At 56.8% G+C, this 230,686-nt stretch carries 208 protein-coding genes, 2 tRNA genes, 1 other RNA gene, 4 pseudogenes and 1 riboswitch (2 of these 216 only partly in view); of the genes and pseudogenes, 136 read left to right on the forward strand and 79 right to left on the reverse strand.

The features are described 5' to 3' along the window. The 8 genes and pseudogenes from M5M_RS18010 to M5M_RS18045 form a co-directional block, all read left to right on the forward strand. Nucleotides 1-868, forward strand: partial view of a tryptophan halogenase family protein gene (locus M5M_RS18010; RefSeq protein ID WP_015048944.1) — the 3' portion only. Its footprint begins 695 nt before the window's first position; only the last 868 of its 1,563 coding nucleotides appear in the window; its start codon lies beyond the left edge, outside the window; its stop codon occupies nucleotides 866-868. Beyond that, entirely contained in the window at nucleotides 868-1,875 is a 1,008-nt protein-coding gene (locus tag M5M_RS18015; RefSeq protein WP_015048945.1) for a cupin-like domain-containing protein, read from the forward strand. Before M5M_RS18010 ends, M5M_RS18015 begins: the two co-directional genes overlap by 1 nt. A gap of 25 nt (nucleotides 1,876-1,900) precedes the next feature. After that, on the forward strand, nucleotides 1,901-3,391 hold the full coding sequence (locus tag M5M_RS18020) for a tryptophan halogenase family protein (RefSeq protein WP_015048946.1): 1,491 nt from the start codon (nucleotides 1,901-1,903) through the stop codon (nucleotides 3,389-3,391). Nucleotides 3,392-3,767: 376 nt separating this feature from the next. Continuing rightward, nucleotides 3,768-6,275, forward strand: coding sequence for a glycoside hydrolase family 3 protein (locus M5M_RS18025; RefSeq protein ID WP_015048947.1), 2,508 nt, complete (start codon nucleotides 3,768-3,770; stop codon nucleotides 6,273-6,275). A gap of 68 nt (nucleotides 6,276-6,343) precedes the next feature. Further along, the gene (locus M5M_RS18030; RefSeq protein ID WP_024330427.1) at nucleotides 6,344-8,446 is read left to right on the forward strand and encodes a glycoside hydrolase family 16 protein; all 2,103 of its coding nucleotides are present in this window, start codon (nucleotides 6,344-6,346) and stop codon (nucleotides 8,444-8,446) included. 11 nt (nucleotides 8,447-8,457) lie between these two features. After that, nucleotides 8,458-9,897 (forward strand): sugar porter family MFS transporter, encoded by a 1,440-nt coding sequence (locus M5M_RS18035; RefSeq protein ID WP_015048949.1) that lies wholly within the window; start codon nucleotides 8,458-8,460, stop codon nucleotides 9,895-9,897. Nucleotides 9,898-10,131: 234 nt separating this feature from the next. Further along, nucleotides 10,132-11,509: pseudogene (dbpA, locus tag M5M_RS18040) on the forward strand (ATP-dependent RNA helicase DbpA). 46 nt (nucleotides 11,510-11,555) lie between these two features. Next, on the forward strand, nucleotides 11,556-12,071 hold the full coding sequence (locus M5M_RS18045) for a hypothetical protein (RefSeq protein WP_015048952.1): 516 nt from the start codon (nucleotides 11,556-11,558) through the stop codon (nucleotides 12,069-12,071). 114 nt (nucleotides 12,072-12,185) lie between these two features. Here the strand turns inward: M5M_RS18045 and M5M_RS18050 are convergent, their stop codons facing one another. The 3 genes from M5M_RS18050 to M5M_RS18060 all read right to left on the reverse strand — a co-directional run bounded on the left by M5M_RS18050 (nucleotide 12,186) and on the right by M5M_RS18060 (nucleotide 14,184). After that, on the reverse strand, nucleotides 12,186-12,566 hold the full coding sequence (locus tag M5M_RS18050; protein ID WP_144062498.1) for a hypothetical protein: 381 nt from the start codon (nucleotides 12,564-12,566) through the stop codon (nucleotides 12,186-12,188). After that, nucleotides 12,512-13,009: a transthyretin-like family protein gene (locus M5M_RS18055; RefSeq protein ID WP_015048954.1), complete on the reverse strand. Its 498-nt coding sequence runs from the start codon at nucleotides 13,007-13,009 to the stop codon at nucleotides 12,512-12,514. The genes M5M_RS18050 and M5M_RS18055 overlap by 55 nt, the downstream gene beginning before the upstream one ends. 146 nt (nucleotides 13,010-13,155) lie before the next feature. After that, nucleotides 13,156-14,184 (reverse strand): winged helix-turn-helix domain-containing protein, encoded by a 1,029-nt coding sequence (locus M5M_RS18060; protein WP_015048955.1) that lies wholly within the window; start codon nucleotides 14,182-14,184, stop codon nucleotides 13,156-13,158. 155 nt (nucleotides 14,185-14,339) lie between these two features. Between M5M_RS18060 and M5M_RS18065 the strand changes: the two genes are divergently transcribed. The 6 genes from M5M_RS18065 to M5M_RS18090 all read left to right on the forward strand — a co-directional run bounded on the left by M5M_RS18065 (nucleotide 14,340) and on the right by M5M_RS18090 (nucleotide 19,061). Next, entirely contained in the window at nucleotides 14,340-15,068 is a 729-nt protein-coding gene (locus tag M5M_RS18065; protein WP_015048956.1) for an AzlC family ABC transporter permease, read from the forward strand. After that, the gene (locus M5M_RS18070; RefSeq protein WP_015048957.1) at nucleotides 15,065-15,415 is read left to right on the forward strand and encodes an AzlD domain-containing protein; all 351 of its coding nucleotides are present in this window, start codon (nucleotides 15,065-15,067) and stop codon (nucleotides 15,413-15,415) included. The genes M5M_RS18065 and M5M_RS18070 overlap by 4 nt, the downstream gene beginning before the upstream one ends. Nucleotides 15,416-15,496: 81 nt before the next feature. Then, complete coding sequence (locus M5M_RS18075) at nucleotides 15,497-16,024, forward strand: GbsR/MarR family transcriptional regulator (protein ID WP_015048958.1); 528 nt, start codon at nucleotides 15,497-15,499, stop codon at nucleotides 16,022-16,024. Between the two features lie 92 nt (nucleotides 16,025-16,116). After that, entirely contained in the window at nucleotides 16,117-17,472 is a 1,356-nt protein-coding gene (locus M5M_RS18080) for a cytochrome ubiquinol oxidase subunit I (RefSeq protein WP_015048959.1), read from the forward strand. After that, the gene (locus tag M5M_RS18085; protein ID WP_015048960.1) at nucleotides 17,469-18,479 is read left to right on the forward strand and encodes a cytochrome d ubiquinol oxidase subunit II; all 1,011 of its coding nucleotides are present in this window, start codon (nucleotides 17,469-17,471) and stop codon (nucleotides 18,477-18,479) included. The genes M5M_RS18080 and M5M_RS18085 overlap by 4 nt, the downstream gene beginning before the upstream one ends. Before the next feature lie 30 nt (nucleotides 18,480-18,509). Beyond that, complete coding sequence (locus tag M5M_RS18090) at nucleotides 18,510-19,061, forward strand: DUF6714 family protein (RefSeq protein ID WP_015048961.1); 552 nt, start codon at nucleotides 18,510-18,512, stop codon at nucleotides 19,059-19,061. Nucleotides 19,062-19,099: 38 nt separating this feature from the next. Here the strand turns inward: M5M_RS18090 and ilvB are convergent, their stop codons facing one another. After that, a complete protein-coding gene (gene ilvB / locus M5M_RS18095; RefSeq protein ID WP_015048962.1) occupies nucleotides 19,100-20,968 on the reverse strand; it encodes a biosynthetic-type acetolactate synthase large subunit in 1,869 nt (622 codons plus the stop codon). Nucleotides 20,969-21,142: 174 nt separating this feature from the next. Between ilvB and M5M_RS18100 the strand changes: the two genes are divergently transcribed. From M5M_RS18100 to M5M_RS18175, 17 genes are all read left to right on the forward strand, one after another. Then, nucleotides 21,143-21,817, forward strand: coding sequence for a YEATS-associated helix-containing protein (locus tag M5M_RS18100; RefSeq protein WP_015048963.1), 675 nt, complete (start codon nucleotides 21,143-21,145; stop codon nucleotides 21,815-21,817). 5 nt (nucleotides 21,818-21,822) lie between these two features. Continuing rightward, a complete protein-coding gene (locus M5M_RS18105; RefSeq protein ID WP_015048964.1) occupies nucleotides 21,823-23,868 on the forward strand; it encodes a VWA domain-containing protein in 2,046 nt (681 codons plus the stop codon). Between the two features lie 199 nt (nucleotides 23,869-24,067). Further along, nucleotides 24,068-24,559 carry a protein tyrosine phosphatase family protein gene (locus M5M_RS18110; RefSeq protein ID WP_015048965.1) on the forward strand — a complete coding sequence of 164 codons (492 nt, stop codon included), beginning with the start codon at nucleotides 24,068-24,070 and terminating at the stop codon, nucleotides 24,557-24,559. Continuing rightward, nucleotides 24,556-24,687, forward strand: coding sequence for a hypothetical protein (locus tag M5M_RS21105; protein WP_015048966.1), 132 nt, complete (start codon nucleotides 24,556-24,558; stop codon nucleotides 24,685-24,687). Before M5M_RS18110 ends, M5M_RS21105 begins: the two co-directional genes overlap by 4 nt. Before the next feature lie 29 nt (nucleotides 24,688-24,716). Continuing rightward, a complete protein-coding gene (locus M5M_RS21110; protein WP_015048967.1) occupies nucleotides 24,717-24,854 on the forward strand; it encodes a helix-turn-helix transcriptional regulator in 138 nt (45 codons plus the stop codon). Between the two features lie 28 nt (nucleotides 24,855-24,882). Then, nucleotides 24,883-25,398 carry a rhodanese-like domain-containing protein gene (locus tag M5M_RS18120; RefSeq protein ID WP_015048968.1) on the forward strand — a complete coding sequence of 172 codons (516 nt, stop codon included), beginning with the start codon at nucleotides 24,883-24,885 and terminating at the stop codon, nucleotides 25,396-25,398. Between the two features lie 3 nt (nucleotides 25,399-25,401). After that, nucleotides 25,402-26,223, forward strand: a complete 822-nt coding sequence (locus M5M_RS18125) for a sulfite exporter TauE/SafE family protein (RefSeq protein WP_015048969.1) — start codon at nucleotides 25,402-25,404, stop codon at nucleotides 26,221-26,223. 16 nt (nucleotides 26,224-26,239) lie between these two features. Further along, nucleotides 26,240-26,923: an MBL fold metallo-hydrolase gene (locus tag M5M_RS18130; RefSeq protein ID WP_015048970.1), complete on the forward strand. Its 684-nt coding sequence runs from the start codon at nucleotides 26,240-26,242 to the stop codon at nucleotides 26,921-26,923. An 82-nt stretch (nucleotides 26,924-27,005) separates the two neighbouring features. Continuing rightward, complete coding sequence (locus tag M5M_RS18135) at nucleotides 27,006-27,851, forward strand: AAA family ATPase (RefSeq protein WP_015048971.1); 846 nt, start codon at nucleotides 27,006-27,008, stop codon at nucleotides 27,849-27,851. Further along, nucleotides 27,851-29,026, forward strand: coding sequence for a vWA domain-containing protein (locus M5M_RS18140; RefSeq protein WP_015048972.1), 1,176 nt, complete (start codon nucleotides 27,851-27,853; stop codon nucleotides 29,024-29,026). The genes M5M_RS18135 and M5M_RS18140 overlap by 1 nt, the downstream gene beginning before the upstream one ends. A 98-nt stretch (nucleotides 29,027-29,124) precedes the next feature. Next, entirely contained in the window at nucleotides 29,125-33,033 is a 3,909-nt protein-coding gene (gene hrpA, locus M5M_RS18145) for an ATP-dependent RNA helicase HrpA (protein WP_015048973.1), read from the forward strand. 168 nt (nucleotides 33,034-33,201) lie between these two features. Next, nucleotides 33,202-33,582: an HvfA family oxazolone/thioamide-modified RiPP metallophore gene (locus M5M_RS18150; RefSeq protein WP_015048974.1), complete on the forward strand. Its 381-nt coding sequence runs from the start codon at nucleotides 33,202-33,204 to the stop codon at nucleotides 33,580-33,582. Between the two features lie 29 nt (nucleotides 33,583-33,611). Beyond that, nucleotides 33,612-34,487, forward strand: a complete 876-nt coding sequence (locus tag M5M_RS18155) for an HvfB family MNIO-type RiPP peptide maturase (RefSeq protein WP_476749548.1) — start codon at nucleotides 33,612-33,614, stop codon at nucleotides 34,485-34,487. An 8-nt stretch (nucleotides 34,488-34,495) separates the two neighbouring features. Beyond that, entirely contained in the window at nucleotides 34,496-35,266 is a 771-nt protein-coding gene (locus M5M_RS18160; RefSeq protein WP_015048976.1) for an HvfC family RiPP maturation protein, read from the forward strand. A gap of 262 nt (nucleotides 35,267-35,528) precedes the next feature. Next, the gene (locus M5M_RS18165) at nucleotides 35,529-36,443 is read left to right on the forward strand and encodes a porin (protein WP_015048977.1); all 915 of its coding nucleotides are present in this window, start codon (nucleotides 35,529-35,531) and stop codon (nucleotides 36,441-36,443) included. Between the two features lie 66 nt (nucleotides 36,444-36,509). Further along, nucleotides 36,510-36,902 (forward strand): hypothetical protein, encoded by a 393-nt coding sequence (locus M5M_RS18170; protein ID WP_015048978.1) that lies wholly within the window; start codon nucleotides 36,510-36,512, stop codon nucleotides 36,900-36,902. A 98-nt stretch (nucleotides 36,903-37,000) separates the two neighbouring features. After that, on the forward strand, nucleotides 37,001-37,729 hold the full coding sequence (locus M5M_RS18175; RefSeq protein WP_015048979.1) for an MlaA family lipoprotein: 729 nt from the start codon (nucleotides 37,001-37,003) through the stop codon (nucleotides 37,727-37,729). Nucleotides 37,730-37,920: 191 nt separating this feature from the next. On the opposite strand, the gene M5M_RS18180 is transcribed toward M5M_RS18175, so the two are convergent. Beyond that, nucleotides 37,921-38,226 carry a PilZ domain-containing protein gene (locus M5M_RS18180; protein WP_015048980.1) on the reverse strand — a complete coding sequence of 102 codons (306 nt, stop codon included), beginning with the start codon at nucleotides 38,224-38,226 and terminating at the stop codon, nucleotides 37,921-37,923. A 339-nt stretch (nucleotides 38,227-38,565) separates the two neighbouring features. On the opposite strand from M5M_RS18180, the gene M5M_RS18185 reads away from it, so the two are divergent. Together M5M_RS18185 and M5M_RS18190 are read left to right on the forward strand one after the other, a co-directional pair. Continuing rightward, nucleotides 38,566-39,765 carry a response regulator gene (locus tag M5M_RS18185; RefSeq protein WP_015048981.1) on the forward strand — a complete coding sequence of 400 codons (1,200 nt, stop codon included), beginning with the start codon at nucleotides 38,566-38,568 and terminating at the stop codon, nucleotides 39,763-39,765. Beyond that, complete coding sequence (locus M5M_RS18190) at nucleotides 39,758-40,240, forward strand: STAS domain-containing protein (RefSeq protein ID WP_015048982.1); 483 nt, start codon at nucleotides 39,758-39,760, stop codon at nucleotides 40,238-40,240. The genes M5M_RS18185 and M5M_RS18190 overlap by 8 nt, the downstream gene beginning before the upstream one ends. On the opposite strand, the gene M5M_RS18195 is transcribed toward M5M_RS18190, so the two are convergent. Both M5M_RS18195 and dusA read right to left on the reverse strand, forming a co-directional pair. Beyond that, the gene (locus M5M_RS18195; RefSeq protein ID WP_015048983.1) at nucleotides 40,241-40,672 is read right to left on the reverse strand and encodes a tellurite resistance TerB family protein; all 432 of its coding nucleotides are present in this window, start codon (nucleotides 40,670-40,672) and stop codon (nucleotides 40,241-40,243) included. Further along, the gene (gene dusA, locus M5M_RS18200; RefSeq protein ID WP_015048984.1) at nucleotides 40,669-41,646 is read right to left on the reverse strand and encodes a tRNA dihydrouridine(20/20a) synthase DusA; all 978 of its coding nucleotides are present in this window, start codon (nucleotides 41,644-41,646) and stop codon (nucleotides 40,669-40,671) included. Before dusA ends, M5M_RS18195 begins: the two co-directional genes overlap by 4 nt. Nucleotides 41,647-41,786: 140 nt before the next feature. Between dusA and M5M_RS18205 the strand changes: the two genes are divergently transcribed. From M5M_RS18205 to M5M_RS18230, 6 genes are all read left to right on the forward strand, one after another. Beyond that, nucleotides 41,787-42,308: a GNAT family N-acetyltransferase gene (locus tag M5M_RS18205; RefSeq protein WP_015048985.1), complete on the forward strand. Its 522-nt coding sequence runs from the start codon at nucleotides 41,787-41,789 to the stop codon at nucleotides 42,306-42,308. Between the two features lie 200 nt (nucleotides 42,309-42,508). Beyond that, on the forward strand, nucleotides 42,509-44,656 hold the full coding sequence (gene fadB, locus M5M_RS18210) for a fatty acid oxidation complex subunit alpha FadB (protein ID WP_015048986.1): 2,148 nt from the start codon (nucleotides 42,509-42,511) through the stop codon (nucleotides 44,654-44,656). A 12-nt stretch (nucleotides 44,657-44,668) separates the two neighbouring features. Continuing rightward, the gene (fadA, locus tag M5M_RS18215) at nucleotides 44,669-45,847 is read left to right on the forward strand and encodes an acetyl-CoA C-acyltransferase FadA (protein WP_015048987.1); all 1,179 of its coding nucleotides are present in this window, start codon (nucleotides 44,669-44,671) and stop codon (nucleotides 45,845-45,847) included. Nucleotides 45,848-46,156: 309 nt separating this feature from the next. After that, nucleotides 46,157-46,990, forward strand: coding sequence for a type 2 periplasmic-binding domain-containing protein (locus M5M_RS18220; RefSeq protein WP_144062499.1), 834 nt, complete (start codon nucleotides 46,157-46,159; stop codon nucleotides 46,988-46,990). A gap of 125 nt (nucleotides 46,991-47,115) precedes the next feature. Beyond that, nucleotides 47,116-47,529 (forward strand): hypothetical protein, encoded by a 414-nt coding sequence (locus tag M5M_RS18225; protein ID WP_015048989.1) that lies wholly within the window; start codon nucleotides 47,116-47,118, stop codon nucleotides 47,527-47,529. An 87-nt stretch (nucleotides 47,530-47,616) separates the two neighbouring features. Continuing rightward, complete coding sequence (locus M5M_RS18230; RefSeq protein WP_015048990.1) at nucleotides 47,617-49,155, forward strand: PilT/PilU family type 4a pilus ATPase; 1,539 nt, start codon at nucleotides 47,617-47,619, stop codon at nucleotides 49,153-49,155. Here the strand turns inward: M5M_RS18230 and M5M_RS18235 are convergent. After that, nucleotides 49,145-49,873: a helix-turn-helix domain-containing protein gene (locus M5M_RS18235; RefSeq protein WP_015048991.1), complete on the reverse strand. Its 729-nt coding sequence runs from the start codon at nucleotides 49,871-49,873 to the stop codon at nucleotides 49,145-49,147. The genes M5M_RS18230 and M5M_RS18235 overlap by 11 nt on opposite strands. 148 nt (nucleotides 49,874-50,021) lie before the next feature. Between M5M_RS18235 and M5M_RS18240 the strand changes: the two genes are divergently transcribed. The 6 genes from M5M_RS18240 (at nucleotide 50,022) to M5M_RS18265 (ending at nucleotide 60,497) form a co-directional block, all read left to right on the forward strand. Further along, on the forward strand, nucleotides 50,022-53,051 hold the full coding sequence (locus tag M5M_RS18240) for an MFS transporter (RefSeq protein ID WP_015048992.1): 3,030 nt from the start codon (nucleotides 50,022-50,024) through the stop codon (nucleotides 53,049-53,051). 507 nt (nucleotides 53,052-53,558) lie between these two features. Beyond that, on the forward strand, nucleotides 53,559-55,745 hold the full coding sequence (locus M5M_RS18245; protein WP_015048993.1) for a M4 family metallopeptidase: 2,187 nt from the start codon (nucleotides 53,559-53,561) through the stop codon (nucleotides 55,743-55,745). Nucleotides 55,746-55,871: 126 nt separating this feature from the next. Further along, nucleotides 55,872-57,668, forward strand: a complete 1,797-nt coding sequence (locus M5M_RS21015; protein WP_015048994.1) for a M20/M25/M40 family metallo-hydrolase — start codon at nucleotides 55,872-55,874, stop codon at nucleotides 57,666-57,668. Between the two features lie 49 nt (nucleotides 57,669-57,717). Continuing rightward, nucleotides 57,718-58,893, forward strand: a complete 1,176-nt coding sequence (locus M5M_RS18255) for a BaiN/RdsA family NAD(P)/FAD-dependent oxidoreductase (protein ID WP_015048995.1) — start codon at nucleotides 57,718-57,720, stop codon at nucleotides 58,891-58,893. Between the two features lie 20 nt (nucleotides 58,894-58,913). Further along, nucleotides 58,914-59,714 carry an SDR family oxidoreductase gene (locus M5M_RS18260; RefSeq protein WP_015048996.1) on the forward strand — a complete coding sequence of 267 codons (801 nt, stop codon included), beginning with the start codon at nucleotides 58,914-58,916 and terminating at the stop codon, nucleotides 59,712-59,714. Between the two features lie 69 nt (nucleotides 59,715-59,783). Further along, a complete protein-coding gene (locus M5M_RS18265; RefSeq protein ID WP_015048997.1) occupies nucleotides 59,784-60,497 on the forward strand; it encodes a YebC/PmpR family DNA-binding transcriptional regulator in 714 nt (237 codons plus the stop codon). Nucleotides 60,498-60,737: 240 nt separating this feature from the next. On the opposite strand, the gene fusA is transcribed toward M5M_RS18265, so the two are convergent. Beyond that, nucleotides 60,738-62,822 (reverse strand): elongation factor G, encoded by a 2,085-nt coding sequence (fusA, locus tag M5M_RS18270; RefSeq protein WP_015048998.1) that lies wholly within the window; start codon nucleotides 62,820-62,822, stop codon nucleotides 60,738-60,740. A 378-nt stretch (nucleotides 62,823-63,200) separates the two neighbouring features. Here fusA and M5M_RS18275 point away from each other — a divergent pair, with 378 nt between their 5' ends. Then, a complete protein-coding gene (locus M5M_RS18275) occupies nucleotides 63,201-63,467 on the forward strand; it encodes a hypothetical protein (RefSeq protein ID WP_015048999.1) in 267 nt (88 codons plus the stop codon). 30 nt (nucleotides 63,468-63,497) lie between these two features. Here the strand turns inward: M5M_RS18275 and M5M_RS18280 are convergent, their stop codons facing one another. Next, nucleotides 63,498-64,406 (reverse strand): LysR family transcriptional regulator, encoded by a 909-nt coding sequence (locus M5M_RS18280; protein WP_015049000.1) that lies wholly within the window; start codon nucleotides 64,404-64,406, stop codon nucleotides 63,498-63,500. Then, nucleotides 64,384-65,298, reverse strand: coding sequence for a LysR family transcriptional regulator (locus M5M_RS18285; protein WP_015049001.1), 915 nt, complete (start codon nucleotides 65,296-65,298; stop codon nucleotides 64,384-64,386). Before M5M_RS18285 ends, M5M_RS18280 begins: the two co-directional genes overlap by 23 nt. A 150-nt stretch (nucleotides 65,299-65,448) precedes the next feature. On the opposite strand from M5M_RS18285, the gene M5M_RS18290 reads away from it, so the two are divergent. The 3 genes from M5M_RS18290 (at nucleotide 65,449) to M5M_RS18300 (ending at nucleotide 68,358) form a co-directional block, all read left to right on the forward strand. Next, entirely contained in the window at nucleotides 65,449-65,955 is a 507-nt protein-coding gene (locus tag M5M_RS18290) for a shikimate kinase (RefSeq protein ID WP_015049002.1), read from the forward strand. Nucleotides 65,956-66,079: 124 nt separating this feature from the next. Further along, nucleotides 66,080-67,042, forward strand: a complete 963-nt coding sequence (gene speB, locus M5M_RS18295; RefSeq protein WP_015049003.1) for an agmatinase — start codon at nucleotides 66,080-66,082, stop codon at nucleotides 67,040-67,042. A 275-nt stretch (nucleotides 67,043-67,317) separates the two neighbouring features. Continuing rightward, nucleotides 67,318-68,358 carry a Glu/Leu/Phe/Val dehydrogenase dimerization domain-containing protein gene (locus M5M_RS18300; RefSeq protein ID WP_015049004.1) on the forward strand — a complete coding sequence of 347 codons (1,041 nt, stop codon included), beginning with the start codon at nucleotides 67,318-67,320 and terminating at the stop codon, nucleotides 68,356-68,358. Nucleotides 68,359-69,073: 715 nt separating this feature from the next. Here the strand turns inward: M5M_RS18300 and M5M_RS18305 are convergent. The 3 genes from M5M_RS18305 to dmeF all read right to left on the reverse strand — a co-directional run bounded on the left by M5M_RS18305 (nucleotide 69,074) and on the right by dmeF (nucleotide 71,978). Further along, complete coding sequence (locus M5M_RS18305; protein WP_015049005.1) at nucleotides 69,074-70,174, reverse strand: NADH:flavin oxidoreductase; 1,101 nt, start codon at nucleotides 70,172-70,174, stop codon at nucleotides 69,074-69,076. Nucleotides 70,175-70,199: 25 nt separating this feature from the next. Then, on the reverse strand, nucleotides 70,200-70,775 hold the full coding sequence (locus M5M_RS18310; protein WP_015049006.1) for a TetR/AcrR family transcriptional regulator: 576 nt from the start codon (nucleotides 70,773-70,775) through the stop codon (nucleotides 70,200-70,202). Between the two features lie 390 nt (nucleotides 70,776-71,165). After that, nucleotides 71,166-71,978 carry a CDF family Co(II)/Ni(II) efflux transporter DmeF gene (dmeF, locus tag M5M_RS18315; RefSeq protein ID WP_015049007.1) on the reverse strand — a complete coding sequence of 271 codons (813 nt, stop codon included), beginning with the start codon at nucleotides 71,976-71,978 and terminating at the stop codon, nucleotides 71,166-71,168. A 74-nt stretch (nucleotides 71,979-72,052) separates the two neighbouring features. On the opposite strand from dmeF, the gene M5M_RS18320 reads away from it, so the two are divergent. Beyond that, entirely contained in the window at nucleotides 72,053-72,322 is a 270-nt protein-coding gene (locus M5M_RS18320; RefSeq protein WP_015049008.1) for a metal/formaldehyde-sensitive transcriptional repressor, read from the forward strand. A gap of 8 nt (nucleotides 72,323-72,330) precedes the next feature. Here the strand turns inward: M5M_RS18320 and M5M_RS18325 are convergent, their stop codons facing one another. The 3 genes from M5M_RS18325 to M5M_RS18335 all read right to left on the reverse strand — a co-directional run bounded on the left by M5M_RS18325 (nucleotide 72,331) and on the right by M5M_RS18335 (nucleotide 74,239). Then, a complete protein-coding gene (locus M5M_RS18325) occupies nucleotides 72,331-72,786 on the reverse strand; it encodes an Lrp/AsnC family transcriptional regulator (protein WP_015049009.1) in 456 nt (151 codons plus the stop codon). A 48-nt stretch (nucleotides 72,787-72,834) separates the two neighbouring features. Beyond that, on the reverse strand, nucleotides 72,835-73,683 hold the full coding sequence (locus M5M_RS18330) for a M90 metallopeptidase family protein (protein WP_015049010.1): 849 nt from the start codon (nucleotides 73,681-73,683) through the stop codon (nucleotides 72,835-72,837). 73 nt (nucleotides 73,684-73,756) lie between these two features. Next, on the reverse strand, nucleotides 73,757-74,239 hold the full coding sequence (locus tag M5M_RS18335) for an Lrp/AsnC family transcriptional regulator (protein ID WP_015049011.1): 483 nt from the start codon (nucleotides 74,237-74,239) through the stop codon (nucleotides 73,757-73,759). A gap of 335 nt (nucleotides 74,240-74,574) precedes the next feature. Between M5M_RS18335 and M5M_RS18340 the strand changes: the two genes are divergently transcribed. Then, nucleotides 74,575-75,546: a D-2-hydroxyacid dehydrogenase gene (locus M5M_RS18340; RefSeq protein WP_015049012.1), complete on the forward strand. Its 972-nt coding sequence runs from the start codon at nucleotides 74,575-74,577 to the stop codon at nucleotides 75,544-75,546. 4 nt (nucleotides 75,547-75,550) lie between these two features. On the opposite strand, the gene M5M_RS18345 is transcribed toward M5M_RS18340, so the two are convergent. Then, nucleotides 75,551-76,012: a GNAT family N-acetyltransferase gene (locus M5M_RS18345; protein WP_211216994.1), complete on the reverse strand. Its 462-nt coding sequence runs from the start codon at nucleotides 76,010-76,012 to the stop codon at nucleotides 75,551-75,553. Nucleotides 76,013-76,275: 263 nt separating this feature from the next. Beyond that, nucleotides 76,276-79,434 (reverse strand): bifunctional proline dehydrogenase/L-glutamate gamma-semialdehyde dehydrogenase PutA, encoded by a 3,159-nt coding sequence (putA, locus tag M5M_RS18350; RefSeq protein WP_015049014.1) that lies wholly within the window; start codon nucleotides 79,432-79,434, stop codon nucleotides 76,276-76,278. Nucleotides 79,435-79,596: 162 nt separating this feature from the next. Here putA and M5M_RS18355 point away from each other — a divergent pair, with 162 nt between their 5' ends. The 3 genes from M5M_RS18355 to M5M_RS18365 all read left to right on the forward strand — a co-directional run bounded on the left by M5M_RS18355 (nucleotide 79,597) and on the right by M5M_RS18365 (nucleotide 82,142). Further along, the gene (locus M5M_RS18355) at nucleotides 79,597-80,085 is read left to right on the forward strand and encodes an Lrp/AsnC ligand binding domain-containing protein (protein WP_015049015.1); all 489 of its coding nucleotides are present in this window, start codon (nucleotides 79,597-79,599) and stop codon (nucleotides 80,083-80,085) included. A 107-nt stretch (nucleotides 80,086-80,192) separates the two neighbouring features. Further along, on the forward strand, nucleotides 80,193-81,353 hold the full coding sequence (locus M5M_RS18360) for an acyl-CoA dehydrogenase family protein (RefSeq protein ID WP_015049016.1): 1,161 nt from the start codon (nucleotides 80,193-80,195) through the stop codon (nucleotides 81,351-81,353). A 12-nt stretch (nucleotides 81,354-81,365) separates the two neighbouring features. Continuing rightward, on the forward strand, nucleotides 81,366-82,142 hold the full coding sequence (locus M5M_RS18365) for an SDR family NAD(P)-dependent oxidoreductase (RefSeq protein ID WP_015049017.1): 777 nt from the start codon (nucleotides 81,366-81,368) through the stop codon (nucleotides 82,140-82,142). Between the two features lie 108 nt (nucleotides 82,143-82,250). Here M5M_RS18365 and M5M_RS19765 read toward each other — a convergent pair whose 3' ends face one another. From M5M_RS19765 to M5M_RS18380, 3 genes are all read right to left on the reverse strand, one after another. Beyond that, complete coding sequence (locus tag M5M_RS19765; RefSeq protein ID WP_015049018.1) at nucleotides 82,251-84,623, reverse strand: putative bifunctional diguanylate cyclase/phosphodiesterase; 2,373 nt, start codon at nucleotides 84,621-84,623, stop codon at nucleotides 82,251-82,253. 70 nt (nucleotides 84,624-84,693) lie between these two features. Next, complete coding sequence (locus M5M_RS18375) at nucleotides 84,694-85,896, reverse strand: MFS transporter (protein WP_015049019.1); 1,203 nt, start codon at nucleotides 85,894-85,896, stop codon at nucleotides 84,694-84,696. A gap of 83 nt (nucleotides 85,897-85,979) precedes the next feature. Further along, the gene (locus M5M_RS18380) at nucleotides 85,980-87,281 is read right to left on the reverse strand and encodes a metal-dependent hydrolase family protein (protein WP_015049020.1); all 1,302 of its coding nucleotides are present in this window, start codon (nucleotides 87,279-87,281) and stop codon (nucleotides 85,980-85,982) included. A gap of 268 nt (nucleotides 87,282-87,549) precedes the next feature. Here M5M_RS18380 and fabV point away from each other — a divergent pair, with 268 nt between their 5' ends. From fabV to M5M_RS18410, 6 genes are all read left to right on the forward strand, one after another. Beyond that, nucleotides 87,550-88,740, forward strand: coding sequence for an enoyl-ACP reductase FabV (gene fabV / locus M5M_RS18385; RefSeq protein WP_015049021.1), 1,191 nt, complete (start codon nucleotides 87,550-87,552; stop codon nucleotides 88,738-88,740). 71 nt (nucleotides 88,741-88,811) lie between these two features. After that, entirely contained in the window at nucleotides 88,812-89,714 is a 903-nt protein-coding gene (locus M5M_RS18390) for an MBL fold metallo-hydrolase (RefSeq protein ID WP_015049022.1), read from the forward strand. Nucleotides 89,715-89,716: 2 nt separating this feature from the next. Beyond that, complete coding sequence (locus M5M_RS18395) at nucleotides 89,717-90,760, forward strand: NADP(H)-dependent aldo-keto reductase (RefSeq protein WP_024330415.1); 1,044 nt, start codon at nucleotides 89,717-89,719, stop codon at nucleotides 90,758-90,760. A gap of 15 nt (nucleotides 90,761-90,775) precedes the next feature. Next, nucleotides 90,776-91,270, forward strand: coding sequence for an outer membrane beta-barrel protein (locus tag M5M_RS18400; protein ID WP_015049024.1), 495 nt, complete (start codon nucleotides 90,776-90,778; stop codon nucleotides 91,268-91,270). Nucleotides 91,271-91,300: 30 nt separating this feature from the next. Then, nucleotides 91,301-91,696: a hypothetical protein gene (locus tag M5M_RS18405; protein WP_015049025.1), complete on the forward strand. Its 396-nt coding sequence runs from the start codon at nucleotides 91,301-91,303 to the stop codon at nucleotides 91,694-91,696. Continuing rightward, a complete protein-coding gene (locus M5M_RS18410) occupies nucleotides 91,696-92,307 on the forward strand; it encodes a glutathione S-transferase family protein (RefSeq protein WP_015049026.1) in 612 nt (203 codons plus the stop codon). The genes M5M_RS18405 and M5M_RS18410 overlap by 1 nt, the downstream gene beginning before the upstream one ends. A gap of 251 nt (nucleotides 92,308-92,558) precedes the next feature. Here M5M_RS18410 and M5M_RS18415 read toward each other — a convergent pair whose 3' ends face one another. The 13 genes from M5M_RS18415 to M5M_RS18475 form a co-directional block, all read right to left on the reverse strand. Beyond that, nucleotides 92,559-93,422 carry a patatin-like phospholipase family protein gene (locus M5M_RS18415; RefSeq protein WP_015049027.1) on the reverse strand — a complete coding sequence of 288 codons (864 nt, stop codon included), beginning with the start codon at nucleotides 93,420-93,422 and terminating at the stop codon, nucleotides 92,559-92,561. After that, nucleotides 93,419-96,514: an efflux RND transporter permease subunit gene (locus tag M5M_RS18420; protein WP_015049028.1), complete on the reverse strand. Its 3,096-nt coding sequence runs from the start codon at nucleotides 96,512-96,514 to the stop codon at nucleotides 93,419-93,421. Before M5M_RS18420 ends, M5M_RS18415 begins: the two co-directional genes overlap by 4 nt. Beyond that, on the reverse strand, nucleotides 96,511-97,554 hold the full coding sequence (locus tag M5M_RS18425) for an efflux RND transporter periplasmic adaptor subunit (protein ID WP_015049029.1): 1,044 nt from the start codon (nucleotides 97,552-97,554) through the stop codon (nucleotides 96,511-96,513). The genes M5M_RS18420 and M5M_RS18425 overlap by 4 nt, the downstream gene beginning before the upstream one ends. Before the next feature lie 320 nt (nucleotides 97,555-97,874). Next, nucleotides 97,875-98,819 carry a hypothetical protein gene (locus M5M_RS18430; RefSeq protein WP_015049030.1) on the reverse strand — a complete coding sequence of 315 codons (945 nt, stop codon included), beginning with the start codon at nucleotides 98,817-98,819 and terminating at the stop codon, nucleotides 97,875-97,877. Next, the gene (locus M5M_RS18435) at nucleotides 98,807-99,184 is read right to left on the reverse strand and encodes a PadR family transcriptional regulator (RefSeq protein ID WP_015049031.1); all 378 of its coding nucleotides are present in this window, start codon (nucleotides 99,182-99,184) and stop codon (nucleotides 98,807-98,809) included. The genes M5M_RS18430 and M5M_RS18435 overlap by 13 nt, the downstream gene beginning before the upstream one ends. 396 nt (nucleotides 99,185-99,580) lie before the next feature. After that, nucleotides 99,581-100,456 (reverse strand): GIN domain-containing protein, encoded by an 876-nt coding sequence (locus M5M_RS18440; RefSeq protein WP_015049032.1) that lies wholly within the window; start codon nucleotides 100,454-100,456, stop codon nucleotides 99,581-99,583. Nucleotides 100,457-100,473: 17 nt separating this feature from the next. Then, entirely contained in the window at nucleotides 100,474-101,838 is a 1,365-nt protein-coding gene (locus M5M_RS18445) for a hypothetical protein (RefSeq protein WP_015049033.1), read from the reverse strand. Next, a complete protein-coding gene (locus M5M_RS18450; RefSeq protein WP_015049034.1) occupies nucleotides 101,838-102,707 on the reverse strand; it encodes an ABC transporter ATP-binding protein in 870 nt (289 codons plus the stop codon). The genes M5M_RS18445 and M5M_RS18450 overlap by 1 nt, the downstream gene beginning before the upstream one ends. Next, on the reverse strand, nucleotides 102,704-103,075 hold the full coding sequence (locus M5M_RS18455; protein WP_015049035.1) for a GntR family transcriptional regulator: 372 nt from the start codon (nucleotides 103,073-103,075) through the stop codon (nucleotides 102,704-102,706). The genes M5M_RS18450 and M5M_RS18455 overlap by 4 nt, the downstream gene beginning before the upstream one ends. A 26-nt stretch (nucleotides 103,076-103,101) precedes the next feature. Continuing rightward, nucleotides 103,102-104,019 (reverse strand): GIN domain-containing protein, encoded by a 918-nt coding sequence (locus M5M_RS18460; RefSeq protein WP_015049036.1) that lies wholly within the window; start codon nucleotides 104,017-104,019, stop codon nucleotides 103,102-103,104. 46 nt (nucleotides 104,020-104,065) lie between these two features. Continuing rightward, on the reverse strand, nucleotides 104,066-104,386 hold the full coding sequence (locus M5M_RS18465) for a hypothetical protein (protein ID WP_015049037.1): 321 nt from the start codon (nucleotides 104,384-104,386) through the stop codon (nucleotides 104,066-104,068). 308 nt (nucleotides 104,387-104,694) lie between these two features. Continuing rightward, entirely contained in the window at nucleotides 104,695-106,662 is a 1,968-nt protein-coding gene (locus tag M5M_RS18470; protein WP_015049038.1) for a coiled-coil domain-containing protein, read from the reverse strand. Between the two features lie 108 nt (nucleotides 106,663-106,770). Beyond that, complete coding sequence (locus M5M_RS18475) at nucleotides 106,771-107,091, reverse strand: hypothetical protein (protein ID WP_015049039.1); 321 nt, start codon at nucleotides 107,089-107,091, stop codon at nucleotides 106,771-106,773. Nucleotides 107,092-107,249: 158 nt separating this feature from the next. Between M5M_RS18475 and M5M_RS18480 the strand changes: the two genes are divergently transcribed. The 12 genes from M5M_RS18480 to M5M_RS18535 all read left to right on the forward strand — a co-directional run bounded on the left by M5M_RS18480 (nucleotide 107,250) and on the right by M5M_RS18535 (nucleotide 118,214). Next, nucleotides 107,250-107,639, forward strand: coding sequence for a DUF1761 domain-containing protein (locus M5M_RS18480; protein ID WP_015049040.1), 390 nt, complete (start codon nucleotides 107,250-107,252; stop codon nucleotides 107,637-107,639). A gap of 40 nt (nucleotides 107,640-107,679) precedes the next feature. Continuing rightward, entirely contained in the window at nucleotides 107,680-108,111 is a 432-nt protein-coding gene (locus M5M_RS18485) for a GNAT family N-acetyltransferase (RefSeq protein ID WP_015049041.1), read from the forward strand. Between the two features lie 80 nt (nucleotides 108,112-108,191). Continuing rightward, entirely contained in the window at nucleotides 108,192-109,655 is a 1,464-nt protein-coding gene (locus M5M_RS18490; RefSeq protein ID WP_015049042.1) for an ArnT family glycosyltransferase, read from the forward strand. Further along, nucleotides 109,652-110,938, forward strand: a complete 1,287-nt coding sequence (locus M5M_RS19770) for a phosphatase PAP2 family protein (RefSeq protein ID WP_015049043.1) — start codon at nucleotides 109,652-109,654, stop codon at nucleotides 110,936-110,938. The genes M5M_RS18490 and M5M_RS19770 overlap by 4 nt, the downstream gene beginning before the upstream one ends. 30 nt (nucleotides 110,939-110,968) lie before the next feature. Then, nucleotides 110,969-112,192 carry a glycosyltransferase family 9 protein gene (locus tag M5M_RS18500; protein WP_015049044.1) on the forward strand — a complete coding sequence of 408 codons (1,224 nt, stop codon included), beginning with the start codon at nucleotides 110,969-110,971 and terminating at the stop codon, nucleotides 112,190-112,192. An 11-nt stretch (nucleotides 112,193-112,203) separates the two neighbouring features. Then, a complete protein-coding gene (gloA, locus tag M5M_RS18505; protein ID WP_015049045.1) occupies nucleotides 112,204-112,587 on the forward strand; it encodes a lactoylglutathione lyase in 384 nt (127 codons plus the stop codon). A 57-nt stretch (nucleotides 112,588-112,644) separates the two neighbouring features. Beyond that, nucleotides 112,645-113,259, forward strand: coding sequence for a cyclic nucleotide-binding domain-containing protein (locus tag M5M_RS19775; RefSeq protein ID WP_015049046.1), 615 nt, complete (start codon nucleotides 112,645-112,647; stop codon nucleotides 113,257-113,259). 65 nt (nucleotides 113,260-113,324) lie between these two features. Next, nucleotides 113,325-114,887 carry a SulP family inorganic anion transporter gene (locus M5M_RS18515; RefSeq protein WP_015049047.1) on the forward strand — a complete coding sequence of 521 codons (1,563 nt, stop codon included), beginning with the start codon at nucleotides 113,325-113,327 and terminating at the stop codon, nucleotides 114,885-114,887. Between the two features lie 121 nt (nucleotides 114,888-115,008). After that, a complete protein-coding gene (locus M5M_RS18520; RefSeq protein WP_015049048.1) occupies nucleotides 115,009-115,650 on the forward strand; it encodes a LysE family translocator in 642 nt (213 codons plus the stop codon). Then, entirely contained in the window at nucleotides 115,638-116,951 is a 1,314-nt protein-coding gene (locus M5M_RS18525) for a M20/M25/M40 family metallo-hydrolase (protein WP_015049049.1), read from the forward strand. The genes M5M_RS18520 and M5M_RS18525 overlap by 13 nt, the downstream gene beginning before the upstream one ends. 111 nt (nucleotides 116,952-117,062) lie before the next feature. Next, complete coding sequence (locus M5M_RS18530; RefSeq protein WP_015049050.1) at nucleotides 117,063-117,419, forward strand: antitoxin Xre/MbcA/ParS toxin-binding domain-containing protein; 357 nt, start codon at nucleotides 117,063-117,065, stop codon at nucleotides 117,417-117,419. A 42-nt stretch (nucleotides 117,420-117,461) separates the two neighbouring features. Continuing rightward, nucleotides 117,462-118,214: an RES family NAD+ phosphorylase gene (locus tag M5M_RS18535; RefSeq protein ID WP_015049051.1), complete on the forward strand. Its 753-nt coding sequence runs from the start codon at nucleotides 117,462-117,464 to the stop codon at nucleotides 118,212-118,214. 40 nt (nucleotides 118,215-118,254) lie between these two features. On the opposite strand, the gene M5M_RS18540 is transcribed toward M5M_RS18535, so the two are convergent. The 3 genes from M5M_RS18540 to M5M_RS18550 are packed head-to-tail and all read right to left on the reverse strand — an operon-like array spanning nucleotide 118,255 to nucleotide 121,525. Continuing rightward, the gene (locus M5M_RS18540) at nucleotides 118,255-118,611 is read right to left on the reverse strand and encodes a DUF4870 family protein (protein ID WP_015049052.1); all 357 of its coding nucleotides are present in this window, start codon (nucleotides 118,609-118,611) and stop codon (nucleotides 118,255-118,257) included. Nucleotides 118,612-118,662: 51 nt separating this feature from the next. Beyond that, nucleotides 118,663-119,166 (reverse strand): YfiR/HmsC family protein, encoded by a 504-nt coding sequence (locus M5M_RS18545; RefSeq protein WP_015049053.1) that lies wholly within the window; start codon nucleotides 119,164-119,166, stop codon nucleotides 118,663-118,665. Between the two features lies 1 nt (nucleotide 119,167). Further along, nucleotides 119,168-121,525, reverse strand: coding sequence for a TonB-dependent receptor plug domain-containing protein (locus M5M_RS18550; RefSeq protein WP_015049054.1), 2,358 nt, complete (start codon nucleotides 121,523-121,525; stop codon nucleotides 119,168-119,170). Nucleotides 121,526-121,615: 90 nt separating this feature from the next. Between M5M_RS18550 and M5M_RS18555 the strand changes: the two genes are divergently transcribed. After that, nucleotides 121,616-124,891: a hybrid sensor histidine kinase/response regulator gene (locus M5M_RS18555; RefSeq protein WP_015049055.1), complete on the forward strand. Its 3,276-nt coding sequence runs from the start codon at nucleotides 121,616-121,618 to the stop codon at nucleotides 124,889-124,891. An 11-nt stretch (nucleotides 124,892-124,902) separates the two neighbouring features. On the opposite strand, the gene glpK is transcribed toward M5M_RS18555, so the two are convergent. Beyond that, nucleotides 124,903-126,399: a glycerol kinase GlpK gene (gene glpK / locus M5M_RS18560; RefSeq protein ID WP_015049056.1), complete on the reverse strand. Its 1,497-nt coding sequence runs from the start codon at nucleotides 126,397-126,399 to the stop codon at nucleotides 124,903-124,905. Nucleotides 126,400-126,516: 117 nt separating this feature from the next. Between glpK and tal the strand changes: the two genes are divergently transcribed. The 5 genes from tal (at nucleotide 126,517) to M5M_RS18585 (ending at nucleotide 132,204) form a co-directional block, all read left to right on the forward strand. Then, a complete protein-coding gene (tal, locus tag M5M_RS18565) occupies nucleotides 126,517-127,446 on the forward strand; it encodes a transaldolase (RefSeq protein ID WP_015049057.1) in 930 nt (309 codons plus the stop codon). 25 nt (nucleotides 127,447-127,471) lie between these two features. Next, nucleotides 127,472-128,248: a 2-keto-4-pentenoate hydratase gene (locus M5M_RS18570; RefSeq protein WP_015049058.1), complete on the forward strand. Its 777-nt coding sequence runs from the start codon at nucleotides 127,472-127,474 to the stop codon at nucleotides 128,246-128,248. Between the two features lie 94 nt (nucleotides 128,249-128,342). After that, nucleotides 128,343-129,458, forward strand: a complete 1,116-nt coding sequence (locus M5M_RS18575; protein ID WP_015049059.1) for a carboxynorspermidine decarboxylase — start codon at nucleotides 128,343-128,345, stop codon at nucleotides 129,456-129,458. 105 nt (nucleotides 129,459-129,563) lie between these two features. After that, nucleotides 129,564-130,805, forward strand: coding sequence for a saccharopine dehydrogenase family protein (locus M5M_RS18580; RefSeq protein WP_015049060.1), 1,242 nt, complete (start codon nucleotides 129,564-129,566; stop codon nucleotides 130,803-130,805). Between the two features lie 94 nt (nucleotides 130,806-130,899). Further along, entirely contained in the window at nucleotides 130,900-132,204 is a 1,305-nt protein-coding gene (locus M5M_RS18585) for a DEAD/DEAH box helicase (protein WP_015049061.1), read from the forward strand. Nucleotides 132,205-132,284: 80 nt separating this feature from the next. Here M5M_RS18585 and M5M_RS18590 read toward each other — a convergent pair whose 3' ends face one another. The 4 genes from M5M_RS18590 to M5M_RS18605 all read right to left on the reverse strand — a co-directional run bounded on the left by M5M_RS18590 (nucleotide 132,285) and on the right by M5M_RS18605 (nucleotide 133,836). Further along, nucleotides 132,285-132,827, reverse strand: coding sequence for a hypothetical protein (locus M5M_RS18590; protein ID WP_015049062.1), 543 nt, complete (start codon nucleotides 132,825-132,827; stop codon nucleotides 132,285-132,287). A 103-nt stretch (nucleotides 132,828-132,930) separates the two neighbouring features. Then, on the reverse strand, nucleotides 132,931-133,179 hold the full coding sequence (locus M5M_RS18595) for a DUF3820 family protein (protein WP_015049063.1): 249 nt from the start codon (nucleotides 133,177-133,179) through the stop codon (nucleotides 132,931-132,933). Continuing rightward, a complete protein-coding gene (gene yciH, locus M5M_RS18600; protein WP_015049064.1) occupies nucleotides 133,179-133,502 on the reverse strand; it encodes a stress response translation initiation inhibitor YciH in 324 nt (107 codons plus the stop codon). The genes M5M_RS18595 and yciH overlap by 1 nt, the downstream gene beginning before the upstream one ends. Continuing rightward, entirely contained in the window at nucleotides 133,495-133,836 is a 342-nt protein-coding gene (locus M5M_RS18605) for a hypothetical protein (RefSeq protein ID WP_015049065.1), read from the reverse strand. The genes yciH and M5M_RS18605 overlap by 8 nt, the downstream gene beginning before the upstream one ends. Nucleotides 133,837-133,886: 50 nt before the next feature. On the opposite strand from M5M_RS18605, the gene M5M_RS18610 reads away from it, so the two are divergent. Continuing rightward, the gene (locus tag M5M_RS18610) at nucleotides 133,887-134,765 is read left to right on the forward strand and encodes an ion transporter (RefSeq protein WP_015049066.1); all 879 of its coding nucleotides are present in this window, start codon (nucleotides 133,887-133,889) and stop codon (nucleotides 134,763-134,765) included. Here the strand turns inward: M5M_RS18610 and M5M_RS18615 are convergent. Beyond that, nucleotides 134,736-135,314, reverse strand: a complete 579-nt coding sequence (locus tag M5M_RS18615; protein WP_211216995.1) for a LysE family translocator — start codon at nucleotides 135,312-135,314, stop codon at nucleotides 134,736-134,738. The two genes, M5M_RS18610 and M5M_RS18615, sit on opposite strands and share 30 nt — an antisense overlap. A gap of 138 nt (nucleotides 135,315-135,452) precedes the next feature. Between M5M_RS18615 and M5M_RS18620 the strand changes: the two genes are divergently transcribed. From M5M_RS18620 to M5M_RS18630, 3 genes are all read left to right on the forward strand, one after another. Next, entirely contained in the window at nucleotides 135,453-136,613 is a 1,161-nt protein-coding gene (locus M5M_RS18620; protein ID WP_024330410.1) for a serine hydrolase domain-containing protein, read from the forward strand. A gap of 2 nt (nucleotides 136,614-136,615) precedes the next feature. Further along, nucleotides 136,616-136,840: a SlyX family protein gene (locus M5M_RS18625; RefSeq protein WP_015049069.1), complete on the forward strand. Its 225-nt coding sequence runs from the start codon at nucleotides 136,616-136,618 to the stop codon at nucleotides 136,838-136,840. Between the two features lie 103 nt (nucleotides 136,841-136,943). Then, nucleotides 136,944-139,772 carry a sensor domain-containing protein gene (locus tag M5M_RS18630; protein ID WP_015049070.1) on the forward strand — a complete coding sequence of 943 codons (2,829 nt, stop codon included), beginning with the start codon at nucleotides 136,944-136,946 and terminating at the stop codon, nucleotides 139,770-139,772. A gap of 109 nt (nucleotides 139,773-139,881) precedes the next feature. Here the strand turns inward: M5M_RS18630 and M5M_RS18635 are convergent, their stop codons facing one another. The 7 genes from M5M_RS18635 to argS all read right to left on the reverse strand — a co-directional run bounded on the left by M5M_RS18635 (nucleotide 139,882) and on the right by argS (nucleotide 147,564). Then, nucleotides 139,882-140,394, reverse strand: coding sequence for a GNAT family N-acetyltransferase (locus M5M_RS18635; protein WP_015049071.1), 513 nt, complete (start codon nucleotides 140,392-140,394; stop codon nucleotides 139,882-139,884). 86 nt (nucleotides 140,395-140,480) lie between these two features. Continuing rightward, nucleotides 140,481-141,620, reverse strand: coding sequence for an FG-GAP repeat domain-containing protein (locus M5M_RS18640; protein ID WP_015049072.1), 1,140 nt, complete (start codon nucleotides 141,618-141,620; stop codon nucleotides 140,481-140,483). A gap of 152 nt (nucleotides 141,621-141,772) precedes the next feature. Beyond that, nucleotides 141,773-142,249, reverse strand: coding sequence for an SEL1-like repeat protein (locus M5M_RS18645; protein WP_015049073.1), 477 nt, complete (start codon nucleotides 142,247-142,249; stop codon nucleotides 141,773-141,775). A gap of 347 nt (nucleotides 142,250-142,596) precedes the next feature. Beyond that, entirely contained in the window at nucleotides 142,597-144,126 is a 1,530-nt protein-coding gene (locus tag M5M_RS18650) for an ATP-binding protein (protein WP_420804927.1), read from the reverse strand. A gap of 253 nt (nucleotides 144,127-144,379) precedes the next feature. After that, nucleotides 144,380-144,757, reverse strand: coding sequence for a hypothetical protein (locus tag M5M_RS18655; RefSeq protein ID WP_015049075.1), 378 nt, complete (start codon nucleotides 144,755-144,757; stop codon nucleotides 144,380-144,382). Beyond that, nucleotides 144,757-144,975 (reverse strand): hypothetical protein, encoded by a 219-nt coding sequence (locus M5M_RS18660; protein WP_015049076.1) that lies wholly within the window; start codon nucleotides 144,973-144,975, stop codon nucleotides 144,757-144,759. The genes M5M_RS18655 and M5M_RS18660 overlap by 1 nt, the downstream gene beginning before the upstream one ends. A gap of 855 nt (nucleotides 144,976-145,830) precedes the next feature. Beyond that, nucleotides 145,831-147,564, reverse strand: coding sequence for an arginine--tRNA ligase (argS, locus tag M5M_RS18665; RefSeq protein ID WP_015049077.1), 1,734 nt, complete (start codon nucleotides 147,562-147,564; stop codon nucleotides 145,831-145,833). A gap of 131 nt (nucleotides 147,565-147,695) precedes the next feature. On the opposite strand from argS, the gene M5M_RS18670 reads away from it, so the two are divergent. The 3 genes from M5M_RS18670 (at nucleotide 147,696) to M5M_RS18680 (ending at nucleotide 151,587) form a co-directional block, all read left to right on the forward strand. After that, nucleotides 147,696-149,507 (forward strand): aminopeptidase P family protein, encoded by a 1,812-nt coding sequence (locus tag M5M_RS18670; RefSeq protein WP_015049078.1) that lies wholly within the window; start codon nucleotides 147,696-147,698, stop codon nucleotides 149,505-149,507. Nucleotides 149,508-149,617: 110 nt separating this feature from the next. Next, nucleotides 149,618-150,634, forward strand: a complete 1,017-nt coding sequence (locus M5M_RS18675) for a response regulator (RefSeq protein WP_015049079.1) — start codon at nucleotides 149,618-149,620, stop codon at nucleotides 150,632-150,634. After that, nucleotides 150,634-151,587 carry a sensor domain-containing diguanylate cyclase gene (locus tag M5M_RS18680; protein WP_015049080.1) on the forward strand — a complete coding sequence of 318 codons (954 nt, stop codon included), beginning with the start codon at nucleotides 150,634-150,636 and terminating at the stop codon, nucleotides 151,585-151,587. The genes M5M_RS18675 and M5M_RS18680 overlap by 1 nt, the downstream gene beginning before the upstream one ends. Before the next feature lie 2 nt (nucleotides 151,588-151,589). Here the strand turns inward: M5M_RS18680 and M5M_RS18685 are convergent, their stop codons facing one another. Together M5M_RS18685 and M5M_RS18690 are read right to left on the reverse strand one after the other, a co-directional pair. Continuing rightward, nucleotides 151,590-152,147, reverse strand: a complete 558-nt coding sequence (locus M5M_RS18685) for a class GN sortase (RefSeq protein WP_015049081.1) — start codon at nucleotides 152,145-152,147, stop codon at nucleotides 151,590-151,592. After that, entirely contained in the window at nucleotides 152,140-154,284 is a 2,145-nt protein-coding gene (locus tag M5M_RS18690) for a marine proteobacterial sortase target protein (protein WP_015049082.1), read from the reverse strand. Before M5M_RS18690 ends, M5M_RS18685 begins: the two co-directional genes overlap by 8 nt. 200 nt (nucleotides 154,285-154,484) lie before the next feature. Here M5M_RS18690 and pdsR point away from each other — a divergent pair, with 200 nt between their 5' ends. From pdsR to M5M_RS18725, 9 genes are all read left to right on the forward strand, one after another. Next, nucleotides 154,485-155,177 (forward strand): proteobacterial dedicated sortase system response regulator, encoded by a 693-nt coding sequence (gene pdsR, locus M5M_RS18695; protein ID WP_015049083.1) that lies wholly within the window; start codon nucleotides 154,485-154,487, stop codon nucleotides 155,175-155,177. Then, nucleotides 155,174-157,165, forward strand: a complete 1,992-nt coding sequence (locus M5M_RS18700; protein WP_015049084.1) for an ATP-binding protein — start codon at nucleotides 155,174-155,176, stop codon at nucleotides 157,163-157,165. Before pdsR ends, M5M_RS18700 begins: the two co-directional genes overlap by 4 nt. Before the next feature lie 140 nt (nucleotides 157,166-157,305). Beyond that, nucleotides 157,306-158,019 (forward strand): OmpA family protein, encoded by a 714-nt coding sequence (locus M5M_RS18705; RefSeq protein ID WP_015049085.1) that lies wholly within the window; start codon nucleotides 157,306-157,308, stop codon nucleotides 158,017-158,019. Nucleotides 158,020-158,381: 362 nt separating this feature from the next. Next, nucleotides 158,382-158,478: signal recognition particle sRNA small type (gene ffs, locus M5M_RS20025), an RNA gene on the forward strand. Between the two features lie 99 nt (nucleotides 158,479-158,577). Further along, nucleotides 158,578-158,790, forward strand: a complete 213-nt coding sequence (locus M5M_RS20870) for a hypothetical protein (RefSeq protein ID WP_015049086.1) — start codon at nucleotides 158,578-158,580, stop codon at nucleotides 158,788-158,790. Then, nucleotides 158,763-161,021, forward strand: a complete 2,259-nt coding sequence (locus M5M_RS18710; protein WP_015049087.1) for a M1 family metallopeptidase — start codon at nucleotides 158,763-158,765, stop codon at nucleotides 161,019-161,021. The genes M5M_RS20870 and M5M_RS18710 overlap by 28 nt, the downstream gene beginning before the upstream one ends. A gap of 59 nt (nucleotides 161,022-161,080) precedes the next feature. After that, nucleotides 161,081-161,509 carry a DUF6702 family protein gene (locus tag M5M_RS18715; RefSeq protein ID WP_338057815.1) on the forward strand — a complete coding sequence of 143 codons (429 nt, stop codon included), beginning with the start codon at nucleotides 161,081-161,083 and terminating at the stop codon, nucleotides 161,507-161,509. 330 nt (nucleotides 161,510-161,839) lie between these two features. Continuing rightward, on the forward strand, nucleotides 161,840-162,574 hold the full coding sequence (locus tag M5M_RS18720; RefSeq protein ID WP_015049089.1) for a FadR/GntR family transcriptional regulator: 735 nt from the start codon (nucleotides 161,840-161,842) through the stop codon (nucleotides 162,572-162,574). A gap of 82 nt (nucleotides 162,575-162,656) precedes the next feature. Further along, nucleotides 162,657-164,489, forward strand: coding sequence for a DUF885 domain-containing protein (locus M5M_RS18725; protein ID WP_015049090.1), 1,833 nt, complete (start codon nucleotides 162,657-162,659; stop codon nucleotides 164,487-164,489). A gap of 951 nt (nucleotides 164,490-165,440) precedes the next feature. Here M5M_RS18725 and M5M_RS18730 read toward each other — a convergent pair. Both M5M_RS18730 and M5M_RS18735 read right to left on the reverse strand, forming a co-directional pair. Next, a complete protein-coding gene (locus M5M_RS18730) occupies nucleotides 165,441-165,866 on the reverse strand; it encodes an HU family DNA-binding protein (protein ID WP_015049091.1) in 426 nt (141 codons plus the stop codon). Between the two features lie 225 nt (nucleotides 165,867-166,091). Continuing rightward, nucleotides 166,092-167,207: an HD domain-containing phosphohydrolase gene (locus M5M_RS18735; RefSeq protein WP_015049092.1), complete on the reverse strand. Its 1,116-nt coding sequence runs from the start codon at nucleotides 167,205-167,207 to the stop codon at nucleotides 166,092-166,094. A gap of 159 nt (nucleotides 167,208-167,366) precedes the next feature. On the opposite strand from M5M_RS18735, the gene M5M_RS18740 reads away from it, so the two are divergent. The 24 genes and pseudogenes from M5M_RS18740 to M5M_RS18850 all read left to right on the forward strand — a co-directional run bounded on the left by M5M_RS18740 (nucleotide 167,367) and on the right by M5M_RS18850 (nucleotide 186,359). Further along, on the forward strand, nucleotides 167,367-167,636 hold the full coding sequence (locus M5M_RS18740) for an FmdB family zinc ribbon protein (protein WP_015049093.1): 270 nt from the start codon (nucleotides 167,367-167,369) through the stop codon (nucleotides 167,634-167,636). A 25-nt stretch (nucleotides 167,637-167,661) separates the two neighbouring features. After that, on the forward strand, nucleotides 167,662-169,434 hold the full coding sequence (gene aspS, locus M5M_RS18745; RefSeq protein ID WP_015049094.1) for an aspartate--tRNA ligase: 1,773 nt from the start codon (nucleotides 167,662-167,664) through the stop codon (nucleotides 169,432-169,434). A gap of 13 nt (nucleotides 169,435-169,447) precedes the next feature. Then, the gene (locus M5M_RS18750) at nucleotides 169,448-170,191 is read left to right on the forward strand and encodes a YebC/PmpR family DNA-binding transcriptional regulator (RefSeq protein ID WP_015049095.1); all 744 of its coding nucleotides are present in this window, start codon (nucleotides 169,448-169,450) and stop codon (nucleotides 170,189-170,191) included. 59 nt (nucleotides 170,192-170,250) lie between these two features. Then, nucleotides 170,251-170,766 (forward strand): crossover junction endodeoxyribonuclease RuvC, encoded by a 516-nt coding sequence (gene ruvC / locus M5M_RS18755; RefSeq protein WP_015049096.1) that lies wholly within the window; start codon nucleotides 170,251-170,253, stop codon nucleotides 170,764-170,766. 36 nt (nucleotides 170,767-170,802) lie between these two features. Further along, nucleotides 170,803-171,423 (forward strand): Holliday junction branch migration protein RuvA, encoded by a 621-nt coding sequence (gene ruvA / locus M5M_RS18760; RefSeq protein WP_015049097.1) that lies wholly within the window; start codon nucleotides 170,803-170,805, stop codon nucleotides 171,421-171,423. 3 nt (nucleotides 171,424-171,426) lie between these two features. Then, the gene (ruvB, locus tag M5M_RS18765; RefSeq protein ID WP_015049098.1) at nucleotides 171,427-172,434 is read left to right on the forward strand and encodes a Holliday junction branch migration DNA helicase RuvB; all 1,008 of its coding nucleotides are present in this window, start codon (nucleotides 171,427-171,429) and stop codon (nucleotides 172,432-172,434) included. Then, nucleotides 172,427-172,852 carry a tol-pal system-associated acyl-CoA thioesterase gene (gene ybgC, locus M5M_RS18770; protein ID WP_015049099.1) on the forward strand — a complete coding sequence of 142 codons (426 nt, stop codon included), beginning with the start codon at nucleotides 172,427-172,429 and terminating at the stop codon, nucleotides 172,850-172,852. The genes ruvB and ybgC overlap by 8 nt, the downstream gene beginning before the upstream one ends. A gap of 64 nt (nucleotides 172,853-172,916) precedes the next feature. Beyond that, nucleotides 172,917-173,600, forward strand: a pseudogene (gene tolQ, locus M5M_RS18775) (protein TolQ). Between the two features lie 53 nt (nucleotides 173,601-173,653). Further along, a complete protein-coding gene (tolR, locus tag M5M_RS18780) occupies nucleotides 173,654-174,049 on the forward strand; it encodes a protein TolR (RefSeq protein ID WP_029879922.1) in 396 nt (131 codons plus the stop codon). Nucleotides 174,050-174,052: 3 nt separating this feature from the next. After that, the gene (tolA, locus tag M5M_RS18785; protein ID WP_015049101.1) at nucleotides 174,053-174,811 is read left to right on the forward strand and encodes a cell envelope integrity protein TolA; all 759 of its coding nucleotides are present in this window, start codon (nucleotides 174,053-174,055) and stop codon (nucleotides 174,809-174,811) included. Nucleotides 174,812-174,822: 11 nt separating this feature from the next. Continuing rightward, a complete protein-coding gene (gene tolB / locus M5M_RS18790; RefSeq protein WP_029879920.1) occupies nucleotides 174,823-176,094 on the forward strand; it encodes a Tol-Pal system beta propeller repeat protein TolB in 1,272 nt (423 codons plus the stop codon). Between the two features lie 26 nt (nucleotides 176,095-176,120). Next, nucleotides 176,121-176,603 carry a peptidoglycan-associated lipoprotein Pal gene (gene pal / locus M5M_RS18795; RefSeq protein ID WP_015049103.1) on the forward strand — a complete coding sequence of 161 codons (483 nt, stop codon included), beginning with the start codon at nucleotides 176,121-176,123 and terminating at the stop codon, nucleotides 176,601-176,603. Nucleotides 176,604-176,708: 105 nt separating this feature from the next. Then, a complete protein-coding gene (gene ybgF, locus M5M_RS18800; protein ID WP_015049104.1) occupies nucleotides 176,709-177,425 on the forward strand; it encodes a tol-pal system protein YbgF in 717 nt (238 codons plus the stop codon). 63 nt (nucleotides 177,426-177,488) lie between these two features. Continuing rightward, nucleotides 177,489-178,139, forward strand: a complete 651-nt coding sequence (gene queE, locus M5M_RS18805) for a 7-carboxy-7-deazaguanine synthase QueE (protein WP_024330404.1) — start codon at nucleotides 177,489-177,491, stop codon at nucleotides 178,137-178,139. Continuing rightward, nucleotides 178,123-178,983 carry a substrate-binding periplasmic protein gene (locus tag M5M_RS18810; RefSeq protein ID WP_015049106.1) on the forward strand — a complete coding sequence of 287 codons (861 nt, stop codon included), beginning with the start codon at nucleotides 178,123-178,125 and terminating at the stop codon, nucleotides 178,981-178,983. Before queE ends, M5M_RS18810 begins: the two co-directional genes overlap by 17 nt. Beyond that, the gene (queC, locus tag M5M_RS18815) at nucleotides 178,976-179,650 is read left to right on the forward strand and encodes a 7-cyano-7-deazaguanine synthase QueC (protein WP_015049107.1); all 675 of its coding nucleotides are present in this window, start codon (nucleotides 178,976-178,978) and stop codon (nucleotides 179,648-179,650) included. Before M5M_RS18810 ends, queC begins: the two co-directional genes overlap by 8 nt. A gap of 81 nt (nucleotides 179,651-179,731) precedes the next feature. Next, a tRNA-Lys gene (locus M5M_RS18820) sits at nucleotides 179,732-179,807 on the forward strand. 54 nt (nucleotides 179,808-179,861) lie between these two features. After that, nucleotides 179,862-179,937 (forward strand) — tRNA-Lys (locus tag M5M_RS18825). A gap of 115 nt (nucleotides 179,938-180,052) precedes the next feature. Further along, nucleotides 180,053-181,087: pseudogene (gene nadA, locus M5M_RS18830) on the forward strand (quinolinate synthase NadA); the annotation flags it as partial. A 54-nt stretch (nucleotides 181,088-181,141) separates the two neighbouring features. Further along, nucleotides 181,142-182,017 (forward strand): 4-hydroxy-tetrahydrodipicolinate synthase, encoded by an 876-nt coding sequence (gene dapA, locus M5M_RS20425; protein WP_015049108.1) that lies wholly within the window; start codon nucleotides 181,142-181,144, stop codon nucleotides 182,015-182,017. A gap of 29 nt (nucleotides 182,018-182,046) precedes the next feature. Beyond that, complete coding sequence (gene bamC / locus M5M_RS18835; RefSeq protein WP_015049109.1) at nucleotides 182,047-183,207, forward strand: outer membrane protein assembly factor BamC; 1,161 nt, start codon at nucleotides 182,047-182,049, stop codon at nucleotides 183,205-183,207. Next, on the forward strand, nucleotides 183,207-183,965 hold the full coding sequence (locus tag M5M_RS18840; RefSeq protein ID WP_015049110.1) for an MBL fold metallo-hydrolase: 759 nt from the start codon (nucleotides 183,207-183,209) through the stop codon (nucleotides 183,963-183,965). Before bamC ends, M5M_RS18840 begins: the two co-directional genes overlap by 1 nt. 124 nt (nucleotides 183,966-184,089) lie before the next feature. Then, nucleotides 184,090-185,274, forward strand: coding sequence for an acetyl-CoA C-acyltransferase family protein (locus M5M_RS18845; protein ID WP_015049111.1), 1,185 nt, complete (start codon nucleotides 184,090-184,092; stop codon nucleotides 185,272-185,274). A 248-nt stretch (nucleotides 185,275-185,522) separates the two neighbouring features. Next, entirely contained in the window at nucleotides 185,523-186,359 is an 837-nt protein-coding gene (locus M5M_RS18850) for a choice-of-anchor L family PEP-CTERM protein (RefSeq protein WP_024330401.1), read from the forward strand. Nucleotides 186,360-186,653: 294 nt separating this feature from the next. Here the strand turns inward: M5M_RS18850 and M5M_RS18855 are convergent, their stop codons facing one another. Continuing rightward, nucleotides 186,654-187,310, reverse strand: coding sequence for a CoA transferase subunit B (locus M5M_RS18855; protein ID WP_015049113.1), 657 nt, complete (start codon nucleotides 187,308-187,310; stop codon nucleotides 186,654-186,656). Nucleotides 187,311-187,321: 11 nt separating this feature from the next. Further along, nucleotides 187,322-188,022 (reverse strand): annotated as a pseudogene (locus M5M_RS18860) (CoA transferase subunit A). 175 nt (nucleotides 188,023-188,197) lie between these two features. Here M5M_RS18860 and M5M_RS18865 point away from each other — a divergent pair. The 9 genes from M5M_RS18865 to M5M_RS18905 all read left to right on the forward strand — a co-directional run bounded on the left by M5M_RS18865 (nucleotide 188,198) and on the right by M5M_RS18905 (nucleotide 197,385). Then, the gene (locus tag M5M_RS18865; protein ID WP_015049114.1) at nucleotides 188,198-189,100 is read left to right on the forward strand and encodes a LysR family transcriptional regulator; all 903 of its coding nucleotides are present in this window, start codon (nucleotides 188,198-188,200) and stop codon (nucleotides 189,098-189,100) included. Nucleotides 189,101-189,110: 10 nt separating this feature from the next. Then, the gene (locus M5M_RS18870) at nucleotides 189,111-190,613 is read left to right on the forward strand and encodes an AMP-binding protein (protein WP_015049115.1); all 1,503 of its coding nucleotides are present in this window, start codon (nucleotides 189,111-189,113) and stop codon (nucleotides 190,611-190,613) included. 124 nt (nucleotides 190,614-190,737) lie between these two features. Beyond that, on the forward strand, nucleotides 190,738-192,201 hold the full coding sequence (locus M5M_RS18875) for an NAD-dependent succinate-semialdehyde dehydrogenase (RefSeq protein WP_015049116.1): 1,464 nt from the start codon (nucleotides 190,738-190,740) through the stop codon (nucleotides 192,199-192,201). 194 nt (nucleotides 192,202-192,395) lie between these two features. Beyond that, nucleotides 192,396-192,785 (forward strand): hypothetical protein, encoded by a 390-nt coding sequence (locus tag M5M_RS18880; protein ID WP_015049117.1) that lies wholly within the window; start codon nucleotides 192,396-192,398, stop codon nucleotides 192,783-192,785. Nucleotides 192,786-192,862: 77 nt separating this feature from the next. Then, on the forward strand, nucleotides 192,863-193,111 hold the full coding sequence (locus M5M_RS18885) for a Rho-binding antiterminator (RefSeq protein WP_015049118.1): 249 nt from the start codon (nucleotides 192,863-192,865) through the stop codon (nucleotides 193,109-193,111). Beyond that, nucleotides 193,108-194,067 carry an XdhC family protein gene (locus M5M_RS18890; protein ID WP_015049119.1) on the forward strand — a complete coding sequence of 320 codons (960 nt, stop codon included), beginning with the start codon at nucleotides 193,108-193,110 and terminating at the stop codon, nucleotides 194,065-194,067. Before M5M_RS18885 ends, M5M_RS18890 begins: the two co-directional genes overlap by 4 nt. Continuing rightward, nucleotides 194,064-194,666: a nucleotidyltransferase family protein gene (locus M5M_RS18895; protein WP_015049120.1), complete on the forward strand. Its 603-nt coding sequence runs from the start codon at nucleotides 194,064-194,066 to the stop codon at nucleotides 194,664-194,666. Before M5M_RS18890 ends, M5M_RS18895 begins: the two co-directional genes overlap by 4 nt. Before the next feature lie 14 nt (nucleotides 194,667-194,680). Further along, the gene (locus tag M5M_RS18900) at nucleotides 194,681-195,181 is read left to right on the forward strand and encodes a (2Fe-2S)-binding protein (RefSeq protein ID WP_015049121.1); all 501 of its coding nucleotides are present in this window, start codon (nucleotides 194,681-194,683) and stop codon (nucleotides 195,179-195,181) included. After that, nucleotides 195,181-197,385 carry a xanthine dehydrogenase family protein molybdopterin-binding subunit gene (locus tag M5M_RS18905; protein WP_015049122.1) on the forward strand — a complete coding sequence of 735 codons (2,205 nt, stop codon included), beginning with the start codon at nucleotides 195,181-195,183 and terminating at the stop codon, nucleotides 197,383-197,385. The genes M5M_RS18900 and M5M_RS18905 overlap by 1 nt, the downstream gene beginning before the upstream one ends. 47 nt (nucleotides 197,386-197,432) lie before the next feature. Here the strand turns inward: M5M_RS18905 and greB are convergent, their stop codons facing one another. Beyond that, on the reverse strand, nucleotides 197,433-197,939 hold the full coding sequence (gene greB / locus M5M_RS18910) for a transcription elongation factor GreB (protein ID WP_015049123.1): 507 nt from the start codon (nucleotides 197,937-197,939) through the stop codon (nucleotides 197,433-197,435). A gap of 173 nt (nucleotides 197,940-198,112) precedes the next feature. Between greB and M5M_RS18915 the strand changes: the two genes are divergently transcribed. After that, on the forward strand, nucleotides 198,113-199,642 hold the full coding sequence (locus M5M_RS18915; RefSeq protein ID WP_015049124.1) for an aldehyde dehydrogenase (NADP(+)): 1,530 nt from the start codon (nucleotides 198,113-198,115) through the stop codon (nucleotides 199,640-199,642). Between the two features lie 13 nt (nucleotides 199,643-199,655). On the opposite strand, the gene M5M_RS18920 is transcribed toward M5M_RS18915, so the two are convergent. The 5 genes from M5M_RS18920 to xseA form a co-directional block, all read right to left on the reverse strand. After that, nucleotides 199,656-201,290, reverse strand: a complete 1,635-nt coding sequence (locus tag M5M_RS18920; RefSeq protein ID WP_015049125.1) for a cation:proton antiporter family protein — start codon at nucleotides 201,288-201,290, stop codon at nucleotides 199,656-199,658. Nucleotides 201,291-201,347: 57 nt separating this feature from the next. Next, nucleotides 201,348-202,148: a thiazole synthase gene (locus M5M_RS18925; RefSeq protein ID WP_015049126.1), complete on the reverse strand. Its 801-nt coding sequence runs from the start codon at nucleotides 202,146-202,148 to the stop codon at nucleotides 201,348-201,350. Between the two features lie 3 nt (nucleotides 202,149-202,151). Next, nucleotides 202,152-202,352 (reverse strand): sulfur carrier protein ThiS, encoded by a 201-nt coding sequence (gene thiS, locus M5M_RS18930; RefSeq protein WP_015049127.1) that lies wholly within the window; start codon nucleotides 202,350-202,352, stop codon nucleotides 202,152-202,154. Next, entirely contained in the window at nucleotides 202,333-203,460 is a 1,128-nt protein-coding gene (gene thiO, locus M5M_RS18935; RefSeq protein ID WP_015049128.1) for a glycine oxidase ThiO, read from the reverse strand. Before thiO ends, thiS begins: the two co-directional genes overlap by 20 nt. Nucleotides 203,461-203,523: 63 nt before the next feature. Then, nucleotides 203,524-203,636, reverse strand: a riboswitch (TPP riboswitch). A 35-nt stretch (nucleotides 203,637-203,671) separates the two neighbouring features. After that, a complete protein-coding gene (xseA, locus tag M5M_RS18940; protein WP_015049129.1) occupies nucleotides 203,672-205,066 on the reverse strand; it encodes an exodeoxyribonuclease VII large subunit in 1,395 nt (464 codons plus the stop codon). Between the two features lie 209 nt (nucleotides 205,067-205,275). Here xseA and guaB point away from each other — a divergent pair, with 209 nt between their 5' ends. The 4 genes from guaB (at nucleotide 205,276) to M5M_RS18960 (ending at nucleotide 210,697) form a co-directional block, all read left to right on the forward strand. Next, the gene (gene guaB, locus M5M_RS18945) at nucleotides 205,276-206,751 is read left to right on the forward strand and encodes an IMP dehydrogenase (RefSeq protein ID WP_015049130.1); all 1,476 of its coding nucleotides are present in this window, start codon (nucleotides 205,276-205,278) and stop codon (nucleotides 206,749-206,751) included. Between the two features lie 89 nt (nucleotides 206,752-206,840). Further along, complete coding sequence (gene guaA, locus M5M_RS18950; protein ID WP_015049131.1) at nucleotides 206,841-208,418, forward strand: glutamine-hydrolyzing GMP synthase; 1,578 nt, start codon at nucleotides 206,841-206,843, stop codon at nucleotides 208,416-208,418. Nucleotides 208,419-208,715: 297 nt separating this feature from the next. Next, the gene (locus tag M5M_RS18955) at nucleotides 208,716-209,060 is read left to right on the forward strand and encodes a hypothetical protein (protein WP_015049132.1); all 345 of its coding nucleotides are present in this window, start codon (nucleotides 208,716-208,718) and stop codon (nucleotides 209,058-209,060) included. A gap of 146 nt (nucleotides 209,061-209,206) precedes the next feature. After that, complete coding sequence (locus tag M5M_RS18960) at nucleotides 209,207-210,697, forward strand: amidohydrolase family protein (protein WP_015049133.1); 1,491 nt, start codon at nucleotides 209,207-209,209, stop codon at nucleotides 210,695-210,697. Between the two features lie 152 nt (nucleotides 210,698-210,849). Here the strand turns inward: M5M_RS18960 and M5M_RS18965 are convergent, their stop codons facing one another. From M5M_RS18965 to M5M_RS19020, 12 genes are all read right to left on the reverse strand, one after another. Further along, nucleotides 210,850-212,556 carry a Na(+)/H(+) antiporter subunit D gene (locus M5M_RS18965; RefSeq protein WP_015049134.1) on the reverse strand — a complete coding sequence of 569 codons (1,707 nt, stop codon included), beginning with the start codon at nucleotides 212,554-212,556 and terminating at the stop codon, nucleotides 210,850-210,852. After that, entirely contained in the window at nucleotides 212,549-212,803 is a 255-nt protein-coding gene (locus M5M_RS18970; protein WP_015049135.1) for a hypothetical protein, read from the reverse strand. Before M5M_RS18970 ends, M5M_RS18965 begins: the two co-directional genes overlap by 8 nt. A gap of 1 nt (nucleotide 212,804) precedes the next feature. Continuing rightward, nucleotides 212,805-214,271, reverse strand: a complete 1,467-nt coding sequence (locus M5M_RS18975) for a proton-conducting transporter transmembrane domain-containing protein (RefSeq protein ID WP_016389952.1) — start codon at nucleotides 214,269-214,271, stop codon at nucleotides 212,805-212,807. Further along, nucleotides 214,268-215,743, reverse strand: coding sequence for a monovalent cation/H+ antiporter subunit D family protein (locus M5M_RS18980; protein ID WP_015049136.1), 1,476 nt, complete (start codon nucleotides 215,741-215,743; stop codon nucleotides 214,268-214,270). Before M5M_RS18980 ends, M5M_RS18975 begins: the two co-directional genes overlap by 4 nt. Beyond that, nucleotides 215,743-216,099, reverse strand: a complete 357-nt coding sequence (locus M5M_RS18985) for a cation:proton antiporter subunit C (protein WP_015049137.1) — start codon at nucleotides 216,097-216,099, stop codon at nucleotides 215,743-215,745. The genes M5M_RS18980 and M5M_RS18985 overlap by 1 nt, the downstream gene beginning before the upstream one ends. Beyond that, entirely contained in the window at nucleotides 216,099-216,518 is a 420-nt protein-coding gene (locus M5M_RS18990; RefSeq protein WP_015049138.1) for a Na(+)/H(+) antiporter subunit B, read from the reverse strand. The genes M5M_RS18985 and M5M_RS18990 overlap by 1 nt, the downstream gene beginning before the upstream one ends. Continuing rightward, the gene (locus M5M_RS18995) at nucleotides 216,508-217,098 is read right to left on the reverse strand and encodes a DUF4040 domain-containing protein (RefSeq protein WP_015049139.1); all 591 of its coding nucleotides are present in this window, start codon (nucleotides 217,096-217,098) and stop codon (nucleotides 216,508-216,510) included. The genes M5M_RS18990 and M5M_RS18995 overlap by 11 nt, the downstream gene beginning before the upstream one ends. Beyond that, a complete protein-coding gene (mnhG, locus tag M5M_RS19000) occupies nucleotides 217,091-217,420 on the reverse strand; it encodes a monovalent cation/H(+) antiporter subunit G (RefSeq protein WP_015049140.1) in 330 nt (109 codons plus the stop codon). The genes M5M_RS18995 and mnhG overlap by 8 nt, the downstream gene beginning before the upstream one ends. A 10-nt stretch (nucleotides 217,421-217,430) precedes the next feature. After that, nucleotides 217,431-217,715 (reverse strand): MrpF/PhaF family protein, encoded by a 285-nt coding sequence (locus tag M5M_RS19005; protein WP_015049141.1) that lies wholly within the window; start codon nucleotides 217,713-217,715, stop codon nucleotides 217,431-217,433. A gap of 2 nt (nucleotides 217,716-217,717) precedes the next feature. Continuing rightward, nucleotides 217,718-218,191, reverse strand: a complete 474-nt coding sequence (locus M5M_RS19010; protein WP_015049142.1) for a Na+/H+ antiporter subunit E — start codon at nucleotides 218,189-218,191, stop codon at nucleotides 217,718-217,720. Nucleotides 218,192-218,500: 309 nt separating this feature from the next. Next, nucleotides 218,501-219,532: a lipase secretion chaperone gene (locus M5M_RS19015; RefSeq protein ID WP_015049143.1), complete on the reverse strand. Its 1,032-nt coding sequence runs from the start codon at nucleotides 219,530-219,532 to the stop codon at nucleotides 218,501-218,503. Nucleotides 219,533-219,585: 53 nt separating this feature from the next. Then, the gene (locus M5M_RS19020; RefSeq protein WP_015049144.1) at nucleotides 219,586-220,575 is read right to left on the reverse strand and encodes an esterase/lipase family protein; all 990 of its coding nucleotides are present in this window, start codon (nucleotides 220,573-220,575) and stop codon (nucleotides 219,586-219,588) included. A gap of 480 nt (nucleotides 220,576-221,055) precedes the next feature. Here M5M_RS19020 and ltaE point away from each other — a divergent pair, with 480 nt between their 5' ends. Further along, nucleotides 221,056-222,069 (forward strand): low-specificity L-threonine aldolase, encoded by a 1,014-nt coding sequence (ltaE, locus tag M5M_RS19025; RefSeq protein WP_015049145.1) that lies wholly within the window; start codon nucleotides 221,056-221,058, stop codon nucleotides 222,067-222,069. Nucleotides 222,070-222,129: 60 nt separating this feature from the next. On the opposite strand, the gene M5M_RS19030 is transcribed toward ltaE, so the two are convergent. Both M5M_RS19030 and M5M_RS19035 read right to left on the reverse strand, forming a co-directional pair. Further along, nucleotides 222,130-223,260 carry a PepSY-associated TM helix domain-containing protein gene (locus M5M_RS19030; protein WP_015049146.1) on the reverse strand — a complete coding sequence of 377 codons (1,131 nt, stop codon included), beginning with the start codon at nucleotides 223,258-223,260 and terminating at the stop codon, nucleotides 222,130-222,132. 75 nt (nucleotides 223,261-223,335) lie between these two features. Then, nucleotides 223,336-225,456, reverse strand: a complete 2,121-nt coding sequence (locus M5M_RS19035) for a TonB-dependent siderophore receptor (protein ID WP_015049147.1) — start codon at nucleotides 225,454-225,456, stop codon at nucleotides 223,336-223,338. A 340-nt stretch (nucleotides 225,457-225,796) separates the two neighbouring features. Between M5M_RS19035 and M5M_RS19040 the strand changes: the two genes are divergently transcribed. Genes M5M_RS19040 through M5M_RS19050 form a run of 3 tightly spaced genes read left to right on the forward strand, consistent with a single transcriptional unit; the run spans nucleotide 225,797 to nucleotide 228,995 of the window. Beyond that, nucleotides 225,797-226,159 carry an FHA domain-containing protein gene (locus M5M_RS19040; RefSeq protein WP_015049148.1) on the forward strand — a complete coding sequence of 121 codons (363 nt, stop codon included), beginning with the start codon at nucleotides 225,797-225,799 and terminating at the stop codon, nucleotides 226,157-226,159. A 59-nt stretch (nucleotides 226,160-226,218) separates the two neighbouring features. After that, the gene (locus M5M_RS20530; protein ID WP_015049149.1) at nucleotides 226,219-228,594 is read left to right on the forward strand and encodes a serine/threonine-protein kinase; all 2,376 of its coding nucleotides are present in this window, start codon (nucleotides 226,219-226,221) and stop codon (nucleotides 228,592-228,594) included. Nucleotides 228,595-228,641: 47 nt separating this feature from the next. Then, nucleotides 228,642-228,995, forward strand: coding sequence for an FHA domain-containing protein (locus M5M_RS19050; RefSeq protein ID WP_015049150.1), 354 nt, complete (start codon nucleotides 228,642-228,644; stop codon nucleotides 228,993-228,995). Between the two features lie 168 nt (nucleotides 228,996-229,163). Here the strand turns inward: M5M_RS19050 and fdxA are convergent, their stop codons facing one another. Next, nucleotides 229,164-229,487, reverse strand: coding sequence for a ferredoxin FdxA (gene fdxA / locus M5M_RS19055; protein ID WP_015049151.1), 324 nt, complete (start codon nucleotides 229,485-229,487; stop codon nucleotides 229,164-229,166). Between the two features lie 147 nt (nucleotides 229,488-229,634). Further along, nucleotides 229,635-230,686, reverse strand: the end of a protein-coding gene (gene mutS, locus M5M_RS19060) for a DNA mismatch repair protein MutS (RefSeq protein WP_015049152.1). The gene runs 1,570 nt beyond the window's last position; 1,052 of the gene's 2,622 nt are visible here — the last part of the coding sequence; its start codon lies beyond the right edge, outside the window; its stop codon occupies nucleotides 229,635-229,637.

Genomic DNA, 230,686 nt, shown 5'->3' on the forward strand with positions numbered 1-230,686 from the left:
GAGCAAAACACAGGTGTTGTTCAACGACCGCGCCATTGCCACGCAATTGCCTTATGTCAACGCACAAGCCTCCATCGCGTCAGTCACCAAAGCGTGCGCCCACGCCAATGGCTGGGTGTGGGACATTGCATTGCCCTCCCGGTGCGGCATCGGTTTTGTTTACAGCAGTGCACATCAAACGGAATCGGAAGCTGAATCCGCTTTTCGTCAGTTTTTGCAGACGCGGGCCGTATCCGCGGGTCTGGACGCTGAGCGCATTGTGCCGGATCTGACTTTGCGCAAACTTAAGTTTGAGCCCGGCCACCGGGAAATATTCTGGACCCACAATTGTGTGGCGGTGGGCATGTCGGCCGGTTTTATCGAGCCGCTGGAAGCGTCCGCGCTGGCATTGGTGGAACAGTCGGCCGCTGCCATTCGCGATTTTTTACCTGTGCAAAAATCTGGCCTGCGCGCGGCGGCTAATCAATTCAATACACGCTTTCAGCAACACTGGCAGTCCATTGTGGATTTCCTGAAGTTGCATTACGTGTTGTCCAAACGTACCGAGCGCTATTGGTCTGATCATCGCGATCAGGCATCGGTTCCCGACTCATTGGCCGAGGCTCTGGCGCTGTGGCGCGACCGTGCCCCCATGGGGCGCGACATCGCCGAGGCGCAGCCGCTGTTTCCTGCCGCCAGTTACCGGTTTGTCTTGCAGGGCATGCAGGCGGAATGCAGCTATTTACGCAGCCCGCGCGCAGATCGCAACAACGCGATGGCCGGGCAGTTGCTGAATGAAGTCGCACAGCAAACCCGGCGCTGTCTGGACGGCCTGCCCGATAACCGCGCATTGATCGATGCCTGGTTAGCGGGCCCGGGTGCGCATTGATGCAATACCCTGCGCATATACCGCCGGTCAAACGGGTGCGCCTGGCCAACGCGGCGGAATTACCCCGTATCATTGCCGCGGCCGATGGCCCCTTGGTGTTTGAGAACCTGCTGCAAGGTGAGCTGATTGACGCCGGGCGAGCAGGCGGCTTGGCCAATTATCTCAAGCCCTTCAATGCAGCACGGGAAACGGTATTTTTCCGTCTGCAGCCACAGGCACAGGGGCGGATTTTTTATCAGGACGATTTCTCCGGTTTCAATTTTTCCCGCGAGCAGGCCGACTTCCTCGGCTTGCTCGACGCGTTGGAGCGGCAATTACCGGCAGTGGACGGCTGTTATGTGGGATCGTCATCCATCGATTATTTTCTGCCCGGCCTTAAATCCACGTTGGGGCTGGCGGTGCCCGCCGATGAACCGTTGATCTCATTGTGGCTGGGTGGCAAAACCCGCGTGGCGGCACACTTTGATCTGCCGGAAAATCTTGCCTGCGTGGTGGCAGGGCGCCGGCGCTTTACCCTGTTTCCGCCCGATCAGGTGGCGAATTTGTATCCGGGGCCGCTGGAATTTACGCCTGCGGGGCAACCCATCAGCCTGGTGGATTTTTATCAGCCGGATTTCCATACGTTCCCACGCTACCGCGAGGCGCTGGCCAGCGCACAAGTGGCTGAACTGAGCGCCGGCGATGCCTTGTATTTACCGGGCATGTGGTGGCATCAGGTAGAAGGTCTGGACGGATTCAATGTGCTGTTGAATTACTGGTGGCGCTCAACCCCTGTCTGGACCGGTTTGCCGCAGGATGCCATCAGTCATGCGTTGCTCACCATGGGCAGCTTACCCGCGGCGGAACGCGCCGCCTGGGCCGAGGTGTTCAACTATTATGTGGTCAATCGGGAAACCACGGCGGCGGGTATGCCCGAACGGGCGCGTGGCATGCTGGCGGATCTGACCCCTGCGCGCGCCAGGCAACTGGCCGCGCACCTGATGCAGAAATTGCAACGGTTGCTGTAACCTTTTCAAATAGCAGGCTGTAGAAATGAAAAAACCGATTCGAAAAGTGGTGATTGCCGGCGGCGGTACGGCGGGATGGATGACGGCGGCCGCGCTCGCGAAACTGATGGGTAAAAATCTCGACATCACACTGGTGGAGTCTGAGCAGATCGGCACCATCGGTGTGGGTGAAGCCACCATACCCACGCTGGTTTTTTTCAACCGGCTGTTGGGGATTGACGAAGCGGAATTTCTGGCGGCCACCCAAGGCACCTACAAACTGGGTATCCGGTTTGAGAACTGGCGCGATGTGGGCAAGGACTATTTGCATGCCTTTGGCGTGACCGGCAAAGACTGCTGGGCCTGCGGTTTTCAACATTTCTGGCTGAAGGGCCGGGAGTTGGGGCTGGCATCGGACTTTGGCGACTATTGTCTGGAACGGCGCGCGGCGGAAACCCACAAGTTCAGCCATCTGCCTAACAACGGCCTGAACTATGCGTTTCACATTGATGCCAGTCGTTATGCAAAATACCTGCGTGGCTTTGCCGAGCATTTTGGTGCGCGCAGGGTTGAGGGAAAAATCAACCGCGTAGCGGTGCATCCCGACAGCGGCTACATTCAGTCGCTCACCTTGGACAATGGCCAGACGGTTGAGGGCGATTTTTTTATCGACTGCACCGGCATGCGCGCCTTGTTGATAGAAAAGGCACTGCACACGGGTTATGAATCCTGGACCCATTGGTTGCCCTGCGACAGCGCGGTGGCCGTGCAAACCGCGAAGGTGCAGGAGCCGATTCCCTATACCCGCTCCATTGCCCACGATACCGGTTGGCAATGGCGCATTCCGCTGCAAACCCGGGTGGGCAACGGCTATGTCTACGCCAGCAGCTTTGAGGATGACGTTCATGCCCGTGAGCGCTTGTTGGGCAACATTGAAGGTGAGCAGCTCACCGACCCATTACTGATTAAATTCCAGACCGGCCGGCGTCGCAAGCAGTGGCACAAAAACTGTCTGGCGGTGGGCCTCAGTAGTGGGTTTCTGGAACCCCTGGAGTCCACCAGCATTCATCTGATTCAACAAAATATTGTGCGTTTTCTGCGCTTCTTCCCGCAGCAGGGCATTCTGGATTCGGAAGTGGACGAGTTCAATCGCCAGGCGGATTTCGAAATGGAGCGCATCCGCGACTTCATTATTCTGCATTACAAAGTCACCGAACGAACCGACAGTGAATTCTGGCGCCATTGCCGGAACATGGCGATCCCCGACACGCTGGCGAACAAAATTGACGTATTCCGAGAAACCGGTCACGTATTCCGTGAAGGCTCGGAATTGTTTGTGGACTCCTGGCAGCAGGTGATGCTGGGGCAGGGGCTGACGCCAGAGCGTTACCACCCGCTGGTGGACACCATGAGTCAACAGGAGCTGGCGGATTTTCTGTCCCAGGTTAAAGCCCAAGTGGATCAGACAGTGGATAAGCTGCAATCCCACAATGCCTACCTGGCGCAATTTACCGCCAATGCCAAGCCGCCGATGTAGGAGCGGCTTCCCAGCCGCGAAGGGTGTGGCACCTTCCTTCTTGTTGGAGCGCAATCCCTTGCGCGAACAGGTGTGGCACCCAAGTCACTTCGGTATTCAAACAGGTGCCAATCCGTTCGCGCAAGGGATTGCGGATGGCCGCCCCGCGATCCTACAAAACCCATCCCAACAAGACCCACTTTGCGCCAAAGCGCCCACTTTCGCGGGCTGGCGCAAAGTGGGACGCAGCCGGGCGGGCAAGTCTGGCACTCTTCAGACTCAGCTGTCCTCTTGGGTTTAGCCTGAACAATATGTTCTCTCGTCATTACGCCCTCCCAAGCACCGGGGGGCGTCTTTTTGACAGCTGAAGACACGCATTTAATAAGAGTGAAGAGTCATGAAGTTATCCCTGTTTCCGGTTTTGTGCCTGGCCACAGCCGTGGGTCTGGTGGCCTGCAGTTCAGATTCCCAATCGCCTGCCATCGAAACGGCTGAATCTCCTTCTGCCAGCGGCGACCTGTCGGTGTGGCCGGCACTGAAGCAAACCCCGGTTGACCCGGCGCTGGAGTCCCGCATTGATGGTCTGCTGGCTTCGCTCACGCTGGAGCAAAAGGTGGGGCAGATGATCCAGCCGGAGATTCACCACGCCCTGGGCAACGAGGTGCGGGATTACTATCTGGGCTCAGTACTCAATGGCGGTGGCTCCTTCCCCCAACAGAACAAACACGCCAGCCTGGATGATTGGCTGGCGCTGGCCGATGACATTTATGCCGGTTCCATGGCGGTGGAAGCCGGCACCAAAATTCCCGCCTTCTGGGGCACCGACGCTGTGCACGGTCACAACAATGTGATTGGCGCCACGCTGTTTCCACACAACATCGGCCTGGGCGCCGCCCACGATCCGGCGTTGATCAAACGTATCGGCGCGGCCACCGCACGGGAAATGGCCGCCACCGGCATTATCTGGAGCTTTGCCCCCACCATTGCCGTGGCCCGCGATGACCGTTGGGGTCGCACCTATGAGTCCTACAGCGAATCGCCTGCGTTGGTGGCTGAGTATGCGCGCGCCATGGTAGAGGGCCTGCAGGGTGAGCGCGACAGCGCGGAATTCCTGGCCGACGGCAAGGTGATTTCCACCGCCAAGCACTTTGTGGGCGATGGTGGCACCGCCGGCGGCAGCGACCGGGGCGACACCCAGATCAGTGAAGCAGAGCTCGCCCGTATCCATTCGCCGGGTTATTTCACTGCCATTGAGGCCGGTGTACAGGTGGTGATGGCCAGTTTCAGCAGCTGGAACGGGGATCGCATGCACGGCCATCGTTACCTGCTCACCGATGTGCTGAAAGGCAAGCTCGGGTTTGATGGATTTGTGGTGGGCGACTGGATGGGCCATCAATTTGTGCCCGGCTGCAGTGCCACCCATTGCCCGGCGGCAGTGAACGCTGGCCTGGATATGTTCATGGCGTCGGACCCGAATTGGCGCGAATTGCATGCTAATACGGTGGCCGACGTAAAGGCCGGCCGCATCAGCATGGAGCGCATCGACGACGCGGTGCGCCGCATTCTGCGGGTGAAACTGCGCGCGGGATTGTTTGAGCGCGGTGCACCTTCCACCTACAAGCTGGCGGCAGATACCACCGTAATGGGCAACGCCGAGCACCGGGCCATTGCGCGCGAAGCGGTGCAGAAATCCCTGGTGATGCTGAAGAATGCCGGGCAGATCCTGCCTCTGTCGCCCAAGCAACACATAGTGCTTGCCGGTGACGGTGCGCACAATATCGGCAAGCAATCCGGTGGCTGGACAATCACCTGGCAGGGCACCGGTAACAGCAACGATGACTTCCCGGGCGCCAGCTCCATCTATGATGGTTTTGCCGCGGCGGTCAAAGCCGCCGGTGGCTCCATTGAACTGGCGGAAGACGGTAACTACCAGCAAAAGCCCGATGTGGCGGTGGTGGTGTACGGCGAGGACCCTTACGCGGAAATGCAGGGCGATACCTTCGACCTGGGTTACCGCTCGCCGGAAAATCTGGCCTTGTTGAAAAAGTTCAACGCCGAAGGCATTCCGGTGGTGAGCTTGTTTATTTCCGGCAGACCGCTGGCGGTGAATCCCTACCTGAATGCAAGCGATGCGTTTGTGGCCGTGTGGTTGCCGGGCAGCGAAGGTGTGGGCGTGGCCGATGTGGTGCTGGCTCGCGCCGATGGCAGTGTGAATGTGCCTTTTTCCGGCAAGCTGAGCTTTTCCTGGCCGCGCAACCCGCAGCAGGCGCCACAAAACCCTGAAGACGCGGGCTTTGATCCGCTGTTTGCGCAGGGTTATGGCCTGGCCTACGGCGATGAGGACAGCACCGCTTATCCCCTGCCCACACACCGTGGTGAAATCTACCCCGAAGACGCGAACGAATTGCCCCTGTTTGTTTACCGCCCGGTGAAGCCTTGGAACCTGTTGTTGCAGGATACGGCGGGCGATTCCCATGCCGTGAACACGGCCAGCGTGCGCATCGATGGTTTGAATCTCAATATGCAGGATCGCCATGTGCAGGAAGATACCCTGCATCTGGCTTTTACCGGCCAGGCCCGTGCAGGCTTCTATGTGGACGAAGCCATGTCGCTGGAAAGTTTTGCCGGCGGCAGCTGGGTGTTTGAAGCGGTGGTAGATAAGGCCGACGCGCTCACCATTGGTCTGGATTGCGACGGTTGTGGTCAGGTTGCCTTGTCGGCAGTGGCCGAGGTGACCGATCAATGGCAAACCCTGCGCATTCCGGTGGCCTGTGTTGCCGATGATCTCAGTAAAGTAAAAGCCGCCTTTTATGTACAGGGTCAGAAAGGCGCCGCGCTGTCGCTGTACAACCTGCGACTGACCAAGGGCGATGCCAGTTGCCCGGCCAATCTGAAACAACCATAAGTCTCCAGGTGCGCGGCCTGACATTTCGGGCCGCGTCAATCGCATTAAAAATAACGAGAATAGCCACAATGAAAAATTTTTTACTGCCCGTCAGCCTGTGCCTGTTGAGCGCATGCGGCGGCAGCGGATCAACACCCGCTCCCACACCAACACCAACCCCAACGCCAACGCCAACACCCAGCCCCACGCCGACGCCCGGCAACTGGAATCTGGTGTGGTCGGATGAATTTGATGGTAGCGCCATTGATTCCGGCAAATGGTCGCACGAAGTCAATTGCGCCGGTGGCGGCAACAATGAATTGCAGTGTTATACCGCGCGGCCGGAAAACAGTTTTGTGGCGGATGGCCTGTTGAACATTGTGGCCCGCGCGGAAAATTTTCAGGGCCCGGCCTTGCAGGATGATGATCCGGCTTACGATGCCGATGATCGCTCCGCCAGCCGTAACTATACGTCGGCCCGGTTGCGTACCAAAGGCCAGGGCGACTGGCGCTACGGGCGCATGGAAATCCGCGCGAAAATGCCCCAGGGGCAGGGCTTGTGGCCTGCTCTCTGGATGCTGCCCACCGAATGGGTCTACGGCGGTTGGCCGGCCAGTGGTGAGATCGATATATTTGAAGCGGTAAACAGCAACGCCGCCGGCGGCAATGAAATCCATGGCACCTTGCATTACGGTCGCTACTGGCCGCTCAATGCTTATACCGGCAAAGCCATTACCCCGGGTACGCCCATCTGGGAAAACTTTCATACCTACGCAGTGGAGTGGGAAGCGGACGAAATCCGTTGGTATCTTAACGATACGCATTTTGCCACCCAGTATCCGTCCACCAGCAATGGCGCGGGTTGGTTTAATTACTATTGGGTGGATCAGCAAACCGGTTTTGTGTTTGGCGAAAACGGCGCGCCCTTCGATCAGCTGTTTCATCTGATATTGAATGTGGCCGTGGGCGGAAATTGGCCAGGCGCGCCGGATGCGCAAACCAGCTTTCCGCAATCCATGCAGGTGGACTATGTGCGCGTGTACGAATGTGCAGACAGCCAGGGCTGCGCCACCGACCGTCGCAACGATGTGGACGTGGCCGGCGTTATGCGCCCGGCGCAGCGCGATTTCCCGCTCTATAACGATGGACTTCAATCACTCACAATGACCGCCGGCGGCGCCAGTTGGCAGCAGCCATTGGCGTTGGAGGTTTACGATGGCGGTCAACCCGGCCGCGTGCAATTGAGCGAACCGGAAATCGACGGCAAGCAGATGTTGCAGGTGGATTTTACCGGTGCCGGCAATGCGTTTTTTAATCTGCCCGATCCCCAACGCACCGGTGTGGACGCAGGTGTTGAACTCTATGGCATGCAAACCTATGGCGAGTTGCGCTTGCGCCTGAAGGTGATCAGTGCTGATGCCGGTACCGCGTTGAAAATAAAACTGGACAGTGGCTGGCCATCTGTCAGTGAAAAAACCATCAGCTTGCCCGCCGATGACCAGTGGGTGAGTGTGTCGGTACCTTTCGCGCAGTTACAGGCCAATCCGGTTGAGCCCGGGCAGGTTAACTATGAACAGGTAAACAATATTTTTGTACTGGAGGCCGATGGTGCCATCAGCGTCCAGCTGGATGATATACGCATCCGGTGTCTGGCCGATTGTGGTATCCGCCCGATTGTGCAAAGCACCAAGGAAGTGATTACCAGCAGTATCACCTTGTACGATGATGCCATCAATGGCACCTTTGACCTGGGCCTGCAATTGTGGGAATCGGGCTCGCCCCACGTACAATTGAGTGAGGTGGACGTGGCCGGGCGCGGTAAAGTGATTGATGCGCAGTTTGTCTCGCCCTCGGCCAACGGAATCTTCTTTATCCAGTCCACCGACGGCAAAGATTTTTCTGCCTTTGCCAGCACTGGCCGGTTGCAATTTGATGTGCGGGTGCTGGATTATGCCTTGGCCAGTGGCCTGGTGGCCCGGGCTGATTGTTTTCACCCGTGCAGCTCCGGCGATGTGTCGCTGGGGCAACCGGGCCTGAGCGATTGGCAAACGGTGGAAGTAGCCGTGAGTGATCTGGCCACCGGTGGCCTGGCGCTGGATAATGTGAACACGCCGTTTGTGCTCATGCCTACCTGGGGTGAGCAATCCGGTGTGCACCTGCAAGTGGATAATATTCGTTGGTTGTTGCCCTGAGGAAAAAAATAATGAGTGAGCAAACGATGACAGCAGATGCCCTGCAAGCGCCCGATGCCAATCGCGCCTTGTTGATAAAAAATACCCTGGTGGTGGCGCTGGCCGGTTTGTTGTTTGGCTATGACACCGGTGTGATTTCCGGCAGCCAGATGTACTTTACTGAATATTTTGCGTTATCGCCGGCGCAGCAAGGCTGGGCTGTGGGCAGTGCGCTCTATGGCTGTTTGCTGGGCGCGCTGATGGCGGGCGCCGCCACCCGGCGGTTGGGCCGCAAACTGACACTGATTATTTCGGCAGTTTTATTCGTGCTGTCTGCCTGGGGCAGCGGCGCGGCCGAATCACTGCAACCCCTGGCGATTTATCGCCTGATTGGCGGTTTGGGTGTGGGTATGGCGTCCATGGCGGCACCCATGTACATAGCGGAGATTTCACCGGCCGCCTTGCGCGGGCGCATGGTGTCGCTCTACCAATTGGCGGTGGTGGTCGGGTTTTTCGTGGTGTTTCTGGCCAGCTACTACATTGGTGGGGGCCAGACCCACGGCATGAGTGAAGCCGAGCTCGCCGCGCTCCATCAGGAGAACCTGGAACAGGGCTGGCGCTGGATGCTGTGGTCCGAATTACCGGTTGCAGCCGCATTCCTGTTGTTATTGCTCACCGTACCTGAAAGCCCCCGTTGGCTGGTGATGCAGAATCAATCCGCCAAAGCGGAAAAAATCCTGCAACAACTCAATGGCGCCGAGCAAGCGCAACGTGAAATGGTTGAAATCAATCGTGACCTGCATGTGGAAGAGGGCGCAAGCGTCTGGCAACAGTTGCGTGGCCCGTTGAAAATTGCCTTATTGGTGGGTGTGGCCTTGAGCGTTTGCCAACAGATTACCGGCATTAATGCGATCCTCTATTACGGTGCCGATATTTTCAGCAACGCGCTGGGTTATGGCCCGGAAGATGCGCTTAAACAGCAATTGTGGCTGGGTGGAGTGAACCTGCTGGCCACCTTTGTGGCCATATACACCGTCGATGCCTGGGGCCGCAAGCCGCTGTTGGTGGTGGGCCTGATCGGTATGTTTATCGGCTTGGTGACCCTGGCATTGACATTGATGACCGGTACCATGGGCGTGGTATCGCTGGTGGGCGTGCTGGTGTTCATTGGCGCGTTTGCTTTGTCTATGGGGCCGGTGGTGTGGGTGATGCTGTCGGAAATCTTCCCCAACCAGGTGCGCGCGCAGGCGCTGTCCATTGCGGTGGCCGCTCAGTGGTTGTTCAACGCCCTGGTGGCCAGCGCCTTCCCGGTGGTGAATGGCTCCGCGCTCAATGCCGAGATGTTCAGTGGCGCGCTGCCCTATCTCGTGTTTGCCGCCTTCTGCCTGCTGACCCTCTGGTTTGTGTGGAAGCTGGTACCCGAAACCCGCGGCCGCTCGCTGGAGCAGATGCATCAGCTTTGGCATAAGTAAACTTTTTTGGTAGAGCGCGGGGCGGCCGTCCGCAATCCCTGTGGGAGCGCGGGGCGGCCATCCGCAATCCCTGTGGGAGCGCAATCCCTTGCGCGAATGGTTTGGCATAGAGTATTGATAAAGTAAGAAGCAATCTTCCAGCCCCATTCGCCCAAGGGACTGGGCTCCTACAGCCCTCCGCTCTCCCTTCGTGTAAACTTAGGCTCTTTACGCATTCCCCGCTGGAGCCAGCCCTTGTCCTCTGCCCGATTTGACCAGTTACCCCTCGATCCTTCTTTACTCGGCAACCTGAACGACCTGGGCTATACCCAGATGACCGAGATTCAGGCCCGCGCATTGCCGGAGTTGCTGGCTGGTCGCGATGTGATCGGCCAGGCCAAGACCGGCTCGGGCAAAACCGCCACCTTTGGTCTTGCCTTGCTGAATAAGCTGCGGGTGGAGCGGTTTCGTGTGCAGGGGCTGGTGCTGTGCCCCACGCGTGAGCTGGCGGATCAGGTGGCGCGCGAACTGCGCAAGCTGGCCCGCGCCATCCACAACATCAAAATCCTGACCTTGTGCGGTGGCATGCCGTTCGGCCCGCAATTGGCATCGCTCGATCACGGCGCCCATATTGTGGTGGGTACACCCGGGCGGATTGAGGAGCATGTGCGCAAGGGCAAGCTGGATCTGTCCGAAGTGCATACACTCGTGCTGGACGAAGCCGATCGGATGCTGGATATGGGATTTCAGGAAACCGTGGATGCCATTGTGGCGGGCACGCCGGCGGCGCGTCAGTCGCTGTTGTTTTCTGCTACCTATCCGGATTCCATAGAAGCCTTGGCCGCGCGTGTGCTGCACAACCCCGTGCGCATTACCGTGGAATCCAAACACAGTGCGCAAACGATTAATCAGCATTTTTACCGGGTCGGCAATAATGAACAGCGCCTGGCGGCGGTGGCACAGTTGCTCTGGCATTTTCAGCCCGGCTCGGCGGTGATTTTTTTGCAACACCAAACGGGAAACCGAAGAGATTGCCACCCACCTGAATGAACACAATGTTCTCGCACTGGCCCTGCACGGTGATCTGGAACAAAAACAACGCGACCAGGTCCTCACCTGTTTTGCCAATGGCAGCAGCCGGGTATTAGTGGCCACCGATGTGGCCGCGCGTGGTCTCGATATTGAATCGCTGGAGTTAGTGATTAACTACCAGCTATCGCGCGACCCCGAAGTGCATGTACACCGCATTGGTCGCACCGGTCGCGCCGGTGAATCGGGCCATGCGGTAAGCCTGGTGAGCGAGCGCGAAGATTTCAAACTGACATCGGTGGGTGCCAGCGCCGATGCCATTGAAGCGTTGCCGCAAGCCCGTCATCAGACTTTGGCCGATCCCGATTGGGTTACGCTGCAATTGGATGGCGGCAAAAAACAGAAGCTGCGCCCGGGCGATATTGTCGGCGCACTCACGCGCAACGATTGCCTGGTGTTCGAACAGATCGGCAAGATTGCCGTGGCGGATAACTGGGCCTATGTGGCGGTGGATCGCGGCGTGTGGAAAAAAGCCTTACAGCAGTTGGATAAAGGCAAGCTGAAAGGGCGGAGTTTCCGGGTGCGGCGGGTTAATTTAGGGTAAGTGTGCGCGCAGACGTTTGTCGGTTGATGGTATGGAAGTGGATTGAGTGAAATCAGAAAAATGGTATAAAAATCCGGAAATGCTGGTGGCACTGTGTGCCTTGTCGGTCGGTTTGCTCACAGCCTTCATCTCCATCTATTCGGCTTATATTGATCGCGCCTATGCGAGAGCGTCGGTGTGGCCTAAGCTGGAGATCTTTCGCAGTTACAGTGCCAATACCTACAGCTATGGTGTCTCAAATAAAGGCACAGGACCAGCCATCATTCATTATGCCAAAGTGACCAACGCGGATAGCGTGCTGAAGGCGTGGACCGATATCGCTGTGTTTACTCATATTGTGCAATCGCACATCGGCAACGTCACCATTCCATCGGGGCAGACAGTGCAGCCGCTGTCTTATGAGGGCGACGAGGTGGCAAAGATATTGGAGCTTGATGATTCGATTTCTATTGAGCTGTGTTATTGCTCCATTTATCAGCAGTGCTGGATAGTGGACAGAACCAATTTCAGCCAGGAAGTTGAAGAATGTGTGATTTCTGGAGACCAGAAATTTCTGCAGTAAACGCGGCCAACATTCAGACGAATTACAGTTGTCGTCTGAACGCTTTCAGCGCCTGATAAAATGGCTGGGGCCAGTCCGGCATAACGCAGAACTGACTCCAGCAGGCTTTGATGGTTATTTGGCGAGTGTAAATTCAACCGATGGCATAGGGTTGCTGTCCGTACCGGATTTCATTTTGATATCGATTTTGCCGTAGCCAAGATACAGCGCCAGAATCAATGAAAATCCAATGCAACCCGCCAGCAGGGTGCCGGAAAGCACCGCACCAGACGCCAGTATGATCAGTGCGATGGCGGAAAGTTCTGCCGCGCCGATGGGGTTTGAGTAAAAGAACTGGGACGCCCCCGGCAGAATGTCATCTATGCATTCCTTCAGCTCGTCCAGCTTTTTTCCTGCAAAGGGCGCGAATGCCAGGGCTTCCGGCCCTTGCAACTCAATGGTCACTTTTGGCGTGTCAGCTTCGAAATGCTTGCGCGCTTCTTTTTGTGCAGCCATGGGGTCGGTAAATTTCTTTTGTTGACCGTAATGCTCGGTATCAGGGAAGAAACCACCTCACCGAGCGATTGTTTGCCCCAGGGCACAATGATGGGGACTTCAACTTGTGGCCCCAGATACACAAAGGGCGCGCGCACATGATGGCTCCCTTCTTTGATGTCGATTTCCAATAGCATCATGTCGGTGGGGTCGGGTATTTTCTTCGTTACCCAGCGCCCGGGCAATGGCAGTGGTTCCCAGATACGTATCCGTTTTGGGTCTTGCCAGTCTTTCGTGGTGCCACGGAATTTCCCAACCGCATTGGTGGTGCTAGTCAGGATGACGTCATTGGTACCGCCGATGTCCATATCGATGATTTTTACCGTAGCGCCCTTCACCGGTTCATTGACGCCCCAGGGACCGGGCATATACATGACTTTGGCTTTTACATTTAATTTAGACATAACCTATCTCCATATGTTTTTGGCCGCACCGTGCGGCGATGTCGGTATTGCTGTAAAACAGCGGAGACAGGTTGGAATACTGGCAATCAGAAAGCTTGAATGCAGTTGGAAATAGTTTGAAATTTACTAATAACTAATAAAATCAATTAGTTATCGTTTTCGGATAACCATTGATCTACAGCGCCATCAATATCGCTGGGAAAGGGAACGCCATCTTCTACACCCACATAGACAATCGGCATGGCGGGATACTGGAGAAACACCTTGTGATACTTCGCCAGCCACACTTCCAGGTGGGCACGCAGTGGGGCAAATTGGGGCAGGGTGTTCAGTAGCTCGGGGTGACCGTCGATCAACGTCAGTAGTGCACGATTGCCCTTGTACAATGGACCTTCGGTCTGGGCCCTGATTTGTTCCCATAAAAAGGTTTCTGCTTGGTTCAGCTGCGGATAGGCGGCGATCAGGCGTTGTTCCCAACTCATCGATTGGAATTCGGGCAAACGATGTTGCAGATGCTGGCCTAGTTGATTGCGGCGGTTTACCTGGGCTCTGAAGGCTGTTTTGGTAATTAGCAGCTGGCTTTGTATCTGGCGCATCAGTTCTGTGACATGCGCTGTGTCTGCCGGGTGGCTGTTGAATGGTTTAACCAACGTGTCGGATTGGCGAATCGCGTAACTGAGTAGCAGGGCAGCGCAGCACAGGACAGCAGCCAGCCACCCAAGCGGACGGGCGAACAGGCGTTGTTTCCCGGCTGGGGCGCTTCTGTTCGCTGATCGCACGGCGTCAGCTGGCGTATCGTTAAACGCGGTGATAACTTCTGTTACGTCGGTACTAATTGAGAAGCCTTTGCCGCGATGTGTTCTGATAATGCTTTGATTGTTGCCGTCGTCATCAAGCGATTTCCGGGTTTCAGATACCAGTTTAGACAGCGACCACTCACTGACGATGGTATCGGGCCAGAGCGCCTGCATCAGAGCTTCTTTACTGACCCGGTCTGGGCTGGCGAGAAGCAGGATTTTCAGCAATTGCGCTTGGCGTTCGTCCAGTGAAATGGGGCCATCCGGGCCAGTGAGCCGTTGACTCGGAATATGAAAGGTAAATGGGCCAAAACAGTACTGCCTTGGCTTGAGCGGCGATCGGGCGTCTTCGTTCTTGGGTAATTTACTTGCGCTCATTCGCCTCGGAATTTGCTTGGCTGGATTGGCTGGTTGAAGCACACTGTGATTCAGCTGGCCTTACAAATCAATATGTTAAAAGCAGTTGCGGTGGCTTGAATTTCCACCTTAGTGCATGCATCTACTGCAATAGACATTTTCCTACGGATCCTGTGGTGACCTCGTTGCCTGATAAAACAATTCCTTGGTGGCGCGGCGTGCGCGATGCGCTGCCTTTGCTGGGCGGCTACATCCCCGTCGCCATTTCGTTCGGACTGATTGCCACGCAGGCGGGTTTCAGCGTCTGGGGTGCCGTGGCTATTTCGCTGTTTATTTATGCGGGTGCGTCGCAATTTCTGTTTGTGGCCATGATTGCTTCCGGTGCACCGCTTTGGTTGGTCGTGCTGATGACTGTGCTGATCAATGCCCGCCATCTGGTGTATGGGCCAAATTTGGCGCCTCACCTGACTCAAAGTCGTTGGTGGTTCTGGTTAATGCATGGCCTGACCGACCAGATTTTCGCGATTGCGCACACCCGCTTGCAGCAGCTGCCGGCAGCGGAGCGGGTAGGGTGGTTTACCGGTGCCATGCTATTGGCCTGGGCCAGCTGGGTGGGCGGCACGGCGCTGGGCGCGGTGGCGGGTGCGGAAATTACCGGGCGTTGGCCGCTGATGGGTGAAGTGATGCCTTTTGCGTTGCCGGCGTTGTTTGCTGTGCTATTGGCGCCGCGGTTTGAGAATCGTATCTGGGCGGTGGCGCTCGCCGGCACCACCTTGATTGCGTTGGGGCTGAAACTAGCGGGCTTGCCCAACGCGGCCATTCCTTTGGCAGCGTTGTGCGGTGCGGGCTTGTTTTACCTCATGCGCTTGCTGCCCGCTGGCGCGTCCACTAAGGAGGTAACATGAGCACCGAACTATGGCTGGCGTTGGCGTTTTCCGCGTTGGTGACATTCGCCATGCGCGCCTGGCCGGCCGTGTGGATGCGTACCCGGCTCAATCAACCGGCAGAAGCGTCTGCTGATCTCTCCGCCCCTCGCCCGATGCCTTTGTGGCTGAGCGTATTGGGGCCCACCATGATTGCCGCCATGACCGGTGTTTCTTTGGTGCCAGCGGTACCCGATGTACACCACGCGGTGGCTTCTGCCTGTGGCCTGCTTGCTACCTTGTTGGCTTGGTGGCGCACGCGGTCACTGGGCTGGCCGGTGGTGGCCGGAGTGGTGGCCTTTGGTGTGGTTTACTGGCTCAGCCGGTAACCCTTCCTGAAAAATTTCCTTGATCTGCCTCAAACAACCTTCTAAACTTTCAGAAAATATTGAAAGTTTAGAAGGTTGTGTATGTCGCCTCACCCCCTTAATGACCTCATCCTGCACTTTGGTGAAATGGCCAGCCGCTGGGGTTTCAACCGCTCGGTGGGCCAGGTGCTCGCCGCTATCGTGTTCAGCGAAGCCCCTTTGTCCGCCGATGAACTGAGCGAGCGACTGAGTCTTTCCCGCGGCAATGTATCCATGGCTACCAAGGAATTACAAAGCTGGCGATTGATCCGCGTGTTGCGTGAACCTGGCGATCGCAAAGATTATTACGCGGCTAATGGCGGCCTGTGGGACCTGGCCCTGCAGGTGGTGAGCGAACGCCGCAAGCGCGAAGTGGACCCCACGCTCAGCCTGTTGCGTTCTCAGTTGATGAATACCGACGACAAGGATTACGCGCACGAGCGTATGCAGGAAATGCACGACCTGTTGGAATTGTTTACCCAGTGGCTGGACGACATGCAACGCATGAAGCCCGATCACCTGCTGGCGCTGTTAAAGCTGGGTTCGGGGGTGGGCAAGGTGCTGACCATGAAAGACAAGTTACTTAAATAACTCTGCAAAAATAATAACTCTCCTTAAATTCAGGATGCGGCGCTTCTGCATCCAGTGGGTGGTTTTGCCCGAAATTTGTTGTTGGAGACATTATGGAACCTGAATTACTCAATACGTTGGCGTTATCAAGGGCGCAGTTCGCGCTCAACATCAGCTTTCACATTTTATTTCCGTCCATCACTATCGCGCTGGCCTGGTTGCTGTTTTATTTCAAGCTGCGTTTCCAGTTGAGCGGCCATCCGGTGTGGATGCGGATCTATCGCTTCTGGGTCAAGCTGTTTGCGCTCACCTTTGCGCTTGGCGTGGTCACCGGCATCACCATGAGCTTCCAGTTCGGTACCAACTGGCCGGGCTTCATGGAAACCGTGGGCAATATTGCCGGGCCCTTGCTGGGTTATGAAGTGCTTACGGCGTTTTTCCTGGAGGCTACATTTCTGGGCATCATGCTGTTTGGTATTCATCGCGTGCCGGCCTGGTTGCATACGCTCGCCACTTTATTGGTTGCGGTGGGCACCAGTTTATCGGCCTTCTGGATTATTGCGCTCAATTCCTGGATGCAAACGCCGGCGGGGTTTGTCATGGAAAACGGGGTGGCGATGCCGGTGGATTGGTGGGCAATCATCTTTAATCCCTCCATGCCGTATCGCCTGAGCCATGTGATGCTGGCGTCGGGGCTGACCGCGTGTTTTTTTGTGGCGGGTATTTCCGCCTATCGGCTCCGTAAAGGCGATGCCAAACAGGCGCCCCGCAAAGCTTTACGCGTGGCCTTGCTGGCGGCGGCATTGATTGCGCCACTGCAGGCGTTTGTGGGGGATTTGCATGGGTTGAATACCTTCGAACACCAACCGCAAAAAATCGCAGCCATGGAAGGGGTATGGCATACCGAAAACGGCGCGCCTTTGTTGTTATTCGCCTGGCCCGATGAAACACGTCAGGCTAATCATTTCCCGGTGGCGATCCCAAAACTCGCCAGCTTGATTCTCACTCACGATCCCAATGGTGAAATCCGGGGCCTGAACGAATTTGAACACACCCCGCCGGTGAAGCCTGTGTTCTTCGGTTTCCGCATTATGGTGGGACTTGGTTTGTTGATGATCCTGATGGCCTGGGCTGGTGTCTGGTTAACCCGCAAGGGCCGGGGCATGCCGGGTTGGTACAGCGGTGCATTGGTTGCCATGACGTTTTCCGGTTGGGTGGCCACGCTTGCCGGATGGTATGTGACCGAAATAGGGCGCCAGCCCTGGCTCGTGACAGGGGTATTAAAGACCGCAGACGCGGTGACCACCTTGCCAGCGGGAAATGTGTCGTTTTCTTTCACCGTGTACGCGTTGGTCTATGCCGGCTTACTGGTGGCTTACCTGCATACGGTGTTTTACATGGCGCGTAAATCTGTGGCCGTCGAAGAATATGAAACCCAGCCGTTGGCGCTGCAAGGAGCTTCCGTATGAATCTGGAACTGGAAACGTTGGCGTTGGTGTTCTGGTGCCTGCTCGGTGTGGCGGTGTTTATGTATGCCTTGCTCGATGGCTATGACTTGGGTGTGGGTATGCTGTTGTCTGGCTCAGAATCCGAACGGGACCGAATGGTGGCCTCCATCGGCCCATTTTGGGATGCCAATGAAACCTGGTTGGTGCTGGCAGTGGGAATATTGTTGATTGCTTTTCCCGCTGCTCACAGTGTGATTCTGCGGGAGCTGTATTTGCCGGCATTGGCGTTATTGGTGGGGTTAATCCTGCGCGGTGTGTCGTTTGATTTTCGCGCCAAAGCCATTTCCCCGCTCAGGCCGCTGTGGGACCATTGCTTCCGCTTCGGATCGTTACTGGCTTCATTGGCGCAGGGCTATATGTTGGGCCGTTACGTGACCGGCTTTGCCGATGGTGGATTGCCCGTGTTGTTTGCATGCCTCAGTGCCTTGTGTGTGGCGGCGGCCTATGTCTACATCGGCAGCGCCTGGTTGGTGATGAAAACCGAGGGCGAGTTACAGGCGCGGGCATTACGCTGGTTGCGTTTATCGGGCGCGTTGACCTTGCTGGGGTTGTTGTTTATCACGGCGTTTAATTTACTGGTGAGGCCCGAGGTGGCCGCCCGGTGGCTGCACGGTACCGGTTTGGTCTTGCTGGTGGTGTTGCCCGCACTGGGTTTTGTCTGCCTCTGGTGGATTGAGCGGGCACTGGGCACTTTGTATAAAAACGCCAGTTGCAGTTGCAGTCGCACTGCACGCAAGCCCTTCTTCGGCGTTGTGACCTTGTTCCTGTTGGCATTCTCTGCCTTGGGTTACAGCTATTTTCCCTACGTAATCCCGGGACGGATGCTTGCCATCGACGCCGCCAGCGCGGCGGCTTCCCTGCAGTTTATTTTGTGGGGCGTGATCCTGGTGCTGCCGTTGATTTTGGCTTATACCGCGTTTTCTTATCGTGTCTTTTGGGGCAAGAGTGAAGATCTGAGGTACTATTAGCCTGTTAAGCATTATTGTACTCGTGGACGAATGAAATACTATAACTTGCAAGATATTGACGAAATGAAACGCAATGGTTTTGAAAAGAAAACCATTGAGGAGGCTTACAATATTTGCGAGCAGGTGTCTGAGGTTGTTGCCACAATAGAAAGCGCATTCGCAGGTGTGACACTTGGTGCTGGCATCGGGTTGATGGAAGCGCAGGTCATTGATGATTATGGTGATGCAGCACAGCGGCGAGCGGCAAGGGAAAATGATGAAAAGTACGCGTGGCAGAGCCTTTCCCCGATGCTGTTGAATAAATGCCACAGCAGTCTTTCATTTTTTGATGCTCAAGGGATGCGGTTTCATCTTCCGGCCTTTATGATTTTGCATTTACAGGGTGGATTTTATTTCAATATTGTATTCTACCTGACAGAGATTAATGATTGGGCCAAAGAAAAATTTTCGCTATTGAATGCCCGGCAGCGATCGGCGGTGCGTGACTTTCTGAATTATCTGGTTACGACTGAGGAACATAGGCATGAGGCGCTGCCAATTGCAGATGCGTTGCTGGGGTATTGGTGTGAATCCCGGGATTAGCGGGCGATGTGGCAGGTGGCCTGCCACAATCCTATTGATCAGATATTACTTCCTTGCTGCGACCTGTCTGCTTTATTCAGGTCTGCATCACTCATAATAATGTCGCGGTAGGAGCCGCCAGCGGGAATCATCGGGTAAACGTTTTCTTCGGCCTCCACAATCACGTCCAGTAAATAGGGCTCATCCGGGTCGGCGAGCATTCTTGCCAGTGCCGCGTCGAGTTGTTCCGGTTGGGTGACGCGTTCGGCCTTGACCTTGTACCCCTCGGCAATTTTCAGAAAGTTGGGATAGATTTCGGCTTCGTCCGAGCGTTTCACCTGGCTCATGGGGTCGGCAAGCGAGGAGCTGGCGCGGTTTTTGTTGTAAATCATGTCCTGCCACTGGCGCACCATGCCGAGCCACTGATTGTTTATCACCATCACTTTTACGCCGATGCCAAAGCGGTAGCAGGTAGCCAGTTCGTGAATGGTCATGTTGAGCGAGCCGTCGCCGTCGATATCCACCACCGTGCGGCCCGGGCAGGCCACTTTGGCGCCGATGGCGGCTGGTAATCCATAGCCCATGGTGCCGAAGCCGGAACTGCTCAGGAAGGAACGCGGGCGCACGCTTTGGTAGTGCTGCATGGCCCACATCTGGTGCTGGCCCACACCCAGGCTGACAATGGCTTCGCCTTTGGTTTTTTCACACAGGGCGGCAATTGCCTGTTGCGGTGTGATGTTGTCGGATTCGCTCCGGGGGTAGGGCCATTGGGCTTTCCATTGGCTCACTTGCTGGCACCATTCGCGCGCTTGTACCACCGGGCATTGGCTGAGTAATTGTTCGAGTGCGAGCTTGATGTCAGCACAGATCGGCAGCGTCACGTCTTTGTTTTTATTCAACTCGTTGCGATCCGTATCGATGTGGATGATGCGGCCGTTGGCAATGAAGTGATTGACGTTGCCGGTCACCCGGTCGTCGAAACGCACGCCCAGTGCCAGCACCAGATCCGCTTCGTTGATGGCCACATTGGCGTATTTGGCGCCGTGCATACCGAGTGTATGCAAGGCCAACGGGTGGCCTGGCGGAAAACTGCCGTGACCCATGAGCGTTGTGGTGACCGGAATCTGCAAGCGGCTGGCCAGTTGCAACAGCTCGTCGTGTGCGCCGGCGGCCACGATACCGCCGCCCGCGTAAATCACCGGTCGCTCGCACTCGGCAATCATGCGCAGCGCCTGCTCCAATTGGTTGTGGGTCATCCCGGCAGCTGGATCTTCCGGCGGTTCAATGATGGCCGGTATGCGTGGGGGGGTGTAGTTGCCCTCCGGATCGCGCGGGTAGTGCTGCTGGATATCTTTCGGTATGTCGATCAGTACCGGGCCTGGGCGACGCCCCAATGCCAGGGCGAAGCTTTCCCGCACCACCTCCGGTATATCCACCACCCGGGTGACCAATGTGGCTTTTTTGGTGATCGGACGGGTGATGGCGACGATGTCCACTTCCTGAAACGCGTTTTTGCCCAGCAAGTGACTGGGCACGTTGCCGGTGATGCAGACTATCGGCGTGGAATCGCTCATGGCGTCGGCAATGCCGGTGACCAGGTTAGTGGCACCCGGGCCGGAGGTGGCCAGACATACGCCCGCCTTGCCGGTGGCGCGGGCATAACCCTGGGCGGCGTGCACCGCGCCCTGTTCGTGTTCGGTGCGGATGCAGCGGATGCCGAATTCGCCCAACACGTCAAAAATTTCCAGGTTGGCACCGCCCGGGTAGCCGAACAGTACCTCGACACCCTCGGCCTTCAGGCTTTTGGCCAACAGTTGGGCACCGCGCAGAGCCCCTAATCGCTGGGACGCAATAATGTCACCAATAGCCCCGCCGGTAACGGATTTGCGGTTGGCGTAGGTGACATTGTCCACGGGATGTTGGCTCATTGGGGTACTCCTTGTGAGGCCGGTTGATGATGTAAGAAAAAGGACGACCAAACAGTCATTTTCCGCAGGGCAAAATTGCACTACGGCCAAAGACTGCTATAACTAAATTGACTAATAACCCGGTTTTTGTCACCCCATATCGAAAAAACAGCCAGTCGTTTCAGGGAGAGGGCCATGGCCAACCATATCTTTATTCTCGCTTTTGTCATGTTGATTGCCGGTGTGTTTGGCGGCCTGATCAATTTTTATCAAATGAACCAGGACAATGATGCCGATCCCACCAGTCTGCCCCGTTGCATTGTCATGGGTGTGGGTGCCGCGTTTCTGGTGCCGGTGATCCTGAACCTGGTCAACAGTGAGCTGATCCTGGAAATCCAGGGCGACCCGTCACGTCTGCTCATCTATACCGGTTACTGCCTGATTGCCGCTGTGGCGTCGCGACTGGTGATTACCAATAACGAAGAACGGATCCTGCGCGAAGCGGCGCAAGCGCGGTTGCAGTCTGAAACAGTACACCACAATCTGCGCCAGATGCAGGAAGAGTTGCTGCCCTTGATTGCCACCGAAACCGAGCAGGATGTGGAGTCCGACGGCAACATGGTGGCAGTGGAAGACGAACCGGAGCTGGATGTGGTGTCTGCACGGGTACTGAAAACCCTGGGTTGCGGCCGCTATATTTTCCGTTCGCTGGCCGGGCTTTGTCATGATGCCGGCGCCGATGAAACGACCATGACCAAAACCCTGCAGGTGTTGGTGGCGCGCAATCTGGCCGGTAAAGTCAGCGGCGCCAAGGGCGTGCGCTGGTATGTGACAGAGCGCGGCCGCCGGATCATGGACTCGCTGGCCTGATTATCATGTGGCGTCGGTTACTGTGTTTATTTGTCGCCTGCACCTGGCTTGCCGGTGCAGAGGCTGAGGTTCAGGCCGAAAAAGCCGACGTCAGGGTCATTATCGATATCTCCGGGTCGATGAAGCAAAACGACCCGGAAAATCTGCGCCGGCCGGCGCTGGATCTGCTGATCAAAATGATCCCGGAGGGCAGTAAAGCCGGTGTCTGGACCTTCGGGCAGTACGTCAACATGTTGGTGCCGCACCGGGATGTGGACGCCGAGTGGCGCAGAGAGGCTGCGGCCAAGGTAGAAAAGGTCAACTCGGTAGGCCTGTTTACCAATATTGGCGGTGCGCTGGAGCGGGCCACCAAGGATGGTGGCAAGCCTTTGCCCGGTTATCGCACCAATATTATTCTGCTGACTGACGGGATGGTGGATATCGACCGCGAGCCGGCGGTTAACCAGAAAGAATGGCGTCGCATTGTGGACGAGGTGCTGCCCTCCTTGCAGGGCGAGCAGATCAAAATTCACACGGTGGCATTGTCGGCCAATGCCGATAAAGAGCTGATGAATGCGCTGTCGCTGGGTACCGACGGCATTGTGGCGGTGGCCGAAAATGCCGACGAACTGATGCGGATTTTTCTGCGCATGCTGGAGCAATCGGCGCCCGCCGATGAAGTGCCTCTATCGGAAAACAAATTTCTGGTGGATTCCAGCATTGAAGAATTCACCGCGTTGATTTTCCGGGCCGATCCTGCCCAGCAAGCCCAACTACTGGCGCCGGACAAAAGTTTTTACCAGGCCGATACCAAAGACAAATACCTCAGCTGGCACCGGGGCGCTGACCACGACCTGATTACCATCAAACACCCCATTGAGGGCGAGTGGTTAGTGCGGGCAGATCTGGACCCCGACAGCAAAATTACCGTGGTGACCGACCTCAAATTATTGGTGAATCCGCTGCCCAACAATCTGTTTGTCAATCAGGGCGCGGAGCTGCAGTTCCTGTTGAAAGAAAAAGGCAAAACTGTTTCGGATGCGCGCTTTTTGCGGTTGTTGAAAGTTCAGGCCACCCTGACAGACAAACGCGGCAACAGCCTTTGGGACAAGAATTTTTCTGACGCCCTGCCGCCGGGCGATGGGATCTATCGGGCGACCCTGCCCGCGTTCGATAAGGAAGTTATGGCGCAGCTTACCCTGCGCATCGACGGCAAGAGCTTTAACCGGGAATTCAGCCATCGCTTTGCTGTGCGGGAGCCTTTCCGGGTGGAGCTGGTGTCGTCCGATGCCGGCGCGCACACGGTAAAAGTCAGCGCCAATGGCCAGAGCCTGGATCGCAGCCGCACGGTGGTGGTGGCTAAAGTGCGCGAACCCAATGGCCGCTCCAGCATCCAGCCATTGGTCTTGTCGGCCACCGACCATTGGGAGCTTGCGCTCTCGCCTGAATTGGACGGGGAATACCAGGTTGACCTGCGCATCAGTGCGTACGATAAGGACGGCAATGAATTTGAGCACCACCCGGACACGCTGCGGTTCAGTCACCCCACCGGGCAGCCGCTGTTCTCTGCGCAAACGCCCGCTGAGCCTGAGCCGGTACCGGAAGCAACACCGACACCGGCCGAGCCGGAGCCTGTGGTGGAGCCTGAACCAGAGCCCGAACCCGAGTCCGAGCCCGAGGGTTTGCCTGCGTGGATCATCTATACCGGTCTGGGTGTTGGCAACCTGCTGATCATGGTTTTGGCATGGGTTGCTTACCGCACCATTATGGGCGGGCGGAAAGTGGCCGATGCCGATGTGGAAGCGCTGGAGCAAGAGGATGAATTGGAAGCTCAGGTTGACGAGGCAGCTCCGGCAAATACTGCGCCCAAGCTGGAAGATTTTGGCGGCGAGGATGACGATCCACCGCCGAAGCCGGCCATGGACCCGGGCGCCGAAGTCGACCTTGAGAGCGATGAGGCGGTAGACTCGGTGGCCGAGGCAAGTGATCCGCCACTTGATGAAGAAGATGCCGCACCCGAGTTTTCGCTGGATGATCTGGCTCCCGCCAAGGACGAAGACGAGAAACCCTGAACCAGATAGTCTGGCAGGCTGTTGGCGGGTTGTTCAGACCCGCCGCCCCAAACCCACCTCAGATCCATCGCATCATGACTTGCGCAGGCAATGGTCAGTCCGCTATATTAGCGTTTACTAATTTATTGTGTTGTTGCAAGGGCCGCCGATGCCGGCGTTGTTGACCGGGCAACCACCGTCAGAGTTTGTGAGGAACAGTATGCGTATCGTCGTTGGCTTGATTCTGAGTGCTTGTCTGTCCCTGGCCCATGCCGGGTCGTTGGCCGACAATGTGCGTAATTTCCATCAGCACCACGAGAATCTTGCCACCGGCGGTGAGTTGACCGAGCAGGCGGTACCGCAACTGGCTGCAGAAGGCTACGTTCAGATTATTGATCTGCGCACGCCCGCCGAGCGGCAGTTTGATGAACAGGCTGCCGCAGCCCAGGCCGGCATCGCTTACGCAAATTTGCCCACCACTGGTGAATTACCGGATGCCGATCAGATCGCACAGTTTGGCGCCTTGCTGACTAACGGCAAAACGCTGGTGCATTGCCGATCGGGTAACCGGGTCGGCATGACCTGGGCGCTGTGGCAGCTCTCGCAGGGCGTGGCGATGGAACAAGCTCTGGAAGAAGGGCGGGCCATGGGCATGAAACAGGGATTTGAAGACGCCATTCGCGCTCGCGTTGCTGCAGGCAAGGCTGAATGAACAACGAGCTAGCAGAATTGGCCGCCCACGCCGAGCAGGCGTCGGCATTGCTTAAGCAATTGGCCAATCCCCATCGGTTGATGTTGCTGTGTACCTTGATTGACGGCGAACTATCGGTGGGGAACTGAACGAACGGGTACCGCTCAGCCAGTCCGCTTTGTCCCAGCATCTGGCTGGTTTGCGGACTGCAGATCTGGTCGACACCCGCAAGGAACGACAGCAGGTATTTTATCGCCTGAAGGGCAGTGACGCCGAACGTATTATCCGCGTACTCAAGTCCATTTATTGCGGCTGAGTAATGAGTAGTTGGAGTTTGTCACATCATGTTGCGTATTACTGCTTCCGAACTGAGCCAGAAAATTCAGCAGGGCGAGCGCCCGCTGATCATTGATGTCCGCACCCCGGCCGAATACGCCGCCGTGCATCTTCCCGCCAGCCATAACCTGCCCATGGGAACCTTCGGCCCCGATGCCATCAGCGCACTTGCCAAAGCCGGCGATCAGGTGTTTCTCATGTGCCGCACCCAGCGCCGCGCCGAAATGGTGTGCCAGCAATTAACCGGCCAGCTCGAGTGTGAGCTGGTGGTAGTGGATGGCGGGGTGGAGCAGGTTGAGCCAGCGCTGCTTGCACGCCAGGGGCGGGAGGTGATGGGACTCGACCGCCAGGTACGTATTGCTGCTGGTTCGTTGGTGGTGTTGGGCGTTGCCGGTGGCTTTTTCGTTGCACCCTGGTTGTTCGGATTAAGTGGATTTGTGGGTGCCGGCCTGGTGTTTTCCGGCCTGACCGATACCTGCCCGATGGGCAGCGTCATATCCCGCATGCCCTGGAATCAGGCGTAAGCCATGATTGCCCTGGCCATAGGCGCCGTGGTGGGGCTGGTATTGGGCCTGACCGGCGCCGGCGGCTCTCTGCTGGCGGTGCCGCTGCTGGTCCTCGGCCTTTCGCTGGCGCCGGCAGAAGCAACCGGATTGGCGCTCGGCGTGGTGGCCGTGAGCAGTGCCTGGGGTTTACTGGGGCGGCTGCGTAACCGGCAAGTGGTGTATCTGCCGGCGTTGGTTCTCGGTGTGACAGGGGTTTTATTTGCCCCGGCGGGCCGCTGGCTGGCGAATCAGGTGCCCGATACGGTGTTGCTGTATGGATTCGCACTATTGGTTTTGGTCGTCGCCACGCGGATGTGGCGTCAGAGTCAACGTGCGCCCGGCGAGGCGATGGTTACCCGCGCGCAGTCCTCAACGCAAGCACTCACTGAGCGCGAGCAGGCCATGTGCCGTTTTTCCCCTTCCGGTAATCTCGAACTCAAACCCCGCTGTGTGAGCAGTATGGTGGCAGGTGGGGTTTTTGCCGGCCTGCTATCGGGCTTGTTTGGCGTGGGCGGTGGCTTTGTCATTGTGCCCTTGCTGACGTTACTGACCGGGCTCAGCATGAGCGCGGCGGTGGCCACCTCGCTGGCGGTGATTGCGCCGGTGAGTCTGGCGGGGTTTGGCAGTTTTCTGTGGCTGGGTGGTGACGTGCCGATGGATTTACTCGGCTGGTTGGCAGCGGGCGGCATTCTGGGCATGTTGGTGGGGTCGCAATTGGCCGGCCGGTTGGCGGGCCCGGTATTGCAGAAAGTATTTGTGGTGGTGATGGTGAGCCTGACGCTTGTCACCCTGGTGAAGGTGTAGGCCGGAGTTCTGAACGATGTTAATGCGGCAGTTTTTCGAACGCGAGAGCAGTACTTATACTTACCTGCTGGCAGATCAGGGCGAAGCAATCCTGATTGACCCGGTGCTCGATATGGCACCCATGCTGGCAGGGCTGCTGGAGCAGTTGGGGCTCGCTCTGAAATATGCGGTGGATACCCACGTGCATGCTGATCACGTCACCGCGCTTGGGCGTCTGCGCGAGCAGACCGGTTGCAAGACGCTGATGGGCAGCCAGAGTCAGGCCGCTTGTGCGTCGGGCTTTTTTTCCGAAGGCGACACGCTGGCGGTGGGCAATCTGTCGCTGGAGGTACTTTATACGCCCGGCCACACAGATGATTCCCACTGTTTTTATGTGCCGTCGCAAGGCTGGCTGTTCACCGGTGATACGCTGTTAATCCGCGGCACCGGGCGCACGGATTTCCAGAATGGCGATGCCGCCACCCAATACCAGAGCTTACAGCGCCTGTTGGCTTTGCCGCCCGAAACCCTGGTTTATCCGGGCCACGATTATAAGGGCTTCACCTGTTCGACCCTGGCGGAAGAACAGCGCTTTAATCCCCGTTTGCAAGTACAGGATGTGGCGGCCTATGTGGAGTTGATGGCCAACCTCAAACTGCCCAATCCCAAAATGATGGATGTGGCCGTGCCCGCCAATCGCGCCTGTGGCAAAGCTGGCTGACCCGCAGGTCCGATTCACACGTACACACAGTCTCAAACGCTTGTTACACTGAGCCATCAATGACGTGTGTGTGGAGTAGACCATGGCCTTTCAGGGCACTGATAAATACGTAGCAACTGATGACCTGCGCATGGCGGTGGACGCCGCCGTGGCACTCAAACGACCCCTGCTGGTAAAAGGTGAGCCCGGTACCGGCAAAACCATGCTGGCCGAACAGGTGGCCGAAAGCCTGGGTCTGAAACTGATCCAGTGGCATATCAAGTCCACCACCAAAGCCCAGCAAGGACTGTACGAGTACGATGCGGTTTCGCGCCTGCGCGATTCCCAGCTGGGCGATGACAAAGTGCACGACATCCGCAACTACATCAAAAAAGGTAAGTTGTGGGAGGCGTTCGAATCCGATGAGCAGTTGGTACTGTTGATTGATGAAATCGATAAAGCCGACATCGAATTCCCCAATGACCTGCTGGTGGAAATCGACAAGATGGAATTCTTCGTGTACGAAACCGGGGAGACCATCAAGGCCAAGCAGCGGCCGATTGTCATCATTACCAGCAACAACGAAAAAGAATTGCCCGATGCATTCCTGCGCCGGTGCTTTTTCCATTACATCAATTTCCCCGATCGCGAAACCATGCAGCAGATTGTTGATGTGCACTTTCCCGACATCAAACTGACCTTGGTCAAGGAAGCGCTGGACATTTTCTTTGACATCCGCAAGGTGCCGGGTCTGAAGAAAAAACCGTCTACCAGCGAATTGGTGGACTGGTTAAAACTGCTGTTGTCCGATGACATTCCCGATGAAATCCTGAAAAACCGCGACACCACCAAGGCCATTCCGCCGCTGTATGGTGCGCTGCTGAAAAATGAGCAGGACGTGCATATGCTGGAACGGCTGGCCTTTATGGCGCGTCGGGAAAACCGGTAATGTTGCTGAATTTTCTGAACGGACTACGGGCGCACAATGTGCCCGTATCCATCAAGGAATTGCTGGTGCTGATTGAGGCACTGGAGGCGCGGCTGGCGTTCGGCTCGGTGGACGATTTCTACCTACTGTCGCGCACGGTGCTGATCAAGGATGAAAAACACTACGACCGTTTCGACCGGGCATTTGCCGCCTATTTCAAGGGCCTTGAACATATCGATGATATTTTCGAGGCGTTGATTCCCGACGACTGGGTCCGGTCCGAGTTCCTGAAGCAGTTAAGCGAAGAAGAAAAAGCCAAAATCGAATCCATGGGCGGGTTGGAAAAGCTCATTGAGGAGTTCAAAAAACGGCTGGATGAACAGAAAAAGCGCCACCAGGGCGGTAACCGCTGGATTGGTACCGGCGGCACGTCGCCTTTTGGCAATTCCGGCTATAACCCGGAGGGCATTCGCGTAGGTGGCGAGTCGCGCAATAAAAGCGCGGTCAAAGTCTGGGACAAACGCCAGTTTAAAAACCTGGACGACTCGGTGGAGCTCGGTACCCGCAATATCAAAATGGCGCTGCGCAAACTGCGAAAATTTGCCCGCCAGGGTGCGGCCGAAGAGCTGGATCTGAAAGACACCATCCGTTCCACCGCGCGCAATGCAGGTCTGTTGGATATCAAAATGGTGCCCGAGCGCCACAATGCGGTAAAGGTGCTGTTATTCCTGGATGTGGGCGGTTCCATGGACCCTTACATCAAACTGTGTGAAGAAATGTTCTCGGCCTGTAAAACCGAGTTCAAGCACCTGGAGTATTTTTACTTCCATAATTTTATTTACGAGCGGGTGTGGAAAGACAATCTGCGCCGGCACCAGGAAACCACGCCGCTGTTCGATGTACTGCACAAATACTCCAGCGATTACAAGGTGATCTTTGTCGGCGATGCCTCCATGGCACCCTATGAAATCGCCAGCCAGTACGGCAGTGTGGAGCACATGAACGAAGAGCCAGGCTACAAGTGGATGCAGCGCCTGACGGAAACGTTCAACAAGGTGATCTGGCTTAACCCCGTGGGTGAGCAGTACTGGGATTACACCCAATCCATCGGCATGACCCGCGAGCTGGTGGACAATCACATGTACCCATTGACACTGGAAGGGCTGGAGCGGGGCATCAAGTACCTGACCAAATGAGGCGCGATGGCGCCTCTGCCCGGCATCGGGGCTTGGTGCGGGTTTGTCCATGGGCCCGTGGCTCCTTATAATCGCCCCTTTTTCAGTCTGTGGCGCCCATGACACCCGTGGATTTATCCCCTTACTTCACCCGACTCGACGGTTTAATGGCCAGCGATCGCGCCAGCCTCCGGCGTCGGCTGGTGCAGGCACGCCGACGGCAAGAACGCGGGCAACGCATCGACAAGATGGTCGCAGGCCTGGATGATGCTTTCGCCACTGCGTCCGCGCGCGCCGAGCGGCGCCCGTCACTGGTGCCAGCCATCACCTTCCCCGACGCCCTGCCCGTATCCCAGCGCGCCGATGAAATTGCGGCGTTAATCGCCAAGCATCAGGTGGTGGTGCTGGCCGGCGAAACCGGCTCGGGCAAAACCACGCAGCTGCCGAAAATCTGTCTGCAACTGGGTCGCGGCATGCAGGGCCTGATCGGTCATACCCAGCCGCGCCGGTTGGCGGCGCGCACCGTGGCGCAGCGCATTGCGGAAGAGCTCGGCACCCAGCTGGGGGATCGGGTGGGTTACCAGGTGCGCTTCAATGACCAGAGCAGCGACGATACCCTGGTGAAGCTGATGACCGACGGGATTCTGTTATCGGAAATTCAGAACGATCCGCTGCTGACCCGCTACGACACCCTGATTATCGATGAGGCACACGAGCGTTCGCTCAATATCGATTTTTTGTTGGGCTACCTGAAACAGATTCTGCCCAAGCGCCCGGACCTGAAACTGATTATCACGTCAGCCACCATTGATCTGCAGCGCTTTTCCGCGCACTTTAACGATGCGCCGATTATCGAAGTCTCGGGCCGCACCCACCCGGTGGAAATCCGCTACCGGCCACCGGAAGACGAAGAGGGCGATTTAGCCGATCAGATCGTTGAAAGTGTGAACGAATTGCTGGCGGCAGAAAAATCCAGTGGCCGGCGCGGCGGCGATATACTGGTGTTTTTGGCCGGTGAGCGGGAAATCCGCGAAACGGCGCTGGCGCTCCGGCGCGCACAATTGCAGCATATCGAAGTATTGCCACTCTATGCGCGTTTGAGTTTGGCCGAACAGACGCGGGTATTTGCCGCCCACACCGGCCGGCGTATTGTGTTGGCCACCAACGTGGCGGAAACGTCCATTACGGTGCCGGGTATCCGCTATGTGATTGACCCGGGTCTGGCACGCATTTCCCGCTATTCCTATCGCACCAAAATCCAGCGGCTACCCATTGAACCGGTATCGCAGGCATCGGCCAATCAGCGCGCGGGCCGGTGTGGCCGGGTCAGTGAAGGCATCTGTATCCGGCTCTATTCCGAGCAGGATTTCAATAACCGGCCGGCGTTTACCGATGCAGAAATCCTGCGCACCAATCTGGCGGCCGTTATCTTGCAAATGTTGTCGTTACGCATGGGCCACATTGAAGATTTCCCGTTTGTGGACGCGCCGGATTCGCGCCTGATTAACGACGGTGTGAAGTTGTTACAGGAATTGCAGGCGATAAACGAAAAGCGCGAGATGACCGCGCTGGGGCGTCAGTTAGCCAGGCTGCCGGTGGACCCCACGCTCGGGCGCATGTTGTTGGCGGCCGACAAGCTGCAATCGCTCGAAGAAGTGTTGATTGTAGTGAGCGCCCTGGCGGTGCAGGACCCGCGCGAACGGCCAGCCGACAAGCAGCAGGCGGCAGATGAAAAGCATCGCCGGTTCAAGGATGACGATTCGGATTTCAGTGCCTGGATCAATCTCTGGCGTTACATCGAAACCCAGCGCCAGGATCTATCCTCCAGCCAATTCGCCAAACTCTGCAAGCGTGAATTTCTGAGCTGGCTGCGGATCAAGGAATGGCGCGATATCCACTTGCAACTGCGGCTGGCGTTGAAAGATCTGAAGCTTGGTTTTAATAAAGCCGAAGCCAGCCGTGAAGCCATACACCGCGCACTCTTGCCCGGACTTCTGAACAATCTGGGCTTCAAGGCTGAAGACCGCGAATACCTGGGCGCGCGCTCGCGCAAGTTCCAGATTTTCCCCGGCTCGTTTCTCAGCAAAAAACAACCCAAATGGATTGTGGCGGCGGAGTTGCTGGAAACCTCGCGCCTGTTTGGCCACACAGTGGCTAAAATAGAACCGGAATGGGCCTTGGATGCTGCCCAGCACCTGGTGAAGCGCGAACACTTTGAACCTCACTACCACGTCAAATCCGGTCAGGTGATGGCGTTTGAAAAGATCAGCCTCTACGGCCTCACGCTGGTGGAAAAAAAGCGTGTGGCGTTTGGAAAAATTGATCCGGCGCTCGCGCGCGAAGTGTTTATTCGTCAGGCGCTGGTGGAGGCCAATTACCGTGGCAAGGGTAAGTTTTTCAAGGCCAATCAGGACTTGATAGCGAGCCTGGGCGAATTGGAAGCTAAGTCGCGTCGGCGCGATATTCTCGTGGACGATGAAACTATCTACCGCTTTTTTGACGAGCGTTTGCCGGCCGATATCGTCAATCTGGCGGGTTTTGAACACTGGCGCAAAGCCGCAGAGCAGCAGCAACCCAAATTGCTGTACCTGACCCGCGACTACCTGATGCAACACGACGCAGGTGCAGTCACCGAAGCGCAATTCCCCAACAGCCTCAATCTCGGTGGCCTGGAATTGCCGCTGCAATACCATTTTGAGCCCAATCACGCCGACGACGGTGTCAGTCTGATGGCGCCGGTAAGCGTGTTGCACCAGATTCCCGAGCACCGCCTGGAATGGGTAGTGCCGGGCATCCTGAAAGAAAAATGCGTGGCACTGATCAAGGGGCTGCCCAAGCAGTGGCGCAAACAATTTGTACCGGTGCCGGAATATACCGAGCGCGCACTGGCCCGCATGACCCCGGGCAATGAACCGCTGGCGTTGGCATTGGGCGAGCAGTTGTTCCGCATCAGCGGCAACCCGATTGACCCGGTGCTGTGGCAATCGGTGGTGGTCGATGACTATTACCGCATGAACATTATTGTGCTGGACGAAGCCGGCAAGCGCATTGACAGCGGCCGGGACCTGCTGGCGCTGCGCGAGCGTTACCGCGACCGGCTACAGGCCAATATCGAGTCGGCGGGTACCGATCTGGAACAGGAAAACCTGCAAACTTTCCCTGATCAGCCGCTGCCAGAGCAGACCCAATTCAAGCGCGCCGGTATCAGCATCCGGGTCTATCCGGCGTTGGTAGACGAGGGCGACAGCGTCGCATTGCGCATGCAGGATAACCCCGATGCGGCGCGCGCATTGCATCGGGCCGGGCTCGTTAAACTGCTGCTACTGCAAATGCCGGAGCACACCAAGTACCTGCAAAAAGAACTCCTGCGGGGCAAAGACATCGGCCTGACGGTGGCTAATATGGGCAGCCGGGAACAGGTGGCGCAACAGTTGATGATTGCCGCAATGACCCAGCTGGTGGAAGAGGCGGGGGGCTTTGAGGTTCGCACGCCGGCGGCGTTTGCCGGGCTCTGCACACAGCTGCAAACGGCATTGGTGCCGCGCGCCACGGAGTTGGGGGCGGCGCTCGTCAGCGCTCTCTCGCAGCTGGTTGAGGTGCGCAAAACCCTGAAAAGTAACCGCAACGCACTGATGCTGGCATTTTGCCTGTCGGACATCAAAAACCAGCTGGAGGGTCTGTTTAATCCGACGGTGTTGGCGCAATTGCCGGCGGACGGCCTGCGCCAGTATCCCCGTTATCTGAAAGCCATCTTGTTGCGGCTGGAAAAAGCGCCCCAGAACGTTCAGCGCGATAAGTTGGGCATTGCGGAATGGACCAAAAACCATGAGGCCATGCAGGCGGTGGTGGCCAAACTGGGCGATCACAAGGCCAGCCTCGAATCTAAGCTCAGGGAGTATCGATGGTTATTGGAAGAGCTGCGTATTTCGCTCTTTGCCCAGACCATCAAGACCCTCCAGCCGGTATCCTCCAAGCGATTGGGTAAGCTGTTGCAGGAAATCAAAGACGCCCATGGGCTGGTCGGTTGATCGCAGGCTGCTGTCGTTTGGTCGCGACCAGGGAAAAATGTGCCGTAACCCTCGATTTTTATTGTGCCTATACTGTAACGTCGTGGCAGTGAGACGCTCTAAGTCACTGATTACGCAAATAACCCCGCTACGGGGTGAATAATAAAGGGCACACTAAGGAGAAATCTTATGTCCAAATCGATGAAAACCCCGTTTGCTGCTGCGATTGGCGCTGCTTTCCTGGCATCTGCGGCCATGTCGTCCTCTGCGTTGGCAGCGGAAAACCCTTTCTCTGCTCAGGAATTAAGCAGCGGTTACAATCTGGCCGACAACCACGCCGAAGGTAAGTGTGGCGAAGGCAAGTGCGGTGAAGGCAAAGCCAAGAAAGAAGGCAAGTGCGGCGAAGGCAAGTGCGGTGAAGGCAAATGCGGCGGCGACAAAGCCAAGAAAGAAGGCAAATGTGGCGAAGGCAAGTGCGGTGAAGGCAAGTGCGGCGGCGACAATGCCAAGAAAGACAAAGCCAAGAAAGAAGGCAAGTGTGGCGAAGGCAAGTGCGGTGGTGCGGCCTGAGCTGACTAGCGGGAGTTACTTGTGACGTCATCCGTTATAACGTCTCCCCCCAACCGGCGCTTGGCGCCGGTTTGGGTTTAAGGCGATCGGAAATGCAATCGTTTCGTGTGCTCACCCCGCGCGATGTGGATTTCATGGAAGTGGCACCTGAAAACTGGATCGGCGTGGGCGGCCGGTTCGGTGAGCAATTCCGGGATTACACCCGGCAATTTCCGTTTTACGCCCACGGATTATCATTATCCATTGGCAGTCCATCGCCACTGGACACCGGCCTGATTGAACGGATCAGACATTTCCTCGACCAGCATGCGGTGCGCGCTTATAGCGAACACCTGAGCTACTGCAGTGACGAGGGTCATTTGTACGATTTGCTGCCGATTCCTTTTACGGAGGAGGCGGTGCATTACGTGGCAGCGCGGGTGCGCGAGGTGCAGGACAGGCTTGGCCGACGGATTGCGTTGGAAAATGTGTCCTACTATCTGACTGCCGGTCAGGACCTCACCGAGCTGGAATTTATCAACGCAGTGCTGACCGAAGCCGATTGTGATCTGTTGCTGGATGTTAATAACATCTATGTCAACAGCATCAATCACCGCTATGACCCCATGGCATTTTTGCGTGGATTGCCCGGTGAGCGCACCGCTTACTACCATATCGCCGGCCACTACGATGAGGCCGACGACCTGAAAGTGGATACCCACGGCGCCGACGTGATAGCCCCCGTGTGGGACCTCTTGTTGGAAGCGTATCTCTTGTACGGCGTTAAACCCACGCTTTTAGAGCGCGACTTCAATATCCCGCCCGTGCCGGAGTTATTGGCGGAACTGAATCAGGTCAAACAAATACAGCATCAGGCGTTGTCCTTGGGTGCGAAGGATTGTCGACCGCAGCGGGTAAACGGGTAGCAGCGCGCATGGCAACGTCCTCCCCTCTGGCTGAACAACAGGTGGCGCTGACGCGTTATCTGCGCAACCCTGAACAGGAAGTGCCGCCCCAGGGCATGGAGCCCAGACGGCTGAAAATCTATGAAGAACTTCTGTTCAACAATGTAGAAGGCTTCCTCAACAGCGGCTTTCCCGTGTTCCGCTCCCTGTTGGCCGATGATGACTGGGTTCACTTAGTGAGGCAGTTCTTTGTGCTCCACCGGGCACACACGCCTTATTTCCTCGAGATCGGAGAAGAGTTCCGTACGTTCATCGATGGTGTTGATCTGGCCGGATTCGGCTTGCCGGCATTTGTGCCGGAGCTGCTTCACTACGAATGGGTGGAGCTGGCACTGGATGTCTCGGATGCGGTCCTGCCACCTGAACGGGACCAACAGGTGGATCACGTCTGCCGCTTGCAGCTGTCACCACTGGCCGTGGTGCTGGCCTACCACTACCCGGTACAACAAATCGGGCCAGGTTATCAGCCCGGTTCGCCGCCGGCGCAACCGACCTTTTTAGCGGTGCACCGGGATCGCAGTCACAGAGTCCGTTTTGTCGCCCTCAATGGACTTACCTATGCCTTGCTGAATAGCATTGAGCAGTCGGATGAGGCGGGCATCAGCCTGGGCGAACTGGCCTCGTCACTTTACCCGCTGGTGCACGGAACCCAGGCCGAGCCGATGCCGGACGTGTTCCAGGAGCAGGTGAAATCTACCCTTCAGCAATTGGCAGACCAACAGATATTGTTCATTTGCTAATTCAGGGTGGCCGTCTATGCTGAGTTGCAATCGGGTTTTTTGACAGTTTTGTGACAACGGCGACGCAGCACCTCATACATTGCTATTAGAAAAATTTTTTTTATCCAAATTAGTTTTAACCTCGACGCCCCTGTCATTTTTCTGCAATATTCCGCCGCCAGAATGCATGGCCATCCGGTGAAGACATTCTCGGAAGACGCCGCCCGGCTTATGCGAACCGGGTTGGCGGATCTGAACTTCCTATTAGCAAAGGGGACAAACCATGAAATTCACTCAAAAATTGCTGCCATTTGCCATCGCGGCGGTTCTGCCCGCAGCAGCCCTGGCAGAGGGCCCGATTGACGGCACCATCTACGGAAAAATCAACCTGAGCGTTGAAAGCCAGGACGAAGCGGGTGAAACCGTTCAGGCGCTGGAAAGCAATGCGTCGCGTTTGGGTTTCAAAGGCAAGACTGCGCTGAACGACGGCCTGTCTGTGATTTATCAGTTGGAATACGAAGTGGACCCCGATGCGGGCGAAGACGTATTCAAGCAGCGTAACAGCTACGTGGGTCTGGCCGGTGGCTTCGGTACCGTGATCGCCGGTAACCACGACACGCCCACCAAACTGCTGCAAAACAAAGTAGACCTGTTCAACGACCTGCAGGGTGATATCAAAAGCATCATCACCAAGAGCGAAAAGCGCGCACCCAACACCGTGATGTACAGCACGCCTGAAATGGGTGGTTTCTTCGCCCAGGGCGCCTACATCATGAGTGAAGACGAAACCGTTGATGACGGTTCCTCTCTGGCGGCCGGTTGGCAAAACGACCTGCTGTACGTGGGCGTGAGCTACGACACCGATGTGCGCGCACAGGATTCCAATGTAATCCGTGCCGTGGTTCAGGCAAACCTGGGTGACTTCCAGGTGGGTGCTTTGGTTGAAAGCGATGACACCGCCAACGTTGAAAACGATGGCTGGATGCTGAGCGGCCAGTACAAGTTAGGCAGCTGGGCACTGAAAGCCCAATATGGTCAGTCTGACATTGCTGCTGCTGGCGGCGAAACCTACTCATTGGGTGCCGATTACAAGCTGGCTAAAAACACCAAGGTGTTCGGTTTCTATACGAACGAAACCGCTGATAGCGCAGCCAGAGAAGCCGATTACTTTGGTATCGGTATGGAACACAAATTCTGATTTCATTGTCGGATGCGTGTAAAAAAGGGTGCCTGGCACCCTTTTTTTATGGCTGGAGAAAACACCATGAACAGATTGATTTTGTTGTTGTGTCTTGGCGCAGCCTTGCCCGTGGTGGCGGAGCAGCGCCTGGACGAAGCGGGCAGGCCGTGTGAAGAAGCGGTAGACCTGGCGGAGCGCGGCCAGTTTCACCGGTTGCATTTTGAGTGCGCGCAAAAGCCGGAAAAGGCCTATGACGTCCCATCGCCGGAAGCCGGGGAACCGGTTCACGTCCCGGGCGCTGAGTATCACGCCAAAGCGTCGTTTGCCAATGCAGAGAGTGTCTCCGATGCGGTTAACGAGCTGTTCAGCCAGATGATGACCCACTGCCCCAAGGGGTGGCAAAAGGATCGGGAATGGGTGGAAGCTACTAATGAAGGCTTCGCGCTTTTTTACCAATTCACCTGTAGCGACCTGTAACATCCCGCCACGTGCTATCTCTTCAATAGCCAAACGCCTACAATAGCGCCGGATTAACGGCCGCGGGGCGGCTCGAGCGTAAGGAAAGGAGTGATTTGATGGCTAGTTGGCGGGTACTGACTCGGTCACTGGTATTGCTGATGGCAATGTCTGCCCTGTCGGCAGGGGCAAATGAAACGGCCACCGAGGTTGACCCGTGGGAAGGTTTCAACCGCGCTATGTTCAGCTTCAACACCGGGCTGGACGATTACATTATGCGCCCGCTGGCCAAGGGCTACCGCGCCGTGCTGCCCGATCCGGTTGAAACCGGTGTCGATAATGTGTTCCTGAATCTGCGCGAAATCACCAACGTATTCAACGATATTCTGCAGTGGAAATGGGACAAGGCTGCCAATGATACGGCGCGCTTCCTGATCAATACCACCGTGGGGGTGGCGGGCGTTTTTGACGTGGCCGGACACTTTGGTCTGTTGCGGGGCGATGGCGAAGATTTTGGCCAGACTCTGGCTGTGTGGGGGGTAGGACAGGGGCCTTACATGATGTTGCCATTCCTGGGCCCATCCACCCTGCGTCGCACCGTTGCTATCCCACTCGACCTGGATACCTTGCCGATTGTGCAAATCAAGGACATTGCCACCCGCAACTCGGTGTTGGCATTCCGCTTTGTGGCATTGCGGGCGCAATTGTTGCCGTTTGAAGAAACGATTACCGGCGACAGCTATATTTTCATTCGCGATGCCTACCTGCAGAACCGTCAGTTCCTGATCAATGACGGTGTGGTAGAAGATGACTTCGGCGGTGATTTCGACGAATACGGAGATTATTGAGGAGCGGGTTCTGTGGGATCAACTCTGTGGGAGCGGCTTCCTAGCCGCGAATGGGCTGGCACTGAACCCCTTCGCGGCTAGGAAGCCGCTCCCACAGAAGGCGCGTCCGCTGAAAAAACCGCTGTAACAGAATCGGATGGTCTACTCGCCGCGCCAACAAGAATCCAAAAAAGGGGCCAAGGCCCCTTTTTTCATCCGATCAGTTCATCGATCTCCAGTCCCAGTGTGCAGGTCTCATTCGGACCTGCATGCACTCTGGCCACGTGGGCTTTGGCCCGCAGCATGGGGCTATGGCCGTGACTGGAGCTGAGGCTGATGGTGAGCTGGGTGCCTACCGGTAACGCTTTGTCGATCTCCACCGCCATGCCGCCACCGCTCAGGTCGCTGCAAAATCCCTGCAATTCGGCATCATCCGACGTGTGGATTTCAACGGGGGAATCAATGCGCATCCGGATGAAATTACGTTTTTCACTGTAGGCGCGATTGGCGAGACTCATAACATACTCCCTGCATGATAGAGGCGGTGGCCTCGTTTATTATAGTGCACGGGTAAGCATGAGGGGCTTGCCAGTGCCGAGGTGGATGCTTGTCTTGCGGGCGCCTGACTAACCTCACTAACCTGAGGGGTTGCGGGCCAGAGGGATTGCGGGGCGCCAAGTGTGTTTTTTGCACAACTTGGACAGTAACGATACACCTGAATTCGTGCTTTGCACAGCTTGAATCCGGGTGATCTTGGGAGTAGGGTTAGGGGTTTCCCGCTTTCTGAATCGCTGCATTGTGTTCTGGCCATATCCTGGGCCGCCAATGTTTGCTCTGTGCGAGTTAACTGCGTGGTTATGACTACAGCTGAGCAGCGCCGGCTGCTCATCATCGACGATGACGCCATCGTGCGTCAGAGCATAGTGATGTATCTGGTGGACAGTGGCTTTCACGTGGTGGAAGCCGCCAACGGGCAGGAAGGCCTGAATCTGTTCAGCGAGCTCACGCCCGATCTGGTTCTCACCGATTTGCGCATGCCGGGCATGGATGGCCTCCAGGTATTGCGTGCTATCCATGAATTCTCGCCTGAAACCCCGGTGATTGTGGTGTCCGGGGCAGGCGTGGTGACCGATGTGGTGGAAGCGCTGCGGTTAGGTGCCAGCGATTACCTGATCAAACCCGTGGTCGACATGGAAATGCTGGTCCATGCCATCAATAAATCTCTTGAGCGCCGCGATTTACTGGCGGATAACCGCCGCTACCGGAGCCAGTTGGAGTCGGTGAACAAAGACCTGCGCGAGCACCTGCGGGTACTGGAGCGCGACCAACAGGCCGGCCGCCAGGTCCAGCGGCGTTTGTTGCCGCGCCGGCCGCAAACCCGCGGCGAATACCATATTGCTTATCATATAGAGCCCTCCTTGTACCTGAGTGGCGATTTCATCGATTACGCATTTCTGGGCAATCGTTACCTGGCGTTCTACCTGGCAGATGTGTCGGGTCATGGCGCCAGTTCGGCGTTCGTGACCGTATGGCTGAAGCATCTGGTGACCCGCCTGGTGCGCGAAGAGGAGCTGTACAACGACGCCAGCAGTTTTGAGCAGGGCCCGGGCTATTTGCTGGAAGTGATCAATCGCGAGCTGTTGGAAACCAGTCTTGGCCACCATCTCACCCTGTTTACCGGTGTTATCGATACCCATACCCACGAAATGCGTTATGCCATTGCAGGGCACCTGCCGATGCCGGTGATGGTGACGCCGGATGGTGCCGACTTTTTACCGGGCGAAGGCAAAGCAGTGGGGATTTTCAAAGATGCCGAATGGGCGGTTTTTTCGCTGAGCCTGCCGCCTCAATTTGCGCTGATCGCGCTGTCCGATGGCATTCTGGAAGTCCTGCCCGAGGGCGATCTGGCGCAAAAAGAAGTTGAATTGTTGCGCCGGCTGAGTAACATGCCGCGCACTGTTGACGCAGTGTGCCAGACCCTGGGGGTTGGCTCGCTGCAGGAAGCTCCCGACGACATAGCCGTGTTGTCCCTGTCTCGAGGACTGGAGAGTGCGTGAAGGCCAGATCCTGGTGGCTGACCACCAGGGTGTCTATGTAATCAAACTCACGGGCGATGTGCGCCTGACCCTGTGTATCTCGTTTGATGCCTTTATCGAGCGCATGTTCGGCGATCCGTCATTTGTGTCAGTGGTCTTCGATCTGATCGAAGCGCAGGCCATTGATTCCACCACCTTGGGCCTGATGGCCAAAATCTCCCTGATGGCGCAGGAGCGTTTCCGGCTGGTGCCTACCCTGGTCAGCAACAATCCCTCTATCGATCGCATTCTTCAAACCATGGGATTTTCCGAGATTTTCTGCATCGTCAAAGAAGGCGATGCGGATATCCGGGGCGCGGAAGCCCTGTGTGCAGATTGCGCCGATGAAGGTGAGGTGAAACAACGGGTGCTGGAGGCGCACAAAATTCTGGTGGGCCTCAATGCCACCAATCAGGAAGCCTTCAAAGACCTGATTGCCAGTCTCGAAGACGACTGATTATTCCCGGGCCAGAACCTTGGCGCGGATAAACTCGCTGTGCGGCAGGTACATTAATTCGGCCAGTTTCCGGATAGTGTGTTCTTCGTAACGATCCAGATTGCCATCGGCATAGGCCAGCTGCCACATGGCCAGCACCAGTTCAAACTTCTGCTCTGGCTCGAATTCCGCGTTGATGACCCGGGTAAATTCAAAGTGCGAGACCGCATCGGATTGCGCCTGCCGGGCCCGTTCGATCATGGCCTTGGTTTCCGCCGGGCTCAGCCCGAATGTGCGCTCGATGGCCCGGCACAGGCTGGCGGTTTCAGCCTCATCCAGATGGCCGTCGGCCATGCCCACTTCCACCAGCAGCGCAATCGCCGCCAGCTGATGACAGGGTTTGGCTTCGATGGCGGGGGTGTCGAATAATTGTTTCAGCAGGTCAACAATCACAGTCGGCTCCGGATAGGTTCGAGCGCGCGGTAAACCAATTCCGCATCGGCGCCGGGCTTGTGGGCCTCGGCGCTGATAATCCGACGGAATTGCTTGCCGCCGGGCTGGCCATGAAACAGGCCCAACAGGTGACGGGTGATGTGGTGCAATCGCATACCGGCGCTCAGTTGCTTGTCGATGTAGCCCATCATCTGGTCAATCACGGCCAGGCGATCGATGGTTACCGGGGGCTGGCCGTAAATGGCGGCGTCCACCTCGCTCAGCAGCCAGGGATTGTGGTAGGCCTCGCGCCCGACCATCACGCCATCCACATGCGCCAATTGGGCCTGGCAATCGGCCAGGGTTTTGAGCCCGCCATTGATAATGATCTCCAGATCCGGGAATTCCTGTTTCAGTTTGTGTACCCGATCGTAATTGAGCGGCGGAATTTCCCGGTTTTCTTTCGGACTGAGGCCCTTCAGCCAGGCCTTGCGCGCATGCACGATAAAGGTGACGCACCCGGTGGCGGCGATGGGTGCAACAAAGTCCAGCAAGCCCTGATCATCGTCCATATCATCGATGCCAATGCGGTGTTTGACCGTCACCGGAATCTGTACCGCATCCTGCATGGCTTTGATGCAGTCGGCCACCAACTGTGGCTGTGCCATCAGGCAGGCGCCAATCATGCCGTTTTGGACCCGGTCTGACGGGCAGCCGCAATTCAGGTTCACTTCGTCATACCCCCAGCTTTCGGCCATTTGCGCACAGGCGGCCAGTTCCTGCGGGTTGCTGCCGCCCAGCTGCAATGCAACCGGATGTTCTTCCGGGTTGTAGTTGAGAAAGCGTTCGCGGTCGCCGTGGATCAGTGCGCCGGTGGTGACCATTTCGGTGTACAAAAACGCCTGCTTGCTCAACAGGCGCCAGAAGTAACGGCAATGGCGATCGGACCACTCCATCATGGGGGCGAGCGAAAATGCGCGTGGACTGATAGGCATACTAAAGCGGTAAAAATGACTGAGTTAGCGCCCCATTTTACCGTTTCCTACGCCGAAATTGGGAATCTGTGAGGTAGGTGTTTTAAAATACGGGGTCAACTGGTTAAACTGCGCCGCGTTTCAACCAGCACAACCAATCCATGCAAAGCACCACTATTGCCAGTAAGCCCATGACAACGAGCCCCTCGCGCCCCAAGGTCCTGAATCACCGGGCCAGCCGAACCGCGGAACAGTTGTATTTTCTGTTTCAGGGCGCTTATCGTCAGGAGGCGCGCTTGATTGGTGTGGGTGCCAGCGCCTATTTTGCCCCTTTGCAACGCGATGCGGCAGCGATCCGGCTTGCACCCTCACGCATGGTGGGGGTGGAGCAGGGCGGTGAAGTGATTGCCGTAGCCGAACTGATCGAACCCAGCAGCGCGCAGTCTTATTGCCTGATTCAGGGCTTGGCGGTTGAGCGCAATCATCAGGGCAAGGGCCTGGCCAAACGCGTATTGGGTGCCGTAATCAATACCTACCATAAAAAGGGTGTTGCACTCCGGGTAAAGACCGCCGTCGCAAACAAACCGGCCCAAAGTCTTTATTCCGCCCTCAAATTCCGGACTGTCGACCGTGAACAGGCTCACGGTGTCGACATTCTGGTCATGGAGTACCAGGCCGACTGAAGGCCGGTTTTGCTGACCGTTCCGACCACTCTGGTCAATTTTGCAACCCAAGCTGGTTTCTTTTGCCATTGAGCCGCGAGCGCCATTGCGGGAGTCTATAGTACTTAGGCTCTCCGCCTCTGTGCGCATGGCGTGCAGGGCAGGGCTGGGTGCAACCCGGAATAAAACCCACGCAACCGTGGCTATAACGAGGAACCTCCATGATTTATTCAGGCAAGGCGATCACTGTACGCGCGCTGGACAATGGCATAGCGGAGCTGTGTTTTGATCTGGCTGACGACTCCGTCAATAAATTCAACCAACTGACGCTGGCCGAGCTGAAAGATGCCACGGCGGCTGTGGCGGCTGACAAAAGCATCAAGGGCCTGCTGGTTACCAGTGGCAAAGATTGCTTTATCGTGGGGGCCGACATCACTGAATTTGGCGCCAACTTCTCCAAGTCCGAAGAAGACATCGCCGCCGAGGTGTTTGAAACCAACAAGATCTTTAATGCGGTGGAAGACCTGCCTATTCCCACCGTGACTGCCATCAACGGCGTGGCGCTGGGTGGCGGTCTGGAAATGGCCCTGGCCACCGACTACCGCGTGCTGGCCGAAGGCGTGAAAATCGGCCTGCCGGAAGTGAAGCTGGGCATCATGCCGGGCTTTGGTGGTTCTGTTCGTCTGCCGCGCATCATCGGTGCGGATAACGCCATCGAGTGGATTGCCGGCGGTAGCGAGAACCGTGCGGAAAAAGCCTTTGCCGACGGCGCTGTCGATGCGCTGGTTGCACCGGCATTGCTGCGCGATGCAGCGATCGATTTGCTGAATCGTGCCATCAGCGGCGAGCTGGATTACAAAGCCAAGCGCCAGGAAAAACTGGAAAAGCTCAAGATCAACGACATCGAATCCCTGATGGTGTTTGAAACCGCCAAGGGCTTCGTAGCCGGTAAAGCGGGCAAGCATTACCCTGCGCCGGTAACCGCCGTAAAATCCATGCAGAAAAACTCCACCCTGGGTCGCGACGACGCACTTAAAGTAGAAGCTGCCAGCATTGGTAAGCTGGCAAAAACCGGCGCTGCTGCAAGCCTGGTAAGCCTGTTCCTGGGTGACCAGATGCTGATGAAAAAAGGCAAGAAGCAAGCCGCCGGCGCGAAGAAAATCGAGCAAGGTGCTGTGCTGGGTGCCGGTATCATGGGTGGCGGTATTGCTTACCAGTCGGCCTACAAAGGCACGCCCATCATGATGAAAGACATCGCCCAGGCGGGTCTGGATCTGGGCATGGGCGAAGCCGCCAAGCTGTTGTCCAAACTGGTTGAGCGCGGTCGCATGACCACCGACAAAATGGCTAAAGTACTGACCGCCATTACGCCGACGCTCAGTTACGAAGGCATCGACAAAGCCGATGTGGTGGTGGAAGCCGTGGTGGAAAACCCCAAGGTCAAACACGCCGTGTTGGCAGAAGTGGAAGGCAAAATGCGCGCGGATGCCATTCTGTCATCAAACACCTCCACCATTTCTATCGATTATCTGGCGCAGCCACTCAAGCGCCCGGAAAATTTCTGCGGCATGCACTTCTTTAACCCGGTGCACAAGATGCCATTGGTGGAAGTGATCCGCGGTGCCAAAACCTCCGACACCGCCGTGGCGGCGACCGTGGGTTACGCACTGGCCATGGGCAAAAAGCCCGTTGTAGTCCGCGACTGCCCCGGCTTTTTGGTGAACCGCATCCTGTCGCCCTACATGGGCTGCTTTATGCAGATGGTTAACGAAGGCGCCGACTTCGTGCAGATCGACAAGGTCATGGAAAAATTCGGCTGGCCCATGGGCCCCGCTTACCTGTGTGACGTGGTGGGTATCGACACCGGTGTACACGCCGGCGAAACCATGAGCGAAGGCTTCCCCGATCGCATGAAGTACGACTTCAAAACTGCCAGCGAAGTGCTGTACGAGGCCAAGCGTTTTGGTCAGAAGAACGGCAAAGGCTATTACGCTTACGAGCTGGACAAAAAAGGTCGCCAGAAAAAAGTGGCCGACGAGTCTGTGTGGGCGCTGTTGAAAGATCATGTGGCACCGCGCAAGGACGTGTCTGATGAGGAAATCACCGAGCGCCTGATGGTCTCCCTGTGTCTGGAAGCGGTTCGCTGCCTGGAAGACGGCATTGTGGATTCTGCCACCGAACTGGATATGGCACTCATATACGGCATTGGTTTCCCACCCTTCCTGGGCGGCGCCATCCGTTATATGGAGTCCATGGGCCTGGCTAACTTTGTGGCCATCGCCGACAAATACGCGCACCTTGGCGGCTTGTACAAGGTGACCGATCAACTGCGCGCCAAGGCGGAAGCCGGCCAGAGCTACTTCGCCTAAGGAGAAATGAACATGAGCTTAAATCCAAGAGATGCCGTTATTGTCGATTGCGGTCGTACGGCCATGGGGCGTTCCAAAGGCGGCGTATTCCGTTTCACCCGTGCCGAAGATCTGTCGGCCGATCTGGTGAACTCACTGCTGGAACGTAACCCCAAGGTTGATCCGGCAGAAGTGGAAGATGTGATCTGGGGCTGTGTGAACCAGACCAAAGAACAAGGCTGGAACATCGCGCGCATGATGTCGCTGATGACCAAAATTCCACACACTGCAGCCGGCCAGACTGTGAGCCGTTTGTGCGGTTCTTCCATGAGTGCACTGCACACGGCGGCGCAGGCCATTCAGACCAACAATGGTGATGTATTCATCGTGGGTGGTGTGGAGCACATGGGCCACCTGCCCATGGATCACGGTGTAGATCCCAACCCGCGTTTGTCCAAGCACGCCGCCAAGGCGGCGGGCATGATGGGCCTGACCGCCGAATTCCTGGCCCTGATGCACGGCATGAGCCGCGAGCAGCAGGACGCCTTCGGTGAGCGCTCCCATCGTCTGGCCCACAAAGCCACATTGGAGGGTAAATTCGCCCGCGAAATCCTGGCCCGCGAAGGCCACGATGCCAATGGCTTCAAAATCATGGTGAGCACCGACGAAACCATTCGTCCGGAAACCACCGTGGAAGGTCTGGCAAAACTGCCACCGGCGTTCAATCCCAAAGGTGGCACCGTGACCGCCGGTACCTCCTCACAGATTTCCGACGGCGCCAGCTGTATGATTGTGATGAGTGCCGAGCGCGCCGAAGCCCTGGGCATTCAGCCCATTGCGGTGATCCGCGCCATGGCCGTTGCCGGTGTTGATCCGTCCATTATGGGTTACGGCCCTGTGCCTTCCACCCAAAAAGCGCTCAAGCGTGCCGGCCTCAGCATGGACGACATTGAAATCGTCGAACTGAACGAAGCCTTTGCCGCGCAAGCCCTGCCGGTACTGAAAGACCTGGGCATCCTCGACAAAATGGATGACAAGGTTAACCTGCACGGCGGCGCCATCGCACTGGGTCACCCCTTTGGTTGCTCTGGTACCCGTATCACCACCACGCTGTTGAACGTCATGGCCGACAAAGACGCTACCTTCGGTGTGTCTACCATGTGCGTGGGTCTGGGCCAGGGTATCACCACCGTCATCGAGCGCTTGAAATAAGCACTCAGTAGTCAGTTGCTTCTTCGGTTGTTTAACCCCAACCGTTCTGTTTAAACCGGCCTTGTGCCGGTTTTTTTTACCTTCACCGATTTTAAGTGGGGCATGCGTGGCATTGCCCATAGGCCTTGTATCCATGTCATCCCCAAAACGTCCCAATGATGAACAAACAAGGGGGATCCCCCTAGTGTTATCTTCACTATACTGACACCAGTCCAGAAAAATAAATGTTGGTTACAGGGGCCGATTGGAGGGAACCATTAAGTCATGTTTCGGACTATTCGATATGTCGTTTCCGCATTTAGCGTGCTTATGCCCGCAGTGGCAGTGGCTATGGATGTACTGGTATTGCCCTCGCCTCAAGTGGCCACTGACGCGAGAAATGAATATAAAAACGCTGTGCTGTTGCGTGCGTTGGAGCTTACACGTCCCGAATTTGGCGATTTTGAGCTGAACTTGAATGGCCCGAAAATGAAACGCCTTCGGGCCCTGTCAGCCATCCGTACCGGCGAATTGATCAATACGTATTTTTCGGTTGAGAGTCCTGAGTGGGAAGAAAACGCTATTCGCATTGATGTCCCCATACGAAGGGGTATTGTGAATTATCGGTTGTTACTGGTGCACCGCGATAATGCCAACGTGATTGGCAGTGCAAACTCTGTGCAGGATCTGCGGCGCTTCACCGCTGGCGTGCAAAGTGATTGGTCAACCAAGGGATTTCTTGAGCGCTATGGTATGCCAACGGTAGCTGGAGAAAGTTACAAAGGGTTATTTGTCATGCTGGCTGAGAAACGCTTTGATTACCTGCTACGGGGTGTTCATGAAGTTTATCAAGAACTCGAGCATCGGGCAGATGTTCACGCGTCATTGGTGGTCGCGCCAGACATTGCACTCTACATGCCCTTGAGCACTTATACCTATGTATCTCCCGCATCGCCGCGCATCGCCGAGAGACTGACATTGGGTTTGAATCGCATGCTGCAAAGTGGTGAATTGAATGCCATGTTCAGGCAATACTTTCAGTCGGCGCTGGACAAGGCTGATTTATGTCAGCGCCGATTGCTGTTTTTCAGCGAGGAAGACAAACAACAACACGTTAATCGCTCGCTGGCATTTATTGATCCGTGCGAAGCGCAATCAGAATAATGCATGGCCAGCAGTCCTATGCAAGAGTGCTTCTCTTCTGTGGCTTGCGCGCACGTCAGATGCTCATCCGTTGGTCTGATCAACTGACGGTCACGTAGCTTCCGTAGGTTGAACGAGGTGATGTTATGGGTCGATTAATTGGGACTGTCTTTTTTCTACTGTCTTTCGCCGTTGCTGGCTGCTCTGCCATTCACCGCGCCGAAGAGGCCGTGGCAGATATCGAGCAGGGTGTTGAAATGACGCCTGCGTATGCGCTTACAGAGGCTCAGGCGCGAACGGTGGTACTCTCTGCCTTCCGTGACGGTTGGCCCGATAAAACGCCTGAGCCCCTGGCTCAGGAAACGCTGGGCTATGAAATTATGCTGCACTTTGTAATCGACCGGGAGCGTCTGATCGTCGAAGTCATGCCAGAGGCCGATGCCGTAGCTTTCCGGGTGACCAACCGCGGGACGGCGCCGGTAGTGGGCGTGCCCGCGCGTGAGAAGATGGTGCAGCTAATCAGGCAGAAAGCGGCGCAAGCGGCGGGCACAGCCCTCTAGCAGGGTAATCCGGTTTAGTTTTCCTGTACCTTGGTGCTAGACTGAGGCTTCTCTGGCCCGGTGTATCAACCATGAAAGGAGGCAGGTATGAACGAGCTCAAAGGATTGCTGTCTGTTATGGTGGCGCGCTCTGCATCTGATTTGTACGTCAATGCAGAGGCCAGGCCCACCTTGAAAATCGACAATCAATTTCACGCGCTCGCCGGTCCGGCGTTGCCGCGTGCGCAGGTGGATGCGCTGATCAATGACCTGCTCACCGATGAACAACGCCAGCAACTGCAGGCCGATAAAGGCCTGGATTTTGGCATGGGCTTTGATGGCGTCGGGCGTTTCCGGGTGAACGTTTACTTCCAGAAAGGCAGTCTGGCCATGGTGGTGCGTTATATCAAGGATCGCATACCGGCACTCAGTGAACTGGGATTACCCGATGTGTTGCACGACCTGGCGCTGGAAAGCCGGGGGCTGGTGTTGGTGGTGGGGGCCACAGGTACCGGTAAATCCACCACGCTGGCGTCGATGATCGACTTCCGCAATACTCACAGGCCCGGCCATATTCTCACGGTGGAAGACCCCATCGAATACACCCACCAGCACAAACAATCGCTGATCAGTCAGCGTGAAATTGGTATCGATACTCATAGCTATGCCGATGCCCTGCGTTTCGGTTTGCGCGAAGCGCCGGATGTGATCATGATTGGCGAAATCCGCGATCCGGAAACTGCCCGCCAGGCGCTGCGCTACGCTGAAACCGGGCACCTGTGTTTGTCCACCATGCATGCCAATAATGCGCACCAGGCCATCGACCGGATGCTCAATTTTTTCCCGCACGATGAACAAGTGCGCGTGCGTCAGGACCTGGCGCAGTACCTGTTGGGCATTGTCAGCCAGCGTCGCGCCACCGGCGTGGATGGCCGGCGGGTGACGCCGGTGGAGTTGTTGCTGAACTCGCCCTACATCGCCGAACTGATCGATAGCGGCAAGCATGAAAAAATCAAAGACGCCATGGCCTCCGGCGATAACCCCAATTGCCAGACCTTCGATGATTCGCTCTATCATCTGATTACTGCCGGCCGCATCAGCGAAGAGGAGGGCATGCGGTTGGCAGATTCGCGCATTAATCTGGCGTTGCGTTTCAAAATGGGCAAAGCCGAGAGTGGCAGCCGTTACCTGACGCCACAAAAGCATTGGCTTTCAAAATCCGTGGATTTTTCCCGCTTCAGAACGTTTGCAGTGCAGCCAGCAGGTGCGGGTTTGTCACGACGGCCAGACCTGGAAGCGATTCTGAAGCAGGCTATCGAATCCGGTTTTCGTGACCGGGGTTATGCGTTATCGCACGAAAAACCGGATCTTCTGGTGCGCTTTGGGTTTGGTGTGGGGCAGGCGCCAGAATGGGTGGCACCCGATGAATCAAGCGAGCTGCAAGTTGCTGAGCAGGGCGCGGGTCGCGGCATTCTGGTGGTGCAGGCAACCACGTCCGCCGGCAAACCTGTGTGGCATTTGATGGCATCGCGCACTACCGGTCAGCAGGCGCGGGACCAGCAGGAAATCAACGTGGAAATTGCCAGCTTACTCAGCTCCCTGCCGCTGGCACAAAAAGCCTCGCGTGCACGTGCGGTTACCGGTTGAGCGTACGGAAGGCCTGGTATTGCCAGTCGCGCATGGCCAGTACCAGTGTGGTGCCGTGTCGCTCGGCCACATCGAGTCTTGCATCGGCCTGATTCAGGCGCTCAAAATCAATAATCAATTGGTCCAGTTTGCGTTGAAGTTCCTGTTGGCCGGAGGTCGACAACATCCCGTTCAGTACATGCAATTTGTTTTCAGGTTTGGAAAAGTCAGCCTGAAATAATTCCCGTTGCAGCCGTTCCATAAAAAAGCGTTCAATAGGGCCACCTGGGCGCCAGCGGAAATTGGGTGAAATTTTCAATTTGATGCGGTTTTTGGGTAACAGGTCGATGACCTGCATGCGATCGAGTTTAGCCAACAGCTGTATGCATTGAGCTTCGGTCAGCTGATAGTGTTGGGTCAGGTCTTCCAGCCGCCAGCGATTCAATACGCACACGGTCACCAATAACATGGTGGCATCACTGGCAATGGTTTGTTCCTGCTCCAGTGTCAGCTGCTTTAACGCGGTTTGGCCGTGCATGGCCTGAAACAGATCGGAAATTTCCAGCCCCATCAGCCGGCAAATGCATTCCAGTTGCGGCAGATCGAAGCCGCGGGTACTGAATAGCCGTTTGATGCTGGCTTCCGACAGCGACAAGGCTTGCGCCACCTCCCGGTAGCGGATCTTGTGCGCCCGGAGCTGGGCTTTGAGGGTATCGAGCAGCGCGTCGGCCTGTGCCATGATGTTGCCTGGGGAGGTAAAGCGTTAAAAGGTATCGTTATTCGATACTTTATAGCAAGTTTTACACAACTTTTGTATAAAAGGTGGTGTTATTTTGGCTGTTGGGGCATCTTGCCGGGCATCCAATCGGTTTCCAAGGAGAGGCAGCATGCCCAAATTGACGGACTTCCGGGGCTTTGTACCCTATATTGCGGTAGTGTTTCTCAATGCGTTTGTGGACCTGGGCCACAAGATCATCATTCAGAACACCGTGTTCAAGGTGTATGACGGCAACCTGCAAATCGTCCTCACGGCGATTGTGAACAGCCTGATTCTGCTGCCCTTCATATTGCTCTTTTCGCCCTCCGGTTTTCTCTCCGATAAGTACCCCAAACACCAGATTATGCGGGTCAGCGCCTGGGCCGTGGTGGCGGTGACCCTGTTAATCACCCTCTGTTACTACCAGGGCTGGTTCTGGGCGGCGTTTGCCATGACCTTGCTGTTGGCAATACAGAGCGCTGTGTACAGCCCGGCCAAATATGGCTATATCAAGGAGCTGGTGGGCAAAGAGCCGTTAGCGCGCGCCAATGGCGTGGTGAATGCCACCAGTATCCTTGGCATTCTGATGGGCACCTTTGTGTTTTCCGCTCTGTTCGAATTGCTCCTGCCCGCTGACCTGCCGAAGGACCCCGATGCCTTGCTGACCTTTCTGGCGCCGCTGGGATGGGTTCTGGTGGCCTTGGCCTCACTCGAATTGTGGTTGGCCCACAAACTGGAAGATCGCTCAGAGCCGCGGCCGGAGAAAGTATTCCGCCTGTCTCGTTACGCAAAGTTTATCTATCTGCGCAAAAACCTGCGGCTGTTGCAATCCCGGCCGGCGATCTGGTTATCGATTATCGGCCTGGCGACTTTCTGGGCCATTTCCCAGGTGGTGCTGGCGGCGTTTCCGGCCTTTGCCAAGGAGTCTTTGGGGGAGACCAATACACTGGTGATTCAGGGCATTCTCGCCTGCACCGGCTTGGGCATTATGTTGGGCTCCGTGCTGGCAGGGCGTTTGTCGCGCAATTACATCGAAACCGGATTGATTCCCGTGGGGGCGCTGGGTCTGACGCTGGCGCTGTTTGTCATGCCGGGTCTGTCCAGCAGTATGGCGTTGGCCTTGTGCTTCCTGATTCTGGGCACCATGGGCGGCTTGTTTATTGTGCCACTCAACGCCCTGATCCAGTTTCATGCGGGCCCCGGCCAGTTGGGTACCATTCTGGCCGGCAATAACTGGATCCAGAACATTGCCATGCTGAGCTTTCTGGTGGTGACTGTCGTCTTTGCCGCCTTGCAATTCAGTGCGGCCTGGCTGCTTGGTGCCTTGGGTATCGTTGCGTTGCTGGGTGCAGGTTACACCCTGTGGAAGTTGCCTCATGCCTTTACCCGACTGCTGGTGGGTTTTTTGTTTCGCGGGCGTTACAGGATCGCGGTGGCCGGGTTTGAAAACCTGCCGTCGGAAGGCCCGGTATTGTTGCTGGGGAATCACATCAGCTGGATCGACTGGGCACTGGTACAAATTGCCTGTCCGCGGCCGGTGCGTTTTGTGATGCAACGGGAAATATACAACCAGCCGTTGTTAAAACCGTTCCTGAAAATCTTCGGCGTTATCCCCATTGCCAAGGGCCACAGTGAAGAGGCCTTGCAGGATATCAATCAGCTGTTGCGCCAGGGTGAAGTGGTGTGCCTGTTTCCCGAGGGCGCCATCAGCCGCAATGGCCAACTGGGGAAATTTCACACCGGTTTTGAACGGGCTGCTGCCGGCCTTGAAGAGGGTGTGATAGTACCGTTTTATTTGCATGGTTTATGGGGTAGCAAGTTCTCCCGCTCCAGTGAGCGTTTGCGTGAGCAGCGCGCGCCCGAAGGCACCCGACGAGATCTGATTGTGGCGTTTGGCGCACCCCTGCCCATCGATACCAAGGCGAGCGAACTAAAGCAGAAAGTGTTTGAGCTGTCGGCCAGTGTGTGGCAATTCCACAGCGAAAATTTCGGTAACCTGGCGGAAACACTGGTGCAGCAAATGCGGCGCCATTGGCGGCAGCTCGCCGTGGTGGGCCCTCGCGGTGATGGTGAGCGTTACGGCGCCCTGTTTGGTCGTGCGCTGGCCTTGGCGGGTGAGATCAAGCGACGGGATTTGTCTGGCAAGGTGTTGAGTCTCGCGGTCGATGATCCGGCTGAGCGCCTGGTCGCCCATATGGCAGCGATACTTTCTGGCGCATCCGTCATTGTAACCGCTGGTGATAACGGCGCGGAATCGACCGCCGTTGCTACCCTTGTTGGTCAGAAAAACGCTGTAAATACGGCTGGGACTGAACTGCCGGAAGTGCCTGTCTACGATGGCAATGTCAGCTTGATCCATCGGCTGTGCGCGCGCTTTTTGCCATTGAACCTGATGCTGTTCCTGTTTGGGCGAAGCGTTGGCAACGATGCGCCGGTGAGTTGGCATCAACACAACGGCCGCTGGATCAGTTTTTCCGGCAGGGATCTTTTGCTGAATAGCAAACAGGTCAGCGATATGCTGAATACGAAAGAAGACGATGTGGTTGGTTCTTTTGCCCCCAAAGATTCGGCATTTGCCTGGTTGATGGCAGAGCTGATGCCGTTGCTTGAAGGCATGCCACTGGTAAGCGAAGCACCCGACCAGACCCTGGCCATCGCAAAACGTGTTGCACGTTGTAAAGTGACATTGTTGTCGCTTTCCCGCCAGCAATTGTTGGCGATGCTCGCCGACGAAAGCGTTGAGCCGTTGATGTTCGAGTCTGTGCGCATGGTCATCGTGGAATATGCAGGGGCTGAACGCGCTGAATTAAACGCACTGGCTGAATCCTTCGAAGCCCGATTCAATCAGCCGGTTTACTTTGGTTTATCGGCAATGCCTGCGGTAGCGGTTGTGGCCGTCAATGTGCCCGATGCATTGGATACCGCTTATTGGCGTATTCAACGCGGGTATTGCGCCGGTAGCGCAGGACTGCCGTTGCCGGGGCAGAGTTTGCGGCTCGTTGAGTCAAACGCAGGCGCTGCGCTGGCTGTGGCGGTCAGCCCGGCCAGAGGCCGCCAGCTGGCACAGGAAGGTTATAGGGTAGAGCATGAGCAAGGACAGGATTGGCTGGGCCTCGATTTCGCGGCCAGCCTGGATCAGGAAGGTTTTGTCCATTGCTGAAAATTCTCCGTCCGGATTGTGGGCGGAAAAATAGGGCAGGCGGTTGAAAAATTTCTCGCGTGTTCAGGCTTTATCATTAAATTCAGTTGTTAGGGGTAATGTTTTTTTATCAAAAAAACTGCCCCATTATTTTCCAATGTTGCCCCGCTTTTGTGCTAATGCAAGATCACCCTTTGCAATAAATATTGTCGCTAAATAGCTGTGTCGCAATAATTGTTCTGCTGGCGCGTTTTTCCTTGAGCTGACGTACCAGTATGGCGTCAATGTTTCTTACATTTTTTTACATTTCTTGGCGTTTTATTTCTTTTTTCATTTTCTTTTTGTTTATTCAATCATTTTGTCATCGATGACCGGTTGGCGATTTTCAACTGCGCTAGCCTCGTTGCTTGTGGGTCGACATCTGTTGACGCGGGTGCTGAGCTGCAGGTCATGCGGAAGTAGGGGGCTGTCACTTCCCGTCAATAATCAATACAGGGATTTAATAATGACAATCAAAAAAAGGGGCAGTTGTCTGCCTTGGTTCTGGGTGTTGCCACTGTTGTGGGCGCACAGGCAGCAGAGCGGGTAGCACTGCAGGAGCGGCCGGATATCGTTGCCAATTTACTGGGCGCGCCCGCACTCATGTCACAAGCTTCCAGCCAGCAGGCGCTGGGATTGACCACCGGTGACGATCTTCAGGTACGTCGAACTTACACCGATGCCGACGGCTCGGTGACGATTCGCTATCAGCAAACGTATCAGGGTTTGCCCGTGATAGGCGATGACGTGGTCATCAGCCGGCACAGTACCGGTATGTTCAAACGCGCACACGGCGCGGTACTGCAAGGCATTGCCAGCGACGTGAGCATGCTTACGCCGCGCATGACAGCCGATGCGGCTATGTCAAAAGCCAAGGCACGTACCATGGCTGGCGCGACTGTCATGGCTAACCGGGCACCGGTCAGTTATGAAAACGAATCGTCCCGTTTAGCCATATGGCAAGATGCCGCTGGCCGTGCGCGTCTGGTGTACGAGCTGACCTATGTGCAATACGGCGACGAGCCTAGCCGCCCCTACATCATCATGGATGCCCTTACCGGCGCGGTGTTGGAAGAACGCGATAATCTGCAATTTGCCAATGCCCAGGGCCCCGGCGGCAACACCAAGACCGGCCAATATTATTACGGCACCGACTTCGGCTACCTGAATGTCAGCCAATCCGGTTCTACCTGTACCATGAACAATACCAACGTGAAAACCGTGAACCTCAATCACGGCACGTCGGGCAGTTCTGCGTTCAGTTTTACCTGCCCTGAAAATACGGTTAAATCCATCAACGGCGCTTACTCGCCGTTGAACGATGCCCACTACTTTGGTGGTGTGGTGTTTGATATGTACCAGGCCTATGTGGGTACGGCACCGTTGACGTTCCAGTTGCAAATGCGGGTTCATTATTCGAACAATTATGAAAACGCCTTCTGGAATGGCAGTGCCATGACCTTTGGTGACGGCGCCAGCTATTTCTATCCGCTGGTCAGTTTGGATGTCTCCGCGCATGAGGTGAGCCACGGGTTTACCGAGCAGAATTCCAATCTGGTTTATTCGGGTAAATCCGGTGGTCTGAACGAGGCGTTTTCAGATATGGCCGGTGAGGCGGCGGAATATTTCATGAAGGGCACCAACGATTGGTTGGTGGGTGCCGACATTTTCAAATCCTCCGGTGCTTTACGTTACATGAATAATCCGCCTCAGGATGGCAAATCCATTGGTCATCAATCGGATTACACCTCGGGTATGGATGTGCATTACAGCTCGGGCGTGTACAACAAGGCGTTCTATTTGCTGGCTACCACCAGCGGTTGGAATACCCAGAAAGCGTTCCAGGTTTACGCCCGTGCTAACCAGTTGTATTGGACCGCCAATACCAACTGGGATGTGGCGGGTAATGGCGTGCTGGATGCTGCCTGTGACCTTGGATTTAACACAGATGATGTCCAGGCTTCACTGGTGGCTGTGGGCATCAGTTCCAGCGCGAGCAACCCGGATTGCGGCGGTACCCCGCCACCACCACCCGGTGATAACGTGCTGACCAATGGTGTACCGGTCACTGGCTTATCCGCTACGACAGGCAATGACATTGTCTACACCATGCAAGTGCCCGCCGGCGCAACCAACATCAGCTTTAACATGAGCGGCGGTTCTGGTGATGCGGATATGTACATGAAATTCGGTTCTGCGCCTACCGACAGCAGCTATGATTGCCGTCCCTACCTGAGCGGCAACAATGAAACCTGTACCGGCACGGCAACCGGCGGCACTTACTATGTTCGCGTGAAGGCCTATTCCAGCTTCTCCGGCGTGACGCTTACCGGTAGCTTTACCGAAGGTGGCGGCGGTGGTGGTGCGGATCCGATCAATGAAACGGTATCCAATATTTCGGTTTCACGCAGCGCCTGGAAGTACTACACCGTCACTCTTGATGGCGCTTACAGCGAACTGAAAGTCACCATCAGTGGTGGCAGTGGCGATGCAGATCTGTATGTGCGTGCTGGCAACCAACCCACCACGTCATCTTATGACTGCCGTCCCTACCTGAATGGTAATAATGAAACCTGCACGTTCAATAACCCGCAGAGCGGTACCTGGCACATCGGTATCCGCGGTTATCGCGCCGCATCGGGTGTAACACTGAACTACACCGCAACACCGCAATAATCTCTCGCACAAATCTGTGCACCCTGGGGCAGGCAAACGCCTGCCCTTTTTTTCTTTCAATTATTTTGCCCTAGCGGCAAGGGGGTCGTTATGTCCCGGCTTTTGGTTGGAGTTTGTTTATTCATAATGGCGCTACCGTCGGTGGCGCAGGACACAGGAAAAACCTGGATTACGATTGGCGCCGATGCGGTGCAGTCATTGCGCACAAACCGTGCGACGATTGGCCTGGTTGCAAAAGAACAATGGGCTCAGTCGCCAGTGCAGGTGGCGGCGCTTGATAATGCAGATGTATTGCGCTTAAGCGAATACATGCACGACCAGTTCCATCGTTGCGGTGGTTTCATTGCGCATGCGTCAGAAGCCGAAGCGGTTGCTGCGGCTAAGGCCATGGCGTTGCCCAGTCAGAATCTGGTGGCCTATAGCATCGATAGCCCCGTGCAGGTCAATGCCATGCTGAGCGCCCTGAACAGCAATAACATGAGCAGCATGGTGACCAATCTCAGTAATTACCACAATCGCTATTACACGCAGCAAACGGGCGTGGATGCGGCTACCTGGATTCGCAATCAATGGGCCGCCATTGCCAATGGCCGGTCAGATATTCAGGTCGAATTGGTGTCCCACACCTGGGCGCAACCCTCTGTGGTATTGACGATCACAGGTCAGGATTTGCCTGAAGAAATCGTGGTGCTTGGCGGTCATCTGGATTCCATAAACCAGAGCAGCCCATCCACGGGACGGGCGCCAGGCAGCGACGACAATGCCTCGGGAATTGCGGTGGTGACGGAAGTGCTGCGCGCCATTGTTTCGACCAACTTCAAGCCCGCGCGCACCATTAAACTCATGGGCTATGCCGCTGAAGAAGTGGGCCTCAAGGGATCACAGGCCATTGCCCAGGCGCATAAAAATGCCGGCGCACAGGTGGTGGGCGTGGCCCAATTTGATATGAGTGGCTACAAAGGCACGGCCAATAAGGACATTGTCTTTATGACCGATTACACCAACAGTGCGCAGAATAATTTTATGGCGCAGCTGATCGATACCTACCTCACCGGCGTTACCTACGGTTTTGGTCAGTGTGGTTACGGCTGCTCCGATCATGCGTCCTGGCACGGCCAGGGTTATGCGGCGTCCATGCCATTTGAATCCAATCTGAATCAAAGTAACCCGAATATCCACACCGCCTACGACAATACCTACGACGTGGGGCATTCGTTTAAATTTGCACAGTTGGCCGCCGCTTACGCCGTCGAGCTGGCCAAGCCCGCCGGTGTGGTGATTCCGCCACCGGATAACGCGCTTGAGAATGGCGTGCCGAAAGCCGGCCTTGCCGGCGCACAAGGCGAATGGCTGGATTTCACCTTTGATGTGCCCGCGGGTAGCTCGGCCATCCAGGTCGCTATGTCGGGCGGCTCTGGCGATGCCGATCTGTACGTGAAGCTGGGCAGCCAGCCAAGCGACAGCAGCTACGACTGCCGGCCCTATAAAAACGGTAATGCGGAAAGCTGCAGCCTCAGCGCCAGCGGTAAATACTATGTGCGTATCAAAGGTTACAGCGCTTTTTCCGGTGTGACCTTAACGGGCAGTTTCAGCGCCGACGGTGGTGGTGGCCCGGGTGAGGTGATCGAAGAAACCTATACCAATGTGTCGGTCAGCCGGGGTGGTTGGGTACGCTATTCCCTCACGTTGCCGGCCGGATATACCCGATTGGATGTGACGTTATCCGGTGGCAGCGGCGATGGTGATCTCTATGTCCGGGCCGGCAGTGAGCCCACCACCAGCAGCTACGATTGCCGGCCCTACAAAAACGGCAATAACGAAAGCTGCAGCTTTAACGCGCCGGCAGCCGGCACCTGGCATATCGGCATCCGGGGCTATTCTGCCGCCAGTGGTATGACCCTTAACTACAAAGCCACGCCCTGAGGCGGCTTTTTTGCCATAATGGCCACTTTTCACCAAAGTGGCCAAATCCTTGAAAACAGATGTGGTAGTGGTGGGCGCGGGGGCCGCCGGTCTGATGTGTGCAGCGCAAGCGGGTTACCGCGGGCGTTCGGTGCTGGTACTGGACCATGCCAACAAGCCCGGCAAGAAAATACTCATGTCCGGCGGCGGGCGCTGCAACTTCACCAATCTGGTGGTCGAGCCCCGTCACTATCTGTCGGCCAATCCTCATTTCTGCAAATCGGCATTGGCCCGTTACAAGCCGCAGGACTTTATCGAGTTGGTGGAGCGCCATGGTGTGCCCTACCACGAGAAAACCAAGGGCCAGTTATTTTGTGATAACAAAGCCAGCGACATTCTGAATCTGCTGCTCACGGAATGTGAATGGGCCGGCGCAACGGTGAAGGTAAACTGCGGCATCGATTCGGTAAAAAAAACCGGCGAAGGTTTCGTTCTCCAAACCGCTGAAGGCGAGGTCCAATGCGCTTCCCTGGTGGTGGCTACCGGTGGTCTGTCCATTCCCACCCTGGGTGCTACCGGTTGGGGCTTTCAGATTGCCGAACAGTTTGGTCACCACTGTTTACCCCGATGGGCGTCACTGGTCCCCTTTACCTTTTCAGATCGTTGGCAACCGGTGTTTGCCGAATTGTCAGGCCTGTCTGTGGATGTGCAAGTCACCTGTAATGGCACGCGATTCCATGACCCGTTGTTATTTACCCATCGCGGGTTGAGCGGGCCGGCAATGCTCCAGATTTCCAACTATTGGCAATTGGGCGATGCGCTCACCCTGGACTTTCTGCCCGGGCAATCCGTTGAGGCGCTGATAAAAGACTGGCAACAGGCGGGCGTAAAGGCCGAGCTGAAAAACCAGTTGGCGAGCCTGTTGCCGAAGCGATTCGTGCAGCAATGGCTCGATCACACCGGCGTCAACAAGCCGGTACATCAACTGACCGTCAGTGATGTGGAAAGCCTGGCAGATGCACTGCACCGGTTTCAGGTCACGCCATCGGGTACCGAAGGCTACCGCACGGCGGAAGTCACGCTGGGTGGCATCGATACCCGGGAGGTCAGCTCCAAAACCTTTGAGAGCAATAAGGTGCAAGGGCTCTACTTTATTGGCGAAGTACTGGACGTTACCGGTTGGTTGGGCGGTTACAATTTTCAATGGGCCTGGGCCAGCGGTTTTTGTGCCGGGCAGTTTGCATAGCAGTGTGAGAGGGGAGAAATATGTCTGAGGTTTACTGGATTACCGGCGCCTCGTCGGGCATTGGCGAAGCCGTGTCCATGCTGTTGGCGGGTCGGGGAGACAGAATCATCTTATCCGCCCGACGCGAATCCGAGTTGGAAAGGGTCAGACTTGCCTGCATCGACGCCGGCGCGGAAGCTAACAATATTATTGTATTGCCTCTGGATGTGACCGCCACCGATCAACTGCCAGTAAAAGCCAAGCAAGCGATGGACTGCTTCGGCCAGATTGATCATCTGTTTAACAATGCCGGCTTGTCCCAGCGCTCGCTGTGTATGGATACCCAGCTCAGCACTTACCGGCAATTGTTTGAAGTGGATGTGCTGGGCCAGATAGCGCTTACCCAGGCAGTGCTGCCCTATATGCTGTCGGCAGGTCGTGGTCATGTGTCGGTGACGGCGTCGGTGGCGGGCAAAATCGGTGTGCCATACCGCACGGGTTATTGCGCGGCCAAGCACGCCGTGATGGGTTTTTTTGATGCACTGCGGGCCGAGGTGGCGCATCAGGGGATTCGGGTGTCTACCGTGGTGCCGGGTTTTATCCGCACCAATATCTCGGTGGCTGCCCTCAATGGCGATGGAACCGCCTTTGGCGCTGTGGATGACGATATTGCCAACGGCATGGATGTGGATAAGGCGGCCCGGCAGATTGTGGCCGGCTGGGACAAGCGGCGGCCCGAAATTCCGGTGGGTGAGGGCAAGGAAATGCAGGCCCTTTGGCTGAAACGGCTGCTCCCAACGCTCGTGTTCCGGCTGGTGGCCAAGCGTATGCCGCAGCGGTGATTTGAGCCGCGCAGGTTAGCTCGGTAGAATTACGGCAATTGATCGTCACCTTATCTGAAGGAAAACCCAATGGGTCGCGCTTACCAGAACCGCAAAGAATCCATGGCCAAAACGGCCGACATGAAATCTAAGATCTACAGCCGCTATGGTCGTGAGATCTATGTCTGCGCAAAGTCGGGCGGCGTAGAGCCCGAGGGCAACCTGGCACTGCGCAACCTGATCGATAAGGCCAAGAAAGAGCAGGTACCTGCGCACGTAATCCAGAAGGCATTGGATAAAGCAGCTGGTGGTGGTGGCGAAGATTACTCGCCAGCGCGCTATGAAGGTTTCGGCCCTGGCAACATCATGGTGATAGTGGAGTGCCTCACCGATAATCCCAATCGCACCTTTTCCGAGATGCGCATTTGCTTCAATAAAACCAAGAGTAAACTGGGCACGCAGGGCACGGTGGCCCACATGTTCGATCACGGCGCATTGTTTGTCTTCTCGGGCGATGAAGAAGCTGCCATGGAAGCGCTGATGGAGGCGGATGTCGAATTAATCGATATCGAGGAATCCGACGGCAAGGTCACCGCGGTGACTGCCCACACGGATTACTACAAAGCCAAAACTGCGCTGGAAGCAGCCTTTGAAGGCGTGGAATTTGATATGGATGAAATCCAGTTCCTGCCCAAGGAAACCACCCCGGTGCCGGAAGAGGACCGGGAAATGTTTGAAAAGCTGTTGGACATGCTGAATGACGTGGACGACGTGCAGAACGTGTATCACAGCGGCGAGCTGTAAAAATAAAAATTGGGGTCAGATAAGCATTTCCGTTTGAGACCGGTTAACGTTTAACCTGCAGGTCTCGGAAATGCTTATCTGACCCCAATTTTTCCCAGCCACAAATTTCGCAGAACCTGAGAGCATTCGCGGCTGGGAAGCCGCTCCCACAGGAGCAAAAAATCAAAGTTGCCGCACCGATATCCCAAAAACAAAAAAGCCCGGCATTTGCCGGGCTTTTTTGTGACACAAAGATAAGAATTACTTCTTCTCTTTCTTGGCCTTTTCTTCGGCGATCACTTCGTCTGCTACGTTTTGTGGACATGGCAGGTAGTGGCTGAACTCCATGGAGAACTGGCCGCGGCCAGAGGTCATGGTGCGCAGGGTGCCGATGTAACCGAACATTTCAGACAGGGGTACATCTGCCTTCACGCGTACGCCGGTTACGCCTTTTTCCTGATCCTTGATCATGCCGCGACGACGGTTCAGGTCACCGATAACGTCACCAACGTGATCGTCCGGGGTGAACACGTCAACCTTCATGATTGGCTCCAGCAGCTGTGGGCCAGCCTTAGGCATGGACTGACGGAAAGCGGCTTTGGCAGCGATTTCGAACGCGATGGCCGAGGAGTCAACCGCGTGGAAACCACCGTCGAACAGCTCAACTTCAACGTCCAGCACAGGGAAGCCTGCCATCGGGCCGGTTTCCATCATGGACTTGAAGCCCTTTTCAATAGCCGGGAAGAATTCCTTCGGTACGTTACCACCCACAACAGTGGAGGTGAACTTGTAGCCGGTGCCCACTTCGCCCGGACGGATGCGGTAATCGATCTTACCGTACTGACCAGAACCACCTGACTGCTTTTTGTGGGTGTAGCTGTCTTCAACTTCACGGGTAATGGTTTCGCGGTAGGCAACCTGTGGCTTACCAACGGTCAGTTCGATGCCGTGGGTACGCTTGAGGATGTCTACTTTAATGTCCAGGTGCAGTTCACCCATACCTTTCAGAATGGTTTCGCCTGAATCTTCGTCGGTTTCCACGCGGAAAGACGGGTCTTCAGAAACCATTTTGCCCAGTGCGATACCCAGCTTTTCCATGCCGGCCTTGTCTTTCGGCGCAACGGCGATAGAGATTACGGGATCCGGGAACACCATCGCTTCCAGGGTGCACGGGTGCTTCACGTCACACAGAGTGTGACCGGTCTGTACGTTCTTCATGCCCACAACGGCAAGAATGTCACCCGCTTGCGCGGATTCAATTTCTTTACGGTCGTTGGCGTGCATCTCAACCATACGGCCGATACGCTCGGTTTTGCCGGTGGCGGAGTTCAGGACGGTGTCGCCCTTGTTCAGCTTACCGGAGTAAATGCGGATAAAGGTCAGGGCGCCGAAACGGTCGTCCATGATCTTGAATGCCAGTGCCTTGAAGGGCTCGTCAACAGATACCAGTGCGTATTCGCCGGTTTCGTTACCTTCTTCGTCGGTCAGCGGCTGCTTGGTCGCTTCAGTCGGGTCTGGCAGGTAATCAACCACGCCGTTCAGTACCAGCTGGATACCTTTGTTCTTGAACGCGGAACCACAGAAAGTGGGGAACCAGTCCAGCTTGATGGTGCCCTGACGGATGCAGCGCTTGACGTCTTCCAGAGAAGGCATTTCGCCATCCATGTAAGCCATCAGCAGGTCGTCGTCCTGTTCCAGAGCGGTTTCCAGCAGTTCCTGGTGGTACATTTCCACGTCGTCCGCCATGTCGGCCGGTACGTCTTCTACGCTGTAGTTTTCTGGCAGGCCAGAGTCATCCCAGATGTAGGCTTTCTTGGTCAGAACGTCTACCACACCTTTGAAGTCGTCTTCGGTGCCGATGGGCAGGGTCATGATCAGCGGGCGCGCGCCCAGTACTTTCTTGATCTGCTCAACTACGCGGTAGAAGTCTGCACCCAGACGGTCCAGCTTGTTCACGAAGATTACACGGGCAACTTCGGATTCGTTGGCATAGCGCCAGTTGGTTTCGGACTGGGGCTCAACGCCGCCGGAACCACAGAATACGCCGATACCGCCGTCCAGTACTTTCAGTGAACGGTACACCTCAATGGTGAAGTCCACGTGGCCGGGGGTGTCGATGATGTTGAAACGGTGATCGTCCCAGAAGCAGGTGGTCGCAGCGGACTGAATGGTGATACCGCGCTCAGCTTCCTGATCCATGAAGTCCATGGTGGAGGCGCCGTCGTGTACTTCACCCAGCTTGTGGATACGTCCGGTCAGCTTCAGGATACGTTCGGTGGTAGTGGTCTTGCCCGCGTCAACGTGGGCGAAGATGCCAATATTTCTGTATTTAGATAAGTCTGTCATTACGTTACTCATAAGCCAGGGCGAAAATTGCGCGGTATAATACAGAATATTTTTCGAACTTATTAGTAGGTAAAGGATATATTTTCACCCTTTTGACCACTTTTTACCGATACCGCTCTGAGTATCGCGGTTTCTTGATGACAAGCCTGTTACAGGTGATCTCCTTGCTCCCTTATATTTCTAATAGTTATTAAAAAGTGCGATCCTATCCACTCGGTACGCCCGAACCGCGTTTTTATAGCCAATTCAGGGGGACGTGTGACCTGCTCGGAATAATTGGTTACGTGCAGCAATTTATCTTTGCCTGCGCCGGCAGCCCTGCCTAGTCTTAGTGTCAGGTGGTCGATTTTTGATCGCTTCACTATCTGAGGTAGGGAAATGACTGACAAATCCTGGATGCTGAATCCGTTGGCAATACGACATGCCCGTGAATGCATCGCCATTATCAAAAAAGACTTTGACGAAACCCTGAAAATGTCTGACCCGGACTTCCTTGAGCAATTGCAGGCCAAGGCCAGTCTGGGGGTTTCCCGCGACCTGCGCCGTGCCTATATCCAGCTGATGGCCGATGCCGGCGTATCCAACAGTGCGCATTTGTTGGGCGATCAGCCCGCCAGACCGGTTGTCGCTGCGCGCAGTGCATAGCGGGTACAGCCTGTCCCTAAGCGTCCCGGTTCAGCGATACACCTTGTCGATCAGCGTCAGCCATTGCTTTACCAGTTTGGTGGGCGTGGCCGTGCGTCGCGTCAAGGCGGCAATGTCCACAGTGTAATGCCTGTTGTCCGGCATCAGGGCGCGCAAGCTGCCTTCGGTGAGCTGGGGTTGCACATAGTGAGACGGAAAGTAGCCGATGAACCGACCGGTATTCACCAGCGCCATCCTCACCTCATAAATATACGCATTGGCTGCGCGTTTAAGGCCCTCCATGGCCAGCGACGCCTGGCCTGCCGTCTGTATGCCAGGATGGACAAACCGGCAGGCTTCCAGATCGGCGTTGGTCAGATCGTCTGCTGGCACGGCAAACAGGGGGTGCGACCTGTGGCAATAGAGAAAGTAGTCTTCGCTGTACAGGGACTGGTATTGCAGTGTGGAGAGTTCCCGGTGTTTAGGGGCAAAACACAGATCGGCACGGCCATCGAGTAGCGCCTGTTCCATTTCCGGCAGGCTGTTGGTGGATATATGGATCACCACCTCGGGCGCATGCTGGCTGAATTCTTCCAGCATGGAGGTCAGGCGAAAACGAGGGTCGGCCACGATGGCATCCGAACAGATGATATTCAGTTCGCCGGTCAGCTGGTCGTGCAAGCCATTCACCTTGGCCCGGAATTGGTCCAGATCGCCAAATAACTGATCCACCGCATCGAATACCACCTTGCCGTCGTCGGTGAGGGCAAAGCCGCCCCGGCCCCGGTGGCACAGGCTCAAGCCCAGGCGGGACTCCAGATCGGCCATGTGGGTGGAGATGGTCGAGCGGGCAATGTTGAGTTGTGATTCGGCCGCGCTGAAACCGCCGCAGTTGACCACGCTCTGGAACACCCGCAGCAGCTTCAGATCCACATCGTTAATTTTTTGCAGCTTGGACATAGTGACCGTCATTCAGTTGTGAAAACAGCTGTTGAACCAGCGGGTTGGATTTCTGGCTGGCCAGGCAATGCACGGCCATGACCACGTGGTAGCCGAACTGTTCGGGTGCAAGTGGTTTGAGTCGTTGCTGCTGGCACCAGGGGGCGGCGGCGTGATCGGGCAGAAAGCCCACGTAGGTACCGGACAAAATCAGGGCTGCACGGGCTTCCAGTTCGGGGGCGATGGCGGTGAGGGTCAGCTGCTCGATCAATGTGGCTTGTTGCTCACTCCAGACCTGACCGGTACCCACAAATTCGCAATCGACGAGGTGTGAGCGCCCGACTTCCGTTGCATCAAAAAGCGGATGATTGCGGGCGCAATAAAGCTGGTAGTGCTCCTGGTACAGCGGCTTGCTGTAAAAACGGGCCTGGCCGACGGCGTCTGGCGCGATGCCCAGATGAATTTCGCCGGCTGCCAGCGCATCGGACACGGCGCTGGCATTCAGGCTGGTAACGGACAGCCGGGCGTCGGGGGCCTTGCGGCGGAAATCCCGCAATACGTCCGCGAAACAGAAGGCCGGGTGAGTCAGGCTGCTGTCACAAAAGCCGATGCGCAATTCGCCCGCCAGTTTCTGGTGCTGCAGGTTGGCCAACTGTGCACTCAGCTCATCGCCGGCAGCGAGCCAGCTGCTGGCGGCCTCATACACGGCCTGGCCTGCCTCGGTGAGGGCAAAGCCACCGGGGCCGCGTTTGCACAGCGTCAGCCCCAGGCGGGATTCCAGCTCGGCCAGGTTGGTGCTGATGGTGGAGCGCGACAGGTTCAGCCGGCGCTCGGCAGCGCTGATGCCGCCGGCGTCGGCCACGGTCAGAAACAGTCTGAGAAGGCGGGGGTCTTGAAGGTCCGCTTGTTTCATAATATCCAACCTGAACGGGATAAGGTTGGTTTAATGTTAACTTAAGTTGATGCTTGTGAGCAGTGTCGGGCTGGGGTTTAATGCCGGCACAACGAAAAAGGCCGGCTTCCTACGGCCACCGAAAAAAGCAGAAGTCACAGGTATCCCAGTATGACCCCCAAAAGCGTAATCCTCATCGGCATGCCCGGCGCCGGTAAAAGCACCATCGGCGTGATGTTAGCGAAAGAGCTCGCCAAGGATTTTATTGACACAGATGTGTTGATTCAGGTGCGCGAAGGCAAAACCCTGCAAGAGATTATGGATGAGTCGGATTACCTGAATTTACGCAGGATAGAAGAGGAGGTGCTGCTGGAAACGGACTTGCCCAACCACGTGATCGCCACCGGCGGCAGCGTGGTGTATGGCGATGCCGGTATGCAGCACATGAAGCGCTACGGGCCGGTGGTTTTCCTGAATGTGTCGTTGGCCGAGCTGACCCGACGCATCCATAACTATGAATCCCGCGGCATTGCCCGTCGGCCGGACCAGTCCTTCCAGGAGGTTTTCGACGAGCGCAACAAGCTGTACCGGCATTATGCCGATATCGTGGTGGACTGCGATGGCCGAGACCAGGCCCAGGTGATCGGCGCGGTGATGCAGGCGCTCGACGCGGCGTAATGTAGTCTCCGCAGGGAGGGCTCATTCGGACCAGATTCGGCTGCGCCGAACCTTGAGTCGGCGCCCGCCGCCTTCCTGCCCGCCGGAAATCAGCCATACTCAGTGCTCAATCGCGGGAGGGCTTATGAGCACTGAAAAAACCTTTTACCAACCTCTGGGTGGCAATGAAATGCCGCGTTTCGGCGGCCCGGCCACCTTCATGCGTTTACCCGCCAAAACCCTGGCCGATCCGTTGGACGTGGGCATCATTGGTGTGCCTATGGATATTGGCGCATCCAATCGCCCCGGTGCGCGATTTGGCCCGCGTGAAATCCGCGATGAATCGCGCATGCTGCGCCCGTTCAACGTGTCTACCGGCGCTGACCCCTTTAACAGTCTCGCCATTGCCGATATCGGCGACGTGGCGATAAACACCTTTAACCTGCTGAAAAGCGTGCAGATTATTGAGGATCATTACGATCAGGTGGTCGCAGCTGGCGTTACTCCCGTGTCGATTGGCGGAGACCACACCATTGTGCTGCCGATCCTGCGGGCGCTGAAAAAGAAGTATGGCCCGGTGGGCCTGGTGCACATTGACGCCCATGCCGATGTGAACGACCACATGTTCGGCGAAAAAATTGCCCACGGCACGCCATTCCGTCGCGCGGTGGAGGAAGGGTTGCTGGACGGCAACCGGGTGGTGCAGATCGGCTTGCGCGGCACCGGGTATTCGCCCGATGAGTATCAATGGTCCAAGGATCAGGGTTTCCGCGTGGTGCAGGCAGAAGAGTGCTGGTACAAATCCCTGGCCCCGCTGATGGCCGAAGTGCGTGAAAAGGTGGGCGGCGGGCCGGTATACCTGAGCTTTGATATCGATGGCCTCGATCCCGCCTTTGCCCCCGGCACAGGCACCGCTGAAGTGGGTGGGCTGACGGTGCATCAGGGCCTCGAGATCGTCCGCGGGTGCAAGGGCCTGGACATTATCGGGTGCGATCTGGTGGAGGTGTCTCCGCCTTATGATGTGAGCAAAAACACCTCGGTGGTGGGCGCAAATCTCTTGTACGAAATGTTGTGTGTACTGCCCGGGGTGAAGTATTCCACGATCTGATCGAAGTATTGATCAGCAGGACTCATTCGCTAATGAATAGTCAGTCATTAGCGAAAAGTATCAAATAGTTCGTATTTATTGGTGGGGCGTGTCGCGCGAGCGACCCCCTCCGATATTCTTTGCAATTCAAAATTTCTGTAGCAAGGCTAGAATCTGCATCAGATCGCCCATAAGGCGAGCTTACAGACGAGACGTATAGCGGCCCGCTCTGCCACCAGAGCCCGCTGAAATGAGAGCGGCCCAAAAAGCCCGCCAACCAGAAGTAAGGTGCAGTTATGTCGGTGTTTTCCCACCCGGAGTTTGACGGTCACGAGCACGTGGCGTTTTATCACGATCGCAAATCGGGCCTGAAGGCCATTATTGCCATCCATAACACCAATCTGGGACCGGCCCTGGGCGGCTGCCGCATGTGGCCCTATGCTACGGATGAAGAAGCACTGCGCGATGTCCTGCGCCTGTCCAAAGGCATGACCTACAAGTCCGCCGTGGCCAATATCAAACTGGGTGGTGGCAAGGCCGTCATTCTGGGCAACCACCGCACCGAGAAAACCCGCGACCTGCTGCTGGCCATGGGCGACTTTGTGGAGTCCCTGGGTGGCCGGTACATCACTGCCGAAGATTCCGGCACCTCGGTGGCCGACATGAAAGTGATTGGCGAGCGCACCCGCTTCGCCGGTGGCGTAGTTGAGGGCAGTGAGCACGGCGGCGATCCCAGCCCGACTACGGCGTACGGCACTTACGTTGGCCTGAAAGCGGCGGCTAAATTCCGTTTGGGTGTGGATTCGCTCAAGGGCATCAGAGTTGCCGTACAGGGTGTTGGGAATGTGGGCTACCGTCTTGCGAAGCACCTGCATGACGACGGCGCCGAGTTAGTGGTATCCGATATTTTTTCTGAAAATACCGAGCGCGCAGTGCGCGAGCTGGGCGCCCGCGTGGTTGAGGGCGATGCCATTTTCGACCAGGACGTGGACATCTTCGCCCCTTGCGCCCTGGGCGCGATTATCAACGACAACACCATCGATAGACTCAAAGCCTGCGTGGTGGCCGGTGCGGCCAACAACCAGCTGGCAGAGGAACGCCACGGTGAGCTGTTGCGCGCCCGCGAAATTCTGTACGCGCCCGATTATGTGATCAACGCCGGCGGCATTGTCGATGTGTATTACCAGCGCACCGGCGAGTCGGCCGACAAGCTCAAGGCCCACGTGGAAGGCATTGGCGACACCCTGACCGAAATTTTCACCCGCGCGGCAGAAAACCAACAACCGACCGGGCTTGTGGCAAATAAAATTGCCGAAGAACGTTTTAATCGCGCTTGAGTTGCGCAATTCACATTTCAAAGCCAAACGGTTGAGGGGTTGTCACGCTCACTCGTTTTAGGTTTTTCCTCCTGTGACTCTCCCTTGCATTTTGTATGGGAACTTCAAGCCCGGCCCCAAAGGCCGGGCTTTTTTTATGACCGCCAGGGATGGTTGGAATGCCGGTTTTGCAGGAGCAAAAGCCGGCGGTCCATGGATGGAGTGGCTAAAAATTGCTCCTGCATTTTTGGCACTTCCGCCATCCTTGGCGGTCGTATGCCGAAAGGAGCCAGGGATGGCGACGGTCCGACGCTTCGGTCGGCGCGCTGCAGGCCACTGCATTTACATTCGAAGCAGGTGCAAAAACCGCGGTCCGACTCATCGGTCTGCGTGCTGCATATCACCGCGATAACATTCGGAGCGGTGGCTAAGCCGAATCTGGAATGTCGGCGTATGCCACGAGCGCATAGCAGTGCAGCAGCAACGTGCATGTTCTTTTGCCTAAGGCTGCGCTCGCGCAATCCGCTCGGTCGCAGCTGGAGGGTGATGGCCATCGCACCACTCCACCGACAATGTGTAGGGTGGAATAAGCGAAGCGCATTCCACCAAAAAACCAAAGTCCCGGCGCCCATTGGACCAACAGCGGAGATCTATCGGTAAAGTGGGATAAGCACTGCGCAATCCACCAACAACAAAAAAGCCCCGGACCAGCCGGGGCTTCAAGTGCTTGCTGGACTTACACCAGCTGCTTTAACTGCGCCAGATCGTAAGCCACCATTTCGCCGCCGTCACGCAGGCGGTTGGGCCAGTCGGGGTTTGAAATCAACGCCCGGCCCACGGCCACCAGGTCAAACTCATCGCGGCCCAGTTTTTCCAGCAGCGTATCGATGGACGCCGGCTGGCCACCGGCAAAGCCTTTGGCACCTTCATCGATAAAGGCCTGGTCCAGCCCCACGCTACCCACGGTGATGGTGGGCTTGCCGGTGAGTTCTTTGGTCCAGCCGGCCAGGTTCAATTCACTGCCTTCGAATTCGGTTTCCCAGAACCGGCGGGTAGAGCAGTGGAAGATGTCCACGCCGGCATCAGACAAGGGCTTCAGGAATGTTGCCAGTTCATCCGGTGTTTCGCACAGGCGCGCGGTGTAGTCCTGCATTTTCCACTGGGAGAACCGGAATACGATGGGGAAATCCGGTGCAGTGGCGGCGCGCACGGCTTTAATCACCTCGGCTGCAAAACGGGTCCGGCCCACCAGATCGCCGCCGTATTCATCGGTGCGCTCATTCAGGCCGGCCCAGAAAAACTGATCGATCAGGTAGCCGTGGGCGCCGTGAATTTCTACCCCATCAAAACCGAGGGTCATGGCGTCTTTGGCGGCTTGTGCGTAGGCGGCGATCACTTCGGCGATATCGTCTTGGGTCATTTCATGGCATTTCTTTTTGCCCGGTGCCACCATGCCGGAGGGGCCGAAACCGGGTACCGACGGGTCGGGCTCCATGCCCTCGCGACGCACCGCACCTACATGCCAGAGTTGCGGCATGATTTTGCCGCCGGCGGCATGCACGGCATCCACCACTTTCTTCCAGCCTGCGAGTGCTTTGTCGCCATAAAAGTAGGGCACGTTCTCGTAGCCATTGGCGGCTTTGTGGCCAATGCAGGTACCTTCGGTAATGATCAGGCCCACGCCGCCTTCGGCGCGGCGACGGTAGTATTCCATCACCAGATCGTTGGGCACATTGCCCGGCGAAAACTGGCGCGTCATCGGCGCCATGACGATGCGGTTGCTCAGTGCCAATGGCCCAAGAGCGAATGGGGAAAACAGTTTATCTAACGCAGTCATTACTACCTCTCAGTATGCATCCGGGTTATCGCAGAGTTTGTTTGTATTGCTCCATAACCTGGTTGAACAGTGCCAGGCCGTGGATGCGGGAATATTGCAGTGCGCCTTTGCAGGCGAGTACCAGTAGCAAGGCCTGTGAGCGGGCGTCGCCGGTAAAGTGCATGGTGTCGGCGTTGCGGCCTTGCTCCAGGGTGCGGGCAATGAACTGGATTTCATGCTCGTCGAGCCGGGCAATGGCCTGGCACATGGAGGGCGGCAACAAATTGATATCAGTTTGCAGTGAGCTCAGCGGGCAAATTTTGTTTTCGCCTTGTGCATATTGGAGAGACCAATCCAGATACGCGTTGAGCCGATCCCAAGGGTCCGGGTAGCGCTGTTCGGCGCCGGAAAACTTCTCTTGGTGCCACGCTTTGATCCACTCGCACAAAGCGACACCCAGGTCTTCTTTTTTGGGAAAGTGGTGGTGCACGCTGGCTTTGGTTATGCCCAGTGCGCTGGAGATGTCCTGGTAGCTGAAGTTCTCGAAACCTTTGGTTTGCAATAGCTGAATGGCCAGCTCAAGAATCTCTGCCTTCCGGTTGCGGGACCGGGTCTGCACCATGGTGCTAACCTTCTAGTTGGTAAGTTAGCGCCAAATTAACCTACTAGTAAGTAGGTTACAACGGGTATTTTCCCGAACAGATCACACTTTTATCTGGATTTGATTTTATGACTGGATAGTCATTCAGAATTTGCTATAACTATTAACAGGTTAGCGCGATTGCTTTGCTGCAAGCGGCTAATGCTAGTCATGTGTCTCCTAATGATGGACTTGGTTTTAGTGATGAATTGAACGGCAGTGTCAGGCCGAGGATGACCCCCCCGGTCGCCCATAAGCGCTCCGGCTCAAGATAATCAGCCCGCCCAAAAGGCGGGCTTTTTTTATGGCGACACAGCGGTAGTCGGGCAGATGGGCAGATTGAGCGCCTTGGTTTAACAAGGGCGGGTAGGCTCAGCCGCGCGGCTCCTTAACATTGAACAGCGTAAAGCCGGATCGATGTTGTTCTGCAAAGGCATTGGCGTCTGGGGCCGGCCACTGCTCCAGAGTAATTAATCGCGCAGTTTTACCCCCGCCAACAGACCATTCCTGACTGGTGTGATGGGCGTTTTCGATTTCCCGGTCGAGCAATACCGATGCGGTGGCGCGAATCAGGCTGCGGGCCCAGATCGCAATGACGATGGCGCCCACAATGCCCATAAGCGGGTCCAGCCACCACCAGCCCACCAGCTTGCCAGTGAGCAGTGCGGCGATGGCCAGGATAGATGTGAGGGTGTCGGCCAGCACGTGAAAAAAAGCTGCTCTTAAATTCTGGTCGTGATGATGTCCGTGGTGGTCGTGATGTCCCTTGTCGTGTCCATTGTCGTGTTGGTGCAACAGGGCCACTGAAATCAGGTTGACCACAAGGCCTATCGCTGCGGCAATCATGGCGTGTTCGTAGTGTATGGGCGTTTGATTGAACAGGCGCTCAATGGATTCAATCACCATCATCAGAGCGACCGTGGCCAGTGCAACCGCGCTGGCAAAACCGCCCAGATCATTGACCTTCCCGGTGCCAAAAACAAACGTCGGGTTGTCGGCGTGTTTGGCCGCATAATGGTAGGCAAACAGGGTGACACCAAAGGCGGCAGCGTGTGTGCCCATGTGCCAACCATCGGCCAGCAGCGCCATGGAGCCGGACCAGAGTCCGACCAGAATTTCGCCCACCATGGTGAGCAATGTCAACACTAAAACCCAAAGCACCCGTTTGGTTGGCGTGGCGGACATGGTGTGATTTCCCTGCAATCAATATACTATACCCCAGTATACTATTAACGATTCGGGTGGAACAGGCAGGGCGTATGGCACATCTGGCAAAAAACACGGACAAGTTACTGGCGCGGGTGCGTCGGATTCAAGGGCAATTAAAAGCAGTGGAGCGCAAGCTGGAAGAGGGGGCTGACTGCATGGCAACCTTGCAGCAGATTGCCGCAGTGCGCGGGGCCAGTCACGGATTGTTGATGGAGGTGCTGGAAGCCCACATGCGTGAACATCTGCTTGAAGGTAAGCCCCAGCAGCGTGCCGAAGAGCTGGATGAAATTATCAGGCTATTGCAGCGCTACGTTAAGTAGCACGGAATTTACAGTGGCAATGATGTGGTGTATTTCACTTGCTTGAGCGCAAAAGTTGAATTCACCGACGCCACATTGGGCAAGTGCACCAGCGTCTTTTTGAGCAGTTGTTCATAGTGTTCAACGCTGTCGACGACCACGCGCAGTACGTAGTCTTTTTCGCCGCTGGTGGAGTAACACTCCACAATCTCCGGCACATCCTGTACCTCGTTTTCAAAGGCGTTGAGGCTGTCTTCGTCATGGCTTTTGATGGTGATGTAGGCATACACCGTCACCGCCAGGCCCAATTGCTTGGGATCCAGTAGCGTCACTTTCTGCTTGATGATGCCGTCGGCCTCAAGCTTCTTGATCCGGCGCCAGCAGGGGGTGTGGGAAAGGCCCACTTTGTCGCCCAGCTCGGCCATTGAATAGTCAGCATTTTCCTGCAAGGTGCGAAGGATTTTGCGGTCAAAATCATCGAGCATGGTGGTTGTCCTACAAATGGCTGGTAGCTGAGATAAGCGTCCTAAACTCTACCATCTATTCTGGCGGGTAGAAACAGTTTGTTCAGTTTCTTTGGTCAGCCAGGCGCGCTCCATCAGGGCGTAGCCTTCCGGGTCGTAGCGCTCTAATCCCGGTCGGTCGTAGGGAAACGCGTGGTGATGGGCGAAAAACAAAACGGACAGTTCTGCAAAGTATTCTTTTTGGTTGGTCAGGGCATAGGCCTTGGCGACCCGCCGGCCGCCCTCTGCAGCCAGATCGAGGTAGCGCTTGTTGGCCAAGGTGTTTTCAAACGCGGCTTTCTGGGCGCGGCTCAGGCGGCGCCAATGATAGTGGTTGAAGGCGTGGGCGAGTTCGTGAATGGCGCCGGCCAGCGCCCATTGATCACTGATGGCCAGGTAATTGGCGGCCGAATTGATCACGATGGCGTTGTCGAAGCGGGCCGAAATGCGATTATTGACGGGAAAATACCAAAGTCCCCGATCTTTACCGCCGTAACTCGAATGGGTGCCGCCGAATAAGTAGTAGCGAATGCCGTCGAAATCGCTGCGGTGGCTGGCGGGAATACGTAGCAGGGCAGTGTTCACGGCCGCTTGCAGGCGCTTGGCTGCGGCATGTGTCATTTGCGGATCGCGCTCGAGCATTTCGCGTTCGACCCAGATATTCAGGCGGTAATCGTCGAGCTGGATCAGAGCGCGATTGGCGTAGTTGTAGTATTCCTTCGAGGCAGTCAGTCCATACTGGCCGTGGCTGTTGTGCACTTCAACGGCCACAGACTCGGTGGGTTTGTTCCGGCAACGCCTGGGATCGTCGGTGAAAATTGGCCGGCCTTTGGGGTCCTCGCAGCGCAATACCGTATCGGCGGCTGACAGGGAGGGCATGGCCAGCAGCGTAAACGCTGCCAGCCAGGCAATCAGGTGTGCGGTTATCGCGGTGTTGCCTATTGCGCGCGCATCAGCGCGGCATAAAGTCCAGTGGCAGCTCGGTTTTATACCGGACTTGCTTGATGGAAAAACTGGATTTGATATGGTCGATGCCTGGCACCTGGGTAAGTTTGTCATCGAGGAAACGCTGATAAGTTTGCAGGTCCGGTACCACTACGCGGATCAGGTAATCGAAGTCACCGGTCATCAGGTAGCATTCCATGACTTCCGGCCATTCATTAACCGTGTTCTCAAACATTTCCAGGTCGCTTTTGACCTGGTGATTGAGGGTAACCTGAATAAACACGCTCACGGGCAAGCCAATTTTGGCGGGTTCCAGCAGGGTTACGGCCTGACGCAGAAAGCCTTCATCGCGCAGGTTCTTTACCCGGCGGGAGCAGGGGGAAGGCGAAAGACATACCTTATCGGCAAGTTCAATATTGGGAATTGTGGCGTTGGTTTGCAGAATTTCCAGAATCTTGCGGTCTGTTGCATCAGGAATATAGTTGGCCATAGTGCGACTTTTGATCGAGTTGGTTTATGACAATGCCCCGTGATAAGGCCACGCCCTTGGAACCTTCCATCGCGCCGCAGATAGTGGCGCTCTGGTTAGCCTTGCCGTTGTGCGGCACAGGCTGGCTTCTGGGTGCACAATGCCGGCCACTTTAGGGCTTTTCTTGGACGAAATAAAGCGATTTCATTAAAAATTTAGTATAAATACACTAAATATCCAGTCTGCCTGCAATAAATGCTTGTTTGGTCAGTCTCTTTCCCGGCCCGGCAGGCGTAGTGATTGTGCGGCCCGTTTATGGTTGGATGATTCGAACCTCTTACCCAGACGATATAACGATGGAAACCCTGAATATTGACTGCCTGGTCAGTTATGGCGATGACTTTGTAGCGCGATTGGATCGCCGGTTGGCGCACTGGCGTGACCAGGGCTGGCCGGTGCCAGCGCGTACTCTTTGTCTCCGGCCCGCCGCAGAGACGTGTGGCGAAAGCGAGTTGTTGCTGGGTGAGCCCGCACACATTCTGCATTACCTGCAGAAGTACCCCGAAGCCCTGCACCGGCTGCGCTGGATTCAGTCGAGCTTTGCCGGTGTGGATGCGCTGGCTGGGCTGGCCTTGCCGTCGTCCTGCAAGCTCACGGCCATGAAGGCGGCCTTCGGGCCGCTCATCAGCGAATACGTGTTTGGCCACCTCCTGTCTTACCGGCGGGATTTTTTGGTGTACCGTCAGCAACAGGCCGACAAGCTTTGGCGGCAGCACAGCTACCGGTCTATTGCCGGCGAAACATTGCTGGTGGTCGGGCTGGGCGGCATCGGGCGTCATCTGTTAACCACGGCACGGCATTTCGGCATGCGCACCCTGGGTGTTTGCCGGACGGGCGTGTCGGACGTTGATGCCGATGCGATCTATCCGGTGAGCGCGCTGCAGCGGGCGCTGGCGCAGGCGGATGTGGTGGTGCTGGCGCTGCCCGCCACGGCGGATTCGCGTAAGCTGATGGATGCGGCCGCGTTGTCTGCACTCAAGCCCGGCGCCTTGCTGTTCAATGTGGGGCGAGGGGTGCTGGTGGATGATCCCGCGTTGTTGCAGGCGCTGGATGCAGGCATTGTGGCGCACGCCTGGCTGGATGTATTCCAACAGGAACCACTGCCGGCAGACCATCCGTTCTGGTCGCATGCCGGGGTTACGGTGACACCGCATGTGGCGGCACTGACGTTTGAGCAGGATCTGGCCGATTTTTACGGGGATAATCTGGCGCGCTGGCTGTGCGGAAAACCGTTATTGGGTGAAGTGGATCTGGCGAGAGGTTATTGATCGGCTACAGTTGCAGTACCATCTCCACGTGCGGAATGCCGTCCTCGTCATAGACGTCGGAGTCGGCAACAAAGCCCAGGCTTGCATAAAAAGCGCGCAAATAGTTCTGCGCGCCGATGCGCAAGCGCTGTTTTGGAAAACGTTTGCGGCATTCGTCAATCGCGCGCTGCATGATCTGTTTGCCCAGTCCCCGTGCGCGCGCCGTTTCACTGGTGAGTACCCGGCCGATAGAGCATTCATCAAAGGTGGCGCCGGCGGGCAGAATGCGTAAATAGCCCAGTAGCTGATTGTGTTCCCAGTAACACAGGTGCAGTGCTTGTTGATCGGCGTCGTCCAGATCCAGGTAGGCGCAATCCTGCTCCACCACAAACACGCGACTGCGCGCCTGCAGCACACTGTAGAGTTCGTCTAAGGAAAATTCGTGAAAGGCTTTTAAGGTCCAGCCGTCGGGCATTGTGTTGATCACTGTTTGTGGGTTTATCCGACTATAAAATAAGGGGCTTGTGTGAGCTAGCCCTTGGTATATTCAAGAACACGCCGCACGTTTCTGGCAATCGGCGCGCAATAGGATAGATATTGCGGGGACGCGTAAATACATCCTTGTAGCTCGACGGCGGCGTCCATGCCGCCGACGCCCCGCCATATCCATTCTATTGCCCGCTACCGGGCACCCACCTATTCAGCTTCTCACTAGATAAGTAAAGGCTGGAAGCCGCCAGCCTAGTGCCATCAAATCTGCCGCAATGGCGGTTCGTCCGAACCGGCAACGCTGAACAGGGCAATGTTGCCACCGGTGGCCGACACATTGTTGGTGAAGGTTTTTTCAGTGGCGAAGCGGCGCACGTACAAGGGGCCGCCGGCTTTGGGGCCGGTGCCAGACAGCCCCTGACCGCCGAAGGGGTTCACGCCCACCACGGCGCCCACCATGTTGCGGTTGATGTAGGTATTGCCCACCCGCGCGTCGCGGAACACGCGTTTGGCCATGGATTCAATGCGCGTGTGCACACCCAGGGTCAGGCCGTAACCGGAGGCGTTGATCTGGTTGATCACACTGTCCAGGTCTTTGGTCTTGTAGCGCACGATGTGCAGGATCGGGCCAAACACTTCGCGCTCCAGTTGCGCCAGGCTGTTCAATTCCACAATCTGTGGACCGAAGAAATGGCCAGTGGTTGGCACTTTTTGTTCCGGGTAGCGGTACAACACTTTGGCGTCGGCTTGCATTTTTTCCATGTGCGCAACGAGCATGGCGCGCGCATCCTGGTCGATCACCGGACCCATGTCAGTCGCCAGATTCCAGGGCTCGCCCAGCGCCAGTTCATCACAAGCACCTTTCAGTAATTCGATCACCCGGTCGGCAATGTCGTGTTGCAGGAACAGCACGCGCAATGCAGAGCAGCGTTGGCCGGCACTCAGGAATGCGGAGGTGATGACATCGTCCACCAGTTGCTCCGGCAGTGCGGATGAGCAGGCGATCATGGCATTCAGGCCGCCGGTTTCGGCGATAAACGGCACGATCGGCCCCGGCTTTTCGGCCAGCTGGCGATTGATAATGCGCGCGGTTTCGGTGGAGCCGGTAAAGGCCACGCCGCCGATGCGCGGGTCGGAAAGCAGGCGTTTGCCGATGCGGGCACCGTCGCCCACCAGCAGGTGCAGAATATCGGTGGGCACGCCGGCGTTGTGCATCAATTGAATGGCGAGCGTGGCCACCAGCGGCGTTTGTTCGGCTGGCTTGGCAATCACGCTGTTACCGGCTACCAGTGCGGCGGCAATCTGGCCCACAAAAATTGCCAGCGGGAAATTCCACGGGCTGATGCACACAAACACACCACGGCCGTGCAGACTGATCTCATTCACTTCACCGGTTGGACCGGTGAGCGGCATGGGTGCAATAAAATGCTGGCGTGCGCTGGCGGCATAGTAGTGACAGAAATCGATCGCCTCGCGCACTTCGCTGATGCCATCGTTTAACGTGCGGCCGGCTTCGCGGGAAATCAGGCTGATGAGTTCGGCGTAATTGTTTTCCAGTGCTTCGCCCACTTTTTCCAGAATCAGGGCACGGCGCTCGCCGCCCAATGCATTCCACGCCGGTTGCGCCATGCAGGCGGCACTGATCGCGCGGTCGATTTGTTCTTCGGTGGCTTCGGTAAATTCGCCGACAGTGATTTCCAGGTTGGCCGGGCTTTGCAGTTGCGTGCGCTCGCCCGTGCTGAGCTCGCCATTGACGATGGCGCCACCTTCGTATTGTTTGTCGACCAATGCATCCGTTTTGGCCAGCAACCAGTTGCTGTGTTCAATGTGTTCCAGGTTAAAGCCCGGCGCGTTGGCGCGCGGCATTTCGGACTGCACATAGAGTTGTTCGGGCACCGGGATGGCCGGATGGCGGTAAGGGTTGAAGCTTGCCACCTTCAACGTAATGTCGGGTACCAGCCATTCTGCCGGGGTGTCGTCATCCATGAAGCGGTTGACGAAGGACGAGTTGGCACCGTTCTCCAACAGGCGACGCACCAGGTAGGGCAACAGGTCCTCGTGCGCGCCAATGGGTGCATACACGCGCACGGCGATATCGGGGTTGTGCGTCTGGGCCTGCTCGTACAACAACTGACCCATGCCGTGCAGGCGTTGAAATTCAAACGCCTGGCCGGGCTTGACCAGTGCCATGACGCTGGCAATGGAATGGGCGTTGTGGGTGGCGAACTGCGGGAAAATGGCATCTTCTGCCGCCAGCAGAATCTGGGCGCACACCTGATAACTCAGGTCAGAGTTGGCCTTGCGGGTGAATACCGGGTAATCGGTCAGGCCGAGTTCCTGGGCGTGTTTGATTTCGGTATCCCAGTAGGCCCCTTTCACCAGTCGCACCATGAAACGACGGTCGGTATCGCGTGCCAATTGGATCAGCCAATGGGCGATATGCGGTGCGCGCTTCTGATAGGCCTGCAATACAAACCCGAGGCCGTCCCAGCCAGCCAGTTCGGGGTCGTGGGCGAGTGCAGCAAACAAGTCCAGCGACAAGTCCAGGCGCTCGGCTTCTTCGGCGTCGATGTTAAAGCCCATGTTGGCGGCTTTGGCTTGCAGTGCCAGCTCGCGGACGCGCGGCAGCAATTCATTCATGACCCGCTCGCTTTGCGAATACTGGTAGCGGGCGTGCAGCGCAGAAATCTTGATGGAGATACCGTCGGCATCGATCACATTGTCGGCTTTGTTGTGCGCCGCAATGTTTTTGATGGCCTGCTGGTAATCCGCGAAATAGCGGTCGGCATCGGCCTGGGTGCGGGCGCCTTCGCCCAGCATGTCGAATGAGAAACGGGTGGCGGCGGTCTGGGTGGCGCCGCGCTTGATGCCTTCTTTGATGGTGCGCCCCAAAACGTACTGGCCGCCCATAATGCGCATGGCTTGCAGCATGGCTGTGCGCACCATGGGTTCGCCCATGCGGTTTACCAGGCCTTTGAACCAGTTGCTGGTATGGCTGGTGATTTCGCGGTCCAGGCGGATGATCTTGCCGGTGAGCATCAGGCCCCAGGTGGAGGCGTTCACAAACAGGGAGTCCGATTGGCCCTGATGGGTTTTCCAGTCGCCGCTTGCCACTTTTTCGGCAATCAGGTTGTCGGCGGTTTCGCCGTCGGGAATGCGCAGCAGGGCCTCGGCCAGGCACATGAGCGCAATGCCTTCGCGATTGGACAGGCCGAACTCTTCCAGAAACGCGTCCAGGGTACCGCGTTTGCTGCGTTGGTTGCGGGAGTTGATCACCAGGTCCCGGCCCACGCTCAGGATGGCCTCCCGCTGGTCGGCCGGCAGCTCGGCCTGATTCAGCAATTCACGTACGCACTGGTCTTCATCGGCGTAGGTGTAAAGGCGCGCGCGGTCACGCAGGATGTCGAGTTGGTGGGTCATTGTCATGGGCTCCCGATTAACCCTTTGTGGGGTGAGTTTAGTTGAAAATGTCTGTAGCATGAAAGGCGGATTATCTATGCGTATTTAGAGAATAAGTCTCCGTATTTTCGATATTGTCAGTATATAATTCTTTTATAGTTATCATTAATGGAGGTTTGTTCTGTGGCGGGTAAGTCGGCGAAACTGGGTTTGGATCGGATTGACCGGAAAATACTGAGCCTGCTGCAGGAAGACGGCCGCATGGCCAATGTAGATCTGGCCAAACAGGTGAATTTAAGCCCCACACCCTGTCTGGAGCGGGTTAAGCGGCTGGAGCGGGAAGGTTATATCCGTCAATACACAGCGTTACTGGATGCGGATAAGCTGGATCTCACACTGGTGGCCTATATTCAGGTAACGCTGGAAAACACCTCGACCCGTGACCTGGACAACTTCAACAATGAAGCCCGCCGGCTGGCGGAGGTGCAGGAATGCCACATGGTGGCGGGTGGGTTTGATTACATGATCAAGATCCGGGTGTCGGGTATGAATCACTTCCGCCGGTTTCTGGGTGAAAAGCTTTCGGGCCTGCCGGGGGTGCGGGAAACCCACACCTATGTGGTGATTCAGGAAGTGAAGTCCGAAACCGCCATTTCTGTGCCGAAATTGTGATAATTGAGTGAACCCTGCTATAAAAAGCGCCATGCTTGATCAAAAAGGCAAGTCTGCTTTGGCGTTATTGCGATATGTTATAGCGCTGATACCACCGGGAGCGAGCCATGCATTTTGCGCTGACTGAAGAACAACAAATGATCGCCGAAACGGCGCGGAATTTTGCCACCACCGAGCTGGCGCCGGTGGCGGCCATGCTGGATGAAACCGGCGGCCGCGAGCAGCTGCTCGCTAACCTGAAGCAGCTGGCCGCGTTGGGTTTCATGGGCCTGAATATCAAAGCCGAATACGGCGGTACCGAAGCCGGTGTGGTGGCTTTCAGCCTGGCCATTACCGAGCTGGCCAAGGCCTGCGCGTCAACCGCAGTGACTGTGTCGGTGAGCAATATGGTGGCGGAAGTGATTCAGGCCATGGGCACCGAGGCGCAGAAGCAACATTACCTGCCCAGATTATGTGGCGGTGAATTTTACGCCGGCGGTTTTTGTCTGACCGAAAGTGGTGCCGGTTCGGACCCCGCCGGCATGAAAACCCGGGCGGTGAAAGACGGCGATCATTATGTGCTGAGTGGCGCCAAACTCTATATCACCAGCGCCGAGTATGCCGGCGTGTTTGTGGTGTGGGCGGTGACGGATCCGGCCGCAAAAAAAGGTAAAGGCATCAGCTGTTTTCTGGTGGATGCCGGCACGCCCGGCCTCACCATCGGTAAGGCCGAACACAAAATGGGCCAGAAGGCGTCGGCCACCAATGAAGTGCATTTTGACCAGTGCCGGGTGCCGGCCAGCGCCATGTTGGGCGCAGAGAACGATGGTTTCCGCATTGCGGTGGCCGAACTTGCCGGGGGCCGCATTGGTATCGGCTCGCTGGCCTTGGGCGTTGGTCTGGCGGCCATGGACTACGCCGGCCGCTACATCGCCGAGCGCGAACAGTTCGGCCAGCCACTGATCAATTTCCAGGGCCTGCAATGGATGCTGGCCGATCGCGCCACCGAACTCGAGGCCGCGCGCTTGTTAGTGATGCAGGCGGCCTGGTTGAAAGAGCAGGGCGCACCTTTTTCCAAGGCCGCCTCCATGGCTAAACTGTTTGCCTCAGAAAAAGCCAATGAGGCCTGTTACACCGCACTGCAAATGCTGGGCGGTGCGGGTTATCTGAAAGAATACCCGGTGGAGCGCATGGCGCGCGATGTGCGCATCACCACCATTTACGAGGGCACCAGCGAAGTGCAGCGTATTGTCATTGCGCGCGAATTAATCAAAGAACTTAACCAATAGCGAGAGCGGATAATGGACGTTAAACAAACTGTTGCGCTGGTCACCGGTGGTGGCTCTGGGCTGGGTAAAGCCACCTGTGAACAATTGGCCGCGGCCGGCGCCAAGGTCTTTATTTTTGACATGAACGCCGAGGCCGCAGCGGCCACAGTAAAAGACCTGGGTGAAGACCGGGCCGGTTTTGCGCAAGTCAACGTGTCGGATGAAGCCTCAGTACTGGCAGGCTTCGAAGCGCTGAAAGCAAAATTCGGCAAACTGAATATCTGTGTCAACTGCGCAGGCATTGCCACCGCCGGAAAAATTCTGGATCGCGAAAACAAGGCGCTGCCCTTGGCCGAATTCAGTAAAACCATCAACGTTAATCTGGTGGGCAGTTTTAACGTGGCGCGCGTTGCGGCGGAGCTGATGGCAGCCAACGAGCCCATGGGCGAGGCAGGTGAGCGCGGCATTATCATCAACACGGCATCCGTGGCGGCGTTTGAAGGCCAGCTGGGCCAGTGCGCCTATTCCGCCAGTAAGGGTGGCATTGTGGGGATGACACTGCCCATGGCGCGCGATCTGGCCAAGCTTGGCATCCGCGTGAATGCGATTGCGCCCGGTATCATGGGTACTCCCATGTTGCTGGCCATGCCCGACAACGTGCAGGAGTCGCTGGTGGCGAATATCCAGTTCCCCAAACGCATGGGTTTGCCGAAAGAATACGGCGATCTGGTAGTGCACCTGGCGTCCAACAGTTACATCAATGGCGAAGTGATTCGTCTGGACGGTGCCATCCGGATGCAGCCCCGCTGAGCCCTTGGCGCGGCTAACAACCAGGGGTCAGACCCTGCGCCACTTTAGTACCACGGGCCTCGGCCCCAGGTGCTAAAGTGGCACAGGGTCTGACCCCGTTTTTTTAAATTACGCCCTGAATGCCTGCCCCGAAGAGCCCCGCTGACTTTCCAGCACAATCATCGCTTTGTGCGCCGGAATCGGTTTGCTGAACAGATAGCCTTGCGCCAGGTCGCAATGATTGGCTTTCAGAAACACCAGCTGTTCGCTGGTTTCCACACCTTCAGCCACCACTTTGAAGCCCAGTTGCCGGGCGAGGAAAATTATCACCGCCGAGATGTGCATATCGCTTTCATCGTAAGGAATATCTTTGATGAATTCGCGATCTATCTTCAGTGTGTCCACCGGCAGGTTTTTCAGGTAACTGAGCGAGGAATAACCGGTGCCGAAATCATCGATGGCAATGGATACGCCGAGGGCTTTGACCTTCTCGATGGTTTGCAAGGCCAGCGTGATGTTTTCCATCAGCAGGGTTTCGGTGATTTCCAGCTCCAGTTGACCCGGTTTGATACCATAGCGATTGATGGTCTGTTGCAAGTAGGTCAGGAAGCTGGGGTGCGAAAAGTGATCGCTCGCCACATTCACAGAAATCATCACGTCCGGGTACAGGTTCTGCCAGGTTTTCAATTGCCGGCAGGCCGCTTCCAGCATCCATTTGTCGAGCTGGGATTGCAGGCCGAGATCGGTCATGACTGGTACAAAGTCCTGTGGCGCCAGTACGCCCTTATCGGGATGATCCCATCGGCACAGCGCCTCAAATCCCCGGATGGTGGATGACATATCCACTTTTGATTGCAGGTACAACCGGAATTCTTTTTGTTCCAGCGCGCGGTGAATCTCTGCTTCCAGAGAGACTTTCGAGCGGGAAATGGATTTGAACTCGGGCGTGAACTGCAAAAAGCTGTTGCCACCTTGTTGCTTAGCGCGGTACATGGCAATTTCCGCATTGCGCAACAATTCCATGGCGCTGGTGCCGTGCTCCAGTGGCGCCATGCCCATGCTCACGGTGATGATCAGCTTTTGTTGTTTGATGATCAGTGGCTGGCGCACCATTTCGGAAATTTTATTGATGCGGATTTTCAGGTCGGTGTTGGCGAGGTTGGGAATCAGTACGCCAAAAATATTGCCGGACAAACGGGCGCAGAAATCTTTGTTGCCAATTGCCGCTCGAATTCTGTCGGCTACTTTCGAGAGCAACAGGTCGCCACTCTGATGGCCGAGACTGTCATTGATGCGCTGGAACTTATCCACATCGATGACCAGAATGGCTGCGCGGTTAATGTCCTGACCGGAATCGAGCAGCTGTTGCACTTCGTACACAAACAGGTTGCGGTTGGGCAAATTGGTCAAAGGGTCGTACAGCGCCAGCCGTTCCATTTCGCGCGAGCGGGAATCTGCTGAGCGCGCGGTGGCTTCCAGTTGATAGGTAAGGTCTGCCGCTACTTCGCCCAACAAATCCAGTTCGTCGATGCGCTTACGGTTGCGACTGCCCAATCGCGCACGGGCCTGATCGAATTGCTGATCGGCCAGCAGGCGCAGGGTATTGATTTGCCGGTACAGGCGCCGCAGGTGATGGCGGCTCACCAACCAGCTGGCACAAATCACACTCACCAGCACCATCAGCCCAACCACCAATTGCAACTTCAGCAAATCCAGCCGCCGCGTCAGGTAGGCCTCTTCATCCGTTGCCAGTAGCCAGTGAATATCCGGTGTGCCGGGAATCGGCAGTAGCTTGTGGTGGAAACGGCGGGTGTTAAACGGGCCGGATTCCGTTTCCAGCAGGGTTTGCAGGTCGCCGGCATCGGAACCCTGGGTGTCGCCCAAGAGCGGGAATACCTGGGTCCATTTGTTACCGGCGTTAGTTGAGATCAGGTAAATGGTCAGTTCCTGTTCCCGCAACAGATGGCCGGAGATTGCGTCCAGCCGGGTTTCAGACACCATGATGCGCGAAGGCTGTTGAGGCAGCCGGATAGGGATACCCACGAACTGGGAGCAATAGCTGCTGCATGCGAGTAAAAACTGGGGTGTATTGCTGCGGTAAACGGCGTTGATCCAATCGGCGTTGATGGCCGCAGGCCACTCCGGGCCGGGGACAATTTCTGCGCTGCCATCCCGGTTGTACAGCTGCAGGCCATCAAAGCCCCCTGCCGTGCGCAGCAGTGCCCAGTCGTTCAACAGGCTGGCCACTAGGTTGGGTTGCTGGGCTGCGGGCAGCCGGCTGACCCACTGCTGCAACAGGCTGGTATCGCTCTGAAAGCGTTTGACGAGAGAGGCGTTGAGCTGGTTGGCCAGCTTCAGTTTGGTTTCGGTCAGCTCGGTTTCGCGCAGGCGGTTTTGTTCCTGCCAATGGAAATACAGCAGTGCCAGCAGCGACAGCGCCAGAAATGCGGTAAGCAAAAGCTGAGCCTTGGTAGCCAGACTAAAAAGCCGGGTGTTGGGCATGGGTCATCCTAGGGGAACAGTGACCTGAGTATACAGCATGGGAGCGGTGGCAAAAGGCCCGGGACTTTCTTTATTGCGTTCTCAATACCAACCACAATCCGGCAAGCAAAAATAAGCCCGCGGCACAGAACATGACCCAGGTTCCGCCCAGCAATGCCAGTAATGCCCCCACCACCGCCATGATCACATTGGCCAGGCAAAAATTGGTGGTGAGCAACCCCATGATCCGGCCTTGGCCATAGTGGCCAAAATGGGTGGACATGAACGCCGGAAAAATCCCGTTCTCCAATGCAATGGTGGCGCCCATCAGCATAAACAGGAGTAAACACAGCCAGGCGGCCGACAGGGGCAGCAGGCCGGTGGCAATGCCCAGAATGACCACGCAGGCCAGGATGATTTGCCGTTCGGTACCAAAGCGCGACAGCCAGCCGACCCAGAACGCACTGGTAATAATCATGGTGAGCGACAGGCTGACCGACAGCCAGGCGATTGCCTGCGGGCCATAGCCGAAGGCCTCCACCAGCCACAAGGGAAAATATTCGTAGAAGGTGTTGAGTGCCAGCGAAAAAATAAAATGGAACACAATCAGCGGCCGGATACTGGGGTCTTTTAACAAGCCGATGGAGTTGTTTTCCTTCAGACTTTTCAGCCAATGCCCCGGCTGTGGCGCGGTGGTATCGGCATCCAGTCCCCACCACACCACCAGCAGGCAGACCAGCACAGTAATGGCGGCGGCTTCAAAAGCGGCATGAACGCCAAAAGGCATCAGGTAGCCGCCTGCAATGGGCCCCACCAGCCAGCCGGCGTAGGTGGCAGCAAATACCAGCGACAAGCTGCGTTTGCGATCGATGGCGGGGTGCAGATCAACGGCGATGGCGCGGGCGATGGAGATGTTGCCCTCGCAGATGCCGGTCACCAGGCGCATCAGCGCAAAGGCCATAAAGCTTTCTTCGATCAACGCCCACACGGTACCCAGGTAGGCGATGGCCGCGATGGCGAGGGTGATACTGAGTACGCGCTTGCGGCCGTATAAATCCGACAAAGCGCCAATGAACGAGCCGCCGATCAGCAGCCCCAGAGGATAGAGCGCCAAAATGATACCGAGCAGGATTTTGGGGTGTATGCCGGCGTACTGTGTCAGCGCCGGGCTGCTGGCGGGATCGAGAAAGTAAGGGGCGAGAATCGGGTAGGGCAAGGCGATACCCACGGTACCGATAAACGACACCAGCATTACCGCGGCCAGCGCGCTCTTAGTATGGGTATAGCGGGTCATCCCTTCTCCAGAATAAAAAACCGTCGGCCCGCATCCTGAGTCAGGACGCGGGCCGACGGCCATAGGTTAATGCAAGCGGTAGTTTACCGTGCTTTGCCACCCTGTTTGTAAACTATGCCGCTTTTCATCACAAAGTCTATGTTCTGCAGCAGCGCAATATCCTTCAGCGGATCGCCCTTAACAGCCACAACATCGGCCCACTTTCCCGGGCTCAGGCTGCCGGCTTCGTCAGTGATGCCAAGCAGCTGGGCCGTGGACCATGTGGCTGATTGAATGGCGGCCATCGGCGGCATACCGGCTTCTACCATGTAGCCGAATTCCTTGGCATTTTCACCGTGAGGAAATACGCCCGCATCGGTGCCAAAGGCGATTTTTACGCCGGCTTTGTAAGCCTTGGCAAAGGTACCCTGGATTTGTGGGCCAATGGCTTTGGCCTTGGGTACGACCACCGGCGGGAAGTAGCCATCGATGGCGGCTTTATCGGCAACGAATTTGCCGGCGCTGATAGTGGGTACATACCAGGTGCCGTGTTTTTTGAACAGCTTGATGGTTTCCCGGTCCATGTAGGTGCCGTGTTCAATAGAGTCTACGCCCGCGCGAATCGCGCGCTTCATGCCTTCGGCACCGTGGGCATGCACGGCCACGGTCATGCCATAGTCTTTGGCGGTTTTAACAATGGCTTCTACTTCATCCTCAAAAAACTGCGGGTTCTGGCCGTTTTTTGCCATGCTCAGGACGCCACCCGTGGCGGTAATTTTGATCAGGTCCGAGCCTTCTTTGTAACGCTGGCGCACGGCTTCACGGGCATCGGCAATGCCATTGATCACGCCTTCCTTGGGGCCGGGGTGGCCCATCAGCTTGTGACTGTGGCCGTTGGTGGGGTCTGCGTGGCCGCCCGTGGTGGCGATGGATTTGCCGGCGGTGTAAATGCGCGGGCCGGTGATAATGCCCTGTTTAATGGCGTTGCGCAGTGACACGGTAACCCGGTCTGTATCGCCCAGGTCGCGCACGGTGGTAAAACCGGCCAGTAAGGTTTTTTCAGCAAAGCCCACTGATCGGTAGGCGTAGTCGGCGGCGTTCAACTGGAAGCCTTCGGAGTAGGCTTTGGGATTCATCTGGTCGCTCAGGTGCGTGTGCATGTCCATGAATCCGGGCATGACCGTGTGCGCCCGTAAATCGATGACCTGATCGGCCGGGCCGGCTTGTGTGTAGCCGCTCTCCAGTTTGACCACCAGACCATTGGCGATGCGAAGGGTTTGTTCGGTGAGGACGGTGCCTTCTTCCGTGTCGATCAGTTTACCGGCGTGGATCAGGGTGTCGGCGGATGCATGGGCAGCGACGGCGAGGCCGGCTGCAAAGCCCAGTCTCTGAAGAATGCGGATCATGATGCTTCTCTCTTGATGTTATTTTGGCCAAGTGCATGAGTGTAGACGGCCGGGGCCCTGAGGCCCAGACACTGAGCGGGATCAGGTGAGTGGATTACGGGATAATTTCGGCTTATTGATTAAAATTTAGTCTATCTTGCGGAATCCGCGACAAAGCGCTGTTTTATGGCTGGTCGGTCATTATAATAGCGGGCTGATTGACGTCGCCGGGCCGCTGTTGCCTGGCGTGACTGGGGCCCAGCCCTTTGGCGTATACAGGATAAAAGCCATGATCATTAAACCCAAAGTCCGTGGATTTATTTGCACCAACGCGCACCCGCAGGGTTGCGCTGCCCATGTGCAGGAGCAAATTGATTTCATCAAGGCCCAGGGTGCCATCGAAGGTGGTCCGAAAAATGTGTTAGTTATTGGTTGCTCAACCGGCTACGGTTTGGCGTCGCGCATCACCGCCGCTTTTGGCAGTGGCGCCAAGACCATCGGCGTGGCCTTTGAAAAAGCCCCCACCGACCGTAAAACGGCCAGTGCGGGTTACTACAATACCGCCGCTTTTCACGCGGCCGCAAAACAGGCCGGCCTGTTTGCACTCAGTATCAACGGCGATGCGTTCAGCGATGAAATCAAAGCCCAGACCCTGGCCGCGGTCAAAGAGCACATGGGCAAGGTGGATCTGGTGGTTTACTCGCTGGCGTCGCCCCGTCGCACCGATCCCAAAACCGGTACGCTTTATTCTTCAGTGTTGAAGCCCATTGGCAAAGGCTACACCGCCAAAAACCTCAATACCGACACACTGAAAATTGCCGATATCACCGTAGAGCCTGCGAGCGAAGAAGAAATCGCCAATACCGTGAAGGTCATGGGTGGCGAAGATTGGGAACTGTGGATTGACGCGTTGCAGCAAGAAGGCCTCCTGGCCGATAACTGCCGCACGGTGGCTTACACCTACCTGGGCGAAAAGCTCACCTGGCCCATTTACGGGCACGCCACCATCGGTAAAGCCAAAGAAGATCTGGATCGCGCTGCCAAAGCACTCAATGAGCGCATGGCGTCGGTGCAGGGCAAGGCCAATGTGGCGGTACTGAAAGCACTGGTGACCCAGTCATCGTCGGCAATTCCGATTATGCCGTTGTACATTTCGCTGGTGTACAAGGTAATGAAGGAAGAGGGCACCCACGAAGGGTGTATCGAGCAGCTTTATCGCCTGTTTACCGAAGGGCTCTATACCGGCTCGCCACGCCTTGACGACACCAATCGTTTGCGCATGGATAACCTGGAACTCAAACCGGAAACCCAGCAAAAAATCGAGGCGCTGTGGCCACAGGTGACCGAAGAAAACCTGTTCGATATTACCGATTACAAAGGCTACAACGACGATTTTCTGCGTTTGTTCGGTTTCGGGTTTGACGCGATCGATTACGATGCAGAAACCGACCCGATGGTGCCTGCACCGTTCGTTGGTTAACTCCACGCGGCGATGGTGCTCTGGCGCTGTCGCTGTCTATTGCAGTGCGTTAACCGGCAGAGGAAACCTGCATGGCGCAACTGGCTCAGCAGTTAGTTGAATTCCCTCTGACCCAGGGGGCGCTCGTCACTCTTGTCCCCGGCGTTCGACGGCTGGTGGCGCACAATGCGGGTCCGATGACCGGGCCCGGCACCAATTGTTATATTCTCGGCCAGCAATCACTGACGGTCATCGATCCCGGGCCGGTTGATGAGCGTCTGTTGGATGCAATCCAGTCGGCTGGCCGGGTGGCACAAATACTGGTGACCCACACGCACAGAGATCACTCGCCCGCCGCCATGGCCTTATCGGCCCGCACCGGGGCGCCGGTGTTAGGCGCGTTGATTGACGACGATGGGCATCAGGACAAGTTCTGTCAGCCGCACCAGGCGTTGGAAGACGGCCTGTGGATTGACGGCGGTGAATCGCCGGTTCAGGCGGTGCACACGCCGGGGCATGTGGGAAACCACTATTGTTTCTGGCACCCTGAATCGGGCCTGATGTTCACGGGTGATCATGTGATGCAGGGCGCAACCGTGGTGATCATTCCCCCCAGTGGCGATATGGGCGCCTACATTCGCAGTGTACAAAAGCTGAAAGCATTTCCCGTGCGCTACCTTGCGCCAGGTCATGGTCACCTGATGGCCGATGTGAATAATTATCTCGATCGTCTGGTGACCCATCGGTTGGCACGGGAATCGAAAGTTATCGACGCGCTGGCTGCCTGCCCTGCGCCTGCAACCCTCGAACAGCTGACGCCGATGGCCTATGACGATGTAGATGAAAGTCTGTACCCGGTGGCGGCATTTTCCCTGTGGGCGCACTTGCGCAAATTGCAGGAGGATCAGCGGGTTGAAGAATATTGCGAAGGGCATTGGTTATACGACAAGGCCCGCTGGTCATTGGTGACACAAGACAAGGACTCCCCGACATGACGATGCGTTACAAACCCTTGGGTAACACCGGCATTGAAGTATCCGCACTGTGCCTGGGTACCATGACTTTTGGTGAGCAAAATAGCGAGCAGGAAGCCTTCGCCCAGATGAACCTGGCGTTGGAGGCGGGCATCAACTTTTTTGATGCCGCCGAGTTGTATCCGATTCCGCCCAGGCCGGAAACCCAGGGCCTGACCGAAACCATCATCGGCAACTGGTTCAAGGTCCACGGCAATCGCGACAAGGTGATCCTGGCCACCAAGGTCACCGGCAGGGGCGATGCCAATTCCGGCGTGAGCCATATTCGCGGCGGCCCGCGCCTGGATGGCGACCAGATCCGTCAGGCGGTGGAAGCGTCGCTTGAGCGCTTGCAGACAGATTATATCGACCTGTACCAATTGCATTGGCCCGAGCGACGCACCAATTTTTTTGGCCAGCTGGGCTACAAGCATGTGGATGACGATGGCGTGGCCATTGAGGACACCCTCGCTGCCCTGCAGGAATTGGTGGAGTGGGGCATGATCCGGCACGTGGGGGTGTCGAATGAAACTCCCTGGGGTCTGATGGCCTTTTCACGGCTCGCCAAGGAACACAATCTGCCTCTGGTGCAATCGCTTCAAAACCCCTACAACCTGCTCAATCGCAGTGCGGAGGTCGGCCTGGCGGAAATCTGCATGCGTGAGCAGATTGCGTTTTTAGCCTATTCACCGCTGGCATTCGGGGTGCTGACGGGCAAATACCTGAACGGTGCCAAACCCGAAGGCGCCCGGCTTACCCGGTTCAGCCGGTTTGCCCGCTATCTGGGCGAACAATCCACCCTGGCCACGCAGGCCTACGTGGATCTGGCGAACAAGCATAAACTGTCGCTCACACACATGGCGTTGGCCTTTTTGCGCCAACAACCGTGGATCACCAGTACGATCATTGGCGCAACCAGTACCCAACAGCTGGCCGACAATATTGCCAGTATGTCGGTCACTCTGGACGATACCCTGTTGGCAGAAATTGAGGCAATTCACAGGCGCTATACTATCCCTGCACCCTGAGCCAAAGGAATTGATATGAAACTCACGTTAGTCAGTGCCCTGTTACTGTGCATGCCTGCATTGGCCTTTGCCGAAAAGTCCGCGGTGAATAAAGCCGGGCTCTATCTCGGCGTTAAAGGCATCTACACACAACTGAAAATCGACGGTGCGGACAACTCGGGCGGCGCCGGGATTGTGGTGGCCGACCATTATGCCAATGGCTTTGGCATGGAGGCGGAGGTTACCCGCAGCAAGTCGGATGTAAACCTGCTGGATATCGTCAACGATTACACCATTGATACGGCCGGGTTGTACGGGGTTTACCGTTCCAACACCACCCTGTATTTTAAAGTGCGCGGCGGCCTGGTGTGGAAGCGACTGGATTCAGCCGCCAAAGCGGTAACCAAATCTGCCTTTGGGGGTGGTATTGGCGGCGGCTATGATTTCGGTCGTGTCCTGCTCGAAGCCGAATACCAATATGTCGACAAAGATATTGATCAGTTCTCCGTGTCGGTTATCGGCAAATTCTGATCAAGCGGTGTCTGTGCAGGGAGCACAGTTATGAAGCCCGTTGTTTTCCGTTGGAGTGGAAGTCTGTTGCTGGTGATCTTTTTCATCACCGGTATCTACATGCAAGATGATTTCAGCCATTTGCATGCGGGTGATCAGGTGGTGCGGTACATGTACCGCGCCAGCCATATCTATCTGCTGCTGGCCGCGTTTGTATTGCTGGCCTGCAGCACCAGCGCCCAACCCAGTTCCGGGTTGAAGTTGCGCCACATCATGAGCGACACACTGATCCTCACGGGCGCTGCGGTATTGTTGGCAGCTTTCTGCATCGAGCCTGCTGGCAAAATGGAATCGCGTGAAATTACCTTGCTGGCCTTATTGAGTCTGCTGGTGGGAGTCACATTAAAAGTGCTTGTGCACGTTACGGATCAAAAGCGGGGTGATTAGTGAAGCTCTATGGTGATAGCCGGTCAGGCAATTGTTACAAGGTTCAACTGACGCTGGCGCTGTTGCAGCGCGAGCATGAATTTGTGGCCGTGGATATTTTACAGGGCGGTACTAAAACGGCCGAATTTCTGGCACTGAATCCCAACGGCAAGATACCCACACTGGTGCTGGACGACGGCAGGAGTTTGTGGGAATCCAACGCCATCATCAATTACCTGTCGGCTGGCAGTCCACTGTTGCCCGCAGACAGTTTTCAGATGGCCAAAGTGCAGCAGTGGCAGTTTTTCGAACAATACAGCCACGAGCCCTATATTGCGGTCGCGCGCTTTATCAATAAGTACCTGGGTCTGCCCGATGACCGGCGGGCGGAATACGAGGCCAAGCAACAAGGGGGTTACAAGGCCCTTGCGGTCATGGAGCAGCAGCTCGCTCAGACGCCGTTTCTGGTGGGTGACAGTCTGACTACAGCGGATATCGCCCTGTTCGGTTACACCCCGGTGGCACACGAGGGCGGCTTTGATCTGAGTGGTTTTCCTCACATCAATGCGTGGATGCAACGGGTGCGCACGCAGCCCGGTTTTATCGCAATGGAATCACTAGCAGGTTGTTGAAAACCCCTTGCATGCCCAGGCTATCAGGCTGGTTCGTAATTTAGGCGCCGTTTTGAAGGTGTGTGTCCACCCACCGAAAAAAGGCAACGACAAGTACGGGCCAGCCTGAAAGCCCCGGAGGGCGAGGCCTGAAGCGCACATTTGCTGCGCTTTGACTCTCGCAAAGGGAGCCACCCTGTGCGTCGAGACAAACCGCAACATCTGCACGCTTCAGGTCTCGCTGAGCATGTAAGGGGTTTTTCAACAGCCTGCTAGGCGGGTTTGAGGTGTTGCTCGGCAAGCGCAAGGCCACGTGCGATCATCGCGTCGGCTTTGTGAAAATCCAATATCCCGCAGGCGTCGCGGGGTAAGGTGAGGGTAATATCCGGCGGGTAGGCCGCCAGTTTCTGACGGGCAATGGTGCTTTGCATGGCATCAAAGGCCTGGTTGGCAATTTCGTAAGGCCCAAGATCCTGATGGATAGGCGTACTGCCTTCCGTCAGTGTGGCAATCCAGTGCCGTACCTTGTCGTGTAACCCCTTGTTGTCGTGGGCTTTGATGTCCTGGTTGGCGAGCGGTTTTCCTTCCGGTTTGCCGCACAGATTCACCGCAATGGTGAGGTCGTTGCCATCGCCAAAGGTCGGTGCGATGGGCACGGGATTCAGCACGCCACCATCGATCAGGTCGACGCCATTGAGGCGGTGGGGTGTGAAAAATAGCGGCAGTGAAATCGAGGCACGGATCGCATCAAACAAGCGGCCTTGCTGAATCCAGACTTCCTTTTCGGCAAAAATATCAGCTGCCACCGCGGTGTAGCGGATTGGCAGGGACTCTATCTGGTGGTTGCCCACCAGTTCTACCAGAGCGTTGATAATCTTGTCGCCTTTCACCAGTCCGCTTTTGCGCCATGAAAAATCCAGCAGCGTGACAATGTCCATTTTGTCGAGCGTGCTGACCCAGTGGCTGTAGTCTTCCAGTTTGCCGCACGCATAGATACCGCCGATCAGCGCGCCCATGGAACAGCCCGAAATGGATCGGATCTCATAGCCGTTTTTTTCCAGCCAACGGATCACGCCGATGTGCGCGAGCCCGCGCGCACCGCCGCTGCCCAGTACCAGAGAAACGCGTTTGCTCATGAGTCGAGTGCCCGCTGAAGTTTTTGTTCGTGCGCACCCGGTTCATTGGCGAAAGGCGCCAGCAGTTGGTAGGCCGCGGGGATCACGTAAAGGGTAAACAAGGTCGCCGCCAACACGCCGCTGAACAAGGTGATACCGATCATAATACGGGTTTCTGCACCGGCACCAAAAGACATGATCAATGGCACGGCGCCCGCCATGGTGGTGATACTGGTCATGACGATAGGGCGCAAACGGATGCTGGCCGCTTCGTTGATTGCATCAGTCATGGAACGCCCGGCCGCGCGCAACTGGTTGGCGAATTCCACAATCAGGATGCCGTTTTTGGCGGCCAGCCCGATCAGAATCAGGAGCGCAATCTGGCTGTAAATATTGAGTGAATTGCCGGTTACCCACAGCCCAAACAGTCCACCGGCCATGGCCAGCGGCACGGTGAGCATGATGATGGCCGGGTGCACAAAACTCTCAAACTGGGCGGCGAGTACCAGAAAAACCACCACCAGACCCAGAATGAAAATAAACGCAATGCTTTGTCCCGAGGATTTGAAATCCAGCGAGTCGCCTTTGTAATCCACCTGCGCGTGTTCCGGTAATTCGGTGGCGACAGCCTGCTCCAACCAGCTCAGGCCCTCGCCCAGCGTGATGCCATCCAGGTTGGCTTCCAGCGTCAGTGCGCGGATGCGGTTATAGCGGTTGAGTCGACCGGCATCGGCAAACTCTTCCAGCTGAACCAGGTTCGATAACGGAATCAGCTGGCCGCTGCGTGCACTGCGCACGTAGATGTTCTGCAGGTCGGTCAGTGAGCGTTTTTCGCTGCGCTCACCCTCAATAATGACGTCGTATTCCTCGCCCTGGTCAATATACGTGGTCACGCGCCGCGAGCCCATCAGACTTTCCAGTGTGCGGCCAATGGTGGTGACGGTTACGCCGAGTTCAGCCGCGCGGGTGTAATCAATATTGACCTGGAATTGCGGGTAGGTCTCTTTGTAGTCCCAGTCTACATCTACCAGACCGGGTTTTTCCTGTTCGATTTTTGCCACCAGAATTTCACGCCATTGGGCCAGCTCGTCATAAGTAGAACCACCCAGGACGAATTGGACCGGTTTATTGTTCCCGCCGCGGATGCCCTGGCGCATGATCGGAAACGCACGCACGCCCGGCAAATCGCTCAGACGTTGGCGCATGTCATCCATGATGGCCCAGGCCGAGCGCCGTTCGCTCCAATCCTGCAGGGACACAATCACCATGCCGCCGGAAAAATCGGTCAGGTTACCAAAGCTGCGGGGCGCCCGGACCAACACCCGTTGGGCTTCGCCATTTTCAATGAACGGCTGCAGTCGGGCTTCAATTTCATTCATGTAATCGACGGTGTACTGGTAGCTCGCACCTTCAGGACCGTTGACCACAATAAAGAAAGAGCCCCGGTCTTCTTTGGGCGTGTATTCGCTGGGCGTCTGGGTAAACAGCAGCCCGGCGATGCCGCCCATCACCACCACCACCAGCAACGCCAGCCAGGGCCTGGGGGATAACCATTGCAGCTGGCGGGCATAGCCCTTGCTCAAACTGGCAAACCCTTGGTCCATCCAGCGCACCAGTGCGGTGGGTTTTTCATTGGCATGAAGCAGGTGTGACGCCATTACCGGCGAGAGGGTCAACGCCACCAGGCTGGAAAACACCACCGCGGCTGATAAGGTCAACGCGAATTCGGTAAACAAACGGCCCAGATCGCCTTCGAGGAAGGTGATAGGAACGAACACGGCAATCAACAGCAAGGTTGTGGCAATCACTGCAAAGCCCACCTGGCGGGTGCCTTTGAAGGCAGCAACCAAGGGCGGTTCGGATTTGGTATCGATGCGGCGATGAATGTTTTCCAACACCACAATTGAATCGTCCACTACCAGGCCAATGGCCAGTACCAGTGCCAACAGGGTCAACAGGTTGATGGTAAAGCCGAACGCGTAAAGCAGTATGAAGGTCGCAATCAGTGACACGGGTACCGTGACGGCGGGAATGAGCATTGCGCGCACACTGCCGAGGAACAGGTAAATCACGAGAATGACCAGGCTGATGGCGATAAACAGCGTTTTATAAACTTCGTTGACCGAGGCTTCGATAAACACTGATGAGTCATAACTGGGTTTGATCGCCATGCCTTCCGGCAAGGTGGTATTGAGCCGGTCAACTTCTGCGCGCGCGGCGCGCGCCACTTCGATAATGTTGGCCTTACTTTGTTTGGAAATGCCCAGGCCCACCATCGGCTCGCCATTGCCGCGGAACAGTGTCCGGTCTTCCACCGTGCCTTTTTCAATCCGCGCCACATCGCCCAGTCGCACCAGGTAGCCATCGTCGCCCTGACGCAACACCAGCTTGCCGAAATCTTCTGCAGTGCGGAACGTGCGCTGTACCCGGACAGTGAACTGACGTTCAAGGGATTCCACCGTGCCCGCGGGCAGCTCTACGTTTTCTGAGCGCAGCGCCGACTCCACGTCGTCAACGGTGAGGCCTTGCGCGGCGAGCGACTGGCGGTTGATCCACACCCGCATAGCGTAACTCTGAGCACCCCCAACGCGCACGCGCGCGACCCCGGGCAGCACAGACAACCGGTCGACCAGGTAACGCTCGGCGTAGTCGGTCAGTTCCGGCAGCGTCATGCGATCGCTCACCAGGTTAAACCACATGATGGGTGAGTCATCGGCGTCCTGTTTCTGGATATCCGGCGCGTCGGCTTCGCGCGGGAGCGAGTCGAGTACCCGCGACACGCGGTCGCGAATATCGTTAGCCGCGGCGTCGATATCGCGCGATACATCGAATTCAACGGTAATGTTGGAGCGGCCGTCCTCAGAACTGGATTGGACGTATTTAATGCCTTCCACGCCGGAGATGCGGTCTTCGATGACCTTGGTGATGCGGGTTTCCACGACGTTGGCACTGGCGCCAGTGTAACGTGTATCGATGGATACGATCGGTGCATCGATGTCGGGGTATTCGCGCAGGGGCAGGCGGTCAAACGCCACCAGCCCGAATGCAACCAGCAACAGCGAGATAACCACCGCCAACACCGGGCGGCGCACGGACAGGTCTGACAGCATCATGAGCTGTGCGCTCCTTTCATCAGGTCGGGAAGCCGTTGCCCGGGTTCAATTTCACCCAGGACGTCGACCTCGGCGCCCGGCCGCAATTTAACCGTGCCCTGGGTCACCAATAAGTCGTTTTCGTTCAGGCCCTGCAAAATTTCAACCCAGCCGGGAGCGCGACTGCCGGGTACCACGTTGACCTTTTCAATTTTGTTGTCTGCGTTGACGCGGAACACGTAGTGATTGCGGCCTTCCAGAATCAGGGCTTCCTCGCGCAACATCAGCGCCTGGCGCGGACTTTTGTAAAGGTCGATGCTCATCAGCAAGCCCGGGCGCAGACGCGCATTGGGGTTTGGCACCAGGGCGCGCACGCGGATTGCGCGGGTGACCGGGTCTACGCGGGAGTCGATGCTGGCAATTTCGCCATCAAATGCGGCGTTGTCCAGCGCGCGGGCAACGGCTTTGATTTTCAGGCCCACGGTCAGTGCCGGCAGGTAAGTAGACGGCACGGAAAAGTCCAGTTTCATCACCTGATCGTCATCGAGTGTGGTGATCACATCACCGGGTTTCACTAAAGTGCCGGGGCTGACCGTGCGAATGCCCAGCACACCATCGAAAGGGGCGGTGAGTTTGAGCTGGCGAAGCCGGGCATCGATACCATCCAGACGCGCTTGCGCGGCCAGGTATTCGCGCCGTTTTTCATCCAGTTGAGATTGGGGGGCAAGCCCGTCGGCAGCGAGTTTTTTCACTCGCTCGTATTGCCGGGCGGCTTCATCCGCTACCAGAAACTGTTCCTGGCGAAGGGCTTGTTCTTCTGCCGCGTCCATTTCGGCCAGCAGCGCACCGCGCTTGACCCGTTGCCCGTCGCGGAAGTGCACCGCCAGCAGGCGCTCGGTGACCGTGGCGGTAATTTCCACTGATTCATTGGCGCGCAACGTGCCCAGCGCTTCCAGGCGATCGGCAAAGTCGGCATAGGTGAGTTTCTGTACGTACACGCCCGTGGCGGCGGTCGCAGTAACGGTGTAAAGGCAGGCGAGGGCGAGGAGTAGGGTACGCATGGAAGTTCCATTCTGGGGTTTTGGGCCTTTTACGCACTTATTCATACCAATGTATCAATAATGAGGCCAGGTGAGCGGTTTGTGCGATGAGTATAGTCGGCCAGAATATAAGACTGGCGCAGGCCTTTGTGCAGCCGTTGTGTAAAGAAGTGTGAGGCCGGGCAATGGAGTGCAAAGACGGTATTTCCGGGAACTTTAACGCACCGCTGCACTCAAACAGACATGTAAAGGCAATGTGCTTTGCATATCTCTCCCCAATGATGATCTTTAGCCGGGCGTTGCCCGGCTTTTTTTATGGTGGCGTCTGCTGCCTGAGGACATTATCGGGGGCTGTTCAATTGCTGATTCCGGCGCCAATCCCGCACCAGCTCGTAAACCGACACGGCGCCCACGATCAGGACCACAGACATCAGGGCCTGTTGGATATGCTGCACCAGGGGTTCGAGTGCGATGCGTTGGGCGCTGAATAAGGGTAAAAACGTTTCCGGCACCCACAGCAATATCGCCACCAGCAGCACACAGGCTGTGTTTAGCGCCATATTGGTGGTGAGTGTATAGCGGCTCCATTGTGGTCGGATGCAGTGCCAGAAATGCAGCCCGGACCAGATCAGCGCCAGTCCGCCGATGACGAGGCAAAGACCTTCTGCCAGTGTTTCGGTGCCGGGCGCCCACTGCGCACTGATGGCGCTCTCGAAGGGCACAAGCCCCAACACCAGACCAGCAAAAATCAGGTTGGCCACCATGCCAAAGGCCGCTTCGGAGCGCGACACCGTCGCCCAATGTGGCGCGATGGGGGGCAGGGCGTCGGCTTGCCAGTTTTCCAGCAAATTCAATTGCCGGATGGGTTTTTCCATCAGATAAAAGCCCAGCGTAATGCCGGTAAACCACCAGACAAACGCTTCCAGGCTGTTTGCGGCCACGCGGAACAGGCTGGCAATGGGCTGGAGGCTGGTGCTGGCAAGGGTATTGAGCACCTCCATGGAGGCGAACCACACCAGCAGGATGGCCATCATCCACTGGATGGCCAAGCGGTAAACCGGCATCAGTTCGGCCCCGATCAATGCCGGCTGCGGGTTGAATTTCTGGGCCCAGATTGCCGGGTGCCCCAGCGCTGTCACCAGGCGTTTTTCGGCGTCCGGATCGGAGCTATCCATTTCGTCCAGCTGGTCGCGCAAATTGGCATCCAGTTCGCTCAAAAGCTCGTCGCGGTGGTCGCTGGGCAAATAAGGCCGGGCGGCTTCTAGGTAGCGCTCTATCCATTGCATGGTGCTGTCTCCTGTGGTGAGCAAAGTTGGCCGATGACCTGGCCGAGTTGATTCCATTCGTGTATCAGTCGTGGCGTCAGGCTGTGTCCCAGCGCTGACAATCGGTAAACCCGGCGTTTGCGGCCGGTATCCGCTTGCCACTCGCTTTCGAGCAGCCCGTCTTTCTCCAGTCGGCGGATCAGGGGGTAGAGTGTGCCTTCATCCACTTGCAGACCCAGATCGGCCAGATGGCGGCGAAGGGAGTAGCCGTGGTGCGGTTGCTTGAGCGCCAACAGGACGGCGAGCACCAACGACCCCCGACGCAGTTCCTGGGTCATTTTCTGTAGCAGAGCATCCTGCTCAGTCTGTTCGGGTGACGGGTTCATGACGTGTGTGCGATACCTTGGGTTGTCCATGGCTGCGGACACTGCCGCAGCATGCTTGCTGTGTGACGCATACTGTGTGTCACACAGTTAATATAATACTGTATGTTGCACAGTAATCAAGGCGGTACGCGCTATTTATTGAAGAAATCACAAAAAAGGGGGAACTAACGGTGGTGCAGGGCCTCTAAGAGACATATGAATTGCAACGTGTGTTTTTCATATGTCTCCTCATTGATGTTTGCTTAAGCCGGGTATCCCCCGGCTTTTTTTATGCCGAAAGGACCCATGGCACCCATTTGCGCCTGCAATTGGTGCACTCCCGCCATCCGGAGTGCGGTCTTAGTCTCGCTGAATACAGAGGGAAATGTATTTTTCTCGTTGGCTCAAGCTTGCCCGTCAATAATACGTTCGCGCCTGGTAACCGCCAGCAATGCGTTTGATATTGCTGCCTTTGGCGGTCACTTTGGGCGAGCCGTAATAGTGCAGGCTCGCGCCTTGCTGAGTACTGGCTTCCAGTGACTTTGCCACCTTCACCACCATGTCGCTGGCACCCTGCAGGTCTACCCGTGCAGATTGGGAGGCAAGGCCGGACGCTTCGCAGTCGCCGGCGCCCTGCATTTTCCAGTTGAGCACCTGGGTGTGGCCATTGAGCTGGCAGCTGATGTTACCGTGCAGGCTGGCCTGCAGCGTATCGCTGACCAGGCCTTTCGATTGCAGGTGGCCCAGGCCATTGAACTGAACGGCAATGGCACCCACGCTGCTGTGCTTCAGCTCGGTGGTGACCTTGCCATTGAGTTCAAGTGTCAGTTGCTCAAGCTTCAGGCCGCCGCCACTCAGATCGCCCATGCCGTTGTAAATCACGTTCAGGTCCTTGCCTTCAATGCCGTTCAACCGGGCATCAAAAAAACCGTTGAGCTGGATCGACTCGGGGTTTTGCAAGTACAGCGCGTAATGGACCTGTGCCATCGGTGCCGTGTCGCCGGTCATTTGCTGCCAGAGCCTGCGGGTCTGAAACCAGACCGAGTCGGTCCGGGTATCCGTTACCGTGAGTTTATTGCGCTGGATATCCAGTTGAATGTACTCGCTCAGGTCTTCTTCGGCCGTGACCAACAGGCGGTTGTAGTCCGCCTGTGCCACGTCCACGGTACCGAAGGCATCCATTTGCACCTGGGTTACAGGCTCCAGCTCATAGCGCTGTTGGAAATGTTCCGAACCGCACACCCAAACACTGACTGCGCAGGCGGTTCCAAGGCATAGACTGGTCCATTTCATCGCATCGATCCTCGTCACTAGATTTCGTAGCGGTTATTGCGCAGCCACACACAGCCAGCGAGCATGAGAGCGGCGATGGCAGCGCCTGCCCAAAGTCCCGGGCTGACTATAAAGTTTCCGAAATCCGCCAGGCCGGCACGTTCGAACATGATGAAGCCGGAATTGGCGCCTTCGTCGATTACCAGCGCAGGCAGACGACCGTCGATCAGATCCAGGAAGTTGTTGGAGTCAAACACCAATTCCTCGAACAGCATGATGACTGCCGGTGGAATGATCGCCAGCATAAGGGGCGAGCGGCGGGCACCGGCGGAAGCCAGCAGCAACCAGGCAAAGAATGGCAGGCTCCAGAGGCTGACGCCCATGGCGATGAACCAGTGATTGATGGCAATGCTGATCGGGTGAGTGCCGGACCAGAGTTCCATGGCGGTGGTGGTCGGGCTGTGCAGGCCCACAAAGATCATTGCCAACCACTGGAATACCAGTGCCACGACCGTCGCCGTCACCACCGCAATGGTGGGCAGCAATACCAGCCCGGTGGCGAGTTTGGTGAGTACCTGCTGGGTTTCTGAAACCGGCATGGATTTCCAGAACAGAATGCTCTGGTCTTTGCGGTCGCTGTACAGGCTGCCCAGCAAGTAGAACACGCTCACCACAATCATCAGGCCGCTGAACAGGGCAAAGAAAACCTTGATCACCTTGTTCATGTCCGCAACGTTTTCGTCGCTGAAATTCTGCCGGGTGTCTTCGTCCTTCTCGATCACGATGATTTCTGAAGGGAAGGTGCGCACCGGACCTGTGGCATCAGAACTCTGGCCATCAAATCCAGGCACGGGCGGAACCGGCGGAACAGGCGGAACAGGCGGCAGGGCATTGCCTCGCGCAGTCTCGCGCGCCAGTTGTGCATCGAGTTTGGCGATTTCGCGATCCAGCTCGCGGGTGACCTGGTGCCGGATCATGTCTTCATCGATATCCGCCATCATGACCGACAGATCGATGTGAATGCCGTCTTCGGCCAGCTCCCGTTGTTTCTCCGCCAATTTAGCGTGTGTTTCGGCTACATGGCGTTCGATATCGATAGCGCGTTGGTCAGACTCATGGTTTTTGAGTGCGTCGCGGCTGCGCACCAGCTCCTCGCGTGCGAGGGTGAGGGCTTCAACCATGCGCACCTGATGCGCCTCCCGGTGGTCCTGGTGCGCGCCTTCTTCGGTATTGCTGAAGTTGAATTCAATATCGCTGTGGATATTGAATGCACCTGAGCTCACTGCAACAAGTGCGCCCGCCATTAACAGGCAGATGAGTAAACCCAATGCGGCCGGCAACCAGGCAAAGCTGCCTTTGTGTTCCCAGAACTCGCGTTTGAACGGTGTGATAAAGCGGTTCATTATGCTTGACCCCAACTCAGGTTCGGTTGAATTTTCGCAACGAACAAATCTGTGATGCTCGGCGTGTGCAGGCTGCCCAGTTCCGCCAGTTGCGTCCGGTCAGCGCGCTCGTACATGACCCGGAACCCTCCCAGGCGCGGGGTAATGTGTATCGGTTGCAGCGCGGCGGCCTGATCCTTCTGATTGGCTTTAATGTCCACTTCGATAAAATCGTCGGCCAGGCTTTCCATCTCGGCGTTCAATACCAGTTCGCCGTTATTGATGAACATCAGATCGGTAAGAATGGTTTCGATCTCTTCCACCTGATGAGTCGTGACCAGAATGGTTTTTTCCTCATCGAAGTAATCGTTCAGCAATGTGGTGTAAAACTGCTTCCGGTAGAGAATATCCAGGCCCAGTGTGGGCTCGTCCAGCACCAGCAGACGCGAATCGATCGCCATGATCAGCGCGAGATGCAATTGCGTGATCATGCCTTTCGACAAACTGCTGACTTTGGCGCCAAGAGGAATCTGGGTTTTCTCCAAAAAGCTGTGTGCTTTGGCGATGTTGAATCGCGGGTGCACGCCTGCCACGTAGGCGATGGCCTGAGACACTTTGATCCAGCGCGGCAGAATGGCCGTGTCGGCAATAAAGCTCACTTGTTCAAGCAAAGCCTTGCGCTGCCTGAGTGGGTCCATGCCCAGCACCTGCAGTGTGCCTTCTACCTGGGCCAGGCCCAGGATGCCTTTCAGCGCGGTGGTTTTACCGGCGCCGTTGGGACCAATTAATCCGACAATCCGGCCCGGCGCCACATCAAAACTCACGTTATTCAGCGCCACTTTGCCGCCATAGCGTTTGCTGAGGCCGCGGGCTTGAATGATGCTGTTCATTGCTGTGTCTCCAACGCCTGGTTGATGTGTTCGATCAACTCGTCCTTGGTGATGCCCAATTGCGCAATACGTTGCAATAATTGCGGTAAATCCACGGTCAGGAATTTTTCCCTTTCTGCTTTCAAGATTGTTCCTCTTGCACCTTCGATAACAAACATGCCTAGCCCCCGGCGTTTTTCTACCAGTCCCTCGTCCACCAGTTCCTGGTAGGCCTTGGACACGGTCAGGTGATTGATTTGATATTCGGCGGATACTGCCCGGACCGAGGGGATCGCGTCCCCTTCGGCGTAGGCGCCTTCCATAATCAGCCCCACCATGCGGTCTTTAAGCTGCCGGTAGATGGGTTGATCGTCATTCCACTGTGTCATAGGTGATACCTTTATGAAGTCAGGGATCAGTGAGGTGACATGCCGAGCGATTTAACGCTGCTGGCACCACTGGTATCGACCTTGATACTGGGTTGTCCGTAGTAATGCACATCCGAAGCGCCGCTGGCGTCAACTTCCAATGAATCAGTCGCCCATACTTTCGCGTCGGCCGATCCGCTTAAATCCACCTGCGCATCGCGGCTTTTCATTTTTGGCGCGGTGTAGTTGCCTGAACCGCTCACGCTCACGCGCTGGCTGTCGACTTCTCCACCGTTAATTTGCGCATCGCCGGAACCGCCCATGGTGATTTCAAACCGGCTGGTGTTCAGTTGGTCGATGCGGGTGTCACCCGAACCGGCGGAACTGACTTCAATCAGGTCGGTTGCCTTCATGCTGTTGGCCCGCAGATCACCCGAGCCGGCGCTGCTCAACTCAATCTCATCGGCCTGGATTACATCGGCGGAAAAGTCGCCCGACCCGGCACTGGACAGTGAGAATTTTTTAACAATGATGGCTTTTGCGCGTAAATCGCCGGAGCCTGCGCGATCCAATTTCAGCGCGTCACCGGTGAGGTGGGTGAGAAACTCTGTATCGACAGAGCCGGCGGAACGCAACTTGTTGAGGGTCTTAAGGGAAAGTTTGTAGTGGATATTGTTATCCATTTTGAACCAGCCCCAGCTGCTGCCATCTTTCAGTCGCAGGCGCAGCGTTGAACCGCGGGCATCGACTTCAACACGCTCCATGGCTTTGGCGCTGGCAATGATTTCCAGCGCTTCGGTGTCCCCCTGGCTGATGGACAGCAGGCCGGGGCCGGCAATTTCGACCGCGTCGATGTCGCTGATATCCACGGTCTTTTTCAGCAGTTCGTCAGCCTGAGCCAACGGAAAGAATAAAAGGCCGGCCAGCAAGCTGGCCGCAAGGTTGAGGTTGAGGAATGCTTTCATCATATGTTCCTGTGCTGTGTACTGGTTATTGTTGATGAGTGATTAATTACAGGCCGGCCATTTCGCGGGCGCTGTCAAACGCTGTGTTGGCCAGGCTGCGCGCCGCTTCGGAGACCAGTTCCGTGACCTGGGTTTCAACCCACTGGCCATCGACCATGCTGCGGAAGGTCCAGACCCGCTGGTCTTGTGCCTGGCTGAGTAAAACCGGTGCCTTCACCTGGCCCGCAAAAGTGGGCTCTGGCATTTCAACCTTGGCCAGGGCCCAGGTGGTGTCGATTTGCGGTACGGGTGCGTCGATGCTTCCTGCGTTAGCCAATCCGGCGCTGGCAGTCAGAATCAGGGCGGCGATAGTGTTGGTGGTGTTCATTGTCTTGTTCCTTGCATATTCGGTGACTGGGTGGATAAGCAAACTGCTTTCCTTGCTGACCTGGTGTTATACGTAACTATAACACTAGTATTGTATAACGCAATAAATTTGTTGATTTTTCGTACTCAATTCGTCGTGCGACGAATTTAAGTCAATAAAAACAAGGGGTTACGGTGGTTCCGGATGGGGGTGAATTCTACGGCCAAGGTCGGTGAGGTGTTATAGAGGTGTTATAGGGGTGTTATAGGGGGGTGACAGAAGGGTATTGCAGCGGGTCTTAGCCGCGGGTTTTTCATCAAACGCCGGTGTCAGGCTTTGCCGGCTTCCAGCTTTTCCAGCATTTTGATGAATTGCTTGCGCACGATGGCGCGGTTGGCGTCCAGCAGGTCGGTGCGTTGCTTGGCTTCATCTTCCATGGCCTGCAGTACGGATTGTTGGCCGGGCGTGGCCTTCTCGCCCACCAACATGTGACTCTGGTCCACAATCGACTGGATGATGGACTGTGTTTCTTCGCGCTGATAGCGGTACTGGGCTTCCATGTTGGCACTGATGGTCTGCAGCATTTCGTTAAAGTATTCGTAATTGTCGAGCCGCTTATTGATGTCTTTTTGCGCGGCGACTTTGTCGGCCAGGTTGGAGCTGAAGTTAAACAAAGCCTCAAGGTACTGTTTTTGGTTGTCGGCCAGTTTTTCACCGGCTTTGCTGAATTTGAGTATGGCCCGGGCGTTGCGCATGTGCAGGGTGACGCGTTTATCTTTACTCTGGATGGGTGATTTATGGTCAAACTCCAGCCGGTCGATCAGTAGTTTGTCTTCCTTGCTGAGCTTGCCCAACGACGCGATATCCACTTTGCTATTGCCCACCTGCAACCGGATGATGGACTGGAATCCCATTTCAGTGACCGCATGTTGCAATACGGTGATCAGGTCTTCCAGCGAGCCCGACTCAATGGCATTGGTCATGAACTCGGTGAGGAAGCCGGCATTCAGGCTGCTGTTTACCATCTGCTGCATTTGTTTTTCGAGTTGACCTTGCTCGCGCTCGGACTCAATGGTGGCGAGAAGCTTGTCGTCTTCCACGTCTTTGTAGTGCGCCTGCAACTCCTCCCGCTGTTTCTGTAATTCCTGTAAGTGGCTGTAGAGATTCTCCACTTCGTTTTCCAGCACCTGTATGCAGGTTTCCGATTCCATCAGTGCGCGCTTGAGTTTGTCCAGTTCGGAGCGTTTGGCGTCGTTACCCTCTTTATTGCCCGCCAGTTCGGATTCCAGCTGGGCGATGGTGGACTCCATAGACAAGATGGACTTGCGTTGGTCAACGATGGTCTTTTGCAGGCCGTCCAGGTTTTTGCGGCTTTGGTTACTCAGCGCGTGGCTGTCTTTGAGCAGGTCTTCAAAGGGGTTTTCGGACTTGTCCGATCCCTCGCGTGAAGCGCGGATGACACTGAGCAGGGTGCGGGTCTGTTCCTCGGTGGGGTTGGGCGAATTAAAGGCCTTGTCCACATGGGCCAGTTGTTTCTTGGCATCGTTCAGGGATTTTTGCAGAGTCGCAGACTCGTGCTCCATTTTGTACAGCATGCGCTCGTACTGGGCTACCTTCATTTCGAGGTCGCTTTGATCCTGCTCCTGCTTGAGCATGTGGGTGAGTTTTTGCGTGTGTTGTTTCTGTTGCTCCAGTTTATTGAACAGCGATAAGCCGTGCCGGCTGGCTTTGGTGGCGCTTTGGCTGCTGGTGTCCAGACCGCGATTGAATCTCAGTACATAACCCGGTTGGTCGCTCTCGGCTGTACTCAGGTTGGCGTTGCCAGCGACCCAATCGTTGTCGCCCAGCTTTTCCAGGCGATCTCGCAAGAGTTTGAGTTTTTCCTTTAGTTGGGTGTTTTCGGCGCCCGTGCGTTTGGCTTCGGTGGACAGAATACCAATGACCTTGTTGATTTCATCGCGCAAGGTCAGCCAGTACTCTTTGGAGTTTTCGGGTTGTTTGAGTGCGCGTCTTTCCGCATTCAGGTAGGCGCAACGCACGGTGGTGATCAGCGGATTCAGATCCAGCGCTTTGCCCATGTCGGTTTCCGGCAGGCCGCGAGTCGCCTTCAATTGGCTGACGATGTACGCAATCACCGAGGGGTCTGTGGGCTCAGTCGTTGTGTTACCGGAGGTTGCTGGGCTCAGCCGCTGGGTTAAGCGTTGCAGTCGTTGGCGCAGCTTGATTATCAGGTATCCGCAAAAACCGCACACGAACAGCAGCTCAGCGATAATGATAATGTACACAGTGTCCGACATCCCGTGCTCCGGGCAGTTAACTGGTTTGAGGTCTGGCGTCTATATACCTACCTAGAGCCTAGCAGGCTTTATGACTTTGGGTACTTAGCAGGCAATTCCAGTGGCCTGTTACTCTTCAACCCACTGCCAGCGCAGGGGCTGGCCAAAATCGTCATAGATAATTTGTTTGCGGGGCTTGCGCGGTGCGCGTGGGGTTGGGCCCGGGGATTTGGATTGTTTGCGGGCTTCTATGGCCTGGATGACATCTTGTACCTGCGTGCGCGGTTGTTGCTTGCGGTCAAACAGCACGCTGAGCGGTTGATGGCCACCGGGCTCGCGCCCCGATGCACCCATGGGAACGGCATTGACCTCACCACCTTGGTGGATATAGGCGTCGACCTGCGCTTCTATCTCAGCTCTGATCTGGGCTTTGGTTTTTAGCGGTTTCATGCTGGGTGACAGGGAGAATGAGTACTAAAGTAGTCGGGCAATCTGCTAGATTAGCCCAATGCCGGTGTGTCGTACAGCATGGGGCGCCGCGAGACGCTGATTTGCGGTTGCAATGGCGCCACGATTGGCAGGCCGGAAACAATAACAGGAGGGTGCAAATGACAGGTATTAATTGGGTGGCATGGGGTGCGGCCACGCTCAGTTGTTTTGTGTTGGGTGGCATCTGGTACGGCCCCTTGTTCGGTCGTGCCTGGATGGCGCTGGTGGGTATTTCGGAGCAGGCGATTCAGCAGGCCAATATGGCTAAAATCTACGGCACGACATTTGTGTTGCAGGCGGCGGCCGCGTTTATGTTAGCGCAGGCCATGGGCCCCGATGCGCATTGGCTGTTGGGATTGCACTGGGGCTTGATGGCCGGCGTCTGGGTGGCCATTGCATTCGGTGTGGGTTATCTGTTCGAGCAGCGCCCGTTTAAACTGTGGGCCATCAATGCCGGTTACAACCTGTGCAGTTTTGCCGTAATGGGAACAATTTTAGGCGCCTGGTAATCAGCCTGGCGCGGATTCAGACACTACTAAGGATGGATACGTGATCAAGTTAGCCACAACCGACAGTGAGATTCAGGGTTGCTTCCCGGTCATGGCGCAATTACGCCCGCACCTGCTGGCAAACCGCTTTCTCGCAACTGTGCGGCAAATGCAGAAAGAGGGCTACCTGTTGGCGATGCTGCAAGCCGACAGCGGCGTGGCGGCAGTGGCCGGCTTTCGGGTTGCCACCAATTTGCACCTGGGGCGCTATCTTTATGTGGATGATCTGGTCACAGACCAGACCAGGCGCTCGCAAGGCTACGGCGAGGAAATACTTGCCTGGCTGGAAGCCTATGCCCGCGTTCAGGGCTGTGCCTATCTGCACCTCGACAGTGGCACCCAGCGGGCGCAGGCCCATAAATTCTATTTTGCCCAGGGCATGACCATCAGCAGCTACCATTTCCTGAAGCCATTGGTACAACAACCCGATTGATGGCATTTGCACCAACGGCGAGTTGCCCCATCCCGCCGCTATTGGGATAATGCCGCCTTTTGCCCGGGGCATACTTTCTGATGAATTTTACTTGGCGACATTGCCTGCATTCGCCGCTTGCCACGCCGGTTATTCTGGCGTTGTTTGCGGTGGTTCATCTTTTGGTGGCGCCCTTGTCCGGTCTGGGTGTGGACGAGGCCCATTATGCGCTGTATGGGCGCTTCCCGGATTGGAGTTATTTTGATCATCCGCCCATGGTGGGCTGGATTCATTGGCTGTTCCTGCATGGCGGCGACTCCGCTTTTTGGGTCCGGCTGCCGGCACTGGTCCTGTGGCTGTGTATCTTCTGGCAACTGAAGTACCTCACTCAGGCGCTGTATCACTCGGTTGCCACCGCCAATCTGGCCGTGTTGCTGGCCGCCAGCGCGCCCCTGGTGCAGGTGCTCGGCTTCGGTCTGGTGCCGGATACGCCACTCATTTTGTGCGCGTTGCTGTTGGCGCGGCTGGTGCTGGCCATCGACCAGAGCAATGGTGCACGACTTACGCACTGGTTGCTGTTGGGCGTTTTGCTGGGCCTTGCCGGTCTCAGTAAATACACTGCGGTATTTTCGGCGCTGGCATTGTTGTGGGTCTTGTCCAGCTACCGGCGGTTTGCCTGGCTGGCGAGTCCCGGGCCCTGGTTGGCGGTGGTCGTTGCCGCGGTTGTGGTTGCGCCGGTATTTTGGTGGAACTGGACGCACGATTGGGTGTCTTTTGAATACCAGTTCAATCACGGTGCCAAAGGCGAGTGGCAGGGCGCCAAGAGTCTGCGCTATGCCGTCATCTTACTGTTGTCCTATGGACCCCTGTGGGTATTTGCCGCGTTAGCGGGTGCCCGCACCTTGCCTGCAACCGGCGCCATCGCGGCCAGTTTTTTACGGGTGTCGGCATTGCTGTTGCTGATCACTGCGCTGTGGTCTGCTGGCAATGGCGAGGATCTGCCCCATTGGACAGCCATGGCCTGGGTCCTGTTGGCGCCATTTGCCGCTGCCCGGTTACGGTCTGTGTCAGCGGCTGGCGCAAAGCTGCTGGTGGGATTGGGTGCGGTCTACCTGGTGCTGGTCAACGGCGTACTGTGGTTGTTGCTGATTGCGCCGCCACTGGCGTCGGAACCAAAACTGGCGCCTGCAGTGCGGGATTTGCACGGCTGGGAGCCTGCGGCGCAGCGCCTGCTGGATTTGCGCGACAGTCGGGCGCCGGGTGCCCAGCTGTGGGTACGGAATTGGACGGAAGGCAGCCGGATGGCCTGGTACACCCAAATGCCCGTGCGGGTTTTGTCGGACAAAACCAGTCAGTTCTCGCTCTGGTGGGGCGAGCCTGTGGCGCCAGCGATTCTGGTGCGCGCGGAAAAACGCATGCCGCGGGATACCACCCTGAAAATACCGGAGCACCTCGATTGCAGGCTGATCGATACGCTGGATTTTAAAATGCAGGCGGTGACGGTGAATGTTTATCTTTATTACTTGTGTGCCACAGCACCCGCCAATGAGGAATTGAACCCATGACGGCCATGCTCCAAGCCCAGCCCAACCCGGGCAACTTGTTCGGGCTTTTGTCTGCGCCCAGTGTGCCCGAGCACCGGCCAGGGTTGGAAAACTGCCTGTTGGCGCTGGCAGTGGTGGCCATGGCAGCCGGCTTTGCGCTGTTCAGCGTAGAGAGCTGGAATCAGGCATTGTTTCTGTCTATCAATCAGGCCTTCAGCGGGTTGACCCCTGATCAGCGCGCGCTGCTCACGGTGCTGGGCGATGGCTCGGTGGCTGCCTGTCTCGCCATCGGGGTGTTTATCCGCAACCCGCGCGCATTGGCGTACATTTTCCTGGCGGCCGTATTGGCCGGCATTCTGATTCAGGTGCCCAAACACTGGTTTGATGCTGCCCGGCCGCCGGCGGTTTTGGATATGGCGCTGTTTGATGTGGTGGGCAAGGCATACAAATCCAACAGTTTTCCTTCCGGCCACAGTGGCACCGCCTGGTTAGCGGCGGCGTTGGTGGCGCTGTCTATTCGTCAGCGTCTGGTGACGCTGGGCGTGTTGGGTCTGGGGGCGCTGGGCGCGTTGTCGCGCATTATGGTGGGCGTGCACTGGCCTGCCGATGTGATGGCCGGCAGCAGCATTGGTATTTTCGTGGCGGTGTTCATTTATCGCCAGTTTGCCGGTCGGCCGGTGGAAATTGCCCGCTGGGGGCAATGGCTGCTGGCGGTATTGCTATTGTTGGTGAGCGTGAACGGATTTCTGCACAACACCGGCTACGAACAGTACCAGGGGGTGACGGCGTTTCGTTGGATTGCGTCCGGTCTGGCGGCCGGCGCAGCATTGTTTCTGTTTGCGCAATTGCTTTGGCCTGTGGCGGAATGGGTGGCGCAGCGGTTGTTCAAGGAATCTGCCAGTCGCGCGCTGTCGCGGGTATTCAAATTTGGCATGGTGGGTGGCAGCGGCTTTGTGGTGGATATGACGCTTTACGCCTTGTTTTACAGCTGGCTTGGCATGAACTTACTGGTGGCGCGCTCCATCGCCTATTGGCTGACCTCGAGCTGGAACTGGTACCTGAACCGGGTGTTTACCTTCAAGGATGCGGATAACGATCGCAAACGCGTGCAGTGGGCCAAGTACCTGCTGATGTGTCTGATCAGCTTTGTCCCCAGTATGGGCACATTCTACGGGCTGACGACCAGCGTGCCATTTTTCGCCGAACACAGCCAGTTGGCGCTTATTCTAGGGGTTATTGCGGGCGCGCTGTTTAATTATGTGGTTGCCGGTTTTTTGATTTTTAAAGTTTACGGCAAAGATTAATTTGCTGATCAACACAAGAGAGCGTAACAAATGAAAGTGGATACCATGCGCAAGATTGACCGCTATGCGGGCATTCCATTGTGCTTTGTGTTGTCGGTGTGGTTTAGTCTGTGGCAGCTGATATTTCGCCCGGCCAAAAAAGCGGCGAAAAATGTCCTGTTTCTTGAGCTGTCCGAAATGGGCAGTGCCATTATTGCAGACCCGGCATTGCGCTACGTGAAAGAGCAGCCAGGCGCCCAGGTGTTTTTTGCTATCTTCAAGAAAAACGTGGGCAGCTTGCATCTGTTGAATACCATTCCGGAAAAAAATCTGTTCACCTTCCGTGAGGACAATTTATTCACGCTGGTGTGGGATACGCTGCGCTTCATGGTGTGGTGCCGTCGCAACGACATCGATACCGTGATTGATATGGAGATGTTTTCCCGTGTGTCGGCCTTGCTGTCGCGGGTGACCGGCGCAGTCAATCTGATTGGTTTTGTGGCCTATCACAGCGAAGGCTTGTACCGGGGTAATTTTCTCACCCGGCCGGTGGTTTACAACGCGCATCAGCATATCGCCAAAAATTTCATGGCCCTGTCGCACACCGCGATGATGCAGGAAGAGCAGTTACCTTTCTGCAAGTCGCTGATTCGCGACGAGGATATTGTGCTGGCCCAGGCACCACGGGATGAACAGGCCATCGCGCGCATCCACGCGACCTTGCAGTCGCTGAGCCCGGATTATCAACCGGGCCAGCGCGTGGTGCTGATCAACCCGAACGCCAGCGACCTGTTGCCACAACGCCGCTGGCCGGCCGAGCATTTCCAGGCAGTGATCGAAAACCTGCTGGCACGCTACGACGACATATTGATCGTCATTACCGGCGCGCCGGGTGAATTTGCCGGTGCAGAAGCATTGAAGAACGCGGTGGATCATCCGCGCTGTGTAAACAGTGCCGGCAAGTTTGCCTTCAAAGAATTGGTGCCGCTGTATTTTGTGGCCGACATGATGCTCACCAACGATTCCGGCCCCGGGCATTTCTCGGCGGTGACGCCACTGCGTACCTTTGTCATTTTCGGACCGGAAACGCCGGCGCTCTACAGTTCACTGGGTAATTCCACGGCGCTTTACCTGGGGCTGGCGTGTTCTCCCTGCGTCAGTGCCGCCAATCACCGCAAGACCGATTGTGTTGATAATCGCTGCGTGAAAGATTTGTTGCCGGCGCAGGCGCTGGCAGCGATTCATCCCCATCTCGATCGGATAGCGGCTCAATAAGGAGTACTTCCATGCGCTTTCTTCACACCATGTTACGCGTTGGCGACCTGCAGGCATCCATCCGTTTCTATACCGACGTCATGGGAATGCGTTTGCTGCGCCAGAAAGATTACCCGGACGGCAAATTCACGCTGGCATTTCTGGGCTACGGCGAAGAAAGCGACACCACGGTGCTGGAGTTGACCCACAATTGGGATACGGCCAGCTATGAATTGGGTAACGGTTTCGGCCACCTCGCTATCGCCGTCGATGATGTCTACGCGGCCTGTGAAAAAATCCGCGCCGCCGGTGGCAAAATCGTGCGCGAGCCGGGCCCCATGAAACACGGTACGACCATTCTGGCCTTTGTTGAGGACCCGGATGGGTACAAGCTCGAACTGCTGTCGGAAAAGTAAGTCGATTGTGTGATGCAAGCCGGTTGGGAACCAACCGGCTTTTTTTATGTCTGAGCTATGACGTTGTTGTGTCATCTGCGCGATTGCGGATTGAACACAACCCACACTGAATCGGCCAAGGGGGATCACCCGTTGACATGTTTTGATGCTGGCACCCTGCGCGATTGGCGCTCCGATGGTCATCGTGGCCACACACGGTATATGGCGGGCTATGTCCAGCCCCGGGTGAAGGACGCGGCGTTGTTCGGTGGTATTGACGAGTCGGACATGCCGGCCCTGCTGGGCTATTGTTATCTGCGAACCTTGCGCCCAGGCGACGCGGTATACCGCACGGGAGATTTGCCTGCAGCGATATACCTGGTGCTCAGTGGTCGCGTTGAGTTGCGCCTGGAGTCGCCTTTCGGGCAGGTGGTGAAAGAATCATTGGCGCTGGGCTCTAGCTTTGGCGATGTGGCGTTGTTGGGTGTTCAGCCCCATTCAGATGCGGCCTTTTGTGTGGAGGCCGGCGAAGTGCTGGCCTTGTCTGTACAAGCATTCGCACAGTTGAACCGGGATAATCCCGCGCTGTTCACCCACCTGTTGCTCAATCTTTCCCGCGATGTCAGTCGCCGCCTCATGCGCCACGATCAGGACTACACTGAGTGGGTCGGGGCCCGCAGTTCCATCAGCTGATCAATTCTTGGTCTGATAACACCTATCTGTTAGTATGCGCGCCCTTTAAACGCATTGGGGTACGCATGTTTAATCTCATCAATGGGGCCGAGTCCAACGTCAAAAACGACATTCTGTCGGGCACGACCGTGGCACTGGCCTTGGTGCCAGAGGCGGTGGCCTTTGCATTTGTGGCGGGTGTCGAACCCATGGTGGGGCTTTATGCGGCCTTTATGATGGGCCTGCTGACCGCCGTATTCGGCGGCCGGCCGGGTATGATTTCAGGCGCGACCGGCGCCACCGCGGTGGTGATGATCAGCCTGGTGGCCGAACACGGCGTGCAATACCTGTTTGCCATGGTGGTGTTGGCCGGTGTGCTGCAGATCACCGCCGGTGTCTGCCGGCTGGGCAAGTTTATCCGCATGGTGCCGTACCCTGTGATGCTGGGTTTTGTGAATGGCCTGGCCATTGTGATTTTCCTGGCGCAAATGGGCCAATTCATGTTGCGCGGTGCCGATGGCGAGATGCACTGGCTGCAGGGCGAGATGCTCTACACCATGGGCATCCTGATTGCGATCACCATGGCGATCATGCACTTCCTGCCCAAAATTACCCAAGCCGTACCCGCCGGTCTGGTGGCCATTATTGCGGTCACCCTGGCGGTACTGGGACTGGATCTGGAAGCGCGCACGGTCATTGATTTTGTGCGCGACATGCTGCCACCGGAACAAGCGGCCACCGCCACACTCAAAGGTGAGTTGCCGAGTTTTGCGATTCCCGCCGTGCCATTCACCTGGGAGACGCTGGCGATTATTTTCCCTTACGCTGCCATCATTGCCGCCATCGGTCTGATTGAATCCCTGCTGACGCTGTCGCTGATCGATGAAATCACCGATACCCGTGGCAACAGCAACCGCGAGTGCGTGGGCCAGGGCATTGCCAACACCGTTAATGGCTTCTTCGGCGGCATGGGCGGCTGCGCCATGATCGGCCAGAGCATGATCAATATTAATTCCGGTGGGCGCGGGCGCTTGTCCGGTATCACCGCAGCTGTGGTGTTGCTGGCGTTCATTCTGTTCGGCGCCAAATACATCGAAATGATTCCGCTGGCGGCGTTGGTGGGCATCATGTTCATGGTGGTGCTGGGCACGTTTGAATGGTCGAGTTTCCGGATCATCAAAAAAATTCCGCGTTCCGATGCACTGATCCTGATTCTGGTGTCGGGTGTGACCGTGGCATTTGATCTGGCGATTGCGGTGATTGTGGGCGTTATCGTGTCGGCACTGGTATTCGCCTGGCAGCACGCCAAGCACATCAATGTGGTCACCTATCTGGACGATCAGGGCTACAAAGTCTACGAATTGCGCGGTCCTATTTTCTTCGGCTCGGTGGCCAACTTCAAAGAGCTGTTCGACCCGCACAATGACCCGGAGCACGTGGTGATTGAATTCCAGCGCTCGCGTGTGGCCGACCACTCTGCACTGGAGGCCATCGACAGTCTGGCCGACAAATACCGCGCGCAGGGCAAAACGTTGCATTTGCGGCATTTGTCGAAAGACTGCGTATCACTATTGCGGCGCGCGGGCGACCTGGTGGAGGTCAATCTGCTGGAAGACCCGAATTATCGCGTGGCCGTTGATCACACCTGATCGCAGATTGCGTTATCAAAAGCCGGCGTAAACGCCGGCTTTTTTGTATCTGCCGTGTTTGCTGCTTGATTTATGGTTTTATCCCCACGCATAGTGAGCCGTCAATCCTAGGAGAATGCCCATGCCACCGATAGAAGTGCTTGTGAGTTTTACCTTTGCTGCGCTGCTGCTGAATTTATCGCCCGGGCCGAGCAATCTGTATGTGATGGCGCGGTCGCTGGCACAGGGGCCTGAGGCCGGCTTCGTGGCGGCTGCGGGTTTAGCTGCGGGCAGTTTGGTGCATGTGTTGGCGGCGAGCGTGGGCCTGGCTGCCGTATTTTTATATGCGCCGGTGTTGTTTACAGCGGTGAAGCTGGTGGGTGCCGCGTATCTGTTGTATCTGGGCGTGCAGTATTTACGCAGCCAGCCCGACCTGTCGGTGGGGCAGTCGGCAAAGCGCAGCAATGGCCGGATTTTCCGCGAGAGTTTCCTGGTCGAGGCCACGAACCCCAAGACCGCACTGTTCTTTTTGGCACTGTTGCCGCAATTTGCCGACGCGAGCTACGGCCCGCTGGGGCCACAGTTGCTGGTGTTGGGATTGATTGTCACCCTGTCCGCTGTGCCCTGTGACATCATCGTCGCCTTGGGCGCAAGCCGCGTGCGCCGCTGGCTGGCCGCGCATCCGCGCGCGCCGTTGATTCAGGAGCGGGTGTCCGGTGGCATTCTGGTGGCGTTGGCCATGTTTATCGTAGGCGAGGAGGCAGTAGCACAATGGCAATCATGAAATGGCTGGGGTTGGCCGCACTGTGTGGGTGCAGTTTAGCGGTACAGGCGGGACTCACTGCGGTGGAGCGTACATTGCAGGCATCGGTGGACGCGATTGAACCGCAATACCTCGCCCTGCTGGAACGGGTGGTCAATATTAACAGCGGCACCCACAACCACGCGGGTGTGAAAGCCGTCGCCGATGAGTTTGTGCCCGCCTTTGAAGCCCTGGGCTTTACCACGCAATGGCACGATGGCAGTGCGTTTAACCGCGCCGGACATCTGTTGGCCCGGCGCGGCAAACAAGGCCCGAAAATATTATTGATCGGCCATCTGGATACCGTGTTTGCGCCACAGGACAAATTCCAGCGCTGGCAGCCGTTGGCCGATGGTCGGGTCAAGGGGCCGGGCATTACCGACATGAAGGGCGGCAATGTGGTGATGCTGATGGCATTGCACGCGTTGCAGGATGCGGGGGTGTTGGACCAATTGCAGATTCAGGTGGTGCTGACCGGCGATGAAGAAGCCCGGGGGGAGCCCATCGAATTGGCTGTGGCGCCGCTACTGGCCGCGGGTGATTGGGCCGATGTAGCGCTGGGTTTCGAAGACGGTGATTCAGACCCGGCCACCGCAGTGATCGCCCGCCGGGGTTCTGCCAGCTGGCGCCTGGAGGTCAGCGGTAAACCGGCGCACTCCTCACAGGTGTTCCGCGAAGATGTGGGCTTTGGCGCTGTGTACGAAATGGCGCGGGTACTGAACGCATTCCGCACGGAATTGAGTGACCAGCCGTTGCTGACCTATAACCCGGGCTTTGTGCTGGCCGGCACCGACGTGGAAGAAACCGCCGCCAGCCGCGGGCGGGCATTCGGCAAAGCCAATGTAATCGCGGCCACGGCGCTGGTAGAAGGGGACTTACGGGCCATATCACCGGCCAGCCAGACCGCCGCATGGGCGCGCATGCAGGCCATTGCCAGTGCCAGCCTGCCGCACACCAAGTCAGTATTTACTTACCAGGAGCGCTATCCGCCAATGGCCCCAACCCCCGGCAACGAAGCGTTGCTGGCACTATACAGTCAGGCCAGTGAAGATCTCGGTCACGGTGTGGTGGTGGCGGTGGATCCGCGTCGCGCCGGTGCGGCAGATATTTCCTTTGTCGCCGGCCGGGTGGCAATGGCATTGGACGGCCTGGGCCTGATGGGCGAGGGCGGCCATACCCCGGATGAAATCGCCAACATGGCAACGCTCAGAAGCCAGAGCCAGCGCGCGGCACTGCTCATGTACCGGCTGTCGCAGCGTCAGAATAGTGCGAATGCACATTAATTGGCGTTTACTGTGCATATGCACTGTGGTAGGCTGGGTTTAATGGGTTGGGTAGTGATTGACCAGCCCTTAACCCCTGCAACAGCGAGGTGATCTGTGTCGGCATTGCAGATGAATCAACCGGACCCGGCCAGTGTGTTGTGTAAAGCATTGCACAATACCCAGGAGTCGCTGGGTTTAACCCAGGAGGAAACCGGCAAAATTATCGGTAAAGACCGCACTACCGTGGGCCGGTTATTTGAACGCGGACAGCTGTCTCCGCACACAAAAGAAGGCGAGCTGGCGTTGTTGCTGGTGCGCCTTTATCGCAGTTTGTACGCCATGCTCGGTGGCAGCCAGAGTCAGATGCAGCACTGGCTGAATACGCCCAATCAGCATCTGGGGCAAACGCCGCGGGCTTTGTTAGTCACTGTTCAGGGCCTGGTGGAAGTGGTGAATTACCTCGATGCCATGCGCGGGCGCCTCTAGCCGGCGGCTGGCCTCACCCGAGACCCATAATAAGGAATTGATATGTCGCTATGGACTGCGCTCAATGGCGTGGATCGCATTCAGCCTCTGACCGTTGAACTGGTGCGGGTGGTCGAGTCCCAGGAGCAGATTGCCACCCTGAGCCTGGTGGATAATCTGGAAGAGCAGGCGGTGCTCGAGTCATTGTTGGAAGCGGTCAAACCGGCGGGTGCGCCGCAAGGTTTGCATTATCTGCTTTCAAGCCCCTTCCGCTATCCCCCGCTGGCCTGGGGCAGCCGCTTTGGACGCCGGCACGAGCCCTCCCTGTTTTATGGGTCCCTGAATATTGAAACCGCATTGGTGGAATGTGCGTTCTATCGGCTGGTATTTCTCGATGGCATGGCCGACCCATTCAGCCGTGCGGTGGTGTCGCAACACACCAGCTTCAGGGTGCGTGGGCACGGTCAGCGGGGCGTGAATCTGGCGTTGCATCCGTTCAGTGAGCATGAACCGCTGTTGCGGTCGCCGGTGGACTACAGTGGGACCCAGGCTCTGGGCACCGACATGCGTGCGGCTTCGGTGGAGCTGGTGGTGTATTTGTCGGCCCGGGATCAACGGCCCAATGCGCTTAACGTGGGTATCTTCAGTCCCGATGTGCTGAAGGCGAGCCAGCCTGGGCAATTCCAGAACTGGACCTGTTACGCCACGCGGGAAAGCGTGCGCTATGTGGCTGCGCCCGGCGTCAAAGGGCGGGAGTCATTCAGTTTCGAGCGGGGCAAATTTGAAGTGGAAGGCCGGCTGCCTGTGCCGGCCTGATAGCGTGGTCCCACATTGCCCTGCAATGTAGGTGGCCGGTTCAGATCAGCCAGGTGGTCACGTTGTCCATTTCGCGGTTCTCGCCAATCGCCTTCAGGCCCTTGACGCAGCGAATGATGTACCACACCAGCAAAGCCAGCATCAGCAATACGCCCAGTCCCATCAGTGGCATGGTAACCAGCGCAATCACGCCGTACAGCAGGCTGATCCAGAAGGTCCGGATCTGAAAACGGTAGTGGTTATTGAGCACACCTTCGTCGCCGTTCTTGTTCACGTACGCCATGATGACGCCAACAATACCGGTGATGCCCACCAGAATAGAGGCCAAGTACAGAATATAAATAAGCTTTACGCTACCAGCGTCGCCACTGGTGGATACGGGCGCAGAATCGTTCATGCGAGCTCCTTGTTGAGTTGTTATGTCCAGACCGGTATGTACCGACGGCGCTCAGTAAATCACATCTGAAATCTCGAGTACAGACGGGTCCCACTGCAGGTTGAGTTGGCGCGAAGCAGGCATGTTGATGGTGATGGCGGGCAAGCCCTGATCATCGTAGATCAGCACCGTGACATCTTTCACATTGCCGTTGTGAAACGGCGTCATGGAAATGGCACCCAGCTGGTTCGCCCGGGCAACAAATTCTGGCAGTTTGTTTTGACTGTTAATGTAAACCAGATCGGGTCTGGTGCCCGCCGGCAGATCGGTATGAACCGCGCGCAGTGTGCTGCGGCCAATGGTTTTGCCCACACGTTTTTCCAGTACCCTGGCCAGCGCGGGATCATTGATGATCCAAATGCTGATGTCCTTTTCGTCTTGCAGGCGGGCTTCCAGCGACGCCAGTTTGAGGATGATGGCAGCAGTGAGTTGGCTGGGTAGCGGCTTGGCCTGCACGCCGGAGGCGAGTAGCAGGGCAAACAGTGCCAGTGCGAAGCGTTTCAGATGCGGCAACATATTACAGCTCCGCACCAAGGTAAAAGGTCAGCACCGGCTTCTTCACCTGAGGAATCAGGGAATTCTGGAAGCCGTCGGTATCCACGGCGAAATCATCGCCGGTGGCGGCACCCTCGACCCCCGGGTGCAGGTAGTCGCTGCCGGTCAGATTTTCGATCTTAAGCCCGAGACGGAAGTTACCCGCGTCGTACAAAAGATGAGCGTCCAGCTTGAAATAACTGGGTGCCTGCCGGTTCTGCTCGCGCAAGGGGTTCTGATCTGCGCGCAAGGGGTTTTCCGAAAACAGATTGCGTGCCGCTATCCAATTGCCGCGGAGGTTAACACTGGTGTTTTCAGCGATCGGTAAATTAATGATGGCCGTGATCTTGTGTGGCGCTATGTCGCCCTGTTCGGCTCGGCGACTGTCCCATTCGCCGGTGGCGTTATTGTATTGTTGGTCCGCCGTGGCGCGGGTGAAGGTGTAATAAAGATTGCCGGTAATGGCCGGCAACCCGGCCAGTGGATTCTGAACCGTGGCGCTGCCGCGGTATTCGAACCCATATACATCCCGTCCACCCACGTTCTGCGCGCCGGCGATAGCATCTTTGTATTGCGCACGGAACAGCGACATGTCGTGCAGGAAAAGCTCGCTTTGGTGAATGGCGATAAATTCCAGATTGCGGGCCTTTTCCGGTCGGAGCGACATATTAGCTGCTCGACCGCTGAAATCGCCATACAGATCCTTGGGTGAAGGCTCCTGAAACGCTTCACCGTACACCAGTTTAAAACTGGTATCCGGGCGCCAGTGATAAATGGTGGCCAGGCGCGGATTTACGTCGGTGCCGTATTCACTGTTGCGATCCCAGCGCAGGCCCAGGTTAAAACGCAGATCCTGCCAGTCGTAAATGGCCTGAATGAATGCGCCGGTATCCGTGGTGTCAATGCGGTTGTATTCGGGCAACCCGCGTTTGGGCACGGACGGCGACAGCGGCGTGTAGTTATCGGAATTGATCGCATCCGCCTGGCGCACCCCGCTGCCATCGGAGGAGATGCCGTCGATGGAATCGGGGCCCTGCGCAGGGCAGACACCCAGTCCGTCGAAATAATTACAGATCATGTAAATTTTGGAGAGGCGTTTGCGCTCGTACTTTATCCCGCCGGTAAGATTCAATTGCTCCGACCATTGGTGGCTCAACAGTTGCTCAAACCGCCAGCCCGTGCTGAAACTGTTCCACTCGGTGAGACTGACTGCGCCGGCAAAAGATTCAGCCCAGTCGCCGCCCACGCGGCTTTCGCGGTAGGTGAGATCGGTGCGCAATGCGGTTTGTGCGTTGAACGGATGCAGGTAGCGGGCAAAGCCCTGAGTAGACTCCGAAATCCAGTGTGCATTGGGTTGGCCATCGGCAAAACTGTAGTAGGGGCCATAACCCTCGTCGGTTTTCCAATGGTTGGCGCCCACCGACAAATTGCCGTGGTGCAGCTCGCCAAATACGCTGTAGTTTTCCGAGGGGTCGCGGTATTCGCCCAGAGGCTGACCCCTCACCCGCTCATCGCTCGTTACCTGTCCGTCGACATTGATGTCACCTGCGGGGCTCGGGCGACCGGTAATGGAATCTGTGCCGGCGCCAATCCCGGCGCCCCAAATGTCCGGGTCGCGCAATAGCGCCGGGTTGGTAAAGCCCCAGTCGCTGTAGTCTTCGATGGGGGCTTCGTCGCTGGTAAAGGCGCGGCCGCCCAGACTGAAACTGAGATCGCCCTGGCGCCCCAGCAGGGTCAGGTCCAGCGCCTGCGTCTGGTAACTGCCCCGGCTGACTTCCACATTGAGCTTAGTGGTGCCGTCTTCCACCGCGGCACCCTGCCGGGTGATGATATTGATTACGCCGAGAAACGCGTTCGGGCCATACACGGCACCGGAGGGGCCGTACAGGACTTCGACCCGCTCAATCAGCGTAATGGGGTACTGGCGCGACAGGTGGGCGGTATGGTTCCACAAATTATTGTCCACCCGTCCGTTCACCAACAGCAGCGTGCGCTGGGTCCAGGGGGTACGATAGCCGCGCTGATAGGCCACCAGCTGCTCGGTACCATTGGTGACAATATTGTCGAAACCCGGCAAATCCTGGACGATGTCATCCAGGCTGTCGTAGCCCCGCTGCCGGATAGTGTCCGCATCCACGATAACCATGGCGCCGGGCAGGTCGCGCACGGATTCGGGCTGAGCGGAGCCGGTCAGGCTGTCCATATGCAGGCTGGTGCGCTGGTTCAGCAGCTGTTCGAGCGACAAACTGTCCAGGTCGTTGCTGGCCTGAGCCAGTGCCAAAGTGGGTGTCAGGGTCGCCAACAGCGCGAGCGGAAATATCCCGCTGAATACATGGGTCATGGGGGTAAATCTGGCCTGTATCTACTAATCTCTCAGTGTAGACCCTGTGATTGGCAATTACCGGGCCATTAACCAAGCGTACGGATATCAATGAGCAATACCGTTCCCAGCCCTGTCCCTGCAAGTCTGAAGAGCATCAGTCGCGCCAGCGCGGGTCTGGCGGTTGCGGCGGTAACCCTGGTGGTGCCGTTAGTGGTGGTGGTGGTGCTCTACATTGACGGCCTTAACGCCGATATGCGCTTGCTGGCAAAACAGCAGAGCAGTATCCGGGTCATGCGGCAGTTTGTGGCGTTGCAAGTCAACCTGAGCGATGAATACTACAGCCGCTTCTATCCCGCCACAGAATCCATGCAAACCTTCGCCGAAGGCGATGCGTCGGCCGGTGCACTGGCGCGGCACGAGCCTGAACCAGATGCTCTGTTGATGACGCAACTCGATGCCATGGATCGCGAGCTGGGCCGCTATTTTGGTACGGATTTTCGCAGCTGGCCGGAACTCAAACAGCGTTTCATCGGCGTGTGGAGCAACAAGGCTTGGTCTGAGCAACTGGCCCAGATAGAAGGCTTGTTTGAACCCGGGCGGGAGTTTGTTGAATTTCTGTTGTTGGCCTCGAATCTTGAGTTGTCGCAATCAGAGCACCTGCGGCTAAGCGCACACCTTCTGTTCGGCGACCTGGGCCATGCTAAAAGTGAAATCTTTGCGGTGGCAGAGCATCTGGCGCAAGCGTCGCTGGATCACGGTGGTGTCTGGACCGAAACCGAATTCAAATTGATGAGCGAGCGGCTTGATCAGATCCGGGTCGTGCCGGTGAGTGAACGCCAGCGGGCGCTGCTGATTGAGCAAGTAGGTGTTCCTGATGCCTATCTGGACTGGATTGTAGAGTCCTCGGGTTTAATAGAAGAGATGTCCCGCCTGAGGGAAAAGAAACGCCGGCTGATGTTTATTCAGGCAATGACAGACGATGGCCTCGACATGGGGCTGGCACTGGAGGTTGAAGCGATTCGCGGCGAAGTCTGGGATCTTGTTTCCAGCATAAATCGCTTGCAAATAGTGCTCGCCAACAATCTGGATGTAATTCTGCAACAGCAATACGATCAGGCCTATCAGTGGCGAATGCTGACGTTGGTATTGGTGGTTGCATTGATCGTATTTTCTATTCTTCTGGGCCTCTACATCGTCAGGAATATCCGGCTCACACAAATACACCTCGGTCGGCAGAATCTTCAGTTGGAGGCCAAGGTGGTGGCCCGAACCGAAGAAATCGAGCAAGCCAAAAACGAAGCCGAGCAGCTCAATAAAATACTGGGCAAACAAACGCAGATTTCCACCGAGCTGGCGCGCAAAGCCGAACAGGCCAGCAATGCGAAAAGCATGTTTCTCGCGTCCATGAGCCACGAGATACGTACCCCGCTTAACGCAGTGCTGGGCGGAGCTGCCATATTGGCCAAATCATCGCTGAATCAACGCCAGCGCGACATCCTGCAATTGATTACCCAGTCGGGTAAAACGCTGCTTGAACTCATCAACGAAATTCTCGATTTTTCTAAAATCGAAGCCGGTCAATTGGAACTTGAAACCATCGCATTTGATCTGGAGCAGCTGGTATTGGATATCGTTTCGATGTTCTCCCTGAAAGCCAGGGAAAATAATATCCGGCTCACCTACGTGGTGGATGTGGCGTGCGAGGGGCAATGGCTGGGTGACCCCTTGCGGGTCAAACAAATTCTCATGAACCTGATCAGTAATGCGGTGAAGTTCACGTCGGTGGGGAAAATTTCGGTACGCGTGCAGTTGGATGCGGTCGGCCAATTAAAAATCAGCGTGGCCGATACAGGCATTGGCATTAAAAGTGACCAGTTATCCCAGTTGTTTGAAGCCTTTGTTCAAAGTGACAGCTCAACCACGCGCAAATACGGTGGGACCGGTCTTGGCCTGTCCATCAGCCGCAAGCTGGCACAGATGCATGGTGGGGATATCTCGGTAGTCAGCACCTTTGGCAGAGGCTCGACGTTTGTGGTGAAACTGCCGCTGTTGCGCGCCGGTGAGAAAACCCTGTTCGACCCGATCAATGATTATAAAATCCTGCTGCTCAGTGAAAATGAAGAACTGCAGAATCAGATGTGCCAGTGGTATGGCGACCTGAAACGTCTGGACGATGTGGAATCGTTTTCGCACTGCATTGATAACCTCGCGGTCAATGACAGCGCGTTGGTGGTTGTGGCCGATTCGGGTACGTTGGTGAAGTACTACCAGCAATGGACGTCGCAGCTGGAAAAGCGGAAATTGTCCCGGCTGAAATATCCATGGGTGCTGTTGTTTGATCAGTCGGCGCTCGACTGCGACACTTCGGAACTGTTATCGCATCAGTTGCGCGAGCTGGGCGCCAGTGTGCAATTGCCGCTGCTGAGCCCCGGGGCGCTTATCCGGAAAGCTGTGATGGAGGCGTTGAACAGCAAAGGTCGGGAAATGCTCGACTGGACTGACTCCCAAACAACCGGGCAGGGGATGGCATTCAGTGGCCGGGTATTACTGGTTGAGGATGTGTTATTCAATCAGGTGGTCGCCCGGGAAATGCTGGAGTCTATGGGGCTGGAGGTGGTGATAGTGGACAATGGCGCGGAAGCCATCGCCTTTATTAAGCAGTATTACGAATTGCCGCCAAAAAACCGTGAAACCATCCGGCTGATACTGATGGATCTCCATATGCCGTTGATGAATGGCCTGGAAGCCACCAAGCGCATCCGGGCCATGGAGCGGGACGCGCGCTTACCTGCGATGCCCATCGTGGCGCTCACCGCTGATGTCCTGAAAGAAACCCAGCTCGACATTGTCGAAGCGGGTATGGATGGGTTATTGCCCAAACCGTTTGAGGAAGAAGATCTTATCCGCGTGTTGTCGACGCATCTGCCCGGCAAGGAAAGTCTGCGCCACCCATCCCACGCGCGGCCAGACGTGGTTGCTGAGCCGGCCGTGAGCGCAGAACCGGCGGAGCCACAAAGTAAACCAACCGTTCAGGTGCTGAACACCGATGCGCTGCTCAAGCGTGTGCGCGGGCGAGAGGATCGGGCGCGAGATCTGGCAAAATCCTTCCTGAACCAGTTGGCCGGTTTTGGCGAAAAAATTCAGGCCGATATCCAGGCCCGGGATTTCTCGCAGTTGGTGTTTAATGCTCACACGGTCAAAGGTTCTGCAGGAAATTTGGGTGCCGATGTGTTGTACCAGATTTCCTCCGAGCTTGAAAAACTGGCGCGGCAGGCCGAAGCATCGGCAGACGACCAGGTGCAGGCCCAAATCGAAGAGCGCAATCAAGCGTTCGTGCAGGCCACCCGTCAGTTGCAGGTGGCGCTGGAAGCGTTTCTGGCCTGATCCCGGATCATTTATCCCTCGGCAAATACCAGCGTGGCCGCAATTGCGGCCTGCCAGCGAGCCAGCAATTGATCCCGGTCTGCACCGGCTGCGGCGGGCGCAAATTGGGTTCCCGGGTTGGCGGGAGAGCCGGTGTCCGACAAATCGCACCAACCCAGTTGATGGGCAGCAAGACGGGCCGCGCCCAAGACGGTGGATTCCTGCCAGTCTGGCCGGAACAGCGGAGTTTGGGTAATCCACGCCAGCTGCTCGACAAACCACTCATTGGCCGTCATGCCGCCGTCGATTTTTAATACGTCCATGCGTTGACCATCCGCCTTGATCGCCTGCAACAGATCAAACACCTGCAGTGCAATGGATTGCAGGCAGGCATAAGCCAGTTGTGCCGGGCCCGTACTCAGTTCCATGCCAAAAATTGCCGCGCGGGCATCGGCGCGCCAGTGCGGTGCGCCCAGCCCGGTAAAGGCGGGCACCATCATCACGCCATGATCTGACTTGATCGATTGCACCAGCGCTTCGGTATCGGCGGAGCGATTAATGATTTTCAAACCATCCCGCAACCACTGTACCGCTGAGCCGGCAATAAACACCGAACCTTCCAGTGCGTAGTGCACTTGGTTATCCAGCCGGTAGGCGAGGGTGGTGAGCAGGCGGTTATCCGACGTGACGGCCCTGTTGCCAGTATTGAGCATCAAAAACGCGCCGGTACCAAAGGTACACTTGGCCTGGCCGGCAGCGAGGCATTGCTGGCCAATAGTGGCGGCCTGCTGGTCGCCGGCCACGCCCAGAACAGGCACCGATACGCCCAACAGGGCCGGGTCGGTGTGACCGAAGTCGGCGGCACTATCCAAAACCTGGGGCAGCATTGCGGCGGGAATATCAAACAGTTCGAGCAGATCTTTATCCCACGTCTGGGTGTGAATATTGAACAGTTGCGTGCGGCTGGCATTGGTGGCATCGGTGGCATGGCGCTGGCCGCCGGTCAGCTGCCAGAGCAACCAGCAATCCACGGTGCCAAAGGCCAGTTCGCCGCGCTCGGCGCGCGCGCGAGCGTCGGGAACCGTGTCCAACAGCCAGCGGATTTTGGAGCCGGAAAAATAAGGGTCGATGGGCAGGCCGGTTTTTTCTCTGATGAGCGCATCGCGTTTTTGTGCGCGAAGCGCCGCACAGAATGCGTGCGTGCGCCGGTCCTGCCAGACAATGGCCGGGGCAATGGGCTCGCCGGTTTGCCTGTCCCAGACGATGGTGGTTTCCCGTTGATTGGTAATGCCAATGGCTTTTACCCGGTGCAGGGTGTCGGGTGTCAGTAACTGGCGGCAACAGTTCAACACGGTATGCCAGATGTCCATGGCATCCTGCTCCACCCAGCCCGGGTTGGGGTAGGCTTGGGCAAAGGCTTCCTGGGCCTGGTTGATGGCGCGCAACTGCTGGTCAAACAATACCGCCCGCGAACTGGTGGTGCCCTGGTCGATGGCCAATATCAGGGGTGAGGCTGTGTCTGGGCTCATGGTGCGGTCTGACGTCCTGTGCAAAATTAATCTCAAATGTAACCTTTGATGCAAGACCCTGTCACCCCTGCGTATCATAGGGGGATATTCAAAAGACACGTCACAGGATAAAGACCCATGAGCACGCCTTCCGTATTGGCTCAATTGCGCGACATGACCACGGTGGTAGCCGATACCGGTGAACTTGCTGCCATCAAGCAGTTCAAACCCATGGATGCCACCACCAATCCGAGCCTGGTGCTGGCGGCAGCGCAATTACCCGAATACCAGCCACTGGTGCAACAGGCCCTGGCCGAATCGGCGGGCGATATGGCGGCAGCGGTGGATTATCTGGCGGTGGCTATTGGCGCTGAAATTGTGCGCGAAATTCCGGGCCGTATTTCTACTGAAGTGGATGCCCGTTTGTCCTTTGATACTGACGCGATGATCAGCAAAGCGCGCGCATTGATCGCCGCCTATCAGGCCCGTGGCGTCGAAAAAGACCGGGTGCTGATCAAAATAGCCGCCACCTGGGAAGGTATTAAAGCGGCGGAGCAACTGGAGCGCGAAGGCATTAACTGTAACCTCACCTTGCTGTTCAGTTTTGCGCAGGCCGTGGCGTGCGCCGAAGCAGGCGTGTATCTGATTTCGCCGTTTGTAGGCCGTATCTATGATTGGTACAAGGCCGCGGGCGAAACCCCGGCAACACCGCAGGATGATCGCGGTGTGCAATCGGTTAAACGCATTTATCAATACTATAAGGCGCACGGCTACAGCACCGTAGTGATGGGCGCCAGTTTCAGAAATACAGACCAGATTAAAGCATTGGCCGGTTGTGATCGTTTGACCATCAGCCCGGCCTTGCTCACAGAGTTGGAGCGAGAACTGCAACCCCTGGTGCGCGAACTTAACCCGGATGTGAAACAACCCGAGCCCAAAATCACGCTCGATGAAAAACGCTTCCGCTGGTTACACAATGAAGATGCCATGGCGACAGAAAAGCTCGCCGAAGGTATCCGTAAGTTCGCGCAGGACCAGGAAAAACTGGAACGCTTGCTGCTGGCGTAACGCTAGCAGTATCAGGAGCGAACACATGCAAGTAGAACCCCTGGCAATTGAACTTTGCCAGCGCCGGCTCGCGGGCGCAAAAAGTACTCCCTTGATAAACGGCCCTGAAACCTTGGAACAGGGCATGGCATTACAGCAGGCCTGCATTGTGTGCATGAAGGCGGCAGGCTACCGCCAAATCGGCTGGAAGTGCGCCATGCCGCCGCAGGATAAATGGGTATTCGGCCCGCTCTACGACGCCGAAACCTTTCAGGGCGAGGGCGAGATCGATGCCCGCATTATTCCCGAGCGCGGCATTGCCCGTATCGAGCCCGAACTCATTTTCACCCTGAAAACCGATCTGCCTGCCCGCGGCACGCCTTGGTCGCAGGCCGAGGTGGATGCGGCCATTGGCGAAGCCCACATGGCCATCGAATTAATCGGTACCCGGTTCGAAGACCCAAGCCAATGTGTGTTTCCCGCCATGCTGGCTGACGGTGTATCGAACCAGGGCTTGGTGATTGGTCCGCGCGTGGATCTCGCGGCGGCACTGGCAGCCCGCACATTACAGATTCAGATTGAGGGCGCCGCCGATGCCGTACTCAGTTACGACGGCCAGCATCCCTCGGGATTGCCCACCGAGCCGTTGGCCTGGTTTGCCAATTTCCTGAACACGCACGGGCGTGGTTTGCAGGCGGGTGAGAAAATTATTACCGGCACTTACGCCGGTGTTTTGGAAGTGCCACTCCATCGATCGCTGCGCATGGCCTATGCCGGGTTGGGTGAAATGGCGTTCCGGTTTTCACCCCGGCAAGACGGTTAAACTGAATAATTATTCGTTTAAAATCAATTGCTTGTGATTGCCCCCACCCAAGGTGGGGGCTACAATCGCGCCTCGATTTTTTCCGGGTGCGGCCATGCAAAACCAGTCTGATTTCCCCACGCCTTATTACCTGATTGACGAGACCAAGCTCGCCCGCAATATGGCGCTGATCGATCAGGTCCAGCGCGAGAGCGGTGCCAAATGCCTGCTGGCGCTCAAATGTTTTGCCACCTGGCCGGTGTTTGAGCTGATGAGCCAGACCATGGCCGGCACCACGTCTTCCAGCCTGTACGAAGTGAAACTCGGGCGCGATAAATTTCCCGGCGAAACCCATGCCTACAGCGTGGCCTGGAGTGAGCAGGAAATGGCCGAAGTGCTGGCTAATTCTGACAAAATTATTTTCAATTCCCTGTCCCAGCTGGCGCGTTTTGAACAGCAATCGCGCGGTCATAACCGGGGCCTGCGGGTCAATCCGAAAGTGTCCAGCTCCAGTTTCAGCCTGGCCGATCCGGCCCGGCCCTTCAGCCGCCTGGGTGAAAGTGATCCAGACAAAATCGCCGCGGTGATCCACCAGATCTCCGGTTTCATGTTTCACAATAATTGTGAAAACGGCGACTTCCCCTTATTCAGCCAGATGCTTGCGCACATCGAACAAACCTACGGCGAGCTTTTGCATCAGGTGGAGTGGGTGAGCCTGGGCGGCGGTATTCACTTTACCGGCGAGGGATACCCAATTGCGGATTTCTGCGCACGACTGAAACAGTTTGCAGACACCTACGGCGTGCAGGTGTATCTGGAGCCGGGTGAAGCCGCCATCACCAACACCGCCAGCCTGGAAGTATCGGTGCTGGATGTGGTGGAAAATGACAAGACCCTGGCCATTGTGGATTCCTCCATCGAAGCCCACATGCTGGACTTACTGATCTACCGGTTGGACGCCAAGTTGCCCGCCACGGGCTCGGTGCCGGTGATGGTGTGTGGCAAATCCTGCCTGGCGGGCGATATTTTTGGCGAATTCCAGTTTGCCGAAAAACCCAACGTGGGCGACCGCCTGAGCATTCAGGACGTGGCCGGTTACACCATGGTCAAGAAAAACTGGTTTAACGGTGTGTCCATGCCTGCCATTGTGGTGCAGCGCCTTAACGGTAAGCGTGAGCGGGTGCAGGCGTTCAATTATCAGGATTATCTGGCCGGATTCGGCAATCAATAAATTTATTACATCAATGAGTGGGTCATTGATGGCGTGAGAGCAAAGCGGGCAACCCGCCCGATCAGCTGCCCACAAGGTGGCGAGCGTAACGAGAGGTAAAGTGAAGTGGCAAAGAAAAATCTACTGATTATTGGTGCCGGTGGTGTGGCCAATGTGGTGGCACACAAATGTGCACAGCACAACGACCGCCTGGGCGATATTCATATTGCCTCGCGCAATATCCAGCGCTGCGAATCGATTATCGACAGCATCAACCGCAAGCAGAATCTGAAGCAGCCGGGCCTGCTCAAAGCCCATGCCATTGATGCGCTCGATACCAACGCGCTGATTACGCTGATTAACGAGCTGGGTGTGAGCATGGTGCTCAATCTGGGCTCGGCGTTTGTGAACCAGAGTGTACTGCACGCCTGTATTGAAACCGGTGTGGCCTATCTGGATACCGCCATTCACGAAGACCCGGCCAAAGTGTGTGAAACCCCGCCCTGGTACGCCAACTACGAATGGAAATCCAAGCAAGCCTGCGAAGCCAAAGGCGTTACCGCCATTCTGGGCGCGGGCTTCGATCCGGGTGTGGTCAATGCCTATGCGCGCCTGGCCGCCGATACCCTGTTTGATTCACTGGAGTCCATCGATATTCTCGATGTCAACGCCGGTTCGCACGGCAAATACTTTGCCACCAACTTCGATCCGGAAATTAATTTCCGCGAGTTCACAGGCCAAGTGTGGACCTGGCAAAACCGCGAGTGGGTGTCGAACCAGATGTTTGAGGTCAAACTCACGCGCGACTTCCCGGTGGTGGGCGAGCAATCCCTCTACCTCACCGGCCACGATGAAATCCACTCCATAAGCCAGAATCTGGACGTGCCTAACGTGCGCTTCTGGATGGGCTTTGGCGAACACTACATCAACGTGTTCACCGTGCTGAAAAATCTGGGCCTGTTGAGCGAGCAGCCGGTGCCCACTGCCGAAGGCCAGACAGTGGTGCCGCTCAAGGTGGTGAAAGCCGTATTGCCCGATCCCTCATCTCTGGCGCCCGAATACACCGGCAAAACCTGCATTGGTGATCTGATCAAAGGCACCAAAGACGGTGAGCCCAAAGAGGTGTTTATCTACAACATCTGCGACCACGCGGAAAACTATGCCGAAGTGGAAAGCCAGGCCATTTCCTACACCGCCGGCGTGCCTGCCGCGGCCGCCGCGCTGCTGATCGCCGATGGTACCTGGGATGTGGGCCGGATGGTCAACGTGGAAGAGTTGCCGGCAGAACCCTTCCTCAAGACCCTGGCCGAGCTGGGGCTCTCTACCCGCATTCAGGATGCAGAGGGCGACCGGGCGCTGTTTGCGTGAGCCTGAGGGGCGGTGTCAGCCGCCCCCAATTCCATTATTGTTTGTCTACACTGGTACCCACCTGTATCATCCCCCGCTTTTTAGGCCCGTCCTCATGTCCATCACTTTCGACCAGCTCGGTCTGTGCGCCCCCATCCTTAAAGCCGTTGCCGAGCAGGGTTACACCACGCCATCGCCCATTCAGGCGCAGGCCATTCCGGCCGTGCTCAAGGGGCAGGACGTGATGGCCGCGGCCCAGACCGGTACCGGCAAGACCGCCGGCTTTACCTTGCCGATTCTGGAGCGGTTGCAATCCATGCAACGCGCGGCCAGTAATCACGTGAAAGTACTGGTGCTCACGCCTACGCGCGAGCTGGCGGCGCAGATCGAAGACAACGTCAAACTCTACAGCGCCCATCTGCCCGTGCGCAGTACCGTGGTATTTGGCGGGGTAGGCATCAACCCGCAGATGATGCGCCTGCGCAAGGGCGTGGAAATCCTCGTGGCCACCCCCGGCCGCCTGCTGGATCTACACAGCCAGAATGCGGTGAAGTTCAATCAGCTGGAAATTCTGGTGCTGGACGAAGCCGACCGCATGCTCGACATGGGCTTTATCCACGACATCAAGCGCATCCTGAAACTGCTGCCGGACCGCCGCCAGAACCTGCTGTTCTCGGCCACCTTTTCCGACGAAATCCGCGCGCTCGCCAAGGGCCTGGTGCACAACCCGCTGGAAATCGACATAGCGCCGCGCAACACCACGGTAGAAACCGTGACCCAGTGGCTATCGCCGGTGGATAAAAAACAGAAGCCGGCGCTGCTGATTCACCTGATCAAAGAGCACAACTGGCACCAGGTGCTGGTGTTTTCCCGCACCAAGCACGGCGCCAACAAACTCGCCAAACAACTGGAAGATGCCGGCCTTGAAGCCGCTGCCATTCATGGCAACAAAAGCCAGAATGCCCGCACCAAAGCCCTGGCGGATTTCAAAGCCAACAAGATCCGCGTACTGGTGGCCACCGACATCGCCGCGCGCGGTATCGATATCGACCAACTGCCGCAGGTGGTGAACGTGGACCTGCCCAATGTGCCGGAAGACTATGTACACCGCATCGGCCGCACCGGTCGCGCGGGCGCCGAGGGGCAGGCGGTGTCATTGGTGTGTGCGGATGAACTGAAAGAACTCAAGCAGATTGAGCGGCTCACCAAACAGGTGATCGAGCGCAAACTGGTGCCGGGCTTCGAGCCGGTGAATCCCTTGCCCGTGACCCAACTCGATACCCGGCCCATTAAGCCCAACCGGCCGAAAAAGCCCAAGTCTGAGCACCACGACGGCAACCGCGGCGGCTCCGCCAAAAAAATGGGCGACCAACCCAAACCCCGTCGCCGCCGCCGTCCGCCGGCAAACCGCACCGCCTAAAAGCATGGGGCCAGACCCCTTGGTACTTTTGGCTCATCGCAAAGCGATGGGCCAAAAGTATGGGGGAGTCTGACCCCGGTCTACGCGCTTTTGCGCACGCTTTCGTCGTATTTCTTGCTGAGGATGTCGTAGAACTGTTCGCGCAGTTTGTACACGTCCTGTTTGAGATTGGCGATTTCCTGGCTGGAGATGTCGCTGCGGCCCACGTAGACCTGCTTGCGGAACACGGCAATCTGGGCGCCGAACAAGCGCAGGTTTTTCTCCAGGCCCTTTTCGCCAATCAATAGCAGGTTGGCTTCGGCGTCGGCCATGCGCCGGAATTCGCGCACCAGCTCCTCGTTAATTTGTTCCAGTTCCATGCGCCGGGCCTGGGGCCAGCGGGTGCCGAAGCGGATGGATTCAATCGCCAGTGCCGAATATTTGGCGAAGGCATGGGACACATTGCCCATTTGCTGGCTCACCTGCTCGTACACCTTCAGCTTGCGCTGGGCGGTCAGGCCGTCGGGCGATTGGGGTTCGGGCCGCCGCTTTTGCGCCAGCCACAGGCCCAGCGCCAGCAGCACGGCGCCGGCGGCAAATTTGGCCAGGGTGTCCACCAGGGACCAAAGGGTTGGCATATCCATGATTGACCTCATTGAAACGGGCGCCAATAAATTGACGCATGCAACAGTGTTCACAGAGGTTTTGCAAAGCGCGGGCCAAGCGGGCAGAGGGCGGGCGTTTTATTCAGGCGCGGGGGTTGAAGGTGTTCACACCGCCGCGCAGAGGTTCCAGTATGGGTTCCAGGCCGTTGACCTTGATCTCGTGGGCCAGCGCCAGCAGTTCGCCCAGCTTGCCCTTGGGGAAACCCTGCTGGGCAAACCACACCAGATAGGGTTCGGGTAGGTCGGCCAGCATCCGGCCCTGGTATTTGCCGAACGGCATGGCGGTACTGACCAGTAGTTTCAGGTATTCGGGCGGGAAGGGGTAATCCATCAACCGCCCGCCAGTTTGACGGTATAACCGCGCGCTTCCAGTGCAGCCTTGAGCTTGTCCCGCACATCGCCCTGGATCTCAATGTCCCAGTCTTTGACCGAGCCACCGGTGCCGCACAGCTGCTTCAGTTCCTTGGCCAGTTTTTTCAGCCCGGCCGCGTCCAGACCGGTGCCAGACACCACACTTACAGCCTTGCCACCGCGACCCTTGGTGGATTTGAAAATCCGCACTACGCCGTCGCCTTCGGGCGGGGTGAGGCTGGGTTTATCCTCGGCAATGCGGCCCTGATCGGTGGAGTAGACCAAGCGGGAGTTTTTACTCATCGGCCTGATCCTCTTCAAAGGCTTCCGCTTTTTGCAGTTTCTGAAACCAGGCACCGGTCAGAATCAGCGCCACGCCCAAGCCAAACAGGATAAACGGGTTCAGGTTAAGCCAGCCGTACAGGTAGAACAGCGGCGCCAGAATCACGGCAATGAACAGGCCGCTGCTGATCATGGTTTCGGCTTTTTCCGGCAGGGCAATGGGCTTCTGGCAATGGGGGCAGTGCACGGTTTCGCGCGCCAGGTAAGCTTTTAACTGGCCGCCGTCATTGAGTTCCTGTTTGGTGACAGGGGTTTGGCACCAGGGGCAGCGCAGGCGCGAGAGTATCAAAGACATAACATCACCGGTATGATGGTTTGCCGCTATTTTAATGACATTGCGAACAGATGGAACCTCAAAATAACAACAGCTTCAAGTTCCGCATGGCCCAGATTATTTTCGGCTACGAAACGCCGGCGGGCCGCGCCTTCGATATCGCCCTGATCTGGCTGATTCTCGCCAGCGTGCTGGTGATGATGATCGATTCGGTCAACGGCCTGGATGCGCAATTGCGCTGGGCGTTGAAGGCGGCGGAATGGGCCTTCACCCTGATTTTTACGGTCGAATACGGCCTGCGCATTTACGTGGCGCCCAATCGTTGGGCCTACGTTCGCAGCTTTTATGGGTTGGTGGATTTGTTGTCAATTCTGCCCACTTACCTCGGGCTCTTTTTCGGCGATCTGAATTACCTGCTCACCATTCGTTTACTGCGGGTGCTGCGGATTTTCCGCATCCTCAAATTGGCGCGCTACCTGTCGGAAGCGAATGTCCTCATGCGCTCCATGATCATGGCGCGGCGCAAAATCCTGGTGTTTTTCAGTTCAGTGCTGGTGCTCACCACGATATTCGGTTCACTGATGTATGTGGTAGAAGGGCCAGAGAACGGTTTTACCAGTATCCCCAAATCCATCTACTGGGCCATTGTGAGCATTACCACCGTGGGCTATGGCGATATCACCCCGCACACCAATATGGGCCAATTGCTGGCCGCGCTGGTCATGCTCACCGGTTACAGCATCATCGCCATTCCCACCGGCATTTTCACCGCCGAACTGGTGCAGGAAGTGAATCGCGCGCGCAGCTCGCGCCTGTGCGGCGACTGCAATCGCCCGGGCCATGAAAGCGACGCGCGTTACTGCCGGTTTTGCGGTCACTCGCTCAGCGATACCGCCGCAGAAGACACAGCGCCGGACGCCTCAGCGCAAAAGAATACTGACGGCCACTAGCGCGATCAACACGGCAAATACGCGGTTAATGAATTGCTGGTGCCGCTGCAAAAACAGCAGCACCGGGCCCGCAGCAATGCCCCAGGCCACCAGCAAATACCAAAGCGTATCGATGGCGCCGGCGGTAAAGGCCAGAATCAGTTTTTCGGTCAGTGCCGCATTGGCATCCACAAACTGACTGAACAGCGCCAGAAAAAAGACCGCCATTTTCGGATTCAGCGCCGCAATCAACAGCCCGCTATTGAAGCCGCCGCGCGCCGAGCCTTTTTCCGGCGTGGATGTCGCACCCGGCTTGGCGGTGAACGCCTTGAACGCCAGCCACAGCAAGAACAGGGCGCCGGCGTATTTGATCACCAGAAACAGGGTGGGGGACTGAGCAATCACCAGTGCCAGGCCCAAAACAGTCAGCAACGCATACAAAGTCACGCCCAGGCCGTGGCCAATGGCCGTGGCAATGCCGGCCATGCGCCCGTGATTAATGGTGTTGTTCATTACCACCGCCAGGCTCGGACCCGGCGACATGGCGCCCAGCGCGCAAATCCCTGCCACAGAAAGCCACGTTGCTAAAACCATTGTGCTGCTCACAGTCTTGTTCAGAAGGCCCGCCAGTATGCCCGCAAAACCGGGTTTGCCCAAGCGTGGAGAGATCGGGGTAAAATGCCGGTTTTATTTGCACCGGACGTTTTCATGACCGCATTTCCACGCCAGGGCCAGGTAGACCCCGCCTTTGCGCCGCTGGCCGACCGCTTCGACCAGTTAATCAGTCAAACCCCGCAGGGCGCAGCCCTGTGTGTGTACCAGTCCGGGCGCCCGGTGGTGAATATCTGGGCCGGTGCGCGCGACAAAGCAGCCACCCAGCCCTGGCAGGAAACCACCCAGGTAAACATTTTTTCCGCCGGCAAGCCCCTGGTGGCCGTGGCTGTGTTGCGTCTGGTGGCCGAGGGCAAGCTGACACTGGATGCGCCGGTGGCGCACTATTGGCCGGCCTTTGCCGCCGGCGGCAAAGCCGGAATCACCGTCCGCCAGGTGTTGAGCCACCGGAGTGGTTTGTGTGCATTCCATGGGCGCGTGCCGGATGCCGCGATTTTTGATCCTGAACAGGTGCGCGCTTTATTGGAGCAGGAATCGCCCTGGTGGGTGCCGGGTAGCGATCAGGGCTATTCCCCGATCCTGTACGGCTGGATTCTGGCCGAGCTGGTGCGCCGGGTCACGGGCACCGGCTTTAACGACTGGTTTCAGCAACACATCGGCGTGCATCTGGATGGCGCTGTGGATTTTGGCGTACCGGCAGAACGCCAGAGCCTGTTGGCCGACGTCGCCGCCATGAAAGGCGCCAAAGCCGAGGCCGGCGTCATCCGTTTGGGGCAGGCCATGAAAGCCGACGCACAGGGCGTGGTGAACAAGGCCTTCACCAATCCCATGAGCCTGATGGTGGGCACTAATGGCAATGCCTGGCGCTCGGCAGAAATTCCGGCAGCCAATGGCCATGCCTCCGCGCGCGCGTTGGCGTCGGCCTATGATCAATTACTGCGCGATGACGTATTACTGCCCGCCAGCGTGCGCGAATTGTGTTGGCAGTTGCAAAGCGAAGCGGACGATCGCATTTTGCAAACGCCCATGCGGTTTTCCTGCGGGTTTATGTTGTCGCAAGCGGGCGAAGACAAGGCCCTGGGGGTGAACCACCAAAGCTTTGGTCATGCCGGCGCGGGCGGCTGCCTGGGCTTTGCCGACCCGGTGGCGGGCATCAGCTACGCGTTTGTGTCCAATCAGATGGCGCAGAGTTTATTGATCGATGCCCGCAACCGCGCGCTGATCGATTGTTTGTATCAGGAATGTTTGGAGGGCTGAGCATGCAAGAATTAGAACGTGCGATTGAGCGAATCGATGAACTGGAAGTGCGGCTGACCTTTCAGGAAGACCTGATTCAGGAACTCAATCAGGTCATCAGTTCACAGGACAGCCTGCTGATAAAACTGCAGGAGCAAATGCGCCTGTTATTGGAAAAACACCGGGAGTTGGAATTCCGCCTCTCCGACGATGGCGAGACCCCCGACGAGCGACCACCGCACTATTGATTGCCCCGGCATGAGCGCGTTCGCAAAGAACGCAGATAAATCAATGATTGCGCCCGCAACTGCTAGACTTTGAGCAGATTTTGCGCGGAGCCGCATCTTACGGATGAAAGCCATAGCGAAGGGCGCGGCGTCAGAAACTGCATTTTTGGCGCCGCCCGCCACACCGACCACTGGTATGGGCGTCCCCTGGTTTTGGGACTGCGGGGCTGATCGGCTCACAGTTGGCGCCAGATTCAACAAATTTTCTTCAGACAGGCAACGGCCGGCGCGCATGGTGGATTTGCTGGCATGCTTTAGCGGCGTCGATCGCCAGGCGTTTGCCGATCAGCTCGCAGCCCTGGCGTCGCAACCGGGCAGTTATCGTGAACAATTATTAACAGATTACCGGCGCCAGCCGGTGCTGCTCTCTGCCGAGTGCGTCAGCCAAGGTCTGGTGATGGGGCAATTGGTGCCCGCCCAACAATTCATGGGCACAGAACTCGAATCGTTTGTGTTGGCCATGCATCAGCCCGCCTGTCTTTGGGACTATGATCTGGGCCTGGTGGCGTGCAATACCGGTTTTGAAGCGCTCACCGGCTGGAACGAACGCCAGCTCAGAAAATTATCCGGCACCGAAAATATTTTAACCTGCGGCATGGCCGTCGCCATCGAGCCCGATCACCACCGGTTGTGCGAACAACTGAAAGCCGGGCAGGCAGTGGTGGCGGAAGTGCAGCTCGAGCTGGCGGCGCGGCCGGTACGCATGCGTTATACACCGCTCAAGATGGGACCGGGCCGGTCGGATCTGTTGTTGCTTGAATGCATTTCCATTGATGCCGCCGATGGCCAGCCACGCGAACTCCGGCAGCTGATCGATCAGATTCAGGACATTATTCTGTACCTCGATCAATGGGGCGAAGTCAAAGTCGCCAATCGGTGTGCGCGCGAATTTTTTGCCGGCGCAGAACCCCTCGGGCAAAACCTGATTGAACTGTTCGAAGGCAATGCCGACCTGCTGCCCTTGCACCGGGACGTTCTTTCGGTGGTGAGGCATAACCGCCCCCGCCTGGATGAAAAGCTCAGTGTTCAGTTTCGCAATAAACGCTACTGGTTCGATGTAGACCAGGTGCCCACCAGCGACACCCTCTCTGGCGCCGTGGACGGGGTGCTTTTGGTGTTGCGGGATATCAGCGAAAGTGTGCACGTGAATCGCCAGCTGCTGGAGAGTGAGCACCGGTATCAGGCGTTTATTTCAAATTGCATGGATGGCATCTGGTGCTGCCAGATTGATCCGCCTGTTGCGGTCAATCTGCCCGTTGAGCAGCAAGTGGACTTATTGGCGCAGCGCGCCGTGTTTACCGAATGCAACCAACAGATGGCGGTGTTGCGCGAGCGCCGTGCACCCTCGGATTTACTCGGGGAAAAAGTATTTGATCAGGGTCTGGGTGTGCACCGGGCCACTGTGCGCGAATTTGTACAGTCTGATTACCAGTTGGTAGAGGCGCCCAGTTTCCGCCATATGGAAGATGGTCGCCGGCTGGAATTGACGGTCAGTACCATTGGCATTGTCGAACAGGGGCAGCTGGTGCACGTGTGGGGTATTACCCGCGATGTCACCGAACGCTACCACGCCATGGCCCGCATGGAGTACCAGGCACACCACGATTCGCTCACCGGCCTGCCCAACCGTCATGCCTTGTACAAAACCATTCGCACCACATTGGATGAACGCGCGCCGGAACAGGCCATGGCGCTGCTGCTCATTGATCTCAATCGCTTCAAAGACCTGAACGATGCATTGGGGCATCAGGTGGGCGACAGCCTGTTAAAACAAGTGGGCCCGCGCTTGCGCGAAGAATTATCGGAAAGTGACGCCTTTATCGCGCGCTTAGGCGGTGACGAATTTGCGATTTTCTTACCGGCCATCCGCAACCCGCAGCAGGCGGTGGTGGCCGCGCACCGCGTCCTGGACGCCATCAAGCAACCCTATAACATCGACGGTTTCCACACTGAAATGGGTGCGGCCGTCGGTATCGCCCTGCGCTCTGCGCAGGCCAATGACGTCAGCCATCTGATGCGCTACGCCGATGTAGCCATGTATCAGGCCAAGTCCGAGTATTCGGGCGTGGTGGTGTATTCCGCCGCCAAAGACCCGAATCAGGGCTTACGTTTTTCACTCATCAGTGAGCTGCGCCGCGCGATTCGCGAACAGGAACTGCTGCTGAACTTCCAGCCAAAAATCGAATTGCAATCGCGCCGGGTACACGGCTTTGAGGCACTGGTGCGATGGCAACATCCCACCCAGGGCTTCATTCCGCCGGCAGAATTCATTCCCATGGCTGAAGCCACCGACGTGATCCATCCACTGACCGAATGGGTACTGGAGCAAAGCATCCGGCAGTGCAAGCAATGGCATGCGCAAAACTTTTTTGTCACCGTTGCAGTCAACCTGAGCGCGCGCAACCTGCTGGATGAAAAACTGCCCCATAAAGTGACCCAACTGTTGGAAAAATACCAGCTGCCCGCCGTCGCGCTGGAGCTGGAGATTACCGAAAGTGCCATTGTGCTGGACCCGGACCGTGCGCTGATGATTCTGAATCAGCTGAGCGAGCAGGGCGTCAGAATCTCCATCGACGATTTCGGCACCGGCTATTCGTCTCTGGCGTATTTGAAAAAGCTGCCGGTTAACGCGCTGAAAATTGACCGCTCGTTCGTGATGGACATGCTCACAGACCGGCAGGACGAAGTCATCGTGAAATCCACCGTCAACCTCGCCCACAACCTGGGCCTGCACGTGGTGGCCGAAGGCGTAGAAAACGAACGGACTTTACAGGCCTTGGCCGCACTGGGTTGCAACCAGGCTCAGGGTTATCACCTGGGGCGGCCCATGCCAGAAGGGCAGGTGCTGGATTGGTTTCGCGCCTCGCCCTGGAAGGCGGATGCTCAGAGTTGAATGCAGGACGGGGGGCTGTGGGCGTGCTAATACCCGCTGTATACGGAAGCGTGATTTTTTAACACTGACCACTCGCTAACCGGCCAGAAATGTATGCCAACGCGATTTCCTATTCAGGCCCTGTAGCCGCAAACGCCGCATGATAGGTCACTTCCCCTTGCGCGTAACAACCGTTAAACGCGATGGCCTGGAAGTATTCCGGTGGAACGCCTGGCAAGGTCAGCCCTTCAATCACAGAAAAACCAAAGCGTTGGTAAAACGCCGGGTCACCAAGCAGCACGCAGCCATTCGCCTGCAAATCCCTTAGCGCTGCCAGAGCTGCTTGCATTAAGCGGGTGCCTACTCCTTGTCCCTGTGCATCGGGTGTGACGGAAATCGGCCCAAGACCAAACCAACAGTCTGACCCATCAGATACCGCCACCGGCGACACTGCCACATGCCCGATAATCGCGCCCGCTTGCTCGGCAACCAGCGAAAGGGTCAATGCGCCGGCATCCCTTAAAGCCTCAACGATGAACTGCTCGGTGTGGTCCGTATGCGGTGCATGGAGAAATGCCGCCACGGTAACCGCGCGAATGCGCTCAATGTCGTCGGGTGTTTCGTTTCGAATGGAAAGAGGCATTGGGGATCTCCTTTGGCGGGAGTGGAATAAAGCCTTATAAAGGCCAGGGAGAGGATTGAACAATATCCATTGCGCTACAGACTAATTTAATCGGCCCCTTTCGCCATGCTGAAATAGATGACGGCTGTTTTTCCATTGCCGTTGGCAATAATAATGTCACTCAGCCCGTCATCGTTCAGATCGTCCAGCGCAATGCCCCAGGGGTTAGGAATGTCGCTGTGCTTGAAGCTATAGGTTTGCAGTGCGGCCTTTCCTCCGATGACTAAGACTACTTCTCCGCTCCAGCTGCTGACCAGTAGGTCATCGATTTTGTCGCCGTTCACATCCCCTATGGCGATTTGCTTGGCGCCACTGGCAGTTTTGATCAGTGTCTTTTTCGACGTTATAAAGGTTCCTTGCCCGTCGCCTGGGATTACGGTCAGGGAATCTCTGTTGGTCGCTGCAACCACGTCGGGATTACCGTCGCCGTTCATGTCTGCCAGCGCAATGGCAAAGGGCGGCTCGGATTGGTTTAAGGTGGTTAAGGAGAATGCCATATCGGCCCCGGCATTTATCGCTATACCAATGTTGGCCTCATTGGGTGTCACGATATCCGGCGCACCATCACCATTAATATCGTCTACGGCAAATCCGCGATAGGGGTCTCCGCCAACGTCGACCCGAGTGCCCGGTAGCGCGAACTGCCCGTCCAACAGACCCGGGATGACCAGCACACTATCGTCATCCCGGCTATCGACAATCAGGTCAGCGACCCGGTCTCCATTTATATCCTTCAGCAGTACCGCGTGAGGGTGAGGTTTGATTCCCAGCTTCATGGGCGATTCGGGCGCAGGGGTGAAATTGCCTTTGCCGTCGCCTAGCAGCAAGGTGATATAGGACGTCTCGTGATTAGCGATGGCGATATCCAGATATCCATCGGAATCAACGTCTGCTATCGCCATGTCTGTGGGGCTTTCTCCTGCAGAAAAAGACCCTGTTCTTGTTAACTGGTTGTGTGCATTGTTGAGGTAAACAAAGATCTGATTGTCTGAATAGCTGGCGATAACAAGATCCTGCTTGCCATCCGCATTAAAGTCGCCAGTTGACACAGATGGCTGGCCAGCTGCAATGGCGAATACTGTGGGTGAATACCGGATTTCGCCTACATCGAAAGGCGATGATAGCGCCGAACCACTTATTGCAGATGCCAATACCGAAGAAATAACCAACGTCCAACTGTTTTTCATGACCTATCCTGGATATGGGCTGCTGTCTGTCACCGATGGTCTATTTTCGGTGCAAAGATTGTATCAGATGCCAAGGCTTACAAAAGTTGCCGGCGCGCAGGGTTGATATTGCCTAACGTCTTTCAGGTTACATCCTGCTCACTTCCGTCAGATTAATTCACTTCGGTCCCTTTAAAGGTGTCGCCACAGTCTGGGTAATATTTTATTTTCGGCGCGTTAAATTTTTTTGATGTTATGCATAGATAGTGTCTTGCTGATGAGCTTTCTTTTTCTTTAATCAGCCATTTGAATATTTTTGACGATTCGTCAAGATCTCTTTTTGTTCCAATTCCTAGCTGAAGCATTTTTGCAATCTGCTCGTAAGCAATCAGGTATCCATGATTCGCAGCTCTAGAAAATAAAACATAAGCAGTGTCGTAGTCTCGTTCTACACATATACCCATGTAATGCATAAAAGCAGCGCGTAATGTGTTCTCTGGGTTGTCTTCGTTGACGCCGTCATAGATTGCTTTGATTTTATTGCAATCCATTTCTTCCAGATCCTGAAGGAAGTTCTCTACCTCTTCTGATTTTATGGGTTGGCTGCTAAAACAGAGATATATAATTGCTAGAATAGTTAGCCAATTCATATATATTCAGCCTATTTACTGATAAATGGGTTGATAGGATGATCTAGGTGTCATAATTCTTATCTGACCCCAATTGTTCGTCGAGTTGTATCTCTGGCGTGCCACTGTTTCAATAATTTAACTTCAGCTGCACTATATTTTTTTGAGCTAGCCATGAGCTCAGTTTTTAGCCCTGTTAAATGCCATTAAAAACTCTGTTATCATTAAAGAGTAAATTGTCCTGATTTTTCAAAATAATTCAAAAAAATACTGTGGTCATTTTACTAAATTGAAATTTTATGGTCTTGAATTAAGTAATCTGTTTACGGAATTTCCGTAATTCTTATCTGGCCCCAATTATTAATTCTTTAGCTTTCTAGTACTTCACGATGGAATACGATTCGGCGAATGCTTCGCTTATCGTCGAAGGGGACGATGATGTCTGGTTCTTCGCGTTCAAAAAGATCCAGCTCTGGCTCTTTTGACGTCCCAAGTAGGTCTACATATGTCCCATAATCAACCGAGTAAATGTTGTACCTTACGCCAGGATTATCCTTGTCTGCATATCCCCGCTGCATATGGTGGATGACGCGTGCATCAAAAAGTCGTTGAACAACCGGATGGCGCTCTAGTTCGCGTGGCAGTAGAAAGGATCGTGCTCGCCTTTTTCCAATGACATCGTCGATAATTCTTCGTAAAACTTCTTGAAGTTCGTCGTCGAGGTATTGTGCCTTGTCTTGTTCGAACCATTGGCGAGCACTGTCAACAACTGCGGCCTTATCAATCGAGTCTCGTCCTCTGCGTTGAGAGTCAAAAAAAGCTTTAGTGAAAATATTGATTAAGTCACGGACTACGCCCTCGCAAGCTCGCGCTAACTCGGCGCATGTGGCTCTCTCCGTGAAAAGGCGCGACGCCAGTTGGCGGCCTGAATGAACGCCGTACTGTGTACCTAAATAGCCTTCTTCAAGCTCGCTAGATAAATGTCTAAACAATACATCGGCATACACGTCTGTAATTTGTTCCGGATTTCTATCGAATACGTAATAGTCGTCTAGATCGGGCGCGGTGGCAATATCTGCACCCAATTCGAATCCAATAAGGCCTGTATTCGTATGATTGGAAAATCTACATCGGTATTCAAGTGCTGATATCTTCATTGTCGCTTCGTTCAAAGGGAGTACCCCTCTTTTTAGAAACTCAGCAAGATAAGGTTGTACGTCAGCGGGAAGTGAGGACCATTCATCAACGAGAATCACTAAGTTTGTCTCGGCTAATTCCAAAACTCTTTTCAAATTTCGATACAGCTCCGGAAAGATGATTTTGTCGTCGGTATCTACCGTGTACTCAGCATTCTGGCGATCGACTACTTCTTGCGATTTCCTGCCGCCTAGGTTCGTATTTGTTCCAAATGAATGTCCTGATAGCGAGATCTGGGCTGAGTGTTCTGAATTCACTGTCTTTGCATCTGATACTTCAGTTTCAACTCGACTTGCTCGAAGTGTTGTCAACGGTTCAGTAATAAGTGATACCAAGTGGTCTGCTTCTTCAAGTGCTTCGTTTGCTTGTTCGCTTGGGAATTCAATAATGTGTTCCAGTAATGAGTGATGAATGACTAGTAGTAGGTCGCGAAAAAGCGCCAAGCAGCGCCGAGCCATGGGTAGTGATCCATCTGCAAATTGTGTGGTACTTCCAAGTGTACGACAATCAATGTAGACAACAGTTGAATCTTCGTCATCAAGGAATCTTTTCTCTAGTACCTTCATGACGTGAGTTTTTCCAGTTCCTCTTCTTCCGTAAAAGATTTGATGATTTCGATTGTGTAGTTGGGGAAGCAAGCCTATATCAACATATGTATTTACGAGTTTTGCAGTATCAGTTTGTCGTTCTGAGCGCTGCATAATCCTAGACGCAGCAGCTTGTAGTTTAGGGTCTTGTATCACTTTATTCCCTCTCGCTATATTTTACATTTCGGGCTGTAAGCGGGCACCGATTTTTAAGTACATATAAATAGGTTGAAAATTATTGTATCCAGTTCGAAGCTATTGGGCGGTCTACTTAATTGAGTTTAAAGGGTTTTAATTAAGTATGCAGTCCCTTGGATTGACTAAGCCTGTTGCGTATTTTCACAGGCTCTCTTATTTATTTATCGATTCAAACCAAAAACTCAACCGGATCTTTAGACTTAAAATCTCGCTTACGCATAATCGTAATTGCGATAATTTCCCGGTTGTCGAAGCCTGATGGATCTCTGGTTAGTTCAACAGCACACGGAATATTAATGTCGGTCTTTGTACACCTGACATTAAACGTATCCTGATGTTTAAGCTTGATTAGTTTACTAAGGTAAACCGTGGTAAGGCGGTTAAAGATGCTGTGTAACTCGGTAATGCTTATGTTGGGGATGTTTCTGGGGTGGTTCATTCGGTCTTTGACGAAGTGAACGGACATTTTGAATTTCAAGCGTTCTTTTGAAAAACGCTCGTTAAGTATGCTCTCCAGCATTGTGATTTCATCGAGTGCAATACCCATTATTTCTCTCCCTGAAAATTTTGGTACAGCGCAGCTAATTTGGTATTCAGTTCTTCGGTTGTGTGCGCGATGACTGACCCGGCAGGTTGTGACTCTTGTAACGTGCCTATACGAACCTCAAACTCTTCATTATCAAAAGAGTCAATGAAGATAGATGTTCCAGTTTCTTCGTCAATGAAAGAGGCGAAATTATCCTCTATCGACATATTGAAATTCACGGTGATCTCCTTCTCGTGTGATTTGCTGGCAAGTCCCTGCGCAATCAGGCTTGGGCGTTTGGATTTGCGAAGGTCTCAATAGTTAACCAAGTCGCATTATTCGTCAATATAGGACTTCAGTGCTTTTTGGATTTCTAAAAACCCTGCAAAGCGAAGGGAGATAATGTTTGATGTGTAGTGGGACAGCGCACAAAGCAAAAGGCTACAGAAACAACCGTAAGATAGTTGTCGCGGAAACCAGCACCCAACGTCCTTCCCCAACCACCCCCTGCCTTTTGCAAAGGCCAGGGATGGCCGATTAGCGCCTCAGTATATGGGTGGAGTGAGCGTTTTTAGCCAAGCACTGCTTGGCGCTCACGGAACGCCGCCAAGTTCACTTGGTGGCCGGGCCCGGAGGGTAATGTGGCGCGGCAAAAGGTAGGGGGTGGTTGGGGCATGGTGGGGTGATTGGGTTGAGAGTTTGTCGCGGAAATAATTTAGTTGGCGTTTAGAGTTGTTTTGGTGGCGTTTAAATCTTTTTCTTGGGTGGGATGGGTTGTTGGGGTTGGGTGGTTGGTCTGCCGGTTCAGTGAGGGCAGTTCATAGGGGAGATGGGTGGTGGCTGGGGGTATTCGCGCAAAGGATCGGATGGCCGACTCTGCGTTCCCACAGGAGTGGTTTTTGTTTGGGTTGGGTGGTGGCTGAGGGAATTCGCGCAAGGGATTGCGCTCCCACAATGGGTTGCTCCCACAGGGTTGTGCTCCCACAGGGTTGTGCTCCCACAGGGTTGTGCTCCTACAATGGGTTGCTCCCACAGGTTTGCACTCCCACCAATGGTGGGCCCAACAAAAAGCCCGGCGTTGCCGGGCGTTTGGGTTACATCTGTTCGCTGACTTCGATGCCGAGTACCGAGAGGCCGAGGGCGAGGGTGTCGGCTACGGTGCTGGCGAGGCGGAGGCGGCTGTCGCGTACGGCGGGGTCTACGCCGTCTTTGAGGATCGGGCAGGCTTCGTAGAAACTCATGAACTGGCTGGCCAGTTCGTATAAATAAGTACACAACACATGCGGCAAGGCTTCGGCCCCCATGTGATCGAACGCCTCCGGCAGCTGCAATACCTTTAACGCCAATGCCTGCTCCTGTGCCTCTGCAATCACAATCGGTGCGTCTGCATTGAAGTCGCCGGCTTTGCGGAAAATACTTTTAATGCGCGTGTAGGCGTATTGCAGGTAGGGTGCCGTGTTGCCTTCGAACGCCAGCATCGCATCCCAGTTGAACACGTAATCGTTGGTGCGGGTTTTGGACAGGTCTGCGTATTTCACCGCGCCAATGCCCACCTTGCGGCCCACCTCGCGGATCAGCTCGTCGCCCAGCTCCGGGTTCTTATCTGCCACCAGTTGCGTGGCGCGCTCAATCGCCTCGTCCAACAGTTCCGCCAGTTTGACCGTGCCGCCGGAACGGGTTTTGAATGGCTTGCCGTCGGCGCCCATCATGGTGCCGAAGGCATGGTGTTCCAGGCTCACCGCATCCGTCACATAGCCGGCCTTGCGCGAGAGCGTGAACACCTGCTGCATGTGCAGCGACTGGCGGGCATCAATAAAGTACATGATGCGGTCGGCGTTCAATTGGCCCACCCGGTAGCGCATGGCGGCCAGATCGGTGGTGGCGTAAAGGTAACCGCCGCCCTGTTTCTGAATGATCATCACCGACGGGTTGCCTTCTTTATCTTTCATTTCATCCAGAAAACACACCACCGCGCCCTGGTCCTGCTGGGCAATGCCGCGATCGAGTAAGTCTTTTACCAGCACCGGCAGGTCGGCGTTGTAGGCGCTTTCGCCCATCACATCTTTGCGCGTGAGGGTCACGTTCAGAGTTTTGTAGTTGTCTTCGCCGTGCTTGAGGGAGATATCCTTGAACTGCTCCCACAGTGTCAGGATGCGTTCGTCGCCGCCTTGCAGCTTCACCACATAGTCGCGCGCTTTCTGGGCGAAGGCTTCATCGTCATCAAAATGCTTTTTCGCCTGTTGGTAAAACACCTCCAGGTCTTTCAGCGCAAAGGCCGCGCCTTCGTTCGCGGCCAGGTGCTCTTCCAGTTCCGCAATCAGCATGCCGAACTGGGTGCCCCAATCGCCCACGTGGTTCTGGCGGATCACCTTATGGCCCTGGAATTCCAGCAGGCGCGCCAGTGAATCACCAATGATGGTGGAGCGGATGTGGCCCACGTGCATTTCTTTGGCGAGGTTGGGGGCGGAGTAATCCACCACCACCGTCTGTGGTGCTTCTACCGGCGCCAGGCCCAGGCGGCTGTCACCGGCCAGTGCCTGGGTCTGGGCTGCCAGCCATTCGGGGTTCAGGTGAATATTAATGAAGCCGGGGCCGGCAATTTCCACCTGGCTGGCCATGCCGTCCAGCGCCAGTGCATCCACAATCTGCCCGGCCAGCGCGCGCGGGTTGGTGCCCATGCGCTTGGCCGCGCCCATGGCGCCGTTGATCTGGTAGTCGCCAAAGCCGGCCTTTTTTGCCGGTGCCACGGCGGGCGGGCAATCGGCGGGAATGCCAACGGCAGACATGGCGGCTTGGGCTTTTTGGGTCAACAGGGCGCGGATATTCATAGGCTTGGGGCGGAATCGGTCAATAAGGAGGGCGAATTTTAGCGGCACGGGGGGTAGATGCAAGGCTGCCTTTGTGTGACGGGGGCATTTATTCGTTACACTGGCGAATTATGTATTAAACAGGTGTAGCTATGTCCCAGAGCAGGACCCAAAGCAACGTGATCCAGACCCGCCTGGACGCCGTGCGCAAATCCCTCAAAGCCGCCGGTGTACAGGCCTATATCCAACCCCGGGCCGACGAATACCTGGGTGAGTATGTGCCGGCGTACAACGAGCGCCTGCTCTGGTTGTCGGGTTTTACCGGCTCGGCCGGCTACGCCGTGGTGCTGGAGCAGGGCGCGGGTATCTTCACCGATGGCCGCTACACCATTCAGGTGCGCAATCAGGCACCGGCGGATTGCTTCAGCTATGAAAGCCTCACCGATACCGACCTGGCCGACTGGCTGGCGGATCAACTGCCCAAGGGCGCCGCGCTCGGTTACGACCCGCGCATGCACACCGCCACCTGGGCCCGCGCCACGGCAGCCGCACTCACCAAGCGCGGCCTGAGCCTGGTGCCCCTGAATACCAACCCGGTGGATGCCAACTGGCACGACCGGCCCGCGCCCGAGGCCAATCCGGTGACCCTGTTCAGCCATGCTTCGGCCGGTGCTACCAGTGTGGAAAAGCGCCAGCGCATCGGCAAACTGCTCACGCGTGAAGGCGTGGACGTGGCCATGATCACCGCGCCCGATTCCATTGCGTGGCTGCTGAACCTGCGCGGGCAGGACATTCCCTGTATGCCGGTGGTGCTGGGTTCGGCCCTGTTGTACGCCAATGGCGATCTGATTTTCTTTACCGACCTGAAAAAAATAGTCCCCGGCGCCGCCGCCCATGTGGGCGAGGGTGTGAGTTTTAGGGCCGAAGCCGAACTGGCCTCAGCCATTGGCCAGCTGCGCGGCTTGTCTGTGTTAGCCGACCCGGAGCAAAGCAATGCCTGGTGCATTCAGCAGGCCAGCGCCGCCGGCGCCAAGGTGGTGGAGGGCGCCGACCCGGTGGCCATTCCCAAAGCCGCCAAGAATGAGGCCGAACTGGCCGGCATGCGCGAGGCCCATTTGCGCGACGGCGTGGCCGTGTGCCGGTTCCTGGCCTGGCTGGATGCGGAAGTGGACGCCGGCCGTTTTCACGACGAAGCGGCCCTGGCCGACCAGCTCCTGCGCTTCCGCAAACAATTGCCCGAATTCCGCGATTCCAGTTTCGATACCATTTCTGCCGCCGGTGCCAACGCCGCCATGTGCCACTACAACCACCTGAATGGCACGCCGGCCCTGTTGCCGAACAACAGTTTGTATCTGGTGGATTCCGGCGCCCAGTACCCGGACGGCACCACCGATATCACCCGCACCGTCGCCATTGGCGAGGTGACCGAAGACATGCAGCGCATGGTGACGCTGGTGCTCAAGGGCCACATTGCGCTCGATACCGCGCGCTTTCCCAAGGGTACCTGCGGCCAGCAACTGGATGCGCTGGCGCGCCAGTTTTTGTGGGCCGAAGGCTTCGATTACGATCACGGCACCGGGCATGGCGTTGGCCATTTCCTGAGCGTGCACGAAGGCCCGCAACGGATTTCCAAAGCCGCCAGCCGGGTGCCATTAATGCCCGGCATGGTGTGCTCCAACGAGCCGGGGTACTACCGAGACCACGCTTTTGGTATCCGCCTGGAAAACCTGGTGGCGGTGCGCCCCTGTGCGGCCCTGGCCGGCGCCGAGCGCGAGATTTATGAATTCGAAGCGCTGACCATGGTGCCCATGGATACCCGCCTGTTCCTGACGTCGTTAATGACCGATGCAGAGATCCAATGGGTGAATGATTACCACCAGCGCGTGCGTGCCGCCATGGCGCCGCGCCTGCAGGGGGATGAGGCCACCCTGGCCTGGTTGGAACGGGCCACCCGGCCCTTGTGAGCGGCGTGTGGTATTGCCTCAGCCAGGCGCCAGCCTGTGAGGTGATACCGCGCAAAATTTCTGCCCTATGCCATACTGAACCTAATCTCAGTTACAGGCGCAAGCGTTAGGTGCATATTCTTATTTGCGATGACTCGGGCATGGCCCGCAAGCAGGCTGCCCGCTCCCTGCCGGCGGGGCTGGCCAGCAGTGTGGCATTTGCTGAACACGGTGCCGCCGCACTCGAGCATCTTTCCGCGAATCGCGTGGACCTGCTGTTGCTCGATCTCACCATGCCGGTGATGGACGGCTACGAAACGCTGGCCGCCATCCGCGAACGCCAGATTGAATGCGGCATTGTAGTGATTTCAGGCGACATTCAGCCCCGGGCCCGGGAAAAAGTCATGAGTCTTGGCGCGCTCGACTTCATTCAAAAGCCCATCGATACTGAAAAACTGCACAACACCTTGCGCGACTACGGTTTTATCGGCGCCGATGAACCCGTCGACGCGGCACCTGCGCCCGCGCAAGCACCGGCGGCCAGCGTGGTGGTGGAAACGCCCACCGTGTCCTCGCTGGAAAGCCTGCAGGAAGTGGCCAACATCGCCATGGGCGACGCCGCCGCAAAACTGGCGCAACTTTTAGGTACCTTCATACAACTGCCCATTCCCAACGTGGCCTGGCTTACGCCGGCAGAACTCGAAATGGCCCTGGGTGTGTTTCAGCTCGGCGGCCAGACCGTGGTCAGCCAGGGGTTTGTGTCCCGCGGCATGGCCGGGGAGGCCTTGCTCTATGCCGACCGCGACGGCGTAACCGGTTTACGCCGGGTGATGGCAGAGTACAAGTCACTTGAGCTCGCCAATCAGGCGCCGATTCTCGACGCCGCCTCGGTATTGATTGGTGCCTTCCTGTCCCGCTTTGGCCATGAAATTGATCTGAGTTTCAGCAAAAGTCAGCCGGTGCTATTGGCTGAAAATATTATGGGCAGTGATTATGTGTACAACTCTGCCGTGGACAATGTGTTGATGGTGGAAATTCCCTACGTGTTTTCCGAGCGCGATTTCGGTTGTGACCTGATGATTCTTTTACCCAAAGCCAGCGGCGAGCGGTTGTTGGATAGGGTGTCGCTGTTGTTGGAGGACGGCTGATGGATATGCGCGAAGTCCATTGGCTGATGGACATGGTCACCCACATTGATCTGGGCCTGGTGGTGTTCGACCGCAAGGGCAAAATTGCTGTGTGGAACCACTTTATGGAAAACCATTCCGGTTTCAGTTCCACCGAAATGCGCGACCAGTGTTTGTTTGAAGTCTATCCGCAGTTGAAGGAAGAGTGGTTTCAACGGGAGCTGGATGCGGTATTGCTGTTGGAAAACGAAGTGTTCATTACCTGGGAGCAGGTGCCGCACTTGTTGCCCTTTGCCGCCTACCGGCCGATTACCGCGAAAGCCCATTTCATGTACCAGAACATCGTGTTGCGTGCCATCCGCAACGCCAGCGGCGACGCCGAGCTGGTATCCATGACCCTGTACGATGTCACCGACATCGCCACCAACAAGCTGGAATTGGAAACCGCCAACAATGAACTGGCGATCTTAAGCCGCACCGACCGGCTCACCGGACTCTACAACCGGGGCTTCTGGCAAGAGCAGCTGGAGCAAAGCTGGTCGTTACATCAGCGCTATGGCCGCACCTACAGTCTGGTGATTTTTGACATCGACCATTTCAAAAAAATCAACGATACCTATGGCCACCAGGCCGGTGATGAAGTGATTCGTCAGGTGTCGGGCGTCACCCGCGACTGTGCGCGCGACAGCGATTGTGTGGGCCGTTACGGGGGTGAGGAATTCACCGTGATTCTGCCGCACACCGATAAAGCCGGTGCGGAAATTTTTGCCGAGCGCTTGCGCAAACAGGTGGAAGCGCTGGCGGTCAGCCATGAAGAGCACACTATCCGCTTTACCATCAGCTTGGGCGTGGCGGAAATCGACAAACGTTACGGCGATGAAGTGCATTGGCTGGAAGCAGCCGACCAGGCGCTGTATCAAAGCAAACACGGCGGCCGCAATCAGGTTTCTCTGGCGCCGGCGTTGACCGACTGATTTCACAGCCGGATCAGATCACCTTCCACCACCCAACGCTGATCCGGGTTGGCACTGGCTCCGGTAAACGGATAGCAGGTGACCAACACCACCTTGTCCGCGTGTTGGCGCGCCAATGGTTCAGCGTGAATATCCACGGCGCCCACCCGACTCACCTGGTAGCGATACCAGCGCCCATCCAGCCCCTGAATCGAAAACGCCTGGCCGGTTTGCAGGTGTTGCAGGTCGGCAAAATGGGTATCCCGGTGACCGCCCACCACACTGTAGCCCTGGCCGAGCGGATCGCTGCCTTCCACCAGGCCCGGGCCAAACGCCAGCGCATTGCCCTGGCCGCCGTTTAACACCATGAGTTCACGGCCGTTGGGCAGCGCGAGTTTTGCCACCGGGTAGGTGTCGGCCCAGGCCCAGGGCCGCACGGCCTGGCCCTGGCTGGCCAGGCTGCTGGCCCAGGCCTCGGCGATCAACACCTGGGCCAGCCAGGCTTTGGCGTGAATCCAGCCGGCCTGGCTGAAGCTGATCAGTGCGCACGCGCAGCACAGGGCGATGGCCAGTTTACGCATGGCGACGTCTCCGCAATAAGCCGGCCATCAGCAGCGAAAGGCAGCCGGCAATCAACCATAAGGGCGCCGGGGTGGCCGTGCGCGGGTAGGCGAGGGTGGGCGTACCGGCGGGCAGCGTGTTGGCCACGGCGGTTTTGCTGAGCGCCTGATCCATTGGGCGCACCGGGGTTTCTTCCACCGCCACAAAACTGGTGTAGGGCGACAGCAACTGATGGGTCAGGGCAATGGGCAGCACTTCGTTGCGCACCTCTTCGCGGGATTTACCGGTGACCAGCTGATCCAGCAGTGCGTCGATTTTGGCTCTGGCCCAGAGAGTGGCCACGCCTTTGCTTGCAGCACCGGGTTGATTGGGCGTGAGTGTCAGCGTGGTGCGCCAGTCGCCCGCCTGCGAACGGCCAGACACCGCGATGGTTTGCCCCACAAACGGGCCTCTGAGCCGGGCCGCCACCAGCAGGGGTTGGTGGGCGTAAAGATCGGGCAAACGCGCGGGCCATTGTTCAACCTCAACCGCCTGCGGCCAGTCGATTTTTACCTGCGTGAGCGCCGCGCTTTCGAGCTTGTCGAACAGTTGCTTCATTTTCTGGTTGACTTCATTTACGTCGCCAATCTGGACAAAATCCCCGCGCCCGAATTGCGCCGCCTTGCGCATGAAAAATCCGTTCGGGGCCGAGCCAATGCCCACGGTAAACAAACGGGTTGCGCCGAGTTTGTGATGAATCAGGCTGAGCAATTCCTGTTCGTTGCCCACGCTGCCGTCGGTAATGAACACCAGCTGCTGCAACCACAGTTCAGACGCCGGTTGATTGAGTGCCGCTTCCAGCGCCGGTTTCATTTCAGTGCCGCCACTGGCTTGTAAGTTGCGCACAAAATCGTGCGCGCGCGCCAGATTCTGGCTGCTGGCGGGCACCGATGCCGGGAACACCTGGGAGTAGACCGAATTGAATTCGATCACGTTGAACCGATCCGACGGTTGCAGGCGGGCAAGCGCCAGTTGCAGGCTGGATTTGGCCTGCTCGATGCTCGGGCCCGACATGGAACCGGAGGTGTCGATGATAAAGGTCACATCGCGGGGTAAGTTGCTGGTGTGAGGGCTCTGGCCCGGCAGCAGCATCAGGTAGCCGTAATTTTCTCCCTCGACCATTTCGGTAAAAAACGCCGCTTTCGGTGCAGCACCTACCACCGGGGTCCAGTGCAATTCGAAATCCCGATCCATCGCCACCTGCGGTTCGCGGGTGGTGATGTGGTGGTATTCGCCCTGTTTGTGCAAATCGATTTCGTGATAGCTGGCGGCGATATTCGACAGCGGCAACCCGGCCTGCAATCTGACCCGAAGGGTGATCGGGTTGATCAGCCCGGGGCTGTGCGCGCTGTGGCGTTGCGGCGGGGTAATTTTATCGGCATCGGGCACTTGCGTGGTGGGGCGGGCCCAGCCGAAATAATCGGTGGTCATGGCGTCGGGCAGTGTGGGTTCGGCCGGCGTTTCTGATTCGGGCAGGCTTGCCGATACGCCCATCAGCGGCTGGCCCGGAATATAACGCGGGGTGAGGGTGGTGGGCAGGCGCCAGCTGAAACGGCCGGCCCGGTAATCCACCGGTTGGGTGATTTCCAGTTTGATGGCGACGGTTTCACCCGGCGCCAGATTCGCCACTTTCTGGGTGAACAGGTTGGGCCGTTGTTGTTCGGTCAGCGCGGCCCGTTTGCCGGCTTTTACGGCGGCCTGGTAGATTTTTCTGGCTTCCTGTTTTTCCCGGATGGTAGCCACAATGCGTTTTTCGCCAATGTGCATTTCCATGCGGTTAACGGCCGAGGTTTCGTTCAACGGGAAGGTGTAAGTGGCTTCCTGCCATTGGTCCGAATCGTTGCGGAATTGCTGGGTCAGGCGGATGCGGGCGATCAGCCCGGTGATGTCCACGTCGGCCTCGGACTCGAGGTGGGTGGCCGCGTGCCCGGAGGCAAAATGCAATTCGCCGCTGTGACTGGCCGGCATTTCTGCGCGCGCCACGTCGGACAAAATCAGCCCGAGCATCACCAGCGTGCAGGTGAGCACACAGCCCACCCAATGGCGTTGCAGCCAGCCGGGTTTTGGGGGTTGTTCCAGAATCAGGTGGCGGGGGATTTTCCGGGGCTTGAAACACATGGCTGAACTCCTTGCTGATAATCGCAGTGATTTGATGAGCACACTGTGGCGCAGGAAGTGGGTGTCAGCGGGTCAGCAATGTGGCTGGGCGGTGATCAATTGTGGCGAAATGTGGCAATGGCCATGAAAGCAGGCACGGGCACAAAAACTGGTTACAATGACCGCGAACAGAAAAGCCCAAGTAGAAGGAGCAGGCGCGGATGGCACGCCATATTGCAGTGGTTGAAGACGAAGCGGATCTGGCCGCCAACAGCGAAGCCGCGTTCCGGCGCGCGGGTTTTCAGGTGAGCGTGTACAGCTCGCGGCCCGAAGCGTTAAAGGCGTTTCGGGAGCGTTTGCCGGACCTGGCCATTATCGATGTGGGGCTGGGCGCGGAATATGAGGGCGGATTTGATTTGTGCCGCGAGCTGCGCAGCATGTCGGCCACCTTGCCGATTATTTTTCTGACTGCGCGCGACAGCGATTTTGATGTGGTCTCCGGGCTGCGCCTGGGGGCAGACGATTACCTCACCAAGGATATTTCCCAACCGCACATGCTGGCGCGGGTGAATGCCTTGTTCCGTCGGCTGGACGCGCTGGCGTCGGTCTCGGGTGCCGGCGATTGCCTGCAGCGCGGGCCGCTGACCCTGGACATGGACCGGATGGCCGCGCACTGGCACGATCAGGTGCTGGATCTGACGGTAACCGAGCTCTGGATTCTGGCGGCACTGGTGAAGCATCCGGGTCATGTGAAAAGCCGCCAACAATTAATGGATGCCGCCAACGTGGTGCTGGATGACAATACCATCACCTCGCACATCAAACGCATCCGCAAAAAATTCCAGGAATTTGACCCTGCGTTTAACGCCATTAAAACCGCCTATGGCATGGGCTATCGCTGGGAGCTGAGTTGAGTCTGCGCCGCCAGTTAATTTTATTGAGTTTGTTGGCGCTGGTGTTGCCCTGGGCCGGCTTGCAGTTTTTTGCCCAGATCAATCAGGTGCAGCGCGACAGCCAGATGCAGGCGTTGGGCCTGGGCAGCCAGGCGGTGGCCCGTGTCATCAGCGCCAGTGGCGACCTGTTGGCGGCCATGACCCAGCAGTTGCCGCGGCCTGCACAGTCGCCCCTGTATGCCTATCCCGTCAACGCCGCGCCGATTGTGGATGGCTACGACGACGAATGGCGTTATTACCCCTTTCCCTCCACGCCACTGGGTGACGGCCGGGCCAATGTGCAGATTGCCGATGCCCTGGGCGACTGGTTTGTGTTTGTCAGGGTCAACAGCGCCCGGGTGGACTACCACAATCCGGGCCGGCATCCGGCCGCCAGCGGTGATCACCTGCGCCTGCTCGGGCGCGACAATCGGGGCCAGGTAAAAGAATACTGGGTTTCAGCCAGTGCGCCCGGCAAAGCCCAGATGTACCGGCGCCAGGCGCGCCAGCAGTTTGCCCCCGAACATCGCTTCACGGCCTATTGGCAGGAGCGCGCCGGTGGTTATCAACTGGAATTGCGTTTGCCCAAATCTTTGTTCGGCCATTTTTTATTGGTGCAGGTGGCCGATGCCGGCGGCGTGGTGGCTGCCAGCCAGGCCGGCGAGGATGTACCGCCGCTGATGGCGCAGTTGCCGCAGTTGAATAAACAGCTCGCGGTATTCAGCTCGGATCAACTGCGGTTGCTGTTGGTGTCGGTAGACGGCTGGCTGTTGGCGCAAGGCGGCCGGGCGCTGCCACTGGCGGAAGAGCCGGATTACGGGCAACCGGATGAGGCCGGTGCCTACGCCTGGATTTTGCAACGCTTATTGCCGCAAACCCGGCTCGCGCCCTGGCGCGATGCGGCGGTGCAGGGGCGGTTGATTCCGCCCCCGGAGGCAAGCCACTGGTATCAGGCCGATGACACCGTTTTGGGCCAGCATTGGCAACCGGTGTATGCCGGCGATCAATTGGCCGGTTATCTGGTGGCCGAGCAACAGGCGGAAACCGAAAGCAATGCCACTACCCAGGCCTTGTGGAAATTGCTGGGTTACAGCCTGTTGGCCATGGCCGTCATTGCCATGGCCTTGTTGGGCTTTGCCAGTTGGTTGAGTTTCCGGGTCCGGCGTTTGAGCCGCGCGGTGCGCGCGGCGGTGGACGATCAGGGCCAGCTCGCCACCCGTTTGCCGGAGCAGACCCGTGCAGACGAGCTGGGCGACCTGAGCCGCGACATTGGCGGCTTGTTGGCGCGCATCAAAGAATACAATGATTATCTGAGAAGCCTGGCGTCAAAACTCTCGCACGAATTGCGCACGCCGTTGGCCGTGGTGAAAAGCTCGCTGGAAAATCTGGCGCAGGAAAGCGACCCAGGGCAAATCACTTTGTATCAACAGCGGGCTCTGGCCGGCAGCGAACGCCTGAGTGCCATTCTCAATGCCATGAGTGCGGCCTCGCGCCTGGAGGCCGCCTTGCCACAGGCGGAACTGGAGCCCCTGGTGCTGAATGATTTTCTGCGTGAACTGGCGGGGGCTTACTCGGACAGTTTCAACCGGCCCATCAATGTGAGCCTGCCGGAACTTACGTTGAATGCAGAGGTTGCGCCCGATTTACTGGTGCAATTATTCGATAAGTTAGTGGAAAACGCCTGCGATTTTTGTCCGCTAGAGGGCGAAATCACGTTACTGCTGCGCCTGAGCGACAGCGGTATTGTCCTCGGTGTTAGCAATGACGGCCCCTTGTTGCCCGAACACATGCAGCACCAATTGTTCGATTCACTGGTATCCGTGCGCGAAAGCGCGGAGCAGGGGTCGCACCTGGGGCTGGGACTGTATCTGGTGCGATTGATTGCCCACTACCACGGCGGTATTGCCCGTGCCGCCAACCGCGCCGATGGCTCCGGGGTGGAAATGACGGTGCTGCTCAAACGCACATAAAGTGCCCCGCCACAATTCGCCATAATTCATCGGTAACCCGCCTTTTTTCATCGATTCTCCCGCCTGTTTCTGTTGGTTAACTACTCATCAAGGAAAGCGAACACACTTCCTTGAAACCAACTCACACAGGAAACAATGTCATGAAAAAAGTTATCGCAACCGCCATCGCACTGACCACTCTCGCCGCCGCTTCTGTAACACCGCAAGCGCAGGCCGCCGAGTACACCGAACTTAAACAAGGTACAGCATTCACTACCGGGAGCCTGGTAGGTGCCATCGCCGGTGGCCCCATCGGGATGTTTGTGGGCGCACTGGCAGGCATTTACGTGGCCGAACAAATCGAACAGGTGGACAACCAGGAGGATCTCACCGTGGCACTTGCGCAATCACAAAAACACGCCGAACTGCTGAGCATGGAATTGGCCGCCCGCAACGAGACGCTGGCCACACAAGAGCAGTTGATGTCGCAACTGGAGACTCTGGCTTTGGACAAATTACAGCTGCAGGTGATGTTCCACACCGGCTCCGATCAGCTCACCGAGCAGGGCGCCGACCAGATTGCGGCGCTGGCGAATTTCCTCGCCAACAACGATGACCTGTTCATTCAGCTCAAAGGCCACACCGATCCGCGCGGTACCGATGAATACAACAACGTGCTGTCCCAGTACCGCGCCAAGGCAGTGCAGCAGGCGCTGGAGGCGGCCGGCATCGACGGCGATCGCATCGCCGTGAGTGCCTACGGTTCCGATCAGTCCCGCGCACGCAAAGGGGATCTGGAGGCTTACGCTCTGGAACGCCGTGTGGATATCCAGATTCTGTCGCCCGCCCGCGATGCGGTGGTCATGGGTCACTGAACACTTCCTGTGTAAGGGTTTGGCAGGATGCCGGGCATCATCACCCCGGCCAATGCAGGGAAGCAGCGGGCGGGGACCAGGTGTTAAATAAAGGAGGAGTGAAGCTTTTGCGTAATCAACCGACCGATTAGGTCAACTGTGCTGCCACACAGTCTTGCCCGCACTTGTGCGGGCTTTTTTGTTGGCGCTCACACCCTTGGGTAAGGCTTTGCCGGTTATTTATCCGGCCAGGGGCGCCCGGCTAGGGGCGCCCGGCCAGGGGCGCCCAGCAAAGGGGCGCCCAGCAAAGGGGCGCCCCTGGCCGAGCGCCTTGCAATGGGGCGCCGATTTCCCCATAATGCGCCGCTCGTTATGGCGGCCCCTTTCGGTCCTCCCGCAATGAAGTCCTGTGAACCCCGCCAGGCCCGGAAGGGAGCAACGGTAGCAGACACTTTATGTGCCGGGATGTGGCTGACTGGGGTTGCCACCCAATCCCCGCGTTACCCCCATTTTTTTCCGGTTCTGCCTCCCTCATTCGTTTTGCTCACTCGCGTAAAATGAAACTGATTGGGACTTCCGATGTTGCGAATTGCTGTTGTAGGCCTGCTGTTGGGCTTAAGTTGTTCATTTTCTGTACAAGCTGCCATTTCTCAGACCAAAGGCGATTTCGAAGACAAATTCCGCCAGCTGGATGAAGTGCTGCCCACACCCAATGTCTACCGTGCGGCCACCGGTGAGCCCGGCCCCAGTACTGGCAGCAGGAAGTGGACTACAAGATCGATGTTCGCCTGAACGAAGCCAAGCGTCGGCTGGACGCCAGCCAGACCATCACTTACACCAATCATTCCCCGCACACGCTCAAGTATCTGTGGCTGCAGCTGGACCAGAACCGCTTCCGGTTGGATTCCATGGCCGAAACCACGCTGACCTTTGGCGGCATTGGCAACCGCGGCCCGTCTACCCGCTCTGCCACGCCGGAGTTGCCGGCCGGCATCAGTCTGGCGGAACTGCGCCGTCAGCAGTGGTTGGCCGACCACGAGGTGGGTTACACCATCAGCAATGTGAAAACTGCACAAGGGGTAGCTCTGCGCACCACCACCGTGGGCACCAATTTCCGCATCGACCTCGATAAACCGTTAAAGTCCGGCGAAGCCGTCACCTTCAGCATGGATTTCGCGTTTAACATCGTGGAAGAAGATGCGGTGTCGGCGCGCTCGGGCTATGAGCATTTTCCCGATGACCCACGCAAGGGTGGCAATGACATTTTCCTGCTGGCCCAGTGGTTCCCGCGCTTGCATGCGTTCACCGATTACGAAGCCTGGACCAATAAAGAGTTTCTGGGGCGCGGTGAGTTCACACTCGAATTCGGCGATTACGAAGTCAACCTGACGGTGCCGGCCGATCACATTGTGTCGGCCACCGGCGAGCTGCAGAATCCGGAGCAGGTGCTGACCAAAACCCAGCGCGAGCGCCTGGAAAAGGCCCGTACTGCCAAGCGCCCGGTGTTTATTGTGACCCAGGAAGAAGCGGAAAAAGCCGAAAAATCCGCCACCAAAAAAACCAAAACCTGGCAGTTCAAAGCCGAAAAGGTGCGCGATTTTGCCTGGGCCTCCTCGCGTAAGTTCATGTGGGATGCGCGCGGTTACCAGCAGGGCGGCGATGTGATGCCCGTGGTTATGGCCATGTCGTTCTATCCGAAAGAGGGTGGTGACCTGTGGAAAAAATATTCCACCGAGTCGGTCATTCACACCATGGAGGTCTACTCGCGCTTCTCGTTTGATTACCCTTATCCGGTGGCGCAGAGCGTGAATGGGCCGGTGGGTGGCATGGAATACCCCATGATCACTTTCAATGGTCCGCGCACCACCTTGCACGAAGACGGCACCCGCACCTGGACCCAGGCGGAAAAACGCTTCCTGATTGGTGTGGTGATCCACGAGATCGGCCACATCTATTTCCCCATGATCGTGAATTCCGACGAGCGCCAATGGACCTGGATGGACGAAGGCCTGAACAGCTTTCTCGACGGCGTGGCCGGACGCGAATGGGACCCGGAAATGCCCTGGGGCGTGGAGCCGCGCGATATCGTGGATTACATGAAGTCCGATATTCAGGTACCGATCATGACCCAGTCGGATTCGGTCTTGCGTTTGGGCCCCAACGCTTACACCAAACCGGCGGCGGCGTTGAATATCCTGCGCGAAGTGATTCTGGGCCGCGAATTGTTTGATTACGCGTTCAAGGAATTTTCTGTGCGCTGGCAGTACAAGCGCCCGACACCTGCCGACTTCTTCCGCACCATGGAAGAGGCCTCCGGTGTGGATCTGGATTGGTTCTGGCGTGGCTGGTTTTACAGCACCGATCACGTGGACATTTCACTCGATAAGGTGTGGCAGCTGCGGCTGGACACGAAAAACCCCGATGTGGATTTCAAGCGCCGCCGTCTGGAAGAGGCCGACAAGCCTCAGCCGCTGTTTGAGAAGCGCGAGCGCGATGCCGGCAATAAAACCTGGCTGGAGCGCAACAAGGATATCCGCGATTTCTACGATGAAAACGATCGCTTCACGGTGACCAATAAAGAACGCAACGCTTACAAACAGCTGTTGGAAGATCTGGAGCCCTGGGAGCGCGAGGTGTTGGAGCGCGCGGTGAAAGAAGACAAGCATTACTACGTGATGGATTTCAGCAATCTGGGTGGTTTGGTGATGCCGATTCTGCTGGAACTGACCTATAAGGATGGCAGCGTGGAAGAGCGCTACATTCCGGCAGAGATCTGGCGTCGTTCACCTAAGGCGGTATCCAAGCTGATTGTGACCGACAAAGAACTGGTGCAGGTGGTGGTGGACCCGCGTTGGGAAACCGCCGACGTGGACAATGAAAACAACCATTACCCCCGTCGCATCATCAAGTCGCGCATCGAAGCTTATAAAGATGAGGAGCGTACTGATCCCGTGTATCGCGACATCATGCACGACATCACCACCAAAGAAGAAAAACCCAAGCCCGGGTTCCATAAAAAATGATCCGGGGCGTGCTGTTATTGGTTTGCGCGTTGTGGGCCTGCGTCGGGCAGGCCCACCAGATGAAGGCGGCAATGACCAAGGTGCTGTTCAATGCGCGCACCGGCAATGTGGAAGTGATGCACCGTTTCTATGTGCACGATGCCGAGCATGCGCTCAGCCAGATTGCGGGCAAGCAGGTTCATTTGTTGGATGATGCAGCGGCGCAACAGCAGTTTGGTCGGTATGTGGCTTCGCACTTCGCTATGGGCTATGCGCGTGAACAGGCGCAATCCTTCAGTTACGTGGGGCAGGAGTTGGAAGGCAAGTTTATCTGGGTGTACCAGGAGCTGCCGGTGCCCGATGCCGCCCCCGCGCAACTGTGGTTCCGCCACACCGCGTTGCAGGATTTCTGGCCAGAGCAGATGAACCAGATCAATGTGGAAGGCCTGGGGCCGGTCCGTTCCCTGCAGCTCACGCGCGAAAGCGGCTGGCAAAGCCTGCAATACTGAGATACCGGTAAATTTCCATCCCCTCGCGGCTCTGTTAATCTTGTGATTAACAGGCTGTTGAAAAACCCCTGGTATGCTCAGCGAGACCTGAAGCGTGCAGATGTTGTGGTTTATCTCGACGCACAGGGTGGTTCCCTTTGCTAGAGATAAAGCGCAGCAGATGTGCGCTTCAGGCCTCGCCCTACGGGGCTTTCAGGCTGGTCCGTACTTGTCGTTGCCGCTTTTCGGTGGGTGGACACACACTTTCAAAACGGCGCCTAAATTACGAACCAGCCTGTAAGCCTGAGCATGCAAGGAGTTTTTCAACAGTCTGTTAAGGAGCCGTGCGTTATGAATTTCCCTTTGTTCGATCCGCCCCCCGAAGGGGTGGCGCCTTTGCAACCCAGGACCAAGAAAGATCAGCTGGCGCAAAAGCTGCTGGAAATGATCTATCAGGGTCTGCTGCGCCACAACGATACATTGCCCAGCGAGCGCGACCTGGCCGCCATGTTTTCGGTCAGCCGGGAAACGGTGCGCGCGGCGCTGGCGTCATTGGCAGAGCAGGGCTTGCTGGCGGTCAGTCATGGGGCAAAAACCCGGGTGCTGCGCTCGGAAACCCAATTGCAGACCTGCGCCCGTCTGATGCCGGCGTTACACAGTCTGGACATCGGCCGCTATGCCATTGAGCAGGTGTTTGAAACGCGCCAGTTGATTGAATCGCACATTGTGCGTCTGGCGGCGGCGCGGGTCACTCCACAAGACATTGAGGCACTGCAGCGCATGCTGGATCAGCAGGCGCAGCTGTTCTCGGAAGTCATCCACTTCCAGCTGGCCGATAAAGCGTTTCATCAAAAGCTGGCGGACATCGCCGGCAATCCGTTATTGGCGCGTTATGCAGAAGAACTCTATGCCTACGGTCTGTTTTTCCGCCGCGAGCTGTTGGAAGGGGCCTGTTTGGTGGAAGACAGTTACCGCGAGCACCAGCAGATTGTTGCGGCCATTGCCAGTGGCGATGGAGATCAGGCGGCGGCTGCCATGGTTCAGCATCTGGACAGCGTATTGGCTCTGTCTGCCGCTGAGCGCTAACCACTCGACGCAAGCGGTTGCGGCCTGAGTAGCCCGGTGCGTCATTGCTTCTACTCTGTCATACCCCAAGGGAGGGAACCGTATGAAACACTGGTTGATCGCAGCCGCTTGTGCCCTGATGGTGGCATGTGCCGGCACAGACCCCAAACCCGCTGCCGTGGATGAAGCCACCCGCGCGCAGGAAACCGCAAAATTGAACGCCTGGTTCGACGCTCAGTTCAAACAAGACCTCGAGCGTTTTCCTACCTATAAAACCTATCTGGGCATGATTGATGACCTGGATGCCTATGGCCGCTGGAATGACCCCAGCGAGCAGGCTGAGCTGGCAAATATCGAGATCACCAAACAACGGCTGGCAGAAATGCGCGAGCGTTTCGACGTGAATACGCTGACGCCGGCGGCGCAGGTGTCCTACCGGTTTGCGGAATTTACGGCCACCAATGGGCTGGCATTGTCTGAGTACCGCAACAGCGGTTATGTGTTTACCCAGTTCTTTGGCCCCCATACCGATATGAGCACCATGCTCATCGGCTATCAGCGGGTGGACAATGCCGATCACGCCAATGCTTACATCCGGCGTCTGGAAAGCTACGGCGATGTGCTCAACGTGGAGATCGATAAAGCCGTGGTGCGGGCGAAGCAGGGCGTATTGCCGCCGGCGTTTGCCTACCCGGTGGTGATTGAAACCTCACGCGGTCTGATTACCGGTGCGCCTTTCGATAACAGTGGTGAAGATTCGCCCCTGTGGGCGGATTTTGTGGCGAAAGTAGACAAGCTGGAATTGCCCGAAGCTGACAAAGCCGAGCTGAAAACCCGCGCCCGTACCGCGCTGGTGTCGGGTGTGAAGCCCGCCTATGACCGTTTGATTGCGGTGATGGAACAGCACCAGAAAATTACGCCCGCCGATGACGGTGTGTGGAAACTGAAAGACGGCGCCAACTACTATCAGGCCCAGTTACAGAACTACACCACGCGCGATGACATGACTGCCGAGCAGATTCACCAGCTGGGTCTGGACGAGGTGGCGCGCATCCACGACGAAATGCGCGCAATCATGAAGCAGGTGAAATTCGACGGCAGCTTGCTGGAATTTTTTACCCACCTGCGCGAATCGGATCAATTTTATTATGCCAATACCGAGGCCGGTCGTGCCCGTTACCTGGCCGAAGCCACCGCCTTCATTGACAACCTGATGGCGAAAGCGCCCGACTATTTCGGTACCTTGCCAAAAGCGGCGCTTGAAGTGCGTGCGGTAGAACCCTATCGCATCGAAACCGCCACCGGTGCCTTCTATGAGCCCGGTGCATTGGATGGCAGCCGCCCCGGTGCCTACTACGTGAATATGAGTGACATGAAAGAGTTGCCCGTGTACCAGATGGAGACCCTGGCGTATCACGAAGGCGCACCCGGTCATCACTTCCAGAGCAGCATTGCCCAGGAACTCACCGACGTGCCCATGTTCCAGAAACTCACCTGGTACTCCGCCTACGGCGAAGGCTGGGCTTTGTATGCAGAAAAAATGGGCAAGGATATGGGCTTCTTCACCGATCCCTATCAGGACTTCGGTCGCCTGAGCTACGAAGTATTCCGCGCGGCCCGTTTGGTGGTGGACACCGGCATTCATCACAAGCGCTGGACCGAACAACAGGCGCGCGACTACATGATGCAGAACACGCCCATGACCGAAGGCGACATCCGCGACGAAATCCGCCGCTATATTGTCTGGCCGGGCCAGGCGGTTTCGTACAAAGTCGGCATGCTGACGATTCTGGAGTTGCGGGATCGGGCGCAGGCGGAATTAGGTGATAAGTTTGATTATCGCGAGTTTCACGATGTGGTGTTGAAGAATGGTTCTGTGCCGCTGAGTTTGTTGGGTGAGTTAGTGGATGATTGGGTTGCCCGGAAGAAGGGGTGATTTGAGTTAAACGAAGTTTGTGCAGGTTTTCGCAAATGGATTGCGCTTAACCTGCCAATAAATGTTTTGGTTGGGGCTTAAAGCTGCGTTGAGTGTTAGGCCCTCGCCAAACGTGCCTTTAGATAGATTTATTTATTCTGGAGGTTGTTCATTTTCTTTGTTTGGCCAAAGAAAACGAACCAAAAGAAAGGCCACCCCGCTTCCGCGCCCTTCGGGTTCGTTCGCTCCGGGCAATTTCAGGGGGTCGCCGGCGACCGCCATCCATGGCGGAACGCCGCTCAAATGGCCTTCCCTGGCCATTTGTACCCCCTGAAATCGCCCTCCGCTCACCGCTACAGAAGGGGCCCCAAGAGCGGGTGCCAGATTCGATTGCAGCAAATCTATCTTCCGCTATCAATGATCCGAAAGACTGAGATGTCTGGGAGTTGGATGTCGTAGCAAAACCTTTCCCATCACAACTCAAACCTAATAGCAGAAAAAGTTTAAGGTATCAGGCTTCCAGAACGGTCGCTTTTCGGGGCCCCTTACGTAGCGGCCAATTCTAAGTGCGTTTTTCGGGGGCAAATGGCCAAGGAAGGCCATTTGAGCGACGTTCTGCCAGGATGGCTGTCGGCGCGACCCCGAAAAACGCGCTTAAAATTGGAAACGAGCGCAGTCGGGGTGGCCTTTCTTTTGGTTCGTTTTCTTTGGACAAACAAAGAAAATGAACAACCTCCCGAACAATACAAAATTAACTATTCGCACGTTGGGTGAAGATCTGCTTCTCAATAGACACGCAGCAGGGTTCGATCCAACTATTGGCAGCTTAAACGCATTCCATTTGCGAAAACCTGCACAAACTTCGTATAAGAAAATCTCAACGCCCAAAAACAAAAAACCCCGCCAATCGGCAGGGTTCTCTGTTCTATCCAAACGCCCTCAACGGGCATTCAGCATCAAAGCGAAGCGCTATCAGCCCGCCATTTCCTTCATCTTCTTCAGAGGACGGATCTTAACGGTGATGCTGGCGGGTTTGGCTTTGAAGGTGGTCTCTTCACCAGTGAAGGGGTTGATACCCTTGCGTGCTTTTTTGGCAGGCTTCTTCACAGTGTTGATCTTCATCAGGCCGGGCAGTACGAACTCGCCGCAGGCTTTTTTCTTGATGTGAGCTTCGATCACATTGCTCAGCTCGTCCAGTACAGCAGTGACCTGCTTCTTAGACAGCTCGGTAGTTTCGGCAATGTGGGTCAGGATCTGGGTTTTGTTGAAACGCTCGCCGACCGCTTTCAGTGCAACGGGCTTTTTGGCTGCTGGCTTCGCTGCGGCCTTGGGGGCAGCTTTCTTGGCAGCGGCTTTTTTAGCGGGGGCTTTTTTTGCTGGGGCTTTTTTGGCGGCCATGCATCATTCCTTTGTTGGAAGTTGGTTTTATAAAAGGGTAAGCGGCCTGAGCCGGCCGGGTTGGTCGACTCTTGACCACTGCAGCGGACTGCAGTGCTCTGAAGGTGAAAAAAGCCTTGTTTTATAGGCTGAAACGCTCCTTCATGCGCTTGGACACTATATATAAAGCATTAGTCCGGGCTGGGCAATAAGCGCGGACCAAAAAAGCACAAAAAAGCCGGAAATTCAGCTGTGGGTGTTTGGTGCTGGTGGTTTCTGGCGAGGTCGGACCACGTCGTTAAATGTATCTACCCAGTGTTGGTTGAACAGGCTGCCGGCGTGACGATTGATTTCCAGAATGGCGCGGATCAACGGGCGCTGGGGTAAGTTGACGTGGGCGCGGCTGTTAATGCAGGCGTCAAACGTATCGACAATGGCCAGGATTTTGGCGCCTTCACAGGTGTGTTCGTCGGTGAGCCCCATCGGGTAGCCCTCGCCGTTGGCGCGCTCATGGTGTTCCAGCACCATGCGGGCGGCATCGGACCAGTGCCCCAGGCTGTTCAGCAATGCGCTGCCTGCCCGGGTGTGTTCTTCCAGTTGTTGTCGCTCGTGGGCGGTATAGCGCTCTGGTTTATGCAACAACGACAGCGGCAGGAATGCCATGGCAAAGTCGTGCATATACACCGCTGCCAGTAGCTGGGTCGGGTCTACCGGCTGGCCCGCGTGCTTGTTCATTGCCAGAGCCAGCAAGGCGATGCGCCGGGTTCTGCCGTGCCAGTAGGGTGAGCGTTGATCCACTGCCGCCAGCAGAGACTCCATAAAATTCAGGTCGGCGTGGGTGTCTATCTTGAACTGCTGTAGTTGTGTCCGGGGCTCGCTGTTGGCTTTCGGGTCCAGCAGTGGCAGTACCTTGCCAATCAGTCCGGGTCGGTCGGATTCGCTGGCCAACGCAATGGCGCTGATGTCGGCACAGAGTTGCTGCATGGTGTCCGGCATGATCAGATCGGGGTTGCCGGCCAGACGGGATTGTACCCACTGATGGGTGTGATCCATGGCCGCCAGAATCAGGTCGCTCAACAGGTCGTTGTAACGGATCTGACCTTTGCGCAAGGGCTCGAGAATGTCCTCCACTGACTGTAGCAGGGGGGTGATATCCGCCAGGCCGATATAGATGAGGTTGCCCTTGATGGTGTGCACCCGCCGGAACAGGTCGTTGAGCAGGGCGTCGTCCTCCGGTGCATGTTCCAGCTTCAGCAGCAGGGACTCCGAGGCCTGGTAGGCATCTTCGAAGTCAGCAAAGAAGTCTGTGATGGTCTCAGCGTCGGGGTTGCTGTAGGCGTCTTTGAAATCAGTCACTGCCATGTCGGGCTCCTCAGCCTGTGAGCTTTGAGCATAGCAGCCAATGGTGGTTTATCCGGCGCGGGGCACAGGCTATAATCGCCCGTTTTTTACGGATAGCCGCCCTGATTGGCGCTGTCCGGGTCCGTTTGATGTTGATTCAGGGTATGAGAGGTCCGGTTTATGCCCATATATGAATATGTTTGCCAGTCTTGCGGTCACGACCATGAGGCTCTGCAGAAGTTGAGCGATGCGCCCCTTACCGATTGCCCCGCCTGTCAGGCGCCGGCATTGGTCAAGCAAATATCGGCGGCAGGCTTCCGCCTGAAGGGTGGCGGCTGGTACGAGACAGACTTCAAGCGCTCCGGTACCAAGAAGAACCTGGCTGGTGACAGCTGTGGCACCCAGAGTGCGGGTGGTTGCGGCAGTTGCCCTGCCACCACAAATTCATAAATTCAGAGATAACAGGTAATTGATTATGCGCACCGACTACTGTGGCGCCCTTAATGCTTCTTTTATTGACCGCGAAGTGACCTTGTGCGGCTGGGTTGATCGTCGCCGTGACCACGGTGGCGTGATATTCCTGGATCTGCGCGACCGCGATGGCATTGTGCAGGTGGTGTTCGACCCGGATTCGGCCAATTTTGCCCTGGCCGACAAGGTGCGCAGCGAATACGTGTTGAAGGTTAAAGGCCGCGTGCGTGCGCGCTCTGAAGCCACCGTTAATCCGAAAATGGCCACCGGCGAGGTGGAGGTGTACGGCCTGGAACTGGAAATCCTCAACACCGCTGAAACCCCACCCTTCCAGCTGGATTCCCACGTAGCGGTAGGCGAGGACGTGCGCCTCAAGTACCGTTATATCGATCTGCGCCGGCAGGAAATGCAGCACAACTTGCGCTTCCGCTCGAAAGTGACCACCGCGATCCGCAATTACCTGGATGGCCAGGGCTTCCTGGATATCGAAACCCCGATCCTGACCCGTGCCACGCCCGAAGGCGCGCGCGACTATCTGGTGCCTTCGCGTACCCACGACGGCAAGTTCTTCGCGCTGCCCCAGTCGCCCCAGCTGTTCAAGCAGCTGCTGATGGTGTCCGGCTTTGATCGCTACTACCAGGTGGCCAAGTGCTTCCGCGATGAAGACCTGCGCGCCGACCGCCAGCCCGAATTCACCCAGATCGATATCGAGACCTCGTTCATGAACGAAGCTCAGATCATGGGCATTGCCGAAGGCATGGTGAAGGACCTGTTCAAGCACCTGATGGACGTGGACCTGGGCGAGTTCCCGCACATGACCTGGCAGGAAGCACAGGACCGTTACGGTTCCGATAAGCCCGATCTGCGCATCCCGCTGGAACTGGTGGAAATCAAAGACCTGCTGAAAGACATTGAATTCAAAGTCTTCGCCGGCCCGGCCAATGATCCCAAGTGCCGCGTCACCGCACTGAAAGTGCCCGGCGGTGCGGAAATTTCCCGCAAGCAGATCGACGACTACACCAAGTTCGTGGGCATTTACGGTGCCAAAGGTCTGGCCTGGATCAAGGTCAACGAAATCGAGAAAGGCGTGGAAGGCCTGCAGTCGCCCATCATCAAATTCCTGGGCGACGACGTGACCATGAAGGTAATGGAGCGTCTGGACGCCAAAAATGGCGACATCGTGTTCTTCGGCGCCGACACCATCAAAGTGGTATCGGAAGCGTTGGGCGCACTGCGTTGCAAGCTGGGTGCCGACCTCAATCTCTACACCCGTAAGTGGGCACCTCTGTGGGTGGTGGATTTCCCCATGTTCGAGGAAACCGACGAAGGCGTGGCGGCATTGCACCATCCCTTTACCGCGCCTTCCTGCAGCCCGGAAGAACTGGAAGCCAACCCGGCCACAGCGCTGTCGCGCGCTTATGACATGGTGCTGAACGGTACCGAGCTGGGCGGTGGGTCTGTGCGTATCCACAACCAGTCCATGCAGCAGACCGTGTTCAAAATTCTGGGCATCTCCGCGGAAGAACAGCGCGAGAAGTTCGGCTTCCTGTTGGATGCGCTCAAGTTCGGTGCGCCGCCCCACGGTGGACTGGCCTTTGGCCTGGACCGTCTGATCATGCTGATGACCGACTCCAGCTCCATCCGCGACGTGATTGCGTTCCCGAAAACCCAGACCGCGGCCTGTGTAATGACAGACGCCCCGGGTGCGGTGGATAACAAGCAGCTGCGCGAGCTGCACATCCGCCTGCGCGAGAAAGAGACCAAAGAAGCGAAGTAAGCGGGAAGCGTTCATGGCAGGACATAGCAAATGGGCCAATATCAAGCACCGCAAGGCGCGTCAGGACGCCAAGCGGGGCAAGATATTTACCAAGATCATCCGTGAACTGACGGTGGCCGCCAAAGGCGGCCCCAATCCCGATGACAACCCGCGCCTGCGTGCGGCTGTGGACAAGGCGCTTGGCGCCAACATGAAACGCGATACCATCGACAAGGCCATTGCCAAGGGCTCGGGCCAGACCGACGGTGAAAACTACGAAGAGTGCACCTACGAAGGCTATGGTCTGGCCGGTGTGGCCGTGCTGATCGAGTGCATGACCGACAACCGCAACCGCACGGTGGCAGAGGTGCGCAATGCGTTTTCCAAGAAAGGTGGCAACCTGGGCACCGACGGTTCGGTCGCCTATTTGTTTACCCGCACCGGTGTGATCAGTTTTGCCGGTGCCGATGAAGACGCGCTTATGGAAGCCGCCATCGAGGCGGGGGCGGCCGATGTGATCGTCAATGATGATGGCTCGGTGGTGGTGCACACCGCGTTTGAGGACTTTCTGTCGGTGAAAGATGCGCTCGTCGCCGCTGGCTTCAAACCCGATGACGCCGAGGTCACCATGTTGCCGGCCACGCACGCGGAGATCGATGACAAGGATACCGCCGAAAAGGTCATGGCACTGATTGATATGCTCGAAGATCTGGACGACGTGCAGAATGTTTATACCAATGCTGAATTTTCTGATGCGGTGATGGCCGAGCTTGAATGAGGCTTGTCCCGGCCCGGCGGGCATGGGACACTCTGTCAAACCACGATAAAGACAATTGCATGGCCATTATTCTCGGGATTGACCCGGGCTCCGTCAAAACCGGCTTTGGTATTATCGATACCAGTGCCCGCCAGCCGCGCTACCTCACCAGTGGCGTGATCAAACTCCCCTCCGGCGAACTGCCACCCCGTCTGAAAGTAATCTTTGATGCCATCAGCCAGATAGTGGGTGAATACCAGCCCGACCAATGTGCGGTGGAACAGATCTTTGTGGCGAAAAGTGCCGGCAGTGCGCTCAAGCTGGGGCAGGCGCGCGGGGCCGCCATCGTGGCGGCGGTGAATGCCGGATTGCCGGTGGCAGAGTACGAAGCACGTAAAGTGAAACAATCGGTGGTGGGCAATGGCGGTGCCACTAAAGATCAGGTGCAACACATGGTGATGACCTTGTTGAAGCTGCCGGCCTGTCCGCAGGAAGATGCGGCTGACGCTCTGGCCGTTGCGCTTTGTCATTACCATTCCCACCACGTTATGCGCACCACTGCCGCGGGCGGTTTCAGGCGCGGACGCATGGTGTAATTTTCATCACAGCACAAATAGCAGGAATATAGGCCGATGATCGGACGAATCACCGGAACCCTGGTCGAGAAGCAGGCGCCCACCCTCATTGTGGACGTTCAGGGTGTGGGCTACGAAGTACAGGTGCCCATGACCAGCATTTACCAGTTACCCGACACCGGTAAACAGGTGTTATTGCACACGCACTTTGCAGTGTCGGAAACGGCGCAACAATTATTCGGCTTTGCTACCCGGGCCGATCGCGACCTGTTCCGCACGCTGATCAAGGTCAATGGCGTGGGCCCCAAAATGGCGTTGGCGATTTTATCGGGCATGGAAGGCAAAGTACTGGCCCGTTGCGTGGCGGAAGACAATGTGGCCGCGCTGGTAAAAGTACCGGGCGTCGGCAAGAAAACCGCCGAGCGCTTACTGATTGAGTTGCGCGACAAACTGCCCGCCCTGGGCGTGGATGTATCGCCGCTGGCGGCGATGGAGCAGGCCAGTGGTGGGGTGCCGTCTTTATCCGAACGCGACGATGCGGAAGCGGCGCTGGTAGCGCTGGGTTATAAACCCACCGACGCCACCAAGGCGATCACTGCCGCTGTCAAACAAGCACCCGAGGCCAAGAGTCAGGAGCTGATCCGTCTGGCGCTCAAAGCGATGATCCCGGCAGGATAAACCATGATAGAAAAAGATCGCCTGATCAGCCCGGCACCGAAAGAACGCGAAGAGCATCTGGACCGCACCGTGCGCCCGAAGCTGCTGGCCGATTACGTGGGCCAGCCCAAGGTGCGCGAGCAGATGGAAATTTTCATTGCGGCGGCGCGCGCGCGCGACGAGGCGTTGGATCACACGTTGGTGTTCGGCCCGCCTGGTCTGGGCAAGACCACCCTGGCCAATATTGTGGCGACGGAGATGGGCGTGGACCTGAAAAGCACCTCCGGCCCCGTGCTCGACAAAGCCGGTGACCTGGCCGCGATTATGACCAATCTGGAGCCGGGCGATGTGCTGTTCATTGATGAAATCCATCGTTTGTCGCCGGCGGTCGAGGAAATCCTGTACCCGGCAATGGAAGATTTTCAGCTCGATATCATGATTGGTGAGGGGCCGGCGGCGCGCTCGATCAAGCTCGACCTGCCGCCGTTTACCCTGGTGGGCGCCACCACCCGGGCCGGTTTGTTGACTTCGCCGTTGCGCGATCGCTTCGGAATTGTGCAACGTCTGGAGTTTTACGATGTCAAAGATCTCACCCACATCGTCAACCGATCGGCGCGCCTGATGGGTATCAGCATGGATGACACGGGCGCGTTCGAGGTGGCCCGGCGTTCGCGCGGCACGCCGCGTATTGCTAACCGGCTGCTGCGGCGGGTGCGTGATTATGCGGAAGTTAAGGGTGATGGCGTGGTGACGGCTCAAATTGCCGATGCTGCGCTCAATATGCTGGCGGTGGATGCCCAGGGGTTTGATCAGATGGATCGCCGGTTACTGATGGCCATGATCGACAAATTCGGCGGCGGCCCTGTGGGCGTGGAAAGCCTGGCGGCAGCGATCAGTGAAGAGCGCGATACCATTGAAGACGTGCTGGAGCCGTATCTGATTCAGCAAGGTTTTATGTTGCGTACACCGCGTGGGCGGATGGTGACCGATCACGCCTACCGCCACTTCGGATTGGACAAGCCCGATGCCTGAGTACAGTCTGCCCGTGCGGGTTTACATTGAAGATACCGATGCCGGGGGTATTGTCTATTACGTTAACTACCTCAAATATATGGAGCGCGCCCGCACTGAACTGATGCGCACCCTGGGGTATGATAAGCCCGCGTTATTGGATGGCGGCCGGTTGCTGGTGGTGCATTCGGCCAATACCCGCTATCTCGCACCGGCAACGCTCGACGATGCCTTGCAGGTCACTGCGGAGATCAGTAAATTAGCGCGCACTTTTGTGGTGTTCCGCCAGCGGATTTTCCGCAACGGGCAGCAGTTGACCGAAGCGGAAATAAAAGTCGCCTGCGTGCTGCAAGAGGGTATGAAGCCGGCCGCCTTGCCGGCGGATGTACACGCAAAGTTAAAACAGTATCAGCACCCGCAGTCTGGCCCCGACGCATAAGCCCGGGATCAGGGATGTGACACCTGACAGTTCCGAACAATAGACCCAACAAAAGAGAAAACACATGGCCAATGCCGAACCACTCTCAATCTGGAGCCTGATTGCCGAAGCCAGCCTGCTGGTACAGTTAGTGATGGCGTTGTTGTTTCTTGCCTCGGTGGTGTCCTGGATCATGATTGTCCAGCGCGGGCTCTATCAGCGTCAGGCCGCCGCTTCATTGCGCGCGTTTGAGCGCACCTTCTGGTCTGGCATTGATCTCAACCAGCTGTATCGTCAGGGCAGTGGCAAAGGCGGCCATACCGACGGTGTGGAAAATATTTTCCGGGCCGGTTTCAAAGAGTTCTCCCGCCTGCGCCAGCAACAGAATGTGGACCCGGATGCGGTGATGGAAGGCGTTCAGCGCGCGATGCGTGTAGCCTTGGCGCGCGAAGAGAAAAACTGGAAACCCACCTGCCGTTCCTGGCCAGTGTGGCTTCCGTCAGCCCCTATATCGGTTTGTTTGGCACCGTCTGGGGCATCAGTGAATTCGTTCCGCGGATTGGCCAATGTGCACCAGGCCACACTGGCAACGGTGGCGCCCGGTATTTCCGAAGCGTTGGTGGCGACCGCTATGGGCCTGTTTGCAGCCATTCCTGCGGTGTTGGCGTACAACCGCTACAGCGCCAAGGCGGAATCCTTGCTGGGCGCCTACGAAACCTTTTCCGATGAGTTCTCGGCGATTTTGCATCGCCAGGTTCACAGCAAGTAAGTCGCCTTGAAAGGAGGCCGCGCGTGAGTACTCAACGACCGAAAAAAAAGCCCATGGCAGAAATCAACGTAGTGCCCTACATCGATGTGATGTTGGTGCTGTTGGTGGTGTTCATGGTGACGGCACCTTTGCTGATGCAGGGTGTGAAAGTGGATTTGCCGCAAGCGCCATCCGCACCGCTGGACCAGAAAGATGAAGAGCCATTGATCGTATCGGTCAAGCAGGACGGCACCTATTACCTGAATTTAGGTGCCGATCAGAAACAATCCAAGCCACTGGCCCAGATTACCGATACCGTCTCAAAGGTCCTGCGCCAGAAACCCAATACCCCGGTGCTGGTGTGGGGCGACCACAAGGTTGAGTACGGCCTGGTGGTCAGCCTGATGACCCAGTTACAGGCGGCCGGCGCGCCCTCTGTCGGGTTAGTTACAGAACCGCCGGTGCTGTAAGTCGTGCAGGGCTATTCAATCCCCGTTGCCGTCAGCGTTGCCCTGCACGCGTTGTTGGTGTTTGTACTGACATCCGATTGGTACACCGCCAGCACGCCGCCTAAAAAGGCGGTGCCCAACTATGTGGAAGCGCGGCTGGTCACGCTGGAAACGCAGGCGCCCAAGCAACAAAAGGCCAAGCCCCAGAAAGTGGTGGATCTGACCGCTCAGCGGCGCGAAAAGGAGCGGCGCGAAGCCGAAGCCCGTAAGCAGCAGCAAAAGAAAGCCGCCGAGCAAAAGGCTGCGCGGGAAAAGGCCGCCAAGGAAAAAGCCGCACGGGAAAAAGCCGCGGCTGAAAAAGCCCGCAAAGAGCGCGAGCTGAAAGAAAAGCAGGCGGCAGAAGAAGCCCGTCGGCGGCGTGCAGACCAGCTGTTTGACGCGGTCGCAGACGAAGACGAGTTCATGACCGAAAAGCGCCATGCGGAGGCCTCGCAAAGCTATACCGCTGCAATAACCCAGCGCATTATTATGAATTGGAGCCGGCCGCCCAGTGCCCGTAATGGCATGCAGTGTACGCTCAGTATCCAACTGGTGCCTACCGGCCGGGTGATCGACGTGAAGGTGTTGCAGTCCAGCGGCAACGCAGCGTTCGACCGCGCGGCCGAGCAGGCAGTAAAAAAAGCCGAGCGCTTCCCGGAGTTGGTGGGCATGGACCCGCAGCTGTTCGAGAAGAGTTTCAGACAATTGAATTTAGTATTTAGGCCGGAGGATCTGCGGCAGTGAAAAAATTGCTGATGTTGGTGGCCGCACTGGTGTTCAGTGCGGGGTCATACGCGAACCTGACCATTGAGATTACCCAGGGCATGGACAATCCCACCGTGATTGCCATTGTGCCCTTTGGTTATAACGGGTCGGCGCGCTTAACCGAGGATATTCCCGGTATTGTACGGGCGGATTTAACGCTCTCCGGTCAGTTCCGGCCGGTGCCGGTAAAAGACATGCTGGCATTTCCGCGTTCTGAAGCGGAAGTGATTTACCGCGACTGGCGCATCCTGGGCTCTGAATACCTGGTGACCGGTAATATAGAAGAGTCTGCCGGGCGCTACACCGTGACCTTTGGACTGTTCGATATATTGGGGCAGCGCAGAATCTGGCAGCGTACTGTTGCCGGCAGCGAAGCTCAGCTGCGCGATCTGGCCCACTTCATCAGTGATGCGGTGTACGAGCAGATAACGGGTATCCGCGGCGCCTTTTCTACTCAGGTGCTTTACGTTGAGGCGTTTCAGCAAGGCAAGCCGACGGACCGCTTCAACTTGATGCTGGCAGATTCGGATGGTGCTCGGCCCCGGTTGGTTTTGCCGTCCAAACACCCGATCATGTCGCCCACCTGGTCACCCGACGGAAAGCGCATTGCTTACGTTTCATTTGAGACTGGCCGGGCGGCGGTTTTCGTTCAGGAGTTGGCAACGGGTCGACGGGAACAGGTCACCAACTTTAAGGGCCTGAACGGTGCACCATCGTTCTCACCGGATGGTGGCCGGTTGGCATTTGTGTTGTCGAAAGATGGCAATCCGGAGATCTACACGCTGCATCTGGGTACCCGCCAACTTACACGCGTCACACAACATTTTGCCATCGATACCGAGCCAAGTTGGACGCCGGATGGAAAAGCACTGGTTTTTACCTCTAATCGCGGCGGAAAACCACAAATTTACAAAGTAACACTTGCAAGTGGCATGGTAGAACGCTTAACCTTTGCCGGCGATTACAACGCCAGGGCGCGTGTTTCCCCTGATGGAAAGAGTTTGGTCATGGTCCACCGTTCAAACGGTGTTTTCCATATCGCTACTCAAGACATTCAAAGTGGTGATCTGCGAATTCTCACAGAGACCTACTTGGACGAGTCGCCAAGCATTGCCCCTAACGGAGCCTTGCTGATGTACGCGACCCGATATCAGGGCAAGGGCATTTTGGCTGCTGTGTCTCTTGATGCCGGTGTGAAGTTCCGGTTGCCGTCCAAACAGGGAGATGTGAGAGAGCCTGCTTGGTCACCCTTTTTCGACTAACACTCAAATCCAAAGTGGAGTGAGATATGACTTTTCAAACAATCAAGCGTGGTATGGGTCTGGCAATGGTTCTGGCGTTCCTCGCCGGTTGTAGCTCTAGCTCAAATACCAAAGATGACGCCAATGCTAACGCCCAGCCAGTAGAGCAGGCGCCAGTGCAGGAAGTAGTTGAGCAACAGCCAGTTGAAGTACTGCAAACTGTGTTCTACTTCGACTTCGACGACTCTGCCCTGAAGCCCGGTGCCCGTGCCGAGCTGACCAAGCACGCCATGCGCTTGAAGGAAACCCCACGTAGCGTACGCATCGAAGGTCACACCGACGAGCGCGGTTCACGTGAATACAACATGGCGCTGGGTGAGCGTCGTGCCAACGCTGTACGTGACTTCCTGGTACTCCAGGGCGTTGACGCCTCACTGCTGGAAGTTGTGAGCTACGGCGAAGAGCGTCCTCAGGCCATGGGCAGCAACGAGTCTGCATGGTCCCAGAACCGTCGCGCCGAAGTTAAATAAGCGCACAGTTCTACCGAGAAGGCCGGCTTATGCCGGCCTTTTTGCATTTTGGGGTGGCAAACGGCTATATTGCCGGACTGAAAGTCCGGTAGTAGAGAAGATGCTATGAAACCCTTATCCCTGTCCTTGATTTCCATGCTCCTGCTGGCGCCGTCCGCCCTGGCCCAGGTCCAGGTGGTGGAGTCACGCCCGACGGCGCAAGCACAAACCACCACCGCGACCCCTGTGGTGCCCGCGTCCACTCAACAAGCGGATATGTTCTACCGACTCCAGGCATTACAGCAGGAAATGCTGGAGCTGCGTGGGTTGGTGGAAGAGCAGGCCTATGAGATCAACCGGCTGAAGCAGCAGCGCCACGATGACTATATGGACCTGGATCGGCGCATCAGCGCGCTCTCGGGTGCAGCGCCGGCAACTACGTCTGCCGCAGCCGGCACCAGTCCTGTGGGTGCGGGTGATGATGGTTCGGCGTACAAGGCAGCCTATGCGCATTTGCGCAACCGGGACCTGACCGCGGCGATCAAAGGCTTTACCGACTACCTCAATCAATACCCCAAAGGGCAGTATGCGGCCAACAGCCAGTATTGGTTGGGAGAGATCTACCTGGTGGAAGGCAAGGCCGAACAGGCCAAGCAGTGGTTTGAACGGGTAGTGAAGGAGTTTCCAACAGATCGCAAGGCGCCCGACGCCAAATACAAGCTGGGCACGGTGTTGTTCCAGTTGGGCGACAAGGCGCGCGCCAAGCAATTGTTGCAGCAGGTGGCGGATTCCAAAGCCGATGCGGCCCGTCTGGCGCGCGACTTTTTAGCCGCCAATTACTGATCCGGCTCGCATCTGCGGTGGTGTTTGGGTATCATCGCGCGCTTTTTGACCAGTGCCCCGGCCATGACAGATCTGAATCTGAAAATTACTGAAATCTTCCTCTCGCTGCAGGGGGAATCGCGCACCATCGGGCTGCCGACTGTCTTCGTGCGGCTGACGGGCTGCCCCCTGCGTTGCCAGTATTGCGATTCTGCCTATGCCTTTCACGGCGGTGAGCGGCAGACGCTGGCACAGATTCTTGACCGTGTGGCCGAATTCAACTGTCGCCAGGTGTGCGTGACCGGCGGCGAGCCGCTGGCGCAGGCCAATTGCCATGCATTGCTCACCGCGCTGTGTGACCGCGGTTATGAGGTTTCGCTGGAAACCAGTGGAGCACTGGATGTGGGGCAGGTGGATGCGCGTGTGAGCCGGGTGGTAGACCTGAAAACGCCGGGTTCGCAGGAGTCCCACCGCAATCGCTGGGAGAACCTGCCTCTGCTGACCCGCCACGATCAGATCAAGTTCGTGATCTGTGACCGCAAGGATTTTGACTGGGCTTGTTTCAAGGTCAATGAACACCGGTTGCTGGAACAGGTGGGCGATGTACTGTTTTCGCCTTCTTTCGGGCAGGTCAGCCCGCGCGACTTGGCGGATTGGGTGGTGGACTGCGGATTGCCTGTGAGGTTTCAATTGCAGCTGCACAAATTGCTGTGGGGTGATGAGCCTGGCCGTTAAGCGCAACGCCGTCTTTTGCCCACTGTCTGTTGCGGGCCTGTTGCTGTGTCTCTGTTTTTTGTGTGCGCCCGTGTCAGCAGACCAGCCGGCGCCGCATTTGCCATTGGTCGTTACACCGCTGGTCGAACCCTGGGGTTTTATTGATGCCGCCGGCGCACCCCAGGGCTTGCTGGTCAGGTTTCAGCGGGAGTTGTTTCAGCGAGCGGGCCTCCGCTACGAACAGCGAATGCGCCCCTACCCACGCGTGATCCACGATCTGTCAATCGGACGGGGGGACTTTGGGGTTATGTTCAGCAGCCCTCAGGCGGATGCGGTCGGTCGCTCCCTGGGTGCGGTGGTGACTATGCGGGTACTGCTGGTATCACGGGTACAACCGGAGACGATCCAGGGGCTGAATGATCTCGCCGGCCTCCGGGTGGGCTATGTCAGGGGGTCGAAATACGGCCCTTTGTTCGATAACAATCCGACGTTTGAACGCATTCCGGTCAACAGCGCCGAGCAGGGCCTGCGCATGCTGATGACCCACCGGCTTGATGCCATGGCCTCGACCGAACAGGCGCTGATTTACGCATCGGTCATTACCGGCATACCCACCGGACATTTACAGGTGGCGTTTGAGTTGGGTAAAGCGCGCGCGGATTTTTATGTCAGCCATTCGAACACGCAGGTTCAGTGGCATCAGTCGCTGCAGCAAACGCTGGCCGCCATGGCGCAGGATGGCAGTTTGCGCCGGCTGTTTTACCAACATGATTTATGGCCCCAGGCACAATATTGTTTTGCTGGTGGTCGTTGTTTACGCGCGGATGACCCGGTTGCCGTGCAGAAGGAGCCTGATGATGACTAAACCTCGTGCTGTTGTATTGGTGTCGGGTGGATTGGATTCCACCACGGTAGTCGCCATGGCGCAGGCCCAGGGCTTTGAGGTGTATGCCCTGAGTTTTGATTATGGTCAGCGCCATCGCGCCGAGCTGATTGCCGCCGAACGCACGGCGCTCAGCCTTGGGGTGGCGGAGCACAAAGTGGTGTCGCTCGATCTCCGCGCCATTGGTGGATCGGCATTGACCGATAGCAGCATTGCTGTACCGGAAACCGAGTCCGAGGGCATTCCGGTGACCTATGTGCCGGCGCGCAATACCGTGTTTCTGTCGATTGCATTGGGATGGGCAGAGGTATTGGATAGCCAGGCGATCTTTGTGGGCGTGAATGCGGTGGACTATTCCGGTTATCCGGATTGCCGGCCGGCGTTCATCGAAGCCTTCGAAACCATGGCCAACCTGGCCACTAAAGCCGGCGTGGAAGGCCGGCGCCTGCGCATTCACACGCCGCTGATCGATATGAGCAAAGCAGATATTGTGCGTAGGGGTAGTGAGCTGGGTGTCGATTACAGTCAGACTGTGTCCTGTTATCAGGCCACCGATGAGGGCCTTGCCTGCGGTCGCTGTGACAGTTGCCGGTTGCGCCGGGCGGGTTTTGAGGCGGCGGGTCTGGCTGATCCTACCCGCTATATTTAGGTGCCTGGGCCGGCCCTTAAAAAACCTTAATAAGCGCTTGTCTTTTCTAATTAAATCAGTACTATATGCGCCTCCTTGAGGGGGTCGTTAGCTCAGTCGGTAGAGCAGTTGGCTTTTAACCAATTGGTCGCGCGTTCGAGTCGCGCACGACCCACCACTTATTCAGGTAACCAGCCCAGGCATTAGCGGCGGTTGGTTGTCACCCCAATATGGGTCGTTAGCTCAGTCGGTAGAGCAGTTGGCTTTTAACCAATTGGTCGCGCGTTCGAGTCGCGCACGACCCACCATATTACACAAAGCCGCCTTCTGGGCGGCTTTGTTGTTTCTGCCTGTCACTCCCGGTTACTGTGCACCCCGGAACCTGTGGTAGAATCCGGCGGCTAGATGTACGTCGAGATTATTATGCAAGAGCAGTCTACTTCCCGCGATGCCCGCCAGATAGTGCAGGACCACCTGAACACGGTCAAAGCGCCGCTCAGCGATGCCGAGTTGGCCCAGGCCAAGGCACGCGTAAAAGCCTTGTTGGAGCGGGAAAATGCCGTATTGGTTGCCCATTACTACACCGATCCGCTGATACAGGCGCTGGCCGAAGAAACCGGCGGATGCGTATCCGATTCGCTGGAAATGGCGCGTTTTGGTGCCCAGCATTCCGCCTCCACGCTGTTGGTGGCCGGGGTGAAATTCATGGGCGAGACCGCCAAGATTCTCACGCCCAACAAGCGTGTTCTGATGCCCACACTCGAGGCCACCTGTTCGCTGGATATCGGCTGCCCGGCGGACGAATTCAGCGCGTTCTGCGATGCTCATCCTGATCGTACCGTGGTGGTGTATGCCAATACCTCGGCCGCGGTAAAGGCCAGAGCCGACTGGGTGGTCACCTCCAGTATTGCGCTCGACGTGGTGGATTACCTCGATGCCCAGGGCCAGAAAATTATCTGGGCGCCCGACAAGCATCTCGGCAATTACGTGCAGAAGCAAACCGGCGCAGACATGTTGCTGTGGGACGGCGCCTGTATCGTGCACGAAGAATTCAAAGCCCAGGGCGTGGAAACACTCAAGCAGACACACCCCGATGCCGCTGTGCTGGTTCATCCCGAGTCACCCGAATCGGTGGTGGCACTGGCGGATGTGGTGGGGTCCACGTCGCAGCTGATCAAGGCTGCCCAGACCTTACCCAACCGCGTATTTATTGTCGCCACCGATCAGGGCATCTTTTACAAGATGCAGCAGCTGTGTCCGGACAAAACCTTCTACATTGCGCCCACTGCCGGCTCGGGTGCAACCTGCCGTAGCTGCGCCAATTGTCCGTGGATGGCAATGAATGCACTCGACAATATGGCGGCCACGCTCGAGTCGGGCGCCAATGAAATTTTTGTTGATAAAGCCCTTGGCGAACGCGCCATGGTGCCGCTTAACCGCATGCTGAATTTTAAAAATAAACCGATTATTATTTTAAGCCCGGGTACACGGGCACCCGTACGGAGTGGAGTCATGTTTCAAGGTAGTATGGTCGCGTTGGTGACCCCGATGCACAGCAATGGCGATGTGGATTGGGATGCGCTGCGCAAGCTGGTGGATTGGCATATTGCCGAAGGTACCCATGCCATCGTGGCGGTGGGCACCACCGGTGAGTCGGCCACATTGAATGTGAAAGAGCATTCGGAAGTCATTACCCAGGTGGTGAAACAGGTCGCGGGCCGGGTGCCGGTCATCGCCGGTACGGGCGCCAATTCCACCTCCGAAGCGGTGGAGCTGACCAAGCATGCCAAGGCCGCGGGCGCAGATGCCTGCCTGCTGGTAACGCCTTATTACAACAAGCCTACGCAGGAAGGTTTGTACCGCCATTTCATGCACCTGGCCGATGCAGTTGATATTCCCCAGATTCTGTACAATGTGCCTGGACGTACGGGTGTGGATATGTTGCCTGAAACCGTCCTACGGTTAGCTGGCCACAAAAATATCATTGGTATTAAAGAGGCTACCGGTGATCTGGTGCGGGCGCGGCAGATCATTGACGCGGCACCCGCCGATTTCCTGGTGTATTCAGGCGACGATGAAACCGCGGTTGAGCTGATGCTCATGGGCGGCAAGGGCGATATCAGTGTCACCGCCAATGTTGCACCGGCACTGGTTGCGCGCATGTGTGCGCTGGCGATAGAGGGTCAGGCCGAAGAAGCCCGGGCCATCAACGAGCAGCTGATGCCGCTGCACAGCGCCATGTTTGTGGAATCCAACCCGATTCCGGTGAAGTGGGCCGTGGCCCGTCTCGGACTGATGCCCGACGGTATCCGTTTGCCGATGACACCACTGTCAGAGCAATACCACCAGCGCGTTGCCGAGGCTATGCAATCGGCCGGTGTGCTGTAAAAACGATAATCAGAAGTATTCGGACCATTATGCGCTTTGTAAAATTGTTTACCTGTGTTTCAGCTTCAACTCTGGCCGCTGCCTGCAGTTGGATGGGCAATGACTTCCGCGATCGCGGCAATGATTACCTGCATGCTGAACCCATTCGCCCCATAGTGGTTCCTTCCAAATTCAAAGCTCATGAATTGTCTGAGCTTTATGTGGTGCCCACACTGCAAACGGACGGGTTTGATCTCACCGAAGAGTTTGAGACGCCCCGGCCCGATCCGCTCAATACCACTAATCTTCAGGAAAGCGTAAAAATCCAGAAGCTGGGCCAGCGCCGCTGGATTCTGGTGAGCTCGCCGCCCGCCGAAGTGTGGCCACGCATCCGGAACTTTATGGCCCAGAACAACGTGCCGGTAGTGGATGCCGACGCATCGGTCGGCACCATGGATTCGGCATGGCTGCAATTCAAAGATTCGCCTGAGACCCGCGATCGCTACCGCATTTTTGTAGAACAGGGCGTGCAGCCCGAGTCCACTGAAGTCCACATCCGACACCTGTCGATTCCCGCCACTGAAGCACCGGAGCAGACAGTTGCCTGGCCTGAATTGTCGGCCAACCCGGAACGGGAAGCCTGGATGCTGGACGAGCTGGCTACCACCCTGGCCAGTGAGGCCAGTACCGGTTCGGCGTCTTTGCTGGCGCAGGGCATTGGCGGCGGCCCGAAAATTTCTGTCAAAAACGTCAATGGCGAACCGGTGTTGCGGATGGCGCTGTCCTACGAACGGGCCCGTGCCACTATCGCGCACGCCTTGCGCAGTGAAGGGTTTACGACCTTTGACGACGATATCGATCTGGGCATTTTTTACGTGGGCTATGAAAAACCCATCGACCCGGAAGAGGGCAGCTGGTTCAGTGACTGGTTTGGGGGTGCGTCCGAAGCTGTAGTGCCCACCACGCCCTATACGCTGAAAGAATTGCTGAGCAATTTACAGCTGGAAGACACACCGGCAAACCGGGCCATCTTCAACAGCCTGGAAGGCTTGAGCCGCGGCAAAAAGCTCACGGATGTACCCGGTTATCTGGTGGTGGTCCGCGGTGAGGACGATGCGCTGGATATCCGCATTCGCGACGGCTACGGCAACCGGTTGAATAATCGACTGGCCAAAGAAAAGCTCAATATCATCCGCCGGAATCTGATCTGATGCGCTTTGCCTCCCTTGGCAGTGGCAGCAAGGGCAATGGCACGCTGGTTGAGTTTGACGACGCGCTGTTATTGATTGATTGCGGCTTTTCTGCCCGGGAGGCAACCCAGCGCATGCAGCGTTTGGGGCGCACGCCGGACCAACTGACCGCCATTCTGGTTACCCATGAACACGGCGATCATATCCGCGGCGTGCCGGCGTTGGCGCGTAAGCACAAATTACCCGTGTACATGACACCCGGCACGCTGAAAGCGAAAGATCTGGGTGAGTTACCGGATTTGAATCTGATCGAAGGTTATCGCCCCTTTGATTTGGGGCCCTTTGCCGTGACACCCATCGCGGTGCCGCACGATGCCCGCGAGCCCGCCCAATTCGTTCTGAGTGCGGGCGGCAATCGACTCGGTATTCTTACCGACCTCGGCATGATCACCGCCCACGTGCAGGATGCCTACCAGCAGTGTGATGCGCTGGTCCTGGAAGCCAACCACGATCCGGTCATGCTGGCCTACGGTAATTATCCTCAGTCCCTCAAGCAACGCGTGGGAGGCCCTTGGGGTCATCTGAGTAATCAGCAGTCGGCGGGTTTTCTTGAGCACTTCGATGTGGCAAGGCTTGAACAGTTAGTCATCGCTCACATCTCACAGCAGAATAACACCCTGGATGCCGCCAAACTGGCGTTAGCTGACGTCACCGAAGGGGTGAATCAGATGCTGTATGCCTGTCAGGACGAGGGATTCGACTGGCTGTCTGTGGGCTGAAGCCCCCTGTCTTTTCCTGTTATTAATAACATGCGTTTATTAATAGCTCAAAATTATTAACTTTCAAACAGCTGTTTTATTTGCCAGAATTGGATCTTTCCCTATTACAAAGAGAGAGTCCGTCATGAGTCAGCGTGAAGTGGTGGTATTGAGCGGTGTGCGCACTGCGATTGGAACCTTTGGTGGCAGTCTGAAGGATGTGCCGCCAACCGACCTGGCAGGCCTTGTGGTTGCCGAAGCCGTTAAACGTGCCGGCGTAGCACCGGCATCTGTAGGGCATTGCGTGATCGGCAATGTGACCCATTCGGACCGTCGCGACATGTACATGAGCCGGGTCGCCGCGCTCAAGGGTGGCTTGCCCGAAACCACACCCGCGGTCACCGTCAACCGCTTGTGCGGCTCTGGCCTGCAGGCGTTTGTCTCGGCCGCACAATTGATTTTACTGGGCGATGCGGACGTGACCGTTACCGGTGGTGCGGAAAGCATGAGCCGTGTGCCATATTGGCTGCCGCAGGCACGCTTTGGCGCGCGCATGGGCGACGGTGCCATGGTCGATGCCATGACCGGCGCGCTGACCTGTCCGATCAACGATGTGCACATGGGTATCACCGCAGAAAACGTGGCGGAAAAGTGGGGCATTACCCGCGAGCAACAAGATGCATTGGCGGTGGAATCCCATCAGCGCGCGGCCAAAGCCACGGCCGAAGGCCGCTTCAAATCCCAGATCCTGCCCGTTGAAATCAAAACCCGCAAAGGCGTGGTGACCTTTGACCAGGATGAGCATGTGCGCGCAGATGCCAGTCTGGAATCCATGGCCAAGTTGCGCCCAGTGTTCAAAAAAGATGGCACCGTCACCGCGGGCAATGCCTCTGGCCTGAATGATGCCGCTGCCGCCATGGTATTGATGGAGCGCAGTGCGGCCGAAGCGCAAGGGCTCAAGCCGCTGGCGCGGTTGGTTGGCTACAGCTTTGCCGGCGTCGAACCTGAATACATGGGCATTGGTCCGGTGCCTGCCGTCAAGCAGCTGCTGGCCAAGCACCAGCTGAATGTCGCGGATATCGATGTCTGGGAAGTCAACGAAGCTTTTGCAGCCCAGGCGCTGGCGGTGGCAAAAGATCTGGAAATTCCCGCTGACAAACTCAACGCCAACGGCTCAGGTATTTCGCTTGGTCACCCCATCGGCGCAACCGGTGCGGTCATTACGGTCAAAGCATTGTATGAGCTTGAGCGGGTGCAGGGGAAATATGCCGTGGTCACCATGTGTATTGGTGGTGGCCAGGGAATTGCGGCGCTGTTCGAGCGCATGTAAGGCAGAGCCACCAGCGCGTCAGCGCTGGTGGCATTCTTTCGGAAACGTGAGTTGTAAATTGATCACGCATTTCATCCGATAAGCCGTTGTGGCTACTTCCCTATTCTTTCCTAAGCGGTACTTTTTATAATCATTCTTTTGTTGGTTTTTTGTGTCAGCGTTATCGCGTGGCACTCGGATTGCTTTATCCGTAGTGCCCGGCGCTTTTGCCGGGACAGTGTAAAACTTTCCAACAAAAGGTAATTGAAATGAAAAGGACACTAGCAGGATCGCTAATGCTGACCGCAGGGATGCTGATGACCAGCGCCGCGCAGGCACTGGTGGTAACAGACGTTGCCGACGGCCAGACACTCGCAAACAATATTCTCGGTTCGGGTATTTCCATCTCCAATGTGAGCTACCAGGGCAGTGCAACATCGTCGGGAACTTTTACAGGTGGGCTGGCCTCGGGTCTCGGATTTGATACTGGGGTGCTACTTACCACCGGTGCTGCGCAAAACGCCGTGGGCCCCAATAATGAAACCGGAAAGTCCACAAACTTTGGTGGTGCTGGCGACTCAGATCTGACCGCGTTGTCCGGCTACTCCACCAACGACGCTACGGTTTTGTCATTCGATTTTGAATTTGATGGCGGCCTCGGTGGCGACCTGTTCTTCAATATTGTGTTTGCCTCCGAAGAGTACAATGAATTTGTCGGGACGCAATTCAATGACGTTTTCGGTCTGTTTGTCGATGGCAATAACGTGGCGAAATTACCCAATGGCGATCCCTTGTCGATCAATACCGTCAACAACAATGTGAACTCTGACAGCTACATCGACAACGAAACCGGATCTTACGATATCCAGTACGATGGTTTTACCAAATCCATTGGCATTAAAGTGCTGGGCTTGTCGGCCGGTTTGCATAGCATGAAATTTGCCATCGCCGATGGTTCCGATTTCATTCTGGATTCCGGTATTTTCATCCAGGCCAGCTCCTTTTCTGATACACCCGTCGGCGTCCCCGAGCCAGGCCCCTTATTGCTCTTGTCCATCGGCCTGCTGGGCCTGGGCGCTGCACGTCAAAGATTGAACCGTCAGTGATCTGCTGTCATTGACACCCCTTCAGCCCGGTTTTTGCCGGGCTTTTTTTTGCCGGCATGTTCGCCGCTCCCGGGCGTCCTGCCCAATGGTTCTTGTTGATTTCGGCAGTGAGTTTGAGCACGCCGACCGAAGTGTCGGACCATCGAAGTGTCGGACCGTTGCATCCATGGCCGCCGCTCTCGGGCGTCCTGCCCTTCGCGGCATTCGTACTCCTTTACATCATAAAAAAGGCAGCCCGAGGGCTGCCGTAGGCGGAAATCATCATTTGGGCATCTGCCCTGGAGACGATTGGGGTTAAAAACTCATTTCCGGTACCACGTCGGGCACCACCAACTCACCGGCGGTGAGTTTGATAATTTCATCGACGCTCACACCGGGCGCGCGTTCTTTGAGCCAGAATTTGTTGTCGGCAATTTCAATGTAAGCCAGATCCGTCACCACTTTTTTGATACAGCCGGCACCGGTCAGGGGCAGGGTGCATTCGGTCAGCAATTTGGATTCGCCGTGCTTGCTGGCGTGGGTCATGGTGACGATGATGTTGTCTGCGCCGGCCACCAGGTCCATGGCGCCGCCCATGCCTTTCACCAACTTGCCGGGAATCATCCAGCTGGCGATATTGCCCTGTACATCCACTTCAAACGCGCCCAGGACGGTCAGGTCCACATGGCCGCCGCGGATCATGGCGAAGGATTCGGCGCTGTTGAAAATGGACGCCCCCTTAATGGTGGTGACAGTTTGCTTGCCGGCGTTAATCAGATCGGCATCCACCTGATCATCGGTGGGGAAGGGCCCCATGCCGAGCAGGCCGTTTTCAGACTGCAGCATCACTTCCATGCCTTCGGGCACATAGTTTGCAACCAGCGTGGGAATGCCGATACCCAGGTTTACGTAGTAGCCGTCTTTGAGTTCGCGCGCGACGCGTTGGGCGAGTTGTTCACGGGAAAGTGCCATGGTTTTTCTCCTTATGCCTTGCGCACGGTGCGTTGTTCAATGCGTTTTTCGAACTGGCCTTTAATGACCCGGTCCACATAAATGCCGGGCGTGTGAATCTGGGTGGGGTCCAGTTCGCCGGGCTCTACAATTTCTTCTACTTCCACAACGGTGATTTTGCCGGCAGTGGCCGCAAGCGGATTGAAATTCTGTGCGGTGTGGCGATACACCAGATTGCCGTAGCGATCGGCTTTCCAGGCTTTAACGATGGCGAAGTCGCCGGTAATGGATTCTTCCAGAATGTAATTGCGGCCATTGAACTCGCGCACTTCTTTGCCTTCACCCACGGGCGTGCCGTAGCCGGTGGCGGTATAAAAGGCGGGGATGCCGGCGCCACCGGCGCGCATTTTTTCCGCCAGTGTGCCTTGCGGTGTCAGCTCTACTTCCAGCTCGCCGGCGAGCAGTTGTTTTTCAAACAGCGCATTTTCGCCCACATAGGACGACACCATTTTTTGATTTGTTTGTCTTCCAGCAAAATGCCGAGGCCAAAGCCATCCACGCCGCAATTGTTGGACACCACGGTCAGGCCTTTGACGCCGGATTTTTTAATCTGCGCAATCAGGTTTTCCGGAATGCCGCACAAGCCGAAGCCGCCTGCGATGATGGTCATATTATCGGTGAGCCCGGCCATTGCCTGTTCGTAGGACTCAACCACTTTATTAAAGCCGCTCATGCCATGCTCCTGTGGGGTGAGGGTGGTTTTGACACCAGTGTAGACCGGTGAGTCAGTAGATTTTGTTACTGTGAAGGTTTAGTATAGATTTATCCAGTTTAATTGTTTTACTGATTGATAAGTTAATTAAATGAAGTGGTCGGGCTGATATCCGATCAATTCACCAGGCCCGCCCATGCCCCGTAATGTCACCCCAAAACAACTGCGTGCCTTTCTCGCCGTGGCCCGCACCCAGAGCTTTGCCGAAGCCGCAGCCCAGGTACACCTGAGCCAACCAGCGCTCAGCATCGCCATGAAAAATCTGGAGGCCGAGCTGGGTGGGGCGTTGTTTGCCCGCTCCACCCGGGCGGTCAGCCTGACGCCGGAAGGGGCGGAGTTGTTGCCGAAAGTCAGCCAGTTGCTGGCCGATTGGGATTCGGTACTGTCGGATGCCCACCAGCAATTCGCTATGCAGCGGGGCCGGCTTACCATTGCCGCGATGCCGTCCTTTGCCAATACTGCTTTGCCGGCGCTGTTGGCTAAATTCCGTGAGCAGTACCCGAGTGTGACCATCCGGGTGCAGGAAGTGATTGCCGAACAGTTGGTAGAACAGGTGAAAGGCGGGCGTATCGAGTTGGGTATTTCTTTCGATCCGGGCAATCAGCCCGATCTGGCGTTTACCCCTTTGTTCACCGATCATTTCGTCGCGGTATTGCCGGCCGATCATGCGTTGGCCGGGCGCAAACGCCTGCCCTGGTCGGCGCTGTGTGAAGCGCCGTTTATTGCGTTGCAACGGCCCTCCAGTCTGCGTGGATTAATCGATCGCCATTTGCAGGAGCAGGGGCTCACGCTGAATGTGGAACTGGAATCCAACCAGCTCGCCACTATCGGTCGCATGGTGGCCACCGGGCTCGGCATCAGTGCGGTGCCGCAGCTGTGTGAGCAATCCATGCTGGAGTTGGGGCTCAGTTGCGTGCCCCTATATAAACCTAATATTGAACGGCAGGTGGGCATTATTACCCATGCCCGCAGGCCACGTTCCCAGGCTGCCAGCGCCATGATGGCGCTGCTCGCCCATCACTACACACCAATCAGGTGATTCTGACCTTATGAGTGCCAATATTTTTTCTACCTTTGAATCTGTGTTGCTCGACGATCCGGGCCGATCGGTCGCACTGTTGGATGACGGACGCGATATCAGCCGCCAGCAACTGCTCGACTGGTCGGCGCAGATTGCCCAACTGTTTCATCTGAGCGGCCTGGAGCCAGGCGACCGGGTCACGGTGCAGATTGATAAGAGCATTGAGGGCGTGGCGCTCTATCTCGCCTGCTTGCGTGCGGGGCTGGTTTACCACCCGCTGAATACCGCCTACCAGCCGGCGGAGCTGCGCTATTTTATTGATAATGCCGAACCTGCGGCGGTGGTGTTTTCCGGGCCCTACGAGGAAAACCTGCAGTCTATTGCGGAGGATGCCGGCATCAGTCTGTGTTGGCGTCTGGACGGCGATGGCAGCGGCAGTCTGATGCAGCAGGCGGGTAAACAATCGCTCGATTTCGATACCGTGGCGCGCGCGCCCGACGATCTGGCCGCGTTGCTGTATTCCTCCGGCACCACCGGCCGGCCCAAGGGCATCATGCTGAGCCATGGCAATATGGCGGCCAGCGCCCATGCTTTGCACAAGGCCTGGGCCTTCAGCCGCGATGATGTCTTGTTGCACATGTTGCCGGTATTTCACGTGCACGGTTTGTTTGTGGCCATCCATTGCGTACTGATGAGCGGCGCGCGGATGATTTTCCTGCCGAAATTCACACCCGAACTGGCGTTGAACTATTTGCCGCAATCCACGGTCATGATGGGCGTGCCCACCTATTATTCCCGCCTGCTGGATTCGGCCTTCAATCAATCCCATTGCGCCAACATGCGACTGTTTATTTCGGGTTCTGCGCCTCTGTTAATGGAGACTTTCCAGGCCTTCGAGCAGCGCACTGGCATGCGCATTCTGGAACGTTATGGCATGACCGAAACCAACATGAACAGCTCCAATCCGCTCAACGACGAACGTCGCGCCGGGACCGTGGGGCCGGCACTGCCCGGCACGGAAATCCGGGTGGTGGATGCAAAGGGCGTGGCCGTTGCCGCCGGTGAGGTGGGCGCGATTCAGGTGCGGGGTGCCAATGTGTTTTCCGGTTACTGGCGCCTGCCGGCCAAAACTGCAGAGGACTTTACCGCTGACGGGTTTTTCAATACCGGGGATCAGGGCACACTGTCTGCCGATGGCTATCTCAGCATTGTGGGGCGCGCCAAGGATATGGTGATCAGCGGCGGACTCAACGTCTACCCGAAAGAAATTGAATTGCTGATCGATGAGCAGCCGGGTGTGGTGGAAAGCGCGGTGATCGGTGTGCCTCATCCGGATTTTGGCGAAGCCGTGGTGGCGGTGATAGTGGGTGAGGCGGATATGGATCAGCTGCAGGCATTGCTCAAGCGGGAACTGGCCAATTTCAAACAACCGAAGAAGCTGATTGCCGTGGATAGTCTGCCGCGCAACACCATGGGCAAGGTCCAGAAAGCCGCACTCCGGCAGCGTTATGCCGATCTGTTCAAGCGCTGACGTAATCGGCGCATGGGTTGAGCGGGCTTAATCTATACTTCACCAATTATTGATTTTTCAGGGCTTGTGGCGCCGTCATAGTGGGCGCCATTGCCAGAGACAGATCCGGACACAGGGGAATTTCATGCTTACGTTAAAAAATCCAGCCTTGCTGCGCAGCCAATCCTATATCGATGGCCAGTGGATCGACGCCGATTCGGGTGAAACCGTGCCGGTCACCAACCCGTCTACCGGCGCTGTGATTACCAGCATTGCCAGCTGCGGCGCCGACGAAACCCGCCGCGCCATTGCCGCCGCCGACAAGGCCATGCCGGCCTGGCGGGCGAAATCCGCCAAAGAGCGCGCCAACATCCTGCGCAACTGGTACAACTTGGTGATGGCCAACCTGGATGATCTGTCGCTGATTCTTACCGCCGAACAGGGCAAGCCATTGGCCGAAGCCCGCGGTGAAATTATTTATGGCGCCAATTATCTCGAATGGTTTGCCGAAGAGGCGAAGCGCGTGTACGGCGACATTATACCCGCGCCCGCCGGTGATAAGCGCATCGTGGTGGTGAAGCAGCCCGTGGGCGTAGTGGCCTCCATCACGCCCTGGAACTTCCCCAACGCGATGATTACCCGCAAGGTGGCACCGGCACTGGCTGCAGGCTGTACCTTTGTGGGTAAGCCGGCCACCGAAACGCCGTTGTCTGCATTGGCGCTGGCGGTATTGGCCGAAGAGGCCGGCGTGCCGGCCGGTGTGTTCAACATGGTGTGTGGTAAAAGCTCGCGCGCCATCGGCGGCGAAATGACCAGTAACCCCATCGTGCGCAAACTGACGTTCACCGGTTCCACGCCCGTGGGCAAGGTGTTGATGGAGCAGTGCGCGGCCACCGTGAAAAAAACCTCCATGGAACTGGGCGGCAATGCACCGTTCATCGTGTTTGATGATGCGGATATTGATTCAGCCGTAGCCGGTGCTGTAGCCAGTAAATACCGCAACGCCGGCCAGACCTGTGTGTGCTCCAACCGCCTGTTGGTGCAGGAAGGTATTTATGATGCATTCGTGGCGAAACTGGCCGCAGCGGTGAAGCAATTGCCGCTGGGCGATGGCCAGGCACCGGACACCAAGGTGGGCCCGATGATTAACCAGAAGGCGGCCAATGACGTGGATGCCATGGTTAAAGATGCCGTTGAGAAAGGCGCGCAGGTGGCGCTGGGCGGCAAGTTCTCCAGCCTGGGTGCCTGCTTCTATGAACCCACCATCCTCACTCAGGTGAGTGATGACATGCGCGTGTTCCGCGAAGAAATTTTTGGCCCGGTCGCACCCGTGTTTAAATTCAAAGATGAAGCCGAAGCGATCGCCATGGCGAACGATACGGAGTTTGGTCTGGCGGCCTACTTTTACACCCGCGACATTGGCCGCGTATGGCGCGTGGGTGAAGCGTTGGAGTATGGCATCGTGGGGATTAATGAAGGCATCATTTCCAACGAGATGGCACCCTTTGGCGGCGTGAAGGAATCCGGCAGCGGCCGAGAAGGGTCCAAATACGGTATGGACGACTATCTGGAAATCAAATACATGTGCATGGGTGGTGTGGATAAATAACGCCTTTTGGCCGCTAAACCCCGCGACGGCAGGCCTTGCGCCTGCCGTTTTCGTTTCTGATGTTTTACTTCTATAAGTTGGCGCTATAAGAGAAAACCTGCATGTTTCGAATTGGTCTTTCGTGTCATAGGGCCGGCGGACTTCTCGCTTTATAATTCCTGCCTCTCAAGGACATAAAAATAATGGAGAAGAGGATGGACAGGTCTTATCTGCTCACCGGATTGGGGTACGCGATAGTCGGCTTGCTGCTGGGCATTCACATGGCCGCCAGCAAGAATCATGGGCAATTGGTAACTCATGCACATATCATGCTGGTGGGTTTTCTGCTGAGTTTTGTGTACGCGCTGTGTTACAAGCTGTGGCTGGGCTCCACAGGGCATTGGCTTGAAAAAGCCCAGTTCTATTTGTATCAACTGGCCACACCGGTGTTGTTGGTCAGCCTGTTTCTGCTTTATGGCCAGTTTGTCGCCATGGAGGTGCTGGACCCGATACTGGCCATTGCGTCTATCGCGGTATTGCTGTCGCTGGTCTGTCTGAAAGTTTTGGTCATCATGCGGGTTAAAAAATCACCAGCGGCAAGCTGAGATAATTGTGCGACGAGCCCACTGGGTACCGTCGCGAATTCATTCACAATAGGCGTCATCTCAACAGGGGGTGCCCTTTGATCGCGTGCGATAGTCATGATTATTTCGAAGCTGTCTGTGTGCGACGCTACCCGGTGACGCTGCATTTACGTGTTGGTGAAACGATTGAAGGCATCGCCATTGATCTGAAAACTGACCACGGCGTAGAGAGTATCTGTATCCGGGGTTCCACCGGCGAGTCCCGGTGGGTGGAGCTTACTCAGATTCGGCGGCTTCAGGCGCCTGCACTGAGCGGCGCAAATGCAATTGATATTTCCCTGCCATGAATAATCATCCCCACACCATGTTGGCCGAGTGGTACCCGCAGCGCGATTCACTGGCCTGGGTATTGGGCTCGGTGGTGGCCACGCGCGGCTCCAGTTACCGCAAAGTGGGTGCCATGATGCTGTTCAATGAGCTGGGTGGCATGTGCGGCCTGTTGAGTGGCGGCTGTGTGGAAAAATCCCTGTTCCGGCAGGTCAAACAAGTATTAAGTACCGGTCAGTCCCTGGCGACCCAGTTTGATGCCAGTGCCGAAGCCCAGATTGCCTGGCAAATGGGCTTGGGTTGCGGCGGCATCATTGATGTCCAACTCCAACTTGTGTGCAGTGCCAACGGCTATCAACAATTGGATCAGCTGTATCAATGGTTGCAGCGCCGGCGCGCGTGTTGGTACGGTATCCATCGCCGTGGGGGTGGCAATGTGTGTGGCGAGGCAGGCGCCGCGGGTGATGGGTACCTGTGGACGCCAATCAGGCCGCGTACCCATCTGGTGATATTCGGCGGCGGTGTTGATGCGGTGCCGCTGGTGCGTCTGGCCTGCGATATGGATTGGCAGGTGAGCGTGGTGGATGCACGCGCGAACCAGGCAGTTGATCCGGTTTTTTCCAGCCATTGTCAGCTGCTCCGGCTCCCGGCAGCCGACCCGCAGGTCGCCCGCCTGCTCAGCGGCGCGGATGCTGCGGTAGTCATGACCCACAATGTGTCGCTCGATGCGCAGGCGTTGAAAACGGCTTGTGCCGCACCGGTGGACTACATTGGATTGCTCGGGCCCGAACACCGCAAACAACGCGTGCTGGCGCAGGCCGGATTGAAACCGGACCAGCGCCTGTACGGCCCCATGGGACTGATGATCGGGGGTGACTTACCCGAGTCCATTGCCTTGTCCACGCTCGCACAATGCCATCAGGTGCTGGCGGCCGCAGGCGCGCGCCAGACCCTGCCCAGAGCGCAACGCGCATGACACTCTACGGCATTTTATTGGCGGCAGGCGAAGGCAGCCGGTTCGGGGCGACGCCCAAGTTGTTGGCACATTGCGGTGAGCGGCAGTTGTTGCGACACAGTCTGGACCGGCTGGAGGCGCTATTGCCAGATCGCGTCTCTGTGGTGCTGGGCGCGCGGGCAGATGCACTCTTGCCAGCCATTGGCGCCACGCCGCACACCGTTAACAGGCACTGGCATCACGGATTGAGCGCATCCATTCAATCCGGCCTCAGTGTCGTGCCTGCCGATGCGACGGCAGTATTGATCGCGTTGGGCGACCAGCCGGCGATTACCTACAGTGACTTTGAACGACTGGTGGACACCCACCGGCGCACCGGCCTGGCAGTGTGCGCAAGTTTTGCAGACACGTTAAGTGTGCCGGCCATTATTCCCAAACGGTTTTTTTCTGATCTGCAGGCGCTGCGAGGTGACGTGGGTGCCAGGGGGTTATTGCAACAATGGCAGTCCCGCGGTGAGTTAGTGGCCATGCCCATGCCGGCGGCGGCGCTCGACGTGGATACCCCGGCAGATCTGAACCACATCAACACACTGATACACCAATATGCCGACGTCAGTTAAATCAGGAGGACCGCGTGAGTAACATCACTGTCAACGGAAAAACCTACAGCACCGGGCAACAGGACCCGGCCATGCCACTGTTGTGGTTCCTGCGGGATATTCTGCACATGACCGGAACCAAGTTCGGTTGCGGCATGGGTCTGTGCGGTGCCTGTACCGTACACCTGAATGGCGACGCGGTGCGCGCCTGCCTGTTGCCGTTAAGCGCAGCGGCCGGTGGCAAAATTACCACGATTGAAGGTCTGTCTGCCGCTGGTGATCATCCATTGCAGCAAGCCTGGGCCGAACACAAAGTGCCCCAGTGCGGCTACTGCCAGGCTGGCCAGATTATGAATGCGGCGGCGCTCTTGTCGCGCAATGCATCACCCACCGATGCGGAAATTGATGCCGCCATGGCCGGTAATATCTGCCGCTGCGGAACCTATCCTCGCATTAAGGCGGCAATCACTTCGGCGGCAAAAAAATCCACCGCGGGCGTGCAGATGTTTGACCCGGCCGAACAGGGAGCAGTGTGATGGCGAAATTTATCAATCTGGACCGCCGCGATTTTCTGAAACTTTCCGGTGTGGCGGCTACCGGCCTGGTATTGCAGGCCAGCATCACGCAGGACGCTTTGGCGCAGACGATACCTGGCTCCGGAAAACTGGCCTTCAACGTGTGGGTAACCATTGGCACTGACGGCCGGGTGGGTATCATTGCCCATCGCTCGGAAATGGGGCAGGGCATTCGCACCGGCTTACCCCAGGTGGTGGCCGATGAGCTGGATGCCGACTGGCGCCAAGTGGATATCATTCAGGCCATCGGCGATGAAAAATACATCAATCAGGACACCGATGGTTCGCGCAGTGTGCGCACCTTTTACCAGACCATGCGTGAAATGGGTGCCAGCGCGCGCCATATGTTGATTGCGGCGGCGGCAAAGCAGTGGGGTGTGCCGGCAGCAGAGTGTGGCACGGAATTGCATAAGGTGGTGCACTCGCCGTCGGGACGCAGCGCGGGTTTTGGCGAGTTGGCTGTCGCGGCGGCCGCCATGCCAACGCCCGATGTGAAAAATCTTCAATTCAAATCCAAAGATCAATTCCGCTACATCGGCAAGCCGGTGCCGATTGTGGATATGGAAGTGATCGTCACCGGCAAGAGCCAGTTCGGTATCGATGTGATCCGGCCCGACATGGTCTACGCCAGTATTGAGCGAGCGCCGGTGTTGGGCAGTGACGTGGTTAAGGTAAACGACAGTGCGGCGCGCGCTGTGGCTGGCGTGTTGGCCGTAGAGGTGATCGGTTCCGCGGCATTGCCGCCGTCCTTTAACGTGAAGCCTGGCGTTGCAGTGATTGCCACCAATACCTGGGCTGCACGTGAAGCGCGCAAAAAATTAAACATCGAATGGTCCGATTCGCCGCATGCGGCGTTTGATTCGCATGCGTTTGTCGCCGAAACCCTGAAAGGTCAGTGGGGCGAACGTAAATCATTGGTCACTGTGGGCGAGCCGGAAACGCTGTTGGCCGCGTCAGATGCACGCCACACGGCCCGCTATTCGGTGCCTCACCTGGAACATGCCACGATGGAGCCGCCAGCCGCTGTGGCCGAAATCGCCGATGGCCACTGCACTGTGTGGGCTCCGGTGCAAAGTCCGGTGCGCACCCGCGATGTGGTGGCCGGTGCGATCGGGTTTGATAAAAGCAAGGTGACCGTCAATGTGACCCTGTTGGGCGGTGGGTTCGGGCGCAAATCCAAACCGGATTTTGCTGCCGAGGCGGCGCTGCTCGCGAAAAAAACCGGCCGGCCGGTAAAACTGACCTGGAGCCGCGAAGATGCCATTCAGCACGGTTACTATCATGCGCTGTCGGTGCAGGAATACACCGCCGCTGTGGATAAAAAAGGCTGGCCCGAAGCGCTCAAAGTCACCGTGGCGTCGCCGTCGATTATGTCAACGTTTGCTCCCGATCCGGGCTATATGGCCGACTGGGAAGTGGGGCAGGGACTCACCAATTTGCCGTGGCAGCTCAAAGGCTACCAATTGGATAACGCCAAGGCCGCAGCGCACACCCGCATCGGTTGGCTGCGGTCTGTTTATCACATCAACCATGCCTTCAGCGCCAACAGTTTTGCCGATGAACTGGCGCGGCTGGCCGACGTCGACCCCTTGGTGTACCAGCGCAAATTAATCGGCCCGGACCGCATCATCGGCAAGGCGGACGCGGAACATCCGTTCAGCACAGCGCGTCTGAAATCGGCACTCAATCGCGTGGCCAAATCCTGCGGCTGGCCCCAGAAAACGGCTACCAACGAAGGCTGGGGGTTGGCTGTGCACGGCAGTTTCCACAGTTATGTGGCGGTGGCCGCCAAGGTGGCGCTGGAGGGCAAGTCACTGCGCGTGACAGAGGTGCATATCGCCGCCGATTGCGGGCAACTGGTGAATCCCGACCGGGTCCACAGCCAGATGGAAGGCGCGGTTATTTTTGCATTGTCGCACGGGCTTTACGGTGACATCCGATTCGAACAGGGCCGGGTGGTGAACAGTAATTTCCACGACTACCCGTTGCTGCGCATGGATAAAAGTCCGCGCATTGTGGTGACGCTGATCGAGTCCGATGAGCGACCTACTGGCGTGGGCGAGCCGGGGGTGCCGCCGGTGATTCCCGCGGTGACCAACGCCATTGTGGATGCGGGTGGCCCGCGCATCCGGCAATTGCCAATTAACCGGCATCTGACGTGCTGACAGAGTACCGGCAGGCAAACCCGCAGTGCTGCCGGTTTGCTTGCCGGTTACTCGTAGGCGATGTATTCCACCGATGTGATAAAGCACAATTTGCGCGCATCGCCGGCGGGCACCCACACCTCATCGTCCAGCCGCTTGCCAAGCAGGGCTTTTGCTAAGGGCGAATCCATGCTGATTTTCGCCTGCTTCAGATCAAATTCGTCGGGCCCCACAATCTGGTAGCGGGCTTCGTTGCCGTCCTCATCCTCCAGCGTCACCCAGGCGCCAAAAAATACTTTTTCCCGGTCGTCCGGCAACCGGTCTACCACGGTCAGCTCATCCAAGCGTTTGCCGAGGTAGCGCACGCGCCGGTCTATTTCGCGCAAGCGTTTTTTACCGTAGATGTAGTCGCCATTTTCCGAGCGATCACCATTTTTGGCCGCGGCACTGACGGCTGCAGTTACTTCCGGCCGTTCGATTTTCCACAACTGGGTGAGCTCCTGCTGCAGTGCCCGCGCACCCGCCGGGGTGATGTAAGCGGAAGAGCGGGGAGAGGGGGGACGCCAGCGGCCCATGGGTTGTTCCTTGTGTGAGTCTCGGCGCTATTTTGCCACGGTGGCAAGGTATTAGGGCAGTCATGAATAACTGGTATGGTTTACATACCAATCTCATCTGGTATTATCGCCATACCAGTTGCAGGGGTCGAGATCCGGTCCCATGCCTTCCTTATCCCGAAACCGAGGTTTACATGAACATCACCGGCCAGTTGCTGATTGGCGCCACCGAAGAACCTGGCACCCAAAACCCGATTTTTGCCGTTAATCCGGCGACCGGCACGCGTTTGGAACCCGCCTTTTTGGGCGGTGACGAGGCCCAGGTGGAGAAAGCCTGTGCGTTGGCCGAGGCCGCTTTTGGCCCCTATCGCAATTTGCCAGCAGAAGCGCGGGCGCGCTTTCTGGAAACCTGTGCAGACAATGTTCTCGATTTGGGCGATGCGTTGGTTGAGCGCGCCATGGCTGAAACCGGTTTGCCCCGGGCGCGCATTGAGGGCGAGCGCTGGCGCACCGTTGGCCAGCTGCGGCTGTTCGCCCAGGTGGTGCGCGATGGGGACTATCAGGATGCTCGCATCGACCCGGCACTGCCGGATCGCGAACCTTTGCCGCGCCTGGATCACCGGTATCGGAAATTGGCACTGGGCCCGGTGGCGGTGTTTGGCGCCAGTAACTTCCCGCTCGCGTTTTCTGTTGCCGGCGGTGATACCGCCTCTGCCCTGGCGGCCGGTTGCCCGGTGATTGTGAAGGCCCACTCCTCACACCCGGGTACCGCCGAGCTTGTCGGTCGCGCGATTCAGGCGGCGGTGGCGAGCTGTGGTTTGCCTGAAGGGGTGTTTTCATTGCTGTTCGGTTCTGGGCGGCAGGTGGGCGCCTCATTAGTGGCGCACCCTGTCATCAAAGCGGTGGGCTTTACCGGCTCACAAGCGGGCGGTACCGCTCTCATGGCTATCGCCGCCAAGCGGCGCGAGCCAATTCCGGTGTATGCCGAAATGAGTTCAATTAATCCGGTGTTCTTGCTGCCCGAAGCCTTGGTCGAGCGTGCTGAAGCCATTGGTGAAGCGCATGTGGCGTCTATGCTCATGGGCGCGGGCCAGTTCTGTACCAGTCCCGGTTTGGTGATAGCCGTAAAAGGTGAGGGTCTGGACCGATATCTGGCAAGCGCTGCAGCGACACTGGAACAGGCGCCAAGCCAGACGATGTTGTCGCCCGGGATTCATGCCGCCTATCTGGATGGCGTGCAGCGTGTGTCAAGTGCAAAAGGTGTACAACCCGTTGCCCGTAGCCAGAGCGCCGAGGGCAGTTGCCAATGCCAGGGTGGGCTCTACAAAGTGGCGGCCAATGATTTCATCGGCAATGAACAGTTAGTGGAGGAGGTGTTCGGCTCGCTTTCTCTGGTGGTGGAGTGTGAAAATGCCGATCAGATGTTCGACGTTCTGGCACAGTTGGAAGGCCAGTTAACCGGCGCCATTCACGCAGCAGAAGGCGAAAACCCGGCATTGGTATCGCGTTTGATTGCTGCCCTCGAATTGAAGGTTGGCCGCATTATCTGGAATGGTTTTGGTACCGGTGTGGAAGTGTGTCATGCCATGGTGCACGGTGGCCCCTTCCCGGCCACCTCAGACAGCCGCACCACGTCTGTCGGCTCTGCCGCTATCGAGCGTTTCCTGCGACCGGTGTGTTACCAGAATATGCCGACGCAGTTTCTGCCATCGGCGCTGCGCTAAAAGCATGCTTTTATCAGCCTTTTGCCAAATCCGGCTTCTGGCCAATCAATTCTTCGCCGGCGGGTTTTTCCGGCAGGATATCCAGCAGATTTGAGAGCGTATGCTCGGCAAAACCGGCACCGGCTTCGGCGTAGTAGTTGAATACCACATCGGCCCCGGCCTGTTTCATGGCAATGCGTTCGTCTTCGTACTTGGCCACGGCGGCAACCTTGCCTTTGTAGCCGGAGTTGCGCAGCTGCTCTACTGCATCAATCATTTCTGATAGCGACGGCATGGTAAACATCACCAGTTTAAAGTCATGCACCGCCATGCCTTCCCAGAAGTCGGCATCCTCCGCGTCGCCGTAGATCACGCGTCGGCCGGCTTGCTGGTGTTGTGCCATTTTTTTCTTGTCGGTATCCACGCCACAGGCGCGCAGGTTGTATTGGGTCACCACTGTGTCATAGGCGCCGGAGCCCACGCGACCCATGCCGATAATCAGCACATCCACGTTACGGGTGAGGCACTGCGGGTCGTCATCGGTGGCGAGATCGGTTTCAAATTTCTTCAGGTTTTCCTTAAAGCGCGCGTAGAGTTGATGCGAGCGACCGTTGATGAGCGTGGAAAGGAAGAAAGAAATCGACACCGCAATGGCCAATGTGGCCATCCAGGCGTCCGACAGCCAACCTTGTTTGAGTGCCAGCGCGGCCACAATCAGGCCAAATTCACTGTATTGGGTCAGCGACAGGCCGGCCAGCATGGCGGTACGGGCGCGCATTTTGTAGCGCGACAGAATAAAGAAAAATGCCGCGCCTTTGAGTGGTAACAGCAGGCACAGCAGCAGGGCCATGCCGAGCATTTCGAGTGAGGGCTTTGCCGACAGACCAATCGAGAGGAAAAAACCGATCAGGAAAATATCCTTGAAGCTCATCATGGACTTGGACAACTCGCCGGCTTTTTTATCGCCGGCCAGCAACATGCCAAACACCAGCGCGCCCAGGTCGGCTTTCATGCCCACCAACTCAAACAGCGTGCTGCCGGACGCCGTCAGAATAATGCCGGCCAGGATCAGAATTTCATCGTGGCCCGAGGCTTTCAGCAATTTGCCCAGAAGCGGACGCGTAAAATACAGCAATGGCAGAAGCAGCGCCCACAGGGTCGGGATTTTGCCGGTTGAGACGGTGAGAAAAACCACGGCCACGATGTCCTGGATAATCAGAATACCCACGGCCAACTGCCCGTGTCGCACGCGGAATTCCCCGCGCTCTTCCAGCATCGCCACCGCGCACACGGTTGAGCTGAAACTGAGCGCAAAAGCCACCAGGGCTGCTTGCTCCCAACTGAGATCGGTGACAAGGGGTAATCCGAGAATGCCGAGAAACAGCACAAAACCAAAGGTGATCAATCCGAAACCCAGCGTGTGTTCGATGGTGGACCGATAAATTTCCGGTTTGAGCAAGCTTTTGATGTCGAGCTTCAGACCGATAATGAACAGCATTAATGCAATGCCGGTGTTGGAAATGAATTCGATAATGTCGTTGGTTTCAAATCCGCCCATGCCGAGCGCGAAGCCTGCCACCAGATAGCCGACCAGCGGGGGTTGGCCGATCTGACGGGCGATAAAACCGCAGGCAAAGGCAACAACGATGATTAAGCTATCTAAAGGCAAGGCTCGGCTCCCGGCGGATAAAAAGTGGGGGATGCTGCCTTATATCATAGTTGTTTATCAGACCGAAGGCTTTTGGTGCCAGAACGGCAGCCCCACGGGTGTCGTAGACGGCGATGCAGTCTGGCGTTTTACCATCAGCCCGGCTTCAAACGCTAACCTGCCGGCTTCAATGGCGAGTTTAAACGCGCGCGCCATGCCGACGGCGTCGGTGGCTTTGGCCACGGCAGTATTGAGCAGTACGCCGTCGAATCCCATTTCCATGGCTTCCGCCGCCTGTGACGGCGCACCCAGGCCCGCGTCAATGATCAGCGGTGTATCCGGCAGGCGATCGCGCAGTGTTTTTAGCGCATATTTATTGAGCAAACCCTGACCGGTACCAATGGGGGCGCCCCAGGGCATGACCGCCTGGCAGCCGGCATCCAAAAGCCGTTGCGCCAGTATCAGATCATCGGTGCTGTAAGGCAGCACCTTAAAGCCGCGTTTGATGAGCTCGGTGGCGGCCTCCACCAGCGCGAAAGGATCGGGCTGCAGGTTGTAGTCGTCGCCAATGACCTCCAGTTTGATCCAGGCTGTGTTGAAAATTTCACGCGACATTTCTGCCAGGTTAATGGCCTCCTGCGCGGTTTTGCAGCCGGCGGTATTCGGTAAAAGGCGACAACCGGTGGCCTGAATCTGTTGCCAGAAACTGTGCCCGCTTTGTTCCGCAGGGTTTTGCCGGCGCAAACTTAATGTGACCCAATCCGCGCCACTGGCTTCAATTGCCGCCTGCATAATGGCGGGTGAGCTGTAGAGCGCGCTGCCGATCAGAAACCGGCTGCTGACCGATTCGCCGTAAAGGGTGAGAGATGTATTGCGCATGGCTTATCCTCCGGCGACCGGACTCAACAGATCCAGTTGATCGCCGGCTTGTATATTCTGCTCGGCGTAGCGGCTGCGGGGTACAAACTGGCCATTCAGTGCAGCGGCAAAATCGCCACTTGCGTTCAGTGCTGCCAATGCGTCGCGCAGGGGCATGGCCGCAGGTAATTGGCGGGGTTCGCCGTTAAATGTAATGGAAATCATGGTCTGCTTCAGTGAATCCGGTGGAGGTAAAATCCGCACGCCATTGGTCTGGCAGCAGTGGCTTTTTCAATAAGTGTTCGATCCGCTCACACACGGCGGGCGCCAATAAGTAACCGTGGCGGAACAGGCCATTCACAAACAAGTATTGGCCGCGCTTTTCTGCGATGGGCAAATTATCGGGCAGGCTGGGGCGAAGGTTGGTGGGGCTTTCCACCACCCGCGCTTCACCAAAAGCCGGGTGCACGGTGTAAAGCGCACTGGCGAGCTCCAGCGTCGATTGCAAGCTGATGGGGCTCAGGTCTTCGCTTTCGATTTGGGTTGCGCCAATCACAAAGTGCTGATCCGCCTTCGGCACAATGTAGAGCTGGTAGCGCGGATGCATCAGGCGCACCGGGCGGCGCAAGGTGATCTCGGGGGTGTGTACTGCCATCACTTCGCCGCGCACGCCGCGCACGCTGCTGCGGCTTTGTTTGGCGCCCACGCCCCGGGTGTCGAGCCAGAGATCAATGGGGTGGCTAATTCCGTGCGCCTGCAGACGCGCCATGCTGTCTGCCGTGGGCACAGTATTATCAAACGCAATGGCGCAATCCCACAGCAGTCTGCCGCCCAGTTTGACGATGGCGGCGCACAATAACGGCAGCAGTTGGCGGTTATCCAGGTGGGATTCTTCGGGTAAAAAAATGCCTTGCTGAAAATGCGCGAGTTGCGGTTCCAACGCTTTGATTTGTGCCTGTGAAACGGTGTCGGCGTCAAACGGTTCCTGCACCAACCGGCGCTTCAGGTCGTTGTGGAATTGTGCGAGCTCGGCCTGGTCTTGCGCATGCGCCAACACCAGACTGCCGTTTTTGGAATACAGGTGTCGGGCGTTCAGTTGTTCAAGCCAACGTGGCCAAAGCTGCATGGAGCGCAAACCCAGGTCATAGATTTGTCGCTCGCTGACCGCCAGTTCAGACAAGGGCGACACCATGCCGGCTGCAGTAAACGCGGCGGCGCTTTGGCTGTGGGCAGGATTTTTATCGCACAGGATAACCCGGTGACCGGCAAGTGACAGGCGCCAGGCGAGCAACCGACCGAGAAGGCCTGCGCCGGCAATGCCGATGGTCAGCATGGGAGCCTCCAGACCGGGTGCTGAAGGGAGAGGGCAGAAACGGTGCTGCCAACGGGCAGGCGTCTGATATGCATGCTTGTTTCCTACGCAGGGGCCGCCCGGCAGGGCTGCCTGATCAGGTTCAACGGGTCTCAGTAAACTGATCTCAGCCGTTTCCGGCACCCCGACAAGTGCGGTCAGTGTAATGAGCACCAACCTTGCGCGCAAATTGTTATTTTACGGTGGCGGTAATTTTACCTTTGTGCAGGCGCGCCTGAATGGTGTCGCCCGGCTTGACCTGGTTGGCATCCATCAGTGCTTGACCCTTGGCGTTGGTGACGATGGCGAATCCGCGCTCCAGGGTTTGCAGCGGACTCAGGTTGTGCAGTGCCTGCATCAACTGCTTCAGTTGCTGTTGCTGGCCGGAAAGGGTTTGTTGCCAAATACGCTGCAGACCTTTCTGTTCGCGTGAAAGTGTCTGCTGGTGTTGCTGAATCAGCCCCACGGGGGTTTGCCTGAGCAGACGTGCGCGCAGTTGTTGCAGGCGCTCGCGTTGCCATTGCAATTGCTGACGCGGGTGCTGTGCTGCCAGGCGTTGTTGCAGGAGTTGGCATTGATGCCGTTTTACGCGCCATTGTTGTTGCCACTGACGTACCAGTGCTTGTTGGGCAAAGTCCAGGCGCTGTGCGAGTTGGCCGAGCGAGGGACGGGCGCGATTCAGCCGGTGCGCCAGAAACCGGGTGCGTTCCTGGCTGCGTTCCAACTTGCGCGCTATGGCCTCTTCCAGCATGACTTCATAACCGGCAAAGGTTTCCAGCATTTCGTCGCCGTCGGGGGTGATCAGCTCGGCGGCAGCCGATGGCGTGGGCGCGCGCAGGTCCGCCACATAGTCGGCAATGGTGGTGTCGGTTTCGTGGCCCACGCCGCAGATCACCGGAATTCGGCTGGCGGCAATGGCCCGTGCCACGCTTTCTTCATTGAAACTCCACAGGTCTTCCAATGAACCTCCGCCGCGGGTGAGCAGGATGGCATCAAACCGGTTGGCCCGGTGCGCCAGCTCAAACGCGCGTACGATGGCCGGTGCCGATTCGGCGCCCTGAACCGGCACCGGGATGACGGTGGCCTGCTGCAAGGGCCAGCGCCGCTCGAACACCGCCAGCACGTCGCGCAGGGCAGCACCCGTGGCCGAGGTGATGATGGCCAGGTGCTGCACAGGGTAGGGCAGCGGGCGTTTGCGGGCCGCATCAAACAGGCCTTCAGCCATCAGTTTGGCCTTGAGTGCATCAAACGCCTGCTGCAAGGCGCCGAGACCGGCATCCTCCATGTGTTCCACAATCAGCTGGTAGTCGCCCCGGTCCTCGTACAGGCTGACCCGGCCGCGAATCAGTACCTTGAGTCCATTGCCGGGCCGGATGCGTAACCCCTGGGCGCGATTGCGGAACATGGCGCAACGGATCTGGGCGCCCTGGTCTTTCAGGGTAAAGTAGCAATGGCCGGAGGCCGGGCGGGCAAAGTTGCTGATTTCGCCTTCCACCCACAGCAGGTTGAAGTGGGTCTCCAACAGCTGGCGGGCCGAGCGGTTGAGCTGGCTGACGGTGAGAATACGGCGTTCGGGGGCGGTGGACATAGTGGCTCCGGTGAATCTGGGCCCACTATAGCGCCTGCCACTCAGGACTCAAGCCAGTATCATACGGCTGTCATCCATATGCACTACTATTAAGGACAAGGATTTACCCCGTGGCCCCAAGGCGTTATAATTTGCCGTTTACCTGCTGGGGCGCTGATAGTTGTATTCAGCGCCTCTGTCACTTCTGAATTACGAGGTTTGCCGCCCCTATGTTGCGAATTGCACAGGAAGCTCTGACTTTTGATGACGTTCTGTTGGTGCCCGGTTATTCCGACATCACCGCAAAAGATGTTTCGCTGAAAACCAAGTTGACTCGCGGCATTGAACTGAATATTCCGCTGGTGTCTGCCGCTATGGATACCGTGACCGAATCCCGTCTGGCCATTGCCTTGGCGCAGGAAGGCGGCATCGGCATCATCCATAAGAGCATGTCCATCGAAAAGCAGGCACTGGAAGTGCGGATGGTGAAGAAGTTTGAAGCCGGCGTGGTGCAGGATCCAATTACCATCGATGCCAACGCCACCATCGCCGATCTGGTTGCGCTCACGCGCGCCAATAACATCTCCGGTGTACCCGTGCTGGAAAACGGCGATCTGGTCGGTATTGTTACCGGCCGCGACGTGCGCTTTGAAACCAACATGGATGCCACCGTCGCCAGCATCATGACACCCAAGGATCAGCTGGTTACCGTGAAAGAGGGCGAAGCCCCCGAAGTGGTGCGCAGCCTGCTGCACAAACATCGCATTGAAAAAGTGCTGGTGGTGAACGACAAGTTCGAACTGCGCGGCCTGATCACCGTAAAAGATATTTCCAAGGCCGAGAACTTCCCCAATGCCTGTAAGGACCCGGCTGGCCGTTTGCGTGTAGGCGCGTCTGTGGGCACCAGCCCCGACACCGACGACCGCGTGAAGGCGTTGATTGACGCCGGCGTTGACGTGCTGGTGGTAGACACCGCCCACGGTCACTCCAAAAACGTGCTGAACCGGGTGAAGCGCATTAAGGAAATGTACCCGCAAGTGCAGGTGATCGGCGGCAACATTGCCACGGGTGACGCCGCCAAAGCCCTGGTGGAAGCCGGCGCCGATGGCGTGAAAGTGGGTATTGGCCCGGGCTCTATTTGTACCACGCGTATCGTGACCGGTGTGGGTGTGCCGCAGATTTCTGCCATTGCCAATGTGGTCGAAGCGCTCAAGGGCACCGACGTGCCCGTGATTGCCGATGGCGGCATCCGTTTCTCTGGCGATATTTCCAAAGCTGTCGTCGCCGGTGCACATGCGCTGATGATGGGCTCCATGTTTGCCGGTACCGAAGAAGCACCGGGTGAAGTGGAGCTGTATCAGGGCCGTACTTACAAGTCTTATCGTGGCATGGGCTCGTTGGGCGCCATGGCGCGTACCCAGGGCTCGTCTGACCGCTACTTCCAGGACGCCAGCCAGGGCGCCGAAAAGTTAGTGCCCGAAGGTATCGAAGGCCGCGTGCCCTACAAAGGACCGCTGTCTGCTATTGTGCACCAGATGATGGGTGGTTTGCGCTCTGCCATGGGCTACACAGGTTCGTTGGATATTGAAACCATGCGAACCAAGCCCGAGTTTGTCCGGGTGACCAGCGCGGGTATGGGTGAGAGCCACGTCCACGACGTCAGCATCACCAAAGAAGCGCCCAACTATCCCGTAGGCGGACGCTGAGCCAATAACCAAATGAGTTCCCAGTGGCCGGTATAACCGGTCACTTTTATTTTTGACATCCTGATTGCAACAGAGAGATTTGCCCTTCCATGAGCCAGGACATTCACGCCCAACGCATCTTGATCCTCGATTTCGGATCCCAATACACCCAGCTGATTGCCCGTCGTATCCGCGAAATTGGTGTTTACTCCGAAATCCGCGCGTTTGATGTTTCCGCCGAAGAAATCCGCGACTTTGACCCCAAGGGCATTATCCTGTCCGGCGGTCCTGAGTCAGTGACCGAAGGCGCCTCGCCCCGAGCCAATGATCTGGTATTCAACCTGGGCATTCCGGTACTGGGTATTTGCTACGGCATGCAAACCATGGCCGAGCAGTTAGGTGGTAAGGTATCCACCAGTGACCTGCGCGAATTCGGTTACGCGCAGGTAAAAGTGCACGGTACCAGCGCCTTGTTGCACGACATCAAAGACCATGTGGCCGCCGATGGCGCGAGCCTGTTGGATGTGTGGATGAGCCACGGTGACAAGGTCACTGCCATGCCTAAGGGCTTTGAGCTGATGGCCTCCACCGAGTCTTGCCCCATTGCCGGCATGTACTGCGAAGAAAAAGATTTTTACGGCGTACAGTTCCACCCGGAAGTGACCCATACACTGCAAGGCAAGCGCTTGTTCGAACACTTCGTGCTGGAACTGTGTGGCTGTAAAGCCCTGTGGACCCCCGCCAACATTGTGGAAGACGCCATCGCGCGCGTGCGCGAGCAGGTGGGTAGCGATCAGGTATTACTGGGCCTTTCCGGCGGCGTGGATTCCTCTGTGGTCGCCGCACTGCTGCATCGCGCCATTGGCGATCAGCTGACCTGTGTGTTCGTGGATAACGGCCTGTTGCGCAAGAACGAAGGCGACCAGGTCATGGATATGTTCGCCAAGAACATGGGCGTGAAAGTCATTCGCGCCGATGCCGAAGACCTGTTCCTGGGTCGTTTGAAAGGCATTAATGACCCGGAGCAAAAACGTAAAATTATCGGCAACACGTTTATAGATGTGTTCGATGCAGAAGCCACCAAGCTCAAAGGTATCAAGTGGTTGGCACAGGGCACCATCTACCCGGACGTGATCGAATCCGCCGCCAGCAAAACCGGCAAGGCGCATGTGATTAAATCTCACCACAATGTGGGTGGCCTGCCGGAAGACATGCAGTTTGAACTGGTGGAGCCACTGCGCGAACTGTTCAAAGACGAGGTGCGTAAAATCGGTTTGGAGCTGGGCCTGCCCTACGACATGGTCTACCGCCATCCTTTCCCGGGCCCGGGGCTGGGCGTGCGCATTCTTGGCGAAGTGAAAAAGGAATACGCCGATATTCTGCGCGAGGCCGATGCCATTTTCCTGGAAGAGCTGCACAAGGCCGACTGGTACCACAAAACCTCCCAGGCCTTTGCGGTATTCCTGCCCGTTAAATCTGTCGGTGTGGTAGGCGATGGTCGTCGCTACGAGTGGGTAGTATCGCTGCGCGCCGTTGAAACCATCGATTTCATGACCGCGCGTTGGGCACACTTGCCGTACGAGCTGCTGGAAACCGTTTCCAACCGGATTATCAATGAAATTTCCGGCGTGTCGCGCGTGGCTTACGATGTATCGAGCAAGCCGCCGGCCACAATCGAGTGGGAATGATTTCTCCCATCACGCGTTAGAAAAACCCGGCAAGTGCCGGGTTTTTTATTGCACTTAAGTTCATGTCTGGTTGGTGTATGATCGGCTGCAGTCGGGCCCTTTCACGCCCGGTTTTGCGTGGCGCAATACCGGCTGAACAGTCGGACCAAGCGATAATGGCTACAGTCGTTTGGTAAGTTGATTGGGGAATATCAGGGAGGTGGAGCGGTGAACTTAGCGAGTTGGTTTGCGAAAAGTGACAGATACGATGGTATCAGGCCAATCAATATCTATGCCATGAGGGTAATCTATTGCCTCATGGTTTTTGTGTTGGGCGCAGAGGTGTGGGGCTATATTTTTTCCTACACCGGTCGATGGGGCGAAAATGATGCTGTCGCCTGGAGTGTGTGGGCGGCATTTTCGGTACTGGCGTTGGTGGGCATCTTTCGCACTGTTGAAATGATTCCGGTGTTATTGCTGGAAATTGTCTACAAGGTATTGTGGCTTATTTTGGTGGTTTATCCCCTGTGGCGTTCCAATGAACTGGTGGGCTCAGGCGTGGAAGAAACTGCCTTTGCTTTTGGTCTGGTCATTCTTCCGATTCTGGCGATGCCCTGGGGCTATGTGTTCAATCGCTATGTCATGGGCAGGTCACGGAGCTGATGGTTCGGCCCGTATCATCGGCTGCTCAGGTACCCACGGCCTGAGCGGGAGTGGTTTGAACGTGCAACTTCGATTTTGTTATGGTGCCTGCCTCATGATCTGAAGCTCAAGGCGAGTTCGCATTGAGCCTGTGCAAAGGACGCTTCATGAATAAATGGCTTCGCCGTACGGCTATCTTCCTGGGTGTGATGATCCCCCTGAGCGGTTTAATCGCCTATCTCGTTGTGGATAATGCGTTGGCCAGAATGTATGGCGAAACGACGCCCCTGGCAAAACCCCAGCTTGGCGCAGAATCGCCAGACAAATATCTGCTGACCAATGTCCAGGTTTTATCCGCGGACGGTCGCGGTTTTGAATCAGATCTGTCGGTATTAATCGCTGACGGCACGATTGAATCCATTGGTCATGCCCAGACGTTCGGGAACTCAATACCGAGAGTCGATGGTGGTGGTCAGTATCTGGTGCCCGGGTTGACCGATTCCCACGTTCATCTGTGGCGTAGCCGCAATGATCTTCTGCTGTACCTCGCCAACGGGGTCACCCAGGTGCGTGAAATGCATGCGCAGCCGCACCACTTGAATTGGCGCGAAACACTGTCGGCCGGCGCATTGGGTCCGGATTTGTACCTGGTAGCAGCGCAGCTAGCCACTTACCCCTTCTGGGAAGGTTTGTGGCGGACTTTTACTACAGAACGTCAGGTGGTCGGCAGTCGCAGTGCTACCCGGGCTCGGATCCCCGCGTTGATTGCGCAAGGCTATGATGCTATCAAGGCCAGTAGTTTTTTAAGTCGTGAGCATTATCTGACCGCAAGTGATGCCATCAGCGACAGTCAGATTCCATTGGTCGGTCATTTGCCGCTTGAAGCCAATCTGGCGGATTTGTGGTCCTCCAATCAGCGCGAACTGGCCCATGTGGAAGAGTTGGTAAAGGCATTGGCCCGGGAAATCGGCGGCTACACCGGGGCCAAACAGAATGAATTTCTGGCGCATGTGCGAGCCCGGCGGCAGGCAGTCGCCAAACAGTTGCGTGCTCGCGACATCGCCGTGACGACCACCATTGCCTTGGTGCACAGTTTTGCAGGTCAAAAACTGGATCTCCAGTCGGCATTGGCGCAAGTCGAGTTCAACTATGTAAACCCGGGTGTGGCACGAGGGCAGGCCATGGGCTGGCTTCCGGGCGTCAATCCTTATCAGGTACCGGCTTCACGTAAAGTGGGCGATTGGCAACGCCGTTACGCTGACTATTGGGATACCTATGCCAAAGCCCATGTGTTGATGCTGGAAGCGCTGTATGCAGAAGGTGTTATGTTGCTGGCAGGGACTGATGCCAGCGTGCCGGTGATGGTGCCCGGTTTTTCTATGCATTCCGAGCTGCTTGCCCTGCAGGCAGCGGGCCTGTCACCCACCGACGTGCTGGCGGCTGCCACGCGCTCACCAGGCCATTGGATGAACTGGAACACCGGCAAAATAGCCGTCGGGTACAGGGCAAACCTTATCCTGCTGCGGGATAATCCGCTCGAGGACATTGCCGCTACCGCAAGTCTGGAGTCAGTGATTATCCGAGGGCGTTTTCTCACGCGGCAAGATCTGGACGCGTTGCTGTTGGCGGTAGAGCACGCCAACAGGGCGGCGGACTGAGTCACTTAAATTAAGCCAGCCCGTCGCACTGGCCACACGGATACAAAAAGCCCCGGAGCATGTGCCGGGGCGTTTTGCGGGAAGCCTACTTTGCTTGCAGACGTATCATTGACTGTCGTGGGTTTATCCGTTTCTCTCCGGTTGATGCGTTGTTAACGTCCTATACCGGATAAATCCAATACCAGAAATACGGCCAGAATGGCAGAAATCCAGAACACCATGCTGCCGGTGGGCCAGCTTTCTGAAAGGTAGTATTTGGCCAGGGGCGTCTTGTTGAATTCGGATTGCGCGCCGGATTTAATGGCTGAGAAGGTTGTTTGTGCGGCCATTTTTGCCCGGCTGAGTACCGACAAAGTCCAATGTGCCCCGCCAGGAATCAGCTTGCGATAGAACCATTCCGCATCGATGTTGACCGAGCGCAATTCTGGCGGATACATGCCGCGTTTGTTCAACCAAACGAAGGCCAGCGCCGAGAAGAACAGCAGCTGGGTTTGCGCCAACACGTGGGTGACATCGTAAGGCCAGTAATCCATGGCCCAGGGCAGCAGTGCGTAGAGGTATTGCGGCTGGGTGCCAATAAAAATACACAGCGCGGCGGCAATGCTCATGGCCACCAGCATATTGCGTGGCGCCTCTTCGGTGCGGATGCCCGAGTCGTGATGGAAGAAGGCGAAGTAGGGGATCTTGATGCCGGCGTGATGGAAGACGCCAGCGGAGGCGAACAACATCAGGAGCCAGAAGTAACCGTGGTTTTCCATCATCAGCGCGGTCATCACCATGGATTTGCTGACAAAACCGCTGAACAGCGGGAAGGCCGAAATCGACAGGGCGCCCACGATGCACAGCATCGTGGTTTTGGGCATGGACTTGTACAGCCCGCCCAGATCCGAGCCATTGATATTGCCCACCCGGTAGAGTACCGCGCCCATGCTCATGAACAGCAGGCCTTTGAAGATCACGTCGCTGAACGCATGAGCTACTGCGCCGTTCAGCGCCAGCGCGGTGCCGATACCGATGCCGGTGACCATAAAGCCCACCTGGTTGATCAGGCTGTAAGCCAGGACCTTGCGCAAATCGTTTTCGATCACCGCGTAAAAAATCGGGAAACAGGCCATGGTCACGCCGATGTAGATCAGTATGTCTTCACCGGCAAATCCGCGCGCGAGACTGTAAACGGCCACCTTGGTGGTGAAGGCCGACAGGAAAACGGTGCCGGTAACGGTGGCCTCCGGATAGCCATCGGTAAGCCAGGTGTGCAGAAACGGAAAGGCGCATTTGATGCCGAAGGCGATGAAGATCAAGCTGCCGGCGATACCGGCGTCGAGGCCAATGTGATCGAACGCCAGCGAGCCTGCCTGATGGTAATAGGCGAGCGCGCCTGCCAGCAGTAAAACGCCGGAAAGCACCTGATACACCAGGTAGCGGACACCGGCTTTTAACGCCCGCTCGGTGCCGCGTGCCCAGATCAGGAACACGGAACTGATCGCCAGGAATTCCCAGAATATGAACAGGGTGATCAGATCGCCGGCGAATACGGCACCGAGTGCGCTGCCCGCGTACATGAGGCCGGCAACGTGCTGTTTGGTGTCGGTGACATGCAACGCAAAAATACCGGCAAACACACTGGCGATGCAGAACAGGTAGCCGAATAACAGACTGAGTTTATCGGCCCGGAGCACCACCAGTTCGAAATTCATCAAGGTGTAGGAGACAGTGCTGCCGGCGTCGATAACCTGCCATAAATAAAAGCCCGCCACCAAGGGCGTTGCCAACAGAATCAGTTGCCTCGGCAGGCCGCGCACCAACGCCACCAGGGCGGCAGCCACAAAAAAGATCAGGAAGGGTGGGAACTCACTCATCGTAGTAGTCTTCCTTACGCATCAATACATTGCGCATCCGTTTGGCCACCACCACTAACAGCACACAGGCAACAAAGCCGTAAATGGCGTAAAAGGCCGGAATTTTTTCCCAATCGAAACCGATATGCCGGTGCACCACCAGATCGGCAATCACCAGCAACACGCAAATGGCATAGAAACCCTTGAGTAGTCGATCAACGTTTTCGGGCCGGTCAAACAGATAGACTTTTTCTTTTTCATCCGACATATCAGTGGCCTCCCGCTGCCAGACCCGCCAATTGATAGAAAGGGTCGGGGTAGAAGAACAGGATCAGGCTGGCGCCCGAGGTAATGATCATGGCAAGCAGCATGGGTTTTGGTGCTTCTGCAATCCGGGTGTAGTGTTCACCGCTGGCCGGCGTGCTGAAAAACGCGCGGATCGGGATGGGCAGCAAGTACAAAATATTCAGTAGAGAACTCACCATCAGCACGCCAAGCAACAAGAGCTGACCGGATTCCACGGCGCCGAGGCCCAGGTACCATTTACTCCACATACCACCAAAGGGTGGCAGGCCGATAATGCTGAGCGTGCCAATGAAAAAGGCCGCAAAAGTTAATGGCATGGCACGGCCCAACCCATCTAACTCGCTCACATATTTCTTGTGGGCCGCCACCATGATGGCGCCAGCGGCAAAGAACAGGGTGATTTTGGCAAAGGCATGCATGGCGATGTGCATGGACGCGCCGATCAGACCAGCCTGGCTCGCCAGCATGGCACCCAGTACGATGTAACTCAGTTGGCTCACGGTGGAGTAGGCCAGTCGCGCTTTGAGATTGTCTTTGGTCATGGCCACCAGTGATGCGCCCAGAATAGTGGCAGCCACCACCCAGATCAGCCCGCCGGTGACATCGTTAGAGAGAATGAAGTCACTGCCGAAGATGTAAATGGTGACTTTAAGTAAGGTGAACACACCGGCCTTCACCACGGCCACGGCATGCAGCAGCGCGCTCACCGGCGTGGGCGCCACCATGGCTGCCGGCAGCCAACGGTGAAAGGGCATGACCGCCGCTTTGCCGATACCGAACAGGAACAGCGCGTAAAGCAGGCCGGCCCAGGCGGGATCGATATGGCCTGCGAGTATGCCACCGTGAGCGAAATCCACCCGCCCGGTAAGCGCCCAGGTCACCAGAATGCCCAGCAGGAACAAACCGATGGAGGTGCCCAGCAAAATACCCAGATAAATCCGGCCACCGCGGCGCGCTTCCGGTGTTCCAGCATGGGTCACGAGCGGGTAGGTAGCCAGTGTCACGCAATTCATAAAACAGAAACAGCGTAAACAGATTGCCGGCAAATGCGATTGCCATTGTAGCGGCGATGGAAACGGCGAAGGCGGCATAAAAGCGCGTTTGGTTTTTTCGTGGTGACCACGCATGTAGCCAATGGCATATACCGAGGTCACTACCCAGAGCAAACCGGCGACCAGCGCAAACAGCATGCCCAGTGCTTCAATTTTGAACGCGATCGCAATACCGGGTATCGGTTCAAAAAGGGTCAGTTCAAAGTGTTCGCCATTCAGGAAGCGGTTGGCCAGCATTACGACCAATACCGCCACGGCTGAAGCGGTTATCAGTGTCACGCCTTCCCGGACATTGGCATTGCGGCGGGTGGCAACAATGCCGACGGCACCGGCCAGCGGCAACAACATAAGGGCAAGCATCAGGGTTTCAGCACTCATGGCATTACCCCGCTCAGAATGGCCACGGCCTGTTGGGCAATGCCCACCGTCAGCTCAGTGTTCAGACCGAAATAGATGTTGGCGATCACCAGCGCCCAGGTGGGCACCAGTAATAACAGCGGCGCTTCGGTGACCTGCCGGCCGTTGTCGGTGGTCGGTTTGAAGTAGAGTGCTTCAATCAGTTTGCCCACATACACCACCGCCAACAGCGAACCAGCGAGGATGACCCCCACGGAAATCCACGCTTGCTGCTCCAGCGCGGCGGTAACCAGATACCATTTACTGATGAAGCCGGCAGTGCCCGGTACCCCCACGAGGCTCAGGCCGCCAATCACGATGGCGCCAAAGGTCCAGGGCATCATTCTGCCAAGCCCCTGGATCTGCTCCATGTGGCAGGCGCCCAGGCGATAGATAATGGCGCCGATGGCCATGAACAGCGCGCCCTTCATCAGGGCGTGATTAAACAGGTGCACCAGCGCGGCGGTGACGCCGGTGGCCGAGGCCAGGCCGATTCCCAGGGCCATGTAACCCACCTGCGCCACACTGGAGTAGGCCAGCAGGCGTTTGACGTTTTTCTGGTAGATGGCATAGACCGAGGCAATCAGTATGCCGGCGATGCCCGCCACCATGAGCAGCTCATCGGCAGGGGTGATCTGGGCAAATCCTTCTGGGAACACGGTGCCGAGCATACGCAACAACACATACACCGCCACTTTGGTCGCGGTGGCGGCGAGAAACACGGTGACCACCGAGGGCGCATAGGTGTAGGCGTTGGGCAGCCAAAGGTGCAATGGAAACAGTGCCAGTTTGAGCGCAACGCCAATCATGATGAAGGCAAACCCGGTTTCCACGGTTCTCAGGTGCACCACACCGGGCAGAATGGCTTCCAGATCCTGCATGTTCAGGCTGCCGGTCTGGGAATAGATCAGGCCCACACCAATGAGATAAAAGGTTGCGCCAATGGTGCCCATGATCAGGTATTGGTAGGCCGAGGTCAGCGCCTGCCGTTGTTTGCCCAGGCTGATGAGCGCGTAGGAGGCGAGCGAGGAAATTTCAAGGAATACGAAAATATTGAAAATGTCGCCGGTCTGGGTCATGCCCAGCAAACCTGTCAGGCACAGCAACAGGGCGCTGTAAAACAGCGGAATTTTGTCGGCCGGAATTTCCTGCTCGGCACTCAGCAACGCATAGGGCAGGGTCAGGGCGGCGATGGACGCGACGATCAGTGCGACAAATGCATTGACCGCATCGATGCGGTATTCAATGCCCCAAGGTGGCGCCCAGCCGCCCAATTCGTAGCTGATGGTGCCGTGATTGACCACCATCCAAAGCTGCGTGGCAGCCAAAAATGCACAGACAGCAGCGACAATACAGGCAATGGCCCAGGGGGTGCGGCCGCGAGGGCTGATGGCCACAAGGGGCGCGGCCATCAGCGGCAATACCACCAGCAACAGGCTTATGTGATTTCCCATTACAATGAATGATCCATTTGATGAATTTTGTCTTCCTCAATGGTGCCGTAGGATTCCTTGATACGAATCACCAGCGCCAGCGCCAACGCCGTGGTGGCAACACCCACCACAATGGCGGTGAGAATCAGCACGTGTGGCAAGGGATTGGAATAGGTTTCCACGCCTTCGGTGACTATCGGCGCCGCGCCGCCGTCCACCGCACCCAGGCTGATGTAGAGAAAAAATACCGACACCTGAAAAATATTCAGGCCAATGACTTTTTTTATCAGGTTGCCACGGCTGATCACCGCATAGAGCCCCACCATCATCAGGATAATGACAATCCAGTAATTGTAATGCCCGATAAAAATATCCATTACTCTCTACCCCTGCCGGCAAAGGCAAAAAACATAATCAACATGGCCGCGGCGACCGTGATGCCCACGCCCAGTTCAACCAGCAGAATGCCGATGTGCTGGCCGGCAATTTGGTTGCTGCCCAGTGGCGTATAGTCGAGATAATTGGCGCCCAGAAAAAGCGAGGCGATACCCACGCCCGCATAAATCAATACACCAAGCGCTGCCAGTATGCGCAACCAGTGCGCCGGGATGATTTTTTCTGCGTTGTCCAACCCGAATACCAGCGAATATAAAATGAACGCCGCACTGAAAATCACGCCGGCCTGAAAACCGCCGCCGGGGCCGAAATCGCCATGGAATTGGACATAAAGTGCAAACAGGATGATCAGCGGGATCAGGAATTTGGCAATGACATGCAGAATCAGATCAGGCTTCATCTGATGTGCCCTCCGCCTTGGACCTGGAGGGCGGGGTCGACCGCCGGCCGCCAATTAACAGAAGCACCGCAACCGCGGCAGTAAAAATCACCGTCACTTCTCCCAGGGTATCGAAACCGCGATAACTCGCGAGCACGGCGGTGACGATGTTGGGCACGCCGGTGTCCTTCATGGCGTTTTCAATGTAGTACTGGGCAACGTGGGTTTGCGCTGGTGCGTCGGGGGCGCCAAAGCCGGGAATATCCCAGGTGCCGTACACCAGTGCAGCGCCGGTAACCGTCACCACCAACAAAGGCAGCCAGGGCTTGTGGCCGCGCGGCGCTTCCTCAAAGCTGGGCTTTTCCGCGTGTTTGGTCAGGGCCAGTGTGGCCAGCATCAACACCGTGGAAATGCCGGCGCCCACGGCGGCTTCGGTAAAGGCCACATCGGGTGCATCCATCACCACAAACAGGCCCGCGGAAAGCAGGCTGAATATCCCGAACAGCATGACAATGGCGAACAGGTTTGTCATGCGCACGATGGCAATGGCGGTAATGACGAGAAAAGAAAGCAGGGTAAAATCGATGACAATATCAATCATGGTGAGGAACTCCCGCCGGCTCGTCGCCTTCCAGCCTTGGTTTCAGGCCGCTATGCATTGCTGCGCTGGCCAGAGCATGGGACGCAGTCGGGCTGGTAAAAAACAGGAACATAAAAATCATGCCCAGTTTAAATGCCGCGAGACTCCAACCCGCCTGCAATGCCAGACCGGTAAGGATCAACATGGCGCACAAGGTATCGGTAATACCGCCGGCATGCAGGCGTGTGTAAAAATCAGGAAAACGGTGGATTCCGATGCCGCCGAGGATGCCAAGCGCGCCACCGGTCAACAGGAGAATCCAACTCAGAATGTCGATGATCACGGGCTGCTCCTTAAATGATTCCGCTGTCTTTGTCGCTGGAGCCGTGAAAATTACCCCGGGTGACCAATTTAAGCGCCGCAATCACGCCGATAAAGTTGATGAGCGCATAAACCAGCGCGATATCCAGCAAATCGGCGCGGTCGGACAGAAATGCAAGCACGGCGATCAACAGCACGGTTTTGGTGCCAAACATGTTGGCGGCGGCAATACGGTCGTAGGTGGTGGGCCCGGCCAATGCGCGCGCAAGCGCCAGGCCGATGGTAACGAGAATTGCTAAGGTGACGGCAATGAACATGGTTAGTTGAATTCCCGCTTGGAAATTTCCTCCGCCATTTCGCCGGAGCCGATGTCTTCGGCAGCGGCATCGCTGAGGGCATGAATGGTCAGTTTTTCTTTGGAAAAGCCGATGGTAACGGTGCCGGGAGTCAGCGTAATAGAATTGGCATACATCACCGCTGCGAGATCGGAAGCCAGCGGCTGGGGGATTTCAATCAATTGCGGGCTGATCTTTGCGCCGCGCCATCCCAGGATTCGCCGGACCACATTGTAGTTGGCGATGAGGATTTTTTTTAACAGATAAAGATAAAAGCCCGGAAATTTCGTCGTCAGATGGATCGGGTAGCTTTCGTGATCGATCACGTTCATCCGCTGTGCCAGGAACGCGGTGAGCGCGATGGAGGCTGCACCCAGCACCAACAGTAAAGGTTCCAGATGCCCCGACAGGAGAATCCAGAAAATAAACAGTAGTACGATGTAGCTGTAAGACTTCATCCAGTGTCCTATTGTTATTGGCAATCCCGAATTATTATTGTTAATCCTGAATGCCTCAGGGATTGTACTGAGAAACGCTCCGTATGTCGAAAGGGCGCCTCCGAGCCTGTTCAATGGCCAAGCCTTGCCTTATTTATAGTTGCTGGCGAGCCCCGTGTCGAGATGGCGCGGTCTGACTTTCTACTACGTACCTTAGCGTCAAATCCTCTAATCAGACATCACAAGCAGGTAAAAAAGGGGCAGGAAGGGAAAGCACCGGGCGTTATTTGAAGGCGGGCGACGAAGGTGTCACACGAGGTTGGCGGGCGGCTAGATGCCCAACTCGATTTTGTCCAGTGCAGCAATCCGGACCAGCTCTGGCCCGTTAAAATACTGCTGTCGCAGATCGGCAATCAGCATGGGATCCAGTGGTTTCGTGCTGAGCATGGGGGCTAATGCCATCCGGTAGTTGGCAACGCGTGCTTGCCATTGCGCACGCGCCTGGTCGCGCTCGTTCAGCCGGTGGGCCAGGTCTGGTCCCAAGTGCTCAATGCGGCTTTGTTCAATCGATTGCACCGGGTCGGCATTGAGTTGTTCGTCCACCGCCAGCACGGCCATCAATTGTTGGTGCGCCTCGTTGCCCGAGAGCCGGATCAGTGTGTTTTCCACCTGCTGTAACTGGTGTTGGCGTTGCTGCGCGGTGAGCGTGCTGTCGGTATTGATGGCCAGGCGCTCCAGCATGGCCTGTTCAATCAGGTCGTCATTGCCAAACAGTGCGGCACTTTGTTCTCTGGTAAACAGCAATGCACGCGCCTGGTATTCAGCCTGCTTCATCGATTGGATTGTTTCAAGGCTGAAGGCGCCGTCGATCGCCAGTGCCTGATAATCCTGCCGGATGACCCCGACCTGATTGCGGAACTGAATATAGGCTTCAAGCAGCGCTTCGGCTTCTGCCAATGCAGCGCCCTGCAGCTGCAGGTCCAGCTGATGCTTGATGCGAACCACTACCTGTTCAAGGTTTTCTTCGCCCAGCGCCGACAGATAGTGCTCGAACAGCAAACGCAGTTGTGTGTCTACCACCAGTGCGCCTTCCGCGGTGACATTCAGCGGCGATGGGGCAGGCACATCGCTGAGCGAGGCCGGAAGGGTTTCAATAAACTGTTGGCGGGCGGCAGCGGCCGGATCGGCTTCCTTCATCTGAGGCGTCACTGTCTCTGGCATCAGAAGCACCGGTTTGGTTGGTTGCGCGGTGGCTGCCAATGCATCTGAGTCAGCAAGCGACGAATGGCTGCCCGGTTGAATCCACAGCCACAGGCTGCAGGCGGTGAATAAACCTGCCGCAGCAATCCAAGGTTTTTTCATGAGACTTGTCCGGTGAGCACGGGGCGGGCCCCGCGCTGTGTTTCATGTCAGGGTTACAGACCCGCCGATTTCAGGCGCCGGGCGTGGGAGACATAGAGCTGCACCGGGTTGGTGGACCAGAGGCCGCGCAGACCGAACATGCCATTGACTTCGTCGGTATGGTTCAGGGTGTAGTCATCGCGAATCACCTTGCCCATGTGAGAGGAGCAACGCCCCACCAGGCCATCATTGGACTCGCCAATCGCCAGCCAGGTAATACCGAGCAGTGCATCGGCCGGGTCCAGCACGTTGGAATCAAAGGCCGGAGTGTAAATACCGCTCCATGAATAGTAACGCACGCCATTGACCTGATGGGCACCGTCGTTGACGGAATAGTCTTTGACATAGTTTGGCCACCACCAGGAACCGGCGTTGTAGCTGGGGGTATTCCTGCAGCTGCCCTGGCGCAGGCCTTGAGGAAAGCGCGCATTGAAGGCTAAGGCGCCCTGCGTGTTGAGAGATTCGAGTGCACCCATGGCATTCTGTTGCTGTGAGCTGTCGCCAGAAAGCGCTGCCAGCAAGGCGCCCACGGCATTACCGATGGCCATGGCGGTGCCCTCCAGTGGCGAGTCTTTCAGCAGATCCGCGACCGGCGAACCGAAATGGGGTGAACCCACCGATGTGACGGACGCCACCAGGTCGGGACGCACCGATGCCACATAGCGCGCGGTGGCACCGCCCTGCGAATGTCCGATGAGATTGACTTTTTGTGCGCCAGTCACTGCCAGCAGGTTTTCAACGTAGGCCAAAAGCTGTTCGCCGCGCGCTTCATTACTGGCGAAGGCTGTGACCTGCGGTGTATAGACGCTGGTGGCGCCCACATCGCGCAAGGCGCTTTTTACACCGTAAAAATAGTCGGCCAGAATGCTGTCGAATCCGGACAGACCGTGCACTAAAACAATCGGGTGCTGGGTCCGGCCAGAGGTGTCGGCAGCGTGGGCGATGGATACAGAAAAAATAAGCGATGTGAAAAAACCAAACAGTAAAGTAGGGATGCGTTTCATGAGGGGGCCTGTTTTATTGCTTTTATTCTATTAGGCACAGGGCGGATGGGGCCGCACTGTGTCATTGCTCTACTCCCTTAGCGCCCGGGTACTTATTGCACCTCTGTTGCCGTGGTTCACCCCTTTGTGGCCGGTGTTAGCCGGCGCTACATCTGCACAAACCATCCACGGTGGTCGCGAGAAAGTGGTTTAACACTAGTCAGCTGCAGCGCCACTCACAATTGGATAACGGAAAAATCTGTGACCTGTAAGTCATTGTTACCAAAGGAAACTTTGACTGTTTGGTCATGAAAGTCTTTGCAGTATTCAGGTGACAAGTAACAAATTGGATAGGAACTTCCGTACCATCTGAGGCCGGTTTTTTCTTCGGGCCGACCATGTCGTTGCATGGCATGTGCGTGCAATACAGGTGCGCAGCCAGATCGTAATTCACGGGAAGTCTGGTTAGTATTGGCCGGCATTGAATTTCAGGAATTGAACATGGCTGACTTCCGCTCCGATACAGTGACACAACCTTGCCAGCACATGCGCCACCTTATGGCCATCGCCGAGGTGGGAGATGATGTCTATGGCGATGACCCCAGCGTTAACAGGCTGGAGGCCTGGGCGGCAGAGCGGCATGGGTTTGAGGCGGCGCTGTTTGTGAGCTCGGGCACGCAGGCCAATTTGCTGGGCATACTGAGTCACTGCCAGCGGGGAGACGAATATTTGTGCGGTCAGGAAGCGCACAATTATCGTTATGAGGCGGGTGGCGCGGCCGTGTTGGGCTCGGTTCAACCGCAACCGATTGAAAACCTGCCCGACGGTACCTTGCCATTCGACAAGCTTGAAAAGGCGATCAAACCCGACGACAGTCATTTCGCCAGAACCCGCCTGCTGAGCCTGGAAAACACCATTGGTGGCAAAGTCCTGCCGTTGGATTACCTTAAGGCCGCGCGCCAATTTGCCGATAAACACGGGCTGGCATTGCACCTGGATGGCGCGCGCGTTTATAACGCCGCGGTGGCATCGGGTGTGGACGTGACCGAGATCGCCCGGCCTTTTGATTCCATCACTGTGTGCTTGTCCAAGGGCCTGGGCGCGCCAGTGGGATCATTGCTGTTGGGCGAAAAGGCGTTTATCCAGCGCGCCCGGCGTTTGCGCAAAATGCTCGGCGGCGGCATGCGTCAGGCCGGCATACTGGCGGTGGCGGGCCAATATGCGCTGGAAAACAATGTGGCCCGGTTGGCAGAGGATCACGCCAACGCCCGTTTTCTGGCTGAGGGTCTCAATCAGCTGGATGGCTTCAGCACAGACGCTTATGCGGTGCACACCAATATTGTTTTCGTGGATGTGGCGCCGGCAGTGGATATGCAAGCCATTGCGCGCGAACTAGCACAACAAAATCTGATTGTCTCACCGGGTTATCAGGGCATGCGCCTGGTGACCCATAAAGACATTGCCCGCGCGGATGTGGAACGGTTGCTGGCCATTCTGGCCCGGCTGGTTGCCTGAAATATCACGCCCGAACTTTATCGTTGCGGGCGTGAGCGGGCGCCATTGTTTGCCCAACGTTTAACTCTGTACCCATGCAGTGGGGGCATTGGTACTGGTCTCCAAACGTTTCTGTTTAGCCCTTGCTCGTTGTTTGCGCCGCTTCCACCAGAGCGTTACGCCGGTGAGCGCAAGAATCAATGGCGACAGGCCCAACAGACACCAGAGCACTTTGGAAAACAGGCCGGCAAAATCACCGAAGTGCAGCCGCCGGTAGCTGTCAATCACATGGGCACCAAGGCCTGCATCGCGAATGTCGTAACTGCCCAGCTGTTCGCCGGTGGAGGCGGAAAAACTTACAGTGCTGGAGTATTCACTGGTGAGAATGTTGCCTGTGGGCACGTCGCCCCACAGGGTGATATTCGCGCCCGGCTCCCAGGGCAGTGACATATAGGTCACGGTGAAATCCTCGATGCTATTCTCGGCGCGCGCGCGCAAATCATCGAAGGAAAGCGCATCGCTGTACAAGCGCTCCTGCATCAGGTGATGCTCAAAGCCATCTGCATGTTCCTGGTATTCGTGCAACAGCCCGGCAATGGTCCACCAGCCCCCGGTAAACGCGAGAATCACCAGCACGGGCGCACTCACGATCCCGACCATTTTGTGGAGGTCGGAGAAATACACCACCAGCCTGCTACTCCAACGCAGCGTGAAAAAATTCCGCCAGAATTTCCGGTGCAGATAGAAACCGGTAAGGCCGAGTATCAGCAGGGCAATGGCAAACAGGCTGGCAGCAAAGGCGCCAGGCTCTTCCAGCAAGAAGGTGTAGTGCAATTCCAGCAGCCAGTCGGTGAGGTAGTGATCGTGCGGCTTGGGTTCCGACAACAGTTGGCCAGTGTAGGGGTTAAGATGCAGATACGACCATTCACTGGTGCCTTTTTCCATCACATAGGCGAGATCAGCCCGACCCGGGTCCAGCGATAGCAGCCAACCCACGGCTTCATAGTCGGGATGGGTCTGATTGATGGTGGCGAGCAGCCTGTCCAACGGCAGGCGTTGTTCTGCGGGTTGAACACGTACTTTGTCTTCCATTAACAGGGTGTCAATTTCGTGCTTGAACACCAACAGGCTGCCTGTAATACAAATAACCAATAGCGGGATGAACGCGAATAACGCCGCCCAGCTGTGAATTTTGAACAGTGATTTGTTCACTTTTTTGCCTCAGAATGCAGTTTTTCAGAAAGTCAAAAAGGGGGCAGTGCCCCCTTTATTGATCCGTGGTGAGTATCAGAACTGCCAACGCGCGCTCAGTGTGGCGGTGCGTGGCGCGGCGTACCAGGCCTGCTCGTATTTCACCGAATTGAAATATTTTTCGTTGGTGAGGTTGTCCACATTCAATGCCAGCGTCAGGTCTTCAACCACCTCGTAGAAGCCGTGCAGGCCCAAGACGGTGTAGCTGTCCTGCTTGATGCGGCCGAAGCCAGATTCATAGTAAATGTCGTCTTGCCAGCGCAAGGAAGCGCCGGTGGTCAGGCGTTCCATGGGTTGCCAGCTCAACAGCATTTTCACTGTGTTGCGTGGAATAAACGTGCGGGCATCTTCACCCTGCTGGTCTTTCATATTGAGGTGGGTGGCACCCGCCTGCAACGACAGGGTGTCGGTGATGTTGCCTGAAAATTCAATTTCTATGCCCTCGGACTCCACATCCACACCGCGGTAAATGGCGTAAGTGAAATCGTCGGAGTAATCGGTGTCGTCAATGCCATCGCCGTCGCCGTATTCTTTGAATTCCTGCAGGTTGGATTGTTCGGTGCGGAACAGGGCCAGAGACAGCAGGCTTGAATCAAAGGATTTTTTCAGACCGATTTCGTAGCTCTTGCCTTCGGCCGAGCCGAGCGACTGGATGTCTTCGCCCAGCACATACTGCGGCTGGTAAATGTCGCTGTAGCTGGCGTAGGCGTTGAGCCCGTCTACCAGCTCCCAGGTAACGCCCACATAGGGGCTGGAACCGTCTTCGTCGCTGTTGGTGGAGACGCCGTAGCTCACGCCTTCGTTGGTGTAATCCACCGCGTTAAAACCGAGAATCAGGTTCAGGTTTTCGGTGACGGCCAATCGCACCGAACCATACACGCGGTTCAGATCGATATCCTGATGGGCGGCAAGGTAGGGCGCATCGAACGTGGGGCGCGCGACTTCGGTGCCGGTCCAGCCGGGGAATGCCGGCATGGGTTGGAAACCCGTGAGTGCGCTGTGGGCAAAGGCTTCGGATGCGCTACGCGCGGTTGAAACGCCCAGGTTAACGCTGTGTTCCTGTCCCCAGGCTTCAAAGCTGCCCTGCAGGTTGGCATCGAGGATGCGCTCTTTGCGGTTGTCATCGTACTTGCCGGGATAGCTTAAGAGACCAAGGCCCGTGTCCGGATCGAGACCGGTATTGGAGTAGATGTAAAACAGTTCGGAATTTTCTTTGTACACGTTGTGCATGCCGGTGGCGGTCAGGCGCCAGTCGTCACTCAGCTGCCAGCCCAATTCCACGAAGGCTTCATCGCGCGATGTGTTCCAGTGCGTCCAATCCATGCTGGTGCTGGTAGACACCGGATAATCGGCCTGGGTGCCATCGTTGTAGATCACCGGCAGCGCGCCCCAGAGTACGCCGTCGCTGTCGTAATCCTGGCGTGTGTAGCCAGCAGACAGCGTGAGGGTATCGGTGAGCTGGCCATCCACGATCACCGAGCCCAATGCCCGGTCATTTTCATTAAGATCAACCCAGCTGTCGCTTTCGGCGTAGACGCCCACGAGGCGCGTGGCCCAGCTGCCGGATTCGGTCAGCGGGGTGGAAATATCCACCTCGGCGCGGCGATGGCCGTAGGTCCCCACGCTCACGTTGGTGTGGCCCATGAATTCATTGGTGGGACGTTTGCGCACATAGTTGACGGTGCCCGAGGGGTTACCCAGGCCGGTGATCAATCCGTTGGACCCTTTGATCACCTCAACCCGCTCGTACAAAAACGTGTCCAGGTCACCCACCACCAGCGTGCCGAAGGGCATGCCGATGCCGTCGATGTGCATGCTGGTGATGTCAAAACCACGGGCGTTGTAGTAGGTGCGGTTGGTTTCCGAGCGATCCACGTTTACCCCGGGTGTCATTGCCAGCAGGGTGTTGATGTCTTTCAGGCCGAAGGCTTCGATGGTATCGGCATCGATAATCGACAGGGATTGCGGCGTATCGAACGCATCCATATCCAGGCCCGTGGCACCGCGGCTTTTGCGGTCGGCGCGGATGGCGGTAATGGTAATTTCTTCACTGAAGCCTGCCGTTGATTCGGCGGCCAGAAGCGGGGTGGATTGCAGTGTGAAGCCGGCAATAACGGCGTTGGCGGCCAGAATGGCGCGGTTCAGGGGCTTTTTCATTGTTTTTTCCGGGGGTTGATGTTTGCAGTGGCCGGCATTGTAGCACCTGCTAATAGTAATGAGAACGGTTATCATTAAATAATGTGGTCGGTAAGGTATCGATACTGTTTGTGCGAGAAGATGTGTTGATGACGACGAGGGGCTTTTCCGTGAGGTGGTGACAGGACCCGCACCCTGCGTGCGTCGGAAGAGGCCGAAGTGCATTGCTGAAAACGTTTTTTCGCGCACTGGCTAACAGCCTGTGCATTAATTCGACTGCATTGGTCTTAGCAGTGTTAGCATCAGCGGATAATCTGGATCGTGGGCGTGGTGCCGTGCGATCTGCCTGAAAGAGGTTGGTATGGCATTTTTACAACACTGCCTCAATGGCGGCCTGGTGGCGCACTATGCATTGGATTCTGCCATTACGTTGGGCCGGTCAGAGGATAACGATGTAGTACTGGAAGACGGCACTGTGTCCGGTCACCATGCCCGCATCAGTGTGACCGATCAGGGCGAGTTTCAGTTTGAAGACCTGGGCAGTACAAACGGCCTTCAATACGAAGGCAAAAAAGTCAGTAACGGCATATTACAGGCGGGCAAATGGCTGTCTGTAGGTTTACACGAGTTTACCCGCGTGGAGACGCTGCCGCAGGGGATGGAACAAACCTTGCGCATCAAGAAAAGCTGGATTCCGGGCGTTTATTACACCAGCGAAAAATAATCCGGTTGAAAGCGTCAGGCTGAGGGTTAAACTGGCGCAAACAATAATGGGTGTAGTCTATGTCCTGGTCCCGCGCTTTGGGGCGTTTCCTGCTGTCCTCTCATGTGGTGTATCTGCTGTTGGCCTGTGCATTTGTGGTTTCTGCGCATTGGCCGGTCGTTGCCCGTGGCTGGATAGACTGGCTGGATAATCGCACCCTGTCATTGGGTTACAGTCTTCAAGCGCAACCTCAAGCGGCCTTGTCTATTGCGGTGGCCGAGGTTCCTTCCGCAACGTTTCAGGCATTTACCCGCGAACCCCTGCAAAGTCCGCTGCTGGAAGGGCTCGAAAACCTGCGCGCGCTGCACAAGCCCTTTCATGTGTTCTTATCTGCACCGGTGTGGACCGATCAACTCGCCGGGTTGGGTAACGCGCAAGCCTTGGCCGACGCGCTGGCCACGCATCAGGCGGTAGATGCGGACGCTCAGGCGATGCTTGGACTACTGGAGCAACTGGCGCGCTGGCATCGGTTTCGCACTGATGGTTCGTCGCTTTGGTTTTTGCCTGCAGGGCTGTTGCCGGAGGCGTCAGGTGAGCCTTTGGATTATACCCCGGGGCCTTTGTCGCAGCCTGGCCCCCTCAACTGGTTATTGGCGGTGAACCGGTTGCCGGAATCGGCCCTGAGCCTGGGATGGCAAATGCGCGGCTATCAATTCGTGGGCGATGGCGCCAGCCAACCCCTTTGGTGGCAAACCCACACGTTCCAGCGTATACAAGGTGCGCCCTTGTTGCTGGCGGCACAGGCCCGGTCACTCACCGGACTCAATTGGCAGGCCGGCACCCTCAGTGCTTCGCCCGACTGGCGAAGGCCGGTAGGGGCTAGCGGCCTTATCCCGGTGGACTGGCGGCTTGCGCCAACGGCCGTGGACATGATGGCTATCGGTCGCCATCTGGATGGCGTCGACCTGGTGCTTGTGGCAGAAGAGGGGGACCCGCTACCGTTACAGGTTGCGGCCACTGCCAACACGCTGTTGACAGGGCATTACCCCATTCAGCATCGCTGGGCCTGGGCCAGCCAGCCCTTTTGGCCGCTGCTGTTGTGTTTGCTCACTCTGCCTCTGTGGCGTTCCGCATTGTTATGGCCGGCATTGGTAGGCAGTCTTCTGCTCACCGGTTTGCTGGTGGCGTCGCAACTTTTTGCCCACGTGGGGTACGGTGTCTGGTTGCCCACCGGCGCTCTGGTGTTGTGGTTGTGGTCCGCATTGGGCTGGCGGCTATGGTGTGCCTGGCGTGGCCGCAGTGAGGCGCGCCTGGAACGCAGCTGGACGCAAGCCTGGCAACGTTTGGTGCGCGAAAATATCAATAGCGGTAAGCTGGCTGAGGCAGAAGCGCAGTTGCTGGAGGCCACTCAGACGAGAGAGTCTCATTGGCAATTGCCGGTCTGCATGGAGCTGGCGCAGGCATTTGAAAAACAGCGCCGTTACGATCAGGCCGAAAAGCTGTATGAAAGCATTGTCGCGCGCGCGGGTAACTTTCAGGGTGTGACCGAGCGCCTGCAGCGCCTGAAGACCTTGTCCGGTGGGGGTAGCCTGGAGTCCACATTGATTATCGATGAGCAGATAATCAACAAACCGGTGCTTGGGCGTTATGAAATACAACGCGAGCTGGGACGCGGTGCCATGGGTATTGTGTATCTGGGTCGGGATCCGAAAATTGCCCGCATGGTTGCCATCAAAACCTTGCAGTACAAGCAATTCGACGCGTCGCAGCTACCCGAGCTTAAAGCCCGGTTCTTCCGTGAGGCCGAAGCCGCGGGCCGGCTCAGTCATCCCAATATTGTGTCGGTATTTGATGTGGGTGAAGAGTCTGATCTGGCCTACATAGCCATGGATTACGTACCCGGCCGGGCGCTCAGTTTTTATACCGCGCCCAACCGGCTGCTGCCGGTACCGATTGTTTACGGCTTGATGGCCAAAGCCGCCGATGCATTGCACTACGCCCACAAACACAAAATTGTTCACCGCGATGTGAAACCGGGCAATCTTTTGTATGATCCCGAATCTGGCCGGCTGAAAGTGAGTGACTTTGGCATTGCGCGTTTAGTGGATAATTCCAAAACCCGTACCGGCGATGTGATGGGCAGTCCTTTATATATGTCGCCCGAGCAACTCAAAGGCGACAAGGTGAGCGAAGCCGCAGATATTTACAGTCTGGGTGTTACCATGTATCAATTGCTGACCGGTAAGCTGCCTTACGATGGTGATACCCTCGCCAATCTGACTTACCAGATTTTGAATGCCAAACACGCGAGTGTGCGCAGCCACCGGGAAGAGCTACCACCCAGCGCCACGCGCATAACCAACAAGGCGTTGCAGAAGTCACCGGCAGATCGATTCAGCTCCGCCAAGGAAATGGCCGACACCCTGCGTAAATCACTGGCGCGGGATTTTGATTAAGTGCATGCCATTGGGTATGCAATGATGAAAACAGTAAAGAGGTTGTTATGGCGGTTTTAGCGCAACTTATAGACGACGTGGTGGTCAATAAATTTACTTTGGATGACGAACCCTTGACCATTGGCCGGCACCCGGACAACCGCGTGCAGATTGACGATGGTGCCGTCAGCGGCCGCCACGCGGTGATCAGCCGCAAACCCAATCCGGATTTTCCGCAGTATGCCGAGGTGGTGCTGGAAGACCTTGGCAGTACCAATGGCACGCGTGTGAACGGCGAAAAAATTACCGGCAAAGTCACGCTCAGCAATGGTGATGTGGTACGCATTGGCTGGAACGATTTCAAGCTGATGGACCCGAAAGAGCGCAACCTGGGCAGCACCGTGCATATGTTGCAGGATTGATTGGAGCGTAAAGTGTGGTGGAATGCGCTTCGCTTATTCCACCCTACGTTTAATTGTAGGGTGGAATAAACGCAGTGCATTCCACCTTCGGAGCGCATTCCACCTTCGAAGCGCACCCATAAAAAAACCGCGCCAAGCGCGGTTTTTTTTACAACCTGACCAGAGCGATCAGCGCTCCAGGTACTGTAATTTACCCGGTACGCCGTCCCATTGTTCAGCATCGGCGGGCGAATCTTTCATTTCGGTGATGTTGGGCCATACCTGCGCCAATTCGGCGTTCAGTTCCAGGAACACTTCCTGACCTTCGGGTAGCTCGTCTTCGGAGAAGATGGCGTTGGCCGGGCACTCGGGTTCGCACAGGGCGCAGTCGATGCACTCATCCGGGTGAATCACCAGGAAGTTAGGGCCTTCGTAAAAGCAATCCACCGGGCAAACTTCCACACAGTCTGTGTGCTTACACTTGATGCAATTTTCACCCACTACGAATGTCATGCTGCGAACTCCGTCTTCTCATACGCCAAATCGGGGCGGCATTCTACCGCAATAGATAGGGCCTGTTAACCATCTTGGCTTGGACTTTCTTGCCAGAAAACCGGTTTTTTGCCGGCTTTCTGGAAGAATAAATCTCATTTACATTCCTCAGAGGGCTTTTTTAAGCGCGTACAAAAGCTCCAGTGCGGCGCGTGGGCTCAGGTCATCCACATCGAGTTTGCCCAATTGGGTAATCACCGGGTGGGGCTCGGCGCCAAATAATTCGGCCTGGAACGGATCGACGGGCTGTTTGGCCGGGGTCGGGGTTTTGGCGGGCGCAGGTTCAACGGGCGCCACCGCGGCGGGTACCACCGTGGCATGGCTGCCGGCCTCCAGCTGTGCCAGCTGTTCGCGCGCCAAGGCCAATACCTGCGCCGGGATGCCGGCGAGCTTGGCCACCTGTAAACCAAAGCTCTGGCTGGCCGCACCTTCCTGAATGTGGTGCAGGAACACCAGATTGTCGTTGTGCTCAGTGGCGGTGAGGTGCACGTTGGCGATACCGCTGACTGTCTCCGGCAGGCTGGTGATTTCGAAGTAGTGGGTGGCGAACAGGGTAAAGGCCTTGATCTGCTGGCCCAGGTGCAGGGCCGCGGCCCAGGCCAGGGAAAGACCGTCGAAGGTGCTGGTGCCGCGGCCCACTTCATCCATCAATACCAGGCTGTTGGCGGTGGCGTTATTCAGGATGTTGGCGGTTTCGGTCATTTCCACCATGAAGGTGGACCGGCCAGAGGCCAGGTCGTCTGAAGAGCCGATACGGGTGAAAATGCGATCCACCAGCCCCAGTGTGCACTCGGTGGCCGGTACAAAGCTGCCAATCTGGGCCAGCAGCACAATCAGGGCGGTCTGGCGCATGTAGGTTGATTTACCGCCCATGTTCGGGCCGGTAATCACCAGCATGTGACGTTCCGGGTTGAGCGTGAGGTCATTGGCCACAAACGGCTTGCTCGATACCTGCTCCACCACCGGGTGGCGGCCGGCGACGATATGAATGCCGGGTGTTTCCGCCAGTACAGGTTTGGTGAGGTTCAGGCTTTCGGCCCGCTCGGCCAGCGAGCAAAGCACATCCAGTTCCGATACCGCGGCTGCGGCATCCTGCAAGGCCACCAGATCGGCATTGAGGGTTTCCAGCAGCTCGTCGTACAGCGCTTTTTCGCGGCTGA

The sequence above is a fragment of the Simiduia agarivorans SA1 = DSM 21679 genome (assembly GCF_000305785.2).
Classification (GTDB): Bacteria; Pseudomonadota; Gammaproteobacteria; order Pseudomonadales; family Cellvibrionaceae; genus Simiduia; species Simiduia agarivorans.

Bases quoted from the DNA above. Each gene is read 5' to 3' on its own strand.
- M5M_RS18015 (WP_015048945.1), top strand. From the start codon at position 868: ATGCAATACCCTGCGCATATACCGCCGGTCAAACGGGTGCGCCTGGCC.
- M5M_RS18020 (WP_015048946.1), top strand. From the start codon at position 1,901: ATGAAAAAACCGATTCGAAAAGTGGTGATTGCCGGCGGCGGTACGGCG.
- M5M_RS18025 (WP_015048947.1), top strand. From the start codon at position 3,768: ATGAAGTTATCCCTGTTTCCGGTTTTGTGCCTGGCCACAGCCGTGGGT.
- M5M_RS18030 (WP_024330427.1), top strand. From the start codon at position 6,344: ATGAAAAATTTTTTACTGCCCGTCAGCCTGTGCCTGTTGAGCGCATGC.
- M5M_RS18035 (WP_015048949.1), top strand. From the start codon at position 8,458: ATGAGTGAGCAAACGATGACAGCAGATGCCCTGCAAGCGCCCGATGCC.
- M5M_RS18050 (WP_144062498.1), bottom strand. From the start codon at position 12,566: ATGGCTGCACAAAAAGAAGCGCGCAAGCATTTCGAAGCTGACACGCCA.
- M5M_RS18055 (WP_015048954.1), bottom strand. From the start codon at position 13,009: ATGTCTAAATTAAATGTAAAAGCCAAAGTCATGTATATGCCCGGTCCC.
- M5M_RS18060 (WP_015048955.1), bottom strand. From the start codon at position 14,184: ATGAGCGCAAGTAAATTACCCAAGAACGAAGACGCCCGATCGCCGCTC.
- M5M_RS18070 (WP_015048957.1), top strand. From the start codon at position 15,065: ATGAGCACCGAACTATGGCTGGCGTTGGCGTTTTCCGCGTTGGTGACA.
- M5M_RS18075 (WP_015048958.1), top strand. From the start codon at position 15,497: ATGTCGCCTCACCCCCTTAATGACCTCATCCTGCACTTTGGTGAAATG.
- M5M_RS18080 (WP_015048959.1), top strand. From the start codon at position 16,117: ATGGAACCTGAATTACTCAATACGTTGGCGTTATCAAGGGCGCAGTTC.
- M5M_RS18085 (WP_015048960.1), top strand. From the start codon at position 17,469: ATGAATCTGGAACTGGAAACGTTGGCGTTGGTGTTCTGGTGCCTGCTC.
- M5M_RS18090 (WP_015048961.1), top strand. From the start codon at position 18,510: ATGAAATACTATAACTTGCAAGATATTGACGAAATGAAACGCAATGGT.
- ilvB (WP_015048962.1), bottom strand. From the start codon at position 20,968: ATGAGCCAACATCCCGTGGACAATGTCACCTACGCCAACCGCAAATCC.
- M5M_RS18100 (WP_015048963.1), top strand. From the start codon at position 21,143: ATGGCCAACCATATCTTTATTCTCGCTTTTGTCATGTTGATTGCCGGT.
- M5M_RS18105 (WP_015048964.1), top strand. From the start codon at position 21,823: ATGTGGCGTCGGTTACTGTGTTTATTTGTCGCCTGCACCTGGCTTGCC.
- M5M_RS18110 (WP_015048965.1), top strand. From the start codon at position 24,068: ATGCGTATCGTCGTTGGCTTGATTCTGAGTGCTTGTCTGTCCCTGGCC.
- M5M_RS21105 (WP_015048966.1), top strand. From the start codon at position 24,556: ATGAACAACGAGCTAGCAGAATTGGCCGCCCACGCCGAGCAGGCGTCG.
- M5M_RS18120 (WP_015048968.1), top strand. From the start codon at position 24,883: ATGTTGCGTATTACTGCTTCCGAACTGAGCCAGAAAATTCAGCAGGGC.
- M5M_RS18125 (WP_015048969.1), top strand. From the start codon at position 25,402: ATGATTGCCCTGGCCATAGGCGCCGTGGTGGGGCTGGTATTGGGCCTG.
- M5M_RS18130 (WP_015048970.1), top strand. From the start codon at position 26,240: ATGTTAATGCGGCAGTTTTTCGAACGCGAGAGCAGTACTTATACTTAC.
- M5M_RS18135 (WP_015048971.1), top strand. From the start codon at position 27,006: ATGGCCTTTCAGGGCACTGATAAATACGTAGCAACTGATGACCTGCGC.
- M5M_RS18140 (WP_015048972.1), top strand. From the start codon at position 27,851: ATGTTGCTGAATTTTCTGAACGGACTACGGGCGCACAATGTGCCCGTA.
- hrpA (WP_015048973.1), top strand. From the start codon at position 29,125: ATGACACCCGTGGATTTATCCCCTTACTTCACCCGACTCGACGGTTTA.
- M5M_RS18150 (WP_015048974.1), top strand. From the start codon at position 33,202: ATGTCCAAATCGATGAAAACCCCGTTTGCTGCTGCGATTGGCGCTGCT.
- M5M_RS18160 (WP_015048976.1), top strand. From the start codon at position 34,496: ATGGCAACGTCCTCCCCTCTGGCTGAACAACAGGTGGCGCTGACGCGT.
- M5M_RS18165 (WP_015048977.1), top strand. From the start codon at position 35,529: ATGAAATTCACTCAAAAATTGCTGCCATTTGCCATCGCGGCGGTTCTG.
- M5M_RS18170 (WP_015048978.1), top strand. From the start codon at position 36,510: ATGAACAGATTGATTTTGTTGTTGTGTCTTGGCGCAGCCTTGCCCGTG.
- M5M_RS18175 (WP_015048979.1), top strand. From the start codon at position 37,001: ATGGCTAGTTGGCGGGTACTGACTCGGTCACTGGTATTGCTGATGGCA.
- M5M_RS18180 (WP_015048980.1), bottom strand. From the start codon at position 38,226: ATGAGTCTCGCCAATCGCGCCTACAGTGAAAAACGTAATTTCATCCGG.
- M5M_RS18185 (WP_015048981.1), top strand. From the start codon at position 38,566: ATGACTACAGCTGAGCAGCGCCGGCTGCTCATCATCGACGATGACGCC.
- dusA (WP_015048984.1), bottom strand. From the start codon at position 41,646: ATGCCTATCAGTCCACGCGCATTTTCGCTCGCCCCCATGATGGAGTGG.
- M5M_RS18205 (WP_015048985.1), top strand. From the start codon at position 41,787: ATGCAAAGCACCACTATTGCCAGTAAGCCCATGACAACGAGCCCCTCG.
- fadB (WP_015048986.1), top strand. From the start codon at position 42,509: ATGATTTATTCAGGCAAGGCGATCACTGTACGCGCGCTGGACAATGGC.
- fadA (WP_015048987.1), top strand. From the start codon at position 44,669: ATGAGCTTAAATCCAAGAGATGCCGTTATTGTCGATTGCGGTCGTACG.
- M5M_RS18220 (WP_144062499.1), top strand. From the start codon at position 46,157: ATGCCCGCAGTGGCAGTGGCTATGGATGTACTGGTATTGCCCTCGCCT.
- M5M_RS18225 (WP_015048989.1), top strand. From the start codon at position 47,116: ATGGGTCGATTAATTGGGACTGTCTTTTTTCTACTGTCTTTCGCCGTT.
- M5M_RS18230 (WP_015048990.1), top strand. From the start codon at position 47,617: ATGAACGAGCTCAAAGGATTGCTGTCTGTTATGGTGGCGCGCTCTGCA.
- M5M_RS18235 (WP_015048991.1), bottom strand. From the start codon at position 49,873: ATGGCACAGGCCGACGCGCTGCTCGATACCCTCAAAGCCCAGCTCCGG.
- M5M_RS18240 (WP_015048992.1), top strand. From the start codon at position 50,022: ATGCCCAAATTGACGGACTTCCGGGGCTTTGTACCCTATATTGCGGTA.
- M5M_RS21015 (WP_015048994.1), top strand. From the start codon at position 55,872: ATGGCGCTACCGTCGGTGGCGCAGGACACAGGAAAAACCTGGATTACG.
- M5M_RS18260 (WP_015048996.1), top strand. From the start codon at position 58,914: ATGTCTGAGGTTTACTGGATTACCGGCGCCTCGTCGGGCATTGGCGAA.
- M5M_RS18265 (WP_015048997.1), top strand. From the start codon at position 59,784: ATGGGTCGCGCTTACCAGAACCGCAAAGAATCCATGGCCAAAACGGCC.
- fusA (WP_015048998.1), bottom strand. From the start codon at position 62,822: ATGACAGACTTATCTAAATACAGAAATATTGGCATCTTCGCCCACGTT.
- M5M_RS18275 (WP_015048999.1), top strand. From the start codon at position 63,201: ATGACTGACAAATCCTGGATGCTGAATCCGTTGGCAATACGACATGCC.
- M5M_RS18280 (WP_015049000.1), bottom strand. From the start codon at position 64,406: ATGTCCAAGCTGCAAAAAATTAACGATGTGGATCTGAAGCTGCTGCGG.
- M5M_RS18285 (WP_015049001.1), bottom strand. From the start codon at position 65,298: ATGAAACAAGCGGACCTTCAAGACCCCCGCCTTCTCAGACTGTTTCTG.
- M5M_RS18290 (WP_015049002.1), top strand. From the start codon at position 65,449: ATGACCCCCAAAAGCGTAATCCTCATCGGCATGCCCGGCGCCGGTAAA.
- speB (WP_015049003.1), top strand. From the start codon at position 66,080: ATGAGCACTGAAAAAACCTTTTACCAACCTCTGGGTGGCAATGAAATG.
- M5M_RS18300 (WP_015049004.1), top strand. From the start codon at position 67,318: ATGTCGGTGTTTTCCCACCCGGAGTTTGACGGTCACGAGCACGTGGCG.
- M5M_RS18305 (WP_015049005.1), bottom strand. From the start codon at position 70,174: ATGACTGCGTTAGATAAACTGTTTTCCCCATTCGCTCTTGGGCCATTG.
- M5M_RS18310 (WP_015049006.1), bottom strand. From the start codon at position 70,775: ATGGTGCAGACCCGGTCCCGCAACCGGAAGGCAGAGATTCTTGAGCTG.
- dmeF (WP_015049007.1), bottom strand. From the start codon at position 71,978: ATGTCCGCCACGCCAACCAAACGGGTGCTTTGGGTTTTAGTGTTGACA.
- M5M_RS18320 (WP_015049008.1), top strand. From the start codon at position 72,053: ATGGCACATCTGGCAAAAAACACGGACAAGTTACTGGCGCGGGTGCGT.
- M5M_RS18325 (WP_015049009.1), bottom strand. From the start codon at position 72,786: ATGCTCGATGATTTTGACCGCAAAATCCTTCGCACCTTGCAGGAAAAT.
- M5M_RS18330 (WP_015049010.1), bottom strand. From the start codon at position 73,683: ATGCCCTCCCTGTCAGCCGCCGATACGGTATTGCGCTGCGAGGACCCC.
- M5M_RS18335 (WP_015049011.1), bottom strand. From the start codon at position 74,239: ATGGCCAACTATATTCCTGATGCAACAGACCGCAAGATTCTGGAAATT.
- M5M_RS18340 (WP_015049012.1), top strand. From the start codon at position 74,575: ATGGAAACCCTGAATATTGACTGCCTGGTCAGTTATGGCGATGACTTT.
- putA (WP_015049014.1), bottom strand. From the start codon at position 79,434: ATGACCCACCAACTCGACATCCTGCGTGACCGCGCGCGCCTTTACACC.
- M5M_RS18360 (WP_015049016.1), top strand. From the start codon at position 80,193: ATGCATTTTGCGCTGACTGAAGAACAACAAATGATCGCCGAAACGGCG.
- M5M_RS18365 (WP_015049017.1), top strand. From the start codon at position 81,366: ATGGACGTTAAACAAACTGTTGCGCTGGTCACCGGTGGTGGCTCTGGG.
- M5M_RS19765 (WP_015049018.1), bottom strand. From the start codon at position 84,623: ATGCCCAACACCCGGCTTTTTAGTCTGGCTACCAAGGCTCAGCTTTTG.
- M5M_RS18375 (WP_015049019.1), bottom strand. From the start codon at position 85,896: ATGACCCGCTATACCCATACTAAGAGCGCGCTGGCCGCGGTAATGCTG.
- M5M_RS18380 (WP_015049020.1), bottom strand. From the start codon at position 87,281: ATGATCCGCATTCTTCAGAGACTGGGCTTTGCAGCCGGCCTCGCCGTC.
- fabV (WP_015049021.1), top strand. From the start codon at position 87,550: ATGATCATTAAACCCAAAGTCCGTGGATTTATTTGCACCAACGCGCAC.
- M5M_RS18390 (WP_015049022.1), top strand. From the start codon at position 88,812: ATGGCGCAACTGGCTCAGCAGTTAGTTGAATTCCCTCTGACCCAGGGG.
- M5M_RS18395 (WP_024330415.1), top strand. From the start codon at position 89,717: ATGCGTTACAAACCCTTGGGTAACACCGGCATTGAAGTATCCGCACTG.
- M5M_RS18400 (WP_015049024.1), top strand. From the start codon at position 90,776: ATGAAACTCACGTTAGTCAGTGCCCTGTTACTGTGCATGCCTGCATTG.
- M5M_RS18405 (WP_015049025.1), top strand. From the start codon at position 91,301: ATGAAGCCCGTTGTTTTCCGTTGGAGTGGAAGTCTGTTGCTGGTGATC.
- M5M_RS18415 (WP_015049027.1), bottom strand. From the start codon at position 93,422: ATGAGCAAACGCGTTTCTCTGGTACTGGGCAGCGGCGGTGCGCGCGGG.
- M5M_RS18420 (WP_015049028.1), bottom strand. From the start codon at position 96,514: ATGATGCTGTCAGACCTGTCCGTGCGCCGCCCGGTGTTGGCGGTGGTT.
- M5M_RS18425 (WP_015049029.1), bottom strand. From the start codon at position 97,554: ATGCGTACCCTACTCCTCGCCCTCGCCTGCCTTTACACCGTTACTGCG.
- M5M_RS18430 (WP_015049030.1), bottom strand. From the start codon at position 98,819: ATGCAATGGATAGAGCGCTACCTAGAAGCCGCCCGGCCTTATTTGCCC.
- M5M_RS18435 (WP_015049031.1), bottom strand. From the start codon at position 99,184: ATGAACCCGTCACCCGAACAGACTGAGCAGGATGCTCTGCTACAGAAA.
- M5M_RS18440 (WP_015049032.1), bottom strand. From the start codon at position 100,456: ATGAAATGGACCAGTCTATGCCTTGGAACCGCCTGCGCAGTCAGTGTT.
- M5M_RS18445 (WP_015049033.1), bottom strand. From the start codon at position 101,838: ATGAACCGCTTTATCACACCGTTCAAACGCGAGTTCTGGGAACACAAA.
- M5M_RS18450 (WP_015049034.1), bottom strand. From the start codon at position 102,707: ATGAACAGCATCATTCAAGCCCGCGGCCTCAGCAAACGCTATGGCGGC.
- M5M_RS18455 (WP_015049035.1), bottom strand. From the start codon at position 103,075: ATGACACAGTGGAATGACGATCAACCCATCTACCGGCAGCTTAAAGAC.
- M5M_RS18460 (WP_015049036.1), bottom strand. From the start codon at position 104,019: ATGAAAGCATTCCTCAACCTCAACCTTGCGGCCAGCTTGCTGGCCGGC.
- M5M_RS18465 (WP_015049037.1), bottom strand. From the start codon at position 104,386: ATGAACACCACCAACACTATCGCCGCCCTGATTCTGACTGCCAGCGCC.
- M5M_RS18470 (WP_015049038.1), bottom strand. From the start codon at position 106,662: ATGTCGGACACTGTGTACATTATCATTATCGCTGAGCTGCTGTTCGTG.
- M5M_RS18475 (WP_015049039.1), bottom strand. From the start codon at position 107,091: ATGAAACCGCTAAAAACCAAAGCCCAGATCAGAGCTGAGATAGAAGCG.
- M5M_RS18480 (WP_015049040.1), top strand. From the start codon at position 107,250: ATGACAGGTATTAATTGGGTGGCATGGGGTGCGGCCACGCTCAGTTGT.
- M5M_RS18490 (WP_015049042.1), top strand. From the start codon at position 108,192: ATGAATTTTACTTGGCGACATTGCCTGCATTCGCCGCTTGCCACGCCG.
- M5M_RS19770 (WP_015049043.1), top strand. From the start codon at position 109,652: ATGACGGCCATGCTCCAAGCCCAGCCCAACCCGGGCAACTTGTTCGGG.
- M5M_RS18500 (WP_015049044.1), top strand. From the start codon at position 110,969: ATGAAAGTGGATACCATGCGCAAGATTGACCGCTATGCGGGCATTCCA.
- gloA (WP_015049045.1), top strand. From the start codon at position 112,204: ATGCGCTTTCTTCACACCATGTTACGCGTTGGCGACCTGCAGGCATCC.
- M5M_RS19775 (WP_015049046.1), top strand. From the start codon at position 112,645: ATGACGTTGTTGTGTCATCTGCGCGATTGCGGATTGAACACAACCCAC.
- M5M_RS18515 (WP_015049047.1), top strand. From the start codon at position 113,325: ATGTTTAATCTCATCAATGGGGCCGAGTCCAACGTCAAAAACGACATT.
- M5M_RS18520 (WP_015049048.1), top strand. From the start codon at position 115,009: ATGCCACCGATAGAAGTGCTTGTGAGTTTTACCTTTGCTGCGCTGCTG.
- M5M_RS18525 (WP_015049049.1), top strand. From the start codon at position 115,638: ATGGCAATCATGAAATGGCTGGGGTTGGCCGCACTGTGTGGGTGCAGT.
- M5M_RS18530 (WP_015049050.1), top strand. From the start codon at position 117,063: ATGAATCAACCGGACCCGGCCAGTGTGTTGTGTAAAGCATTGCACAAT.
- M5M_RS18535 (WP_015049051.1), top strand. From the start codon at position 117,462: ATGTCGCTATGGACTGCGCTCAATGGCGTGGATCGCATTCAGCCTCTG.
- M5M_RS18540 (WP_015049052.1), bottom strand. From the start codon at position 118,611: ATGAACGATTCTGCGCCCGTATCCACCAGTGGCGACGCTGGTAGCGTA.
- M5M_RS18545 (WP_015049053.1), bottom strand. From the start codon at position 119,166: ATGTTGCCGCATCTGAAACGCTTCGCACTGGCACTGTTTGCCCTGCTA.
- M5M_RS18550 (WP_015049054.1), bottom strand. From the start codon at position 121,525: ATGACCCATGTATTCAGCGGGATATTTCCGCTCGCGCTGTTGGCGACC.
- M5M_RS18555 (WP_015049055.1), top strand. From the start codon at position 121,616: ATGAGCAATACCGTTCCCAGCCCTGTCCCTGCAAGTCTGAAGAGCATC.
- glpK (WP_015049056.1), bottom strand. From the start codon at position 126,399: ATGAGCCCAGACACAGCCTCACCCCTGATATTGGCCATCGACCAGGGC.
- tal (WP_015049057.1), top strand. From the start codon at position 126,517: ATGAGCACGCCTTCCGTATTGGCTCAATTGCGCGACATGACCACGGTG.
- M5M_RS18570 (WP_015049058.1), top strand. From the start codon at position 127,472: ATGCAAGTAGAACCCCTGGCAATTGAACTTTGCCAGCGCCGGCTCGCG.
- M5M_RS18575 (WP_015049059.1), top strand. From the start codon at position 128,343: ATGCAAAACCAGTCTGATTTCCCCACGCCTTATTACCTGATTGACGAG.
- M5M_RS18585 (WP_015049061.1), top strand. From the start codon at position 130,900: ATGTCCATCACTTTCGACCAGCTCGGTCTGTGCGCCCCCATCCTTAAA.
- M5M_RS18590 (WP_015049062.1), bottom strand. From the start codon at position 132,827: ATGGATATGCCAACCCTTTGGTCCCTGGTGGACACCCTGGCCAAATTT.
- M5M_RS18595 (WP_015049063.1), bottom strand. From the start codon at position 133,179: ATGGATTACCCCTTCCCGCCCGAATACCTGAAACTACTGGTCAGTACC.
- yciH (WP_015049064.1), bottom strand. From the start codon at position 133,502: ATGAGTAAAAACTCCCGCTTGGTCTACTCCACCGATCAGGGCCGCATT.
- M5M_RS18605 (WP_015049065.1), bottom strand. From the start codon at position 133,836: ATGTCTTTGATACTCTCGCGCCTGCGCTGCCCCTGGTGCCAAACCCCT.
- M5M_RS18610 (WP_015049066.1), top strand. From the start codon at position 133,887: ATGGAACCTCAAAATAACAACAGCTTCAAGTTCCGCATGGCCCAGATT.
- M5M_RS18620 (WP_024330410.1), top strand. From the start codon at position 135,453: ATGACCGCATTTCCACGCCAGGGCCAGGTAGACCCCGCCTTTGCGCCG.
- M5M_RS18625 (WP_015049069.1), top strand. From the start codon at position 136,616: ATGCAAGAATTAGAACGTGCGATTGAGCGAATCGATGAACTGGAAGTG.
- M5M_RS18630 (WP_015049070.1), top strand. From the start codon at position 136,944: ATGAAAGCCATAGCGAAGGGCGCGGCGTCAGAAACTGCATTTTTGGCG.
- M5M_RS18635 (WP_015049071.1), bottom strand. From the start codon at position 140,394: ATGCCTCTTTCCATTCGAAACGAAACACCCGACGACATTGAGCGCATT.
- M5M_RS18640 (WP_015049072.1), bottom strand. From the start codon at position 141,620: ATGAAAAACAGTTGGACGTTGGTTATTTCTTCGGTATTGGCATCTGCA.
- M5M_RS18645 (WP_015049073.1), bottom strand. From the start codon at position 142,249: ATGAATTGGCTAACTATTCTAGCAATTATATATCTCTGTTTTAGCAGC.
- M5M_RS18650 (WP_420804927.1), bottom strand. From the start codon at position 144,126: ATGCAGCGCTCAGAACGACAAACTGATACTGCAAAACTCGTAAATACA.
- M5M_RS18655 (WP_015049075.1), bottom strand. From the start codon at position 144,757: ATGGGTATTGCACTCGATGAAATCACAATGCTGGAGAGCATACTTAAC.
- argS (WP_015049077.1), bottom strand. From the start codon at position 147,564: ATGAATATCCGCGCCCTGTTGACCCAAAAAGCCCAAGCCGCCATGTCT.
- M5M_RS18670 (WP_015049078.1), top strand. From the start codon at position 147,696: ATGTCCCAGAGCAGGACCCAAAGCAACGTGATCCAGACCCGCCTGGAC.
- M5M_RS18680 (WP_015049080.1), top strand. From the start codon at position 150,634: ATGGATATGCGCGAAGTCCATTGGCTGATGGACATGGTCACCCACATT.
- M5M_RS18685 (WP_015049081.1), bottom strand. From the start codon at position 152,147: ATGCGTAAACTGGCCATCGCCCTGTGCTGCGCGTGCGCACTGATCAGC.
- M5M_RS18690 (WP_015049082.1), bottom strand. From the start codon at position 154,284: ATGTGTTTCAAGCCCCGGAAAATCCCCCGCCACCTGATTCTGGAACAA.
- pdsR (WP_015049083.1), top strand. From the start codon at position 154,485: ATGGCACGCCATATTGCAGTGGTTGAAGACGAAGCGGATCTGGCCGCC.
- M5M_RS18705 (WP_015049085.1), top strand. From the start codon at position 157,306: ATGAAAAAAGTTATCGCAACCGCCATCGCACTGACCACTCTCGCCGCC.
- M5M_RS20870 (WP_015049086.1), top strand. From the start codon at position 158,578: ATGTTGCGAATTGCTGTTGTAGGCCTGCTGTTGGGCTTAAGTTGTTCA.
- M5M_RS18715 (WP_338057815.1), top strand. From the start codon at position 161,081: ATGAAGGCGGCAATGACCAAGGTGCTGTTCAATGCGCGCACCGGCAAT.
- M5M_RS18720 (WP_015049089.1), top strand. From the start codon at position 161,840: ATGAATTTCCCTTTGTTCGATCCGCCCCCCGAAGGGGTGGCGCCTTTG.
- M5M_RS18725 (WP_015049090.1), top strand. From the start codon at position 162,657: ATGAAACACTGGTTGATCGCAGCCGCTTGTGCCCTGATGGTGGCATGT.
- M5M_RS18730 (WP_015049091.1), bottom strand. From the start codon at position 165,866: ATGGCCGCCAAAAAAGCCCCAGCAAAAAAAGCCCCCGCTAAAAAAGCC.
- M5M_RS18735 (WP_015049092.1), bottom strand. From the start codon at position 167,207: ATGGCAGTGACTGATTTCAAAGACGCCTACAGCAACCCCGACGCTGAG.
- M5M_RS18740 (WP_015049093.1), top strand. From the start codon at position 167,367: ATGCCCATATATGAATATGTTTGCCAGTCTTGCGGTCACGACCATGAG.
- aspS (WP_015049094.1), top strand. From the start codon at position 167,662: ATGCGCACCGACTACTGTGGCGCCCTTAATGCTTCTTTTATTGACCGC.
- M5M_RS18750 (WP_015049095.1), top strand. From the start codon at position 169,448: ATGGCAGGACATAGCAAATGGGCCAATATCAAGCACCGCAAGGCGCGT.
- ruvC (WP_015049096.1), top strand. From the start codon at position 170,251: ATGGCCATTATTCTCGGGATTGACCCGGGCTCCGTCAAAACCGGCTTT.
- ruvA (WP_015049097.1), top strand. From the start codon at position 170,803: ATGATCGGACGAATCACCGGAACCCTGGTCGAGAAGCAGGCGCCCACC.
- ruvB (WP_015049098.1), top strand. From the start codon at position 171,427: ATGATAGAAAAAGATCGCCTGATCAGCCCGGCACCGAAAGAACGCGAA.
- ybgC (WP_015049099.1), top strand. From the start codon at position 172,427: ATGCCTGAGTACAGTCTGCCCGTGCGGGTTTACATTGAAGATACCGAT.
- tolR (WP_029879922.1), top strand. From the start codon at position 173,654: ATGGCAGAAATCAACGTAGTGCCCTACATCGATGTGATGTTGGTGCTG.
- tolB (WP_029879920.1), top strand. From the start codon at position 174,823: ATGTTGGTGGCCGCACTGGTGTTCAGTGCGGGGTCATACGCGAACCTG.
- pal (WP_015049103.1), top strand. From the start codon at position 176,121: ATGACTTTTCAAACAATCAAGCGTGGTATGGGTCTGGCAATGGTTCTG.
- ybgF (WP_015049104.1), top strand. From the start codon at position 176,709: ATGAAACCCTTATCCCTGTCCTTGATTTCCATGCTCCTGCTGGCGCCG.
- queE (WP_024330404.1), top strand. From the start codon at position 177,489: ATGACAGATCTGAATCTGAAAATTACTGAAATCTTCCTCTCGCTGCAG.
- M5M_RS18810 (WP_015049106.1), top strand. From the start codon at position 178,123: ATGAGCCTGGCCGTTAAGCGCAACGCCGTCTTTTGCCCACTGTCTGTT.
- queC (WP_015049107.1), top strand. From the start codon at position 178,976: ATGACTAAACCTCGTGCTGTTGTATTGGTGTCGGGTGGATTGGATTCC.
- dapA (WP_015049108.1), top strand. From the start codon at position 181,142: ATGTTTCAAGGTAGTATGGTCGCGTTGGTGACCCCGATGCACAGCAAT.
- bamC (WP_015049109.1), top strand. From the start codon at position 182,047: ATGCGCTTTGTAAAATTGTTTACCTGTGTTTCAGCTTCAACTCTGGCC.
- M5M_RS18840 (WP_015049110.1), top strand. From the start codon at position 183,207: ATGCGCTTTGCCTCCCTTGGCAGTGGCAGCAAGGGCAATGGCACGCTG.
- M5M_RS18845 (WP_015049111.1), top strand. From the start codon at position 184,090: ATGAGTCAGCGTGAAGTGGTGGTATTGAGCGGTGTGCGCACTGCGATT.
- M5M_RS18850 (WP_024330401.1), top strand. From the start codon at position 185,523: ATGAAAAGGACACTAGCAGGATCGCTAATGCTGACCGCAGGGATGCTG.
- M5M_RS18855 (WP_015049113.1), bottom strand. From the start codon at position 187,310: ATGGCACTTTCCCGTGAACAACTCGCCCAACGCGTCGCGCGCGAACTC.
- M5M_RS18865 (WP_015049114.1), top strand. From the start codon at position 188,198: ATGCCCCGTAATGTCACCCCAAAACAACTGCGTGCCTTTCTCGCCGTG.
- M5M_RS18870 (WP_015049115.1), top strand. From the start codon at position 189,111: ATGAGTGCCAATATTTTTTCTACCTTTGAATCTGTGTTGCTCGACGAT.
- M5M_RS18875 (WP_015049116.1), top strand. From the start codon at position 190,738: ATGCTTACGTTAAAAAATCCAGCCTTGCTGCGCAGCCAATCCTATATC.
- M5M_RS18880 (WP_015049117.1), top strand. From the start codon at position 192,396: ATGGACAGGTCTTATCTGCTCACCGGATTGGGGTACGCGATAGTCGGC.
- M5M_RS18890 (WP_015049119.1), top strand. From the start codon at position 193,108: ATGAATAATCATCCCCACACCATGTTGGCCGAGTGGTACCCGCAGCGC.
- M5M_RS18895 (WP_015049120.1), top strand. From the start codon at position 194,064: ATGACACTCTACGGCATTTTATTGGCGGCAGGCGAAGGCAGCCGGTTC.
- M5M_RS18905 (WP_015049122.1), top strand. From the start codon at position 195,181: ATGGCGAAATTTATCAATCTGGACCGCCGCGATTTTCTGAAACTTTCC.
- greB (WP_015049123.1), bottom strand. From the start codon at position 197,939: ATGGGCCGCTGGCGTCCCCCCTCTCCCCGCTCTTCCGCTTACATCACC.
- M5M_RS18915 (WP_015049124.1), top strand. From the start codon at position 198,113: ATGAACATCACCGGCCAGTTGCTGATTGGCGCCACCGAAGAACCTGGC.
- M5M_RS18925 (WP_015049126.1), bottom strand. From the start codon at position 202,148: ATGCGCAATACATCTCTCACCCTTTACGGCGAATCGGTCAGCAGCCGG.
- thiS (WP_015049127.1), bottom strand. From the start codon at position 202,352: ATGATTTCCATTACATTTAACGGCGAACCCCGCCAATTACCTGCGGCC.
- thiO (WP_015049128.1), bottom strand. From the start codon at position 203,460: ATGCTGACCATCGGCATTGCCGGCGCAGGCCTTCTCGGTCGGTTGCTC.
- xseA (WP_015049129.1), bottom strand. From the start codon at position 205,066: ATGTCCACCGCCCCCGAACGCCGTATTCTCACCGTCAGCCAGCTCAAC.
- guaB (WP_015049130.1), top strand. From the start codon at position 205,276: ATGTTGCGAATTGCACAGGAAGCTCTGACTTTTGATGACGTTCTGTTG.
- guaA (WP_015049131.1), top strand. From the start codon at position 206,841: ATGAGCCAGGACATTCACGCCCAACGCATCTTGATCCTCGATTTCGGA.
- M5M_RS18955 (WP_015049132.1), top strand. From the start codon at position 208,716: ATGGTTTTTGTGTTGGGCGCAGAGGTGTGGGGCTATATTTTTTCCTAC.
- M5M_RS18960 (WP_015049133.1), top strand. From the start codon at position 209,207: ATGAATAAATGGCTTCGCCGTACGGCTATCTTCCTGGGTGTGATGATC.
- M5M_RS18965 (WP_015049134.1), bottom strand. From the start codon at position 212,556: ATGAGTGAGTTCCCACCCTTCCTGATCTTTTTTGTGGCTGCCGCCCTG.
- M5M_RS18970 (WP_015049135.1), bottom strand. From the start codon at position 212,803: ATGTCGGATGAAAAAGAAAAAGTCTATCTGTTTGACCGGCCCGAAAAC.
- M5M_RS18975 (WP_016389952.1), bottom strand. From the start codon at position 214,271: ATGAGTGCTGAAACCCTGATGCTTGCCCTTATGTTGTTGCCGCTGGCC.
- M5M_RS18980 (WP_015049136.1), bottom strand. From the start codon at position 215,743: ATGGGAAATCACATAAGCCTGTTGCTGGTGGTATTGCCGCTGATGGCC.
- M5M_RS18985 (WP_015049137.1), bottom strand. From the start codon at position 216,099: ATGGATATTTTTATCGGGCATTACAATTACTGGATTGTCATTATCCTG.
- M5M_RS18990 (WP_015049138.1), bottom strand. From the start codon at position 216,518: ATGAAGCCTGATCTGATTCTGCATGTCATTGCCAAATTCCTGATCCCG.
- M5M_RS18995 (WP_015049139.1), bottom strand. From the start codon at position 217,098: ATGATTGATATTGTCATCGATTTTACCCTGCTTTCTTTTCTCGTCATT.
- M5M_RS19005 (WP_015049141.1), bottom strand. From the start codon at position 217,715: ATGTTCATTGCCGTCACCTTAGCAATTCTCGTTACCATCGGCCTGGCG.
- M5M_RS19010 (WP_015049142.1), bottom strand. From the start codon at position 218,191: ATGAAGTCTTACAGCTACATCGTACTACTGTTTATTTTCTGGATTCTC.
- M5M_RS19015 (WP_015049143.1), bottom strand. From the start codon at position 219,532: ATGAAAAAACCTTGGATTGCTGCGGCAGGTTTATTCACCGCCTGCAGC.
- M5M_RS19020 (WP_015049144.1), bottom strand. From the start codon at position 220,575: ATGAAACGCATCCCTACTTTACTGTTTGGTTTTTTCACATCGCTTATT.
- ltaE (WP_015049145.1), top strand. From the start codon at position 221,056: ATGGCTGACTTCCGCTCCGATACAGTGACACAACCTTGCCAGCACATG.
- M5M_RS19035 (WP_015049147.1), bottom strand. From the start codon at position 225,456: ATGAAAAAGCCCCTGAACCGCGCCATTCTGGCCGCCAACGCCGTTATT.
- M5M_RS19040 (WP_015049148.1), top strand. From the start codon at position 225,797: ATGGCATTTTTACAACACTGCCTCAATGGCGGCCTGGTGGCGCACTAT.
- M5M_RS20530 (WP_015049149.1), top strand. From the start codon at position 226,219: ATGTCCTGGTCCCGCGCTTTGGGGCGTTTCCTGCTGTCCTCTCATGTG.
- M5M_RS19050 (WP_015049150.1), top strand. From the start codon at position 228,642: ATGGCGGTTTTAGCGCAACTTATAGACGACGTGGTGGTCAATAAATTT.
- fdxA (WP_015049151.1), bottom strand. From the start codon at position 229,487: ATGACATTCGTAGTGGGTGAAAATTGCATCAAGTGTAAGCACACAGAC.